General features: G+C 50.4%; 210 protein-coding genes, 5 tRNA genes, 2 pseudogenes and 3 riboswitches (1 of these 220 running past the window's edge). Of the genes and pseudogenes, 65 read left to right on the top strand and 152 right to left on the bottom strand.

Annotated features, from left to right (window positions below):
* Positions 1–129 precede the first annotated feature (129 nt).
* Positions 130–486 (top strand): phage holin family protein, encoded by a 357-nt coding sequence (locus CBE73_RS20280; RefSeq protein ID WP_094095787.1) that lies wholly within the window; start codon positions 130–132, stop codon positions 484–486.
* Between the two features lie 60 nt (positions 487–546).
* Here CBE73_RS20280 and CBE73_RS20275 read toward each other — a convergent pair whose 3' ends face one another.
* Complete coding sequence (locus CBE73_RS20275; protein ID WP_174704782.1) at positions 547–1,650, bottom strand: GGDEF domain-containing protein; 1,104 nt, start codon at positions 1,648–1,650, stop codon at positions 547–549.
* 267 nt (positions 1,651–1,917) lie between these two features.
* Between CBE73_RS20275 and CBE73_RS20270 the strand changes: the two genes are divergently transcribed.
* Complete coding sequence (locus tag CBE73_RS20270) at positions 1,918–2,295, top strand: cupredoxin domain-containing protein (RefSeq protein ID WP_094095785.1); 378 nt, start codon at positions 1,918–1,920, stop codon at positions 2,293–2,295.
* A 113-nt stretch (positions 2,296–2,408) separates the two neighbouring features.
* On the opposite strand, the gene zapA is transcribed toward CBE73_RS20270, so the two are convergent.
* From zapA to pheS, 3 genes are all read right to left on the bottom strand, one after another.
* Entirely contained in the window at positions 2,409–4,574 is a 2,166-nt protein-coding gene (gene zapA, locus CBE73_RS20265) for a cell division protein ZapA (protein ID WP_094095784.1), read from the bottom strand.
* 183 nt (positions 4,575–4,757) lie between these two features.
* Positions 4,758–7,199, bottom strand: a complete 2,442-nt coding sequence (gene pheT / locus CBE73_RS20260; RefSeq protein WP_094095783.1) for a phenylalanine--tRNA ligase subunit beta — start codon at positions 7,197–7,199, stop codon at positions 4,758–4,760.
* Between the two features lie 34 nt (positions 7,200–7,233).
* Entirely contained in the window at positions 7,234–8,268 is a 1,035-nt protein-coding gene (pheS, locus tag CBE73_RS20255) for a phenylalanine--tRNA ligase subunit alpha (RefSeq protein WP_094095782.1), read from the bottom strand.
* 536 nt (positions 8,269–8,804) lie between these two features.
* Between pheS and CBE73_RS20250 the strand changes: the two genes are divergently transcribed.
* Positions 8,805–9,014: a YwbE family protein gene (locus CBE73_RS20250; protein WP_094095781.1), complete on the top strand. Its 210-nt coding sequence runs from the start codon at positions 8,805–8,807 to the stop codon at positions 9,012–9,014.
* A 127-nt stretch (positions 9,015–9,141) separates the two neighbouring features.
* Here the strand turns inward: CBE73_RS20250 and CBE73_RS20245 are convergent, their stop codons facing one another.
* The 15 genes from CBE73_RS20245 to ilvB form a co-directional block, all read right to left on the bottom strand.
* On the bottom strand, positions 9,142–9,627 hold the full coding sequence (locus tag CBE73_RS20245) for a general stress protein (protein ID WP_094095780.1): 486 nt from the start codon (positions 9,625–9,627) through the stop codon (positions 9,142–9,144).
* 128 nt (positions 9,628–9,755) lie between these two features.
* Entirely contained in the window at positions 9,756–10,718 is a 963-nt protein-coding gene (locus CBE73_RS20240; protein ID WP_094095779.1) for an ABC transporter permease, read from the bottom strand.
* Positions 10,719–11,795, bottom strand: a complete 1,077-nt coding sequence (locus CBE73_RS20235) for an ABC transporter permease (RefSeq protein WP_094095778.1) — start codon at positions 11,793–11,795, stop codon at positions 10,719–10,721.
* Positions 11,788–13,326, bottom strand: coding sequence for an ABC transporter ATP-binding protein (locus tag CBE73_RS20230; RefSeq protein ID WP_094096442.1), 1,539 nt, complete (start codon positions 13,324–13,326; stop codon positions 11,788–11,790). The genes CBE73_RS20235 and CBE73_RS20230 overlap by 8 nt, the downstream gene beginning before the upstream one ends.
* 161 nt (positions 13,327–13,487) lie before the next feature.
* Positions 13,488–14,528, bottom strand: a complete 1,041-nt coding sequence (locus CBE73_RS20225; protein ID WP_094095777.1) for a BMP family lipoprotein — start codon at positions 14,526–14,528, stop codon at positions 13,488–13,490.
* Between the two features lie 311 nt (positions 14,529–14,839).
* Positions 14,840–16,363: a putative bifunctional diguanylate cyclase/phosphodiesterase gene (locus tag CBE73_RS20220; protein ID WP_094095776.1), complete on the bottom strand. Its 1,524-nt coding sequence runs from the start codon at positions 16,361–16,363 to the stop codon at positions 14,840–14,842.
* Between the two features lie 209 nt (positions 16,364–16,572).
* A complete protein-coding gene (locus CBE73_RS20215; protein ID WP_174704781.1) occupies positions 16,573–17,532 on the bottom strand; it encodes an aldolase catalytic domain-containing protein in 960 nt (319 codons plus the stop codon).
* A 285-nt stretch (positions 17,533–17,817) separates the two neighbouring features.
* Entirely contained in the window at positions 17,818–19,383 is a 1,566-nt protein-coding gene (locus CBE73_RS20210) for a leucyl aminopeptidase (protein WP_094095774.1), read from the bottom strand.
* A 60-nt stretch (positions 19,384–19,443) separates the two neighbouring features.
* On the bottom strand, positions 19,444–20,556 hold the full coding sequence (locus tag CBE73_RS20205) for an ATP-binding protein (protein WP_094095773.1): 1,113 nt from the start codon (positions 20,554–20,556) through the stop codon (positions 19,444–19,446).
* Positions 20,557–20,982: 426 nt separating this feature from the next.
* Positions 20,983–21,387 (bottom strand): hypothetical protein, encoded by a 405-nt coding sequence (locus tag CBE73_RS20200; protein WP_068694136.1) that lies wholly within the window; start codon positions 21,385–21,387, stop codon positions 20,983–20,985.
* A gap of 198 nt (positions 21,388–21,585) precedes the next feature.
* A complete protein-coding gene (locus CBE73_RS20195; RefSeq protein WP_094095772.1) occupies positions 21,586–22,131 on the bottom strand; it encodes a peroxiredoxin in 546 nt (181 codons plus the stop codon).
* 177 nt (positions 22,132–22,308) lie between these two features.
* The gene (gene leuB, locus CBE73_RS20190) at positions 22,309–23,406 is read right to left on the bottom strand and encodes a 3-isopropylmalate dehydrogenase (protein WP_094095771.1); all 1,098 of its coding nucleotides are present in this window, start codon (positions 23,404–23,406) and stop codon (positions 22,309–22,311) included.
* A gap of 232 nt (positions 23,407–23,638) precedes the next feature.
* Positions 23,639–24,631, bottom strand: a complete 993-nt coding sequence (ilvC, locus tag CBE73_RS20185; protein ID WP_094095770.1) for a ketol-acid reductoisomerase — start codon at positions 24,629–24,631, stop codon at positions 23,639–23,641.
* A gap of 238 nt (positions 24,632–24,869) precedes the next feature.
* On the bottom strand, positions 24,870–25,358 hold the full coding sequence (ilvN, locus tag CBE73_RS20180; RefSeq protein WP_094095769.1) for an acetolactate synthase small subunit: 489 nt from the start codon (positions 25,356–25,358) through the stop codon (positions 24,870–24,872).
* Positions 25,358–27,049, bottom strand: coding sequence for a biosynthetic-type acetolactate synthase large subunit (ilvB, locus tag CBE73_RS20175; RefSeq protein ID WP_094096441.1), 1,692 nt, complete (start codon positions 27,047–27,049; stop codon positions 25,358–25,360). The genes ilvN and ilvB overlap by 1 nt, the downstream gene beginning before the upstream one ends.
* 598 nt (positions 27,050–27,647) lie before the next feature.
* Between ilvB and CBE73_RS20170 the strand changes: the two genes are divergently transcribed.
* On the top strand, positions 27,648–28,100 hold the full coding sequence (locus CBE73_RS20170; protein ID WP_094095768.1) for a GNAT family N-acetyltransferase: 453 nt from the start codon (positions 27,648–27,650) through the stop codon (positions 28,098–28,100).
* Between the two features lie 15 nt (positions 28,101–28,115).
* Here CBE73_RS20170 and CBE73_RS20165 read toward each other — a convergent pair whose 3' ends face one another.
* The 5 genes from CBE73_RS20165 to CBE73_RS20145 form a co-directional block, all read right to left on the bottom strand.
* On the bottom strand, positions 28,116–28,460 hold the full coding sequence (locus tag CBE73_RS20165; RefSeq protein WP_094095767.1) for a hypothetical protein: 345 nt from the start codon (positions 28,458–28,460) through the stop codon (positions 28,116–28,118).
* 169 nt (positions 28,461–28,629) lie between these two features.
* A complete protein-coding gene (gene rplT / locus CBE73_RS20160; protein ID WP_068694121.1) occupies positions 28,630–28,989 on the bottom strand; it encodes a 50S ribosomal protein L20 in 360 nt (119 codons plus the stop codon).
* Positions 28,990–29,026: 37 nt separating this feature from the next.
* Complete coding sequence (gene rpmI, locus CBE73_RS20155) at positions 29,027–29,227, bottom strand: 50S ribosomal protein L35 (protein WP_068694119.1); 201 nt, start codon at positions 29,225–29,227, stop codon at positions 29,027–29,029.
* Between the two features lie 31 nt (positions 29,228–29,258).
* Complete coding sequence (gene infC / locus CBE73_RS20150) at positions 29,259–29,753, bottom strand: translation initiation factor IF-3 (protein WP_157739635.1); 495 nt, start codon at positions 29,751–29,753, stop codon at positions 29,259–29,261.
* Positions 29,754–30,054: 301 nt separating this feature from the next.
* Positions 30,055–31,293 (bottom strand): glycosyltransferase family 2 protein, encoded by a 1,239-nt coding sequence (locus tag CBE73_RS20145; RefSeq protein ID WP_094095765.1) that lies wholly within the window; start codon positions 31,291–31,293, stop codon positions 30,055–30,057.
* A gap of 637 nt (positions 31,294–31,930) precedes the next feature.
* Between CBE73_RS20145 and CBE73_RS20140 the strand changes: the two genes are divergently transcribed.
* Both CBE73_RS20140 and CBE73_RS20135 read left to right on the top strand, forming a co-directional pair.
* Positions 31,931–32,461 (top strand): phosphatase PAP2 family protein, encoded by a 531-nt coding sequence (locus tag CBE73_RS20140; protein ID WP_094095764.1) that lies wholly within the window; start codon positions 31,931–31,933, stop codon positions 32,459–32,461.
* A 53-nt stretch (positions 32,462–32,514) separates the two neighbouring features.
* The gene (locus tag CBE73_RS20135) at positions 32,515–33,675 is read left to right on the top strand and encodes an MGDG synthase family glycosyltransferase (RefSeq protein ID WP_094095763.1); all 1,161 of its coding nucleotides are present in this window, start codon (positions 32,515–32,517) and stop codon (positions 33,673–33,675) included.
* Positions 33,676–33,768: 93 nt separating this feature from the next.
* On the opposite strand, the pseudogene CBE73_RS20130 reads toward CBE73_RS20135, so the two are convergent.
* Both CBE73_RS20130 and trmB read right to left on the bottom strand, forming a co-directional pair.
* A pseudogene (locus CBE73_RS20130) lies at positions 33,769–33,987 on the bottom strand (ATP-binding cassette domain-containing protein); the annotation flags it as partial.
* Positions 33,988–34,232: 245 nt separating this feature from the next.
* Entirely contained in the window at positions 34,233–34,955 is a 723-nt protein-coding gene (gene trmB / locus CBE73_RS20125) for a tRNA (guanosine(46)-N7)-methyltransferase TrmB (RefSeq protein WP_094095762.1), read from the bottom strand.
* 446 nt (positions 34,956–35,401) lie between these two features.
* Here trmB and mnmL point away from each other — a divergent pair, with 446 nt between their 5' ends.
* The 4 genes from mnmL (at position 35,402) to CBE73_RS20105 (ending at position 38,566) form a co-directional block, all read left to right on the top strand.
* Positions 35,402–36,355 carry a tRNA modification radical SAM protein MnmL/YtqA gene (mnmL, locus tag CBE73_RS20120; RefSeq protein WP_094095761.1) on the top strand — a complete coding sequence of 318 codons (954 nt, stop codon included), beginning with the start codon at positions 35,402–35,404 and terminating at the stop codon, positions 36,353–36,355.
* Positions 36,355–36,942 carry a tRNA 5-(aminomethyl)-2-thiouridylate-methyltransferase MnmM gene (gene mnmM, locus CBE73_RS20115; RefSeq protein WP_094095760.1) on the top strand — a complete coding sequence of 196 codons (588 nt, stop codon included), beginning with the start codon at positions 36,355–36,357 and terminating at the stop codon, positions 36,940–36,942. The genes mnmL and mnmM overlap by 1 nt, the downstream gene beginning before the upstream one ends.
* Before the next feature lie 101 nt (positions 36,943–37,043).
* Positions 37,044–37,439: a VOC family protein gene (locus CBE73_RS20110; RefSeq protein WP_094095759.1), complete on the top strand. Its 396-nt coding sequence runs from the start codon at positions 37,044–37,046 to the stop codon at positions 37,437–37,439.
* Between the two features lie 29 nt (positions 37,440–37,468).
* Complete coding sequence (locus CBE73_RS20105) at positions 37,469–38,566, top strand: alpha/beta hydrolase (RefSeq protein ID WP_229752652.1); 1,098 nt, start codon at positions 37,469–37,471, stop codon at positions 38,564–38,566.
* 166 nt (positions 38,567–38,732) lie between these two features.
* Here the strand turns inward: CBE73_RS20105 and vanX are convergent, their stop codons facing one another.
* The 7 genes from vanX to CBE73_RS20070 form a co-directional block, all read right to left on the bottom strand.
* Positions 38,733–39,344 (bottom strand): D-Ala-D-Ala dipeptidase VanX, encoded by a 612-nt coding sequence (vanX, locus tag CBE73_RS20100; RefSeq protein WP_094096440.1) that lies wholly within the window; start codon positions 39,342–39,344, stop codon positions 38,733–38,735.
* A 5-nt stretch (positions 39,345–39,349) separates the two neighbouring features.
* On the bottom strand, positions 39,350–40,381 hold the full coding sequence (gene vanA, locus CBE73_RS20095) for a D-alanine--(R)-lactate ligase (RefSeq protein WP_094095757.1): 1,032 nt from the start codon (positions 40,379–40,381) through the stop codon (positions 39,350–39,352).
* Entirely contained in the window at positions 40,374–41,342 is a 969-nt protein-coding gene (gene vanH, locus CBE73_RS20090) for a D-lactate dehydrogenase VanH (protein ID WP_094095756.1), read from the bottom strand. The genes vanA and vanH overlap by 8 nt, the downstream gene beginning before the upstream one ends.
* A 26-nt stretch (positions 41,343–41,368) precedes the next feature.
* Entirely contained in the window at positions 41,369–42,451 is a 1,083-nt protein-coding gene (locus CBE73_RS20085; protein ID WP_094095755.1) for a D-alanyl-D-alanine carboxypeptidase family protein, read from the bottom strand.
* A gap of 153 nt (positions 42,452–42,604) precedes the next feature.
* Positions 42,605–43,141, bottom strand: coding sequence for a VanZ family protein (locus CBE73_RS20080; RefSeq protein WP_094095754.1), 537 nt, complete (start codon positions 43,139–43,141; stop codon positions 42,605–42,607).
* A 25-nt stretch (positions 43,142–43,166) separates the two neighbouring features.
* Positions 43,167–44,495, bottom strand: coding sequence for a HAMP domain-containing sensor histidine kinase (locus CBE73_RS20075; protein WP_094095753.1), 1,329 nt, complete (start codon positions 44,493–44,495; stop codon positions 43,167–43,169).
* Entirely contained in the window at positions 44,492–45,157 is a 666-nt protein-coding gene (locus tag CBE73_RS20070; protein WP_094095752.1) for a response regulator transcription factor, read from the bottom strand. Before CBE73_RS20070 ends, CBE73_RS20075 begins: the two co-directional genes overlap by 4 nt.
* Before the next feature lie 241 nt (positions 45,158–45,398).
* On the opposite strand from CBE73_RS20070, the pseudogene CBE73_RS22720 reads away from it, so the two are divergent.
* Positions 45,399–45,581 (top strand): annotated as a pseudogene (locus tag CBE73_RS22720) (IS110 family RNA-guided transposase); the annotation flags it as partial.
* A gap of 89 nt (positions 45,582–45,670) precedes the next feature.
* Here CBE73_RS22720 and CBE73_RS20060 read toward each other — a convergent pair.
* Positions 45,671–47,494, bottom strand: coding sequence for a B12-binding domain-containing radical SAM protein (locus tag CBE73_RS20060; RefSeq protein WP_094095751.1), 1,824 nt, complete (start codon positions 47,492–47,494; stop codon positions 45,671–45,673).
* A gap of 36 nt (positions 47,495–47,530) precedes the next feature.
* Complete coding sequence (gene recQ / locus CBE73_RS20055; RefSeq protein WP_094095750.1) at positions 47,531–49,435, bottom strand: DNA helicase RecQ; 1,905 nt, start codon at positions 49,433–49,435, stop codon at positions 47,531–47,533.
* Positions 49,436–49,677: 242 nt separating this feature from the next.
* Here recQ and rlmD point away from each other — a divergent pair, with 242 nt between their 5' ends.
* A complete protein-coding gene (rlmD, locus tag CBE73_RS20050) occupies positions 49,678–51,324 on the top strand; it encodes a 23S rRNA (uracil(1939)-C(5))-methyltransferase RlmD (protein ID WP_094095749.1) in 1,647 nt (548 codons plus the stop codon).
* 106 nt (positions 51,325–51,430) lie between these two features.
* On the opposite strand, the gene CBE73_RS20045 is transcribed toward rlmD, so the two are convergent.
* The 5 genes from CBE73_RS20045 to CBE73_RS22715 all read right to left on the bottom strand — a co-directional run bounded on the left by CBE73_RS20045 (position 51,431) and on the right by CBE73_RS22715 (position 53,870).
* Entirely contained in the window at positions 51,431–51,943 is a 513-nt protein-coding gene (locus CBE73_RS20045; RefSeq protein WP_094096439.1) for a P-loop NTPase family protein, read from the bottom strand.
* 273 nt (positions 51,944–52,216) lie between these two features.
* Entirely contained in the window at positions 52,217–53,080 is an 864-nt protein-coding gene (locus tag CBE73_RS20040; RefSeq protein WP_094095748.1) for a hypothetical protein, read from the bottom strand.
* A gap of 176 nt (positions 53,081–53,256) precedes the next feature.
* Positions 53,257–53,493: a hypothetical protein gene (locus CBE73_RS20035; RefSeq protein WP_157739634.1), complete on the bottom strand. Its 237-nt coding sequence runs from the start codon at positions 53,491–53,493 to the stop codon at positions 53,257–53,259.
* Positions 53,494–53,507: 14 nt separating this feature from the next.
* Positions 53,508–53,702: a helix-turn-helix domain-containing protein gene (locus CBE73_RS20030; RefSeq protein ID WP_174704780.1), complete on the bottom strand. Its 195-nt coding sequence runs from the start codon at positions 53,700–53,702 to the stop codon at positions 53,508–53,510.
* 3 nt (positions 53,703–53,705) lie between these two features.
* Positions 53,706–53,870 (bottom strand): helix-turn-helix domain-containing protein, encoded by a 165-nt coding sequence (locus tag CBE73_RS22715; RefSeq protein WP_373286366.1) that lies wholly within the window; start codon positions 53,868–53,870, stop codon positions 53,706–53,708.
* A 413-nt stretch (positions 53,871–54,283) separates the two neighbouring features.
* On the opposite strand from CBE73_RS22715, the gene CBE73_RS22015 reads away from it, so the two are divergent.
* The 4 genes from CBE73_RS22015 (at position 54,284) to CBE73_RS20010 (ending at position 57,535) form a co-directional block, all read left to right on the top strand.
* A complete protein-coding gene (locus CBE73_RS22015; protein WP_157739633.1) occupies positions 54,284–54,439 on the top strand; it encodes a hypothetical protein in 156 nt (51 codons plus the stop codon).
* 2 nt (positions 54,440–54,441) lie between these two features.
* Entirely contained in the window at positions 54,442–55,923 is a 1,482-nt protein-coding gene (locus CBE73_RS20020) for a recombinase family protein (protein WP_094095745.1), read from the top strand.
* Positions 55,924–56,054: 131 nt separating this feature from the next.
* Positions 56,055–57,005 (top strand): helix-turn-helix transcriptional regulator, encoded by a 951-nt coding sequence (locus CBE73_RS20015; protein ID WP_094095744.1) that lies wholly within the window; start codon positions 56,055–56,057, stop codon positions 57,003–57,005.
* A gap of 161 nt (positions 57,006–57,166) precedes the next feature.
* Entirely contained in the window at positions 57,167–57,535 is a 369-nt protein-coding gene (locus tag CBE73_RS20010) for a VOC family protein (protein ID WP_094095743.1), read from the top strand.
* Positions 57,536–57,672: 137 nt separating this feature from the next.
* Here CBE73_RS20010 and CBE73_RS20005 read toward each other — a convergent pair whose 3' ends face one another.
* Together CBE73_RS20005 and CBE73_RS20000 are read right to left on the bottom strand one after the other, a co-directional pair.
* Entirely contained in the window at positions 57,673–58,542 is an 870-nt protein-coding gene (locus tag CBE73_RS20005; RefSeq protein WP_094095742.1) for an SDR family NAD(P)-dependent oxidoreductase, read from the bottom strand.
* A gap of 46 nt (positions 58,543–58,588) precedes the next feature.
* Positions 58,589–59,527, bottom strand: a complete 939-nt coding sequence (locus CBE73_RS20000; protein ID WP_229752650.1) for an NADP-dependent oxidoreductase — start codon at positions 59,525–59,527, stop codon at positions 58,589–58,591.
* Between the two features lie 353 nt (positions 59,528–59,880).
* Between CBE73_RS20000 and CBE73_RS19995 the strand changes: the two genes are divergently transcribed.
* Entirely contained in the window at positions 59,881–60,465 is a 585-nt protein-coding gene (locus CBE73_RS19995; protein WP_094095741.1) for a TetR/AcrR family transcriptional regulator, read from the top strand.
* 382 nt (positions 60,466–60,847) lie between these two features.
* Here the strand turns inward: CBE73_RS19995 and CBE73_RS19990 are convergent, their stop codons facing one another.
* Positions 60,848–61,822: an aldo/keto reductase gene (locus tag CBE73_RS19990; RefSeq protein WP_094095740.1), complete on the bottom strand. Its 975-nt coding sequence runs from the start codon at positions 61,820–61,822 to the stop codon at positions 60,848–60,850.
* A 273-nt stretch (positions 61,823–62,095) separates the two neighbouring features.
* On the opposite strand from CBE73_RS19990, the gene CBE73_RS19985 reads away from it, so the two are divergent.
* A complete protein-coding gene (locus tag CBE73_RS19985; RefSeq protein WP_094095739.1) occupies positions 62,096–63,010 on the top strand; it encodes a phosphotransferase family protein in 915 nt (304 codons plus the stop codon).
* 30 nt (positions 63,011–63,040) lie between these two features.
* On the opposite strand, the gene CBE73_RS19980 is transcribed toward CBE73_RS19985, so the two are convergent.
* Positions 63,041–66,076 carry a non-ribosomal peptide synthetase gene (locus tag CBE73_RS19980; RefSeq protein ID WP_174704779.1) on the bottom strand — a complete coding sequence of 1,012 codons (3,036 nt, stop codon included), beginning with the start codon at positions 66,074–66,076 and terminating at the stop codon, positions 63,041–63,043.
* A gap of 163 nt (positions 66,077–66,239) precedes the next feature.
* Positions 66,240–68,024: a methyl-accepting chemotaxis protein gene (locus CBE73_RS19975; protein ID WP_174704778.1), complete on the bottom strand. Its 1,785-nt coding sequence runs from the start codon at positions 68,022–68,024 to the stop codon at positions 66,240–66,242.
* Between the two features lie 737 nt (positions 68,025–68,761).
* Here CBE73_RS19975 and CBE73_RS19970 point away from each other — a divergent pair.
* Entirely contained in the window at positions 68,762–69,175 is a 414-nt protein-coding gene (locus CBE73_RS19970) for a cupredoxin domain-containing protein (RefSeq protein WP_157739632.1), read from the top strand.
* Between the two features lie 180 nt (positions 69,176–69,355).
* Here the strand turns inward: CBE73_RS19970 and CBE73_RS19965 are convergent, their stop codons facing one another.
* Positions 69,356–70,150: an SDR family NAD(P)-dependent oxidoreductase gene (locus tag CBE73_RS19965; protein WP_094095735.1), complete on the bottom strand. Its 795-nt coding sequence runs from the start codon at positions 70,148–70,150 to the stop codon at positions 69,356–69,358.
* A gap of 231 nt (positions 70,151–70,381) precedes the next feature.
* On the bottom strand, positions 70,382–70,945 hold the full coding sequence (locus tag CBE73_RS19960; RefSeq protein ID WP_094095734.1) for a dihydrofolate reductase family protein: 564 nt from the start codon (positions 70,943–70,945) through the stop codon (positions 70,382–70,384).
* Positions 70,946–71,032: 87 nt separating this feature from the next.
* Here CBE73_RS19960 and CBE73_RS19955 point away from each other — a divergent pair, with 87 nt between their 5' ends.
* Positions 71,033–71,968 (top strand): helix-turn-helix transcriptional regulator, encoded by a 936-nt coding sequence (locus tag CBE73_RS19955; protein ID WP_094095733.1) that lies wholly within the window; start codon positions 71,033–71,035, stop codon positions 71,966–71,968.
* 223 nt (positions 71,969–72,191) lie between these two features.
* Here the strand turns inward: CBE73_RS19955 and CBE73_RS19950 are convergent, their stop codons facing one another.
* The gene (locus tag CBE73_RS19950) at positions 72,192–75,437 is read right to left on the bottom strand and encodes an alpha-mannosidase (RefSeq protein WP_094095732.1); all 3,246 of its coding nucleotides are present in this window, start codon (positions 75,435–75,437) and stop codon (positions 72,192–72,194) included.
* Between the two features lie 256 nt (positions 75,438–75,693).
* Between CBE73_RS19950 and CBE73_RS19945 the strand changes: the two genes are divergently transcribed.
* Positions 75,694–76,731, top strand: coding sequence for a phosphotransferase (locus CBE73_RS19945; protein ID WP_157739631.1), 1,038 nt, complete (start codon positions 75,694–75,696; stop codon positions 76,729–76,731).
* Between the two features lie 124 nt (positions 76,732–76,855).
* Here CBE73_RS19945 and cobA read toward each other — a convergent pair whose 3' ends face one another.
* The 3 genes from cobA to nirB all read right to left on the bottom strand — a co-directional run bounded on the left by cobA (position 76,856) and on the right by nirB (position 80,466).
* A complete protein-coding gene (gene cobA / locus CBE73_RS19940) occupies positions 76,856–77,629 on the bottom strand; it encodes a uroporphyrinogen-III C-methyltransferase (protein WP_094095730.1) in 774 nt (257 codons plus the stop codon).
* On the bottom strand, positions 77,626–77,961 hold the full coding sequence (gene nirD, locus CBE73_RS19935; RefSeq protein WP_094095729.1) for a nitrite reductase small subunit NirD: 336 nt from the start codon (positions 77,959–77,961) through the stop codon (positions 77,626–77,628). The genes cobA and nirD overlap by 4 nt, the downstream gene beginning before the upstream one ends.
* 63 nt (positions 77,962–78,024) lie before the next feature.
* Positions 78,025–80,466 carry a nitrite reductase large subunit NirB gene (gene nirB / locus CBE73_RS19930; RefSeq protein WP_094095728.1) on the bottom strand — a complete coding sequence of 814 codons (2,442 nt, stop codon included), beginning with the start codon at positions 80,464–80,466 and terminating at the stop codon, positions 78,025–78,027.
* A 272-nt stretch (positions 80,467–80,738) separates the two neighbouring features.
* Between nirB and CBE73_RS19925 the strand changes: the two genes are divergently transcribed.
* Both CBE73_RS19925 and CBE73_RS19920 read left to right on the top strand, forming a co-directional pair.
* Entirely contained in the window at positions 80,739–81,341 is a 603-nt protein-coding gene (locus tag CBE73_RS19925; RefSeq protein ID WP_094095727.1) for an ANTAR domain-containing response regulator, read from the top strand.
* Between the two features lie 18 nt (positions 81,342–81,359).
* Positions 81,360–82,409 carry an anthranilate phosphoribosyltransferase gene (locus CBE73_RS19920; protein ID WP_094095726.1) on the top strand — a complete coding sequence of 350 codons (1,050 nt, stop codon included), beginning with the start codon at positions 81,360–81,362 and terminating at the stop codon, positions 82,407–82,409.
* 256 nt (positions 82,410–82,665) lie between these two features.
* Here CBE73_RS19920 and CBE73_RS19915 read toward each other — a convergent pair whose 3' ends face one another.
* From CBE73_RS19915 to CBE73_RS19895, 5 genes are all read right to left on the bottom strand, one after another.
* A complete protein-coding gene (locus tag CBE73_RS19915) occupies positions 82,666–83,058 on the bottom strand; it encodes a hypothetical protein (RefSeq protein WP_094095725.1) in 393 nt (130 codons plus the stop codon).
* Between the two features lie 302 nt (positions 83,059–83,360).
* Positions 83,361–84,350 (bottom strand): ketoacyl-ACP synthase III, encoded by a 990-nt coding sequence (locus CBE73_RS19910; protein ID WP_094095724.1) that lies wholly within the window; start codon positions 84,348–84,350, stop codon positions 83,361–83,363.
* A gap of 19 nt (positions 84,351–84,369) precedes the next feature.
* Complete coding sequence (locus tag CBE73_RS19905) at positions 84,370–84,711, bottom strand: hypothetical protein (protein ID WP_094095723.1); 342 nt, start codon at positions 84,709–84,711, stop codon at positions 84,370–84,372.
* Between the two features lie 49 nt (positions 84,712–84,760).
* Positions 84,761–86,386, bottom strand: a complete 1,626-nt coding sequence (locus CBE73_RS19900; protein ID WP_094095722.1) for a thiamine pyrophosphate-binding protein — start codon at positions 86,384–86,386, stop codon at positions 84,761–84,763.
* A gap of 17 nt (positions 86,387–86,403) precedes the next feature.
* On the bottom strand, positions 86,404–86,841 hold the full coding sequence (locus CBE73_RS19895; RefSeq protein ID WP_094095721.1) for a GAF domain-containing protein: 438 nt from the start codon (positions 86,839–86,841) through the stop codon (positions 86,404–86,406).
* Positions 86,842–87,043: 202 nt separating this feature from the next.
* Positions 87,044–87,128, bottom strand: a riboswitch (cyclic di-GMP riboswitch).
* Positions 87,129–87,379: 251 nt separating this feature from the next.
* On the opposite strand from CBE73_RS19895, the gene CBE73_RS19890 reads away from it, so the two are divergent.
* From CBE73_RS19890 to queF, 7 genes are all read left to right on the top strand, one after another.
* On the top strand, positions 87,380–88,261 hold the full coding sequence (locus CBE73_RS19890; RefSeq protein WP_094095720.1) for a radical SAM/SPASM domain-containing protein: 882 nt from the start codon (positions 87,380–87,382) through the stop codon (positions 88,259–88,261).
* A gap of 156 nt (positions 88,262–88,417) precedes the next feature.
* On the top strand, positions 88,418–89,224 hold the full coding sequence (speD, locus tag CBE73_RS19885; protein WP_094095719.1) for an adenosylmethionine decarboxylase: 807 nt from the start codon (positions 88,418–88,420) through the stop codon (positions 89,222–89,224).
* A gap of 294 nt (positions 89,225–89,518) precedes the next feature.
* Entirely contained in the window at positions 89,519–90,415 is an 897-nt protein-coding gene (locus CBE73_RS19880) for a cation diffusion facilitator family transporter (protein ID WP_229752649.1), read from the top strand.
* 227 nt (positions 90,416–90,642) lie between these two features.
* Positions 90,643–90,686, top strand: a riboswitch (PreQ1 riboswitch).
* 138 nt (positions 90,687–90,824) lie between these two features.
* Entirely contained in the window at positions 90,825–91,493 is a 669-nt protein-coding gene (gene queC, locus CBE73_RS19875) for a 7-cyano-7-deazaguanine synthase QueC (protein ID WP_094095717.1), read from the top strand.
* Complete coding sequence (gene queD / locus CBE73_RS19870; RefSeq protein WP_229752648.1) at positions 91,490–91,999, top strand: 6-carboxytetrahydropterin synthase QueD; 510 nt, start codon at positions 91,490–91,492, stop codon at positions 91,997–91,999. The genes queC and queD overlap by 4 nt, the downstream gene beginning before the upstream one ends.
* Complete coding sequence (queE, locus tag CBE73_RS19865) at positions 91,996–92,793, top strand: 7-carboxy-7-deazaguanine synthase QueE (RefSeq protein WP_094095716.1); 798 nt, start codon at positions 91,996–91,998, stop codon at positions 92,791–92,793. Before queD ends, queE begins: the two co-directional genes overlap by 4 nt.
* 103 nt (positions 92,794–92,896) lie before the next feature.
* The gene (gene queF, locus CBE73_RS19860) at positions 92,897–93,394 is read left to right on the top strand and encodes a preQ(1) synthase (protein WP_094095715.1); all 498 of its coding nucleotides are present in this window, start codon (positions 92,897–92,899) and stop codon (positions 93,392–93,394) included.
* Positions 93,395–93,575: 181 nt separating this feature from the next.
* On the opposite strand, the gene CBE73_RS19855 is transcribed toward queF, so the two are convergent.
* Both CBE73_RS19855 and CBE73_RS19850 read right to left on the bottom strand, forming a co-directional pair.
* Positions 93,576–94,535 (bottom strand): alpha/beta hydrolase family protein, encoded by a 960-nt coding sequence (locus tag CBE73_RS19855; RefSeq protein WP_229752660.1) that lies wholly within the window; start codon positions 94,533–94,535, stop codon positions 93,576–93,578.
* A 34-nt stretch (positions 94,536–94,569) separates the two neighbouring features.
* Positions 94,570–95,535, bottom strand: coding sequence for an alpha/beta hydrolase family protein (locus tag CBE73_RS19850; RefSeq protein ID WP_094095714.1), 966 nt, complete (start codon positions 95,533–95,535; stop codon positions 94,570–94,572).
* 214 nt (positions 95,536–95,749) lie between these two features.
* Here CBE73_RS19850 and CBE73_RS19845 point away from each other — a divergent pair, with 214 nt between their 5' ends.
* Positions 95,750–96,220 (top strand): MarR family winged helix-turn-helix transcriptional regulator, encoded by a 471-nt coding sequence (locus CBE73_RS19845; RefSeq protein ID WP_094095713.1) that lies wholly within the window; start codon positions 95,750–95,752, stop codon positions 96,218–96,220.
* A gap of 305 nt (positions 96,221–96,525) precedes the next feature.
* Complete coding sequence (locus CBE73_RS19840; RefSeq protein ID WP_229752647.1) at positions 96,526–97,497, top strand: 2-hydroxyacid dehydrogenase; 972 nt, start codon at positions 96,526–96,528, stop codon at positions 97,495–97,497.
* Between the two features lie 82 nt (positions 97,498–97,579).
* Here the strand turns inward: CBE73_RS19840 and CBE73_RS19835 are convergent, their stop codons facing one another.
* Positions 97,580–97,807, bottom strand: coding sequence for a hypothetical protein (locus tag CBE73_RS19835; protein WP_373286363.1), 228 nt, complete (start codon positions 97,805–97,807; stop codon positions 97,580–97,582).
* Between the two features lie 195 nt (positions 97,808–98,002).
* Here CBE73_RS19835 and CBE73_RS19830 point away from each other — a divergent pair, with 195 nt between their 5' ends.
* The 3 genes from CBE73_RS19830 to CBE73_RS19820 all read left to right on the top strand — a co-directional run bounded on the left by CBE73_RS19830 (position 98,003) and on the right by CBE73_RS19820 (position 101,890).
* Entirely contained in the window at positions 98,003–98,725 is a 723-nt protein-coding gene (locus tag CBE73_RS19830; protein WP_094095712.1) for an MBL fold metallo-hydrolase, read from the top strand.
* 15 nt (positions 98,726–98,740) lie between these two features.
* A complete protein-coding gene (locus tag CBE73_RS19825; protein WP_094095711.1) occupies positions 98,741–99,829 on the top strand; it encodes a M24 family metallopeptidase in 1,089 nt (362 codons plus the stop codon).
* 372 nt (positions 99,830–100,201) lie between these two features.
* Positions 100,202–101,890, top strand: a complete 1,689-nt coding sequence (locus tag CBE73_RS19820; protein ID WP_094095710.1) for a methyl-accepting chemotaxis protein — start codon at positions 100,202–100,204, stop codon at positions 101,888–101,890.
* 206 nt (positions 101,891–102,096) lie between these two features.
* Here CBE73_RS19820 and CBE73_RS19815 read toward each other — a convergent pair whose 3' ends face one another.
* The 3 genes from CBE73_RS19815 to CBE73_RS19805 are packed head-to-tail and all read right to left on the bottom strand — an operon-like array spanning position 102,097 to position 104,968.
* Positions 102,097–102,915, bottom strand: coding sequence for an ABC transporter ATP-binding protein (locus CBE73_RS19815; protein ID WP_094095709.1), 819 nt, complete (start codon positions 102,913–102,915; stop codon positions 102,097–102,099).
* Entirely contained in the window at positions 102,912–103,958 is a 1,047-nt protein-coding gene (locus CBE73_RS19810) for a FecCD family ABC transporter permease (protein WP_094095708.1), read from the bottom strand. Before CBE73_RS19810 ends, CBE73_RS19815 begins: the two co-directional genes overlap by 4 nt.
* Positions 103,955–104,968: an ABC transporter substrate-binding protein gene (locus CBE73_RS19805; RefSeq protein ID WP_094095707.1), complete on the bottom strand. Its 1,014-nt coding sequence runs from the start codon at positions 104,966–104,968 to the stop codon at positions 103,955–103,957. The genes CBE73_RS19810 and CBE73_RS19805 overlap by 4 nt, the downstream gene beginning before the upstream one ends.
* A 181-nt stretch (positions 104,969–105,149) precedes the next feature.
* Positions 105,150–105,319: riboswitch (cobalamin riboswitch) on the bottom strand.
* Positions 105,320–105,600: 281 nt separating this feature from the next.
* Here CBE73_RS19805 and lplA point away from each other — a divergent pair.
* Positions 105,601–106,602 carry a lipoate--protein ligase gene (gene lplA, locus CBE73_RS19800; protein WP_094095706.1) on the top strand — a complete coding sequence of 334 codons (1,002 nt, stop codon included), beginning with the start codon at positions 105,601–105,603 and terminating at the stop codon, positions 106,600–106,602.
* A gap of 130 nt (positions 106,603–106,732) precedes the next feature.
* Complete coding sequence (locus tag CBE73_RS19795) at positions 106,733–107,533, top strand: Cof-type HAD-IIB family hydrolase (RefSeq protein WP_094095705.1); 801 nt, start codon at positions 106,733–106,735, stop codon at positions 107,531–107,533.
* 224 nt (positions 107,534–107,757) lie between these two features.
* Here the strand turns inward: CBE73_RS19795 and CBE73_RS19790 are convergent, their stop codons facing one another.
* The 3 genes from CBE73_RS19790 to CBE73_RS19780 all read right to left on the bottom strand — a co-directional run bounded on the left by CBE73_RS19790 (position 107,758) and on the right by CBE73_RS19780 (position 110,233).
* Positions 107,758–108,534, bottom strand: coding sequence for an MBL fold metallo-hydrolase (locus CBE73_RS19790; protein ID WP_174704828.1), 777 nt, complete (start codon positions 108,532–108,534; stop codon positions 107,758–107,760).
* Positions 108,535–108,735: 201 nt separating this feature from the next.
* Complete coding sequence (locus CBE73_RS19785) at positions 108,736–109,647, bottom strand: anti-sigma factor (protein ID WP_094095704.1); 912 nt, start codon at positions 109,645–109,647, stop codon at positions 108,736–108,738.
* Positions 109,622–110,233 carry an RNA polymerase sigma factor gene (locus CBE73_RS19780; RefSeq protein WP_094095703.1) on the bottom strand — a complete coding sequence of 204 codons (612 nt, stop codon included), beginning with the start codon at positions 110,231–110,233 and terminating at the stop codon, positions 109,622–109,624. Before CBE73_RS19780 ends, CBE73_RS19785 begins: the two co-directional genes overlap by 26 nt.
* Before the next feature lie 301 nt (positions 110,234–110,534).
* Between CBE73_RS19780 and CBE73_RS19775 the strand changes: the two genes are divergently transcribed.
* The 3 genes from CBE73_RS19775 to CBE73_RS19765 are packed head-to-tail and all read left to right on the top strand — an operon-like array spanning position 110,535 to position 113,875.
* Entirely contained in the window at positions 110,535–111,695 is a 1,161-nt protein-coding gene (locus CBE73_RS19775) for a COG1470 family protein (RefSeq protein ID WP_094095702.1), read from the top strand.
* A gap of 3 nt (positions 111,696–111,698) precedes the next feature.
* Positions 111,699–112,769: an ABC transporter ATP-binding protein gene (locus tag CBE73_RS19770; RefSeq protein WP_094095701.1), complete on the top strand. Its 1,071-nt coding sequence runs from the start codon at positions 111,699–111,701 to the stop codon at positions 112,767–112,769.
* Entirely contained in the window at positions 112,766–113,875 is a 1,110-nt protein-coding gene (locus CBE73_RS19765; RefSeq protein ID WP_094095700.1) for an ABC transporter permease, read from the top strand. The genes CBE73_RS19770 and CBE73_RS19765 overlap by 4 nt, the downstream gene beginning before the upstream one ends.
* Before the next feature lie 142 nt (positions 113,876–114,017).
* On the opposite strand, the gene CBE73_RS19760 is transcribed toward CBE73_RS19765, so the two are convergent.
* The 4 genes from CBE73_RS19760 to CBE73_RS19745 all read right to left on the bottom strand — a co-directional run bounded on the left by CBE73_RS19760 (position 114,018) and on the right by CBE73_RS19745 (position 118,157).
* Complete coding sequence (locus tag CBE73_RS19760) at positions 114,018–115,082, bottom strand: sulfate/molybdate ABC transporter ATP-binding protein (RefSeq protein ID WP_094095699.1); 1,065 nt, start codon at positions 115,080–115,082, stop codon at positions 114,018–114,020.
* Positions 115,083–115,389: 307 nt separating this feature from the next.
* Positions 115,390–115,980 (bottom strand): TetR/AcrR family transcriptional regulator, encoded by a 591-nt coding sequence (locus CBE73_RS19755; protein ID WP_094095698.1) that lies wholly within the window; start codon positions 115,978–115,980, stop codon positions 115,390–115,392.
* A gap of 3 nt (positions 115,981–115,983) precedes the next feature.
* A complete protein-coding gene (locus tag CBE73_RS19750; protein ID WP_094095697.1) occupies positions 115,984–116,616 on the bottom strand; it encodes a YigZ family protein in 633 nt (210 codons plus the stop codon).
* A gap of 185 nt (positions 116,617–116,801) precedes the next feature.
* Entirely contained in the window at positions 116,802–118,157 is a 1,356-nt protein-coding gene (locus CBE73_RS19745; RefSeq protein WP_094095696.1) for a glucose-6-phosphate isomerase, read from the bottom strand.
* A gap of 216 nt (positions 118,158–118,373) precedes the next feature.
* Here CBE73_RS19745 and CBE73_RS19740 point away from each other — a divergent pair, with 216 nt between their 5' ends.
* Positions 118,374–119,270, top strand: a complete 897-nt coding sequence (locus tag CBE73_RS19740) for an NAD(P)-dependent oxidoreductase (RefSeq protein ID WP_094095695.1) — start codon at positions 118,374–118,376, stop codon at positions 119,268–119,270.
* Positions 119,271–119,407: 137 nt separating this feature from the next.
* Here the strand turns inward: CBE73_RS19740 and tkt are convergent, their stop codons facing one another.
* The 3 genes from tkt to CBE73_RS19725 form a co-directional block, all read right to left on the bottom strand.
* A complete protein-coding gene (gene tkt, locus CBE73_RS19735; protein ID WP_094095694.1) occupies positions 119,408–121,432 on the bottom strand; it encodes a transketolase in 2,025 nt (674 codons plus the stop codon).
* 392 nt (positions 121,433–121,824) lie between these two features.
* Entirely contained in the window at positions 121,825–122,775 is a 951-nt protein-coding gene (gene purU / locus CBE73_RS19730) for a formyltetrahydrofolate deformylase (protein WP_094095693.1), read from the bottom strand.
* 110 nt (positions 122,776–122,885) lie between these two features.
* Positions 122,886–124,001 carry a deoxyribonuclease IV gene (locus CBE73_RS19725; RefSeq protein ID WP_094095692.1) on the bottom strand — a complete coding sequence of 372 codons (1,116 nt, stop codon included), beginning with the start codon at positions 123,999–124,001 and terminating at the stop codon, positions 122,886–122,888.
* A 163-nt stretch (positions 124,002–124,164) separates the two neighbouring features.
* Here CBE73_RS19725 and CBE73_RS19720 point away from each other — a divergent pair, with 163 nt between their 5' ends.
* Complete coding sequence (locus CBE73_RS19720; RefSeq protein ID WP_094095691.1) at positions 124,165–125,079, top strand: TIGR01777 family oxidoreductase; 915 nt, start codon at positions 124,165–124,167, stop codon at positions 125,077–125,079.
* 48 nt (positions 125,080–125,127) lie between these two features.
* Here the strand turns inward: CBE73_RS19720 and CBE73_RS19715 are convergent, their stop codons facing one another.
* From CBE73_RS19715 to CBE73_RS19650, 14 genes are all read right to left on the bottom strand, one after another.
* A complete protein-coding gene (locus CBE73_RS19715; RefSeq protein ID WP_094095690.1) occupies positions 125,128–126,885 on the bottom strand; it encodes a DUF6382 domain-containing protein in 1,758 nt (585 codons plus the stop codon).
* Between the two features lie 11 nt (positions 126,886–126,896).
* A complete protein-coding gene (locus CBE73_RS19710) occupies positions 126,897–127,397 on the bottom strand; it encodes an A24 family peptidase (RefSeq protein WP_308420937.1) in 501 nt (166 codons plus the stop codon).
* Between the two features lie 33 nt (positions 127,398–127,430).
* Positions 127,431–128,495: a TadE/TadG family type IV pilus assembly protein gene (locus CBE73_RS19705; protein ID WP_229752645.1), complete on the bottom strand. Its 1,065-nt coding sequence runs from the start codon at positions 128,493–128,495 to the stop codon at positions 127,431–127,433.
* Positions 128,464–130,743: a hypothetical protein gene (locus CBE73_RS19700; RefSeq protein WP_094095688.1), complete on the bottom strand. Its 2,280-nt coding sequence runs from the start codon at positions 130,741–130,743 to the stop codon at positions 128,464–128,466. The genes CBE73_RS19705 and CBE73_RS19700 overlap by 32 nt, the downstream gene beginning before the upstream one ends.
* 59 nt (positions 130,744–130,802) lie before the next feature.
* A complete protein-coding gene (locus CBE73_RS19695; protein ID WP_244905504.1) occupies positions 130,803–131,468 on the bottom strand; it encodes a TadE family protein in 666 nt (221 codons plus the stop codon).
* Positions 131,465–131,659: a Flp1 family type IVb pilin gene (locus CBE73_RS19690; RefSeq protein ID WP_094095686.1), complete on the bottom strand. Its 195-nt coding sequence runs from the start codon at positions 131,657–131,659 to the stop codon at positions 131,465–131,467. The genes CBE73_RS19695 and CBE73_RS19690 overlap by 4 nt, the downstream gene beginning before the upstream one ends.
* A 48-nt stretch (positions 131,660–131,707) precedes the next feature.
* On the bottom strand, positions 131,708–132,577 hold the full coding sequence (locus CBE73_RS19685) for a type II secretion system F family protein (protein ID WP_094096430.1): 870 nt from the start codon (positions 132,575–132,577) through the stop codon (positions 131,708–131,710).
* Between the two features lie 13 nt (positions 132,578–132,590).
* The gene (locus tag CBE73_RS19680; RefSeq protein WP_094096429.1) at positions 132,591–133,379 is read right to left on the bottom strand and encodes a type II secretion system F family protein; all 789 of its coding nucleotides are present in this window, start codon (positions 133,377–133,379) and stop codon (positions 132,591–132,593) included.
* 46 nt (positions 133,380–133,425) lie between these two features.
* On the bottom strand, positions 133,426–134,736 hold the full coding sequence (locus tag CBE73_RS19675) for a TadA family conjugal transfer-associated ATPase (protein ID WP_094095685.1): 1,311 nt from the start codon (positions 134,734–134,736) through the stop codon (positions 133,426–133,428).
* On the bottom strand, positions 134,733–136,103 hold the full coding sequence (locus CBE73_RS19670) for a P-loop NTPase family protein (RefSeq protein WP_094095684.1): 1,371 nt from the start codon (positions 136,101–136,103) through the stop codon (positions 134,733–134,735). The genes CBE73_RS19675 and CBE73_RS19670 overlap by 4 nt, the downstream gene beginning before the upstream one ends.
* Positions 136,104–136,170: 67 nt before the next feature.
* Entirely contained in the window at positions 136,171–136,758 is a 588-nt protein-coding gene (locus CBE73_RS19665) for a thiol-disulfide oxidoreductase DCC family protein (RefSeq protein ID WP_094095683.1), read from the bottom strand.
* Positions 136,759–136,770: 12 nt separating this feature from the next.
* The gene (locus tag CBE73_RS19660; protein ID WP_157739629.1) at positions 136,771–137,178 is read right to left on the bottom strand and encodes a hypothetical protein; all 408 of its coding nucleotides are present in this window, start codon (positions 137,176–137,178) and stop codon (positions 136,771–136,773) included.
* A gap of 145 nt (positions 137,179–137,323) precedes the next feature.
* Positions 137,324–137,605, bottom strand: coding sequence for a hypothetical protein (locus CBE73_RS19655; RefSeq protein ID WP_094095681.1), 282 nt, complete (start codon positions 137,603–137,605; stop codon positions 137,324–137,326).
* A 259-nt stretch (positions 137,606–137,864) separates the two neighbouring features.
* The gene (locus CBE73_RS19650; RefSeq protein ID WP_094095680.1) at positions 137,865–138,287 is read right to left on the bottom strand and encodes an organic hydroperoxide resistance protein; all 423 of its coding nucleotides are present in this window, start codon (positions 138,285–138,287) and stop codon (positions 137,865–137,867) included.
* A 288-nt stretch (positions 138,288–138,575) separates the two neighbouring features.
* Between CBE73_RS19650 and CBE73_RS19645 the strand changes: the two genes are divergently transcribed.
* Positions 138,576–139,925 carry an Nramp family divalent metal transporter gene (locus tag CBE73_RS19645; RefSeq protein WP_094095679.1) on the top strand — a complete coding sequence of 450 codons (1,350 nt, stop codon included), beginning with the start codon at positions 138,576–138,578 and terminating at the stop codon, positions 139,923–139,925.
* Positions 139,926–140,024: 99 nt separating this feature from the next.
* On the opposite strand, the gene CBE73_RS19640 is transcribed toward CBE73_RS19645, so the two are convergent.
* Positions 140,025–140,107, bottom strand: a tRNA-Leu gene (locus tag CBE73_RS19640).
* A gap of 73 nt (positions 140,108–140,180) precedes the next feature.
* On the bottom strand, positions 140,181–140,561 hold the full coding sequence (locus CBE73_RS19635; protein WP_094095678.1) for a helix-turn-helix domain-containing protein: 381 nt from the start codon (positions 140,559–140,561) through the stop codon (positions 140,181–140,183).
* Between the two features lie 239 nt (positions 140,562–140,800).
* Here CBE73_RS19635 and CBE73_RS19630 point away from each other — a divergent pair, with 239 nt between their 5' ends.
* Positions 140,801–141,436, top strand: a complete 636-nt coding sequence (locus CBE73_RS19630) for a PAS domain-containing protein (RefSeq protein ID WP_094095677.1) — start codon at positions 140,801–140,803, stop codon at positions 141,434–141,436.
* Between the two features lie 237 nt (positions 141,437–141,673).
* Here CBE73_RS19630 and CBE73_RS19625 read toward each other — a convergent pair.
* Positions 141,674–141,756, bottom strand: a tRNA-Leu gene (locus tag CBE73_RS19625).
* Positions 141,757–141,759: 3 nt separating this feature from the next.
* Positions 141,760–141,834: transfer RNA gene (locus tag CBE73_RS19620), tRNA-Glu, on the bottom strand.
* A gap of 229 nt (positions 141,835–142,063) precedes the next feature.
* On the opposite strand from CBE73_RS19620, the gene CBE73_RS19615 reads away from it, so the two are divergent.
* A complete protein-coding gene (locus CBE73_RS19615; protein WP_094095676.1) occupies positions 142,064–142,855 on the top strand; it encodes a DeoR/GlpR family DNA-binding transcription regulator in 792 nt (263 codons plus the stop codon).
* On the top strand, positions 142,855–143,721 hold the full coding sequence (locus tag CBE73_RS19610) for a Cof-type HAD-IIB family hydrolase (RefSeq protein WP_094096428.1): 867 nt from the start codon (positions 142,855–142,857) through the stop codon (positions 143,719–143,721). Before CBE73_RS19615 ends, CBE73_RS19610 begins: the two co-directional genes overlap by 1 nt.
* A gap of 60 nt (positions 143,722–143,781) precedes the next feature.
* On the opposite strand, the gene CBE73_RS19605 is transcribed toward CBE73_RS19610, so the two are convergent.
* The 4 genes from CBE73_RS19605 to CBE73_RS19590 all read right to left on the bottom strand — a co-directional run bounded on the left by CBE73_RS19605 (position 143,782) and on the right by CBE73_RS19590 (position 144,853).
* A tRNA-Ser gene (locus tag CBE73_RS19605) sits at positions 143,782–143,870 on the bottom strand.
* A gap of 9 nt (positions 143,871–143,879) precedes the next feature.
* A tRNA-Asn gene (locus CBE73_RS19600) sits at positions 143,880–143,955 on the bottom strand.
* Positions 143,956–144,004: 49 nt separating this feature from the next.
* Positions 144,005–144,220 carry a hypothetical protein gene (locus CBE73_RS19595; RefSeq protein ID WP_094095675.1) on the bottom strand — a complete coding sequence of 72 codons (216 nt, stop codon included), beginning with the start codon at positions 144,218–144,220 and terminating at the stop codon, positions 144,005–144,007.
* A gap of 165 nt (positions 144,221–144,385) precedes the next feature.
* Positions 144,386–144,853, bottom strand: coding sequence for a SprT family protein (locus CBE73_RS19590; RefSeq protein ID WP_094095674.1), 468 nt, complete (start codon positions 144,851–144,853; stop codon positions 144,386–144,388).
* Between the two features lie 152 nt (positions 144,854–145,005).
* Here CBE73_RS19590 and CBE73_RS19585 point away from each other — a divergent pair, with 152 nt between their 5' ends.
* Together CBE73_RS19585 and cmpA are read left to right on the top strand one after the other, a co-directional pair.
* On the top strand, positions 145,006–145,374 hold the full coding sequence (locus tag CBE73_RS19585) for a hydrolase/acyltransferase (protein WP_094095673.1): 369 nt from the start codon (positions 145,006–145,008) through the stop codon (positions 145,372–145,374).
* Positions 145,375–145,487: 113 nt separating this feature from the next.
* Positions 145,488–145,631 carry a cortex morphogenetic protein CmpA gene (gene cmpA / locus CBE73_RS19580; RefSeq protein ID WP_094095672.1) on the top strand — a complete coding sequence of 48 codons (144 nt, stop codon included), beginning with the start codon at positions 145,488–145,490 and terminating at the stop codon, positions 145,629–145,631.
* Positions 145,632–145,810: 179 nt separating this feature from the next.
* Here cmpA and CBE73_RS19575 read toward each other — a convergent pair whose 3' ends face one another.
* The 22 genes from CBE73_RS19575 to CBE73_RS19470 form a co-directional block, all read right to left on the bottom strand.
* Positions 145,811–148,045 carry a Tex family protein gene (locus tag CBE73_RS19575; protein WP_094095671.1) on the bottom strand — a complete coding sequence of 745 codons (2,235 nt, stop codon included), beginning with the start codon at positions 148,043–148,045 and terminating at the stop codon, positions 145,811–145,813.
* Between the two features lie 268 nt (positions 148,046–148,313).
* Positions 148,314–148,664 carry a type II toxin-antitoxin system PemK/MazF family toxin gene (locus tag CBE73_RS19570; protein ID WP_068693953.1) on the bottom strand — a complete coding sequence of 117 codons (351 nt, stop codon included), beginning with the start codon at positions 148,662–148,664 and terminating at the stop codon, positions 148,314–148,316.
* Between the two features lie 3 nt (positions 148,665–148,667).
* Entirely contained in the window at positions 148,668–148,949 is a 282-nt protein-coding gene (locus CBE73_RS19565; RefSeq protein ID WP_068693951.1) for a CopG family ribbon-helix-helix protein, read from the bottom strand.
* 358 nt (positions 148,950–149,307) lie between these two features.
* The gene (alr, locus tag CBE73_RS19560) at positions 149,308–150,480 is read right to left on the bottom strand and encodes an alanine racemase (RefSeq protein WP_373286362.1); all 1,173 of its coding nucleotides are present in this window, start codon (positions 150,478–150,480) and stop codon (positions 149,308–149,310) included.
* A 213-nt stretch (positions 150,481–150,693) separates the two neighbouring features.
* Complete coding sequence (locus CBE73_RS19555; protein WP_094095669.1) at positions 150,694–151,785, bottom strand: DUF4367 domain-containing protein; 1,092 nt, start codon at positions 151,783–151,785, stop codon at positions 150,694–150,696.
* 161 nt (positions 151,786–151,946) lie between these two features.
* Entirely contained in the window at positions 151,947–152,711 is a 765-nt protein-coding gene (locus tag CBE73_RS19550; protein ID WP_094095668.1) for a ThuA domain-containing protein, read from the bottom strand.
* A 62-nt stretch (positions 152,712–152,773) separates the two neighbouring features.
* Positions 152,774–153,772 (bottom strand): zinc-binding dehydrogenase, encoded by a 999-nt coding sequence (locus CBE73_RS19545; RefSeq protein WP_094095667.1) that lies wholly within the window; start codon positions 153,770–153,772, stop codon positions 152,774–152,776.
* Complete coding sequence (locus tag CBE73_RS19540) at positions 153,772–154,191, bottom strand: VOC family protein (RefSeq protein ID WP_094095666.1); 420 nt, start codon at positions 154,189–154,191, stop codon at positions 153,772–153,774. Before CBE73_RS19540 ends, CBE73_RS19545 begins: the two co-directional genes overlap by 1 nt.
* Before the next feature lie 6 nt (positions 154,192–154,197).
* Positions 154,198–155,064, bottom strand: a complete 867-nt coding sequence (locus CBE73_RS19535; RefSeq protein ID WP_094095665.1) for a carbohydrate ABC transporter permease — start codon at positions 155,062–155,064, stop codon at positions 154,198–154,200.
* Positions 155,054–156,001 (bottom strand): carbohydrate ABC transporter permease, encoded by a 948-nt coding sequence (locus CBE73_RS19530; RefSeq protein WP_229752642.1) that lies wholly within the window; start codon positions 155,999–156,001, stop codon positions 155,054–155,056. Before CBE73_RS19530 ends, CBE73_RS19535 begins: the two co-directional genes overlap by 11 nt.
* Positions 156,002–156,085: 84 nt before the next feature.
* On the bottom strand, positions 156,086–157,390 hold the full coding sequence (locus CBE73_RS19525; RefSeq protein WP_094095664.1) for an ABC transporter substrate-binding protein: 1,305 nt from the start codon (positions 157,388–157,390) through the stop codon (positions 156,086–156,088).
* A gap of 53 nt (positions 157,391–157,443) precedes the next feature.
* Positions 157,444–158,229 carry a sugar phosphate isomerase/epimerase family protein gene (locus CBE73_RS19520; RefSeq protein WP_094095663.1) on the bottom strand — a complete coding sequence of 262 codons (786 nt, stop codon included), beginning with the start codon at positions 158,227–158,229 and terminating at the stop codon, positions 157,444–157,446.
* Positions 158,226–158,879 (bottom strand): ThuA domain-containing protein, encoded by a 654-nt coding sequence (locus CBE73_RS19515; protein WP_094095662.1) that lies wholly within the window; start codon positions 158,877–158,879, stop codon positions 158,226–158,228. The genes CBE73_RS19520 and CBE73_RS19515 overlap by 4 nt, the downstream gene beginning before the upstream one ends.
* Before the next feature lie 12 nt (positions 158,880–158,891).
* On the bottom strand, positions 158,892–159,635 hold the full coding sequence (locus CBE73_RS19510; RefSeq protein WP_094095661.1) for a 6-phosphogluconolactonase: 744 nt from the start codon (positions 159,633–159,635) through the stop codon (positions 158,892–158,894).
* An 18-nt stretch (positions 159,636–159,653) separates the two neighbouring features.
* Positions 159,654–160,622, bottom strand: a complete 969-nt coding sequence (locus CBE73_RS19505; protein WP_094095660.1) for an ROK family protein — start codon at positions 160,620–160,622, stop codon at positions 159,654–159,656.
* Positions 160,619–163,459, bottom strand: a complete 2,841-nt coding sequence (locus CBE73_RS19500) for a glycoside hydrolase family 9 protein (protein ID WP_174704776.1) — start codon at positions 163,457–163,459, stop codon at positions 160,619–160,621. The genes CBE73_RS19505 and CBE73_RS19500 overlap by 4 nt, the downstream gene beginning before the upstream one ends.
* Before the next feature lie 295 nt (positions 163,460–163,754).
* On the bottom strand, positions 163,755–164,861 hold the full coding sequence (locus CBE73_RS19495) for a LacI family DNA-binding transcriptional regulator (protein ID WP_094095658.1): 1,107 nt from the start codon (positions 164,859–164,861) through the stop codon (positions 163,755–163,757).
* 47 nt (positions 164,862–164,908) lie between these two features.
* Positions 164,909–165,904: a zinc-dependent alcohol dehydrogenase gene (locus CBE73_RS19490; protein ID WP_094095657.1), complete on the bottom strand. Its 996-nt coding sequence runs from the start codon at positions 165,902–165,904 to the stop codon at positions 164,909–164,911.
* Between the two features lie 303 nt (positions 165,905–166,207).
* Positions 166,208–167,839, bottom strand: coding sequence for a formate--tetrahydrofolate ligase (locus tag CBE73_RS19485; protein WP_094095656.1), 1,632 nt, complete (start codon positions 167,837–167,839; stop codon positions 166,208–166,210).
* A gap of 149 nt (positions 167,840–167,988) precedes the next feature.
* Entirely contained in the window at positions 167,989–168,567 is a 579-nt protein-coding gene (locus tag CBE73_RS19480; RefSeq protein ID WP_094095655.1) for a hypothetical protein, read from the bottom strand.
* A 140-nt stretch (positions 168,568–168,707) separates the two neighbouring features.
* On the bottom strand, positions 168,708–170,102 hold the full coding sequence (locus CBE73_RS19475) for an aldehyde dehydrogenase (RefSeq protein WP_094095654.1): 1,395 nt from the start codon (positions 170,100–170,102) through the stop codon (positions 168,708–168,710).
* A gap of 72 nt (positions 170,103–170,174) precedes the next feature.
* A complete protein-coding gene (locus CBE73_RS19470) occupies positions 170,175–171,644 on the bottom strand; it encodes a carboxylesterase/lipase family protein (RefSeq protein ID WP_094095653.1) in 1,470 nt (489 codons plus the stop codon).
* Positions 171,645–171,880: 236 nt separating this feature from the next.
* Between CBE73_RS19470 and CBE73_RS19465 the strand changes: the two genes are divergently transcribed.
* The gene (locus CBE73_RS19465) at positions 171,881–172,450 is read left to right on the top strand and encodes a thymidine kinase (protein WP_094095652.1); all 570 of its coding nucleotides are present in this window, start codon (positions 171,881–171,883) and stop codon (positions 172,448–172,450) included.
* 264 nt (positions 172,451–172,714) lie between these two features.
* Here the strand turns inward: CBE73_RS19465 and CBE73_RS19460 are convergent, their stop codons facing one another.
* Positions 172,715–174,124, bottom strand: a complete 1,410-nt coding sequence (locus CBE73_RS19460; protein ID WP_094095651.1) for a deoxyguanosinetriphosphate triphosphohydrolase family protein — start codon at positions 174,122–174,124, stop codon at positions 172,715–172,717.
* Between the two features lie 306 nt (positions 174,125–174,430).
* On the opposite strand from CBE73_RS19460, the gene CBE73_RS19455 reads away from it, so the two are divergent.
* From CBE73_RS19455 to CBE73_RS19435, 6 genes are all read left to right on the top strand, one after another.
* Positions 174,431–174,643 (top strand): hypothetical protein, encoded by a 213-nt coding sequence (locus tag CBE73_RS19455; protein WP_094095650.1) that lies wholly within the window; start codon positions 174,431–174,433, stop codon positions 174,641–174,643.
* 109 nt (positions 174,644–174,752) lie between these two features.
* A complete protein-coding gene (locus tag CBE73_RS19450; RefSeq protein WP_094095649.1) occupies positions 174,753–177,131 on the top strand; it encodes a helix-turn-helix domain-containing protein in 2,379 nt (792 codons plus the stop codon).
* An 83-nt stretch (positions 177,132–177,214) separates the two neighbouring features.
* On the top strand, positions 177,215–177,337 hold the full coding sequence (locus tag CBE73_RS22600; RefSeq protein WP_268237157.1) for a hypothetical protein: 123 nt from the start codon (positions 177,215–177,217) through the stop codon (positions 177,335–177,337).
* A gap of 57 nt (positions 177,338–177,394) precedes the next feature.
* The gene (locus tag CBE73_RS19445) at positions 177,395–179,044 is read left to right on the top strand and encodes an extracellular solute-binding protein (protein WP_094095648.1); all 1,650 of its coding nucleotides are present in this window, start codon (positions 177,395–177,397) and stop codon (positions 179,042–179,044) included.
* 91 nt (positions 179,045–179,135) lie between these two features.
* Positions 179,136–180,056 (top strand): ABC transporter permease, encoded by a 921-nt coding sequence (locus CBE73_RS19440; RefSeq protein WP_094095647.1) that lies wholly within the window; start codon positions 179,136–179,138, stop codon positions 180,054–180,056.
* A 58-nt stretch (positions 180,057–180,114) separates the two neighbouring features.
* Entirely contained in the window at positions 180,115–180,990 is an 876-nt protein-coding gene (locus CBE73_RS19435) for a carbohydrate ABC transporter permease (RefSeq protein ID WP_094095646.1), read from the top strand.
* A gap of 78 nt (positions 180,991–181,068) precedes the next feature.
* Here CBE73_RS19435 and CBE73_RS19430 read toward each other — a convergent pair whose 3' ends face one another.
* Complete coding sequence (locus CBE73_RS19430; RefSeq protein ID WP_094095645.1) at positions 181,069–182,259, bottom strand: C40 family peptidase; 1,191 nt, start codon at positions 182,257–182,259, stop codon at positions 181,069–181,071.
* 284 nt (positions 182,260–182,543) lie between these two features.
* Here CBE73_RS19430 and CBE73_RS19425 point away from each other — a divergent pair, with 284 nt between their 5' ends.
* Complete coding sequence (locus CBE73_RS19425) at positions 182,544–183,398, top strand: sulfurtransferase (protein ID WP_094095644.1); 855 nt, start codon at positions 182,544–182,546, stop codon at positions 183,396–183,398.
* A gap of 55 nt (positions 183,399–183,453) precedes the next feature.
* Here CBE73_RS19425 and CBE73_RS19420 read toward each other — a convergent pair whose 3' ends face one another.
* The gene (locus tag CBE73_RS19420) at positions 183,454–184,401 is read right to left on the bottom strand and encodes an AraC family transcriptional regulator (protein WP_094095643.1); all 948 of its coding nucleotides are present in this window, start codon (positions 184,399–184,401) and stop codon (positions 183,454–183,456) included.
* 186 nt (positions 184,402–184,587) lie between these two features.
* Between CBE73_RS19420 and CBE73_RS19415 the strand changes: the two genes are divergently transcribed.
* The 3 genes from CBE73_RS19415 to CBE73_RS19405 all read left to right on the top strand — a co-directional run bounded on the left by CBE73_RS19415 (position 184,588) and on the right by CBE73_RS19405 (position 186,688).
* A complete protein-coding gene (locus CBE73_RS19415; protein ID WP_229752641.1) occupies positions 184,588–184,869 on the top strand; it encodes an Atu4866 domain-containing protein in 282 nt (93 codons plus the stop codon).
* A gap of 6 nt (positions 184,870–184,875) precedes the next feature.
* Complete coding sequence (locus CBE73_RS19410; protein ID WP_094095642.1) at positions 184,876–186,042, top strand: MFS transporter; 1,167 nt, start codon at positions 184,876–184,878, stop codon at positions 186,040–186,042.
* A gap of 202 nt (positions 186,043–186,244) precedes the next feature.
* Entirely contained in the window at positions 186,245–186,688 is a 444-nt protein-coding gene (locus tag CBE73_RS19405) for an Hsp20/alpha crystallin family protein (protein ID WP_094095641.1), read from the top strand.
* A gap of 104 nt (positions 186,689–186,792) precedes the next feature.
* Here CBE73_RS19405 and CBE73_RS19400 read toward each other — a convergent pair whose 3' ends face one another.
* On the bottom strand, positions 186,793–187,440 hold the full coding sequence (locus tag CBE73_RS19400) for a histidine phosphatase family protein (protein WP_094095640.1): 648 nt from the start codon (positions 187,438–187,440) through the stop codon (positions 186,793–186,795).
* A gap of 125 nt (positions 187,441–187,565) precedes the next feature.
* Positions 187,566–188,519, bottom strand: a complete 954-nt coding sequence (locus tag CBE73_RS19395) for a carbon-nitrogen hydrolase family protein (RefSeq protein ID WP_094095639.1) — start codon at positions 188,517–188,519, stop codon at positions 187,566–187,568.
* A 367-nt stretch (positions 188,520–188,886) separates the two neighbouring features.
* Between CBE73_RS19395 and pdxR the strand changes: the two genes are divergently transcribed.
* Positions 188,887–190,320 carry a MocR-like pyridoxine biosynthesis transcription factor PdxR gene (pdxR, locus tag CBE73_RS19390; protein ID WP_094095638.1) on the top strand — a complete coding sequence of 478 codons (1,434 nt, stop codon included), beginning with the start codon at positions 188,887–188,889 and terminating at the stop codon, positions 190,318–190,320.
* 139 nt (positions 190,321–190,459) lie between these two features.
* Here the strand turns inward: pdxR and cyoD are convergent, their stop codons facing one another.
* The 5 genes from cyoD to CBE73_RS19365 all read right to left on the bottom strand — a co-directional run bounded on the left by cyoD (position 190,460) and on the right by CBE73_RS19365 (position 196,019).
* Positions 190,460–190,792, bottom strand: a complete 333-nt coding sequence (gene cyoD, locus CBE73_RS19385; RefSeq protein WP_094095637.1) for a cytochrome o ubiquinol oxidase subunit IV — start codon at positions 190,790–190,792, stop codon at positions 190,460–190,462.
* 1 nt (position 190,793) lies between these two features.
* Positions 190,794–191,426 carry a cytochrome o ubiquinol oxidase subunit III gene (cyoC, locus tag CBE73_RS19380; protein WP_094095636.1) on the bottom strand — a complete coding sequence of 211 codons (633 nt, stop codon included), beginning with the start codon at positions 191,424–191,426 and terminating at the stop codon, positions 190,794–190,796.
* Positions 191,423–193,435, bottom strand: a complete 2,013-nt coding sequence (locus CBE73_RS19375) for a cbb3-type cytochrome c oxidase subunit I (RefSeq protein ID WP_094096425.1) — start codon at positions 193,433–193,435, stop codon at positions 191,423–191,425. Before CBE73_RS19375 ends, cyoC begins: the two co-directional genes overlap by 4 nt.
* A gap of 37 nt (positions 193,436–193,472) precedes the next feature.
* The gene (gene cyoA, locus CBE73_RS19370) at positions 193,473–194,447 is read right to left on the bottom strand and encodes a ubiquinol oxidase subunit II (RefSeq protein ID WP_094095635.1); all 975 of its coding nucleotides are present in this window, start codon (positions 194,445–194,447) and stop codon (positions 193,473–193,475) included.
* Positions 194,448–194,516: 69 nt separating this feature from the next.
* The gene (locus tag CBE73_RS19365; protein WP_094095634.1) at positions 194,517–196,019 is read right to left on the bottom strand and encodes an aminotransferase class I/II-fold pyridoxal phosphate-dependent enzyme; all 1,503 of its coding nucleotides are present in this window, start codon (positions 196,017–196,019) and stop codon (positions 194,517–194,519) included.
* Positions 196,020–196,339: 320 nt separating this feature from the next.
* On the opposite strand from CBE73_RS19365, the gene hisC reads away from it, so the two are divergent.
* Positions 196,340–197,443, top strand: a complete 1,104-nt coding sequence (gene hisC / locus CBE73_RS19360) for a histidinol-phosphate transaminase (RefSeq protein WP_094095633.1) — start codon at positions 196,340–196,342, stop codon at positions 197,441–197,443.
* A 453-nt stretch (positions 197,444–197,896) separates the two neighbouring features.
* Here the strand turns inward: hisC and CBE73_RS19350 are convergent, their stop codons facing one another.
* The 9 genes from CBE73_RS19350 to CBE73_RS19310 all read right to left on the bottom strand — a co-directional run bounded on the left by CBE73_RS19350 (position 197,897) and on the right by CBE73_RS19310 (position 208,992).
* Positions 197,897–198,670 carry an SDR family NAD(P)-dependent oxidoreductase gene (locus CBE73_RS19350; protein WP_094095631.1) on the bottom strand — a complete coding sequence of 258 codons (774 nt, stop codon included), beginning with the start codon at positions 198,668–198,670 and terminating at the stop codon, positions 197,897–197,899.
* 203 nt (positions 198,671–198,873) lie between these two features.
* Positions 198,874–199,425: an HAD family hydrolase gene (locus CBE73_RS19345; RefSeq protein ID WP_094095630.1), complete on the bottom strand. Its 552-nt coding sequence runs from the start codon at positions 199,423–199,425 to the stop codon at positions 198,874–198,876.
* Between the two features lie 50 nt (positions 199,426–199,475).
* Positions 199,476–200,567 carry an ABC transporter ATP-binding protein gene (locus tag CBE73_RS19340; RefSeq protein ID WP_094096424.1) on the bottom strand — a complete coding sequence of 364 codons (1,092 nt, stop codon included), beginning with the start codon at positions 200,565–200,567 and terminating at the stop codon, positions 199,476–199,478.
* 55 nt (positions 200,568–200,622) lie between these two features.
* Positions 200,623–201,711: an ABC transporter ATP-binding protein gene (locus CBE73_RS19335; protein WP_094095629.1), complete on the bottom strand. Its 1,089-nt coding sequence runs from the start codon at positions 201,709–201,711 to the stop codon at positions 200,623–200,625.
* Between the two features lie 81 nt (positions 201,712–201,792).
* The gene (locus CBE73_RS19330; RefSeq protein ID WP_094096423.1) at positions 201,793–202,929 is read right to left on the bottom strand and encodes an ABC transporter permease; all 1,137 of its coding nucleotides are present in this window, start codon (positions 202,927–202,929) and stop codon (positions 201,793–201,795) included.
* A 15-nt stretch (positions 202,930–202,944) separates the two neighbouring features.
* Positions 202,945–203,943 (bottom strand): ABC transporter permease, encoded by a 999-nt coding sequence (locus CBE73_RS19325; protein WP_094095628.1) that lies wholly within the window; start codon positions 203,941–203,943, stop codon positions 202,945–202,947.
* Positions 203,944–204,025: 82 nt separating this feature from the next.
* Positions 204,026–206,017, bottom strand: coding sequence for an ABC transporter substrate-binding protein (locus tag CBE73_RS19320; protein ID WP_229752639.1), 1,992 nt, complete (start codon positions 206,015–206,017; stop codon positions 204,026–204,028).
* 112 nt (positions 206,018–206,129) lie between these two features.
* The gene (locus CBE73_RS19315; RefSeq protein WP_094095627.1) at positions 206,130–207,494 is read right to left on the bottom strand and encodes a Vps62-related protein; all 1,365 of its coding nucleotides are present in this window, start codon (positions 207,492–207,494) and stop codon (positions 206,130–206,132) included.
* Positions 207,495–207,756: 262 nt separating this feature from the next.
* Entirely contained in the window at positions 207,757–208,992 is a 1,236-nt protein-coding gene (locus CBE73_RS19310; protein WP_342351904.1) for a GntR family transcriptional regulator, read from the bottom strand.
* 238 nt (positions 208,993–209,230) lie between these two features.
* Here CBE73_RS19310 and CBE73_RS19305 point away from each other — a divergent pair, with 238 nt between their 5' ends.
* Complete coding sequence (locus CBE73_RS19305) at positions 209,231–209,911, top strand: hypothetical protein (RefSeq protein ID WP_094095625.1); 681 nt, start codon at positions 209,231–209,233, stop codon at positions 209,909–209,911.
* A 221-nt stretch (positions 209,912–210,132) separates the two neighbouring features.
* Here the strand turns inward: CBE73_RS19305 and pdxA are convergent, their stop codons facing one another.
* From pdxA to CBE73_RS19285, 4 genes are all read right to left on the bottom strand, one after another.
* Positions 210,133–211,140 (bottom strand): 4-hydroxythreonine-4-phosphate dehydrogenase PdxA, encoded by a 1,008-nt coding sequence (pdxA, locus tag CBE73_RS19300; RefSeq protein WP_094095624.1) that lies wholly within the window; start codon positions 211,138–211,140, stop codon positions 210,133–210,135.
* A 2-nt stretch (positions 211,141–211,142) separates the two neighbouring features.
* Positions 211,143–212,441, bottom strand: coding sequence for a four-carbon acid sugar kinase family protein (locus CBE73_RS19295; protein ID WP_094095623.1), 1,299 nt, complete (start codon positions 212,439–212,441; stop codon positions 211,143–211,145).
* 65 nt (positions 212,442–212,506) lie between these two features.
* A complete protein-coding gene (locus CBE73_RS19290; protein WP_094095622.1) occupies positions 212,507–213,469 on the bottom strand; it encodes a 2-keto-3-deoxygluconate permease in 963 nt (320 codons plus the stop codon).
* A 158-nt stretch (positions 213,470–213,627) separates the two neighbouring features.
* The gene (locus tag CBE73_RS19285; RefSeq protein ID WP_094095621.1) at positions 213,628–215,331 is read right to left on the bottom strand and encodes a sigma-54-dependent transcriptional regulator; all 1,704 of its coding nucleotides are present in this window, start codon (positions 215,329–215,331) and stop codon (positions 213,628–213,630) included.
* Between the two features lie 176 nt (positions 215,332–215,507).
* Here CBE73_RS19285 and CBE73_RS19280 point away from each other — a divergent pair.
* Positions 215,508–216,283 (top strand): IS5 family transposase gene (locus tag CBE73_RS19280; protein WP_174704732.1). Its coding sequence is split into 2 segments (ribosomal slippage): positions 215,508–215,856 and positions 215,856–216,283, totalling 777 coding nucleotides; the frame shifts between segments, so codons are not numbered across the junction.
* Positions 216,284–216,290: 7 nt separating this feature from the next.
* Here CBE73_RS19280 and CBE73_RS19275 read toward each other — a convergent pair.
* Both CBE73_RS19275 and CBE73_RS19270 read right to left on the bottom strand, forming a co-directional pair.
* Positions 216,291–216,863, bottom strand: a complete 573-nt coding sequence (locus CBE73_RS19275; RefSeq protein ID WP_094095620.1) for a YdeI/OmpD-associated family protein — start codon at positions 216,861–216,863, stop codon at positions 216,291–216,293.
* A 41-nt stretch (positions 216,864–216,904) separates the two neighbouring features.
* Positions 216,905–217,369: a VOC family protein gene (locus CBE73_RS19270; protein ID WP_094095619.1), complete on the bottom strand. Its 465-nt coding sequence runs from the start codon at positions 217,367–217,369 to the stop codon at positions 216,905–216,907.
* Between the two features lie 102 nt (positions 217,370–217,471).
* Between CBE73_RS19270 and CBE73_RS19265 the strand changes: the two genes are divergently transcribed.
* Positions 217,472–218,395: a helix-turn-helix transcriptional regulator gene (locus CBE73_RS19265; protein WP_094095618.1), complete on the top strand. Its 924-nt coding sequence runs from the start codon at positions 217,472–217,474 to the stop codon at positions 218,393–218,395.
* 97 nt (positions 218,396–218,492) lie between these two features.
* Here the strand turns inward: CBE73_RS19265 and CBE73_RS19260 are convergent, their stop codons facing one another.
* The 10 genes from CBE73_RS19260 to CBE73_RS19220 all read right to left on the bottom strand — a co-directional run bounded on the left by CBE73_RS19260 (position 218,493) and on the right by CBE73_RS19220 (position 228,483).
* A complete protein-coding gene (locus tag CBE73_RS19260) occupies positions 218,493–219,224 on the bottom strand; it encodes a glutamine amidotransferase (RefSeq protein ID WP_174704775.1) in 732 nt (243 codons plus the stop codon).
* 121 nt (positions 219,225–219,345) lie between these two features.
* Positions 219,346–220,656: an ArgE/DapE family deacylase gene (locus CBE73_RS19255; protein WP_094095616.1), complete on the bottom strand. Its 1,311-nt coding sequence runs from the start codon at positions 220,654–220,656 to the stop codon at positions 219,346–219,348.
* Between the two features lie 18 nt (positions 220,657–220,674).
* A complete protein-coding gene (locus CBE73_RS19250; protein WP_094095615.1) occupies positions 220,675–221,184 on the bottom strand; it encodes an ureidoglycolate lyase in 510 nt (169 codons plus the stop codon).
* Between the two features lie 38 nt (positions 221,185–221,222).
* The gene (locus CBE73_RS19245; RefSeq protein ID WP_094095614.1) at positions 221,223–222,263 is read right to left on the bottom strand and encodes an autoinducer 2 ABC transporter substrate-binding protein; all 1,041 of its coding nucleotides are present in this window, start codon (positions 222,261–222,263) and stop codon (positions 221,223–221,225) included.
* A complete protein-coding gene (locus CBE73_RS19240) occupies positions 222,260–223,213 on the bottom strand; it encodes an ABC transporter permease (protein ID WP_068693887.1) in 954 nt (317 codons plus the stop codon). The genes CBE73_RS19245 and CBE73_RS19240 overlap by 4 nt, the downstream gene beginning before the upstream one ends.
* Positions 223,210–224,172: an ABC transporter permease gene (locus CBE73_RS19235; protein WP_094095613.1), complete on the bottom strand. Its 963-nt coding sequence runs from the start codon at positions 224,170–224,172 to the stop codon at positions 223,210–223,212. The genes CBE73_RS19240 and CBE73_RS19235 overlap by 4 nt, the downstream gene beginning before the upstream one ends.
* Positions 224,169–225,683, bottom strand: coding sequence for a sugar ABC transporter ATP-binding protein (locus CBE73_RS19230; RefSeq protein WP_094095612.1), 1,515 nt, complete (start codon positions 225,681–225,683; stop codon positions 224,169–224,171). The genes CBE73_RS19235 and CBE73_RS19230 overlap by 4 nt, the downstream gene beginning before the upstream one ends.
* 267 nt (positions 225,684–225,950) lie before the next feature.
* The gene (locus tag CBE73_RS19225) at positions 225,951–226,964 is read right to left on the bottom strand and encodes a LacI family DNA-binding transcriptional regulator (RefSeq protein WP_094095611.1); all 1,014 of its coding nucleotides are present in this window, start codon (positions 226,962–226,964) and stop codon (positions 225,951–225,953) included.
* A 416-nt stretch (positions 226,965–227,380) separates the two neighbouring features.
* Positions 227,381–227,458 (bottom strand): NUDIX domain-containing protein, encoded by a 78-nt coding sequence (locus CBE73_RS22710; RefSeq protein ID WP_373286347.1) that lies wholly within the window; start codon positions 227,456–227,458, stop codon positions 227,381–227,383.
* Positions 227,459–227,634: 176 nt separating this feature from the next.
* Complete coding sequence (locus CBE73_RS19220; protein WP_094095610.1) at positions 227,635–228,483, bottom strand: helix-turn-helix transcriptional regulator; 849 nt, start codon at positions 228,481–228,483, stop codon at positions 227,635–227,637.
* 299 nt (positions 228,484–228,782) lie between these two features.
* Here CBE73_RS19220 and CBE73_RS19215 point away from each other — a divergent pair, with 299 nt between their 5' ends.
* Positions 228,783–229,577 (top strand): SDR family NAD(P)-dependent oxidoreductase, encoded by a 795-nt coding sequence (locus CBE73_RS19215; protein WP_094095609.1) that lies wholly within the window; start codon positions 228,783–228,785, stop codon positions 229,575–229,577.
* A 382-nt stretch (positions 229,578–229,959) separates the two neighbouring features.
* Here CBE73_RS19215 and CBE73_RS19210 read toward each other — a convergent pair whose 3' ends face one another.
* Positions 229,960–230,686: the 3' portion of a response regulator gene (locus CBE73_RS19210; RefSeq protein ID WP_094095608.1), read on the bottom strand. It continues 185 nt past the right edge of the window; only the last 727 of its 912 coding nucleotides appear in the window; its start codon lies beyond the right edge, outside the window; the stop codon is at positions 229,960–229,962.

The following is a 230,686-nucleotide window of genomic DNA, read 5'->3' as shown; positions in this document are numbered from 1 at the left end:
TTTATGATCGGGCTATATTTATTATAAACAAAGCAAGGTTGAAAACACCATTTCGTCGATACATAACTTTCACGTTATTCGACCATGCTATTACCGATATACGACATCAGGAAAGGAGACGATTTTCTTATGCATTTCCTTGGACACGTTGTCCGGTTTATCGTATCCGCACTGGTCCTACTTGTTGTAGGCTGGCTAGTGCCGCAATTTACTGTTGGTTCTTTTGGCAGCGCCCTTCTGCTGGCCCTGGTTATCGCTCTGCTCGGCTGGATTATTGAAGGGATCTTCGGCAAAAGAGTCACACCGTTTGGACGAGGAATTGTCGGTTTCATCGTAAGCGCCATTGTCATTTGGCTTGCGCAATTCGTTGTTACCAACGTTAGCGTATCCTTTATCGGCGCTTTGCTTGCAGCCCTGGTTATCGGGATTATTGACCTCTTCATTCCGGTTGCAACCCCGTTTAACGCTGCAAAAGACCGAAATTAATCTGCAAGCACCATGGTGAAACCCCTGGCCTGTGAGGCCAGGGGTTTCTTTCGCAGCCAATTAGATTTGCGGCACCAGCAGTTTATCTTGATTCTGGTAGACAAGCACCCTGTTTTTACCGGAACGTTTAGCTTGATAGAGCGCATCGTCCGCATGCCGGAACAACATCTCTTTCCCGTCACCCGGCTGATAATGACATAATCCTGAGCTGATAGTGACTGCGCGTCCCTCAAGATGAGGAATGCTTATCCGTTCAACGGCCGACCGAATCGCTTCACAGCAGTTCTCCGCCTGTTCTGACGTCGTATCGGCAAAAATCAAAGCGAATTCTTCCCCTCCATAACGGGCCGCAAAATCATTAGGACTAATCAGCTCCATCATGCTTCCCGCCACTTCTTTCAGTACAATATCACCAACCCAATGCCCAAAAGAGTCATTGATCGTTTTGAAATTATCAATATCAAGAATCGCCAAGTGAATGGAAACACCGTTCGCTTCCGAATGGTGAATCAAATTCTCCATATATTCATGAAACGTTTTATGGTTATAAAGCCCTGTCAGCGCATCCATCTTCAGCAGCTTATCTGATATGGCTTTCTCCACAATCAGCTTCTGCTCGGATTTGGCTAAACTTTCAACGGCTCTTCGCATCTCCAAAGAACGGGTAATGACGCCTTGTCCAAGCAAAGTACCGATCACAAGCAAGGTCATGACCAATAAGAAATCGGCAATATCAAACACCGTCATATGAAGGGCAGCCGGGATAATCGTAACCAGCATGTAGCACAAAATATTCAAGATCGCAAATGTCCGAAGCAGATTCCTTTCAAAATAAACTAAAGAAATCAGCAGAGGCATCATTAAAATGATTTCTGATCCATGGACTACCGGGCCCAGCAAAAAATAAAGCTCATAGCTGAGCAGAAGTCCGCAGAGCAAAACCGCTCTTTTCAAATAAATCTTCTTCTCGCGTCTAAGCCAAAGTTCAGTAGCCCCAAGCAGAACAAGGATGGACAAATCCTCATAGATCCAAAGTCCGCGCTGGGTTTCCCATAACCCTGTGCCGTTAAATTCGTACGGGCTTAGCCAGGATACTACTTCAGAGACAAACAATAATATCGCGGTTAGCCAGTAGCAGATCATAATCTTACGGTTCCACGACAAAGAATCATATTTACTTTTAGAAATCCCGAAAATATAAATCGCCTACTTTGACCTTTTAATGAAATAAGTAGAAGTTCTTAGAAAAAAATACAGCCATATAAACGAAAAAAGCACCGTTATCCCGAACATTTAACGAGCCTCCCGTGCCGTCATTCAGCTTCCATAGATGAACCAACGCTATTATACCGTATACTACGGGTGTATTTCTATACCAAGAACGTCTAAAATAAAGAGGATCTATAATTCCGGAAGAGGTGCTTCAACAAAATGAAAAAAATTATGTTCTCCCTGCTGACAGGGATTCTGCTGCTTCTCCTTGCCGCCTGTACCCGGGAATCGAATCAGGCGAACAACCAGACGAACAGCTCGTCTCCCGAAGCAGAAACCCAGTTGACCGTTAAAGCCGTCAATTATGAATTTGACCAACAAATCTACCGGTTGAAAGTAGGCGTTCCGGTTCAGGTTACGTTAGATAATGAAGAAGGAAATCACGGGCTTCGTATCCCTGACCTGGGCGTTAAACTTGATCAGGCTCATCCTTCCACAGTCATTACGCCGGATAAAGCCGGTGAATATGAAATGTCCTGCTCAATCCCCTGCGGTCCTGGTCACAAAACCATGAAAGCCCAATTGATCGTGGAATAAGTCTATTAAGAAGAGAAACCCATCAAATCTCATAGAACAAGAGAACGAAATACAAAAGGACAAGAGAACCAAGCCCGCTCGTTATTCACGCTGCAGGCTTGGTTTTTCGTCCTTTAGGACAAATGATCCTGTTCAAGCAGTTCGATCCACTCATTATATTCTCTTTGCAGCTTGGCGTACTCCACCTTCAGGCTTTGCAGTTCTTCCTCGCATCTATTAGAGCGCTCCGAATCAAGCTCTCTTTCAGCCAAAAGCAGATGGTATTCGTGCGAAACAACTTCAAACTGGTTGCCAATAAGCTCAAGCTGTTCCTGCAGTTTGGCTTTCTCTGCTTCAGAAGCAGCAGCCTTCTGACTGAGTTCGGCTGTTTGTTCCTGGCCTGCAGCCGCTTCCTGCTGCCATTGCGAAATTTGCGCTCGCAGCTCCCGTTCTGCCGCCTCGCGCTGACGGTCTCTTTCCTCGGCTTCGGCGTACAGGCTCCGAAGGCGTGCCGACTGCTCTTTCTCTGACGAAAGCTCCGCTTCACGTTCGTCTACCAGGGCAGCGTATTCCTCGGTCTCCCGTTTCTGCTCCTGCAGGCTCTCATTCAAAGCTTTAATCTCATCTTGGAGTCCGTTAAGCTGACGAAGATAATCCTCCGCCTGCTGCCGTTCCGCTATCGCTTGCTCGCCAACACGTTCAGCCGCCAGCTTCGCTTCCTCCAACTCATCCATAAGGCTGTTCATTTCAGCATAAACCTGCTGAATCTTCTCTTCGCGGGCAGATGCAGCTTGTTCCAGGCTGACTTGTTCTTCCATCAAACGATCCCGCTCCGAAGTCCACTTGCGGCGTTCATCCATCATCGACTCGATTTCAGCTAACGCCTGACGCAGCTCTTCTGCATGCTGTTCCAAGTCCATTTGCAGCGCCTGCTGCTTACCCAGCAGCTCGTCCCGCTCGGAGGCCAGTTCTTGACGCTCGCCCTTCATCGATTCGACCTCTGCCAAAGCCTGCTGCAGTTCTTCTGTGCGATGCGCAGCTTCAGTCTTCAACTGCCGCAGTTCTTCTGCACGCTGCTCAGCTTCAGCTTTCAGCTGCTGCAGTGCTTCTGTGCGACGCTCGGCTTCGGCCTTCAGCTGCTGCTCAGATTGGACCAAACGGTCCCGTTCAGCGGCCAGCTCCTTGCGGCCGTCCATCATCGACTCAATTTCGGCAAGAGCCTGCTCCAGATCGGATTCACCTTTAGCGACCTGATCTTTGAGCGCCTGGATTTCCTCCTGATAAGCAGACAAACCTTGCTCAAGCGTTTCATTGGTTTCAGAGACCTGCTGAAAATTGAGCTCTAGACGCTCAAGCTCCTGCGACCGGCTTTCTTCCCGGGCTTTCCAGGTTTCTGCTTCTTTCGTCGCCTGTGCGGATTCCAGAGACAGCTGTTCTTCCCGTCTACCGGCGCCTTCGAGCTGCTGCTTCAGCTTGCGCTTCTCCTCATGGGAAGCTGCCAAATTGGCTTGCGTTTCCTTGAGCTGTTTCTCCATTTGCTCCAACTGAGCTTTGTATTGCTGCTCCAATTTTGCCCGTTCCTGCTTATGCTGGTTATCAAGCAGCAGCATTTTGTCCTTCTGCTGATTCTCAAGCTGGGTCAGCTTCTCCTTGTGCTGCTGCTGCACTTTGGCCAGTTCTTCTTTAAGCCGCTTCTCTTCTTGGCGAACCGCCGCTTCCTGCTTGCGGGCCTCCTCAAGCTGCCGGCTTAACGACGCCAGCTTCTCTTTAGCTTGCGCCAGCTCCTGCTCTACGGCCTTCAGCTGGGATTCGGCGCGTCCTTTTGCACTCTTGAGATCGCTGATCTGCTTCTCGGCATCCGAAGCCGCTGCCTGCTTCTGCTCTCCTAAAGCTTGAAGCTCCTTCAAGCTTCTCTCAAGCTTGGAAATTTGTTCAGCCGCTGCAGATGCTTCCGCTTTCAGACTCGAACGTTCTTCCTGAAGATTCACATAACGCTCCTGTTGTTTGACCGCATTGTCCTGGAGTGCGGACAGTTCTTTCTTAAGCGCCTCTCTGCTCTCCACAAGCTCGGAGAGCTGGAGCTGAAGTTCATCGGTCTGAATGGCCTCTTCCGCCATGTGAACGGCAGTTAATACGGCCAGACGCGGAATATCGAGATATTGATGTGCTTTAGCCAAGGCACGCATGCGCTCATCGACGTGACTGGCAATCTTTTTCATGTATTCGGGATTATTGCCAACAATTTTATAGGATGTTCCATAAATCTCAACTGCAACACTAATTCGTTCGGTTTTAGCCAATGCACTGTGCCTCCTTCATTCTTCTGTTAGTCATTGATGTCAATTGATGCACACTTTGGAAACGGCTCGGCCGTTTCTATCATTTTAAAGGATTAATGAAATGGGATTCAACTTTATAGAAAAAAACCGCAAGGAATCCATTCTGTCATAAGAAAGGATTCGATGCGGTTTCCCCAATTCCTGCTATTTTCTTAATTCTGCGCCGAAAGTTTGCTCCAGGCCGGCAACAGCGCGTCCATGCACTTCGGTAATTTCCTCATCCGTAAGCGTACGCTCCATATGACGGTATACGAGGGATAGAGCAACGCTCTTTTTCCCTTCTCCAAGCTTGCTGCCTGTGAAGATGTCGAACACGTTCACATGCTCCAGGAGTTCGCCTGTATTTTCACGGATGGACTTGAGCAGTTCTGCAGCAGTCACTCCCTGATCCACAACCACCGCGATATCACGCTGGACGGAAGGGAATCTCGGAAGATCACGATATTCAATCGCCTCGTACTCCGCTGCGAACAAGGATTCCAGCTTGATTTCGGCCACGTACGTATCATCCAGTTCTTTGCTGCGCTGAACATCCGGGTGAATTTGTCCCAGTACGCCAATTCGTTCTTTCCCATGGTTATTCTCCAGGAAGATCGAGGCTGAACGGCCTGGATGGAAGCCTTCCGGGCGATCAGCTTCATAGCTGATGCGGCCTTCGAGCCCCCAATATCCGATCACCGTTTCAACAGCGCCTTTAAGGTCATAGAAGTCCACTTTATCCGGGTTCAGATTCCACTGCTTCTCTTGACGCAGGCCCGTCATCAGAATCCCGAGCATCGGGATTTCTTTCGGTTGTACGGTCAACGTTTCCTCACTAGTTTGGAATACGGAGCCGATTTCGAACAGCGCCAGGTTCTCCTGCTTACGGTTCCGGTTAAAGATCGTTACGTCCACCAGCTGCGGAATGAGACTGGTGCGCAGCACGCTGCGGTCTTCGCTCATCGGCATAGCCAGCTTCACAGAATGACGGTCTTCTTTTAAAGTCGGGAACAAGTTCTCGGCTTCACGGTTGGCGAACGAATAGGAGAGCACCTCCTGCAAGCCTCCGTTTGTCAGCATCGTGCGGATGCCGCGGCGCAGCAACTGGGATTCCGTATACCCTCCCTGCGTTGTAGGCCCTTCGATCGATGTGGTCGGAATTTCATCGTAGCCGTACAAACGGGCTACCTCTTCAATTAAATCCACGTCTCTTGTAATGTCGCCGCGGCGCGTCGGCACTTTCACTTCCAGTGTGTTATCCGGCAGATCACCAGATTCGAAATGCAGCCGGGACAGGATCGTTTTCACTTCCAAGGTCGAAATGTCAGTGCCCAGGAACTGATTCAATTTCGCCAGGGACAAAGGAATCACAAGTGGCTTAACTTCTTCACCGCCGCTTTCGACAATGCCATGGTGTACGGTACAGCCGGCAAGCTCGGCGATCAGCGCTGCAGCCCGGTTAAGCGCAGGAATGACCCGGTTCGGATCCACTTCCTTCTCAAAACGCTGGGAGGCTTCAGAACGAAGTCCAAACAGACGAGAAAGCTTGCGAACCACACCACCATCAAATTTGGCCGCTTCGAGCACGATATTCACCGTGTCCTCGGTTACCTCGGAGTTGGCTCCGCCCATGACGCCTGCAAGGCCAATCGGCTTCTCCGCGTCGGTGATCAGCAGAGCACCCGCAGGGAGCTTGCGTTCTTGTCCGTCCAACGTTTCAATCGTTTCCCCTTCGCGGGATACGCGCACTTCAATCTGGCTGCCCGCTATACGGTCTGCATCATAAGCATGGAGCGGCTGGCCATATTCCAGCATGACATAGTTGGTTACGTCAACCACGTTGTTGATCGGACGAATGCCGGCTGCCATCAAGCGATTCTGCATCCACTGCGGGGAACGGCCGATCTTGACGTTGGAAATAACACGAACCGCAAAATGGCTGCAGAACTCGGGATTGCTTATTTTTACAGAAATGGAATCCGCAGCTTCAGCTGAATTCTCTACGATGTTGGCTTCCGGCAGCTTAATCTCACGGGCCAGAATCGCCCCAACTTCATAAGCCGCACCCAGCATACTGAGGCAGTCCGAGCGGTTCGGTGTCAGGTCAAAGTCCAAAATTTGATTGTTCAGATCCAGCACCTGTTCAATCGGAGTTCCGATCTGAGTCTCCGGAGGCAGCACCAGAATTCCTTCCTGCTGATCCTTTGGCAGAAGCTTGTCATTCAGGCCAAGTTCCTTGGCCGAGCAAACCATACCTTGGGAAGGTACGCCGCGCAGCTTGGCTTTCTTGATCTCCAGTCCGCCGGGCAGTTTGGCTCCGACAAGCGCAATCGGCACTTTCTGACCGGCGTCGATATTTTTGGCCCCGCATACGATTTGAAGTTCTTCTTCCTGTCCGGCATCTACAGTTACAATGTTCAACTTGTCCGCGTCCGGATGTTTCTCTTTGGTTTTGACATAACCTACTACTACTTTGGTAACGCCTTTATTTACGGATTCCACGCTGTCGATCTCAATGCCGGAACGTGTAATCTGCTCGGCAAGCTCGTTGATATCTACATTTTCAAGCGATATATAATCAGACAACCAAGAGGTTGATACTTTCATCGTTCACATCTCCTTTAGGCTTTGGACTTTACGATTAATGACGTGCGAATTGTTCTAGGAAACGAATGTCGTTGTTATAGAAATGACGAATGTCGTCCACGCCGTATTTCAGCATGGCAATCCGCTCTACTCCCATACCAAACGCAAAACCGGTATATTGCTCCGGATCGTAGCCGCCCATTTCAAGTACACGCGGATGAACCATTCCACTGCCCAGAATCTCAAGCCAGCCCGAATGTTTACAAACCCGGCAGCCTTTGCCGCCGCATTTCACGCACGTTACATCGACCTCAATACTTGGTTCGGTGAAAGGGAAGAAGCTCGGGCGAAGACGGATTTCCGTGTTTGGTCCAAACATCTTTTGACTGAACTGGAGCAGCGTGCCCTTGAGGTCGCTCATCCGGATGTTTTTGCCGATGACCAAACCTTCGATCTGATGGAACTGGAACGAGTGTGTCGCATCATCATCGTCACGGCGGTACACTTTACCCGGGCAAATGATCTTAACCGGCACCTCGCCTTCCTTCGCTTTCATCGTACGGGCCTGAACCGGAGAAGTCTGCGTCCGCATCAGCAGATCTTCCGTCAAATAGAAGGAATCCTGCATATCACGGGCCGGATGGTTCTTCGGCAGGTTCAGCGCCTCGAAGTTGAAATAATCGGTCTCAACCTCAGGACCTTCTGCAATTTGATAACCCATACCGATAAAAATATCCTCGATCTCCTGGATAATCCGGTTCAGCGGATGAATGCCACCCTGCTTGAGCGGACGGCCCGGCAGCGTGACATCCAGCTTCTCGGCTGCCAAACGGCGCTCCGTTTCCTGCTGTTCGAATTTCTGCTGCTTCTCCTCAATGACCGCTTCGATGGCGCCGCGTACCTCATTGGCTACCTGACCGATGACCGGACGCTCTTCAGCACTCAAGGAGCCCATACCGCGCAAAATCTCGGTCAAAGCCCCTTTCTTGCCCAGATATTTTACTCTCAGCTCGTTCAGCTGACCGGCATCCAATACGCCAGTAAGCTCGGCCAATGCTTCCTGCTTCAGCTGTTCCAAACGTTCTCTCATGTCAAACCTCCTGAATGGATTAATTCAAATCTGAAAACAAAAAAAGCCTTTTCTCCCGAAAAGGGACGAAAAGACCGTGGTACCACCCTTGTTAGAGCTGCTATCGGCTGGTCTGCCCAAAGAATAGACAAAACCCGGCTGCGCTCTCACTTCTCGACATAACGGCTCGTGACCGGTATCCTCTATTGATGCCCGTTCAAAAGGCAGGTTCAAGGAACTGCTCCGGAGTGAATTTCAGCCAGCCTGTCTCTGTAGAAACGCTCTCAATCCAAGGCGTTCCCTCCCTGTATAGAGGTACTGCTTACTTGTCTCCATCTTAGCATTTATGGGTTGAAATGCCGGATGCCCGGCAAAACACTATAGATTATTATATGCAATGCCTCCCCTGATAGCAAGGATTGTCTGCCGGCAAACGTAAAGTTTGTTGAAAAAGCTAAAACGGAGTCCATAATATTTGGGATTTCTCCTCCGCTGTGTTATCTTAAGAAGGATCTTAAAGCCATATCGAAATGGTTAATTTCTCTTCTGGAGGACTTATGGACGGAACTAAACGGAGCAGCATCTCCCCGGGTCTTAGGGTGGATATCGTATTAAAACAGGATCAAAGGACAGGTAAACTAACGAACGGGATCGTAAAAGATATTTTGACCAATTCCCCCAACCATCCGCACGGGATTAAGGTTCGTCTTCAGGACGGACAAGTCGGACGGGTCAAAAAGATCTACACCAATAACGCCGATACTTAAGCTTGAATTCATGGTGCTAACGGCAAATAGCAAGATAAACAGAAAAATAAACAGAAATAAACAAAGAAGCAGACGTTCCTGTCTGCTTCTTTGTTTTTGCATAAGGCATAAGCCTCTAAATCTAACTTTAACATCTGATCATTGGTTCTTGTGCTCGGCTTGAATGGTCTAATAAGGCGTGTTGGTTCCCGTAATAAGTATCCGCGTTGCTTTGAACCCCGTAAAAATGTTCCTCCGCCTTAGTGTCACCGTCTTTATGGTAGTTAGAGAGAACCGCACGATGCTGTTGAAAAATTTGATAGACCTCTCCTGTTTCCTTATCGCGGTCATTGGCAATTAACACAAATCGTCCCTGCTTCATATGCTCTTCATAGATCCCTGCTTCCTTGTCCGGAAGATCTAAACCGGTAAATGGACTCAAGGCTTGATCAGCATCGATGCCGCCGATTTCATAAGCCTGTATTCCCGTTAATTCTTCCTCAATTGGACTTCCCGTTTGATAATGCATAATTACGGAAAGCTGTTCGTCAGCAAATCCATGCTGCTTGAGTTCATCTATGGTTTCCCTTACATCCTCCGGTTGAGTGAAAATCCCTACCCACTTCTTGGACATCTGGATAACCTCCTTATTCACACGGGCTGTAGCCCTTAATTACCCGGTGGATCAGAATATAAACACAAAAAATCCGCAAAAGCAAAATGCCTTTGCGGATTCATCTTTTTCTCTAACACGAGTGTTCGCTAACGTTTGCTTGGATCGTACGGCTGACCCAAAGCGGAAGGAGCAGCGGAGCGGCCTACTGCAGCTACCAGGACAATGATCGTCAGCAAATATGGCAGCATGTAAATGAACTCCTGCGGAATATCTTTGGACCAGTCGAACAAAGTTACGTAAGTCCGTACCGCCTGGGATAAGCCGAAGAATGCGGCTGCGCCAAAGGCACCCAGCGGGTTCCACTTGCCAAAGATCATGGCTGCGATTGCGATGTAACCTTGGCCGGAGATCGTATTATGCGCAAAGGTACTGGTTGTGGTCAACGTGACGGTAGCTCCGCCAAGCGCGGCCAAACCACCGCTGATCATAACGCCGATGTAACGCATCCGGTTGACGTTAATCCCTGCTGTATCCGCTGCACTTGGATGTTCGCCGACCGCACGAAGCCGAAGACCAAACGGGGTTTTGAACAGCACATAATAACCGACGAATACCAGAATAATCGCGATGTAGGTGGTCGGATAGTTGTGGAACAATCCTTCGCCGATAATCGGAATTTGGGATAACCATGGAATCGAAACCTTATTGAACACTTCCATCAGAAGCGGCGTTTCGCCGCTGCCGTCAAAGATCAGCTTAACCAGATACAAGGTTGCTCCGGCGGCCAGAAAGTTGATCACGATACCACTGATGGTCTGATCGGCTTTAAAGGTAATCGAAGCCACTGCATGAATCAAGGAAGTGATAACGCCGAGCACCAGCGCAGCGATCATCCCGATCCAAGGTGAAGCAGCGCCCATGCCTGCTTCTTCGGCATAATAAGTGCCGACAGCCGACGCGAAAGCGCCAAACATCATAAAACCTTCAAGCCCCAGGTTCGTCACCCCGGAACGCTCCGAGAAAATACCGCCAAGCGCGGCAAAGATAAGCGCCGTTGAAAAGACAAGCGTTGTATTTATTAACTGCCCCAGTGTCGTTACCCAATCCATTTACAACACCTTCTCTTTCTTGCGTTTAAAGTAGAACGGCTTGATAACCCACCGTACGATGCCTTGAGCCGCGATGAAGAAAATAATCGAGCCGATCACGATACGGATCAATTCTGGCGGAACACCCGCGCCAAAGCTCATGCCTGCCGAACCGTAAGTTAAGGTACCGAACAAAAAGGCGCCAAGCAAAATACCGAACGGATTGTTCATCCCGATCAGGCCGACGGCAATCCCGTCAAAACCGGTACCCGGAGATCCCGACATAACGCTTTGATATTGAAAGACACCGAGAATTTGGAAAGCTCCGGCAAGTCCGGCGAAGATCCCGCTGATAAACATCGCTTTCACGACGTTTCGGCCCACATTCATTCCCGCATACTGAGCGGCGTTCGGATTGCTGCCGACCGCGCGAAGCTCATAGCCCTGCTTGGTTTTCCACATGAAATAGAAGAAGAAGAACGCGCAAAGCACAGCGACCAGCATCCCCCAGTGAATCCGGGCGTTGTTCATCAAACTCGACAACCAAGGGAAAGCAATCGAAGCCGTAGGCAAAATATCCTCAGAGCGTTGTTTCCCCTCCATAAGCAGGAAATGTCTGACAATAAAGTTCGCCAGATAAAGCGCGATCCAGTTCAACATGATACTTGTAATAACTTCGTTAACCCCACGTTTGGCTTTCAGATAACCCACGATTGCCGCCCAGATTCCGCCAAACAAACCGCCGGCGATAATAGCAAGCGGCGCATGGATATAAATCGGAAGACCGTGAACTTTAATACCGATAACGGTTGCAGCAGTCATCCCGATAATAAATTGGCCTTCGCCACCGATATTAAACAATCCGGCACGCGCAGCAAATGCAAAAGCAAAACCGGTCAAAATAAGCGGTGTCACTTCCCGCAGCGTCTCACCAAAATCATAAGTGTTGCCAAATACTTGGGAGAACAGCGATTGGTAAGCCAGGAAAGGATCGTACCCGCCCGCAAGCATGACGATGGCCCCGACAATCAATCCCAGCAGGATTGCGACAAGCGAAATCAACGTGCTCCCGGAAAAAATCTTCAAAATTTTATTCATGTTTTACACCTCCGGCAGCCGTGCTGCCCGCCATCATCAAGCCAAGCTCTTGGTCATTGGTTTCATCGGGAAGAACTTCACCCACGATTTCCCCTTCATAAATAACCGCGATCCGGTCTGAAACGTTAATAATCTCATCCAGCTCGAACGAGATCAGCAGAACCGCCTTCCCTTGATCACGCTGGGCAATAAGCTGGGTCTGTACAAACTCAATAGCCCCGACATCCAAGCCCCGAGTCGGCTGAGCCGCAATCAGCAGGTCCGGATTCTTATCTATTTCCCGGGCTATAATCGCTTTCTGCTGATTACCGCCGGACAAAGAACGGGCTTTGGTTTCAATGCTGGGCGTGCGGACGTCAAAGGCATTAATCAGCTTTTGAGCCTGCTCCTTAATCGCCTTGTAATTCAAAAATCCGCCTTTGCTGTAAGGCTCTTTATAATAAGTTTCGAGCACCATGTTCTCGCTCATGGAGAAATCAAGCACCAAGCCGTGTTTATGACGGTCCTCCGGAATATGGGCTACACCGCTTTCGCTAATGCGCCGCGGCGTGGCATTGGCCAACTCTTTGCCGCTCAGCAGAATTGAACCGCTCTCCACTTTGCCAAGACCGGTCAAAGCTTCGATTAACTCACTTTGGCCGTTGCCGTCTACGCCGGCTATCCCCAAAATTTCTCCGGCTCTTACGTTCAAGTTCAGGCCATTCAGAGCCATAGCCCCATCTTTATTTTTAACGAACAGATCCCGCACTTCCAATACAGGAGCCCCTGGTGTGGCGGAACGCTTGTCCACTTTAAACGTCACGTTCCTTCCGACCATCTTCTCTGCGAGAATACTTGGCGACGCTTCGGACGTCTTCACGGTATCGATCACTTTACCTCTGCGGATAATCGTAACTGTGTCGGAAATATGCATAATTTCTTTCAATTTATGCGTAATCAGAATAATCGACTTACCCTCTGCGACCAGCTTGCGCATAATCTCCATCAATTCTGTGATTTCCTGAGGCGTCAATACAGCGGTCGGTTCGTCAAAAATCAAAATGTCGGCACCACGGTACAACGTTTTCAAAATCTCGACGCGCTGCTGCATACCTACCGAAATATCATGTATTTTGGCGTAAGGGTCTACACGCAGGCCGTACTGCTCAGACAATTCCTGAATGCGGGCTGCTGCTATTTTATGATCCAGGTTCAGCCCTTTTTTCGGCTCCATGCCCAAAATAATATTTTCTGTTACCGTAAAAGGCTCTACCAGCTTGAAATGCTGATGAACCATCCCGATCCCGAGATCGATCGCTTTGTTGGGATTATCTATAATAACGGGATTCCCATTGATTTCAATACTGCCTTCATCAGGTTGGTACAATCCGAACACAATATTCATCAGGGTTGATTTACCCGCACCATTCTCACCAAGCAATGCATGAATTTCGCCTTTATACAGTTTCAAACTGATCGAGTCATTAGCTACGACACCAGGAAACCGTTTCGTAATGCCTTTGAGCTCGACAACGGGAGTCGCTGCGTTCATGAGATCACCCTTCATTCAAATTAGGCCTCTTAGGCCCATACAACAATATACACGATAACGTGACAACAAGGCCAGTTAAAAAAACCAGCCTTGTTGAAATTTCTGCTTGTATTCAATTCAAACTTTGATTTTTCTAGTGAACCCGTCTAATGATGACAAAATTACTTCGTTGGCTCAGCTGGAACTGTGATTTCACCATTGATGATTTTTTGTTTGTATTCTTCAACTTTTGCCAATACATCAGCAGGAACATTCTTTTCGGAAGTATCCGCAATGCCTACGCCGTTTTCTTTCAAGCCAAGCACTTCGCTTCCGCCCTTGAAAGTACCGTCAACCACTTCCTGGCTTACGCGTTTAACCGCTTCGTCAACACGTTTAACCATGGAAGTCAGAGTAACCTCGTCGCCAAATTCCAAGGATTGGTCTTTGTCTACGCCGATAACCCATACTTTTTGACCGGATTTAACACGAGCTGTTGCTTCGTTAAATACGCCTGTACCTGTACCGCCTGCAGCTTGGAACACGATGTCCGCGCCGTTATCGTAGAAAGTAGCAGCAGCTGTTTTACCCAGGTCAGGTTTGTCGAATGCGCCTGTGTAGTTTACAAGAACTTGTGCATTAGGATTAACCGCTGCAATACCTGCTTTAAAGCCGGCTTCGAAACGTTCGATAACCGGAATTTGAGAACCGCCTACAAAGCCGATTTTGTTGGTTTTAGTCATCATTCCCGCAACTACACCAACCAGGAAAGAACCTTCGTTTTCAGAGAAAGTAACGGATTTAACGTTCGGCTGGTCAACAGTGGCGTCGATGATAGCCAGCTTGGCATTAGGATTCTCGGAAGCGACTTGATCAACGGCGTCGCCAAGATCCATACCGATACCCCAAGTCAAATCGTAGCCGCCTTTAACGAATTTGTTCAGGTTTGTTTGATAGTCATCTGGTTTTGTACTTTGCAAATATTCGGATTTCACATCGCTCAAAGAAGAAAGACCTTCCCAAGCCGATTGGTTGAAGGATTTGTCGTTTACGCCGCCCACGTCGGTAACGAGACCGACCTTAACACTAGCAGCCGTGTTGGAATTGGAACCGCCGCTAGCAGAGTTGCCGGCATTGGCATTATTTTTGTTATTTCCGCATCCCGCCAGGACTACCGTAAGAGCGAGCAGCAGTACGATCGATAATTTAAAACTTTTCTTCATTGAGTGTTATCCCCCTTATAAAATTGAAAATGCCGATTGAAATTTACAATCTTCGGCACATCCTTTGGACAAACTAGATTATACATTCTATAAAGCGCAAAATCCACACAATAATCACTAAAAATCTCCGAATATTCGCTCTTTTTTTCTTGAAATCGCCTTCATTCGACATATCTGACATGTTACGTTCGGTATATCACAAGTATAACCCTATCTGTATTATTTGCCAGCGGACTTACAGACTATGCACGGAATAGCCACATTTCCCTCCAATAAAAAAAGCCCTCCGTTCTCACGGAAGGCTTAATCGGTCACCCTGCGGCCTTGACCAGGAAATCCTGTTCCAGTCTTAACGCGGGAACCGGCTTGCTAAATAAATATCCCTGCGCATCATGGCAGTTTTGACGCTTTAGAAACTCAAGCTGTTCTTTGTTCTCCACGCCTTCGGCCGTCACTTTTAATTTCAGGTGGTTGGCCATAGCAGCTATAGAGGACACAATCACCGCATCGCTGCTGTCCTGAACAACTTCCTCCAGAAAGGAGCGGTCTATCTTTATCCGGTCGACCGGAAGCTTTCTTAAATAATGAAGCGAGCTGTATCCAGTCCCGAAATCATCAATGCTCACCAGAATCCCCAGTTGTTTCAGCTCCACGAGCTGGTTGACCGCCCATTTCTGGTCCATCGTCATGCTTTCCGTGATTTCCAGATCCAGATAACGGGGATCTAACCCTGTTTCGGTTAGCACTTCGGCTACCTTCTCTGTGAAGCTAGGGTCCCGAAACTGCCTGACCGACATGTTAACGGATACCGATACCGGTTCGAAACCTTCATCCTGCCATCTCTTGTTCTGCCTGCAGGCCGTTCGGAGCACCCATTCTCCAAGCTGGACGATCAAGCCGCTTTCTTCCGCCAGCGGAATAAATTCAGATGGGGGAATTAATCCTCTAACCGGGTGATTCCAGCGGACAAGCGCCTCCAGCCCGACCATCTTTCCCGTACATAAATTCACCTGGGGCTGATACTCAATAAAAAATTCCTTCCGCACAATTCCCCTACGGATATCATTCTCCAGTTCAAATCTGACTATATTTATTGTTCTCATATATTCAGCAAATCGGCAGCAGCTGAGCCCCTGTTCTTTCGCATAATAGGCGGCCAGTTCCGCATGACGGACCAGCTCCTCATCCGTAGAGGCATCGCTAGGATAAAGGGCAACCCCCGCACTAAGCGAAATATGGTATTCCCTTCCACCCAGTGTAATCGACAAATTTATCTGCGACAACCATTGCTCAGCAAGCTGTAACCCTATCTCTTCGTCTGCATATTTTCTCATTAACCATGCAAAATCATCCACACCAATCCGGTACAGCATTCCCACTTTACCGCAAATCTGTATAATTCGCTGGCTTATCTCTTTCAGGAGATGTTCACCGTATTCCGCCCCTAAAATTTCATTCAGAATTCGATAACGGTTGATATGGATGATACAGATTCCTTTTGGTTCAGAAGACTCTTCCAAATATGCCTTCAAATCAGAACGGAACATGTCAAGCTGTGGAAGTCCGGTAAGCGGATCTTCATAAGAATTCTTTAAACAAGCGGTTTCTGGAGCAGCCGTTCTCTTCAAATTATCCTGTTTAAATTTCGGACGTAATGTATTCCCGCTCAAATAGAAGCAGGACATCAGGAGAAAAATGCTCTCCGTCTGACGGATCAACTCTCCTTGCCTCCATGCTTCCACCGTCAATAAAACACTGCAGGCAAGCACAATGAAAACGGCCAGCAGGTTCAGTAAGGGGGCTAAAGCTTTCTTCTCCTCTTTCCTGAATCGCATCGGTTTCAACTCCCGGATGTATATTTATACAATCACAGATTTTGTTCACTTGCTGTCAAATGAAGGCGCTATTCTACCCTATTTGTAACAATTCCACATCCTTCGCCAATTCCCTTCCAGCTGTTTCAAAATTTTTCTCTTATTGTAAAATAAAAATAACCTTGTTCTTACTCGCCCTAGAGCGGGAGATCAAGGTTATTTGAAGATTCTCAACCTTTAGGGAAGCTGACTTCCGGCGTAGTAAGCTTATCATAAAATTCAACCACGGCATCCTTGTTCTCGGACGCCCGAACCGCCATGGCCGAACGAGGATGCTCGTTCAAAGTTCCGGTAATCATGTAAGGAAGCAGGTATCCCCATTCCTCTTGTTCCCTGAGCGGAACCAGCAGCTTCTCCAAAACTTCGAGAACAGGCCGAAGCTGATATTGCGTATTCTTCAGGTGTGTAACCAGCAGTTCGGTTGGACAGTTGCCAGCCGCCCGGCCCATGCCGTAGACCGAAGCATCCAGGAATTCCACCCCATTGTCTACCGCAATCAGCGTATTCGAGAAAGCCAGCTGCATATTGTTATGGGTATGCACGCCAAGCCGTTTGTTTGGAAGATGGGCTTTAAATTTCTCGATCAGGTACAACATGTCTTTGTGGTCAAGGCTTCCGTAGGAATCCACGATATAAACCACATCGACCACGCTTTCCTTGATTAGGTCAAAGGCTTCAACCAGTTCCTTCTCCATCACGCCGGACAAAGCCATAATGTTAATAGTGGTTTCATAACCAAGATCATGGAATTTCTGAATCAGATCAAGGGCTTTATCTACATCCTTCACATAACATGCGACACGAATGAGGTCCAGCAGGCTTTCACTGCGCGGCAAAATATCATCTTCATCTACACGGCCTACATCGACAAGCGCAGATAATTTGGTGCTGCCCTTTTGCGGGATAACCTTGCGAAGGAAGTCGTCGTTCAGGAACCGCCATGGACCTGCGCCTTCCGCTCCTTTAAGCAGCTTGGGAGAATTTTTATAACCGATTTCCATATAATCAACACCGGCTTTGTTAAGTCCGGCATACAGCTGCTGAACAAATTCAACGCTGAAGTCCCAGTTGTTCACCAGACCTCCATCGCGGATCGTGCAATCTACAATTTTACTAGGATTATTTTTCATCACTGAAAATCCTTTCTTTAGTTCCTGGATTAAGGTGTATTCTTCTCTATCTTACTTGAAGCAAAACGTTAAAGTAAAGAAGTTTATTTTGCCGCTTTAAAGTATGTAGGCGTGTTTAGCGTAAGTAGCACCATAGAACGGCTGCGTAGAACGACGGGTATCCCGCGAGTATCCGCACAAGCAGAAAGCCCTGCTTTCCTCAGCAGAGCTTCCTGACAGGTAAATCCACTTCCCTATGAAAGTGATCTTTATTGTCTCCTATATTTTTAATAGAAGAAACTCGGTTTACTGCAGTCCGTTTTGCAGAATCCACTGACTCACCGTACGAACCATAACCCCAGTGCCTCCCCGCGGATCCACACCACGTTCCTTACTTAAAAAAGCGGTTCCGGCGATGTCCAAATGAATCCACGGCAGGCCTTCGGCAAAGGTACCGATGAACAGCCCCGCCGTAATGGCAGCTGCATTCCTGCCTGGACGGTTGTTCAGATCGGCGACACTGCTCTTCAGCATTCCCCAATATTCCGGATAGTTCGGAAGCGGCCACACTTTTTCACCCGTTTGTTTCGAAGCCATAATGAAGCTTTGCAGAAAAATATCGTCGTTCGTCACGGCTCCCGTTGCCACGTCCCCCAGCGCAGACAAAATTGCTCCGGTTAAAGTCGCAATGTCAATAATTCGCTCTGCTCCCTGCTCTTTAGCATACGTTACCCCGTCCGCCAGAACGATTCTGCCTTCCGCATCAGCGTTCTGCATTTCAATCGTTCTTCCGCTGCGGGTTGTTATTACATCTCCGGGCTTCATGGCACTGCCGGACGGCATATTCTCCGCCGCGGGAATGACGGCAATCACGTTCACTTTGGGACGCAGAATGCCTAGAATCTCCATTACGCCGAGTACGGAAGCCGCCCCGCCCATATCGCTGATCATTTCCTCCATCCCCGGAGCTCGTTTAAGCGATATTCCGCCGGTATCAAAGGTAATCCCTTTTCCGACCAAGCCGGTAACATCCTTCCAATGATCGACTCCTTTGTATTTGATTATAATCATCCGCGGAGGATGAACGCTGCCCTGTCCTACTGCCAGCAGTCCGCCCATTTCTTGCTCCTGGAGGTCGGCTGCATCCAGCACCTCGACTTCAAGTCCGTACCGCTGGGCCAGTTCGACCGCTGCGTCTCCCAAATCCTCCGGTGTCAGCAGATTGCCCGGCAGGTTGGTCAGATCCCTGGCCGTTATCGTACCAGCGGCAAAAGCACGGCCCATCCGTATCCCTTGTGCCCACTCCTCGGGCTCGGAACCGACTGCTGCCTCTTTATGTAAAAAGAACACTTTCCGTATCCCTTCATAAGCAGACTTCTCCCGCTTATAATTTGGCCTGTGATAAGCGCCAAGCAGAAAGCCCTCCGTCAAGGCCTGCGCTGCAAGCTCATTACGTCCTTCAACCATGAGCGAGCCCAGCGATACAGGTACTTTAAATAACACTTGTTCCGGCCGGATGCTTACTGCCGCCCGAGCGGCCGCAGCAGCGCTTAATCTTAATTCATCAGCTGTAAGGGGGTCTTCGCCGGCCCCAACTAGAATTACAGTCTCCGCCGGATTCTGATCCGGCATCGGCAATAGGAAGGTCTGGTTCACTTCGCCTTCAAATAACCGGCTTTGTGCCAGCGTTCCGGTATACGGTTTAAGCCATGATTCCACTTGCCCGCTTTTAACTTCCTTCTTTGTAACTAACAAAATAAGGACCTTTCGTTCCGCATCATCGGGAATTCCCCCGCTGTTCCACAATACTTCCGCTACATTACCGTCCAATTCTGCACCATCCTTTTTGTCATCCTGGCTGTATTTATTCATTCCTCATCCCTTATTTATTTAAACAAAAAAAACCGTTTCACCTGAAACGGCTTTTTGGCCCTAATTAGCTAGCGGCAGCGAGATGATAAAAGTTGTTCCGACTCCAATGCTGCTTTCAACCTTTATGGAGCCGCCATGATTTTGAATAATACGGTAGCTTTCCGACAAACCAAGTCCTGTGCCCTTCTCTTTTGTCGTGAAAAAAGGATCTGACAACCTCTTTAATCTTGCTTGTTCCATACCGCTTCCGTTATCGCGTATAGAAATTACCGCATTTGCGCCTTCAGATTTCGCCTGAATCTGGATCTCGCCTTTCCGCCCCTCGATCTCTTCAATGGCGTCCATGGCATTTTTGATCAGATTGAGAAAAACCTGCTTGATTTGTTTGGCATCTATAGAAATCATCATCTCTTCCTGTTCCGACTGCAGCGAAATTTCACAGTCCTTCATCAGCGCTTCGCTTTCTGTCAGCAATACCGTTTGCCTCAGTAAAGAGGTAACTCTTAGCACCGCTTTCTCCGGTGTGGAAGGAGAGGAAGGTTTGGAAGAGTTTAGAAACTCATGAATAATGTCGTTGGTTCTGTCAATCTCCATTAGAATGATCCGGGCATATTCGTCTTTGCCCAATTGAAGCAGATGGGGACGGAGCAGTTGGATAAAACCGCGGATAGCCGTTAGAGGATTTCGAATCTCGTGGGCAATAGCCGCGGAAATTTTTCCTAAAATCGCCAACTTGTCATTATGGGAGGCCGTCTGTTCGATTTGCTTATAGTCCGAAATATCTTTAAAGCTGATAAGCAGATCCCCATCCAAATCTTCGGTATAGGTCACCGAGACCATCCAGTATTTCCCGTAATCATCCCGGATTTCAAACCTGGTTTTATGTTTATGCATAATCTCGCGATAGACTTGAAAGAGCCATTTCCATTCGCTTCGCCTCAAATGGGAGGGCGTAAGCAGCTGGCGGATCGTGCAGCCGATCATCTCCTGCGGCTGCAGTCTTAGCAAAGATGCGATCAAGGAATTAGCGAAAGTAATTTGTCCCTCGCAGTTAAATAAAATAATGCCATTGTCCAGGTGCTGGAGTACATTTTCATACTTGTTTTTTTTAAGCTGGGCTGATACAAAAAGTTCGACTGGTTGGAGCAGCGTTTCTTCGATATCACTCAACAAGTTGTTATCCTCCTTTTCCCTTGAATGATGTTCTTGCCGGTTTGGCTTTTTCATCTCAGAACGGAGAATGCAGGGTGAAACTGAGTATTTTCCCAAGACCATCTAACACTTTTCAAGCCAAGCACTAAAAAAATCACTGATATCTATGAATATGATATCAATGACATCAAAAATTCATCATCTAGCTAAACAACTTCATGCTTGAAAAGGCCGATTTTCGATCTTCTCCTGCAAAAGTTTTCCTGGTACAACTTAATCATAAAGAGGTTGTCTAAACGCGTCAATCAGAGAAACTGTCGAAAAAAGAGGTTTCATCCCATTACGTCCAATATTTCCAAAAATAAGAAAAACAGCTTCCGTGACGAAAGCTGTTTTACGAAATATTCAATCGTGATTGGCCCATTTAACCCTTCACTTATTCCTCTGCTAACGGTGCTGAAGCCTTTCTCTTCTTCTACTCATGAAGGCAAGCCTGCGCTTCAACTCGCTCTCCCATTTCTCGTCTCCAATATGTTTAGCCACTGTTAACAGATCGAGGGAGCTGTCAATTTGGCGTTTGACTATATCTAGCGGATCCTCACGCTCATCATTTACGCAGTTCACAAAAATCGATTCATCATCTTCGGATACAAAATCGGCAAAATCAATTTCCTGCGCCCCATCCGCATGAGCATATTCAGCCAATATTTCGTATTCATTTTCAACCTTATAATGAACCTCAACTCGATGGCATACCGGGCACAATAAAAGGGGAACATTGTGGACCTGAGTACGGTAATGCTTCAGTGTTCCTTTTGTTCCCACCATGCTGGCTCCGCAACAAAAACTCATTCCCCATCACCCTCCTGATCTCGGTTCATCCATTTTCTATAACTTATTCGCGGACTTAGGAAGCGATTCCTCTCATCACGTTAGATTTTTACCCATTTTACCACGTTTAAGTCAATATTTCCGTCCAATTACCTGAAAAGTGTGTAAAAAACCCCCTGTTGACTTTCGTCAAAAGGGGGTTAGGCTATAATCCAATGATTAAGCGTTCAGGTTTTTGTCGCCTGGTTTCCAGTTCATTGGGCACAATCCGCCGGATTGCAGGGCTTGAAGAACACGAAGTGTTTCTTCTACGCTGCGGCCAACGTCATTGTGGTTAACCACTTGGTATTTCAATTCGCCTTCTGGATCGATGATGAACAAGCCGCGCAGTGCAACGCCTTCTTCTTCGATCAGTACGCCGTAGTCTTCAGCAACTTTCTTAGTGATGTCGGAAGCGAGCGGGAAGTTCAATTGTCCCAAACCGTTGTTTTCTTTAGCAGTGTTGATCCAAGCTTTGTGGCTGTGGATAGAGTCAACACTTACGCCAAGAATTTCAGTGTCCAGTTCTTTGAATTGCTCGTAAGCCTCGCTCAGAGCTGTAATTTCCGTAGGACATACAAATGTGAAGTCCAGTGGATAGAAGAAGAATACCAGCCATTTACCGCTGTAGTCGGACAGTTTTACGCGTCCAAACTCTTTGCCGTCTCCAGATACAGTCTCCATGTTAAAATCAGGTGCAGGTCTTCCAACCAAACGTTGTGCCATGATTATAATCCTCCTTTAGAATATGTAAGGCGCGGGATAATCCGCTCCTAATTTCTGAATGATAATCTTTATCATTTACAATAAAGATGGTAACATTTCTCCATATTTGAAGTCAAGATTATATTCATTTCTTTTTTAGAATAATTATAATTAACGAACTTTTTGTGAACTTTAGGATTAGACTGCCGAAGAAGCTTTGCTGGTCATTGCTGCTACGATCAGGTCGCCCATTACATCGGTGCCGATTGCGGCTGCCTTATCTACAGCTATATCTCCAGTACGGTGACCCGCATCCAGCACATCCTTCACCGCTTTCTCAATAGCATCCGCGGCGTCCTCATATCCAAAGGTCATTCGGAACATCAAGGCAACGGAAAGGATTGTAGCAATTGGATTCGCTTTGTTCTGTCCGGCAATGTCGGGAGCAGAACCGTGTACGGGTTCATAAAGGCCAAAGCTTCCTTCACCAAGCGAAGCGGAGGACAACATGCCGATCGAACCGGTCAGCATCGCTGCTTCATCACTCAGAATGTCGCCGAACATATTTTCTGTGACGATCACATCAAAGCTTGCAGGTCTGCGGAGCAGCTGCATCGCGCAGTTATCGACAAGCACATGCTCCAGCTCTACGTCCGGATACTCCGGTGCTACCCGATTCACAACTTCGCGCCACAAGCGGGAAGTTTCCAGCACGTTCGCTTTATCGACGGATGCGAGTTTCTTACGGCGTTTCCCTGCAATCTCGAAGGCCTGGCGCACGATCCGCTCTACTTCGCTCACATTGTAAGTGCAGGTGTCCACAGCTTCTTGTCCCTGCTCACTGTCGCGGCGGAATTTCTCGCCGAAGTAGATGCCGCCGGTCAGCTCGCGAACGACGATCAGGTCCGTTCCTTCAAGCACTTCAGGTTTAAGTGTAGAAGCATCCTTCAAGCAATCAAACACAACAGCCGGGCGCAGGTTCGAGAACAATCCAAGCGCTTTGCGGATTCCCAAAAGGCCTGTTTCCGGACGCAGCTCTTTCGGGTTGTTGTCCCATTTCGGGCCGCCGACGGCTCCGAGCAGCACTGCATCGGCCTTTTTGCAGACTTCAAGTGTTTCTTCCGGCAGTGGTGTTCCCTTCTCGTCAATGGCAATGCCGCCAAACAAAGCGTGTTCCGTCTCAATGCGGTAGCCGAACAGCTCCTCCGTCCGTTTCAGCACCTTCTCCGCTTCCCGGACAACCTCAGGTCCGATTCCATCCCCGGCAATTACCGCTATCTTCTTAACCTCTGACATGAACAACACTCCTCATCACGTTATTTTCATCTTCTTTATTTGTAACATAGCAAGGCAGAATTGCACCAAGATATAGAAGCTATCAAACTGATAGGCTATACCTATATGTTTGGAAGAGATTGAGTTAGATAAGATACTTTTAGGGATGAGTCCGCACAAAAAAATGCAGCTCCACAGATAAACTGCAGAGCCGCATTTCTATGCCCCAGGCTGCAAGCCTTACAGGCAGCTATTATTTCTTGATCCAGTGCATCAAACCGCGAAGCTCGGAACCTACTACCTCGATCGGATGAGCTGCTTCATTACGACGGGTTGCAGTCAGGAAAGCGCGGTTGGATTGGTTCTCCAGGATGAAGTCGCGGGCAAATTTACCCTGCTGGATATCAGCCAATACCTCTTTCATCGCTTTCTTCGTTTCGTCAGTTACGATGCGAGGTCCGGTAACATAGTCACCGTATTCGGCAGTGTTACTGATGGAATCACGCATGGTAGCCATGCCGCCTTCATAGATCAGGTCTACGATCAGCTTCATCTCGTGCAGGCACTCGAAGTAAGCCATTTCCGGCGCATATCCAGCTTCAGTCAACGTTTCGAAGCCGGCTTTGATCAGGGCAGTTACGCCGCCGCACAATACGGCTTGTTCACCGAACAGATCGGTTTCGGTTTCTTCACGGAAGGAAGTTTCGATAACCCCTGCACGCGTACAGCCGATCCCTTTAGCATAAGCCAAACCAATCTCTTTGGCTTGTCCGGTTGCATCCTGGTGGATAGCGATCAGACCTGGTACACCGAAGCCGTCTACATAGGTACGACGAACCATATGACCAGGGGACTTAGGAGCAACAAGCAGGACATCATTATCCTTGGAAGGAACGATTTGTCCAAAGTGAACGTTGAAACCGTGGGCAAACATCAGCGCAGCGCCTTTTTTCAGGTTAGGAGCGATTTCGCTGTTATAAACGGACGCCTGAGTTTCATCCGGCATCAGAATTTGAACCACATCCGCACGGCTGGTTGCTTCAGCTACCGACAATACTTCGAAGCCGTCTTCTTTGGCTTTGTCAAAGGATTTGCCTTCACGCAGGCCGATAACAACATTCAGTCCGCTTTCACGAAGGTTTTGAGCATGGGCATGGCCTTGGCTGCCATAACCGATGATTGCGATCGTCTTGCCTTTTAATACGCTTAATTCTGCATCTTGCTCATAGTACAAAGTAACTGCCATGATATGATTCCTCCTAGAATGATGTTTGTTTTGTCCGCTGCGCGGCTGCGCAGAAGCTTATTGCTGAACCCTTCAACCTAATGAGCGGGTATTTCAAACGACCTTAGTTAGCTCTCTAAGCCAAGCCCTCCGGCATCAGCCCGCAGCCGCGGTTATCATAAGATCGGTTCAAATTCCCGCTCATGGAGCAGGGATATTCATAATGGAATAATTTAAAGTAATTAGACCAACAAGCTGCCTACAAAGCGTTCCCTCTTGTCATCGCCGTTACGCCTGTGCGGGAAAGCTCTTGAATGCCGTAAGGCTTAAGCAGCTCCAGGAGCGCGTCGACCTTTTCCGTATCGCCTACCACCTGGATCATCATGTTCCGGGTTCCGATATCTACAACCGCCGCCCGGAAAGTATCGGCCAGCGATTTGATTTCCGGACGTTCCGCCTGCTCCGCTTTGACTTTGATCAAGGCAAGTTCGCGGGAAACCATCGGTTTAGAGCTCAGATTAACGACTTTAATGACGTCGATCAGCTTGTAGAGCTGTTTCTCAATCTGCTCCAGCGTCTGGTCGTCTCCCTCAGTCACGATGACCATGCGGGAAAGTCCCTGCTCTTCGGATTGTCCTACGGTAATGCTCTCGATATTGAAGCCGCGCCGGCCAAAAAGGCCGGACACGCGCTGCAATACGCCTGGCTGATCGTTCACTAGAATGGCAATCGCATGTTTTGTAGTCATTATTCACAGTCCCCCATCAGCATTTGATCAATGGTAGAACCCTGAGTAACCATCGGATAGACATTTTCCTGCTTATCCACCACGAATTCTACCAATACAGGTCCCGGTGTCTCAAGCGCCTCGCGCCAAACCGCCTGCGCATCCTCTTTGTTCGTCGCCCGCAGTCCTTTAACCCCGTAGGCTTCAGCCAGCTTCACAAAGTCGGGGCTGCCGGAAAGATCGATATGGCTGTAGCGATTCTCGTAAATAAGCTCCTGCCACTGTCTGACCATCCCAAGCACTTGATTATTGATCACGACGATTTTAACCGGGATTTTGTTAATGGCGCAGATCGCGAGCTCCTGCGAACACATCTGCATGCCGCCGTCGCCGTTGATGGAAATGACCAGCCGATCCGGATGGGCCATCTGCGCTCCGATAGCTGACGGGAATCCGAATCCCATCGTGCCCAGACCACCGGAGGTGATCCATGAGCGCGGTTGGTTAAATTTATAATACTGGGCCGTCCACATTTGATGTTGTCCGACGTCAGTGGTTACGATAGCTTCGCCATGCGTCGTTTCGTTCAGCATTTCAATAACCCACTGCGGTTTCAAGCTGTCGTTGGAATCCTTGTATTTGAATGGTTTCTCCGCTTTCCACTGCTGGATCTGGTCTCTCCAGGCATCCGCCTTGTCCGCCCGCTTGATCAGTTTGTTCAGTTGCTCCAGCACGGTTTTGACATCCCCGACCACTGGAATATCCGTATGGACGTTCTTGCCGATCTCGGCCGGATCGATGTCGATGTGGACGATTTTGGCTTTAGGCGCGAAGCCGTCCAGCTTACCGGTTACCCGATCGTCAAAACGGGCGCCGATACAGATCAGCAGATCGGACTGCTGGATCGCGTTGTTCGCCGTATACGTTCCGTGCATACCCGGCATGCCCATCCAAAGGCGGTTGCCGCTCGGGAATCCGCCGAGCCCCAGCAAAGTGGTCGTTACCGGAATTTCCGTTGTTTCGGCGAATTGGAGCAATTCTTCATGACCACCCGAGTAGACAACTCCGCCGCCTGCCAAAATCACGGGCTGGCTGGCTTCCTGAATCGCTGCCGCTACTTTATCAAGCTGCAGCCGGTTAGGAGCTACCGTCGGATTATATCCGCGCAGGTTCATGACTTTTGCCGGTTCAAACAAGGTAGTAGCTGCCGAAACGTCTTTCGGAATATCGATCAGCACCGGCCCTTTGCGGCCGCTGTTCGCAATATGGAAAGCCTCGTGAATAATGCGCGGCAAATCTTTGACATCCCTCACCAGGTAGCTGTGCTTCGTGATCGGCATCGTAATACCCGTAATGTCCGCTTCCTGGAAAGCATCGGTTCCAATTAGGCTCTGATGGACATTGCCCGTAATGACAACCAATGGAACCGAGTCCATGTAGGCTGTGGCAATACCTGTCACCAGGTTGGTAGCGCCGGGACCTGAAGTGGCGATACAAACGCCTACCTTGCCGCTTGCTCTGGCATATCCATCGGCTGCATGGATCGCTCCCTGCTCGTGTCTCGTCAGCAGATGATGGAAATCCTTGAACCCGTAAAGCGCATCATAGATGTACAGCACGGCGCCCCCCGGGTATCCAAAGACGCATTCCACGCCTTCAAGCAGCAGGCTTCTCAGCAAAATTTCAGAACCGGTAATGACCTCCGGCTTCATCCATTTCTCACGTAATTGTTCTGTTGACTTCAATTCCTCAGTTTCCGTTTTCACTTTACGTTTCCTCCTCTCAGGCTTGGCGGCTAGAGCAACAAAAAAACCTTCCGCCCACTTCCAGCGTTATAACGCTAGAGGGGCGAAAGGTTCGATTTACCTTACGCGGTACCACCCAAATTCACAAGGCATCTCACGATACCAAGTCTTGGCGGGTAATCAAGGGGCCGAAGCTGGCCGGGTCTTTACTACCCTTCATCCGTAACGTGGACAACACGATTCCCCCTATTCACTGTCCGGCTGGATGACGTCCAGGCCAAAACACCTTTCAGGAAAACAGCTCCGAGGTGAGCGCGCAATAAGGGATAACGGTGGTGGTCTCAGCAAATCCATCCACTCTCTGAGCATAGAGCCCTTAAGCTTCGTCCTCTTCATAGCCATTGGGTTTATAGCTTTAAATGGTTAAAATGGTTAGGAACATTATATGTTCACCTTACACGGGAAGTCAATAGTTCCCATCTTATTTTTTTATTTGTCACCCTAAACAGGCCTCCATCATAGGATAACGAAGACATTCACCCGGGTGCAGAAGGAGGGGTGCATTTTGATCCGTTATCGAAGACCCAAACAGGATGACCCTGTCATCTATGCCTTGATTGAAAAGGAGCTTGTCCCGCACAGCCATTTGTCTGACAAGGAAATCGAGAACATCCGCCGGGATTTGCCTGCCCGCTTGAAAAACGGCGTCACCTTGGTTGCAGCGTCCAATTACGAATCCGACCCTCATGCCTTTATCCACTTCATGATTCATGGCGAATTGCTGTACATCGATATGATCGCCGTTGATCAGAAGTATCAGCACAAGCGTTACGGCAAATCCCTGATGGCCAAAGCCGAAAATTTCGCCGTCTCCAGAGGCTGCTCGCGCTCAAAGGTAATGGTGGACGCCGGGAACACACACGCCCACCTGTTTTACAGTAAACTGGGGTACCATACCCTTCGTTTTGTGGCTCAAACCCAGTGTTACGAAATGGAGAAATCACTTCTCAGCCGTTAGGGCAAAAACCGAAAATTATAGGAAAAATCCGCCCGGATAACCGTAACCAGGGTATCCGCCGTATCCGCCATATCCACCGTAACCATATCCATTGCCCGGATATCCTCCATAACCGTAGCCAGGGTATCCTCCAAAACCCCCCGTGGCATAAGGCGCCGTGCCGATCGCAAGCAGGTCAAATAAAGCCAAAGGCAAAATGGCTTTTGTTCTCACATTTTTACCGGCTCCAGGTTTCACATAAAGGCGTTTTCCGCTGACTTTGACCAAAGTCCCTGTCACGAAGCCGCCGTCTTTTTTATAAGCTATAACTTTTTTGCCGACCAGTTTTTTAGCCTGGGATTCAATTGCATTTGCTTTCATCAGGTTTCCCTCCTCCTGCTGTATTCTTATCCAGCGTATTCCCGCAGCAGGTCCGGTGATTGTACAAACGCCCGGCTGACTGGGAAAACATCAAAATAAAAAGCTCAGAAGCAGGTTCGGAGCACAAAAAAAGGCGCCCCATTGGGGCGCCTTCTGGCTTAAGACTTAATTAAGCGTTGATTTTTTCTTTAGCTACAGTAGCCAAAGAGTTGAAAGCTGCGATATCGTTAACAGCCAGATCCGCAAGCATTTTGCGGTTGATGTTAACTTCAGCCAACTTCAGGCCGTGCATCAATTTGCTGTAGGACAAGCCGTTTTGGCGTGCTGCAGCGTTGATACGAACGATCCACAATTTGCGGAAATCGCGTTTTTTCTGACGACGGTCACGGTAAGCATAGAGCAAGGATTTGTTCACTTGCTCCTTAGCTGTTTTGAAGATGCGGTGTTTGGAACCGAAATAACCTTTTGCAAGTTTCAGAATTTTCTTATGACGACGACGAACGACGAATCCGCCTTTTACTCTTGCCATAGTGATAAACCTCCCAAGATAATTGTTTAAGAATGAACTACTTCAGGTTAGCCAGGCCTTGTTTCAGACGGCTTACATCGCCGGAATACATAACTGGGCTGTTGGCCAAAACGCGCTTAGCACGTTTCGATTTGTGGGACAGAAGGTGATTTCTGTTGGCTTTGTAACGTTTTACTTTACCAGTTCCCGTAATTTTGAAGCGGCCTTTAAGGCTGCTGTGTGTTTTCATTTTAGGCATTAGGTCTTCCCCCTCATAGTTTATATGGCGCCTAATTTTTAGGCGCCAAAATCATAATCATACTGCGGCCTTCAAGTTTAGGCTGACGCTCAACGCTGGACAGTTCTGCCACTTCGGTCTTCACGCGCTCCAAAATTTTCTGGCCGATATCGGCATGAGTGATTTCACGTCCACGGAAGCGTACAGAGCATTTAACTTTGTCGCCTTCGTTCAAAAATTTGATTACGTTGCGCAATTTCGTTTGATAATCATGTTCCTCGATATTGGCACGGAACCAAACTTCTTTGATGTCCACGATCTTCTGATTCTTGCGGGCTTCTTTGTCTTTCTTCTGCTGCTCGTAACGGAATTTGCCGTAATCCATGATGCGGCATACCGGCGGTTTGGCCGTTGGCGCAATATTCACCAAATCCAGGTTCAAATCGATAGCCATTTGCTGGGCTTCACGAATCGGTTTGATGCCGATCTGCTCGCCGTCCGGTCCAACCAAGCGTACTTCCTTCGCCCGAATCTCGTCATTGATCAAATGTTCCTTACTGATAGTTCTCCACCTCCAAAAAGGATGGCCGCATAGCGGCTTAAAATCGCCTTTAAGCTTTCATAAATTGAAAAGGGATGCGGGTCAGACACCCGCATCCCAATATTGATCGTCCATATCATCATGAATGTTAAATTCACAAGTTTGGTCGGATCAAGACCAGCCAACAATTGTCGGACAGGTGAGAAGCGGCAGCCTCTTCTTGCAATCCTTTTTTATTGTTAACAACACTTTGACTAATATATCACACGATCGAAGTTCATGTCAACAGCTTTCTTCAAGAAAAGGGTTACCCCTGCTTGCTCTGCACTTCTTCAAGCCGCACGACCCGAGTGTGCTGGGTATGGCTCCACTGCTTGTTGTTTTGAGTGAAGAAGGCATAGAACGTAATCGGGTACCAGGAGATCAAATAGATCGGGAACAGGATCAGGTACAGATAAACCTTCTTGAACGTAACCTTCTCCAAGGCCATAGCCAGAAGGAAGGTGACTACGTTCGCGCCCACCGCAAAAAACGATGCCCAAATCGGCAAATACGAATACAGCGTAGCGAAATGAGGTCCATTAAACAGCGATTGATCCGCCCAAATCAGCGCAGCAAGCAAAAACGTAAGCAAAACGATGTACACGTTCACCGCATACAGCGCCATGTCCATTTTGACCAGGCTGCGTTCCTTGATACTCTTCCAGATCAACGGGAAGAAATAACGGCGGGCAACCGTAAAGTGGCCCTGCATCCAGCGCAGACGCTGACGCGCGGACGCCTTGAAGGACAAAGGCTTCTCGTCAAACAGCTTGGCGTCATAGTTAAACACCGGATGAACGCCGCGGTCTACGCAGCGCATGGTGAATTCCAAGTCCTCGACCAGACTGGTTGCGCCCCAGCCCATTTCTTTGAGCAGATTTGTCTCAAAGCACATGCCTGTTCCGCCAAGGAAATTGGCCATGCGCAGATTGTGACGGGAAAGCTGCCACAAGCGGTTTACATACCAGTAGGATATCCCGTACGAAGCGGTAATCCATGAGTCTTCCGGGTTTTTGGTATCGATATAACCCTGGATAACCCGTGCTCCTTCGCACAAGTCATTGTTCATTTCCTTAAGGAAATCCGGATGCGCCAGATTGTCGGCGTCAAACATAACCACGGCATCATATTGACGCGGCATTTCCCAAAGCTTCTTGAGCATCCATTCGATCGCAAAACCTTTGCCCCGCTGATTGGTATTGGTCCGTACACAGGCGTTCATTCCGTGCTGGCGGACGATTTCAGCCGTGCGGTCCGTACAGTTGTCACAGATAACGAATACATCGTACAGCTCGCGAGGATAGTTCAGCTCCTTCAGATTCTCCATCAGAGCTCCGACCACCTGCTCCTCGTTATGCGCAGCAACCAAAACCGCAAATGATTTTTCCGGCGCGTGTTGCGTCTTATGCTTTTTCCTGTACATGCCGAACAATGAGAATACGAACTGGTAAACGGCAATCACCGCCAGAATGATCTGGAGGGTAACCAAAATGCCATCAAACATGATTCTCTGCAGCCCCCTTTTTTTAACCCTTTTGAATGTTTTTTGTTTTTCTTTCTCTCTAGACACAGTGTTTTTTTATTTGTTATCACTGTTCTTTCATGCGAAACGAATCTCGCTGACCACCTTCATTACGATTCTTTCTGAAATATTTCATACTGCACAGCAAGTGCCATATCGATTCTCCACGACTTTGATTTGTTTGTCAAAAGCAAATTAGCGCTTGTTTTGGCAAAATACGGCCGAACTGGCTTGCTACAGCTTCTCACAATATCACAGTCACGGTTTCATCCCTGCTTATTTCTTATTTTCAGCATTTTTAATCCTTTTTATTTCTTCGGCCCTCCTTTTTTTTCAAAAATTCAGAAAGCCAAAATTTACATAAAGCGGAACCCCATTTTAAATGCCAATAATATCTACGAAACAAAAGCCCAAAAAGTTTACAATTAAACTCAATTTATTTTAAACTCCTCAGCTAACATTGAATCAGCCACCAACAAACACAGCCGCCAGTGCCGAGACTTTTTGTGTAAAAAGCCCGTCCGGGTTTAAAAAATATGATACATTTAAAGCAGATATGCCTAAATAAATAGAAAATGGAATTTGCAAGTAATGCCTCTAACGAAAGGGGGAGCTGTAAATGCTGACTCGACTTTTTGCCAAGTTCCATCAAGCGGACCGGAAATTATTTATCAAAATCAACACCGGGCTGCACCGGAAATTTCTAAATTTCCTGCTCTATTACGTAACTCATCTTGGCGGAGCCACCTTTACAATTTCGGCTTGTCTGATCAGCTGGTACTTTCTGCCCAGAGTTTGGGGAACAACGGCTCTCATGAGTCTTACAACCCTGGCCGCAAGCCACATTCCGGTAGCTATAGCCAAGAAAACCTATCCGAGACTGCGGCCTTATCTTGCCCTGCCGGATACCCGGACTTTCCGCAACCCGTTGAAAGATCATTCTTTTCCGTCCGGCCATACGACAGCTATTTTTTCAGTAACTGTACCGTTTATGATTATTTTCCCCTTGCTCATTCTGCCGCTGCTTCCGATTGCGCTGCTGGTAGCTTTGTCCCGGATTTACCTGGGGCTTCATTACCCCTCTGATGTCCTTGCCGGAGGCGTTATTGGAACATTAACAGCTTTTGGGACGGTTGCATTATGGCCATAAAGCGGATAATGTATATATAATGGTAAAACCTTGCGGGAAAAGGTGAAACTAAAGTGCATAAACAAAGAATATTGCTGTTATCAGAGGGGTTTGGAGCCGGTCATACGCAAGCCGCTTACGCGCTATCCAGTAACTTGCGGAAGATTGCGCCGAATGTTCAGACCAAAGTGCTAGAGCTGGGCAGCTTCCTTAACCCTAGAATGGCGCCTTTCATTATAACTGCATACAAGAAGACCGTCTCATCGCAGCCCCGGCTCGTCCGGCTTATGTATCGCAGCAATTATAAGAAATCTCTGAATAAATTTACGACGCTGGCGCTCCACCGGATTTTCTATACGCATACTTCACAGGTAATCAAGCAGTTGCATCCGGACGTCATTGTTTGTACCCATCCGATTCCAAGCGCGGTCATTTCCAGGATCAAACGGCTTGGCATGGAGGTGCCGCTTTGTACAGTCATCACGGATTATGATGTGCATGGCGCCTGGGTCAGCCGGGAAGTGAACTGCTATCTGGTGTCTACAAACCAGGTTCGGGAAAAGCTGATTGAACGAGGCGTTGACGATTCCAAAATTCGAGTGACGGGCATTCCTGTTCACCCTAATTTCTGGGAACGCCATAGCAAGGAAGAGATCCGGACCAGCTTCGGCCTGAAGGATCTGCCAACCGTGCTTGTCATGGGCGGCGGCTGGGGTTTCATGAAAGATGAAACCGTTAACTCCCTGTTGGCCAGCTACCGGGATCAGGTACAAATCATCTTCTGCTTTGGCAACAATACAAAGCAGCTGAACAAGATGCAGGAGGACCCAAGGTTCCAGCATCCGAACATCCAACTGCTTGGATTTACGCGTGAGGTAGATAAGCTGATGGAATTTGCCGATCTTCTGGTGACCAAACCGGGCGGGATGACCTGTACGGAAGGGCTTGCCAAAGGGATTCCGATGCTGTTTCACCAGCCCCTGCCAGGCCAGGAGGAAGAGAATTCCGAATATTTCACCTCACAGGGCTGGGGAACGCCTATTACCTCCACAGACGATATTACGGACTGGATGGACCGGCTGATTAACCATTACGATCAGGTTGTCGAGAAGCGCCGGCAGGTGCTGGAGCAGATCAACAGCTACCATCCAACCGGAAGCGCCCACGCGATCATCGAACTGCTCGACCAAAATCAGGGGCGCAGCGATTTGTTTTCTTATAAGAAAACGCCATAATAGGACCCAGCACATGAAGCTGCCGATACATTCGGCAGCTTTTTGATTTGCAATTAATCTCGGGAAAACAGGAAGCCCGGGTCCCCGGATCTCCTGGCCTCCCAAAGTTAGCGAGCCGGAATACCCCGTATCAAGGCCCGCTATGATCCTTAGCATCGTGCTTTTGCCGCAGCCGCTTGGTCCAATTAAAGTAACGAATTCACCGGCTTCAATCTGCAAATCAATTTGCCTCAAAGCTTCTATCTGTCCGTCTGCTGTATAAAAGATTTTGCCGAGATTGCCGATCTCCAGCCTTGATCCTCCCAAGCCCATGTCCCCCTCCTCCTAGTTAAAACGAAAAAAACAGAGGCATCACGCGTAAAACCACGTAATACCTCTGTTCGTACAGTCGGTATCCCCGAATTAATTCCGAGTTAACTAATTTGAATTTGTGTGTTTAAAATTTACAACCTCTATCCGGCAAAGTCAATAACAAAATCTACGAAAGATTACAGCAAAAAAGCCACCTCCGGGTTTCCCCGCAGACGGCCCTCTAGCCCGGCACCAGACGGTGCCGTTTAAAACATATCCATCTTGTGCTCTTCGTATTTGCGCAAAGCTTCTTGGCCTATCTTCACTTCGCAGCGGTAAATATTCATGCCCTGGGCATGGAATTTGCTTTCGTATTCCGTCATGACATGGTTCTCATTGATGCCTTCACGGTGCAAATTCAGCGAGATGTCGCTCATTTGCAGGCCTACGGCTGCAAATGCGTTCAGCGAAAATTCAAACAGCGTCTGCGAATCGGTCTTGAAATGAATTTCGCCTCGTTCGTTCAGCAGATGCTTGTACTTGTTCAGAAAACGCGGGTGCGTCAGCCGGCGGCGTCCATGCTTCGCTTTTGGCCACGGATCGCTGAAGTTCAAATAAATCCGCTCGATTTCTCCCGGCGCAAAAAATTCCTCAATAAACTCGATATTGCCTAGCGCCAGATTGAGATTCGGAGGCAGCACGTCTTCCATGCTTTGACCGGTCTTCTCGGCCCAGGCCTTCTTGCCCTTCTCCCCTGCCCGGCGGATCAGCTCATCGTACATATCCATACCGATAAAATTTACGTCCGGATAACGAACGCTCATGCCGCTGATGAATTGACCTTTGCCCATGCCGAGCTCGACGTAAATCGGGCGGTCATTGCCGAATCTTTCTTTCCAGCGTCCTTTATACTCGCGAGGGTCCAGCACGATCAGCTCAGGCTGGGCCTCCAGATTTTCACGTATTCCTTTTCTGCCGCGTAAACGCATCTTTAATCTCCTCTTTGTTCCTCTTAATAGTACCTGACACTATATTTTGCCCAAGAATGGACGAAAAGTAAAGGCTAATCTAATGAAAAAGGAACCCTGAAAGCCGCTGGGTAGCAGCTGTAAGGATTCCTTTTTCTATATTTGGAATTGGGGTCCAACAAAGTCAGGTTCCGCTTTTCGTCCGGTTACGGTGTGCTAGCCGCCCAGAAAGCAAAATGCGAAATTCAAAATGCAGGGCGGGAAATCCCTTTCCCCTCTGCTGCCGTCCTCTTTAATACGCTTATATAAAATAGCATACTTAAAGTGGCAAAGCAAGAATGGCCGGGGAAGCTGAATTCCCCTTTTTTCACAAGTTTTGATACAATGAAAGATGTTCTCCCTTTATTACCCGGACAGTTGGATAACGAAACAGGGGAATTCATTTTTTAAAAATAAAGGAGCATTTTATGAGCACTTTATCTTCTTCCTCCCCCTTGTTGTGGAGCGATAAAAGATTTCATACATGGAATACCGAGATGAAAGAGCAATTTGGCGAAAAAGTGTTTAAAGTCATGCTGGATGCCGGCTTTACCTGTCCCAACCGGGACGGATCCATCACAACGGGCGGCTGCACGTTCTGCAGCGCGCGGGGATCGGGCGACTTCGCCGGCCGGCGGCGCGACGACCTGGTCACGCAGTTCAATACGATCCGCGACCGGCAGCATCAGAAATGGCCGAATGCCAAATACATCGGCTATTTCCAGGCCTACACAAATACGTACGCTCCGGTTGAGGAGCTTCGCGAATATTATGAAGTGATCCTGGAGCAGCCTGGCGTTGTCGGCTTATCCATCGCTACCCGGCCGGACTGTCTGCCTGACGATGTCGTCGAATATTTAGCTGAGCTGAATGAGCGGACTTATCTGTGGGTGGAAATGGGGCTGCAGACGGTTCATGAATCCACTTCACAGCTCATTAACCGGGCCCACGATACAAAGTGTTATCTTGACGCCGTCGAGAAACTGCGCAAACGCGGCATCAGAGTCTGCGCCCATATCATTTATGGCCTTCCGCAGGAGACACACGAAATGATGCTGGATACGGGCCGGGCTGTTGCGGCGATGGACGTGCAGGGTATTAAAATCCATCTGCTCCATCTGATGAGGAAGACGCCGATGGTCAAGCAGTACGAAGCGGGACTGCTCCGCTTCCTGGAGCAGGATGAATATATCAAGCTGATCGTGGATACGCTGGAGTTCCTGCCGCCGGAAATGATTGTGCACCGGCTGACCGGCGATGCGCCGCGCGATCTGCTTATAGGCCCCCTGTGGAGCCTAAAGAAATGGGAAGTGCTGAACGGCATCGACAAGGAGCTGCGAAGCCGTGATTCCTGGCAGGGCAAATACTGGAGGGGACGCTGATGGGCTTCCCCTCCGTGCTCAGCTTTGCCCGCCAGCTGGTGTCGCAGCGGCTCCAGCCCGGCGACACCGCGGTGGACGCGACCGTCGGCACCGGCGCGGACACCCTGTTCCTTGCGGAAGCCTGCGGCCGCAAGGGACAAGTCTTCGGCTTCGATATTCAAGCCGAAGCATTATCTTTGGCGGCCCAGCGGCTCGCCAAAGCGCGGGAGACCGGCGCCAGACTTGCGCCGGTTTCCCTGCTGGAGCGCAGCCATGCCGAAATGGCGGCTGCGCTGGATCCAAGGCATCACGGCCGGGTCGGGGCCGTGATGTTCAACCTCGGCTACCTGCCGAGCGAGGACGCCGACAAGGCGGTCATTACGCTGCCGGACAGCACGATCGAGGCGCTTGACGCCTCGCTTGGGCTGCTGCGGCCGCGCGGCCTGATCACCGCTGTCGTGTACCCCGGCCACGACGGCGGTGCCGCCGAAGCCGAGCGTGTCGAGGCTTGGGCGAGGGAACTGCCGTCTGCCTCGGGGCAGACGATCATTTACCGGCAGCTGCAGCGTGCTGCCGCGCCTTATCTGATCGCGATCGAGAAGAAATAAAAGAGGATCGCGATTCTATTTTTACTAAGTAATGAGTTCTAACTTTATTGAGCATCCAACTTTGTTGATGAACATCTATATCCATAAAAGGGGAGTCTATTATGAGCGTACACAAAATCGAGCATGTCGGAATCCGGGTATCGGCCCTGGAGGATTCGATTGAATTTTACAGCCGGGTGATCGGCCTGAAGCTGGCGGGAACGCTGGGCGATGTCGACGCTCCGGTACGTCTGGCTTTCATGTCTTTTCCCAACCAGACAAATGTCGAAGTCGAACTGATCCACAAACAAGATCCGGAGGAACTGGCGAATGAAGGGCGCGTTCACCACCTTGCTTTTACCGTCAGCCAGATCGAGCAGGAATACGATAGAATCGCCAAACTAGGCTTGTCGGGCCTCGATAAACAAATCAACCAATTGCCGAACGGAAGCCGTTATTTCTTCTTTAGCGGTCCTGACGGGGAACGCATCGAGTTCTTTCAGCCCGTACAGTCGTAAACTCGATAAATGAAAGGATGTCGGATATAGTGGTTGAACGGCCTTTCTCCTTTATTAATGAAGATCTGCAGTCCGTTTACGTATATCATTGGGGGCCCGAACATGCGGAGCCTCCTGTCGGCATTTCTAAAGAGGATGCTGATACGGATCAAACTCAGAATCAAGAAAAACAGTCTCAGGCTCATGACGGGTTCTCCCAAGAAGAAGCTGTGGATCCTGTCAACCTGAATCGGAACCTAGGCTTGGCAGCTCCTGCTGCTCTCAAAGGGATCGTGCAAATCGTTCACGGCATGGCCGAAACGGGCAGACGTTACGAAGAAACGGCTGCCGGGCTTGTCCGGCACGGTTATCTTGTTTATGCCGCAGATTTGCGCGGTCACGGACGGACGGCCGATCAATACGAAGGACTGGGGTATGCCGGCAAAGACGGGCATAACGGCATGGTCAAAGACATCCTGCTGCTCCGCGAGGAAATCGGCAAACGGCATCCCGGACTACCCGTGTTTCTGCTTGGCCACAGCATGGGTTCTTTTCTGGTGCAAAAGGTGATGTATACCGGCCCTGAACGTTATAACGGATTTCTGCTGACCGGCAGCTGCGGCAGACAGCCGTTTCTTTCCTTTGGCGAGAAGCTCGCCGCGCTGCAATGCCGGCTTCAGGGCGAGCGCAAGCCAAGCCTGCTGCTGAACGCCCTGGTCTTTGGTCCCTACAATCGGCAGTTCAAGCCGGTCCGCACCCCGTTTGACTGGCTGTCCCGGGACACGGCTGAGGTCGACCGGTTTGTAGCCGATCCCTATTGCGGCGAGCTGTGCAGCGCCGGTTTCTTCTGCGACTTCTTCCGTTTGCTGCGGGAGATCCACCGGCCAGAGCACATGGCGAGAATCCCGGTCGATAAACCGGTATTTTTGTTCTCTGGAGCCGAAGATCCGGTCGGCCACAACGGCAAAGGCGTGGAGCGGCTGGCAGCCGATTATAACCGGCTTGGCCTTCGCCATGTGGATTTGAAGCTTTATCCCGGAGCCCGGCATGAGCTGTTCCATGAATTCAACAGAGAAGAAGTGATACGCGATGTGCTCCAGTGGCTGGACCGGCAGGCCGGCAGGCTGTCAGCAGCCGACCCTTCGTAGGCATAGGCCAGTTCGCCCGCGCTGCTGACTTTCTTTCCGGGCCTATGCTCCATTTTCCCCGCATCAAACACAAAAAAAGCCGCAGTTTATGCGACTTTGATTGTCTGAAGCTACCGCCAGGGAATAAGGAAAGCTAATGAATTGCAGGAATAAAGTCCTCCGCAACTCACCCCCCCAATAGAAAATCGAAATATCTATCAGGGTATGGCTCGTTTTTGAGCACATAGTGCCACCATTCGTAGGGATAGTGCTCAAATCCGCTGTTTTCCATGATCGTTTTCAAAATACAGCGGTTTTGCGCTTCAATAATCGATACGTTCTTTGAGGTATGATTCGAACGCTCGTCCATAAAATCAAAGCCGGTTCCCATAGGCACAAGCTCGCCGGTGTCCAATTGAAAAAGCGTGAGATCAATGGCACTCCCTCGACTATGGCTTGATTTTGACGCTACATATCCTTTTGTAATCATATCTCTTCGGTTTATATTGGGATAATATCTTTCTTTGGTACGACCATCTTCTGGCTGTTCTGACCAACGAAGAAAACAGTCCACCGCACGCTGTGGACGATAGCCATCCCAAAGAAGCAAGCCGTATCCAAGAGCGGCGGCTTGCTTCTTGGTTTCCCGCAACGCTGCCGCCAGTTCAATCGTACCCGCTATACGGTTGACTTCATATCCGTCAACTGGCTTTCCAGTAAAATTATCCCACGTAGCATATTTAGCGTCCCAACGAACGCCGGAAACGACCTCATCGATAAACACAAATCCCTTTTCCATACCCATCAGCCCTCCAAGGCCAACTCTATCAAACGGTCAATCAACTCGGTAAGCGTTATGCCCGCCGCAGCCATCATGCGGGGATAACGGCTGTATGACGTAAATCCGGGCAAGGTGTTGACTTCGTTAAGGACAATACGCCCGTTTTCTTGCAAGAATAAATCTACACGAGCTAACCCCTTACAACCCAGCGCTTGATAAATCGTTTTCGCCGTTTCCTGCAGCTCTATGCGTTTCTCTGCTGGAATCTCTGCCGGAACGGTAAAAATGGTGTTTTCAGAGCCTTTCTCCGGCTCTCTCTCCTGATGAATACGAAAGAAACCGTGAGATAACGTAATTTGGTCTACTTCACCGGCTGTCAAGTCAGGGTCATTTCCTAACACGGCACAGCCAACCTCAATTCCTGAAATGGCCTGCTCAATTAAGATTTTGCTGTCATACTGTTTTGCGGTTTTAATGGCGGAGTCCAATTCATCAGGGCCGTTTACTTTCGTTACGCCGTACGACGAGCCGGAACGCGCCGGTTTCACAAACACAGGATAAGAAAGGCTGCTGTAATCCGGCTGTTCACCGTGATGCAGGATTAGAAAGTCTGGTGTCGGTACCCCCGCGCTTTTCACGACCGTATACGTAAGCGACTTGTCCATGCAAAGCGCGGAGCTTTGAACATCGCAGCCCACATAGGGGATTCCGGATAATTCCAATAAACCTTGCAGTACACCGTCCTCGCCGGTTTTTCCGTGCAAAACAGGGAATACAACGTCGATCGGCACGGTTTGATAGGTGTTTTCTTGAAAAACAATCAGCCCATGGTTTTTTCTGTCAGGGGAAAGCACGGCAGGGAGGCAATCGCCTGTTTCCCATTCCGCACAAGGCTTTTCACACATTTTCCAAACGCCAGATTTGGTTATGCCGATGTAGATCGGCTCATATTTTTCCGTGTCCATATGACCTGCAATCTCTATTGCCGATTTGATTGCCACATCGTGTTCTTCAGAACAGCCTCCAAACAGGATTGCAATTTTCAATTTATCCATATCGCCTGCCCCTTTCAAATTCCAAACAATTCAATATTGTCTTTTCTACGGTATCGCGCAACGCACGTTCGGTATAGTAAGCCGTATGCGGCGTGATAATGACATTCGGCATCTTTTGGAGCTTTATTAAAAACGGATTGTCTATCGGTTTCTTCATGCAATCAAAATAGAACAGTCCTTCCTCGCCCTCTATAACATCCAATGCCGCACCGCCTAAATGTCCACTTTCTAGCGCGCAGACCAGCGCTTCGGTATCCACAATGCCGCCGCGAGCCGTATTGATAAGAAAGGCACCCTGCTTCATTGATGCCATCTCTTCACGTCCGATCATATGGTAAGTGCCAGTGTCGAGCGGTACATGAATGGTGAGAATGTCACTTTGGTGCAAGAGTTCATTCAGCGGCACAGATGGGATCGGCGAATCTTGGGCGCGTCCGTGCGCCAGTACATGACAGCCGAATCCCCACAGCCGCTCGATCACCGCCGTACCGATACGCCCTGTCCCCAATACGCCTACAGTCATATCGCGCAGTTCTTTCCCCCGGACGGCATCCAATCTGTAATTATATCTTTCCGCACCGGTTACGACCGTTTTTGCGTTGCGAATAGCCATTAAGATCAGCATTAACGTATAGTCGGCAACGCTGCCCGGCGAGTAGTTTACATTGCCAACAGCGATACCCATACGTTTTGCCGCCTTCATATCTATATGATTAAAACCGATACTTCGGGTAGAAATATATTTCACCCCGTATTTCTTTAATGCGGAAAGGACTGTTTCTGAAATTTCCGATTTATGCCCTACGCTGATGCAAGGATTGCCTTGAGCCAGCCATGCGTTTTGTTCCGAGACTGTGGAATCTGTAATTTTAGGGATAACCCCAAAGCGCAGAGCAACCGAATGGAACACCCTCGCTTCATCCTGTTCACAACCATAAACCGTAATTCCGATATGGTTCACAGATGCTTACCTCCTTAACTCATCATTTAACGCCTCCTCTGCCCCCCGGGAGCGACCGCAAGGGAGGTATTGTTTTCCTGGGGTAGTGATAACTCCGGGTCTATCGCGCTGAAAATGGCAAGACTGTCGGTAAACCGGATTCCCGCAGAGGAAGCCATGACAACACTGATGTACGTCTGTCCGTTTATATCAGCCGCCGAAACAAGACAGGAACCGGCGTCGTCCGTAGAACCCGTTTTTAGTCCGATAGCACCCGGATAATAATACCTGCTGTTAGGGTTGATCAGCTCGTTGGTATTGTGATAAGTAACTTGCCGCCCGCTGAGCCATGTATCACTTATCTTATAGCTGCTCATGATTTCAGATAGGGTTTCATTTTCTAAGCACGCTTTTGCTATCTGAGCGAGGTCAAAAGCGGTTGTGTACTGCCCGTCAGCGTCATAGCCGTCGGGATTTTCGAAATTGGAAGAAGCCGCACCAACTTCCCTTGCTTTCTGGTTCATCGCACTCACAAACGCTTCAATAGCGTTCTGCGTTCCACCATCCGCTATCTTTTTTCCTGTATTAACAGCGAGGGTGTACGCGGCGTCATTGCCGGAGGGGAGCAGTAAAGCGACTAAAAGCTGTCTGAACGTCAGCTGGTCTCCTAGGTGAAGCCCTGCTTTGGAAGAATCAGCGGCTATCAGGTCTATCTCCGGGCCAACTGTCAATGTATCGTCAAGAGAGAAATACTCTAAGGCCGTTAAGGCTGTGAGCATTTTTGCTGTGCTTGCCGGAGCGATAGGCTCATCGCTTTTTTTTTGAAAGAGAACGTTGTTTGTATCCACATTTAGCACATAGGCGTTTGCAGCCCTAATATCCACCGAAATGCTCTGTGAATTAGAAGGGATGACATCTTGTTGCGGCCGATTCGTATTTCCTGTCTGCTCCAAAGCACGCAAACCATCCTCTGCGTGAGTTGAACCTGCGTCTCCTTGTAGGGGCGGTTCTGTGGCAGCAGCCAGCGGCGGCGTTGTCGTGCCTCTGTTCGGCGCATTCCCACTATTGCTGCAGGCGGCGAGGGAAACCGCGAGCCAAGCAAACCCAATGAACGTGATTAGCTTCTTCATTTGAAATTCTCCTTGTGATTTTGGATTCGTATGGCTTTATGATGACAATTCAATCTGTACTTTCCCTGTAGCCAATCTGTAGTTTGTCTGTAGCCGAAAAAAAAACCGACCGGGACAAACCCTGTCGGTCGGTATAGATTACGATTCATTTCGTCAGCGCGGCGGTAACTGCCTCATAACAAAATGATTGAGATAGAACAGATGAGCGAAACGTGCGGCTACATAAATAGTTGCGATCAAACCAACTGCAGTTACAATCTTGTTTGTCCTGCTTTTGAATATCTTCACTAATGTAGCATAAACGGCTATACCGATGATTCCTCCAAGCGAATTGCTAAGGATATCGGTTACATCGGTACGTCCCAATGCGAAAATAAATTGGAGGACCTCAAACGTTAAAGACAGAGCGATAACCGCAAACGCCTTTCTCACAAAACGCCATTCGTTTTTCAGCAGACAAAGATAGATTCCAAAAGGGATAAAAATGAGTATGTTATCTCTTATTTCTCTAAAAACAATCACTCCGCTCGCATCGAATGACCCTTGTAACGGAATCAGATTGATGACTCGTATTCCATCCGATAATTCAGCCGAATAAAACGGGAGCTTAAAAAGGATGATACTTATCAGCAATAGCATATATACCACAAACAACACGATTGTAAGATGATTTTGCTTTTCCAGTCTCATTAACTTCGATCTCCTATTGCGTTATTCACTCCATCGGTAAATTCATCCAGAATAGAACGCCATCCGGGGCATTTTCCAAAGCATATGGGATATTCATCGTTTCTAATGTTTTCCGAACAAGGGTCAGTCCCAAGCCGCTTCGCTTATCTTTCCGTTCTCTCGCCTTATCCGCACGATAAAACGGGTCAAACAATTTCGGCAGAACCGCCTCATCAATCCTCGCCCCTGTGTTAAGTACGCAAAGGCGGTACTGCTTATCTATGAGTTCGCTCCATATCCGGATTTCGCCGCCTGTGGGCGTGTTTTGCACCGCGTTCACAATAATATTGGAAAGCGCCTTTTGAAGCATTTTAGAGTCGGAAAAGCAAGTTTGCCCGTCAGGAATATCCACAACCATTCGCTGACCGCCCGCATCCGTTATGGTTTGAAATTCTGGCAGTAACCCGGTCACCATATTCCGAATATCTATTTTCTCAGGAACAGGAGTCACTTTCCCGTCATCGAGGCGCACGATTTCCAATATCTCGGAAACCTTCTCGCTCTGCGCGTCCATCATTTTGATACATTCGCGAAGATACTTTGAATGGTCTTTGTAATCACCAACGTTTTCAAGCATGCCCTCCAGCAAAACGCTCGTTGCCGCGATGGGTGTTTTTAACTCATGGGATGCCGCTGAGAAAAAGTATCGCTGCGTTTCTTCCATCTCGCGTACTCGAAGGATTTCATCCTCTAATTGGGATATAGTTTCTTTCAGCTTGCCATACATGAAATGTACGTCACGCGCCAAGGCGCCAAGCTCGTCTTGGCGTTCCTGCGGCGGTGGAACATCCTCAAGACTTGCCATCCTGCCTGCGCTGTCCGCGAGCTGCTTAATAGGCGTGGTCATTTTCCGCGCAAAGACGTAAGCGCAGATAAGACAGAGCGCAAAAATTGCAACAAACACTAGGCTGCCCCGGATGATTAAATCCTGGTAAAAGGATTCTAAACCCGTACGGCTTTGGGCGGTTATGGTGTAATCTTTATCATTATGCACAACGTAGAAAAAATCGCCATCAAAGCTGTCCGGCGCTTCGGCGTTCGGCGTGGCGAATATTAAGCCGCCATTCTTATCCGTAATAATAAACTCAAACGACTGATTGTTTTCGTAAAAGCGTTCAGCCGCTTCAACAATATTGTCATTTCTTTGAATCCGTCTCTCCAAGGGCTCATAGGAGGCAACGATTTGCCGGTTTTGTATCGTTCTGTAGAATGACTTGAACTGCTGCGAAAACAGCGCCGCAGTCACAACTACGAGCAGCAAGATCGAGACTGCTGTATAAATAAAGGTTTTGAAAAAAATCCCGTGGTTTTTCATGAGGATTCTTCCTCCAATCGGTAACCCACCCCGCGTACTGTTTTAATGATATTCTCCGGCAGCTTCGCCCGCAGATTTTTAATATGGGTATGCACGGTGCCGCTGTCGCCGTCAGAATCATAACCCCACACGCGGGATACTATGACTTCATGGGGTAGGGTTCTGCCTTTATTTTGCACAAGCAGCATTAAGATTTCGAACTCTTTAAGGGTCAAAAGCAATTCATCGCTCTCATAAAACGCCTTGAAATCTTCCGGTAAAAGCGTCAGCTTGCCAAAGCGGACCTCCTTGGTCAAAGCATTGCTTCGCCGAAGCAGTGCTTCCACACGCTTAAGTAATAACTGAATCTTAAACGGCTTGGTCACATAATCATCCGCTTGCCCGTCAAATGCCTTGATTTGACTCTCATCGTCGGAAAGCGCGGTCATCATTAGAACAGGAGCATTGCTGATCTTGCGATACTCCCGTAAAAGCTCATGACCGTTCATCCCCGGCAGCAGAACGTCAAATATTACAAGGTGATAGGAGTCGCCGAAAAATCTGGAGTGCGCCTCGTCACCATCAAAGCAAACATCCACTTTATATCCTGCCTCGTTCAAAAAGGCTTTTACAGTACCTGCGATATGCTCATCATCCTCGACAAGCAATATTCTTATCGACATAAACGTATCCCTCCATAAAAAGGATAGCACATCAATCTGTATTTTCCCTGTAGTTACGTTTGTTTCGTTCGGTTTATAGTCGGCCGTCAGCCGTGTGCAGCTAGCTTGTTTCCTACAATTATTTTGGCGTTTGAACAAAACAAGCGCCTCTGTACGACGGGATTACGCAGCGGGTCAAAAGCCCCTAAAATCCACATCAGGAGGTCGCTCTACTAGGAAGTTTAAGGCGCAAGACAAGCAAATTCAACTCATTGAAAACTTTACCATTCATCACTTAGTCATAGGTGTAGACATCGCTCAAGAAGTTCGTGTGGCACGCGCCGTCAGCTTTCGAACGATTGCTCTAGGCGCTCCGCTCGAGTTCGGCAACCATCGCAAAGGTTTCAAGTTGTTCGAGCGTTGGGTGCAGGATCTGATCCAGACCTGCAAAAAAAAAGCCGCTGGGCGGCAGCTTATGCTGCGGCTCCAGCGGCTTTATGCCTTGCCTTATTTTTCGGCACGTCCCCTTGCAATCTAGGATTGCGCTGCAAGCAGACCTGCATCCACCGAGAAATAAAACGGCTTCTCATCTTCATTTTGCTGATACAGCACCACAAACAGGGATTCATGACCGGCAGCTTCAGGTCCCCGTTCGACCGCTTCCTCCACGCTGGAGAAAGGCAATCGCTCCAGGACACCCAATTTGAGCAGCTCCCGTTCGGTTAAGCGCAGACTTCCCGGCCAGCCTGAACGTTGGCCGTCATCAGCAGCCGCTCCAGAAGCACCAGCCGCACCGTCCGCCGAAATGGCTAAGGACAGCTCGGCCAAGCGGTGGTACAGGGCCGTCCGTTCCTCTTTGTGCATCCGGTCTTCCCACCAGATTTTACGCGGTTTGTACTTGTGGTTCAGCAGATAGTCAGCTTTCATCAGACCGGCTACGATCTGTGGATGCCGCAGGCCCCGTACTTTAAGGAAAGCATCCAGCCGGATGAACAAATCCTCCAGCTGGTGCCCGATCCGCTGCCAGCCCTGCTCCTCCCAGTAATTCCCGAACTCCTGGAAGAAGTCGAACGGCGAATCGAATTCGTGTTTCATCAAATAGCGCAGCGTATGGTCCATACGGTGGGCGTTCCAGTATTTTTCAAGTACATCCTCCAGGCGCTTCAAGCGGACAATATCGGAGAAAGGCAGCCATTCGCTGCTCAAAATTTCGTAAGGCGCGTTGTCCATGTAGACATAATTGTATTTGTCCGCATCGTGACGCAGCCCGGTTCCCCGCAGCATTTTCAGGAAGCCGAGCTGCAGCTCCTCCGGCTCCATCGCGAACACGTCGTTAAACGTCTTGCGGAACGTGTCGTAATCCTCCAGCGGCAGACCCGCGATCAAGTCGAGATGCTGGTCGATGCGGCCGCTGTTCTTAATCGTCATGGCCGTGCGCGACAGCTTCGTGAAATTTTGTCTGCGTTTGACCAGCTCGTTGGTCGGGTCGTTGGTGGACTGGACGCCGATCTCGAAACGAAAAATCCCCGGCGGCGCATTCTCAGCCAAATAATCCATCACTTCCGGCCGCATGATGTCCGCTGTAATCTCAAACTGGAACACGCAGCCCTGATGGTTCTCGATCAGGAATTGGAACATTTCCATGGCGTAGCTGCGGTTGATGTTAAACGTCCGGTCCAGGAATTTGATGACCTTGGCTCCATTCGCGATCAGGTACAAAATGTCCGCCTTCACCCGCTCGATATCATAATACCGGACACCGACCTCGATGCTGGACAAGCAGAACTGGCAGTTGAACGGGCAGCCCCGGCTGGTCTCGAAATAAACAATTCTTTTGCCTAGCTCCGGAATGTCCTCCGGGAAACGGTGCGGGGAGGGCAGACTGTTCAGATCCGCTTTCGGCCGGCCCGGCATCAACACGACTTCATCGCCTTTGCGGTAAGCAAGGCCGTAGACGAAATGAAATTTGCGGTCCCCGGCAATGGTCTGGAGCAGATGATGGAACGTCTCTTCACCTTCGCCCATAACAATAAAATCAATGGCCGGCACTCTCTTCATCCAATAATCGGTATCGTAAGAAACCTCCGGCCCGCCGAGCACGATTTCCGTTTCCGGCATAACCTTTTTCAAAATTTCAACGACCTTTAGCGTTTCTTCGATATTCCAGATATAACAGGAGAATCCGATCACATCCGGCTGACGGCGGTACAAATCCGAAACGATGTTCATCACCGGGTCTTTGATCGTATATTCGGCCAGTTCAATGTCGAATTCGTGCTGGCTGTAAGCTTTCAGGAGCCGGATCGCCATATTCGTATGAATATATTTAGCATTCAGCGTGGATAACACAACTTTCATAGGTCACAACCTCTTCTTAAGGGTAAACAATCCATTTTAGAAATCGAATCCGTCTTGATCCGTTCCGTGATAGTCCATCTCATCAGGAGCATCGTCATCCGGCACGGCCCCTAACCCCCCATTTTTGAAAAAATCCAGGAACGGCTTGCCGTATTTGCCGAACTTGAGCTCCCCAACCCCTTTGATCCGCAGCATCTCCTGCTCGGTTTGGGGCTGGATCACGCTCATTTCACGCAGGGTGGCATCGTTGAAAATAATGTAGGAAGGCACATGCTCCTTCTGGGCCAGGTCGCGCCGGATCAGGCGCAGCTGCTCGAACACCGTCTCATTGACTGCCGACGGGCTGAGGTCGTACCGGTTGCTGCGCCGTCTGCTGGCAGCGCTCTCCTGCACGGGACGCGGCGCTCGCTGCATCACCTCGCGCTGGCCTTTCAGCACCTCCGCAGCTTTGGCGGTCAGCCGCACTACCGGATATTGCCCTTCCGTCAGCATCAGATAACCTTCGGCGACAAACTCGTTGATCATCTCGGAGATTTCCTTCTCGGTACGGCGCGGCATCATGGCATAGGTTGGCAGCTTGTCAAAGCCGTATTGCAGCACTTTCCTGTTCTGCGAGCCCTTCAGTACCGACGCCACCATCGACACCCCAAACCGCTCCCGCATCCGGTGGATGCAGGAGAAAATAATCTGCGCGTCGCGCGTCATATCCACCAGCTCGCGGTCATCGAGGCAGGAGCTGCAGTTGCCGCAAGGTTTATGGTCATGTTTCTCTCCAAAATAATCGAGCATCGCCCAGCGCAGGCATTTGTTTGTATAGCAGTATTCGATCATCTGCTGCAGCTTGCGGTAATCGCCTTTCTTGCGCAGATCGTCCTGCGGGTTCTGCTCGATCAGGAATTTCTGGGTCACAATATCCTGCGCGCTGAACAGCAAAATACATTCGCTTGGCTCGCCGTCCCGGCCCGCACGTCCGGCTTCCTGAACATAAGCCTCCATGTTCTTAGGCATGTTGTAATGAATGACATAACGGACATTGGATTTGTCGATGCCCATTCCGAAGGCGTTGGTCGCAACCATCACCCGAATGTCGTCGTACAGGAAAGCTTCCTGCATCGCATCCCGTTCCTCGTCGCCCATCCCGGCATGATAACGTCCTGCGGCAATACCGGCCTGACGCAGCCGGTCATGCAGGTCGTCCACGTCCTTTCGGGTAGCAGCATAAATAATGCCGGCTTGCGCTTCATGGGTGCGGGCATATTCAAGAATAAACTCGCGTTTATTTTCGCCGCGCAGCACCGACATAGCCAGATTGTCGCGCCCTAGCCCGGTAATGAAGACAGACGGATCATCCAGCCGCAGCAGGCGGACCATATCCTCCGTCACCTCCGGCGTCGCCGTCGCTGTAAAAGCCGCCACCACCGGACGCTCCGGCAGGCTCTCTACAAATGGCGAAACCGCCAGGTAGCTTGTCCGAAAGTCGTGGCCCCACTGGGAGACGCAATGCGCTTCGTCCACGGCCACGCAGGAAATCGGCAGCTCGCTCATTTCCTGGCGGAACCAGTCCAGCTCCAGCCGCTCCGGCGCAACATACAGCAGCTTCAGATCGCCGCGGCGCGCGGCGCGGATGCGGTCGTTAACTTCTTTTCCCGACAAGGTACTGTTAATGTAAGCAGCAGGAATGCCCATGGCCGTAAGCGCGTCCACCTGGTCCTTCATCAGGGAGATCAGCGGAGACACGACCAGCGTCAATCCAGGCGCAAGCAGCGCCGGAATCTGGTAACAGATCGACTTGCCGCCGCCGGTCGGCAGAATGCCAAGCGTGTCTTTGCCGGTCAGCAGGCTTTCAACGATTTGGGTTTGGCCTTCCCGGAAGTCGGGATAACCGTAATATTTCTGCAGCAGTTCCCGCGCTTTATCCAAAGTTGGCAGTTCAACGTTCATAATAATAAAGACTCCTCATTTAACAAGACTGAAATAAATACCTTCCGAAAGTCGCTACTCCTCTTACTCTTCTTCATACTATGCTTCTTACCAATCTTCTTCTAGGTTAAGTTTACCGGGCTTTGCCGGATTGGGCAACCAACCGGCGGCTTCCAAGCGGGGCTTAACATTGACCGGGCAGGCATAAAAAAGTATCATTCCTTTATAAAACTATTGCATCCAGCAGGACGGAGAAATGAACCATGAAACCGAAAGACGCTTCCGGCAAGGGAGCTAACGCTAAATCTAACCGCACATCATCCGGACGTGACAACCCTCCAGGATTCCATAAATCCAAACTGGATAGCCGAGGGACGCGATCTTCAGCCTCTAAATTGGAAAGTGCCGGCAAACCTGGCCAGCCTAATCCGCGAAACGAGCAACGCAAAACCCAGCCTAAAGTCCGCAATGCGGCTCAGGCCGGTTCCTCGCCATCCAAATTCCGCAAGGACAAGCAGACCCAGCCTGCCCGGCACGAGCATGCCGAGGAGGTCAAAGTCGGCGACCGGCTGATCATTACAATCAAACGGCTGGGCATTAACGGCGAAGGCGTCGGCTATTACCGCAGAAAGGCGGTATTTATTGAAGGCGCGATTCCCGGTGAAGTGATTAAAGCTGTGGTCACCAAGGTTGAAGAACGATTCATACAAGCCAAAATCGGCGAAATTGAAAAAAGGTCCCCCTACCGCATCGACGCGCCCTGCCCGGTGTTTGGCATTTGCGGGGGCTGCCAGATTCAGCACATGTCTTATGAAGGCCAGCTGAAGGCGAAAGAGGATTTGGTGCGCGAAGCTTTCTCTCGTTATTCGGGTCTGGAAAATATCCGGATGAAGCCGATGCTTGGCATGGACCATCCTTGGGATTACCGCAACAAAGCCCAGCTTCAGCTCGGTATGCGTCAGGAGGGTATTATTGCCGGTTTGTACGCGGCAGGCTCGCATGAACTGATCGACATTACCGGCTGTCCTATCCAGCACCCCGAGGTGAACCGCGCGGTGGATAAAGTCCGCAACGTGCTGCAGGAGCTGCAAATTCCGGTTTATCAAGAACGCAGCAATAAAGGGCTGGTCCGCAGCATTGTCGTGCGGCTGGGCTTTCAGTCCAAACAGCTGCAGGTTACGCTGGTGGCTGCCAAGGACCGGTTGCCAAATGAAGCTGAGCTTGTCAAACATATCCGGCTGGCTTTGCCTGAGGCAACCAGCATTGCCTTAAACGCCAATCCGCGGAATACCTCGCTGATCTTCGGCGATCACACCCGTATCCTCTGGGGTTCGGATACGATCGAAGAATCGCTCGGCGACCTGGACTTTACGCTGTCGCCTCGCGCTTTCTTCCAGCTTAACCCGCTTCAGACGGTTAAGCTGTACGAATCCGTCCGCGCCGCAGCTGCGCTGACAGGCCGGGAAACCGTTGTCGATGCCTACTGCGGCACGGGAACGATCGGCTTGTGGCTCGCGCCAAACGCCGCCGAGGTGCGCGGCATCGAAACCATCGCGGAGGCCGTTCAGGATGCCAAAGCCAACGCGGAGCGCAACGGCCGCAGCAACGCCACCTTCCACACGGGGCGTGCTGAGGAGCTGCTGCCGCGTTGGGTCAAGTCCGGTTTCTCGCCGGGCATCATCATTGCCGACCCGCCGCGCACGGGTCTTGATGAAGTCTTCCTCGAAACCGTGCTGCGCACGAAGCCCAAACGCTTCGTGTACGTCTCCTGCAATCCTTCTACACTCGCGAAGGACTGCAAAGTGCTAACCGACGGCGGCTACAGCGTCGAATGGGTCCAGCCGGTGGACATGTTCCCGCAGACAAGTCATGTGGAGTGCTGTTCACTGTTAGTGCGGAAGGACAATTAAATCGGAGATGTATTGGCGGAATTAGCAAAGAGGGGCGGCGAACCCCTCTTTTTTGTTCGAATATGTACAATAAAATAACATTAATTTCGAGCGGATATAAACAGTCCTATGCAGTTGGATGATGCAAATGTGTTGCAAAATTCAAGTCATTGTTATTGTAAAGTCTAATTACTTTTTCTTTATATAACTGTAACCGGGATTCGAAGTCCTCGCGGTTTTCTTCGAAGTCTCGCGTCCACTTATACATCATTTTTAACATCTTTATATCAGGCTTATAGTTACACTTTTCAATACCAAGGTTTTGTTTGAGAAACCGGATTAAGATTCTTATTCTGCGCTTCCACAAAGGTGTATCTAGAAATATGATTGTATCCGCCATTTCAAATAAACAACGATATGATGGTCGGTCTGTACCTTCGAATATCCATTCACCATGCTTATCAATGTCCTTAATAACCTCAATCTGCTCATCTGCGGTTCGCTTATACCTTCCGGTCTCAGTTCGATGATGAACGATACTATCCAACTCATACCAAGGAACTTTTAATGTCTCGGATAGTCTCTTGGCAAGTGTTGTTTTACCGCTAGCTACAATTCCAATTATGAGAACCTTTTTCAATTGATTAACACCTCGCATTAACAATAAGGGTACGTTTATTTCCTATTTTTTAGTTACAAGCCTGTCATAATAATTATACTTCAACATAGGGAACCACCAAAGAGGGTTATTTACGTCAAACCGATATTCGAAAAAATTTCAGGCGCGTCAGATGACCGTAAACTGTCCCTAAGACCACTCGTCCAAGATGCTAGCTACTGGGTACCTCTTACTACTCGGTTGATTAGAAGAGAAGTATGAGCGTCTTAGGGCAGGTTTTATATTAGTCTCATGTTACACAGCTTGAAGCGATTCGTTCATTAATGAAGGATAAGTTAAACCTTCAAGCATAAAGCTTTCAATATCACCTTCGATATACTCAAGGAACAAGTCTAGCATGTCAACAGTTCTTTCCTTGACCGCCACTGTAATTGCCTGTTTATCTTTCCGCTTTAGGTTTCTCCAATCACGTTTCCCACTGGTCACACTCTTTAGCAAGCATCGAAGACCAGTGAACTCGTTTGTGTTAGAAACGAACCGGAAGCCTTTCATTTTTATAAAGTCTTCCTTATCGTACCTAGTAAGCGGCTTTTGCTTTGGTTTCAATCGGAACTCGATTCTCGTCATTGGAAGCGAATCAATACCCTTAACTTCCTTTAGTTGCTTTTGTTTATCGTACTGACAGACCGATAGCGCTGACTTTGCCGCCCCATAATATAAGGTTGTTTCATACCTACTGATTTTGAGGTTAGTCGGCGGCGGCAATAAGAAACAATCTTCGTAAGGCGTAGAGAAGTCAAAAGCAACATCTAGTCTGCTGACCTTCCAACGCTCAGGCTCAATCATATTAAATATCTCCAATGCTTCGAGCGGTGGATTAGCAGGATTGAAGGATAGCATAGCATTGAAGAAACGGTAGACAAACGGTTTCTTAGGGAGTAGCCACACCGCGAAGAAGTTAGGTTTACGTTGGTAGTAACTATAATGGAAATAGAGGTTATGGCGTTTGGTAGGGAATAGTGACTTAATGCGATTGATTTCCTCTGTGGTAAGAGATGCAACAAGTCGTAGCTTGTCCTTGATAACTCTCATAGCTTCACGTCCTTCTTGATGCTCTCCTATTAGCGGTAGGAGGGCTTTCTTTATGTGTCGGTGCATTTCTCACGCCCTCCCGAGCCTTCACTTCGTGAAGTCTCAGGTTAGCTTTACAAGGTATGCAGGGCATAAAAAAATTTTGAAATAATAGCGAGTAGGCATCTATGGAAAAGCAGTAAAGCGTGAGCAAGCATTTGTGTTATTCCTATAAGGAAAAAGTGGAGCATAAGCCCCACCTGTTAGCATCCCCGATATTTCAACTTGCGGAAGTCATCGAACGTCTTGCAGTTGAAGAAAGCCAGTAAATCGGCTTCCCATACCCTGAACCCATACTTTGAATAGGTTCGGGAGTTGGCAGGTATGAAGGTTGTCAGTCCTTGCTGTGTGAACCTTTTTACCTGCTCAGGAGTTGTGCCAAGTGACCGCCCGATTTCCTCAGCCGTATAGAAGCTTTGTTTGTCATTATGTTCGTTCATGTGTCCGTCCTCCATTATTTACGTCCTTCTTCGATGGCTTCGAGTATGAACAGCTTCAAGTCCTGCTCCCGGATTCTCCATGTTGAGCCACCGAGTTTGAGGGCAGGAAGTTTCTTTTCCTTCTGCCATAGATAAACCGTTTTTACGTCCACATTCAGCAATTCCGCCACCTCAGAGACGGAGTAAAGCTTTCCGATGAAGTTTTCCATTGATTAACGTCCTCCTTGTTTGTTTGCTTCCATGAACTGGATTATGTCGGCTTCCTTGAATCGGATGCTTGCGCCTACTCGCGTATATGGAAGAACATCCGCTTTACATAACTGGTAGACGGTGCTTTTTGAAAGCCCTAATGCAAGCGTTACCTCTCGTACGGACATATATCTATCCACCGCCGCCCCTCCTTTCCTCTTGCTTACATTCCTATTAAAAGTAAATCGTTTGTTTTTATAACATATAGCGCGTAATCGTAAGTTTTTTTCTCGCAGGATAATCCAGTTTCAATAGGCAAAGGCAGAGCGAAGCATACAAATTAGTTGGCTGTAATGGAGGTATCTGTAAATTATTGTGAAGTAATTTCGTTGATTAAAGCTAGTGAAAATGACCGCTTAAGCTTTGTATAGCTAGGGAGAAGTTGGTTTACTCTGCCGCTTTATCAATCGTAATGACCTATGCTCTTGTTGTGGTTTGCCGCCCGAGTTCATCATTTGAAAAAAAATTAGATACCATCTCGCAATTATTTCTATCCCTACCGCGATTGTTACTGCGAAAACGCCAAAGGGAGGAATTACGAATGAAAGTAGAACGTACTTATGATGACAGCGCAACATTCCTAGACTTGTTTATGCCGTTCGTTTACTCGGAAATCGACAGATTGATAGAACATGAAGCCGATTTCCAGTATAATGAAAGTAACGCCAATACATCTCATAGTGAAGGAGTGGCGTAACTATGAGATGTGCAGTATACATTCGGGTTTCGACAGATAAAGAAGAACAGAAGTTGTCGCTAGAGAATCAAAAAAGCTTGTTCTATGAGTACATCGAAAAGCAGAAGTGGGACATCCATCATCTGTATATTGATGTCGAAAGTGGGACAACTGCAAAGCGCGAGAATCTCATTCGGATGATTGAGGATGCGAAGGCTAAGAAGTTCGATATTATCCTAGCTAAAGAGTTGTCAAGGCTTGCACGGAACGGTGGTCTGTCCTATAAAATCAGGGATATAGCTATGCAGAATTGTATTCACATCATTACTTTGGATGGGGCAATTAACTCGCTAACAGGAGATATTCAAAAGTTCGGTTTATATGCTTGGTTGTATGAGGATGAATCACAACGCACGTCTAATCGGATTAAAGCCGCCCTCAGCAGTAAAGCGAGAAAAGGCGAGTTCAAAGGTTCTGTTCCGCCCTATGGGTACAGACTTCAACAAAGCAAGCTGATTCTTGCTGACGATGACACACCGAACGTAGTAAAGCGAATCTATCGTATGTACCTTGAGGGCAAGGGTTTCGATTCAATCGCACGAACACTGACACGCGAGGGAGTTCCTACACCTGCTCAGGTTATCGGTAAGAAAAATGCAGGGCAATATTGGCAGGGTTCGTCCATTAAAATTATCCTGAGTAATCCGCATTATGTCGGCGACTTGGAGCAATTCAGACAGACGACAAAAAGTGTCACGGTAAAGGGACGAGAGCAACTGCCGAAAGAAAAGCGGATAGTCGTCAAGAATACCCACCCTGCGATAATATCAAGGGAAGATTATGAAGCCGTTCAAAGGTACATGGAAGGACGGAAGCGACAGCAAGCGAAACCGAAGGCTAAAAAGCATCTTTATACGAATCACCTGTATTGCGCGGATTGCGGAAAAAGCCTGTGGTATGTCCAACATCGAAAAGGCTATGTATGCGGCAATTACTACAAGCATGGCAAGCACGTTTGTAGCCAACATAGCATTAGGGAGAATGAACTTACAGGGGTAATCCTTGATGACCTGCGCCGCCTGTCAAACACGCTCAATGAGAATGATGTTATGGAACAACTTGAGTTCAAAGTCAAACAGGCGGCTAAACAAGCGGAAAGACAGGTTCAGTCATTATCGAAACAAATTGATAACTTGAAAGAGCAAAAGAAGGGTTTCATTAAACTTCTTGCCAGTGGAATGATAACGGAAGCGGAATATAAAGAGGTTACTCAAAGTAATAATGAGGAAATTGCAAGCCTACAATCCAAGCTAGTGAGCCTTACTGCGAATAACAGTAACAGCGGCGCGGAAAGTATGTTACGCATGAAGAAAGAACTAAAGAAGTTTATGGGTCTGAAAGAACTCACACCCGATATGCTTCATCGTTTGGTGGATAAGATTGTAGTCAAGGCGGATGGTTCGGCGAACATTCAATACAAGTTCGCCGCCACCGCCATTATCTAGGCAAGTTTATCAGTGACCAGTAGTCAAGTCATGTGGAGTGCTGTGTGTTGTTGGTTAGGGAGTAGTGATTTGGAGCCACGTTTACCTGAAGGTATGAATGGCTGAATTCCGACAAGGGAGTGCAGCTTCAATTGAATAAAACAGAGCGTCTTTTAGCGATTGTGATGGAATTGCAGCGAAGTAAATTGCTGACAGCCGATGAATTAGCGGATGTCTTGGGAGTTAGTATAAGAACGATTTATCGTGATATGCAAGCTTTGAGTGAAGCGGGTGTCCCCATAGTTGGTGAGACAGGATTAGGATACTCTTTGATGGAAGGTTTTTTTCTTCCACCCATTAGTTTTACAGTCCAAGAAGCAGTATCCCTTCTTCTTGGAGCTGAATTCGTAGAAAAACGTTTTGATCCAACTTATCGCAAAAGTGCTCATTCTTCCCGCAGAAAAATAGAAGCCATTCTGTCTCGCCCCATCCGTGAGGAGACAAACCGAATACAAGGGAGCATCAGTCTGATCCAAAAAGATGAAATGGCCGTAATGATGCGAGAGAAAGTAAACTTGGGAAGCATTCGTGAAGCCATGCTGAAGGGCAAGAAACTTCGTTTCACCTATCACAAGCGGGTTGCTGGGACTGATGGGAACCGGGTAAATGTGCGAACCGTATCGCCATTTGGATTGGCACATGATGAGCAGAATGGCTGGCTATTAGTTGCTTTCTGTGACCTTCGGAAGGATATTCGCCATTTCCGGGTCTCCCGAATCAGTGACCTTACCGTGACTGAGGATACGTTTCAAATTCCCAATAACTTCAACCTTCAATCCTATAGGCCGAAGGATACCCGCAGCATACGGGTCTGCGCAATTTTTAATTCAGAAATCAGCGATAAAGTTGAAGAAGCAAACAACTATTATATGGAGACTGCCGAATCTAAAGAAGATGGATACCATGTCACTTTTCGCGTCCGTCAACCTGAGGAACTGCTGAGTTGGATTCTTGGATGGGGGGCCGATGTCATAGTAACTGAACCGGAATCCTTCAAAAACCGCATAAGAGAAGAAATCGAAAAAATGAAAAAACGTTACTGACATACTGTTGGCAGGAAGGGGCCTGTATAATCAAGACATCTCTAATGAAAGTGAGGTTATACATGAGCTTATAATGAACCGAGTGGCGCACTGAGGATTTGCCAACACTTAGACAAAAGCTCCAGACACGAATAGTAATCCCATATACAAAGGAGAACATTATGCCAGTAACTGGACCCGATTTCATTTCACTTCAAGTAAGCAATCTAGAAGTCTCTGCGGAATTTTATCAAAACTATCTCGGCCTCGTCCGCTCACAGGCGGGACCCCCTCATGCTGTGGTCTTTGAAACAAAACCTATTGCATTTGCCCTTCGCGACTTAATGCCAGGAACTGAACTCGGTTCAGGTACTCAGCCTGGACTTGGTGTCGCTCTGTGGCTTCATGCCCCTGATGCGCAAGAAATCCATGACAAGCTTTTTGCAGCAGGCGTAAAGATTACATCTGCACCAATAGATGGACCATTCGGACGAACTTTTACATTTGCCGACCCAGATGGTTACCTGGTTACCCTTCACAGTAAAGCCTAATAGGTAAATGTACCTGCCTGATAAACAAAGCTCTCAAACGGCTTAGCCGCGTTTGAGAGCTTTGTTGTCTTATTCAATTAATTAACACGATTGAAAGCTTTAGCTGATATGTGCTATCAGGTTCCTGCTTCTTGTACTCAGCCATTAACTTGAACACTCCCGCCAAGAAATTCATGGCTATAAATATCAGTGATTCTATCCAGCACACGCTGCGCATGTTCTGTAAATTTCAAGTCCGCAACCCGATTCTTGAACAAAAATACGCCGGTTTCATTGCGGTGTTTGCCGAGGGCCGCCTCAAACAACAGGTTGGCGCCATGGGTAGGCGGAGAGGAGAAAAGCCTCATAAACAGTTCAAAACCTGCGGTCAGTCCGGAATCTTTTCCTTTTCTAAGTGTGTTGTTAATGCCCGGGTCAACGCTGCGGATCTTGATGCCTTCCTTGGCAAGCTGCGGTGCGATGGCTTGGGTCCACAACGAAAGAGCCAGCTTTGAAGTCGCATAGGGTCCATACATTTTGCGGAAGGTTTTGGGGTGCTCCAAGTTTTCAATTGAAAAATTCTTCGTAAATCTGAACACCTGCGATGAAGTATTAATCACCGTTTTTAAGCTCCCGTTCTTTATCAGCTCTTTCAATTCCATCAGAATAATATAGGGAACGACCGTCAACAATTCATAATGCAATTCGCGGCCTTGTTTCGAATAGCGCAGCTCACTTAAGCCTCCTCCGGCGTTGTTAAATAAAATATCAATCCGCTGCTCCTTGCTTTTGATTTCTTCCAAAGCGTATCTCAAGCTGTCATAATCGGTGAGATCCTTCACTTTATAGACTCGGAGCTGCCCGTCCTTGAGATGATTTTGGAGGAATCTATCGTCCGCTGGAAAATCCGACCGGATCAAAGCAATTACCTGACGGTTCTCCGACAGCATTTTCCGGGTCAATGCCAACCCGATCCCGCTGCTTGCGCCTGTAATCAGTGCGCTATGTTCTCGCTGGTTCTTATTCAATGCATGTCCTCCTTCATTCAGGAAATTCATCAGTTATATATGCACATCAATCAGAGTCGGGCAGGAGGACCAGTTTGCCATGGGCACTCCCACTCAGGCTGATTTCGACAGCTGTACGCCAGTCGTCGAGTGCAAAAGTCTTGGCGACCGGAACCGTGAACTTGCCGTCTGCTGCATACCCGGCAAAATCGCCGACAACGTCATAACGTGCGGTATGCAGCTCCCCATAGCTGGCGCGAACGCCAAGTTCAGCGGCGGCGGCGAAATCACTGACGGTTAGGACCTGCTGGGGATGCCCATTGACGATCCGGACCAGATCTCTTAATGAACCGCTGATTGGCGCGGTATCCAGAGAAAGATCAACCGGCCCCTTCGCCAGTTCGGTCACCCGTTCGATCATTCCGTCACCGTAGGAGGTCACCAACGCCCCCATAACACGGAGCTTGTCGGCATAGGTGGCACCTGCGGTTGCGATCACTCGGGCACCACGCATGAGGGCAATCTGAACGGCGGCGAACCCTACCGTGGTGCCCGCTCCGTGCACGAATACGGTCTGCCCCGACTTCACCCCGAGAGTATCAATGCCCCGGTAGGCGGTTTCGACCGCCATGGGCAGCGCTGCTGCTTGAACAAAGTCGAGTCCGGCAGGCATGCGAAACCAGTAGTACATGATCGCTTGGTCAGACGCACCGGCGCTTGATCCACTCATAAAATCTGCGCCGCCCAGAACGGCATCCCCGATGGCAGCATCGGTTACTCCCTCTCCAATGGCGTCTACAATACCTGCCACGTCCAGCCCGATCCCGCGGGGCAAGGGCAATTGACCGGCAAAATGTCCCCGGGACGTTACCCAGTCAACCGGATTTAACCCACAGGCACGTACTCTCACACGAATACGTCCCGGCCCTGGCTCTGGGATCGTCACCTCCTCCAGGCGCAATACATCGGTCGGTTCGCCGTATTCATGGAATCGAATGGCCCTCATGGTAGCATCTAAGTTCTCCATGTTCAATGTTCCCTCCATTTGAGTTGTCCTCCCCTGGTTTATCTGGTATATCATTTTGCAACAACGGTCTGGATAAAAAGTCCATAGTTAAATTGCACAAGCAATCACCATGATAGGAATTTACTGCTTACACAATTAACCCAACAGTGTAGTAAAAACCACACTGTCTGTGTTAATCTTATCTAAGCCATTTTAGTTCTACAACCAGTAAACAAGCGCATTTGTGGCTTATCCAACACACCTGCTGATCTGTTATTCCTTAGGTCCTCTAAAAACAGTCCTCTAAAAACAAGCTAACCAATATATCCTTAAGAGAGAGGGAGAAACATAACATGCCTACTCAGACAAACGACCCCCGTGTAAAACGGACGCGTCAATTATTAATGCAAGCCTTTATGGAATTGCTTGAGAAGAAAAAGAATGTCTCTTCTATTACCGTCCAAGATATTACCACTTACGCGACCGTTAATCGCTCCACCTTCTATGCGCATTTTGAAGACAAGTTTGCATTTCTTGAGAGCTGGATGAGGGAGAAATTTCAAGAGAAGCTGAAGGATGAGTTGCCTAACGGTGCATTATCCGATATGGGGAGCCTGCGATTGCTTATTCTAATCATTTTCGATTTTCTTTACTGTACTCGCCCGTATATGACTTTAGCTGATCGTCAGTATGAACCGTTATTTCAGGTCGCGATGCAAAAGGAACTAAATGACCTATTACTTTCCTGGTTAAGTGAACAATCGGAACCATCCGTTTCACGAGAATCGGTAGAGACTGCGGCCCTCATTGCAAGCTGGGGCATTTTTGGAGCAGCCGTTGAGTGGAGCAGACACCCGCAATTGAAGCCGGCGGAAGACATGGCGCGAGAAGTTTTGGCGGCCGTTGCTACTGGTTTAGCATCCGTAATAGGGGAATAATGCTTACATGTATACCCGTTTGTGAATATATAATAAAAATAGAAAAAGGAGCCGGCTGTAACCGGCTTCCCGCGCAGTCGACCACTTCTAAGTCGGTCGGCTTCTGATTAGTTCTGGAATAGACCGCCCCTATGCTAGGATGCGGTCTATTCCTTTTGGCCGGCATCTCTCCCTTCCAATGTGAGATAGCCAGTTCTTTATCCAAGCGGTCCATGTGCAATTCCCCTACACGTCAAATTGGGAAAATATGCACATAATTGTATTATTCGCTCGGCCCGCCCCACGGCTGTTGAAAAAAAAGAACCCCCCAGCCGTCAGCGGGAGATTCAGATTCTTAACATCGCTTATTCTTTTTACAGTTAAACTGCTTAAAGCACTCTTATCAAGACAGCCGATAAACGGCAAAAGCCTCCCCGTAACGAAAAGAAGCGCTCAGCTCATCCAATTGCTTTCTCACCTCATCAGACAAATCGAGCTCAACGCTGGTGAGATTATCTTCAAGCTGTCCAGTCCGCGTAGCCCCGACAATGACGGTGGATACAGCAGGACGGCCCATCAGCCAGGCAATCGAAAGCGCGCTTGGCGAGCAGCCGAGTTCACCCGCGAGTCTGGCCACTTGACGCCCAAGCTCGATCGTCTTCTCATCCAGAAACCGCTGGAAGCTCGGGTCGGTTTGGGCTCTTGAGCCGGCAGGCGTATCCGACGGGGCCGTATATTTTCCGGTAAGAATACCTCCGGCCAAAGGGAAATAAGGAATGATTCCGACCCCCTGGTCCAGGCAGAGCGGCACCAGCTCCTGCTCCGGTGTGCGGTCTGCCAGGGAATAGCTTGTCTGCACGGATACGTAAGGAACAAAACCTTTGCGTTCACTGACGCCCAACGCCTTCATAAGCTCCCATGCCGCATAATTAGATGCTCCTATGTAGCGGACTTTCCCCGAAGAAATCATGTCATCCAAGGTGCGGAGCGTTTCTTCCAGAGGAGTATTCGGATCGAAGGCGTGAATCTGGTAGAGGTCGATATAATCGGTCTTCAACCGGCGCAGACTCTGCTCAAGCTCCTGCTGCAGGTGGAACCGCGAGGACCCGCTTCCGTTCGGTCCTTCATTTCGAACCAAACCAGCTTTAGTCGCCAGAACCACCTCTTGCCGTCTTCCCGCCAGAGCCTCCCCGATAATCGATTCCGATGCGGTTCCCGCATAGATATTGGCCGTATCCACAAAATTGATGCCGCTATCCAAGGCCTGATGGATGATGTTCACGGATGTCTCCTGATCCGCACGTTTCCCGAACGCATTGGTACCCAAACCGAGAGCCGAAACCTGTAATCCGCTTGCCCCAAGCTGCTTATATTTCATGTTCTATTACTCCCTTCCGCTTCCGCTGTTAAATGCTATATAAACTACTGATTATCACTATAAACCTTGATCCTCGGGATATACAACTTTTAAATAAGTGGCGGTAATATTGGGTTCTTCTCCCTGCCCGGATCCGTCTAATTCACCTCACAAACGCACCTTACCTCCTGTTTCGGAGAAAGGAATCCCGCCCCTCCAACACGAACTAAACTAAAAGCACCCTAACTATTGAATTCCAGACTCGGTGCGATTTAATTTCAGGTGAGGTGCCCTATGCAGCCAAATCCCTATCAGCAGATTATCGAAAAAAATTTCTCCGGCTCCACACTGCTCCGCCATTGGCCGCTTAAGGGCGGCGTTTCCGCCGAGTTGACCGCGCTTGAGTTCCGGCAGGCAGACGGACAGCTGAACAAAGTCATCATCCGCCAGCACGGGTCTGCCGACTTGGCCCGGAATCCCCGGATCGCCCAAGACGAGTTTCTCCTGTTGGATTCCCTGCGTAAAGCTAAGTTGCCGGTGCCTGCGCCATATGCGGTAGACGATTCACGGGACTTGCTTGATTCTCCCTATCTCCTCATACAATTCATAGAAAGCGATAGCGATTGGCAACCTGGCGATCTGAACGCCTGCAGCCGCCAGTTAGCAGAACAACTAGCTCTGCTGCATCAGCTGCCGATAAAATCAGGGGCTTTTTCTTTCCTGCCGAGACAGGAAACCCTCTATACACAGCTGCTCGCCAAAAATCCCATTAAGCCGGACACGTCGCTCAGCGAAGAAGGAATCCGCCAGGTGCTGGAGACGGTTTGGCCGCTGCCGGAATGGAATAAAACCGTCCTGCTCCACGGAGATTACTGGCCGGACAACACGCTTTGGCAAGGAGAACAGCTGATAGCCGTTATCGATTGGGAAGATGCGGCGCTTGGAGATCCGCTGGCCGATTTGGCCAACGCTCGTTTGGAGATTCTGTGGGCATGGGGACAGGAAGCGCTTGATGTGTTCACTGCCGAATATAAAAGACTCATGCCTGATGTCCATTATCATCATTTGCCCTACTGGGATTTATGCGCGGCCCTGCGGCCCGCCTCCAAACTGTCCACATGGGGACTAGAACCCGCCAAAGAGCGGGACATGCGCAAGAAACACAAACGGTTTGTAGAAGCAGCTTTTGCCGCCATTCCGGCTCAATAGAAAAGGACCCTAATCGGGGTCCTTTCCTTTCTACTTCCGCGCTTCCGGGAAATATCCCCGCTCCACCGCATGTCCTGCCAGCTTGCGCAGCAGCTCATCCATCGCAGGCGTCCGCTGCAGGCCTTCGGCCTTGCGGAACGATGCTTCGCTTGAATAACGGTAAGGCGTAGTCCGTACCCCGTCACCTTCAAGCAGAGCAACCGCCAGTTGAACGGCTTCTTCACTGATGCTGCGTCCTTCCGTCAGCACCCAGCGTTCAAACTGCTTTTGCGGCAGCAGGTCGATATCGTATCCCATCTCCATTAACGAGGCGATCAACATCTCGTAACGCTGCTGATCCGGGTTGCAGATATGATAAATTTCGCCCAGCAGCGGCCGAAGCATCAGCTTGACCATAAAGCGGCTGGCGAAATCGACCGGAGTGATGTCAATGTGTGTATTTACGGCAGGGGCTTTGCCCAGCAGCAGGAACGCCTTGATCATCCGATAGAAGAAATTTTCGTTAATGTTCGTTTGGAAGTGCCCCGTCCCACTGTGACAGGACAAGTTGCCGGCCCGGTAGATGGAGCATGGCAAACCGCGCTGAATCGCATCGGCCACTACTTTCTCTGCCAGCAGCTTGCTGTGTGTATAGACACTTTCCAGCTTAACGTCGTAAAACTGCTCCGGACTGCTGTTATTAGCCTCCCATACTCCCGCAGCTGCCATGTCTTCCGGAATACCGATCGTCGAGATGAAATGGAAGCGAATAGACGGCTTGTCGTACACGAAATCAATCAGCGACTCTGTACCGCTCACATTAGTGGCCTGGAATTCTTCCGATTTGCCGAAATGTCTGACGTCTGCTCCCGCATGAATAATGGAGGTGATCGCCGAGCCGATCAAGCTTCGGTCTGTATCAGATAATCCGAGATTCTCTTGAACGAGGTCGCCTTCCATAGCAAAAATCCGGCTTTGATGCGCTGCAAATACGCTGCTGCCAAAATAAGAATCCAGCGTTTTTTGTATTCTGCTCAAACCGGATTCACCGGCTTTAGGACGGACCAGCACATGGATGTTAGCATCCGTAGCCTCCAGCAGCTCGTATAGTAAATGGGAGCCCAGATAACCTGTTCCGCCGGTCAGCAAAATTTCCGTTCCGAGACCATCCTGGTTCAGCAGCTGCACCTTAGGCAATACGGGCAGCTCTTCGAGATCTTTATATTCGTTGATTAGTTCCTCGGTCTCTTCCTCCTCGCTGTTCAGCGTAGAGATATAAGCCGCCAATGCCTCGACCGTTGTATGTTCGTATAAATCATTCATCCGCAGGCTTAAATAATCCAGCTTCAAATGCGACAGAACCGCCATAACAGCCAAGGAGTCGCCGCCAATATCGAAGAAGCTGACATTCCGGCCTACCTTAGGCAACTGCAAAACTTCCGCCCACAATGAAGCCAGCATCGTTTCCAATTTGCCGACAGGAGCCTCAAACGGCTCCGCCATTTCGGCCGCTTCCGGGTTGTCCATCGTAAGCAGCTTCTTCCGGTCCACCTTGCCGGTAGGAGACAAAGGAATTTCGTCCAGCCGGTAGAAATAAGCCGGGATCATGTACTGCGGCACATAATCTTTCAAGTGCTCCTTTAACTCCTTAACGGATACGGGTGCTTTCTCGGTATAGAAGCAGGACAAATGCTTGACCACGCTTTGCTCCACAACCGCCACGACCGCACCATCCAGAATGTGAGGATGTTTGGAAAGCGCATTTTCAATTTCGCCGATTTCGATCCGGAACCCGCGCAGCTTCAGCTGGCCGTCTTTGCGGTGCTGAAATTCGATGCTGCCCTCCGGCAATCTTCTGACGATATCCCCTGACTTATAAAGCATTGAAGATTTATCCGCGCGGAAAGGATTCGTAATAAACACTTCGTTCGTTTTCTCAGGCAGATTCAGATAACCTCTGGAAAGTCCCGGGGTCGCGATATAAAGCTCGCCTTCTTCTCCGTCCTCGGCAAGCCTGCCGTCCTCTTTCACGACATACAACTCGTAGTTGTCCAGCGGATAACCGATCGGAACGGTATTTGCCGTACTTTCCCAAGGTTCAGTAACTTTGTAGATCGTTGTAAGCACCGTACATTCCGTTGGACCGTATCCGTTAATAATCGTAATCTCCGTGCCAAATTTACTCTGGAACTTGCGGACATGTTCGGACAACAGAGCTTCACCCGCTACCAGCACCGTCTTAACGGTCTTCCATTTCTTCTTCGTCTCCGGAGTTGTCGTCTCCGCAATTCGATTGAACACGGAGGTCGGCAGACATCCGATGTGGGTTACACCGCGGCGCTCCAGCAAATCGACGAGCAGTTCCGGTGTAAGCTGTTCTTCTTTGGTCAGCAAAGCGAGATGCGCGCCGTTCAGCAGCGCCTCAAAGGTATCAACCACAGACGCATCGAAACTGAAGGTCGAGAACTGGGTCACTACGTCCTCTGAAGACAGCTGCAGGGAACGGGTCATCGAATGATAGAGATTAACAACTCCGCGATGAGCAATCAGGGTACCTTTCGGTTTGCCGGTAGAACCCGATGTATAGATCACATAAGCCAGATCGTCCGGCTGGAGTGGAACGTTGTTGAACTCGGCCGGGGCCTGAGCAAATGCGGATTCCAGGGACAGCAGCTTTGTCTGCCCGCTGTCTCCCGCTAGTTGAACCGCACTCTCCTCATAGCGCTCCTTGTACAAAATAAATCTGCTGCTGCAATCCTCAACGATATAACGAACCCTTTCAATCGGATGCTCCGGGTCAATAGGAACATAAACCCCGCCGGCACGCATAACGCCTAACAGCGAAATAACGGTCTCCGGACTGCGCTCCATATAAAGACCTACAAAGTCGCCTTTTTCCAGGCCGGATTCCATCAAAGCATGCGCGACCTGTCCGCTTAATTGTTCAAGCTGTTTATAAGTAATTTCCCTTGAACCATAAGAAATAGCGATGTTGTCCAAGTGTTGAGAGGCCGCTCTACTAAACAGGCTGGCGAGGGTCTCTTGCTGCAGTTGTTCTTCCGTCAAAGGCTGTTGTTTACTCTCCATCAGTAGTTCCAGTAACATATTGTCTCTCCATCTCCTTAGGAACCAAACACCAAAACACAGCTGAAGAATCCGGCTCTTGTTTTGGTGTCTGTTAGGTTTTATATAAGGTTCACGTTTCTGTCTCTAAATAGCTTTTATTTCAAACGCTTCATTCCAAATAGCCTTATTTCGTTTCGAATTTGCCTACCATTTGGTTCAACTGCTCAGCTACTTCTGAAAGCTTGGTAGCATAGTCGTGGAGTTCCTCAAAAGACTTCTCTTGATCGGACACGGTATTCATAATGCTTTGGGCATTGCTTGAAGTACGCGTGGAAATCTCAGAGAGCTCGGCCACCATAGCCGTAACCTCTTGCGTGCCAGCCGAAATCTGTTCGGTAGAGCTGGAAATATCGATGACTTGATCGGCAACCTGCTGGGTTGCGTGCATGATTTCTTCGAACTTGAGCTCGGTTTCAGCTGCCAGCGCCAGACCTGTTTTAATTTCCTCTGTGCTGCGGGAGACAAAAGTTACCGCCTTGCCGGTCTCCTGCTGGATTTCTTCAACCAGAGCGCCAACGCGGTCGGTTGCCTCTTTGGACTGCTCAGCCAGCTTGCGGACTTCACCGGCAACGACCGAGAAGCCGCGTCCGTTCTCACCTGCACGTGCCGCTTCGATGCTTGCATTCAGCGCAAGCAAATTGGTCTGCTCGGTAATATTCTTGATAAGATTCAGAATCAAACCGATTTCTTCGGATTTCGATTCAAGGATTTTCATCGTATCAAAGGTTATGGAAGAGGTCTCGCTGATCTGGCTGATTTGAGTGGCAATGCTCTGCATCGCCATATTCCCCTCTTCGGATTTGCTCTGCATTTCCTGGGAAGCGCTTGAGACATGACTTGCATTGCTGGCGATCGTTTGCAGGGAAGCCGAAATCTGCTGCATGGAAGCCCCGGCATTTGCCGTTGATACCACCTGGGTACCCGCGCTTTCATTCATGACAGCCACCTCGGCGGTAATCACATCGACGCCTTGTTTATTTTGTTCCGTAATCGTAAAGAGTTGTTTGGACACCTCGGAGGAGCTCACAGCTGTCTCCTGAATGCCTTGAATAACGGATCTGACATGGTTCACCATGCTGTTAAATTGTTTGTTCAGTTCCCCGAACGCGCCTTTTTCATTAAGCGAGAAATTCAGCTTGCCCCTTGAAACCTTTTGAATACCGCCAACCAGTTCATTAAGCGGCAGGAGCGTTTTTCTGGCTACGTAATACTGCAAGCTGCCGCAAATGATCAAAGCGATCAGAAGGAGAATCACCGTTTCTTCCAAAAACGTCTTGCGGCCGTCAGGAATCATGCTCGCATCCACGTCTACGCCAAAATAAGCGTCAATCTTCCCGGAGTCATCCGCTATCGGATACAGAATCGTCATCCAGGTTCCAAAACCGTCGCTATATACGTCAGTAAACGTTTTTTCTTTCGTTTTCAGCATTTTTCTAATTCCATCAGCAACCGGACCTGGCTGTTCATAGAAATCGCCAACCTTCATCCCTTCTTGCTTAAACGCATCAAGCACGTTATCCGGAAAAGCAATCAAGCTCGTTTGGTTCCCGTCTTTCAGTTCGGTGCCGAACAAATAACCCTGTGCTACGTTCGGATTGTATTCGGAAATCCGGTTAAATTGAGTAGTCAAATCCTTCTGGGCTTGAGTATCCCAGCTTGTATCCGCCAAGGCGGCCTCAACATCTTTATGATCAAAATCCTTGGCCCATTTCGTCGTTACGGTTTCCGTTTGGCTTTTGAGCGTTTTCAGCAAAATATCCTTTTGCAGATATTCGCTCACGCCGATCAATAAAATGCCGATGATCAGAATATTAAGCATGGAGAACCATAAATTCTTGTTGAAATAGTTTTTATTACCTGTACCTGCAGCACCTTTACTTTTACCTTTACCTATTCCTATAACTTTCATAGTTAAGCCAAAACCTCCTGGGTGTAATACTTCTTCCAAAGCAGACATGAAATAAGAAAGAATACTATTTTTGAAAAAATTCCAAAAATCTGAAAATTTGCATGGTTTTTTTCGAAAGTTAGCATGAAAAAGCTCGACTCACGGCGCACGAAGGTATCGGAGCATGCTGCGCAGTGGTCGTTTTGCAACTCAATCTAACTTCGTATCAAAGGATGCTGTACCTAGCTGCCATGACTGTTTAACTAGAGATTCCATAAGTCTACTTCAATGCTTCTAATAATTATGAAACTGGCTGCTCAAATCCGGGATCTTATGTATGAGGAAAACGAAATTCGTTGGAACGTTCACTCTCTCCCGCTGCCTAACTTGATGAATAATTTATTTTCTTATTAAACGATACCCCCTTTTTTCTGTTTCAATTACTGTTTCTGTATACTCCTACTGCAAACCATCACTTCTAGAGTCCTAAATATGGTTCGTCTCTAAGCCTGCTGTGAAGTTTTACAACATCCACTCTTAATATCGGTAATTGGCTCAAAATATTGAGGTTTTTTTTCACTCCAGCTAAAATTTCCAGATTTGCATGAGATACGCTTGCGTGAGAAAGAGTACGAGCAAACTTGAAAGGAAACAACTTTATGTGCTCAATGTGCTCATATATGGCTCGTCAGGCTCGTACAATAAAGTATAAAGTCCGACTACCCTAATGAGAATCTTGTGGGAAGGGAATGAATGAAGTGAAGAAATTAGCCGCTGTGTGGCCATTTCTGACCGTTGTATTGACTGCTTTTCTGTTTGGAGGGTTTGCTTTGTTCTATATTCGGGATCATATGCCGGAGCAGCCGCCGGATATGGCCGTTTTTGCCCAGTCTACTCCGCAGAGTGCCCAGTCTCAAATCGTTACCGTCGATGTGCGCAAGAACGGATTTTTCCCCAATCACATCGAAGTCCAGGCCGGCACCCCGGTGCTGCTCAATTTCAAGAAAGAGAAGGGAATCTCCTGCATCCGTGACGTTGCTTCCCTCGATCTGGACATGAATGTCTACCTGAAGAAAGGGGACAACTACTACACGCTGGACAATCTTCAGCCGGGTAACTATGAATTTCACTGCGGCATGTATATGTATTCCGGCACGGTTACGGTGAAGTAAATCATCCAGAATACTCAGGACATTAAGTGCCTTAGCAGGTTGGAAGCAGGTTGAAGCGGCGCATTACGCCACGCAAACAAAATCCCCCAGACTTTAATTAGTCCGGGGGATTTTGCTTTTTTGAAACATATAAAGTTGAAAACGTTTCGAAACTGTCTCCGGAGACCGGGATGAAGCCTTTTAAAAAACACTTCGAACGAGCCCGCCGTCTATGCGCAGCGCGGCCCCGTTCATGGCGGAAGACAGCGGGCTGCTGACGAAAGCAACTAGGTTCGCAATTTCCTCCGGGCGGATCAGCCGCTGAATAATGGAAGTCGGGCGGTTCTCCTTCATGAACTTCTTCTCCGCTTCCTCCACACTGAGATTCTCATGCGGATACAGCGTGTTTAACATCGTTTCGACGCCTTCGGTCAGCGTGGAGCCGGGCATGATGGTATTGACTGTTACCCGGGTACCTTTGGTTAGCTCGGCCAGACTGCGGGACAATGAAAGCTGCATCGTTTTGGTCGCGCTGTAATGCGCCATTTCGAGCGACGGCATCACCGCCGCTTCGCTGGCAATAAAGATGACCCGGCCATCGCCGGAATCGATCATGCTTTTTAAATAACGGCGTGTTAAACGTACTCCGCTCATAATATTGACCTCAAAGAAGCGGAGCCAGTCTTCGTCCGGAATATCGAAATACTCCTTTGGCTCAAAGATCCCCAAGTTGTTTACGAGAATGTCCACCTCAGGGTAAGCCGACAGCATTCGACTGCAACCTTCCTCCGTTCCTAAATCGGCGGCTGCCGGCTCCAGAACCGCCCCGGGAACCTGCTTCTGAATCTCCTGAATCACTTCGTTCACTTTATCCTCTGAACGCCCGTTAATGAGCACTTTTGCACCTTCAGATGCAAGAACGGTCGCAATCGCTTTGCCGATGCCTGAAGTGGAACCGCTAACCAGCGCTGTTTTTCCTGTTAACTGCAAGTCCATGGTACAATCCCTCCGGATTTAATCATATAGTCATTAGGTAAACGTAAAGTCCCCTTCTATTATTAACCGGAATGGAAGCTCTTAACAGTATGCACTTTTCGGTAATATAGGCACCAGAAAGTTCCTGTCGGCTCACACTCTGTGTTCTGAACCGCTTTGTTTAGGACTGCTTTGGTCTGAACTGCCTTGCTCCGATCTTACTTTGTTCAGCACTCCTTTCCCTTTTCCGGATCAACGGTTTGCCGTATCCTCTCCGTTCTCCCGGATGGTCCGGTAAGACAACATCGCGATTTGTCCGAGCTGCCGAATCCCCGTCAAACGGAATTTAGTACCCGGCACTCCTTTCGGGAATAACGGAATTCCCGCGCCAAGAACCTCCGGAATTACGGCAAGCTCCACGCGGTCGATCAGATCGGCTTCCAGATATCCTTTCACCAGCTTGCCGCCCCCGACAAGCCAAATGTCACCTTCGGAAACGGCTTTTAATCGTTCCGTCACGACCTCCAGCGATTCATCGGTAAATACTACATGCTCGTTCGGCGTAATCCCTTCGGCCCCGGAAGTAAAAACATAGACCGGCTTCCCGGCGTAAAGGAACTCCTCGCTCAGTTGCAGAACCACTTCATAAGTAGACCGTCCCATCACAAGGGATCCGATCGTCCGGTAGAACTCGCTGTACCCGTTATCTCCTCCGTCCCCCTCTACTTGATCAAGCCAGTCCACGGAGCCGTCCTCCCGGGCAAGATAACCGTCCAGGCTGATCGCCACGTACAAAACCACTTCCTGTTGATTCATCCAAACTCACTCCTTTCTTGATCTGGATTTATGATAAACTGTATTTATGACAAAACTTGTCGTAGATAAAAAGAAAGGGGAACCGCCATGAATGAACGCCGTCTTGCGATCATGAGGCTGCTCGATTCCCGCACCAAAATCACCGCCCGCGAGCTGGCCGAACGTTTCGGGGTTTCGGTACGTACGATTCAGCGGGATCTCGATCATCTGCAGCGGGCCGGTTTCCCTCTATATACCGAAACCGGCCCGCATGGAGGTTACCGGGTGCTGCCCAACCGGATTTTGCCTCCCCTCCAGCTGAACCTGACGGAAGCTTTGGGATTATTTCTGATGCTCCGGCTGCTGGAGCAGATCAAGGATTTCCCTTATTCCGCCGTGCGGGAGCATCTCGCTTTGCAGTATTTCGCGGAACTGCCCCGGGATGTGCAGGAGCGGATCGACCGGCTGCAGGACCATCTGAGTTTTCCCGCTTTACGGGACACGCCGCCTTCCCCTTTTACGACCGAAATCCTGAGCGCCGCGCTGGAACGGAGGAAGCTGCGTTTCCTCTATGCTTCGCCTGCCGGCCGCCACGAGGCCAAACAAGCTTATCCGCTGGGCATTTATTACGACAACCAGCGGTGGTATATGCCCGCTTTGGCGAATGAACGGGTGCTGTTATACCGGGTAGACCGGGTGCTGGAGCTGGAGGCGCTGGAGCCTTTCCCTGTCCCGGATGGCAATTCCGCTGCTGCAGCGAAGCTCCCCACGCTGAAGGAATGGATCAGCGCTGCAGACGAAAGGCCCGGCGTAAAGGTCGTCCTGCGGTTTACGGAATTTGGAGCCAGGCTGGCTGCGGATGAACCGCTTTTTCAGCCGCTTCATGACGGCGAGTGGATCGGGTCCGTGCCTCCCTCGGAATTCCGTTATCTGTCTCGCAGGCTGCTGGGATACGGGCCCGATGTGCAGGTGCTTGAGCCTCAGGAACTGCGCGAGCGGATGCGGAATCTGCTGGAGGAGAACCTTGCCTCCTATCTGGAATAGGGAAAAACAACAAAAAAAAAAAAACAAGGGCATCAAACCCGTTAAGCGGAATTGGATGCCCTTACCCTTATCAAGGGTGTGTTGTATTGCTGTGTGTTCATTGTTCGTATGTTCATGTGTTCGTTGTTCATGTGTTCAGTCGGTCGGTTTGTTCGCCGCTCGTTTGGTCATTCGGTCGTTCAGTCGTTTACTATCGTTGCTCGCCCGTTTACCCGCCCATATGCTACAGCGTAATACGCAGCGTTTTGATTTCGTAAGGTTTGAAAAACAACTCCACCGATTGCCCCGTTACCTTCAGCGCCTCCGGATTCTCCTCCAGCAGATCGGTTTCCTCGGCCCGCAGGATGCCGCCAAGCTTGGAAGCCAGCGTAAGGCGCGCCGTTCCGCGGCTGCCGCCGAATTCGTACAGGCGGACGATCAGCGCCGAGCTGTCTTCAGCTTTCTTGACCGTATCGATCAGCACATTCGGCAGATTGATGTCCAGCATGCCAAGCTCGGCCGGACCTGCCGTTTGGCCCGCTTCCAGACCCACGGCCGCAAGCGGCTGGTTTAATTCGCAGGCCGCCTGCTGCGTACCGCCTTCCAGCCAGCCGCCGCTGTGCGGAAGCAGCGAATACGTAAAGGCATGATGCCCCTGATCGGCTGAGCCGTCCGGCCATGTCGCCGATTTGATCAGGCTGAGCCGGATGACATGGCCGCGGATATCATGGCCGTATTTGCAGTCGTTCAGCAGGCTGACGCCATAACCGCCTTCGGACAAATCCACCCAGCGCTGCGCCACCGACTCAAACCGGGCATAATCCCAGCTCGTGTTCCAATGGGTCGGCCGCTCTACGTTGCCGAATTGGATTTCATAGGTCGCTTTGGTAGAGCGAATGTCCACCGGAAACGCCGCTTTAAGCAGCTGCTGATGCTCATGCCAGTCTGCTTCCGTCACAAAGTCGATGCGCGGGTTGTCCCGGTAGACGGTCATTTTTTGCGTAATCTCGGAATTCAGGTACCGGTATTTCAGAAGCAGCACTCCCCGCAGCGGGCCTTCCTCCAGCACCTTGATCTCTTGCAGATCGTCTATGACCTTCATTTTCTCCTGGTAAAAAATATCGATATCCCAAGCGTCAAAGTTCATCGGCTTATCTTCAAACACCTGCAGCACGTTGGCCGGTTCGCCCGGTTTGAGCACCTCACGTAAGGCCCGCTTATCCAGCAGCGAAACCAGCTGGCCGGCCTCGTTCAGACGGATGCTGTAAAACGGCGTTTCAACCGCTCCCTCTGTAATTGCCCAATCCGTGTTCACCGCAGGCTCTGCAGCCGCAGCTGGCGTTTCCTTCCGCCCGTACAGGGTCGTATACCCGTAAGCCGGAACGTTTCTGACGCTGACCGAAACGGTCTTGCCGGAACCGGCCTCAGCCTGAGCCTGAACCTGGCTCTCCAAAAGTTCGCCGTCTGCCGAATACCAGCTCCAATCCTCCGCGTTTCCGGTATCCTCGCCGTCCTCAAGAACTACGTCAGCCGTAAATGAACGCTGCCAGCCCAATCCGTTAAAGACGCGGACCATCCGCTGTCCGGCTGCCGAAGCAGAACCTGAATTAGAACCTGAACCCGTCCCTGCGGTTTCGGATTCCGACGGATGAAGCCCTTCGATGCCTTCGGTCATCAGCTTCAGAACGGACTGCTGCGCTTCCTCATATTCCACCCGGCTGTCCTCATACACCTCGCGGATCGAGGAACCCGGGATGATGTCATGGAACTGGTTGCGCAGCACCGTCTGCCAAACGCCGCCCAGCTCGGCGGCCGGATACCGGTGGGCCGGATTCAACACGTAAGCCAAAGTATTTAAAAATTCAGCCTGATGGAGAAGCTGCTCCATGCGGCGGTTCATTTTTTTGTTATAGGCCTGCGACGTGTATGTTCCCCGGTGGTATTCCAGGTAAAGCTCGCCGTCCCATAAATGCAGCCGCTGCTCGTCCCGGACACTTTCTTCAAGCTCCTTGAAAAAGGTTTCCGCCCCGCCCGGTTTCACCTGGGGAGCAGCTGGCATATCTTCATACCGCCGCACCGCTTCGATCATGTCGCGGGTTGGCCCGCCGCCACCGTCCCCCCAGCCATAAGCAAGCAGCAGCTTGTCGTTGATATCCTTCTGCCGGTAATTGTCCCACAGCCCCTGAACCGAGGAACCGGTCACGTTGCCGTTATAGGTGTAATACCAGCTTCCGTCGCTGTCCGGCGTCGTGATGTAATGCGTCAGCAGCTCCGTGCCGTCAATGCCGCGCCAGGTAAAGGTGTCGTAAGGGAAGCGGTTGAATTGGCTCCAGCTGATTTTGGTCGTCATAAAATAATCGATGCCGCTTTTCTTCAGAATCTGCGGCAGGGCCCAGCTGTAGCCGAACACGTCCGGCAGCCAAAGCACCTTGTTATCTACGCCAAACTCCTCCCGGAAAAACCGTTTGCCGACCAGCAGCTGGCGCACCAGGGACTCGCCGGACGGAATGTTGCAGTCCGATTCCAGCCACATGCCGCCGGTCGCTTCCCATTTGCCTTCCTGCACGCGTTGTTTGATCTTGGCATACAGCTCCGGAAAATCTTCCTTTAAATAAGCGTAAAGCTGCGGCTGGGACTGAATGAATACATGTTCCGGGAAGCGGTCCATCAGCTGCAGCACCGTGGAAAAGGAACGGCCCGATTTCTCCCGCGTATGTTTCAGGCGCCACAGCCAGGCCACGTCGATATGGCAGTGGCCCACCGCCGTAATCTGCGGGCGCGGTCCACGCGGAATGACCGCCAACTCTTCATGCAGCAGCTGTCTGGCCTCCGCCGCGGAGCGGTAGAAAATGTCCGAACCCTTCACGCTCCAGTCGATGCAGGCAAAAGCCTTGTCCAGCGCGGCGATCATCGCCTGCTTCTCCAGCACCCGGTCGTCCAGCACCTTCACTGTCTGCAGCATATGCAGCGCTGTGTAATACAGGTCGTCCACCGCTCCGTCCAGCACAGCGAATTCCAGCCGGTCGACACGGTGATCAAAAGGCACATGGTCGCCGTTCGGGGCGGTCAGCCCGCTCCAGGCCCGGATGGCCAGCAGCGCCTGTCCTGACTCCACCGAAGCGGCCGGAACAAACAGCTCTCCATGGTTCCGGTCAAGCGCCTGCAGCGCTTCCCCGTTCCAGAAAACCTGGCTTTCATACCCGCTGCAGTTGCCTCCGCCGGTTTCACCGAGCTTGATTAGTCCTACGATGTCCTGCCCTTTCCAGCTCTCTGGAAAGTTTAGTTCCGCCACAAACCAGGCATAAACATCTCTCCCGCCCCAGCGGTCCCCGATCCGTACGACCGGATAATCGCCCGCTTGCTTAACTGCGTCATCATAAGATAAGTCCCCCGGAACGATCCGCAGCGTTTCCAGCTTCAAAGGCTCCCGGTAGCGGAGCCCGGCCAGTTCGTTGATACGGCGTTCCAATTTCTCCAAAGTAAAAAGCATCTTTCCTGCACCTCGCCTTTTTCATACGAAATCTATTAAAGAAAATAAATCCTGCTAAGCATAAAAATACACTCCCGGAGTTTCCGGTATGTAAGCTATTCGTGTGACCCAATCCGATTATAACACGTGTTATATGAAAAGAGAGCAAAAATTATCTTTCTCTTAAAGCGGCTAAATGACCGCTTGCAGATCCCCCCTATGAAGTCATAAAATAATGGAAACATTCCTGTTATCCAATTTTTGTAAAGGAGGCTTTATGATCGGGTTATCTGTCCCGCTATTTGCAAGCTTGCTTGATTTGTACCGGCTTCCGTCCTCTGTTCAGCATTATTTTATCCTCCATGAGGACCAAAGAAAGGCAGACGGCCAACCTCGAATCCGAATTATCGTAGCCGTCCAAATCGATACCGGACAAACCTATGTCATTAAAATCATTAAAGAAGCCGAGCACCCGGCTGAACTAATGAACCGGCAAAGCGAATTCAGCGAAACATTAAGGGCAAACGGAATTCCCGTCCCTAAAAGGCATCCTCTGCCGGATCACCGGTATTGCAAGGTTCTTGCCTTAAACGGCATTGAATGTGCGGTCACGATTGAAGATCAGGAGGGTCAGCGGGAACTGCCCTGCATAAATCCCCGATATGTCCGGGAGCTTGCTGTTCTAATGGCCAATATGCATAAGATTTCCGCCCGGCATAACTGCCGCCTGAACCACGGAACCATTTGGGATTTGTTTGATCCCCGCTCGGATATCAGCCGCGGAGGGAACCAATTCCTGGGGCTGCCGGATAAGGACGGGTTTAATAAAATCGATGTTCTTCTTTATGAGAGAATCAAGCAGTTGTATATCACCAAACGAAACGAATTAAAGCGTGTCTGGCCGCAGCTTCCATCCTTTGCGGTGCAGGGCGACTTTTCTACCAACAATGTGATGTTGAATAAGGACGGCTCGATTCGGGCCGTTATTGATTTTAATATTGCCGGAGATGAGAAGCTGGTGAACGATCTCGTCACGGAAGGCATTTTTATCTGTTTTATTATGGACCTGGAGCCGGGACTACCGGAGGAATGCCGCCACGACCTGCTCCGTTTGTTCGTCCGGACTTACCGAGAACAAAGGCCTTTAGCAAATGAGGAGGAGAGCGTTCTGAATCTGCTGTATCAGCTCGTTTTTCCGTTCTTGTGGACGAATATAGAGCTGCTTGAGGAGCTGCTGCAAGCCGATCCCCAAACCGCCAACCGGCATTTGCACAACATGCTGCGGGAGCTCGAAGAGCCGTTTTTTAAAGAATAGCCGTGTTGACCGGTTTGAAAAATAAAAAAAGAGCAGCCTTCACAGGTCTGCTCTCCTCCTTAATCGTCGTCTATCACTAGACTCCGGCTGGCACGAGTCTCCTTCTGCACCCTTCCCTGTTCTTCTACGCTGAACTGGTTTGATCCATCATACCGGCTTCCAGCTCAAGCAGCTCGGAGCGGACATTCACCACTTCGCCGATAACGATCAGCGCCGGGTTTTCGGCTTGCATAGCGGCCGCCAGTTTGTCTATGCGGTCAAGCGTGCCCGTTATTATCCGCTGCCGGTCCGTCGTCCCCCGCTCGATGATCGCAGCGGGCGTGCCGGGCGCCTTCCCGTTCTTCAGCAGCTGGCTGCGGATTTCCGAAAGCTCCGCTATCCCCATATAGATGACCAGCGTATCCACGGCTCCGGCCAGCAGATCCCACCGTACCGGATGTTCTCCGCTCACGGACCGGCTCCCAGTGACAAAGGCGCAGGAGGCGGATAACCCGCGATGCGTCAAAGGGATTTCACCGGAAGACGCAGCGCCCAAAGCCGAGGTGATCCCGGGAATGATTTCGTAAGGAATGCCGGCTGCCGCCATGGCCAGCGCTTCTTCTCCCCCTCGTCCGAATATAAGCGGGTCCCCGCCTTTTAAACGGACGACGTGTTTTCCGGACAAGGCGTATTGCTCCATCAACGATTGAATTTGCTCTTGAGAAAAAGTATGTTTGCCGGGCGCCTTGCCGCAATAAATCATAATCGCTTCGGGTTTGGCATAATGCAGCAGTTCCCGGTTCACCAGCCTGTCATATAAAATAACGTCCCCTTCCCCGATCCGGCGAACCGCTTTGAGCGTAATCAATTCCGGATCTCCTGGGCCAGCTCCGACAATGGAAACCCGGCCGGCGCTCATGACGGCACTCCGGTGGAAACCCGTAGAAATACCAGTCCCTGTTCCGGGTCCACCTCTACAGGAAACGTCGCCACGCAGCCCGTGTCAGGCTCCTGCACGGCCCCGCTGCGCAGATCGATCCGCCAGTCGTGCAGAGGACAATGAACCATCCGGCCGCAGACCATGCCCTCCGAGAGAACCCCGCCCTTATGCGGGCATTTGTTCTCCACCGCCAAAATTTCGCCGTCGGACAACCGGAACAAAGCAATTTCCATGTCGTTGACCCGTACAAGCCTTGATCCTTTCGGATCGATTTCCGCCACTGATCCGACCAGCATTTTTACCGTCTCCATAATCAAGTAGCCCCCTTCCCCTATCATCTAGGAATCTGTTTCTTGTCATCAGTCTATTTTGGGTTATAGCCCTGTCCGGCCCACTTCTTCACCGGCCAGCGGTTCGAAGTTTTTGCGGAGCTCGGGTTCGTTCACGATCTGTTTCCATGGATCCGTTGTCTTGTCCAGAACGGCGCGGATTCGGGCCTGCAGGGCCGCTCTGGCTTCCCCGCTTTCAAGCGCTTGTTTGATGCTGTCCAATCCTACGCGTTCGACCCAGGTAGAGGTGCGTTCATTCCAGTTTGCATTTTCCCGGTAATACTGCAGAAAAGCCGAGGCCCATTCGACGACCTCATCCTCCGTCTTGACGACGCACAGCAGGTCGGTTGCCCGCACATGCACGCCGCCGTTGCCGCCGACATGCAGCTCCCAGCCGCCGTCGATCGCTACGATGCCAAAATCTTTAATCGTAGCTTCGGCACAATTTCGCGGGCAGCCGGAGACGGCTAGTTTGACTTTGGCGGGAGCGTTAAGCCGCTCAAACTCCCGTTCCAGCCGGATGCCCATCCCGATGGCGTCCTGAGTGCCGAAACGGCAAAATGTATTGCCGACGCAGGTTTTGACCGTGCGCAGCGTTTTGCCGTAAGCATGGCCGGAAGGCATATCCAGCGCCTCCCAAATCTTCGGCAGATTCTCCTTCTTGATGCCCAACAAGTCAAGCCGCTGCCCGCCGGTAAATTTGACCATCGGCACCTCAAACTGCTCAGCCACCTCGGCAATTTTCTTAAGCTCCGAGGGAGAGGTAACCCCTCCGTAAATGCGCGGGACTACCGAATAAGTGCCGTCCTTCTGGATGTTGGCATGGTACCGTTCGTTGGTAATTCTCGATTCTTTTTCATCCACATATTCATCCGGCCAAAGCATGCCCAGGTAATAGTTCAGCGCAGGCCGGCATTTCGTACAGCCTTCTTCGGTTTCCCAGCCGAGCACATGGATCACTTCCTTAACCGTCATGAGGCGCATCCGTTTGATCTCGGCGACGATTTCATCCCGGTTCATCGGCGTGCAGCTGCAAATCCCTTCCTTCACACTGACGGCCGCTTCCCCGGCATAAATCTGAAGCAGCCCTTCGACCTCAGGTTTGCAGCCGCCGCAGGAGCCGGAGGCTTTCGTGCACGCCTTGATCTGACTTACACTGGTGCAGCCCTTCTCATGAATGGCCTGCATAATCGTGCCTTTGGAGACCCCGTTGCAGCCGCAGACGATTTCATCCTCCGGCATGGCTTCAAGCCTGCCGCCGCCCGTTCCCTTGGATAAGGCGTCTGCAGGAACGCCTAACAGCAGTTCTTTTTCCCGGCCCTGGATCGATTCGCCTTTCTTCATTAAAGAGAACAACTCGGCTCCGTCCGACGTATCTCCGAACAAAACCGCTCCCACCAGCCTGTCGCCCTGAATGACCAGCTTCTTGTACGTTCCCTCCAGCTCATCCTGGTATCTAAGAACCCGCGAGCCATCCTGCTCCTTAAAGCTGCCGGCCGAAAACACATCTACGCCGGATACTTTGAGTTTCGTCGAGGTCACTGACCCTGCGTAGCCTTCAGTATTCACGCCCGCAAGGCGTTTGGCCAAAACTGCCCCCTGTTCATATAACGGGGCAACGAGACCATAAGCGATTCCCCGATGCTCCGCGCATTCGCCCAGCGCATAGATGCCTGGAACGCTCGTTTCCATATAGTCGTTTACGACAATGCCCCGGTTCACCTGAAGTCCGGCGTGTTTCGCCAGTTCAACGTTAGGCCGGATGCCTACAGCCATCACCACAAGATCAGCGTCGAGCCGCTCTCCGTCCGTAAAAGCCAGTGTCTTGGCGCGTCCCCTGCCCAGAATCGCCTCCGAATGTTTGGAGAACAGAAATTTCATGCCCTGCTGTTCCAGCTCACGCTGCAGCATACGCGAAGCCGTCTCGTCCAGCTGTCTTTCCATTAAATATGGATGGATATGGACGACAGAAACCTCCATCCCCAGGTTCAGCAGCCCTCTCGCCGCCTCAAGCCCAAGCAGCCCGCCTCCGATTACCGCGGCTTTACGGTATGTTTTGGAAGCTTCGATCATCGTCTCGCAGTCCTGAATGCTCCGGAAAGCAATGACGCCTTCCTTGTCCGCGCCGGGAAGAGGGAGCATAAACGGGTTCGAGCCGGTGGCAAATACCAGCACATCGTAGGCGGCTTCCACACCTTGATCGGAAACTACCTTTTTCCCGGCCGTATCGATCCGGTTCACCGTATGTCCCCTATGCAGCGTGATTTGATGTTCCTCATACCAGTTGAGGTCATTCAGGATAATTTCATTCATGTCTGCACCGCCGGCGAGCACCGATGAAAGCATAATTCTGTTATAATTCGGATGGGGTTCTGCCCCGAAGATGGTAATTTCGTATCGTTCCGGCGCCAGCTTGAGCAGATGCTCCAGCATTCGCAGTCCGGCCATCCCATTCCCTACCATGACCAGCCTCTGTCTCTCTTTCATCCACTCCACGCTCCTTCGTTTAGATAAACAGAAAAAGCCTGCATCACCCCGCAGGACAGCATCATGCTTTCCCGGGAATGAAACAGGCTTCGTTGCCTCAAGTAACGAATACGCCATTGTATCCGTGCAAGTTATTTATAGCAAAACTATACATGCACGAGGTCGCTACGTCAATATTTCTGACATATAAAATTTTTTTATTTAAAATCAGCTAGACAACACTATTCCATGTTATATAATGTTACATAATTAAACAAAAGGAGTCCCGAACCATGCACTCCCTATTGGTCATCAGAAGCCGGTTATCCCTTTCAGACAAGAACCGTCTCCTCTCCTCTGAAGCTGCTTCCGCCGAAACGCTGCTGCTTCGGAGCGGCTATCAGGTGACGGCTGCAGAGAGTTTGGATGAAGCGCTGCGGAAGCTGCCTGACGCAGATGCTGTTATCCTGGTTACCCCGATTTCGGAATATTCAGACTGGCGTAAAGAGCTGTTAACAAACAAGCTCCTGCCCGTGCTTTGGTGGTGCTCGGAAATCACCTCGGATCTGTCTGCGGCAGCCTGCGAGGATGATTTTACAGCTGATGGCCTGCTTTCGTCTTCCATGGTACCGGCGGAAATTCACTGGGCTTTACACTTCAGCGCCAGACAGTTTTTTGCCGGGCAGCAATGGAAGAAAGAACGGGAACAGCTTCTTTCAAGGCTCGAAGAGCGAAAATGGATTGACATGGCCAAATCCATCCTCTCCAAGACGAGGAATATTTCTGAATCAGAAGCTTATGAATACTTGCGCAAACAGGCAATGAACGAACGCAAGCGTATGGTCGATGTGGCGACCTCGATTGTCAAAGCTTATCAGCTGCTGCATAAACCATAAGAGGAGGGCGCTTACCTGATGATCAATCATTTGAAAGAAGTCGCGCGGGGCAAACGCGGAGCAAGAGATTTAAGCTACGAAGACGCCTTCCATGCAGCCGAAGCGATCCTGAATGCCGATTCAACCCCGGCTCAAACCGGAGCTTTCCTGGCTGCCGAGCGAATTAAACTTGAATCTCTTCCGGAATTGGAGGCCTTCGTCCATGCCTGCCGGAAACATGCCCGGCGGGAAGCCGTTTTCCCAGAGAATCTGGATTGTGCCGGGCCTTATGATGGACGAAAGTCATCTTTTGTTTCTACCTTTCCTGCTGCCTTCGTGCTTTCAGCTGCCGGGCTCCCCGTTACGCTGCACGGCACCGCTCCTTTGCCGCCAAAATGGGGCGTCACCCTGCAGGACATTCTGGCAGCAGCGGGTATCCATGCCGATCGGTTGTCTCCGGAAGCTTTCATCACCGCGGCCCGCCTTAGCGGCGTTCTGTATGCAAATGCCGATAAGTGGTCCCCCATGCTCGCCTCGCTGCGTCCTATACGCGAGGAGCTCGATATGCGCACCATCTTCAATACAGCCGAGAAGCTGGTGGATTACGGAACTTCACCCTATTTAACATTTGGAATCTACCACAACACCGTATTTGACCGGATTTCGCGTTTAGTGATCAAATTAGGCTACAAGAGTGCCTTGATCATTCAAGGACAGGAAGGCTCTGATGATTTGTTCATCGACCGGGCCACTCGCATTTATGCCGCCGGGAACGGGACTTCTACCATGGACGTGATCGATCCGGAGGCGATGGGCCTTGATACGCCTGTTCCGGAGCTGGAATGGTCGGCTTCTCTGCAGCTTCAGACAGCTGAAGAGGTCCTTCAGGGCGGCGGACATATGGCTTTTTACAATCAGACGCTGCTAAATGCCGCTGTGAGGCTGCAAATAGCCGGGAAAGCTGGCTCGATTGAGGAAGGCCTTTATATCTGTAAAAGCCTGCTCGACAGCGGCGAGGCCTGGAGAACTTATAACGATTGGAAAGGTTCACTGCTGGCCTGTGCCGGTTCCGCCTCGGGAAGCCGGTAAAAGACCAGTGTCAGAACGATCTTATTTGCAGCATTTATAGCAGCGTTACAGCGGCCTCCCTTTAACGATAAAGGGAGGCTGTTTGTTGTTTTCAATTTTGTGGTTAGTATTTAATGATATTTATCGGTATTTAATGACTAAAAAAATACCGCCCACATTGGCTTAAAGCCCAATATAGAAGCGGTACTCGTCTGTTTTTGACCCGCAGGTCATTCCAGCCACCAGCATATCGATCGGGATCGCAGGCCGGTGAGGGTTAAAAGTTTAATGCCGATGGATATTCAGATTCGATTCTGCGCGGTTCTGCCGGCATTTCAATAAACTCGAAGTTGGTCAGATTAGTCGTTCTCGCTATGCTGCTCAGCTGCATTCTGAGAATCGGGTTGTTAGAAATTCGAAAGATAATTTTTTTGAAGCCGTCATTTTTGTACAGCTCAAAGCAGTGCCCCAAATGCGGCAGCGATTCCGGCGCCGAGACCTCCAGCTTGCTGCAGTCCAGGTCGATCACGTAGTCCGGAACATGGATGTCCGCGATATGCCGATGATAAGCTTCAATGGAAGCTTTACCGTCCTCCGGAGAGAAAATGCCCTCCACCTGAACCTTCATCGTTTTAGCTGCCTTAAGCAGCTCAATACTAAAGCTTCCCATAACAATTCCTCCAAGGTATGTAAGTCTGGCTGTTGCATGCTGCCCGGTTTCGACAAGACAGGGATTCACTATAGGATATATTTATTAGAAAGTATTCATATCGATTCATATTGATTTAACTTCTATTACATTCACTAATATACTATGGCTCGAAGAAATATTCGACTGTTTTTTCGTATTTTCTACAACTTGCGACATGAATTCCCCTTTAAAAATAGAAAAACACCGGACCAAAGTCCGGTGCTTCTATGCCTTGTCAGGCCTAACTCTTCTTCCTCTTCCCTATTCAGAAAGGCTCAAAACTAATACTGCAGCAGCAAACTTACATTCTGCCAGCCTGCGCCGACGGTCCACAGCACGACATAATCGCCGCGTTTAACCTTTCCGGCCTGGATGGCTTGATGTAGGGCTAGCAGCGGGCTGGTAGACAGCGTATAACCAAATTGATCGCCGATATAAACGACCTTGTCCGAATGGATATCGAGACCTTCCGAAACCCGTTTGATGTTGCCCGGTGTGAACTGGGAGAACATGAAAGCGGCGATTTCGTCTTTATCCACTTCGTTGCGGCTCAGCAAAACCTTGATGGAATCGATGGCCGAAGCGGCGCAAACCGCATCGTCAAACGGTACGAACTGCAGCTGGGCATCCTTTGCCGTATACTCCTCACGGTACAAATTCGACAGCCCGTAAGCCGGGAATTTGGAGTTGTCGATCACCGACGTATCCGTTTGGTACACCGAATCGATGAATCCCCGGGTATCTTCAGCCGGCTCCAAAATAACCGCTACAGCCGCTTCGCCAACATTGGAATGATAAACAGGTTCATCCGGCGTATGGATAGACAAATAATCGGCCCCTACGACCAAAGCTCGTTCGATCCGAGGATTGGAGGTCATGTAACGGGAGGCCTGCTCAATGGCGACCAGCATACCAGCACAGTTGGCATTAATGTCGAAGCAGGCCGTATTCAGATCCCCGCCCAGCGAATGATGCAGCTTCAGCGCATTGCTTGGCAGCAAATATTCAGGTGTTTGGGAAGTGAAAATAATCAGATCGACATCCGCTGCCTGCAGGCCGGCTTTCTCTAATACTGCTCTGGAGGCTTCCAGAGCCATCGTATAGGAGTTCTCTTCCCGGTTGTCGATGACAAACCGTTTGTTGCGGCCAAGACCGTTCACCAAATTCGTAACATCCGTACCTTTTTCGGCAAAATACTGAATATAATAGTCGTTCCCTACTTCATTGGCAGGATGGTACATCGCAATTTCCCTGATTTGCACGCCGCTCATGAGGCATCCTCCTCGTCGTTTATTGTTCGATGATTTCGTATTTATCCATTTGAACCATACGTGCTACACGGGACAGCTGCATCTTTAGAATTGGGTTCTTCGCAATGCGGAAGGTAACTTGATGGAAACCGTCATTTTTAAATTGTTGGAAATTGGCTTCCAGAAGCGGAAGGGCATCCGGTGCGGATACATTCAGCTTGGTGCAGTCAATATCGATAGCGTATTCAGGCACCGTAATGGAAGAAACCGCTTCTTTATAAGCGTTAAGAGATTTCATTCCATCCTCCGGAGAGAAGGTTCCTTCCACTTCAGCATAAAAAATTTTAGTATTCTTATCCACATTGATCGAAAAACTTCCCATAAGTATATTCCTCCAACACGATTAAGTTATAGTTGCTTAAGTGAACTTGCTATTTCTTCAGTGCTTTCAAACGATCGAGAATCGGCGCCGGCTCACTGCCGTCCGTATTCACTTCAATGATGCAAGGACCGGTCATCTCCCGGATAAAGCCCGGAATTTCATCCATATCCTCAAGACTGTCTATCGAAAGCCCGCGAATTCCTGCAACCCGCATCATGTCCGCTACGGAAATGCGTTCCTGCTTGTAATCCGGCATCGTCCGGTTGAACAGGAATTTCTGGCCCCGCTCTACATAAGAAAGCATTGCGTTATTAATAATGAAATAAATGACCGGCAGCTTGTATTCCTTGGCAGTCAGCACTTCCGTCCCGTTCATGAAAAAGGACCCGTCCCCGGCGATAACCGCCACCGGGCGTTTGGAATCTCCCAGGTATACGCCAGGGCCTCCGGCCATCGCCGAACCCATGGCACCATAATTCAGGTTGATTTCGAAATCCCCGCCTTCAGGGACTTCCAGGTATTTCACTACAAAGTTGGTAAACTCGCCGATATCGCAGACGTAACGGGTCTCCTTCGGCATCACCTTGCTGAGCTTCTCGAGGAAGAGGCGCAGAGACAGGCCGGTGTGATTCTTCTCATACGGCGTGTTCAGCGGCAGCGGTTTGACAAAAGTTCCGGCCGAAGTCCGTACTTTAGCGAGCAGTGCAGGAAGCACATCTCTCAAATCTCCATGGATCGGAACATCTGTAGGAAACACTTTGCCTAGTTCGTCGGCATCCCGGTCGACATGAATCACCTTGCGGCCATTTACCAGCACGTCGTTGAAATTGCAAGTCGATGCTTCACCAAGGCTTGTCCCCAAGATCAGCAGGCAGGTGGCGTCAGCCGAAGCCACGTAATCACTGGCAGCATCGGTACTCGAAAATCCATAATTGCCGAGATTCAGCGGGAACTCAGCCGGAATCATTCCTTTGGCAGAAGGGGTGGTGATAATCGGCCACTGCAGTCGTTCGCTAAGCGCCATGATCTCTTCGGCAACGAATCTTCCGCCGCGGCCTACCATAATCAATCCCCGGGTTTCTCCATCGATCACAGAAACGGCCTGATCAAGCTTTGCCGTATCGTAGGCCGGACGTGCCAGTTCAAAGACTTGAGGTGCCGCCGGGAGCGGTAGAGGAGCTTCGCTTCGCTGCACATCAATCGGCACCGAAATATGTACCGGTCCAAAAGGCGGCGTCAGTGCGATACGGACCGCTTTGTCCAGCTCGGCAAGCACATCAGCTTCATCCATCACCGTGTTACTGTATTTTGTAATCGGTCTGACGATGTGCTGGGCATCCATCTCCTGAATTGCGCCTTTGCCGATCTGCCAGCGGTTGACGTAACCCGTGACAATCAGCATCGGGGCTTTGGCCCGCATCGCGTCGGCGATGCCGTTCATCATGTTCCCTACGCCCACCGCACCCGCTCCGGCGCAGACGGCAAGCCTGCCTGTCGTACTGGCATATCTTGCAGCCATGTAGGCGGCGCCGGCTTCATTTTTCGTAATCACCGGTTTGATATCCACATCAATCAAAGCATCGTATATCGGTCCGATAATTCCCGCCGGAATTCCGAATACGTATTCAACTCCAGTCTCTTTCAAATACTTCAGCATGGCTTCGGCAATATTCATGATCTATTCCCAACCCCTTATCCAAGAATTTGAAAAGCGCTCCTGTATTGTTCTACCAAGCGTTCGGCATGTTGAATTTCCTCTTTGTCAAAATGATGCAGCTGTCCGATGGAGGCCACGACGACAATTCCTTCTACCTTTGCTTCCTTTACGACAGGTAAGATCATAATGCTGTCGATGCCAAACAGAAAAAATTCGTCCACCGATCGCGGATCGTTCTTCACATCTTGAACCACAGCGGTATGCGGCCGGGCAATAATGGATTGGAGAAGCCTGTCATTCTCGATATAAACCGGGTTTTCAGCATGTGTCTGCTTCCATTTCTCGATTCCGAGATGATCGGTTTTTGTCTTCAGCACCGGATTAAGATGACCATCTATAATCTCGTGGTATGCAATATCAGCCACACCGGTAAGCCGGCCAAGTTCTTCAAATAGCAAAGGCAACTGTTCCATTCCTGCCCCTCCTTCTCGTCCATTCATTATGAAGGCGCCCGTTTGTCTAGCTGGCTCCTTTAATCGTGCTGGCCCCCCTTTTCTTCGAAGTTCCCGCGGAATACAGCGAATCCTAAGGTTAGAGACACACAAAAAAGAGACTTTCAAAATCAGAAAGTCCCGGCGGCCAGAAGAAGAGACAAAGAAGTGAGAAAAGCCCATGATTGGCAGCCCGGCGGTCATAGTTGATAACCTTAGATCCGTGGTTTTGCGTCCCAGCCTTTCGGACTGGTTTGCTAATTTACTTCTTACTCATTCAGCTATGATGTTATAACTCCACGACCTATTGAACCCGCGGTTTCCCTCAATAGGCCGTACGAAGACTAGACTATATAATATATCGGAAATACAGTCAATTTTTTTCATAGTTTGCATGTAAAATTCAATTTCTTTCAACTATTTGGCACATTTTTTGCAATTCCGTACACACCTTGAAGGAAAGCTTCCTCTTCTTATAAAATAAGGAATAGGCCAATATTAGCAGATTGGGGACTAAACATTGAAAACATTCAAGAAAGTTTATATCGAAATCACGAGCGTATGTAATCTGGCATGCAGCTTCTGCCCCCAGACGGCACGGAAAGCCAATTTCATGAAACCGGAAATGTTCAATGACATTCTGGATCAGATTAAACCGCATACGAACCATATTTACCTTCATGTCAAGGGCGAGCCGCTGCTTCATCCGAAGATTGACCTGCTGCTCGACGCCGCTCATGAGAAAGGCTTCAAGGTCAATATTACAACCAATGGTACGCTGCTGCACAAAGCCGGGGCCAAAATTCTCGGCAAACCGGCGCTGCGTCAGATGAACTTCTCGCTGCACAGCTTTGATGGCCACGAAGGCTCGGAGGACCGCGAAGGGTACGTCGGCTCGGTGCTTCGGTTCGCCAGAGAAGCCTCAGAACAGGGCGTCTTGATCTCCTTCCGCTTGTGGAATCTGACCGAAGACAACCTGACCAACGCCCAGCGGCAGCGGAACCGCGAAACCCTCTCCATGCTGGAGAAGGAATTTGAGCTTAATTATAAAATTGAAGAGAAGGTCGAGCCGGGCAAAGGCGTCAAGATTGCCAACAACGTCTACCTGAATCAGGATTACGAATTTCAGTGGCCAAGCCTTAACGCGCCTGAGGATGATGGCAAAGGCTTCTGCCACGGCCTGCGCACACAAGCCGGTGTGCTTGTTGACGGAACCGTTGTCCCGTGCTGTCTGGATGGCGAAGGCGTCATCAATCTCGGCAACGTGCAGTCGAGCAGCTTCTCTGAAATTGTCGAAAGCGATCGCGCTAACAATTTGTATTACGGCTTCTCCAGAAGAGAAGCGGTTGAAGAGCTGTGCCGCAAATGCGGCTACCGTAAAAGATTCGGAGAAGGCGCTTAAGTCAGGAAGTCTCAAGTGGACGGCCTTTCCCTTTTGTTTTGGTTGTTCAGCAGAACGGGTAATTATTAGAAATGCCTGTTTCTGCACATCCTATCTCCTGATTGCATAACGGGCTGACAGGAACACGCCAAACACCGACATAAGGGGAAGTCGACCATGAAACTGACACGTGAAGAACGCATCCAGCTCCACGGCTTTAACAATCTCACGAAGTCCTTGAGCTTTAATATGTACGACATCTGTTACACCCGCACGAAAGAAGAACGTCTGGCCTATCTGGAATATATCGATGAACAGTACAACGCCGATCGGTTAACCGATATCTTAAAGCATGTTGCCGACATTATAGGTGCTCATGTATTAAATGTAGCGAAGCAGGATTACGAACCCCAAGGCGCCAGCGTAACTATGCTGGTCTCTGAGGGACCGGTTGATTCGGCCGAAGCGGAATCCTTCGAGGAAACGCCGGGTCCGCTTCCGGGCATTGTTCTGATGCATCTGGATAAAAGCCACATTACCGTGCATACGTACCCTGAATATCACCCGGACGAAGGCATCAGCACCTTCCGGGCTGACATTGACGTGTCAACGTGCGGGGAAATCTCCCCGCTCAAGGCGCTCAATTATTTGATCCACTCGTTCGATACGGATATTATGACGATGGATTATAGAGTCCGCGGCTTTACACGGGATATAAGCGGGCATAAGCTGTTTATCGATCACGAAATCAGCTCCATCCAGAACTTTATTCCAGATGACATCAGAGATCTGTACGATATGATTGATGTGAATGTGTATCAGGAGAATATTTTTCATACCAAATGCAAGCTAAGACGGTTTGATCTCGATAATTATTTGTTCGGTTATACGAAGGATAAGCTAAGCGAAGCCGATCAGCGGGCCATTACGGAGAGACTGAAACGCGAGATGGATGAAATCTATTACGGGAAAAATATGGCGTAGCCGGCGGCCGTTTGGCGCCAATCCGGGCGTGCTTATCACAACATGTTGTGTAGGCACGTCTTTTTGCTGACTTTAATCCCTCTGCTCAGTTTGCTGAGTTTGCTGATCACCGCAGCTTCTTTAAAATAGGGGTTTGGACTACTCCATGCTTCTTGGACGCCCCCAACTTTGTAACCCCGGCTCCATATTTCAGGTCTGCAACAACACTGTTTCTATAGACCCACACGAAATTTGTCCGGTATGATAAAATCATGTATTTATGAATGTATTCTCAAGCCGGCGGAGGTTTTGGTGTTGCAAAATTCCTACGACAATCTCAAACAAGGTGAAAAAGGAGCTCTGCTCAGCATTGCGGTTTATCTCCTTCTCTCCGCCTTTAAGCTGATCTTCGGGTATTACTCCCATTCGGAAGCGCTTCAGGCAGACGGCCTGAACAACGCCACTGACATTGTCGCTTCCATAGCGGTATTTGCCGGATTAAAAATATCACGCAAGCCGCCGGACAGCGATCACCGTTACGGCCATTACCGGGCTGAAACGATCGCGTCCCTGATCGCCTCTTTTATCATGTTTGTAGTCGGCCTGCAGGTGCTCTATCAGGCCTTCATGAAATTTCGTGAACCCGAGGCCGTATCCCCGGATATGACTGCGGCCTGGGTTGCTTTGCTGTGCGCCGTCATCATGTACGGCGTTTACCGCTATAACTCCAGGCTGGCCCGCCGCGTTCGCAGCAGCGCCTTAAACGCGGCCGCCCAGGACAACCGCTCCGATGCCCTTGTCAGCATCGGCGCATTCGCTGGCATCATGGGCTCCCAGTTCGGCATGGCCTGGCTGGACCCCCTGGCCGCCCTCGTTGTCGGCTTTATCATTTGCAGAACAGCCTGGTTGATCTTTCGGGATGCCACCCACAATCTGACTGACGGCTTCGACGCCGAGCAGCTGGAGGATATCCGCCACACGGTTCAGCGCACACCGGGCGTGGCTGCCATCATCGATTTGAAGGCCAGGGTCAACGGCAACAATACACTGGTGGATGCCACCATCGGAGTTGATGAACGGATGAGCGTAGCCGAAAGCCATGCCATTACGGAAGAAATTGAGCGCAGAATTCTCGATCGTTATGAAATCGAATATGTGCATATCCATATTGAACCCTATAAACTGGGCGAACGGGCCGCTGGACGGAAGTAAATTCACGGCGGCAGTCTGGCAGCGCGAAACAAAGTCCCCTTTCCCATTTTCCATTCTCCAATTCCTAATCTTCAATCGCCAGCTAAATAGGCAATTCTATGAAAATTCGGGCCAAGGCTTCATGCTGCGGCCCGCTTGTGTTATAATAACCGTTGCGCCGGTTGGCTGTGAGATTTGGATTACAGATACGGCGCCTACAACCGAAGACAAATCCATGTTTGAAGGACATGGGAGAGGTTCGAGAACTCCCTCTATAAAAAACTAATTAGTACCTGCGTTCCAGCGAACCAGGGCTTGTTTTTTTGCGTAGACATGAAGTTCATGAACCCTCTCTCTTCGATAATTGCAGACGGACCCGTTTTGTTTTGCCGCGGGCGTCTGACATGATGCTTGAAGGAGAGGTTTTATTATGCTTAAAGATGAAAAAGCAGTGGTCGTCTTCAGCGGCGGCCAAGACAGCACTACCTGCCTGTATTGGGCGGTTCAGCAGTTCCGCGAGGTAGAGACTGTTACTTTTATGTACGGACAGCGCCACAGTCTGGAGATCGAATGTGCCAAATCCATTTCCAAGGAGCTTGGCATTAAAAATACAGTGCTCGACATGAGCCTGCTCGGCCAATTGACCGAAAATGCACTGACCCGCAGCGATATCGACATCGCCCAGGAGGAAGGCAGCGTGCCCAACACGTTTGTGGACGGCCGCAACCACTTGTTCCTCAGCTTTGCGGCCGTGATGGCCAAGCAGGTCGGAGCCAGACATCTGGTAACCGGCGTCTGCGAAACGGACTTCAGCGGTTATCCGGACTGCCGGGATACCTTTGTCAAATCGCTGAACGTAACGCTGAATCTGGCCATGGATTATCAATTCGTCATCCATACACCTCTGATGTGGCTGGATAAAGCCCAAACCTGGCAGATGGCCGACGACTTAAACGCGTTTGAATTCGTGCGCGAACGGACGCTTACCTGTTACAACGGCGTCATCGGCGACGGCTGCGGCGAATGCCCGGCCTGCAAGCTGCGCAAAGCCGGTCTGGACCGCTATCTGTCCGCACGCGCGGAGGGTGTCCGTCTATGAGCCAGATGAATCAGTCCAGACGCTCAGCCGGAGAATTCCGGATCGTAGAATCCTTACAGCAGTTTGGCCGTGATATTACCAAAGACCAGCTGCGTTACCATAACCGGAGAGTGCTGGTGAGCAAGGAGTTTACCTTTGATGCCGCCCATCACCTCCATGCCTACGAGGGCAAATGCAAAAACCTGCACGGACATACGTATATCGTCGTGTTCGGCATCAGCGGGCTGCCGGACGAAACCGGCATTACCGTTGATTTTGGCGTCATCAAGGACATTTGGAAAAATGAAATCGAAGGGTACCTGGATCACCGCTACTTGAACGAAACCCTGCCTCCAATGAATACAACGGCCGAAAACATGGTCGTCTGGCTGTATGAGCAGATGGAGCAGGCTTTGGAGAAAGCCAATAACGAAGGCCGCATGATCGAAGCGCGGACGGAATTTGTCCGCTTGTTCGAGACGCCTACAAGTTATGCGGAAATCAGACGGGAGTGGATGCAGGCATGAGCACGCTGAATAAGCAGGAAACGCAAGTGGTTGACGGCTTAACGCCGCAAATTCCGGCATCTGCCGCCGCCACCATTCCCGTGCTGGAGATTTTCGGGCCGACCGTCCAAGGCGAGGGCATGGTTATCGGGCAAAAAACGATGTTCGTCCGCACGGCAGGCTGCGATTACCGCTGCAGCTGGTGCGATTCGGCCTTCACCTGGGATGGCAGCGCCAAAGACCAGATTCAGCGCCTCAGCGCGGAAGACATCTGGCAGCGCCTGACCGAGCTGGGCGGCGACCGCTTCAACCATGTCACCCTGTCGGGCGGCAACCCCGCCCTGCTGCCGCAGCTCGGCACCCTGGTCGCTCTGCTGCAGGAGAAAGGCATCTCCATGGCCGTTGAAACCCAAGGCTCCCGCTGGCAGGATTGGCTAGACGACATTGACGAGGTGACGTTGTCCCCCAAACCGCCAAGCTCCGGCATGGAGACCAACTTTGACATGCTGGACGAAATCGTGGCCAAGCTGGCTAGACGTCCCCGTCCTTATGATTACAGCCTGAAGGTTGTCGTATTCGATGACCGTGATTTGGAATACGCGACGCTTGTTCATCAGCGGTACCCGCAGGCCCAGTTTTATGTGCAGGTCGGCAATCCGGATACCGTCCGGATGGATGTTCAGGAGCATGCTTTGTTCCTACTTCAGCGTTATGAAGAGTTAGTGGATAAGATCATGGCCAAACCCGAGCTCAACCGGGTCCGGGTGCTTCCGCAGCTCCACGCCCTCATTTGGGGCAACAAACGCGGTGTATAAGCTGCGCAAGGGAGCGTCCTTGACGTTTATGAGGAACGTGCGCCTAAAGCATACAGCTATTTTTTTCTAATATATAAAGACAAAAAGGAAAGCAGGTAATCCTATGAGCGGAAGACAGCAAGACGAAATGCAGGACCTGACCCTGCTCGGCAATCAGGGCACTAAATATCCTTTCAACTACGCGCCTGATGTGCTTGAAAGCTTTGACAACAAACATCCTTACCGGGACTATTTCGTTAAATTCAACTGCCCGGAATTCACGAGCCTTTGTCCGATCACCGGACAGCCGGATTTTGCTACCATCTATATCAGCTATATTCCGGACATCAAAATGGTGGAAAGCAAATCGCTGAAGCTTTATCTGTTCAGCTTCCGCAACCATGGCGATTTCCACGAGGACTGCGTCAACATCATTATGAACGATCTGATCAAGCTGATGGATCCCCGCTACATTGAGGTATGGGGCAAATTTACGCCAAGAGGCGGCATCTCCATTGACCCTTACTGCAACTACGGCAAGCCGGGCACCAAATACGAGCAGATGGCGGAGCAGCGTCTCTTCAACCACGATATGTATCCGGAGAAAGTGGATAATCGTTAACTAATAAAACCTTTCATTAATCCTTTATTGAATTGAAAAATATACGCACAAGCGCAAACTGCGGCTGTCCTTGACCACTTCCCTGGTCTTGGACAGCCGCAGTTTTTTTATAAGGTTTACTCAAAAGGAATTAGGCATCTTCTCTTTTTCAATTTGCGGCCTTTTTAATACGGCGAAGTCTTTAGCGTTCTGTTTTGGACTCTACCCGCCCCAAATGAGGAGTCTTCTCCTTCAGCGCCGAGCAAGCCGCCGGCCAGCTCCAGTCGTCCAAACCAAGGGCGCCTCGCAGGTAAGCCAACGTCATTTGCTGAATCAACGCGACCCGCTCGGGGTTCTCATCAGTCGTTTCCGTAACGTTATATCCGGCAATGCCGCCAAGCGAATGTTCCGCTCCAAACAGCGTAAGCAGACTTTTGCTGCCGGGGCTCATGACATACGGATCCGTAAACCAGTCCGGTCCCCGTGTGGACAATAACGATTGATCCTGGTCACCCGCCACAATTAGAGCCGGCGTGGTCATGTCCGCAAAACTCGGGTTCATAAAGGGAAAATGTTCAGCAGCAAAAGGAGTTAAGTCAGCACCGCCCAGGCCGGTCGTGGCGAGCAGCACCCCCGCTTTGATCCGCGGATCAGACCAATCCTCCCCCGGTTTACCGCTCGCATCCAAAACCCTTGCACCGAGCAGCATACTTGCCGTCTGTCCGCCCCAGGAGTGTCCGGCCACCGCGATGCAGGTTCGATCAAGTCGCCCGCTTAGGCCAGGAAGCGAAGCTTCGACGAGTTCGAGCTGGTCTAGAATCTGCCGGATGTCTTCAACGCGAATACGCCAAATGTGTGGCGTACGATGATCCTCAGGCGGCAGATTCAGCGATCTGGAGTCCAGATGAGTGGGTTGAATAACAACAAAGCCGTGAGCAGCCCAGAAATCGGCTAACGGTGCATAACCATCCAGCGACCAGCCGTAACCATGCGAGAAAATGAGAACAGGAAGATCTTGTCCTGCTGCCGGCGCTGTGATCCGTACCTGCAGGTCTTCCCCTCGCCCAGGCGCCGACGGCAAGGTTACAGGTTTTACTGAAATGATTGGGGCTGGTGTTAATCCATTGTTTTTCCAGTTTTCGATATTGTCCATATTTTTCATTATTTCCACGTTCCTCTCTCCACTTTATTTATTTTCATTTGCATTCGACTCGGCCAAGCGGATCCGGGGTGTCCATTAAAGCTTTACAAGCTTCGGACCAGGCTGGGTCCTCCGAGTAAAGCGAAGATCGGAGATAGGCCCAGGTCAGACGCTGCACCGCCGCTACTCGATCGGGGTTCTCGTCTGTCGTTTCGGCCGTGTCATATCCGGCAACGCCGCCAAGTCCATGCTCCGCACCAAACAAGGTAAGCAGACACTTCGGACCCTCACTCAGAAAATACGGGTCGGCATGCCAGTCTGCTCCCCTGACTGTCAGATGGGAGGATACGTCCTTTTCCCCCGCCACCACAAGAGCAGGCGTCTGCATCGCGGCAAAACTCATGTATAGTAAAAAGGAATAATGTTCAGCCGCAAACGCGCTGAGATCCTCCCCGCCCCTTCCGGGAGCAGCAAGCAGCACGCCGGCCTTAATCCGTGTATCGGACAAATCGACTTCCGTTCCGTCTGCAGGGTCCGTAAGACGGGCACCAAGCAGCAGACTTACCGTGTGTCCCCCCATGGAATGACCGGCTGCAGCGATCCGGTTCTGGTCCATACGTCCCTTCAGCCCGGGAACGGAATCCTCAATCATGTCCAAATGGTCCATAATCCGCTTCATGTCCTCTGCGCGCGACCGCCAGAACAAAGGCCCCTCAGGGCCGTCCGTATCAAGACCCAATGTCTTGGAGTCCAGATGGGTGGGCTGGATGACGACAAAGCCGTGCGCGGCCCAGAAATTGGCGAGCGGACCGTAACCATTTAACGAAGAAAGGTGATTCGAATATCCATGCCCATGCGAGAGAAGGATGACGGGCAGATCGCGACCGGTTATGGGAGCGGAGACCCGGACTTGAAGCTCTACGGCCCGCCCCGGTGACGGCAGGGATACCGGACTGACGGAGATAACAGGAGCAGGCGCACTCACAGGGATATTTCGGGCTTTATTTATCAGTTTGTTCATGCGAATTTCCTCCTTGGGTGTGTGAATTTACTCTCTCTTCTATGTTTCTTAAATTTCTCTGAAACTCAGAATCTTACCTTAGGGGATCCTGGCCAGGTATCCGCTAATTCGTATTGGATACAGATCATTGCAAGTTGCATTATGGTTGACACGTCAACCTGTGATTACTTTAACATTATTGTGGTTGACGCGTCAACCATGCTATGATGTCCCTATGAATAAGAACCAGTTAACCGAAGAAGAAATGAATATATGGTATATGTGGAAAGGCTCCTTTAAGAACATCTTCGACCGCGTAATCAAAGACCTGTCCGAGCATACCGGCTTGTCTGAAGGCGACTTTGGGATCTTGGACCGTCTGGATCTTCTGGGCGGCGGTAAACTTCGACAGCAGGAATTGGCCGATTCCATGGAGTGGACAAAGAGCCGGTTGTCCCATCATCTGACTCGGATGGAGCAGCGCGGGCTTGTTCTAAGAAAACCTTTGGACTCAGACCGCGGCGTTCAGGTGATCATTTCCCACGCCGGGCAATCCGCACTGGAGGATGCTCGTCCTGTAGCCGCCAAGGCAATACGTGAACATTTCCTCAACCGACTGACCGATCAGGACATTCAATTGATTACCAAGCTGGCGCACCGAACAAATACAGCCCCTTCCGTATCCGGGAAAGTCTCCCCGCCTTGACTGTATTTTTTTATTTCGGCTTTCAAGCCCAGGACTGTTGAATTATGTTCATGACAAGACCTCTCCGGAACCGGAGAGGTCATTTATTTTTTGGATTCGCTTAGATAAGTTTCAGGGGCTGGTACTGCTAAAAGTCGTTGGATACTATAATGACCGCATAAAAGTCGCGAGCCCCAACTTTGTATAACTCGGCATGGGGTTTCTTCCTCCGGCCCGCAGGTGTAAAGTTAAGGAGAAGATGGAAGCCGGTAACCGGTTATCCTGCTGTTTTTCATTTAACACCTGTTATGGAAGGAGTTTTGATTGTGAAACCACACGTATACGTTGCCTGCAAGATTCCGGACGAAACGGAGAGCTACCTGGCTAAACATGTTCAATACCGGAAATGGGAAGGCCCCGGCGCCATTCCATATGAAGTTCTGCTCGAAGAGCTGGCGGAAGCGGATGGCCTGCTGACCTCCGGCAATAAGATCGGCCTTGAACTGCTCAGCCGCGCTCCCAAACTGAAAGCCGTCAGCACGATGAGTGTAGGCTATAACCATTTTGATCTGGACGCCATGAAAGAACGGGGGATTATCGGGACTCATACTCCGAACGTGCTGGATGATACGGTGGCTGATTTGATCCTGGCGCTCATGCTGGCTGTCTGCCGCCGTGTGCCGGAGCTTGATACCTACGTGAAGCAGGGACAATGGAAGAAAGGCGACAACGATGTGTTGTTCGGATTGGACATGCATCATAAGAAGCTAGGCATCATCGGCATGGGACGGATCGGCGAAGCGGTTGCGCAGAGAGCCCATTTCGGCTTCGGGATGGACATCGTGTATCACAACCGCCACCGTAAGCCGGATGCCGAGCATAAGTTTGGCGCCAAATATGCGGAAATGAACGATTTGCTGCATGAGGCCGATTTTGTAGTCCTGATGACGCCGCTCACCCCGCAAACCCGTCACCTCTTCGGCCGGAATGAATTTGCACAAATGAAGCCGACAGGCATCTTTATCAATGCCTCACGTGGCCCGGTCGTCGATGAAGAGGCTTTAACCGAAGCGCTTCAGCAGGGACAAATTTTCGGCGCCGGACTTGACGTCTTTGAAAGAGAGCCTGTTCAGCCGGATCATACCCTGCTTCAGCTCCAGAATGTAGTGACTCTGCCGCACATCGGGTCGGCTACTGCCCAAACCCGGAACGATATGGCTATGCTGGCTGCGGAGAATCTGGTCTCCGCTCTGCTGGGAGCAGATCCGCAAAATGTGGTTCCCGAGCTCCGGAAATAACGTTGCGCCAGACGGAAGCCGGAAACAAAACCAAACCAGGCCGCCCTCACTGCCGGACGGCCTGGTTCTCATGAATATCGGCTTATTCAAAGCCGGTTAAATATTTTTTTTCGCTCGAAGAATGATGCTTGGTCTCCTCTTTGTTCCGCTCCTCCTTAACCTCCTCGTTAAGGTCCTCTACAGGAATCGGATCGACATTTCGTTCACTTTCAAACCGGTCAAACAAACTTTCGGTATCCGTTTCGTATTGTTCAGGCTGATCCATCCCGGATGCTCCCGATCTGGAGTTCTTCTCATGGTTGTCCGCCAACTGGCTCACCTCCCTTATCCTTGGAGATTTCGCGGGTACACTGTTTTTTACCTCGAATCAAGACCTTTCAAACCTGTTATTGGTATGGCCCGATGCGCACAGATTATACGGCTTTTCAGGAAAATATATGTCTATTCTGATATAATAGTTGACGGCAATCGCCTATAACCGAAATCAAAAGGAGAGTTGGAGACGATGATTCAAAAGCTGAGTCAAGGGATTTTTGATTTGAATCTTGAACATAACGGCATGCACCCTGTATTGATATGGAGCGAACAAGACGGTGCAACACTGATAGATACCGGCATGCCCGGTTCGCTGGAGGTTATTCAGGAGTCTGTCCGCGAGGCCGGCGTGGCTTGGAACGACATCCGGCGCATTATTCTGACCCATCAGGATATCGACCATATCGGCAGTTTGCCTGCCATCGTCGCTTCCCTTCCTTCCAAACCTGAAATCTGGGCTCATTCAGGAGATGCGGATGTGATTGAAGGCAAAGCGCCTTTCCTGAAAATGGGAGCCGACCGTATCGCCACTATGCCCGAGCCTATGCGGCAAGCGCTTGAGCAGCTTTCGGTGGATTTGAAGGACATCCGGATTACCCGTTTGCTGGAGGATGGTGAGCAGCTGCCGGTTGGCGGAGGTCTTCGGGTCATTTATACGCCAGGTCACACACCGGGCCACATCTGCCTCTACGTGCCGGAGGAAGAGCTGCTTCTGGCCGCTGATCAGCTGATTGTCAAAGACGGTCTCCTCACGGGACCTAATGAAGCTTTCACACCGGATATGCCGCTGGCTATAAAGTCTATGTCCAAACTGACCTCTCTTGCTATTCGCCGGGTGCTTTGTTACCATGGAGGCGTTTATGATCAACAACCGGAAGAAGCGATCGAGAAACTGGCTCATGCTTCCAACTAAAAGGGGAATTGTATAATGAATGAAAAATGGTCCCGTTTGGATCAGCACATGTCCCAAGCGGGCATAGATACGCTGCTGATCACTGATCCCAAACATGTTTATTATTTAACCGGCTTCGCCAGCAATCCGCATGAACGGTTTCTGGGCGCCGTCTACAAGCGGGGCGAGCAGCCTTTTCTGGTCGTTCCAGCGCTTGACGAAGCGGCGGCCCGGGCGGCCAGCGATGTGGAGCAGATCGTCACCCATACAGATACGGATAACCCGTATGCCCTGCTCAAACAAGCGCTGAAAGGCAGTACCGGCGTGATTGGCCTGGAGAAAAACAACCTTTCTGTGACGCGGTACGAAGCTCTGCAGGCAGAACTGGCGTTCACGGAAGCCCGCAATATTGGGGACTGGCTCCAAAGCATGCGTGTGATCAAATCAGCCGAAGAAGTACATAAACTTCAGCATGCTGTCAATCTGATTGAAGAGGTGCTCAAGCAGGGGGTATCCCGCGTCCAGATCGGTATGACGGAGAATGAGATGGTTGCCGAAATCGAATACCTGATGCGTAAGGCAGGCGCCGAAGGCCCTTCCTTTGATACAATGGTGCTGTCCGGTGAGAAAACCGCCTTGCCGCACGGTGTACCAGGAACGCGCCAGATTCAGCCAGGCGACCTGCTGATGTTTGACATGGGCGTCTACGCTGCCGGTTATGCTTCTGACATTACCCGGACCTTTGCCGTAGGCGGATTGTCCGACGAGCTGACCCGCATGTACAATACCGTGCTGGCCGCCAATGAGGCTGCTATTGCAGCGATTAAACCGGGAATCAGCTTCGGCAGCATTGACAAAGCCGCACGGGATGTTATCTCCGAAGCCGGCTATGGCCCTTATTTCCTGCACCGGCTCGGTCATGGACTCGGCATCGATGTACACGAATATCCGTCCGTTCACGGGGAGAATCAGGACCTGCTTCAAGCAGGGAACGTGTTCACGGTAGAGCCTGGCGTTTATTTGCCTGGAAAAGGCGGCGTTCGGATTGAGGATGATGTGCTTGTAACCGAACAAGGTGTCAGCGTGTTAACCTCTTATCCAAAAGAACTGACCATTATCGGTTAAGCCCAGGTAACTGGCCACACAAACTACAGACACTTTGATTTCAGACCAACAGGCAGTTCCGTTGACGGGACTGCCTGTTTCATATAACGGAGGATTTGGTCAGGGAGGAATGGCCGTGACGAATGTCAGCTCCCAAACAAATAGGTTAACTCCTGCCAAAAACTAGGACTAAAAAATCACTATATAACATGGATTGTAAACGTTTCACTTGTTTTACGCTATTTATTCAGAAAAAGTAGAAAAAATGAGAATTTTTCATTCCCAATTGGATTTTTTTACTATAAAATAAACAAAAGCTGCTCCAAATCCTCATTTTCTGCGGAAAAATGACCTAGGACTTCCAGCACATTATTTTGAGAAGGAGAGAACCGAATGTTTTCAATGAAATCTATTTCCAGGAAACTCATGGTCACATTTACGCTCATTATTGTCCTATCATCACTTCTCTTCAGTCTAAGTTTTTACTATTTCTCCATGAAGATCATTGATGAAAATGTGCTGCCCCAGTTCGATAAAGTGCTTCGGACGAGCGCTCAGGATACCTACAAAAACCTCAATGACTCTCAGGCCCGCCAGGTCAAAGGAGGAAGCGAAAATTCCGTTTATACGGTCCAGACGTATTTTGACAAAAAGATTCAAGAGTTTAATCTGGAAACAGCCTATCTGGTGCAGGTTCAAGACAAACAGGCAACCGTACTGGCCGCAGACAGTAAGTCCGAAATGAAAGCCAAAGAAACCATCGAAGTACAGCCCGCAATGAAAAAGGCTCTTTCTAGTGGAAACGCACAGCTCAGCGATTTATACAGTGATAAATTCGGTACCCATAAAACGGCTTACGTCGCCTTATCCGGCTCAGATCTAGTCCTCGCCGTCGGCATCGACGCCAAATTCGTCACCGATAAACGGCACCAGATTGCTTTGATCTGTATCGGTTTATCCGTCTTGGTCATTGTGGTCTGCCTTGTAGCTGCTTATTTGATCAGCCGCAGTATTTCCAAGCCGCTTCGCCGGTTGTCCAATGTAACCCAAAAGATGGCCGAAGGCGATTTCCGCGAGGAGATCACAGTCAAAGGCAAAGACGAAATCGCTCAGCTCGCCTCCAGCTTCAAAACGATGACAAAAGCACTGAAAGAGATGATTTCAAGCGTGGTTTTGACCTCGGAGCAGGTAGCGGCAGACAGCTCGGAGATGGCCCGGCGCATTGACAATGTGAAATCGATGCTTCAGCAGTCAGGTGAATCCAGTAAAGAAATCCAAAAGGGCAGCGAAATGATTTCCCTGGCCGCCACTGAAAATGCCAGAGCCATGGAAGAGATTTCGCAAGGTGTCCAATACATAGCTTCTTCCTCAGCAGAAGTGTCTGAACGAATGAGCCAAGCTTCGAATGAAGCCGATGCCGGTAACAAGCTGGCCCAAGAAGCCGTAAATCAAATGAATTTGATTGAAGATGCAGCCGCCGAATCACTCGGTCATATGAAACAGATGAACGCACGTTCAGAATCCATTACTACAATAGCTAATACCATCAATGAAATTACGAAACAGATTCAGATTCTGGCGTTGAATGCTGCGATTGAGGCTTCACGCGCGGGTGAGCACGGCAGAGGATTTGCGGTCGTAGCCAGTGAAGTCCGCAGCCTTGCTGAGCAATCCAGCAGCGCGGTTAAAGAAATCGGAGAATCGCTGGAACAAATCCGTTTGGATACCGGCAACTCCGTATTGGCCATGAATCAGGTGAATATGCAAATTCAGTCAGGTTCCGGTAAAGTACGCGAAGCAGGCCAAGCCTTCCAGAAGCTTGATGAATGGATTCAAAGCATTAATATGACCATGCAAAATATTTCGTCTTCCACTCAGCAAATTTCAGCAGGTACCGAGGAAGTTACGGCATCGGTTGAAGAAAGTGCCTCCATCTCTTCAGCAAGTCTGGAGAATATCAAGCAAATCAGCGCTTCAGCAGAGTCGCAGCAGGATGAAATGGAATCCTTCTTCGGCAGAATCAGCCATCTGAACCAGCAGGCCGACAAGCTGAGAGAAGCCGTCAAGCAATTCAAAGTTTAAGTCTAATTCACTTTACTTGCCACTGTTCAATTATCCGATTAAAGTAAAAGCACATTTGGACAAAAGCAAAATAAACAAACCGCCGGGTATAATCGGCGGTTTGTTTATTTTCCAAGGGGATGAATTAGACAGCCCTCCCCGGCAGAATGAATGTTTGCTTTCCCTCTTTATATCATTTCTATCTCTCGATCTCTCTTTATCATTCTTTAAGGCTCTTCGTGTCCTGATCCTTTGGGGGTCTCCGCGCCAGCGCCGGGCCTAAGCAGAAATTGTGGAAGATCATGATCAGGATGCACTACAGCCGCCAAATCCACTTCAAACACGTCTTTCAGCAGCGAAGGAGTTAATACCTCTCCTGTCGGTCCTGCTGCAGTCAAACGGCCCTCCTTCATAACCAGCAGATGGTCGCAGTACAAGGCCGCCAGGTTAATGTCATGCAGCGCGGCCAAAATGGTCAGACCGGAATCTTTCCTCCATTCCGAAATCAGCTCCATAAACTGGATCTGATAATGGATGTCCAGGAAAGTGGTCGGTTCATCAAGCAGCACAAGATCGGGCTGCTGGGCCATCACTTTTCCTAAAGCTGCCCTCTGGCGCTGCCCGCCGCTGAGCTCGCTGACCGGGCGATCCGCCAGTTCAAGCAAATCCAGCCTGCTCATTATTTGATCCACCAGAGCTTCGGCATGCTCGGAGCGGTCGCGCCCCAGCCAATCCTGATAAGGGAATCTCCCCATTTCTATGACATCTCTAACGGGAAAAGAAACCGTCGGCATCCCCTCCTGCTGCAGCATAGCCATTTTCCTGGACAGCTCTTTACGGCTGTAACTGCCGACCAGCTTATCCTCCAGCCAGATCTTGCCGCTGTCCGGTTTCTCCGTACCGGAGATCAGCTGAAGCAGCGTCGATTTCCCGCTGCCGTTGGGTCCCAGGAGCCCCCAGAATTGCCCTGGTTCAATACAGACATTTACATTCCGCAGCACCGTGCGGCCGTCAAACGATTTGGTAACATGCTCCATACGAATCATAGCCTTCCCCCTTGCCGCCGCTTCTTGTTCTTATACAGCAGATAAGCAAAGAAAGGTGCACCTACAAATGCTGTCACCACGCCTAATGGAATTTCCGTCGGAGCCAGCAGCGTCCTGGCCGCAAGATCGCTCCACATCATAAAGATTCCCCCGCCCAGAACCGACATCGGCATCAGCATCCGGTGATCCGCCCCCAGGATCATCCGCAGCATATGCGGTACAACAAGGCCAACAAAACCGATAACACCAGACACGGAAACCGCGGCCGCCGACATCAAAGTGGCCACGATTAATACGCCCAATTTAGTCCGTTCAACGTCGAGCCCCGTATGAGCGGCCTCTCTTTCCCCAAGCGCCAGCAGGTTGAGCCGTCTGGACCAGCTCCAAAGCAGTATAGTGCCAAGCAATAAATAGGGAGATAAAACCGCATTATAAGACCAGCCGCGAAGAGTTAATCCGCCCATCGTCCAGTACAAAATTTCATTTACGGTGCTTTTGGACATCGTCGTAAGAAAGGAAACAATCGCCCCCAGAAAAGACTGCATGATTACGCCGGACAAAATCAGGCTTTCTGTAGGAATCTTCCCCCGCTCCCCCGCCAGTTTAAGGACGATGGCAAGCGTAGCAATCCCGCATATAAAAGCAGCCGCAGGCAGCGTAAAGATACCGGCCACCGAATACTGCCAGCCGAAGAAAATCAATACGGCGGCACCCACGGAAGCGCCAGAAGATACACCCAGTGTAAACGGGTCAGCCAGCGGATTGCGCAGCACCCCTTGAAAGGCCGCGCCGGCAGCCGCCAGGGACGAGCCGACTAACAAACCCAGTATGACGCGGGGCAGACGAACCTGCAGGACAATTTTTTCAGAAGAGAGATCCCAATCCGGAGTAATGAAAGATGTTATGCCGGGAAGCTTATGAAGAAGAATGCGTGTAATTTCGCCAATCGGTATATAAACAGAGCCGATCCCAACGCAGATAAGCAGCGTCAGGATCAGCAGGATAAAACCGACAGCGAGAGCGGCTGTCAGTTTCATTTTCATTGGAACAGATCCGGATAGATGGCCTTGGCCACATTAAGCAGACCTTCGGTAATCCGCGGTCCTGTCCGGCTCAGCAGATTATCATCCAGACCCATAATCCGCCCTTCCTTGACAGCTGTGATTTGGTCCCAGCCCGCCCGGGCTTTAATGACTTGATCCAAGGTACGGTTCTTGTCATCAATGGCACTATTGGCGAACAAAATAACATCCGGATTGGATTTGATAATATTCTCTTCGTTAATCTCGTTCCATCCGGTTGTATCCCCGGCCACGTTCACGCCTCCGGACAAGGTAATCAGCTCGTCCATAAACTCTCCTTTACCGACCGTCCAGCCCGGGGAGAACTCGATGTAAACCTTCTTCTTCTGATCTTCGCTCAGGGACTTGGCTTTATCCGTCACTTGAGCAAGTTCGGATTCCATTTTCGCTGTGACCTGTACGGCTTCAGCCTGGTGATCGGTAATCTGTCCATATTGCGTAATATCCTGAATGACCGCTTCCACCGTCTTGGGATTAAACTGGAACACCTTGATCCCCAAATCCCTCAATCCTTTAATCGTATCGGCGCTAGTAATTCCTGCGGCAAATACCACGTCCGGTTTAGCGGCAACGATAGCCTCCGTGTTCAGTTCATAACCGCCGACCTTCGGTTTTGCCTTGGCTTCTTCCGGATAGTCATCGATATCGGTTACGCCGACAATCTGGTCTCCTAAGCCGAGAGCAAACAGGCTTTCCGTTTCAGATGGCGCAATGGAAATGATGCGTTCAGGCGCAGCCTCAAAAGTAATCTCCGTACCTGATGCATCCTCAAGTGTTAGCGGATAAGCTGTTTTCTGCGAGCTATCTGCCGTAGATGCAGACGGCTCTTCAGATGGCTGCTGGCTTTGCACCTCGGCGCTTTCAGCCGGTGCTGCCCCCTTGTTGTTGTCGGCCGCATTGCCGCATCCTGCCAATACGATCAGCAGGAGGGCTGCTAGCCAGATCATCCCTCTTTTTATAAGCTTATTCATGTGTTGCTTTCCTCCCCTTCTCTGACCCAATTGAGTACGAACCGAAAAAAAAGCCCCTCCATGTTGGAAGGGCACGTCCGCATAAAAGAGCAAAGCTATACCGAAAGCGTATGGGCAAGACCCTACAGCGCCAAGCGGCCAGCTTTATTTTCAGGCAGAACGTTATCCTTTCCTCGAAGGATCGTTACAGCTTCTGCAGGCAGGTGTCTGGCTTCCGATGATGGCTCTCAGGAGAGCAACCATATGTCGGTTACAGTGGCGGGACCGCGCCGGAGTTTCACCGGGCTTCCCTTTTAATCCGAAGTGCGGCCATGCCGCCAAAACTCCGGAACCTGCAAAAGAATTGTATAGGTATGTTTCGTTCGAATCTCTTTATAGGATTATAGGTGAAAGAGAAGTTTCTTACAACCAAAAAGAGCCAAAATCAGCCCTTTTCCACCATAGGCGGACAGATCTTGTCGTTTGTTTGTTTTCTAGCCTTATTCCTTCTTCTCTTAAGAAGATGCCTTTTATCATTATTGCCCGGGTAATCAAGCCAATCTGCAACAATCTTCCTTTGGTTTCCGGCTTATTTGGTTTACAATAGAAGGACGAGCTTTATCTATTTTTGTCGCACAGGAGGACATGCAAAGATGTTATTCATTGATAATGAGGGGATTACGGACGCCTCGGTCAATTTGGCTATTGAAGAATACGCGCTGAGACATCTGCCGGCGGATGAAACCTATCTGCTCTTCTACATCAACGCTCCGTCGATCATCATCGGCAAGCATCAGAATACAATTGAAGAAATCAACGCAGAGTACGTCAAAGAGAACGGAATCCAGGTCGTTCGCCGTTTGTCGGGCGGCGGTGCTGTCTATCATGATCTGGGCAATCTCAACTTCAGCTTTATTACCAAAGACGACGGCGAGTCCTTCCATAACTTCCGCAAATTTACGCAGCCGGTTGTAGAAGCCCTGAGAAACTTCGGCGTCGATGCGGAATTAACCGGACGGAACGACCTGCAGGTCGGCGACCAGAAGATTTCCGGCAACGCCCAATTCTCTACCCGGGGACGGATGTTCAGCCACGGTACTCTGATGTTCAATCTCAACCTGGATCACGTAGCGGCATCCCTTCATGCCAATCCGGAGAAATTCAAGTCCAAGAGTACCAAGTCGGTGCGCAGCCGTGTAGCTAATATCATCGATTTTATGGACAAGAAAATTACAATCGAAGAGTTCCGCAGTGAACTTCTTCGTTATATCTTCGGCATGGACCCTGACGCCGTTCCGAAATATGCCTTGAAAGAAGAAGATTGGGCTAAAATCCGCCAGATCTCCGAAGAACGCTACAGAAATTGGGATTGGAACTACGGACTGTCTCCGGAATCCAACGTAAAACACAGCCGCAAGTTCCCTGTCGGGATCATTGACCTGCGTATGAACATTAAAGAGGGCCATATTCAGGAGATTAAAATTTACGGCGACTTCTTCGGCGTCGGGGACGTGGCTGATATCGAAAACCTGCTGCGCGGCGTAAAATACGAAGAAGCAGCCGTACGAAGCGCCTTGGAAGGAACCGATTTGAAGCATTACTTCGGAAATCTGGAGCTGGACGATTTTGTAGGGCTGGTTTTCCTGGAAGAATAGAGTCACCGGCTGCCGCACAAGCGGACCGCCGAACCTTATACGCACCAAACCCATTAAATCCATAGAAAGTCCGTAGGCGCAGGACAGGGAAACCGCTGCGCTTAACGGGCCAACCAAAGGAGAGAAACCCATGTATAAACTGATGGCCATCGATATTGATGACACTTTGATTAATGATGATAAAGAAGTAACCCCTGCTACGCAGGAAGCACTGGAGAAAGCTGTGGCTAAAGGCGTTGTCGTAACATTGGCCACCGGCCGTGCTTACGCTTCCGCTCAAGCCCTTGCCCGCCAGACCGGTTTGAACGTGCCGATCATTACGTATCAAGGTGCCCTGGTCAAAAATTTAATGGACGAAAAGGTACTCTACGAACGATATGTACCCTACGAAGCAGGGAAAAAGCTTTACGATTTCTGCATCAAAAACAACCTGCATCTGCAAACCTACATTGACGATAAGCTTTATGCCCGTGAGGAAAATCAAAAGCTGATCGATTACGCTACTTTGAACGGTACCAAATACCACATCGAACCTGATTTTGAGAAATTGCTGTCCAAACCGACGCCTAAATTTCTGATTATCGACGCGCCGGACTATCTGGACGAAATTTCACCGGTGCTGCGTGAGCTGCTCGGCGATGGCGTACACATCACCAAGTCCAAACCGCATTTCCTTGAGATCATGCATAAGGAAGGCACCAAAGGCGCGGCTTTGACCTTTCTGGCCGAGCACTTTGGCTGCGACTTGTCCGAAACGATCGCCTGCGGCGATTCCTGGAATGACCATGAAATGCTTGAAGCGGCCGGCCTTGGCGTTGCTATGGGCAATGCCATCGCTCCGCTGAAAGAAATCGCTGACTATGTGACAGCTTCGAACAATGAAGACGGAATTAAACAAGTCATCGAGAAGTTTATTTTGAATGCGGAATAAGAAGCTAGCTAGAATATAGCGAATACAGAACCCCCTCCTGTACGGACTGAAGTCCGATTTAGGAGGGGGTTCTTTTTTGGCATAGAAACCGTGCCTTAAGTTCTTGAGGTGTTATTTCATGGATATAGTTTAGTACATATTGTGTAGTAGATATTGTATAGAAAGTACGATTTAACAGGGTTGCTCGATTGTTTTGTTAGTGAGCTTTACCCAGCCGTTTGGCTTTATTCCTTTGTCAGACTGACCGTGTAGCCCATCACGGCAACGGAAACCTGCTCAGGCAGCCCATAATCCTTCCGGACGTCCACGTCATGCGACATATGGGTAAATATCGTCCGCCCCGGCTTAACCTCGGCAAGCAGCTCCAGCGCCTCCGTCATATCATAAACGGAACGCCCTGTGTATTCCGCTTCCTCCTTATAGAAGCTTGTACCCAGCACTAGCAAATCAAGGCCGTGTAGAGGCTGTTTCTGATCCTCGGGCAGCCCGATCGAATCTGAGCAGTAAACCCAGGTAATCCCCGGCTTGGAGAGCTTGTATGCGTAGGAATAGCCGTTTTTCCCGTGGTTGACCTTCCAGCCTTTGATTCCCCAGCCGGCCAGCGACAATCCCTGGTCGATCGGATGCATTTCCAAATGGCGGTCCAGCCAAGGATACTGCCGCACAATGATGTCGATGACTTCCTGCGGCGCATACAGCTGCCCTTTGATCTCCAGCCAGCGGCAGGCGTCCGCCCATTCCGGCAGCCCGCCGATATGGTCAAAATGGGCATGCGTAATGACGATATCGCGAATAAACCTTTTTCCGGCCAGCTCCATCTGAGTCCGCCAATCCGGACCACAATCGATCATAAACTCCCCGTCTGGACCTGCAACAGAAACGGATGAGCGAAACCGACGGTTCGCCCCCGTTGATCTGGCTTCTTCGCATACTTGGCAATCGCAGTACACCCGGGGTACTCCCATTGCGTCCCCTGTCCCGGTGAATACTAACCGGTCTATATTCTGATCCGTGTCCTGATCCGCATTCTGATCCATCATATGGAGATCCCCCCTTTCTGTCAGCCGGTTGGCTGAAGCAGCCTAGCCCAGCTAACCCCATGCTCCTACCAATTATTTGATGCCCGCGCTCGTGCCGCCGGACAACCTGCCGGGGATTACTTGATTCTTTAGTCCCTATGGTTGACTCGTTCCTGGCTGTTGTTACCGTTCGATAAAATCAACGGATATAGCCCCGGCAGCGCCTGAATCGGCATGAATACGCGCCGGTCCTCCCTCCGGCTCAATCGTCAATACGATATTGTCCGCGGGAGAAATCGTCTTGTCTCTTACATAAAGATGAGCTCGGTTGGCGTCATAGCGCAGCAAACCCAAATTGTCTTCACTGCTTTGATTCACCAGCCACACGCGGACGGTCTGGCCTTTGCCGGGAACCAGACCCCCCACCAGCATGAGCACCTCTTTGGAATCCGCATTATACCACATTTTACCGAGCTGCGGCTCCTTCCCTCCCCAATGCAGCGGGTAGGAGACTGTCTGCGGATCGGACAGGACTTGCAGCGCCTCCGGTTCATAGGTCTTCACATAACGGTTCCACTCGGTATCCGGATGAGCCAGCGGCAGCGCCGCCCAGAAAATGATCAGCAGCATAAGAGCTGCCGCAAAACCCAGGGTCCATTTCCAGCGCGATACAAACAACCCGCTGATTTTCCGGCGAAGGCCGATCATTCTGACCTTATGCCGCAGCTGCTTCCTGATCCGGTCCTGTGGAAATTCAGCTTCAGCATCATAAGCATGGATGGCAGCCGCTACAGCGGCTTGAGTCGCTCTAACGGTATCAACGGTTTCAACCGCTTCATACTCACCGTCTTGTCCTTGATCCTCATCCAGGTTTGTTCCTAAAATGCCCTCCCAGCGTCGTTTAAGAATTTTGCAGGAAGGACAAGCAGCAGCGTGCGCGGCCATTTCGACGGCCCTGCTTTCCGGTATGGAGCCGAGCAGCCAATCAATCCAATCCTGTTCGGAATAAAGGCGAAGGCAGGCGTCCTGCTTGCCTTGTTCATTCAGGCCCTTGATCCCCAGCATCGTTTTATTGAGACCGATCTGTTCGCTCATGCCGGCTTCCTCCTTCCAGTTGATCCCCCCAGCCCTGCTTCTCCATTTGCCTGCGCAAATTGCCAAGCCCGTACCGCACCCACGATTTGACGGTGCCAATTGGCACGTTCCACGCCTCCGACATTTCCCGCTGGGTTTGCAGCGAATAATAAGAACCCATGATCGCTTTCTTCTGCGGTTCCGGCAGTGCATAAATCGCCGTTTGCAAAGCCTCGCGCTCCAGACTGGACAGCGCTTCGTCTTCACCTGAGCCGGAAACGCCGCCCGCTTCTGCTTCCAGCGCCTCGTCTCCCGGATACTGCAGCCGCGATTGGCGGCGCAGCCGGTCAATGCTGCGGCTGCGCGTCAAAACCGCCAGCCAGGCTTTGATCGACCCGCGCCCTTTATCGTAAGCTACCCCTTTGCGGAGCACCTCCAAAAATACTTCGTGGCAGATATCCTCCGCTTCCATCCGGTCTCCTGCCAGGCGCAAGGCCACCTGCAGCACAAATGGAGCATAATGGGCATAAAACGCGTCAAACGCCTTCACCGAGCCACTGCACATTTCACGCAGCAGCCCGGTCATCTCTTCATTTTGCAGGTCCATTCCTCCGCCCTCCCGCAAAAGCCTTCTGTTTCATTCATCTCCCGTTTTACCAAAAACCAAAGAATTTGAAAACCACTTTTTTTGTAAAAGCATAAATCCAAACCGTTTGTTCGTTCGTATCCAAAATGAAGGGCAAGCGGAGAGAAGACAAAAAAGCCTTGCAGCCGCAGGCGAGGGGCCCATCCCTGCGGCCGCAAAACAGCAAAACGCAGCAAAAGGCAATAACAACGTATACAAGACTTAATCGCCATCCGCTTGCATCACCGCATTTCGACATTTCTATGAAACAGGAGGAACCAACATGCTTTTATCGTTACGAAAAGCGGCGCTGTCCATCATGGTCCTGTTCACCGCCCTTGGCGGCAGCGTGCTGGCTGAATCTCCCCGCGCTGCGGCAGCAGGGGCGCTGGAATTATATACTCCCTATTTGGAATGGTCGGCTGCGCCGGGAGAAACCGTGTCTTATTCGGTGGATCTCGTCAATCACGGGTCAGCTACCTCTTCCGCCGATATTTCCCTGGAAACACAAAACAGCGACTGGAAATATAATTTGTCCGCAGGCGGCCGGGAAATCTCCCGCATTGCCGTAAAACCGGTTGAAACGCAAACCTTTACTCTGGATTTAGACGTGCCGCTCAAGATCAACAAAGGCCGTTACTCTTTCACTCTGAAGGCAGACCAGGCATCGCTTCCGCTGGTGGTCAACGTTTCCGAGCAAGGAACCTTTAAAACAGAATTTACGCTGGATCAAGCCAATATGGAAGGTTATTCGGACTCCACATTTACTTACAGTGCGGTGCTCCGGAACCGGACGCTTCAGAAACAAACCTACGCCTTGAGCGCCGGAGCCGAAGACGGCTGGGACGTCCGCTTCCAGCTCGACAGCAACAGCGTGACTTCGGTTGAGGTCGATCCGAATTCCGAGAAGACGATTTCGATTCAGGTCAAACCGCCGGAACAGGTCAAAGCCGGCACCTACAAAATTCCGCTTTCGGCCACCAGCGGCGATACGACGGCCAATGCCAGCATTGAAGCAGTGGTAACCGGTACGTATGATATGAAATTTTCCACATCGGACGATGTCCTGAGCACGGACGTCAAAGCCGGTGCGGAACGCAAGCTGACGCTGGTCGTGCAAAACACCGGCTCCGCCGAGCTGCAGGACTTGTCTTTCTCATCCAACACGCCAACTGACTGGTCGGTTTCCTTTGAGCCTTCCTCCATCAACTCCATTGCTCCGGGGGAAAGCAAACAGGTACAGGCTACGATCAAATCCAGCAGTAAAGCTCTTTCCGGCGACTACGTTGTCAGCCTGACGGCATCTTCGGCCAGCAAAAGCGCAAACGCGGATATCCGGGTGACGGTTAAATCATCGGTATTATGGGGATGGGTGGGGATTCTCATCATACTGATCGTCATCGCCGGCATTTATTATCTGTTCCGGAAATTCGGGAGAAGATAAGCGATGACTGCCGGCATGACACCCACTCCGGCTGCAGCAGCCGCACCGCTCGCTGCGGGGCCAGTTATTGAACTCAAAGGACTAACCAAGAAATACGGCGATACGACCGCCGTGAATCATTTGAATTTAACGATCTCCCGGGGAGAAATCTTCGGGCTGCTTGGTCCCAACGGCGCCGGAAAAACCACAACCATTTTGATGATGCTTGGACTAACCGAACCCACTTCGGGCCAGGCCAAAATATGCGGGCTGAACCCGGCCAGGGAAGCGCTGAAGGTGAAACGCAAAGTCGGCTACCTGCCGGACGACATCGGCTTTTACGAGGACAGAACTGCTTTGGATAATTTGATCTATACCGCCCGACTAAACGGGATTTCCCGGGAGGATGCGGTAGTCAAAGCCGCCGCCCTGCTTGAGAAAACGGGCTTATCCGAACACGCGGGCAAAAAGGTAGGGGCGTTTTCGCGCGGGATGCGGCAGCGGCTTGGACTCGCGGACGTTCTGATCAAAAACCCCGAGGTTATTATCCTCGACGAACCGACGCTTGGGATTGACCCCGAAGGGGTGCGCGAGCTGCTTGCACTGATCTCGGCGCTCAGCCGCGATGAGCAGTTGACCGTGCTGCTGTCCTCCCACCATTTGCACCAGGTGCAGCAAATCTGCGACCGGGTCGGCCTGTTCGTTCAAGGCCAGTTGATCGCTGCGGGCGACATCCGCTCTTTGTCCGAGCAGCTTGACGAAGACGGCAATTATTATGTTGAGGTTGGGGTCAAAGAGTGGCTGGAGCCGCTGGACGAAGCCATTTCCGCTCTGGAAGGGGTAACCGAAATCCGCAAGCCGGCAGCCGAGGCCGGCAAAAGGCTAGGCGGAGAGCAGCCGTTCCGAGGAGAGCAGCCGGACGCGGCCGAGAATGAACACGGCCCGATCGTCACGATTGTCTGCGACCGCGACTTGACGGCGCAAATTGCCGAAGCCGTCATTCACAGCGGGGCGGAGCTCTATTACATCCGCCGCAAGGAATACGGTCTGGACGACATTTACCACCGCTATTTTGAAAGGAGAGAGGAGTCATGACTTCCTTGAACAAGACGCAATCGAACCGCCCGCTCACCGAAATGCTCCGGCTGAGTACGGTTCGGGAGACGGCAAGGAAGGTCTGGGCGCAGCTTCGTCCCCGCCGCGATCTGGAGCAGGCGGGAGAACGCTCCCGCACCGCCTCCTCATTTTGGGTGATGGTGGAGAAAGAATGCGGCGACCATTTCCGAAGCTGGCGTTTCGGCATCTTGATGGCCATTATTGTGCTGGCCTGCATCGGGTCCATTTATGCGGCGGTCACCGCCATCCGCTCCGGCGATGCTGCCGCCAACGACACTTCTGGCAGCGGCGATACGTTTCTATTTCTAAAAATGTATACCTTAACGAGCTCGTCGCTGGCCGTACCGTCCTTCTCCACGTTCCTGTCCTGGCTTGGTCCATTGATCGGGATTACGCTTGGTTTTGACGCCGTCAACTCCGAGCGGAACAAGGGCACCTTGGGACGGCTGTTGTCGCAGCCCATTTACAGGGACGACTTCATCAAGGCCAAATTCGTTTCCGCCTTGTTCGTCATCACCGTCGTTGTTTTTTCGCTTGGCTTTCTGGTGATGGGACTGGGGTTATTTACCATCGGTTATCCGCCTACGCCGGAAGAATTTCTGCGGATAATTGTTTTCCTGCTGATGGCCGTCATCTATATCGGCTTCTGGCTGAACCTGTCCATCCTGTTCTCAATCCGCTTCCGGCAGGCGGCAACTTCGGCCTTGTCGTCGATTGCCATCTGGCTGTTCTTTACTATTTTTTACAGCATGATCATCAACATGATCGACAGCGCGACGGCGGTAGCGCAAACGGCGGCGCCGGAAACCCAGCTGAACCATATCAACTTCATCTTGACGCTGAACCGGATTTCGCCGACGGAGCTGTTCTCGGAGACCCTAACGACCATGCTGTCCCCAGGCGTTCGTTCGCTGGGCCCGCTGACCATGGATCAGCTCGTTGGAGCGATTGCGAGCCCTCTGTCACTGGGGCAAAGCCTGCTGCTGATTTGGCCGCAGCTGACCGGCCTGCTCGCCGCAACGATCATCTGCTTTGGTCTGTCGTATGTTCTGTTCATACGTCAGGAAGTCCGCTCCAGAGTATAACCCGTTTGCGGGCATCGTGAACAACGAATCGTGAGGTTCTTTGCAAAAACCACAAACAACACAAACAACACAAACGCCAGGCTGGCTTCTCCAATCTTGGAACAAGCGGCATGGCGTTTTATGTGCATAAACGCGGATATTTTTAAATGATAACGCTGAACGAGTCCCGTTTCAGCGGATTTTCGGCAATCCAGCTGCGCTCTTCATTAAACAGGTAGGCGCGGTGAACCAGCACGCGGATTTCCTGTCCGATCTCCAGATTTTCTTTCTCCAGGGAACGGAAGGTCGTCAGCGTTTGTCCGCCAACCTCGACTTCCACCAGCCACTCGCTGCCGCGGAAATGCAGGTGCTTGACCACTCCGCCGGCCGTTGCGGAAAGCAGCGCAAACTCGGATTCCGGTCCAATTTCAATATATTCAGGTCGGATCAACGCCTGTGTGCTGCCGCCCCTGGATTCTTCTTCAAACCCTTTTAAAGCGGCGGCATGCTCGACCAGCGTAGATTGACCGATAAAAGAGGCCACAAACGGCGTATTCGGCTCCTTATATAGATCCCAAGGAGTGCCTTTCTGCTCAAGCTTTCCTTGATTGATAATCATAATTTCGTCCGCCACTTCGATGGCTTCCTCCTGATCGTGGGTTACAAAGATGGACGTAATTCCAACCTCATCGATCAGCTCGCGCAGCCAGGAGCGCAGCTCCTGCCTGATCTTGGCGTCGATCGCCGCAAAGGGTTCATCCAGCAGCAGCAGCTGAGGGCTCGGGGCAAGCGCGCGGGCAAAAGCGACCCGCTGACGTTGTCCGCCGGACAGCTGGTGCGGTAATCTTTTTTCAAAACCTTTAAGACCCGTCAGCTCAACCAGTTCCATAACCCGTTCCCGAATTTGGGCCTTCTGCAGTTTCTTGATCTTTAATCCAAACGCAATATTGTCAAAAACCGTCATGTGCTTAAACAGGGCATAGCTTTGAAATACAAACCCAATGCCGCGGTCCTGCGGGCTCAATCGGTTTACACGTTCACCGTGAAATAGAATATCTCCCTGATCAGGCTGCTCCAAGCCGGCCAGCATGCGGAGAATGGATGTTTTCCCCCCGCCGCTTGGACCCAGCAGACCAATCAATTTCCCTTTTTCAATTTCAAAGCTGACATCTTTGACGGCATGAAAATCTCCAAAATGTTTATCCAAATGCCGGACTTCGACATGCATCCCCATTCGACCTCCCTATGCCCCGCTACATTAATTATTCTCATCAACTTACTATGATTTAAAAATACTTTATCAGACCAGGGCGGGAACGTCAACGAGGAATAGGAGAATTTGGAAATCCGGGATTGTCCCTTATGCCGCCGCAAAAAGCCGATCTGCTGATTTATCGCGGGATTAGCTTTTTGCAGCCTGCAGGGAAGTGGAGCTTCCGTTTTTTATTCAACTAATAGGGTTGATTTAATTATTTAATGAGTTAACGTTATATTGATGCAATTGACTAAAGCGATAAGGTTAAATAAAAAGCCGTTTATCCGGCGTTAATGTTGTAGTTCAGAAATTGAACATGGGCAATGGCTGAAGGTTTGATCTCCTCAAAACTCACCCGGCCTTGAATATGGTTGGAAATAAATCCGTTCAAACTGAGGAACATATGATGTGGGAGCGTTAAGTTATTCCGAAGCGGGTGTCCTTCTTCCCTCAAATGCTTACGGACAATCGAGGCAAAATGCTCATAGCATTTGGTTTGTTCGGACCGGCAGTAGGCCAGGATTTCTTCATCCCGAAGCATAAACATAATTTCATATTGATGCGGATGATCCAAACCAAATTTAATAAATTCCAGCATGAGCTGCTCGATGCGCGTTAACCCTGGCTCCAGCGGCCCTTCCATGACTTGGTCAAACAGTAGCGTAACATGGTGAAAATCCTGGATGACAATCGCGTAAAACAACTCGGCTTTTTCCTTAAAATGATAATACAGCGAACCATGACTGTAACCCAAATGCTGACCGATGCTTCGCATGGAAATCGATCGGTATCCTTTGGTAATAAACAAATGCCTGGCTGCCTCCATGATCCTCTCTCTCGTCAATTCATGCTCTACTGCTCTTCTCGCCATAGACTACTCTCCTTCGATATAAAAGATGCTTTCACCTTCCGTAATCTGAGACTGTCCTTGTGTTAAATCGGTCATCCATGTTTTAAACTGCTCGGCCTCAGGCTCAAGCGGAAGGCAAGTGAGTCTAACTTTGTCGGTGAATTCGGTTTGTCCCATTCGGATTCCCCGATTTCTCAGCTCATTCTCAACTTTACCCAACCAGGTATAGTCCAATTCTACAACAATTTCGCGGTGCAGTACACGAATAATTGGATCTCCTGCCTCAATTGCTGCAACAGCTCCATCGGTATAAGCCCGGATCAATCCGCCTGCTCCCAGCATGATTCCGCCAAAATAACGAGTCACCACGATTGCGACATTTTTTAATCCTTGGTTGCGGATCACTTCCAAAATCGGTTTACCCGCCGTACCGCTCGGCTCTCCGTCATCCGACTGCTTCTGGATTTCGTCACGTTCGCCTATCATGTAAGCGGAACAATTATGGGTAGCATTCCAATGCTGCTTCTTGATCTCTTCGATGAAAGCCACCGCTTCTTCTTCCGTCTCGACAGGCCGAATATGGCCGATAAATCTAGATTTCCTGATGACAATTTCTTTGCTGCCTTCACGGCGGACCGTTTTGTATGTAGTAAGCATATGTGTGAACCTTCCTTTTATGCCGTAATGATGCATGATTCGATAAAAAGCGCAAACTTGATAGGAGTATGAGCATCTTGTTGTAAACAAAAAGCAGTTCCGCCTGAAGGCTGCGAACTGCTTCTTGAGGTCTGCTATTATTATAGCCTATTCGGACTAGTAAGGTAAGAACTAACCTTCAAAAACTACTCGGTAAGTCTTGCTTCCAGCTCGGCTTTTTCTTTCTCGTAGCCTGGTTTGCCAAGCAGGGCGAACATGTTTTTCTTGTATGCTTCAACGCCCGGTTGGTCAAATGGGTTAACGCCGGACAAGTAGCCACTCACGCCGCAAGCTTTCTCGAAGAAATAAACGAGGTAGCCGAAGGAGTATGGGCTCATGTCTTTCACGTTTACGATCAGGTTAGGCACTTGACCGTCCGTGTGCGCAAGCAACGTTCCCTGGAACGCTTTTTTGTTCACGAAGTCCATTGTTTTGCCAGTCAGGAAGTTCAATCCGTCCAGATCGGCTGGATCTTCTTCGATTGTGATATGGGCTTTGGCTTCCTCAACCTGGATCACAGTTTCAAAGATGTTGCGGTTACCTTCCTGGATAAATTGACCCATGGAGTGAAGGTCAGTCGAGAAGTCTACAGAAGCCGGATAGATACCTTTGTAGTCTTTGCCTTCGCTTTCGCCGTACAGCTGTTTCCACCATTCAGAAACATAGTGCAGGGATGGCTCATAGTTAACCAGAATTTCGGTTACTTTGCCTTTGCGGTACAAAGCGTTGCGGACAGCGGCGTATTGGTAAGCGCCGTTTTCAGCCACGTTAGGGTTGCTGTATTCTTTAGCGGCGTCGGCTGCACCTTTCATCATTTCCTCGATGTTGATGCCGGCAGCTGCGATTGGCAGCAAACCTACAGCCGTAAGAACGGAATAACGTCCGCCTACGTCATCAGGAATCACGAAGCTTTCGTAGCCTTCTTCGTTAGCCAATTTCTTCAGCGCGCCTCTTTCGCGGTCTGTTGTTGCGTAGATCCGTTTGCGGGCTTCTTCTTTACCGTATTTCTCTTCCAAAGCTTTGCGGAAGATACGGAAAGCGATTGCCGGCTCAGTTGTTGTACCGGATTTGGAAATCACGTTAACGGAGAAATCTTTGCCTTCGATCAGGTCCAGCAGATGTGTTACATAAGTGGAGCTGATGTTGTTGCCGGCAAAATAGATTTCAGGCGTTTTGCGCTTGTCTTTAGGCAGCAGGTTGTAGAAAGAATGCTGCAGCGCTTCGATTGCTGCGCGCGCGCCCAGGTAAGAACCGCCGATACCGATTACGATCAGCACTTCGGAATCGCTTTGGATCTTCTTGGCTGCCTGCTGAATGCGGGCAAATTCTTCTTTGTCGTATGCAGTGGGCAGATCGATCCAGCCCAGGTAGTCGGAACCTGCGCCAGTTCCTTTATGCAGCTGCTCATGAGCTACACGGATAGGTTCTGCCAAATTATCGATTTCATGTTGGTTTACGAACGAAAGGGCTTTGCTGTAATCAAAACTAACTTGTTTAGACATTAGGATAACGCCTCCGTTAACTTTGTTTTAGTATACTCTGTTGGAGTAACTTGCTTTGAGTGTGCACTTGCAAAACTTCGTCTCATCTTGTCCTATTCTGGCAACCAAATTTAGGATACTTTAATTCGCCAATGAACACAAGGACATTACCCACCTACCATTTGTCGTGGTAAAATAGACGAAGTATTTAAAAATAGATATAGAAGGTGACGAGAGATGAAAAAAATCGGATTTATCGGACTAGGCACGATGGGCGCACCCATGGCCTCCAATCTTCTGAAAAAAGGATATGCCGTTACGGTGTATAACCGATCTACCGCCAAAGCGGAAGAACTATCCAAAGAAGGCGCCGCTGTTGCCCTTACGCCTCGCGAAGCTGCAGCCAGCCAAGACGTTGTTATCACTATGGTTAGTGACGACCGCTCGATTGAAGCCGTCTACGACGGGCAGGACGGCCTGCTTGCCGGATTGACGGAAGGTACGGTCGTAATCGATTCCAGTACTATTTCTCCCGCTTTGTCCAAACAGCTTGCCGAGAAAGTAGCCGCCAAAGGCGGTAGCTTCCTGGATGCGCCTGTTACGGGCAGCAAACCTGCGGCTATTGACGGCACGCTCGTGTTTATGGTCGGCGGACCTGCCGAAACCGTAGAAGCGCAGCGGGATATTTTTGACACGATGGGCAAAAAAGTCCTTCACATGGGCGAAAACGGTACAGGCTCCATTGCCAAACTGGCCCACAACACGATAGTCGGCATCAATAACCTGGCTCTCGCCGAAGGTTTTGCTATGGCTTCCAAAGCCGGATTGCCGGTCGATACATTCCTGGAGCTGGTTCAGCTCGGTTCAGCGGGCAGCAAAGCCGCGGATCTGAAAGGCCTCAAGATTATTGAACATAATTTCGATAACCAGTTCTCCCTGGCTTTGATGCTGAAAGACTTGAAGCTGGCGTCATCCATGAATGACGGAGCCGGGATGCCTTCTCCGATGCTGAATCTGGCCAAATCCTTATTCCAGGCTGGACAAACGCAAGGGTTCGGCGACGAGGATCTTTCAGCTGTCGTAAAAGTATACGAACAGTGGATCGGCCACCGGATTGCGGACAATCAGAAGTAACCCGGGGGAACTGATTCCCTCTCTCCTCTAGAGAACAAAACGGCTTTATCGTCAATTGGCGGTAAGCCGTTTTTTTATTTCTCTTGAGACATAGAAAGGCAAGCGCTGCGGATGATCCGCAGCGCTTTGCTATCCTATTACAGCTGTTCTTTAACCAGCTTCACTACATTTTCAACGGTAAATCCGTATTCTGCGATGACTTTGTCACCAGGGGCAGAAGCACCGAAAGTGTCGATACCGAGGATTTTGCCGCTATCGCCTACATAACGCTCCCATCCGAACGGAGAAGCCATTTCGATACCTACGCGGGCTTTAACGTCTGGAAGAATAACGGAATCTTTGTAAGCTTTATCTTGTTTCTCGAAGAGGTCGAAGCTTGGCAGGCTGACAACCCGTACTTGGATGCCTTCCTCTGCCAATTTGGCTTGTGCTTTCACAGCCAGTTGAACTTCGGAACCTGTTGCGATCAATTGAGCAACTGATTTGCCGTCTTTTGCGTCGGATACAACATAACCACCGCGTTTGATACCTTCGCGAGCCAGTTCAGCCGTATTATCCAGGATAGGCAGGTTTTGACGAGTCAGAACCAGAGCAACCGGGCTCGATGTGTTCTCAACTGCATAAGCCCAAGCTGCGGAAGTTTCGTTGCCGTCAGCAGGACGAATAACAGTCAGACCTGGAATGATACGCAGGGAAGCCAATTGTTCGATTGGTTCATGTGTAGGACCGTCTTCACCGACAGCAATACTGTCATGCGTAAGCACGTAAGTTACAGGCAGCTTCATCAAGCTTGCCAGACGAACAGCCGGACGCAGGTAGTCGGTAAATACAAAGAATGTACCGCCGAATACTTTAATACCGCTGTGCAAAGCGATACCGTTCATAGCTGTAGCCATACCGAACTCACGAACGCCGAAGTAAATATTGCGGCCTTCGTAGCTGCCTGGAGCGAAGTTCGTAAGACCTTTCAGGTGAGTCATAGTGGAGCTTTCCAAGTCAGCGGAGCCGCCGGCCAGGTTAGGCACGTTAGGAGCCAGACCGTTCAAAGCGTTACCGGAAGCTACGCGAGTGGAAACCGCTTTGTCGTCTTTCGTGTATTTAGGCAGATCTTTATCCCAGCCTTCAGGAAGTCCGCCGGAAATAGCCAATTCGAATTGAGCAGCCAGCTCTGGGAATTCAGCTTTGTATTTCGCGAATTGCTCATCCCATGTTTTGTTGGCTTCAATGCCGTTAGCTTTCACTTGGGCAAAATGATCACGAACTTCTTGTGGAACATAGAAGTCTTCTTCGTAAACCCATTTATAGAAATCTTTAGTCAGTTTAGCTTCGTCTTTACCCAGTGGAGAACCGTGAGTACCGCCGTGGCCGCCGATACCTTGTTTGTTCGGGCTGCCGTAGCCGATAACAGTTTTAACTTCGATCAAAGTTGGACGAGCTGTATCTTTCTTAGCTTCTTCGATGGCTGCTGCGATAGCGTCCAGATCGTTGCCGTCTTCTACGAACAGCGTTTGCCAGCCGTAAGCGTCAAAACGTTGTCTTACGTTTTCGGAGAAGCTCAGGTTTGCTTTACCGTCCAAAGTAATATCGTTGGAGTCATAGAGGAAAATCAATTTGCCGAGTTTCAGGTGACCAGCCAGGGAAGCTGCTTCAGCAGAAACGCCTTCCATCAAGTCGCCGTCGCCGCAAATACCGAATGTATAGTGATCAACTACCTTATGGTTGCCTTTGTTGTAAGTAGCAGCCAAATGCTGTTCAGCCATTGCCATACCCACAGCCATTGCGATACCTTGACCAAGCGGGCCTGTAGTAGCGTCTACACCAGCAGTGTGGCCAAACTCAGGGTGACCTGGAGTTTTACTTCCCCATTGACGGAATTGCTTCAAATCGTCCAAGGAAAGATCATAGCCGCTCAGGTGAAGCAAGCTGTAAAGAAGCATGGAGCCATGTCCTGCGGACAGTACGAAACGGTCACGGTTAATCCATGTTGGGTTAGCCGGATTGTGGTTCATTGTTTTTGCAAACAATTGGTAGCCCATTGGCGCGGAGCCCATTGGCATACCCGGATGTCCTGAATTTGCTTTCTCGATAGCGTCGATAGCCAACGTACGGATCGTAGTGATCGACAAGGCTTCGATTTCTTTGTTCTGTTCAATTGAACTCATGAAATTGTTTCCTCCTCTATTCCTTCCAGGGAATATGATTGGGTATTGATATCGTCATTTTGAAAAAGTCAAAATGACTTTTTATATCTGTTGTTATTGTAACACACTATCTAACCTTTTTTCTACAACTTTCGATAATTCGGCTCCGAAGCCTTGATGCGCCCGAGGCCCATACTGCCCCTTTCCCCATACATTACCCTTAAAATCAGGGGGGTTATACACTATTTGCGTAAAAAATAAAGCACTTCCTCAAGAAGCGGACGGCTTCCAGTGGAAAGTGCTTTGTTTAAAGCAGGTAAATATAAAGAGTTACCTAAAAAGCAATTAATAAGAAAAGCAATTAATAAGGAGCAGTTAATAAAGATTAATTAATAAAGACTCTTAATAAGAACCTAATTGAAAACAACCGTTTTGTTCTGGTGAACCAGAATCCGGTCCTCGATATGCCATTTAACGGCTCTCGCTAACACCACCCGCTCAATTGTACGGCCGATCCGCTTCAGTTCGGCTACATTATCCCGATGACTAACGCGCTGAACGTCCTGTTCGATAATTGGACCTCCGTCCAATTCCTCGGTTACATAGTGAGCGGTAGCTCCGATAATCTTCACCCCGCGGTCATAAGCCTGGGCATAAGGTTTGCCGCCTACAAAAGCCGGAAGGAAAGAATGATGAATATTAATCAGACGGTTCCGGTAGGGCTGAATAAGAGCCGGACTTAGAATTTGCATATATCTGGCCAGCACAATCACATCCACTTTACCGTTCACCAGCTCAAGCTGCCGCTGTTCGGCCTCGTTTTTGGTTTCCGGGGTTACAGGAATGTGATGATAAGGAATGCCGAAAGAACGGACATAGTCGCCCATATCCGGATGGTTGCTGACTACCATCGAGATATCCGCATCCAGGTCTCCAGCCTGCCACTGCCAAAGCAATTCAACCAGACAGTGGTCTTCCTTGGAAACAAAGATAGCGAGCTTCTTACGCTGGCTTAAGGGATGGATAGACCAGTTCATCTGGAACTTCCGGGCTACATCCTCAAAATCCTCCTCCATAGATGAAACCCGCTCGGGGAGCTGATCCAGATCAAATTCGATCCTCATGAAAAACATCCCGCCCTCGGGATCCATCGTATATTGGTCAGACTGAACGATGTTTGCCCCATGCTCATACAGAAAACGGGATACGGCCGCAACGATTCCCGGTCCGTCCGGACATGAAATCAGCATCCTCGCCCGATTCTCACGGGCTTGTCCCGAATAACCCGGATGAGGTTTGATGTGCTGCCCCTGTTTCTGTTCCTTTTGCTCACCAATACGCTGTTCCGTCTGTTTATCCGTCATTCCTTCTCCTGCCCCTTCCTCAGTTTAAATCAGTTCAAATCTAACTGGCCCCTCAACCAGGCAGGCCGATTCAAAGATACTCTGCCTGAAGTAAAGCCCTAACAGTCAGCCTAGACCTGTTCCTCTGCAAGCCAAGCTATCAAACGCTGATTCACTTCTTCTTCACTCAAAGCTGCGAAGAGATCCGCTTCCATGACCTTATCATAAAGACGCTCCACCGGTTCACGGGGATCTGCTTTCTTAGCTTTAGCGTCGTTCTTCAACAGATTCCAGGTATCCAGCACGAAGCTGCGGGACTTAATATCCTGTTTGGCAAAAAACGCTCTGAGCTTGTCCAAATCTTCAACAAACGCGCTGCCGAAACGTTCTGCTACATTGCCGCGCAGAAGCGCAATCTCGACCTCGTACATAGGACGCTGCGTTTTGGCGTCTTTCCCGATCCAAGGCGTCTCCAAAATGAACGGCAAATGCTTCAGCGCCTCATGCTGGGTGAAACGTCTGATCGCTTCAAAACCGATATAACCCGTTCCCAGCGGCGTATGTCTGTCTTTTCGGGAGCCGGCGGGGTTTTTGCTATCATTAATATGCATAACCTGGATTCTGTTTAAGCCTACGAGACGGTCAAACTCGCTCAGCACACCGTCCAGATCATTGACGATATCGTAACCCGCATCGTGAATGTGACAGGTATCCATGGTTACCGTTAGACGTTCATTGTGAGTAACTTTGTCGATAATGCGGGCAATCTCTTCAAAGCTGCGTCCCATTTCAGTCCCTTTGCCTGCCATTGTCTCCAAGGCAATATGGACGTCCGTTTCGTTAGTTCCGTTCAGCACTTCATTCAGGCCTTCGGCAATGCGATCAATGCCGTACTCAGCATCCTTATCTGTAAAAGCGCCCGGATGAAGCACAATTTGAGTCACGCCAAGCGCATGGGTACGATGAATTTCCTGCTGTAAGAAATCCACGGCAAGCTGGTAGGTATTGGACTTGTACGAACCCAGGTTGATAATATAAGGAGCATGCACCACAATCTCGCCGATGCCTGCCTCATTCATCAGCACTTTGCCTTCTTCGATGTTCATGCTTTCAATCGGTTTGCGGCGCGTATTCTGCGGGGCTCCCGTATATATCATAAAAGTGTTTGACCCGTAAGAGGCCGCTTCTTTGGTTGCTGTGATTAATCCTTTATCTGAAAAGGATACGTGTGAACCTATCTTTAACATTGGAATGCTCCTTTCAGGAATCACTGACTCTTATTTATTCAGGATATCCCCCTATTTTAGCGTGAATGCTAAAATAAAGCTAGAAGCTTCCATCTGGTGTAATCCCAAGGACAAATGGGAGGCTTGGCTGTACTGAAATATCTACTCAAAGGAGGCATTAGTAATGAGGATCGCTATCGCCGGCGGAACCGGCTTTATAGGAAGAGCGCTTATACCTCTGCTGCTCAGTCAGGGAAATCGAATTGTCTTAATCACCAGATCTCCCGGCAGGAAGATCGAAGGAATCGATCCTTCAGTCATAGAGCAATGGAGCTGGGAACAAATACTGGACAGCCCGAATGCAATGGGCCGGATTGATGCTATCGTCAATCTTGCCGGGGCTTCATTGAATCAGAATTGGACCAGAGAAACCAAACAGCAGATCATCGACAGCCGATTAACCACCGTACAGCAAACAGCTGAGTGGATCCGCCGTATGTCCTATAAACCTGAGGTTGTCGTGCAGAGCTCCGCCGTGGGCATATACGGAACCTCAACCGAGCAGACCTTTGATGAACATTCAAAGACTTCTCCCGTGGATTTTCTGTCAGAAGTAACAACCCGATGGGAGAACGCGGCAGATGAAATAGCCAATGAAGGCGTGCGGCTTGTAAAATTAAGAACTGGCGTTGTGCTGGGCAATTCGGGCGGCGCGTTCCCGCTAATGAAGCTGCCGTTCCTCTTAGGGGCAGGCGGACCAGTCGGCAGCGGCAAGCAGTGGCTGTCCTGGATTCACCTTGAGGATATGGTGAGATTGATTGATTTTTCTATTACAAATCCCAACCTCTCCGGACCTGTAAACGCCGTCTCTCCTTCCCCTGTTACCAACGACAGCTTCGGACGGACCGTCGCCAAACATTATCATCGGCCTTACTGGCTGCCTTTGCCGGCTTTTCTGCTAAAAGCGGCTTTGAGAGAACGCTCCACCCTGCTGCTGGACGGGCAAAAGGTGCTGCCGGTAAAAGCGCTTGAAGCCGGGTTCACCTTCCATTATCCTGAACTGGCTGAAGCTTTGGCTGATATGAAACAGCGCGGCTGAAGTATCTTAATAGTATTAACCCTGGATAATTTAAAAATTCGGAAGTCCTTACATATTGCAAAGCTTGTAACTTACACCGGCAATCCGGAATTCATCCCCCGGAGAGAGCGGATAATCCTTATATGGAACCATGTTCTCTCCGTTCAGCAGGGTTCCATTTCTGGAGCCGAGATCTTTAATTCTCCAGTTTCGTTCATTCACCAGAATCTCGATATGCGCTCTTGAGGTCCCTGGACTAGTTTCGATAAACCGTGCGACCTCAGGAGTTCTGCCAATCACGAAGCTTCCTGCCTTAAGCTCAATTCGCTGCAAACTCTCTTTCCCTTTCTCTCTCCTTTCCAGAACTCCCATTCGTCCGGCCGCTTCATCCTCCATCATCTGTTCACGGCTTAATAATACAGTAGCCTGACGCTGGTTAGCTGCCGCTTCCTCCACGAGTCGTTCAGCGGCGTCCGGAAGATATTCGATCACTTTGGAACCAGACTGTTCCTGACGTTTGCCAAACAAACTGTCCAGGGTTCCAGCCCAATCCTTTGGTTTGTCGTCTCCGAGGCTGATTCCGGGCAGCGCTGGCGCTAGCCCGCTAAACGGGACAACGTTGGGCGCTGCTAGCTCCCCCATTCCGGCTGGTTCACGACCCAAATCCGTATTCGTTTCTTTGAATGGCATCTTGCCCTTGCACTTGCCCTTTTCCTTTCCCGTTCCCTGTTTACCGGCCAGCTTACCAATCACCCGACCAATAAATGAAGTCTTGTATATTAACCCTATCGAAATCCCACCTGCTGCAAGGGTAATAATGAAGGAAAGGTAAAGACCACTCCGCCCGGGTGTATCCAGATAAAGAAATTTCCAGCTCAGAGCCGAAACCAATACAGCTGCTAACAAGACATACGTACGTTTGCTCGACGATGAGGCCCTTCCAGCCCCATCCTCTTCCTCCGTTTCTGAAGCTGTCCCCATCTCATCCACCGTTCCTAAAGCTCCAAATTCGGCGCCTGGAAAAAAAGCTCCCCGCGAAGGATAAGCCGTGCTGCTCATGCTGCCCGTCTCCATGGCCGGACTCCATGGCTCATGGACAAAGGTCTCGTCCTGTTTATCCAGTTTCCATTCGGCTGGCTGTTCGGCATCCGCCTGAACCTTAGGTTCGTATCCTTTTTGCCAATTACTTAGTTGCCCTTCTGTTTCCGCCCCTCCTTCAAGCAGTTGGAGCAGCAGAGCTCGAAAAGAGGAATAAGTAAACGTTAACGGGCTCCCGCAAAATTTAATAATTTGCTGGATAGCGGCTCCATCCAGTCCCTCAACATTCGGAATGAGTCTCATGACCAGATCCAGCAGTAACTTAGCCTGATTTGACCCTGTCTCTTTATAACCTTCTTCCCGAAGAACTTCATTATCGTTTAATTTCATTTCCCTGACCGGCACATAAGTTAAATAGACGGCACCTGAAGACAAACTCCCTTCGATGAACATATAAGATTCCTTAAGCACAAATCTGGAAGCCTCGAGCATATATTTTTTACACTCAGATAGAACGGTAGTGATCTGAAGAAGCAGTCCATAAAATTCGGCCTGGTCCATTTTTTCACTTTTGAGCACATGAGAAAGCATACGTTTCCCCGTAATTTCATAATGAAGTTTTACGTGAAAATCAATTTCCTCAATACTCAGCTTTAACAGATGTGGAATCCGGTTGTTCTCCAGCATACCGCATTGATTGCGGTTCAAGCTTCCGGAATGCCACCCCTCATCCGTGAGCACCATATAAGTCCCATTATTTTCGATAAAGTCTGTTTTGAAGGCGTTCAAGTTCTCCCCTCCTACATATACAGATAAGCCGCAATAGTTCCGGGCAGGACAGCAACCATAAACGGGAATTTAACCATATTCTGCCGCGAAGCTTTTAACGGTCCCAAACTTTGTAATATTGCCGCCCCGTAAATACTTCGCCACAACTGGGAGAGCCTGCTGCCAATCTCTCCGCGAATAAGCAAAATTGCAAATCCGATGATACCGCCTGCCAAAATCGAATAAACCAGACTTGTTAAAGTAAACAAGCTGCCCGTCCACGCCCCAATGCCTCCAAACAGCTTAACGTCTCCTCCGCCTACTGCTCCGCAAACGTACAGCAGCAGCATAATGCCAAATCCGACGCCCAGCCCTTTAAGCCCAAACCAGAGACCTGTAATTCCATGAACAGCAAACTGAAAGGCTAAACCACTAATCATAGCGAACACGGTAATTTTATTGGGTATTTTCATCGTTCGAATATCCGTATAAAACGCTGCCGCTAGAAAGATAAAACATCCGATATAAGGCAAAACCAAACTATTCCCCTCCAAAATCAAAATTTGTTAATTGTTTCTTTTGCCCGGGCTTTCAACGGTAAAAAGAGACTCCGATACGCCTCCCTCCGGCGTTTCGATGACAAATTCCCAGGTTCCCGGAGTCGTATTTCCGCCAACCAGCCAGGTCCAGGTCAGGATTCCATGTTCATCAGCAGTTGCGGTTCCCAAATATTTGGCCGTACTTTTGCCGCTTTTATAGTAGATCGTTAAATTCGCTGTACCTCCCGGGGAGATTCGGGCTTTAATCGTTGCCTTACTCCCAGCGAAGGCCGGATTGGGTTTATCCAAAACAACCGGCTTATCCGCAGCCTCCCCCTGCCCGCCGTCCCCGTCCTGCACAAGTTCGTTGGTGTCCCCGATCCACAGGCGTTCGTAAGCCTTCGATTGCAGGAACAGCTTCTTCCCCGTAAAAGGGACTCGGATAGGCAGCTCATAACTGATCTCGATCCCGAAATAAGGCGTTTTGCCGGTTCTTAAATCCGGCACATCAACTCTGGAGACGTGTGCTCGATCCGGATTCAAACCGGCCTCTTCCAGGAAAGACTTTAATATCGGCTTCATTATCGGATCCAGCAGGCTTTCCGCTGCCTGTGTCTTTAATTCTTCGATAGGCTCCTTTCCTTGTTCAACGGCATCTGTAAGCCACCCCGATAAAGGAGCAGGAAGTTTGGCTGCAAAAGTCTCCGCAAAATCAGTTATCGAAAGCTTGGGAAGCCCTCCTGCCGTTTCTCCTCCCCCTATCTGGCTTGTCTTACCTGCCTGATATGCCTGATCTGTCTGACCCGTATGGCCCGTTTCATTCCCCGCCCCATTCGCCTTCTGCTTCGCTTGAACAGCCAAATAGACAGGATAGACACTGGAGGATACTTGCTTTACCGAATTGACGACGGCCGTATGCATCCGGGTTGAAGTCAAGGTCATCTGCACCATATAGCTGAAGAAGAAAACAAAAAGGATAAACAAAGGGAGCACAAGAGCTGCTTCAAGCACCATACTTCCGCTGCTGTCACGTCCGGCATTAAGCTTTCGATGCAGCCTGCTAATAAGAATCAGCCGCATTTTTAACCACAAAATAACTGCTCCCCTCGATTTTGTCTTGCCCGGAATAGGCCTTGTTCATGGCAGCCGATATTCCCGGAAGAAACAGCAGCGGCATACGGGTGGTTGCTTCCCCTTCGGCATAGGTAGCTCTTTCCTGCGGATTAATGCCTGTATTCATCCGGATCAACGCCAGCATTCTCGAAAGCCGTTTATTGCTGCTGCCATGAACGAGCATAAATATTCGTAAATGGTCTTGATAGCTCAGCGAAACATTAACGTAACGACTGAGCGGAACGCTTCCCGTCCTGATCAAGGTCAGCATATCCGCAAGCGCCTGCTTGGCCCCATACAGCAGAGCAGAAGCTAAAATCAACAGAGGATGACCTTTATTGGCGTTAACGACGAATCCCTCCATCGTCCGGATAGCCAAACGCATCGTAAAGATCTCCCCGAATGCGGCCGCCAAATTGCCTCCGGGGTTATGAAACCCGTACAGTATGTATTCCATCTCCTGCCGCTCGGGACTAAACAGATCACCCGAAGCAGCCTGATCCGGACGGTTTGAACTTTTTGGTAGATCTGCATTATTGGATTGCTTTGCACTTGTCTTGCCTTCTCCGCTTCCGCCACTGTCCAGGAAAGAGGTCAGCTCCGTGACATCAAAAGCCTTAAAATAATCGGCCGCATATTCAGTCTCCAATCCGTTATCCGCAATGCCGCTCAAGATAGACGATAAAACACCGTAGAACTGATCCATTTCCTTCATGGATCCGCTTCCCGAATCATAAATATCGTCATCAATAACGGTACTTTCGTCGCCTGATGTCTTTCCCGACTCGGAATTGAACGCCAAATTATCCCGATAATAGTCTTCAAGAGTATCAAATTGAGCTTGCTGCTGCTTATAACTATTTTTCAAGTCCGATAGTTTGCCGATCAGATTCTTCGCTTCCTTCAGTTTTCCTTTAGCCGCCGCTTCAGTAGACTTGATTTCTCCCTCGTGGGCTCGCTGCTGCATGATCTCCTGTTCTTCCTGTTCTAAATCGCTTGTTGTCTGGCCGATATAAGCATCTAGGGATTGCTCGGCTGCGGCGGCAGATGAGCGAAACGCCCCCGCGTCGCTGCTTCCCGCCAGGACAGCTCCCTGCTGTCCACTTAAAGCACTATTCTTGCTGCGGACCAGATCAAACAGCTTAATTTGTTGATGAACTGTTTGGGTTAGTCCCTCGAAGAAGCCATCCTCTCTCAGCAGCGAACGGGTCTGCTCCCGGATTTTATTGATTTCCGCTCCCCCTGCAGTTTGATCCCTGCTTGCTCCTGCCGTACTTAACGAATTGCTTACAGAATCGTAATTTGCACCTGTCGCACGCTCCTCGCTTTCTTGAATAACCTGCTCCATCTGCGCGTTCAAGTCAGCCGCTTCTCTAATCCAACCAGGGCTGTTCTGCACGAGCTCCTGATGGGAATCCGCTGATTTCCTCAGTGCATCGGATAAACTGTTGAAGATCCGTGAAGCCCCGCTCCGGTAACGATAAATTTCGGAAGTATACAGTTGATCCTCCGGCTCGCGGTTCCGATCCGTTTCGACCATGCTCTGATACTCTCCGTATTGGGAGACGGCATCCTGCATGCTGGATAACGCTTCGTCCAACTTCGCCATTCCGGCATTTTGCGCCTGATCATCAGCAGTGTATTCTCTTATAGCTTTTACATTCTGCTGAGCCGCTTTCTGCCCGGCAGAAACCTTATCGATGAGTTCCTCCCTCTGGTCGTACAGCTTCTGCAGTTTGCTCAAAACATCCGTCGTGTTGGAAGCTTCCTTTAAAACCTCCGAAACCGGCTTAAACTTGTTTAGCAGCTCAAGGACCAAATTGACCGGGGCTTTGTATTTCATCTGCTCCCGGATTTGCTGTTTAAATACCGGATAAGTTCCTAAAGGACGTGAAAGCAGAAGTTCAGACGAATCAAGTTTGGCTCCCATTAACGTAAACCTGTCCTGACGGGCGGAATAGTCGAAGCCTTCTTGGAGCACCTTTGACATAATATAACTGCTGTCCGTTGAGCCGACGGCAAACAATCCATATTCCTCCATCAACTCCTGGTCATAGGATGACAGAACGGAGCGAACCGCGGCATGGAGTGCCGTCTCGCTCTCCGCTTGTAGAGCGGCCATTCTGCCGTAGTCGATGAATAACGCTACAAACGCAAATACCGCTGCAAAAATCATAATCAGAAAAGCGCTAACCGCCCCCTGCTCCCGTTCCTCTTCCCTGAACATGTCTCCTCCCTCCTGCTGTTTGCTTGATTAAATTTTTCTTATTGCTTATTGATTATTGCTTATTTGGCAAACCGGCGCAGCGCTTCCCCGGCCTCCTGCCGGTTGGCTGCCTTCTCTCCTGTACTGCGGAACCTCGCCGTATAATATCTGGCTAACTCTATGGTCCGAATCCACTCTGCAGGCTCCACGATATAGGAAACTGACCGGACACCAATCCCCCAGTCACCGCCTGACACTTTATTTAGGGGAGAGACAGGCAGCTTCCTGATCAACTCGGCTTCAACTCTGCGCTTCAGCAAATCATATGAGTAAACCAACCTGCCGCTGAAAACAGCAGGAAGTTCGCTTCCGGTCCCCTCCAGCTTTCTGGTTGTCAGGGAATCAGCAGATCCCGACTTCCCTGTCGGCAGGTCGGTTTGATCCTCCTTTGAAGAAGAGTTCCCTCCAAAAACGGACTGCAGCAGGGCATCATCCGTTAACCTCCAATACAAAGGATCGTATTCCCCCTCCTTGTATTGGCCGGTTCGCGGATCCTTGCTGCTATTGTTCCATGAATAGGCAATACGCTCAGCGGCTACAGCGGCCGCCTGTCCCGATAAAGCATTTTGATAGAAATAAAGGCAGAGAAACATAAGAACCAGCACCGTTAAGAATACGGCAGGAAGAAGCAAAGAAGCCTCCAATGTAAAAGAGCCCTCTTCCTTGCTGCAAAAGCTCCTCATCATTTATCATCCATAAAATCTTCCGTTTTACCTTTGGCTTTGCCGAGCAGACTTTCGAGTATTTCTTTCAGCTTATCCCTGAAAATAATGGCCAATATAACGATGACCGCTATAATCAAAATCATCTCCAGCATACCCAAGCCCTCTTCATCCTTACTAAGTAGATCCAGCCTTTCTTTCAATACGCTTAACATAAAAATTCCTCCTATTTAATAGTGAATATCCTAGTGATTGTGAGCATCCTAAAAACTCATCATCATAAATGCTGGAGTTCCTACTAGCATAAGAACAACCATAAAGAGCAGAAGCATGGGCAGGAGCAGCTTTGAAGTGGCCTGTTCTCCACGGGTCCGACTAACAGACTTTCGTTTCTCCCAGAGGCTGTTGGAAAGCTCCCGCAGCGCCATAGTGAAATCACTTCCGCCTCTGCGGTAATTCAGCATTACGGCCGTCGAGAAGGAAGCCACCTCCTGCAGAGCGCATCTTCTGCTGAAATTCTCCAAAGCCTGGCCAAAAGAATACCCGTTATCCCATTCCGAGATCATCTTGTCCAATTCCTGATAAATCGGCTGGTCCAGGCCTTTCTTAGAATTAAGGCAATGCCGGAAGGCCTGCTGTACCGTTTCCCCTGCCCCTACAAGCAGGATGATTTTATTTAACAGCTCCGGCAGCTCAATCAGCATATCCTGCTCCCTTCTCTTGACCTTGCTTCGCAAATCGCTGATCAAGGCGACAGGCACCATAAATGCCAATATAACGCCTATGATAAATCCGGAGCTGTCGCCGCCGAGCAAACAGACAAGCAGACATCCGCCCAGAAGCAGAAAATAGAAATAAGACATAAGCTCTGCGACAAACAGGAACGTTATTTCACCTCCTGCGGATTCCCCATACAGACGTCTTAGCAGTCCGCTCAGTTTGTACAGCACCCCCGGAAAACGTTCACCGATTTTGAACTTGTGCAGAATATAAAGCATGGGCGGAGCTGCCTGTTGCAGCTTTAGCCCTTCCGCTTTGATGAAGATCATTTTTCCATAAGCGGTTTTGGACCGAATGTAGAGCACGATCCAAACCAGCATCAGCACCGCACCGCTCATTCCCCAGACAATTATCACCTTCTCCCCCTTAAACCCGGATATTCATTATTTTCCGAATCAGCCAGAAGCAGACCCCAAATAATACCAAGGCGGCTGCTGATACTACTAATCCTGCTCCGCTGTAGAGCGGACTCATATAATCAGGTGAAGAGAGATTCATAAAGGCTAGGAAGAAGATCGGAGCGGCCAAAAGCAGCTTGGATTCGAGCCTTTTCTGTGCCAGCACTACGCCTATCTCCATGCTTATCTCCATCTTCTCACCGATCAGCATCGAGGTCCGGCGGATTACCTCCACCAGGTCCCCGCCCGTCCGTTTGCAGGCTGAAAACACATCCGCGAAATTAGCGATATCTTCATGTTTCGCGCGCCTGCTGAAATCCTGAAGCGCCTCTTCTATCGGCTGACCATACTCCAATCGGGCACAAATAATATGCAGTTCCCTGATCATATCGGTATTGCTGTCCGGATAAAGAAACTGCAGATCCTTGACGGCTTCCCGGAATCCATTCTCTACTGAACGTCCTGCCGCCAAGGAGCTCGATAACGAATAAAGCATTTGCTTAAACTGTATGCCCAGCATCCTTCGCCTCCGTTCCAGCAGGAAACCGCTGACGATGCGAGGTGTAACTCCCGCAGCCAAAACCAGTACCAACGCGAGATACCAGGAATGAAAGAATAAAAACCCGATCCCCCACAGCAGCATTCCGCCAGCCAACAAACTAGCCGCCTTTTGACTTCCAGTAAGGACATATTCGCTGTAATCGGGCAGCGTGCTGCCGGAAGGAGAACCTGTTCTTCCTGTTTTTCTGTCTGCCATGTTAACCTTCTTCTTCATTAATGCTGCCGCCGGTCTCCCCACGTTCTCACTCCTTCCGGAAAGAAGCGGTTCCGGCTTTAACCGCGTCACTGTGCTCCTCATCTCCCTTGCTTTGGTCTTCACCCTCCTCCATGCCATCCGCCCCCAAAATACCGGCCATCCGCAGCTTCTCCTTATGAAGCATTCGGTTCGGCGTCCGAATCAGGCTGCCGATGATTTTGCCGTCCCGCTCCCCTTCTTCCTGAAAAACAAATAGAGGCCGGAGGACAACCTCTCCTTGTTCAAAACCGGCAACCTCCGCGATTTCAGTTACTCTCCTTGAACGATCCCTTAATCTGGAGAGATGGACAAAAATATCAATCGCCGAACTGATCTGCTTCCGTACAACCGATACCGGAAGATCCGCTCCGCTTAGCACCATCGTTTCCAAACGGCTGAGCATATCGACCGTACTGTTGGCATGGCCGGTTGAAAGGCTCCCGTCATGGCCCGTATTCATCGCCTGCAGCATATCGAGCGCTTCCGTACCGCGGACCTCACCGACTACAATCCGGTTTGGGCGCATGCGCAAGGAAGAACGGATCAAATCACGGATCGTGATTTCGCCGCGCCCTTCCGTATTGGCATTCCGGGTTTCCAGAGAAACCAGATTGGGAACGTTCACGATCTGCAGCTCCGCCGAATCCTCTATTGTAATAATCCGTTCATCCGCCGGGATATATTGGGACAAAGCGTTTAAGAAGGTCGTCTTGCCCGAACCGGTCCCTCCGCTGATGAACAAATTGTATTTGCTTCTTACCAGCCGCTGGAGGAATAACGCCGCTTCGCGGCTTAAACTGCCGATTTGGACTAAGTCATCCATGGTCAACGGATTCTCCGGGAACTTGCGGATCGTAAGCGTCGGGCCTTTCAAAGCAACCGGTGGCAGGACGATATTGACCCGTGAGCCATCTTTCAGCCTTGCATCTACAATAGGGCTGGATTCATTAACAACCCGGTTGACCGCTGATACGATACTTTGGATAATGTCTTCAAGCCGCTCCCGGGATTCGAAATGGACCGGTACCTTCCTCACTCTTCCTTCCTGTTCCACAAAAATTTCATCATGGCCGTTAATCATAATTTCCGTTATGCTCCGGTCTTCTACCAGCGGCTGCAGTACATCCAGTCCCCGGAAGGAATCATACATTCGCCGAATCAAACGCCGTTTCTCGGCAGCCGTATAGTCGGCCATTTCCGGTTCCTGCAGCAGTCTCCGTTCGATATACTGGAGCAGTTCGCCATCACTGAGCATAGAGTTCATATTCAGGCCGCCGCGAAGTTCCTTGCGCAGCTGCGCCAAACGTTCTTCTGTCATAAGCCTGCACTCCTTGCAGGAAATGCCCCGTTCCCCTCCCGTGAAAAAAGACTGCGGCGCAGTTTCAAAATATCCCGCTGAAAGGCAGGAGCATCGGCCAAAATCCTTGCTTTATCCGCCTGTTTCCAATCCGGAACCTCACATAACGTTACCGCCGGAATCAGTTCAGGACGAGGAGCAGCACACAACGCGGCGCCGGAGTGACGGTTGAGCGTAAATACCGTTTTGGAAAGCAGCTTCGCGGCGGCCTGCCGATCCTGGCCCTGCCCTTTCCCCCAGAATTCCCAAGCGGCAGCCGACCTAGAAAGGACCTCTTCGTCATCCAGCAGCAGCCACACTAAACGGTCGCAGCGATCAATCATACCTGTGCTCCGTCCATCCGGATAAGCATCGCAGACTGCAATTACGACGTCATAGCTACCGCTTCCCGCCACATAGTCGATCATTCGGACTGTGTCGGCAGGTTCCATTTCAAGCAGCTCACGCAGGTTCGCCACCTGCCCAAACGTGTCGCCCTGAATCAGCGGATGGCGGACGACAAAGCGGGAAGGCGGCAGATCCGGCAGTTTGTTATCTTCAGCCGCGGCCTCCAATTCGTAGAGCAGCTCGGCCATGCCGGAAGCAAGCCCGTTTCTCCGCTGCCCGGTTAAACCTAACGGTAGACCAAACGTTTTCAAATTCAGATAAAATACCCGCGCCCCTTCCAAAGTCAGCTGTTTAGCCAAATGGAGCGCGACGGTTGTTTTCCCTGTACCTCCAGCCGAGGCATACACCCCGATAACCGGCACCTCCGGAAGCGCATCGGCCGGAGTTCTCCGCACCCCTCCTTCACGTTCCCGACCGAATTTGAGCAGGTCTTCCAGCAACTCCGGGAGCGGGCGGTATTTAGTCATCACTGGAATGTCCGGCAGAATCCCCCCTTGGACACTGTCAGATTCGCTGAGGCAGATCCATGGAAGACAGACTTCTCCTTCTCGCTGTCCCTGAAACAGTTCCTCTTGTTCCTCCCCGCCGCCCTCCTCTATGGCTAGTCCTTCCTCTCCCTCCTTCGGCTTCCCATTTCCCGACCCTACGTGGGTCATAAACGACAGTTCAACAGCGGCGAAATCAACCTTCTGCTCTGTCCCATTAGATAACCGGCTCCAAAACGCCTTAAATGCTTCCGGCCTGCTGAACGACGTAATCCGAATCCGCCGGCCATATTCACTGCTGCGCACATAGTCCAGCAAAGCTTCCACATACTGCTGGTCTTCCACCCCCAGCACCATATGCACGGTCAATTCCGGCTCCCCCTTCTTGATGAACGCAAAAAAAGCACCGTCAAAAACCGAATTTCTCGGTCCTTGACGGTGCTTCCGTCCGTTCATGATTTATTTACAGCCAGAATACCATAGAGCTTCATATTTGACAAGTCCTGGATTCTCCCGCATGACTTTAGCCCTGATCCAGAAAACGATCCGACAACTCCGGAGAAGGCACCAGACACGTCTCATCCTTGCCGAACCATCTGTAACGATGATCGGCTATATAGCGGTAAAGGCCATCCCTGATCCCTTTGGGAATAATTCGAAGGAAACGGATTAAATTCCACGGAAAATTTAATTTCGCTGCAATTCTCAGCGCTGCATCCGAACGGAGATAATAACGCCCTTTATCAATCAGCACAACCGACTCATACTGCGGTTTAGATAAGTCTTTTTCATAAGAACCGGACTGATCCCCATTATATCCAGGTGTTTGTCGCCCTGTCATCGGAATGCCGTATTTCTTCAGCAGCTTCATCCCCGTTTCAGACTGCAAGGAAGCAAACAGGAACCATCCTTCCAGGTCATGCCGGATCACAAACCGGGTCACTCCTTGACAAAGGCTGCATACGCCGTCGACAAGGACAATCGAATGTTCTCCAAAATCAGGCTCAACAAGATGCCCTTGGTGTCCTTGACGCACCTGACGTCCATGGCGCCCCTCAGTCCATTTTGTCTCCGATTGCTCATTTTCGTTCCGTTGGTCCCCTGTTAGCATATCCAGCAGCTCCTATTCTTCCTTTGGCCTGTGCAAATACCGGTACAGCCAGTTTGCCCCCTCGGCCAGCAGCCCAATCACGAAACCGCCTGCAGAAAGAATCATAAAGGATAAGAAGGACGCCAGATCCTCCCATCCGGACATATCGCGGCTTGCGTACCTGAACATCGTGTATATGCCGATAACAAGCCCTGCCGTTGAAACCAGCCAGATCAATCGGCCTCCAAGCCATCCACAGACATGAACAATACCCGAGAAGGCCAGTGCCAGCAGTGCAAATCGCCCTAACAAACCGGCATCAAACTCGTCACCTAGCCTCACAAACCGGTAAAATGCAAGTGCAATCGTAACAATTCCCGCATAAATCAAGTACCAGACAAACCAACTATTGCTCCTGGCGGGCGGTAAGAATCGGATCACCCTGGTTCACCCTCTCTTCTCTGCTCTCTATGTATCTCCCTATAGAAAAATCCCCTTGCAGCATACAGATTCGCTAGCTTTGATCTGTCGGCTATAAGGGGATCTATCACTGGCTCCTGCAAACATAAGTTATTCTATGCTGAAATTATTTGGTCGCAGCTTTCTCAAACCATTGGCCTTCATTCATCTGCTGGTCGATTTCTCCAGTAAAGCTGTCCATGCATTTGCAAATGAAGTCCTTGCGGCATACCGGACAAGGGGTTTTCTGCAAGCGGCTGATGTTGGTCAGCTTCCACTCCGGAGTACGGTTATAGAACACGCGGCATTCTGTTCCGTCAACCATATGGACTATAAATTCGTACAAGCCGTCCTTTTCATTGCTGCTGGCCAAAATGACGTTATCAACGCTAGGTTTGTAAGAGGACATCTTTTCATCACCCGTTATCTTTTATTTAATTTAATCGAACCTTCAAGCACTTAGACATATTAAAGAATTTTGAACGCTATGTCAACTTGTACACGAGCCGCAAGCCGCTTGCTGCCGCCGGAAATCATAACTTTGCGACCTGAATCTTCCATAATAAATAAAAAAAATGAAAGCCTCCCGCCCCGAAGCGGAAGGCTTTAGCATTCTACGCCGTTTTCCTTACTATAATTATTCACGTTGTTTCTTTAGTTTTTATTTCCTATTCTACCGCGTTCAGCTTCACGACGATATTCCCGCGCGTTGCCTTAGAATACGGGCAGAATTGATGAGCTTTGTGCAGTAGCTCCTGAGCCTGGCTTTTGTCCACGTTTGGAATCTTAACATCCAGCTGTACCGATAGCTGGAAACCGCCGTCCGCTTCGTCTTTGCCAATGGTGACCTGGCTGTCCACTTCCACGCCCTCAAGCTTAATCTTCTCCTTGCGGGCCACGTTGGCCAGCGCACTTTCAAAGCAGGCTCCATAACCCGCAGCAAACAGCTGCTCCGGATTGGTTCCTTCGCCGCCGGAGCCTCCAAGCTCCTTAGGCATCGTAAGATTATGTTTCAGCACCCCGTCCGATGACTCGATAGCCCCCGTCCGGCCGCCGTGAACTTTCACTTTTGCTGTATACAAGGCTTCCATGCTGATCACTCCTTATCATTTTCCTACTGTAGTAAATTAAACCGTCCGTATAATTTCAAACGTCGTCCGAACGTCAATTCTACAGCTTAGGATGTCAAAACCGATTAAATTGCATACATTAAGCTTACAGTATTTATGTCGGTTGAACGCCTAATTTAACAGGATAAGCCCATTTTTACCCAATAACAACAAAAAAGCGCTTGCACTAAAATGTTTCCCTAGACAAAAACTATTGTGGGATTACAATAATGATAACGAAAATTTTTATCAGGCAAAGGGTGATATTCCATGAGTGATGCTTACGAAAACGAAACTCCCCCTCTGAAAGGCTGGAGAGCGGCTCCCTCCAATCCTTCTTTGGCGGAATCGCACCGTTCGATGCATATACCTAAATCCGGTTCTTATTTCAAAAAATTTCTGGCCTTCGCCGGACCCGGCTACTTGGTTGCAGTCGGTTACATGGATCCGGGCAACTGGGCAACCGATATCGAAGGCGGATCAAGATTCGGCTACACGCTGCTCGCTGTCATCCTCTTGTCCAACCTGATGGCCATCCTGCTGCAGCACTTATCCGGCAAACTTGGAATTGCTACCGGACGGGATTTAGCCCAAGCCTGCCGGGATCACTATTCCAAACCGGTCTCGATAGCGCTTTGGCTGCTCTGCGAGCTGGCGATAGCGGCCTGTGACCTTGCCGAGGTTATCGGCTCGGCAATTGCGCTAAATTTATTATTTGGCATCCCGCTTCTATACGGCGTTCTTATTACCGCAGCTGATGTACTGATTATTTTACTGCTGCAGAATAAGGGCTTCCGGTCACTCGAAATCTTCGTTATCCTGCTGATTCTAACCATCGGGATCTGTTTTGGGGTTGATCTGTTCCTGGCCAAACCGGACATGGGCGGTGTTCTGCGGGGGTATGTCCCGCAAGCGGAAATTGTTACGAATCCTGCGATGCTTTACATTGCGGTCGGTATTTTAGGAGCAACGGTTATGCCTCATAACCTTTATTTACATTCCTCGATCGTTCAGACGAGAAAATTTGAGCGGACCGAACTTGGCAAACGGCAAGCGATCAAATATATGACCTGGGATTCCACAATTGCCTTGACTTTCGCACTTCTGATCAATTCTGCTATTCTAATCGTTTCGGCCGCTACGTTCCATGTGAATGGCATGACCAGTGTCGCAGAAATCGGCGATGCTTATCATCTGCTTACTCCAATCGTGGGAACAACGCTTGGCAGCATCATGTTTGCGGTTGCCCTGCTGGCATCGGGACAGAACTCCACGTTAACAGGAACGCTGGCAGGACAGATTGTAATGGAGGGTTTCGTCAACATTAGGCTGAAACCTTGGCTGCGCCGCCTGATCACCCGTTTGATCGCCATTATTCCCGCTGTTATTGTTACAGCGATGTATGGGGAAAGCGGCATTCAGGATCTGCTTGTCTTCAGTCAGGTCGTTCTTTCTCTGCAGCTGCCTTTTGCAGTTGTTCCGCTCGTGAAATTCACCTGCGACAAAACAAAGATGGGCAAGTTCGTAAACAAACGCTGGATTGCGATTCTGGCCTGGTTTATTACGGCCGTCATCATCGGCCTTAATGTCTTCCTTCTCATTCAAACTTTCAGTGGATAATGCTTATAGCAGCAGTAAGAAGACAATAAAAAAAGGTTTCTTCCGTTGCAGATCACTGCAGGGAAGAAACCTTTTTAAATGCCAACTTCAATTCAATTATGCGGTAGAGAGGACTCGAACCTCCACGGGCGTACGCCCACTACCCCCTCAAGATAGCGTGTCTGCCATTCCACCACTACCGCACGTTATTTTTGAAGCGAACATTAATATTATATATCTAGCGATTTAATAAGTAAAGCTTTTTCTACAAAAAAATCAGGATTCCCCGTCCTCATTGCGTCTGTTCCGCTGTTTCCGATATCGGGTGAACGCTATGTATTCACGGATGAACGCCTCTTCCTCAGGTGTAAGCTTAGCCGTTCGATCCTCTTCATCCAGGTGGGAATAATAATGGCTGTAGGACTCCGCTTGTTCCTTCACCGCAGAATTGAAAGCCCCTTTGCCAAGCATCAGCCAATCCAGACTTACATCAAAAAAAGCAGCGATTTCAATAAGTTTATTTGTACTCGGCGTGGATTTCCCCCGTTTCCAATCCCCGAGGTTTCCAGTACTGATTCCAAGCTTCTCGCAAAAGCTCTTTTTGGTCATTTTCTTCATCCGGATCAACAGATCGATCCGTTCATAAATGGAATGCATTCTGACTTCCTCCAATGTTTCAAACATAAATTGCGTAAATAAGTTATATTTTATTGTTAAATGACGTAATTACGTATATAATAGAACTACAGACAAGCTCCTGCTTGGGCTTCTTATTCCTATTTCACGGTTATAGATCTCGAGATTACAGTACTTATAGTTATGGTACTTTTAGTCATGGTACTTAAAGTTATAGTTCTAAATGTTGCAGCTTAAAGGACATAGTGAGGAGCGTTGGCGTGAACAATTATTTGCAATGGACAAATGCCGTCCATTCCCTGCGTTATGGTTTGGCGATCACGAACAGGGAAGGCTGCATCGTGGATTATAATGAATTCTGGACCCAGATCGCGCTGCAAAACAACGTTCCTTCCGATTTTAACTGGCACGGAGTGAACCTGCTTCAAATGGATGCGTTCAGGAGCGCTTACGGCGATCAACTAACCCGATATTGCCTCTCCAAGCTTGATGATTTACTTCAAGGCCTTGACTCATTTGAACCCGTTCAGTTTAATCATCACACTTCAGCAGGCGTTCAATGGCTAATGCTTGAAATCGCACCGCTTGCGGACCAAACCGGATATGTACAAGGACTGGTTATCAGTCTACACGATATATCGGCTCTCCATACCGAAACCGTCTCTTCTGACAGAGCGGAAGAAAAGCCGAATTTCCTTATGAGCCGTCTTCTGCCCATGTGTGCAGTCTGCAAAAGAATCCGAGACAGCCAGGACGACTGGCACTCGCTCGAAAGCTATTTAAAAAATCACCTGCATATTGAACTTACGCATGATATATGTACGGAATGCATGGGGCATCTATACCCTCAATATGCCGCCATTCTTGAGAAGAAGCAGCGGGAACAGGATATTTGAATTTTATCCGGCAAATGTTCTTCACACGATTTCCCAACATCTAAATAATTATAACATAATTTAACTTTCCGTATGAATCTCCTTCATGTACTGCAAGAGAACATGAATTATACTAGTATAGCTAGCTAGAAATGTAAAGTTTATGAAGCCTTGTTTTTACTGAAAATTTTCATAAAAGAAAAATAAAAAACGGCCTAAGGGAAGAGTTCCCCTGGGCCGTCTTTGCTTTGCTTATAATGCGGTAGAGAGGACTCGAACCTCCACGAGCGTACGCCCACTACCCCCTCAAGATAGCGTGTCTGCCATTCCACCACTACCGCATATGGTGACCCGTAGGGGATTCGAACCCCTGTTACCTCCGTGAAAGGGAGGTGTCTTAACCCCTTGACCAACGGGCCTTAATTTCTTTTAGTCGGAGCTTATCTTTCGCAGCGACAAGATTGAGTATATCAAAATTATGAGGTCGAAGCAATAACTTTTTTCAAATTTTTTATCATCCTTAGAAGATAAGCGATTTAGAACAACCAACGTTACCTTTGACTTAATATCACTTAAATATACGTATAATATTGCAACATTCATTACAAGAGCTTATAATACCTTATATAACAAGCGGAGGTAGAAGTGATGTACCAAGAAGAACGTATGCGCGCAATTATTGATTATCTGGAGGCCCATAAAAGAATTTCCGTTGAAGACATCTGCTCCCTCTTTGAAGTATCCCGGGATACCGCCCGCCGCGATCTGGTAAAGCTCGAGGAACAGCAGGCCATCATCCGGACACGCGGAGGCGCCCTGCTGCCAGCCGCTCCTTTTGAACGAATTCAGAACTACAATGAAAGACTGCTGTCCGTTTCGGAAGAAAAACAGCAGATCGGCCGGATAGCCGCAGGCCTCGTACGTCCGGGAGAACGAGTTATCCTCGATTCTTCCACGACGGTTCAAGCTTGTGCAGAAAGGTGGACGGCCGGCGATACCTATGTAATTACTAACTCCATTAACCAGGCTGACGTGCTGTCGTCCAAACCCAATGTTTCAGTTCATCTGTTGGGCGGACAGCTGCACAAAGAACACCGGTTTGTTTACGGGATATCCGTCGCCGAGACGCTTTCTCGCTATCGGGCAGATAAAGCCTTTATTGGAACTGGGGGCATTGCTGACGGAGGTTTGTTCGCCGTTTATGAAGAAGAAGGCCGAATTAAAGAACGCATGATGCAGCAAGCGTCCCAGGTTATTGTCCTGGCCGATCATTTCAAGTTTGGCAAAAGCAACTATTACCGCTTCGGCAGCTGGTCTGACGTCGATTTACTGATTACGGATCTGCTTCCTGAACCGGAGCTCCTAGAACAACTGCGGCAGCATGGCGTCGAGGTGCTGACTACCCAAGATTACGAGAAAAAGGAGTCTGAGGAACAATGATCAAGATGATTGCCGTCGATTTGGATGGAACCCTATTGAACTCGAACAGTCAGGTCAGTATGGAGAATGCGGAAGCCATTCAAGAGGCTCAAAGCCAAGGGGTATTGGTTACCATCGCTACGGGCCGAGCTTTCTATGATGCCAAGCAAATTTGCAGCCAGGCCGGCATTTCGACTCCGGTGATCGGGGCAAATGGAGCTACCTTGCATGACGCCGATGGTCAGCCGATTCACAGCATCCCGATAAACCGGGATAAAGCGATGGAGGTTTTGGCCTGGCTTGAAGCTAATCAATATTACTATGAAGCCATGACAGACCGAGGCATTTATACCCCGCAGAACGGCCATGAGCTGATGAGCATCGAAATGGACCGTGTGCTGAGCAGCAATCCTAATATGACTTTACAGTCTCTGCTTCACGCTTTGGAGAAACAGTATGAACAGCACGGACTTGCCCGTATCCCCTCTTACCGGCATGTTCCGGAGGAAGCTGAGATTTATAATATCCTCGGTTTTTCCTTTGAAGCAGAGAAATTAGAAGCCGGACGGAAACGGTATTTAGAGGACTCCGAGCTGACCATGGTTATTTCAGCCGATCATAACTTTGAAGTGGAGCATCCGCTGGCCTCGAAAGGCAGCGCCTTAATGCGTATGGCAGACATGCATCAAATTCCTTTGTCCGAAGTCATGGCGGTCGGCGACAGCTATAACGATATTTCGATGTTAAAAATCGCCGGAAGAAGCGTGGCCATGGGCAATGCTCATCAGCAGATCAAAGATCTGTGCAGCACGGTAACGTTAAGCAATCAGGATAACGGTGTCGCTCACGCTATACGTCAGGTCCTGGGGCACTCACTGAGCCTGTAACTTATAAATGTGTATGCAAAAAGAAGAGCCGCAGCTTATGCTGCAGCTCTTCTTCATCTACGGAGAGAGAGGGATTCGAACCCTCGCACCGCTTACGCAGTCTAACCCCTTAGCAGAGGGTCCCCTTATAGCCACTTGGGTATCTCTCCAAATAAAAATGGCTCCCCGAACAGGACTCGAACCTGTGACAACTCGATTAACAGTCGAGTGCTCTACCAACTGAGCTATCAGGGAACATTAATCAGTGAACGTAATTGAATATATCACAAAGCAACAAACCAAGTCAAGCGGTTTCAAGCATAAAAAAAGAATCCTCTCTTGAGCTTTCCAAGAGCCGATTCTTGTGTTTGCGGCTGCCCTGCTGCAGCATCTCTTGTTTGGTTTTGGTCATTCGAGTTCTTAAATCTGCCGAAGTAAACGGGCTTCGTCCCGTTACCGGATTCAGCTTGCCTTCTCGGATCCGTTTCTCACGAAATTTCTTCGCTGCGGATTTAGACATGTTGTTATTTCCCCCTCATAAAATTCTTAGACAGTTCTTATGCAGTTCTTATAAAGCAGTCAGGTCATTCGTCCTTCCTTCCCGTTCCTTCCCGATAAATGATCCTAAATCCATTATACCCTTTCTGCTCCCGTTTGGACCCACCAATGGACCAGGAAGCCCGCGTCAAGATGGCAGGGAAAATAACTTCAGCTTGCCTGCACATTTGCCGCAGCGGTACCGCTTAGCATCCACCTTGCGTTTGCGCGGATACTTCAGGCCGCAGCTCTGGCAGATCAGCTCATAGCGGTAAGGAAGCGTACGGCGCCCCTCTGCTCCCGGCAGGCTTTGGCAAAAGCGGCTGCCGCCTACCTTTTTCAAAAGGGTTTTAAAATCAGGGTCTTTATGCTGGTACCCCCGTCCAAGCAAATGAAGATGGTAATGGCACAGCTCGTGTTTGATGATCTTCTCCGTTTCCTCCAGGCCGTAATGCTTGAGCTGTTTGGGGTTGATTTCTATGTTATGGCTCTTCATAAAATATCGGCCTCCGGTAGAACGGAGCCTGGAATTAAACGTGGCCTGATGACGGAACTTCATGCCGAACCAGCGCAGCGAAATTTCTTCCACCCACGCCTGCAGCTCCGGGTCGTTCATGATCCCTTTTCCCTCCTCTAAATCGCCCGCTCCCCCTGCTCTTATCTATGCAAGATGGACAGACAAGGGCGGACAGGTTGTACTTGAATTTTAACTTCTCCTTACGATACACTGTCAAGTAGGAATGAATTACCGGAGGGAGAATTACCGCCATGCCGACCATGCGTTATTGTATTTTACAGCAAGAAACTGAACTTATCTTTGTCGAAATGCCTGCGGATTACGCTTACCAGCTCAGCGCTTTGATCCTGCGCCTGAACAAGGAAGTAGACAAGCTGACTGCGGACAATGTGCCTGCCCTTCCCCAAGCGGTAGCGGAATGCGACAGCCTTGACCTGCTTAGAGAGTCCGATCAAATTGCCGGCGGCCTGGATTATATCAACCGTCTTGAGCAATCCTTCTCGTCCATTCAGGAAACAAGCTATCCGCTGATTTCCCTGCTGACCGAAATCCGCGCCCTTCAGGCTCAGCTTGAGCAATGGTACGAAGAAGCGGCAGAAGAAAGCGAATCGCTGCTGTAAGTGGCCCCCACTTTGTGGGGCTTTTTTATTTGAAAGCTTATTTTGACGCGCACACTTTTGGGCCCTTCTCCATATAGATACCCTAACAGCGATTTACGGGGGAGGCGAACATCTTGCCGAAGTGGCTTTGCAATCAAATGATGAATGCTTTTTACAAAAAAGATCGGCGTCAGGTCAAACTGCTGAACGACTGCTGGTTCTTTTACCATAGCCGCAAGTCGGGACCGGGGTCATCCGAAGCGCTCAATGCCGAATAGCGGGTAAAGGACAATAACCACCATAACAAAAAGCCGCAAGTTCCTCTGCTGAGCAGACAGGAAATGCGGCTTTTTCAATGTGAAAGCTTGATTGTAGGCTTATTGTAGATCCGAATCGTAAAGCCCTATGTCAGCACTTGGCCGAGAAATCAGGATTCAGTCATTCAGAAAAGCCATATTCACTGAGCGTTTGCAGCGCTGCTGCCGCCCGGAGAGCGCATTGTAAGGCCCACGCGGCCTTTCTTCTCATCCACGTTCAGCACCCAGACAGTCACGTTATCGCCAACGGATACAACGTCCATCGGATGTTTGACGTATCCGCTGCTGAGCTGGGAGATATGCACGAGGCCGTCGTTTTTGACGCCGATGTCGACAAAGGCGCCAAAGTCGATGACGTTGCGAACGGTCCCTTGAAGCTCCATGCCCGGCACCAGATCCTCCAGCTTGAGCACATCTTTGCGGAAAATCGGAGCCGGCAGCTCTTCACGCGGGTCGCGGCCCGGACGGACCAGGCTGTCCACAATGTCGCGCAGCGTCGGCGCGCCGACTTCCAGCTTGACAGCCAGCTCTTCCACATTGACCGCCGCGAGACGATCGGCCAGCTCTTTGGTGCCCAGCTGATCGATACCGAGTCCCAGCTCGGTAAACAGTCGGTTCACCACGTCATAGGATTCCGGGTGAATCGGCGTGTAGTCGAGCGGATTCTCCCCGCCGCCAATCCGCATGAAACCTACGCACTGCTCGAACGTTTTGGCGCCGAGACGCGGCACCTTCTGTAGCATTTTACGGCTGGTGAATTTGCCGTTCTCCTCGCGGAATTTCACGATGTTCTTCGCAATCGTTGCATTCACGCCGGATACATAGGACAGCAGCGCCGAAGAAGCGGTATTCACATCAACGCCGACATGGTTAACGGCCGATTCCACGACCACCTTCAGGCTTTCGTCCAGATGCTTCTGGGACACGTCATGCTGGTATTGGCCAACTCCGATCGCCTTCGGCTCGATCTTGACCAGCTCCGCCAGCGGATCCTGCAGGCGGCGCGCAATCGACGCTGCGCTGCGCTCGGCGACGTCCAGCTCCGGGAACTCCTCCTGCGCCAGCTTGGAGGCGGAATACACGCTCGCGCCAGCCTCGTTGACGATCAGGTAAGCCAGCTCGTCCTGCTTGCGCTCGGCGATCACTTCCGCGACGAACTGCTCCGTTTCGCGTGAAGCGGTGCCGTTGCCGATGGCGATCAGATTGATGCCGTACCGGTCAATCAATTCGTGGAATTTGGCAGCGGCTTCTTTCTTTTTGTTGTTCGGAGGAGTCGGATACGTCACGGCCACCTCCAGCAGCTTGCCGGTGTCGTCAACTACGGCCAGCTTGCAGCCCGTCCGATAGGCCGGATCGACGCCTAACACAGTTTTGCCCTTCACCGGCGGCTGCAGCAGCAGGCTGCGCAGGTTGGCGGAGAAGATCGAAATCGCCTGCGCTTCGGCTTTCTCGGTCAGCTCGCCCCGCAGCTCGCGTTCAATCGAAGACGCGATCAGCCGTTTATAAGCGTCCTCAATGGCCGTCTGCAGCAAAGCAGCGGTCGCCGAGCTGCCCTTCATGATTTGCTTCGTCATGAAGGCATGAACCGGCTCTGCCTGCACCTCAAGACCGATCTTCAAGACGTTCTCCCGTTCGCCGCGGTTGATCGCCAGAATACGGTGCGGCGGCATCTTTTTGGCCAGCTCACGGTAGTTATAGTACATTTCATAAACGGATTCCTGCTCCGCATCCTTCGCTTCCGATACAATCAGAGCATGATCCATCGTATAGCGGCGGATCCACGCCCGGATCTTCGCCTCATCGGCAAACTGCTCGGCCAGAATATCCATCGCGCCCTGCAGCGCTTCTTCTGCGGTGGCTACACCTTTATCAGCATCGATGTAAGCAGCCGCCTGTGCTGCAGGATCTCCTTTGGCCGGCTGGGACAGCAGCCATTCAGCCAGAGGCTCAAGCCCTTTCTCCTTCGCGACGCTCGCCCGCGTCTTCCGCTTCTGGCGGAACGGACGGTATAAATCTTCGACCTCCTGCAGCTTCACTGCCTGGCGGATCGATTCGGCCAGCTCTTTGGTCAGCTTGCCCTGCTCGTCGATGATACGGATGACTTCACGTTTACGCTCTGCGAGGCCGCGCAAGTATTGGTTTCTTTCTTCAATGCTGTGCAGCTGGTTCTCGTCCAGCTCACCCGTCATTTCCTTGCGGTAGCGGGCAATAAACGGAATCGTGTTGCCTTCGTCCAGCAATGAAATCGTGGTACGGACCTGCTTAAGCGTCAGGTTAAGTTCCTTGGAGACCTGGCGGATAATCTGCTCCTGCTCCTCTGCTTTCGCCTGTTCCGAAGGCGCCGCAGCTTGTACATTTATATCCTGTTCTGACAATGGATAATTCCCTCTCTTCTTTACAATTCCTGTCTTCTAATGCGGCGGGCTGCTAAGAACCGCTTTTCCTGCAGCAGTCTACAACACAAACAGCCTATCTTAAAACCGCGTACCCTTCCATTATTGCAAAATTCCCGAAAAAACAAAAGGCACTCCGCCAACCGGCGGAGCGCCCCCTTACATATTCTCCATAATCCATAATACATCTCACTCAAACCATACATCTCACTCAAAGCAAGCAGTCTAACTCAAAATCAATCCGTCTCAACTAAAAATCAATTAAACCCAGACTGATCAGAAGGGAGTCATCTACCTTCTTCATCGTTTCCTCGTCCAGGTGCGTGATTTTGTCCGTCAGCCGCTGCTTGTCGATCGTCCGGATCTGCTCCAGCAAAATGACGGAATCACGGTCAAAGCCGTGAGCTTCAGCGTCAATTTCCACATGGGTCGGCAGCTTCGCCTTCTGGATTTGGGCCGTGATGGCCGCCACAATGGCAGTCGGACTAAAACGGTTCCCGATATCGTTCTGGATGATCAGCACCGGTCTGACCCCACCCTGCTCGGAACCGACCACAGGAGAGAGATCTGCGAAAAAAACGTCGCCGCGCTTTACAATCAATGTCTACACCCCGCTTACCAGGCGGTCAAGGGTGCTGTCTGCATCTTCCTCTGCGTGAAACGCCTCAGCAGCCATGGTCAAATTAATTTTGGCCATTTCCATATACCCCCGCTGCATAGAATCCCGAATGAACCGCTTCTTGCGTTCGTTCAAATACAGCTTCATGGCCTGTCTGATAAGCTCACTGCGATTGGAATTCTCCAGCCGGGCAATTCCGTCCACTTCCTGAAGAAGATGATCCGGCAAACTGATCATGATCCTTTTGGTACTGTGCATATTTGCCAACTGATTTCCACCCCCACAAAACCTTTCGAACCATTCCTTAAAAATAGTATATCGCTATTCAAGGAAATATATACAAAGGAATATATGCTTCCCGTATATCAAGTATGCTGCATCCATTATAAACTAGAACCTATTTGGCGTATATACCTGAAGGCTTATTTCAATATATTAGTTATATACTTAGTATACGCCTCCGTCTTATACGCAGAACAAATCCGTTTATTCCGCTCTTCAACAAGCAGGATGCTGCCCTTTTTATAATCATTCGGGATGTCTTCAGCAGATTCCTTCAAAGTTCGATAAAAGTTTTGCTTGACGAATGAATCCTCCGTCCTGTCCCGTCTCCAGCTTGCCAGGATTAGAACAGCGGGTTAACGATTTCGTCCTGGCGCCCGGTCTTCTTGTAAAACCGGGGCACCCGGTGGGCAATCATGCAGATCACCTCATAGTGGATCGTTCCCAGCCAGGAAGCCAGCTCATCCGCGGAGATTTCTCCGCCCTGCTGCCGGCCGATCAGAACAGCCTCCTCACCGACTTGAATTTGTTCTCCGTTGTCCTTGAAGTCTTGCAGAGATACCATACACTGATCCATACAGATGGTTCCAACCACTGGAACGCGGCGCCCGCGTATCAGGACATGCGCTTTGCCGCCAAGCATCCGGGAGTATCCGTCGGCATAACCTACAGGCAGAGTGCCGATGATTTCCCAATCTTGCGTTTCGTATCTTTTCCCATAGCTGACTCCCCAGCCCGGCGGCAGTTCTTTAACATATGACAATCTGGTTTTGAGCGAAAGTACCGGTATCAGCTTCACGTTCTGGTGATGAACCTCATCCGACGGGTACAGTCCGTAAATCGCAATCCCGACCCGTACCATATCAAAGGAAAGTTCCGGCAGATCGATCGCTGTGGCGCTGTTGCCCGTATGTATGATAGGCACCTTGATCTGAAGTTCCTTCAGCGCGTCCGTAACGTCCTGAAACCTTCTGTATTGTTCAAGTGTATAAGATTTGTCTTCTTCATCTGCTGTTGAGAAATGGGTAAACAGTCCTTCGACCTCCAAGCCCGGAACAGAAACCGCCTTTTGCACAAACGCCGGCGCCTCATCCGGCAGCAAACCGATGCGCCCCATCCCTGTGTCCACTTTAATGTGGACTTTCAGCTTGGCTGCTGAAGCTGCAGGCTCAAGTCTGCTTGCGGCTTCCAGCACCTCATCATCAAAGAGGCAGATCGTGATGTCATGCTCCAAAGCTGTACGCACGCCTTCAGGGGGCGTATAACCCAGAACCAGGATAGGCATCGTAATGCCTGCTGCGCGCAATTCGAGCGCCTCATCCAGAAAAGCCACACTTATGTAGTCCGCCTTCAGGCGCTGCATTTCTATCGCAACATGTACGGCGCCGTGCCCATAAGCGTTAGCTTTTACGCAGATCAGCAGTTTCATCCCTTCCGGCAGGGATTGTCTGAGTGCCAGATAATTGGATTCCAAAGCATCCAGATCAATTTCTGCAGCAGTCGGTCGATAATTCACTTGCACAAAGGTCACCTTCTTTAACAATGTAAGCCCATGAAGCCTTAGATCCATCCTAATGTTCCGTCTGCCCACTGTCAAATCGATAGGTTTCCTTTGAGAAAAAGAGCACCGTTACCGTGTACAGCCCTAACGTTCCGTAAAACAGACAAGGCGGATGGCCGGGCTGGTGGGTATTATGCCCAAAACCAGCCTTTGATCCGCCTTGCTTTATTATTTACCCGTTTGATCCTGCATAGAAGCGGCGATTTTGATCATCTCGTTCACCGGGAGATCCGCGCTTGTAATTTGGAAATCCAGTCCGTCCTGGGTCCAGGTCAACGTCTGCAGATCATCTCCGGAGAGCTGCCCGAACGTGAAACCCATGTCGATCAAATCTCCTTTCTGCAGGGAGACGGCTCGGTCAAGGGAACGGGATTCCAGAATCGTATATTGATATTCCCCGTCGTATTGCACCATTACCGAGCTGCGGTCGGCATTATCCAGCACCTGAGTCGATTTCTCTTCGGCACCGTCCGGAATATAAGTAGGAAGAATAACGCCAAACGATTCATTGAGAGCCGGCAGGCTCGCCGCGCCGCCGCCCTCCGCTGCCGTGTCAGCGCTTGCCGGTTTCTCGATCAGCTGGCCGTTCTCATCCACTTCCAGCATGGTCCCTTGGGAATCCTGGCTGGCCGTGTTGAGATTCTGCTGCATATCAAAGTCCTTCTTATCAAATTTCTTGCCGAACTCGAACTGATCAAACTTCACTTCCACCACGACCTGGGCGGAGGAATCGGATACCTGCACCTGCTGCGGTTTGTAGCCGTCTTTGCTCAGCCAAATCTTCTGACGAACCAACGATTGGGTATTGTAGTTGGCAGCCACTTCAAAGACATAACTGTCCTTGTCGTTTACAAACTGGCGGGTATTGTCGGACAAAATACTGCGAACAAGCGTCTGGTACAAATAAACCTGTCCCTGATTATCCGGCCAATCGCTTTGGAAACGGAAGCTTTTGTTGAGGCTCGGCGTCAGCACATAAACGCCCTGGTCATTGCGCAGCACGATTTGAGTGATGTCTTTCTGAGCATTGGTTAAAGCGATCCGGTAATAAGACGGGTTCATATACCACACCTGTACTTTGTACATCTGAGGCGTTTCGCCGGTATGTAACGTCATAACCCCCGAACCTTCATAACTTTCCAGCTTGCCTAAAGACTGGTTTAAATCCTTGACGACGCCTGCCGCATCTTTCTTCCCGCATCCGGCCAGCAAGGCAGAGAAGCACACCACGATGGCTAAGATCAACGTGATACGACGCATGTTATTATCATCCCCTTCGGCACATTGTTTTCCCAATCTGATAACATGTCTATGAGGGAACTTGGCCAATTATGCAGACTAGCATGACAAGCAATCGATAACGCAAAAAACCGCAGCTGAAAGCTGCGGCCAAACTCTCATTATAAAGCCCTACTACTTACCTACATCCGATGCGACAGATCTTCCCTTGCTTCCCCAGACAAATGGCCTTCCCCGGAATGAACTTTAGCTCCGCCGGCAGGAGCCAAAAAGCGGACTGCGTTGCGGAGGACGCGGCGGATCTCCGACTGATGATAAATAGGAAACTCTTCATGACCGGGCGTAAAGCCAAAAATTTTCCCGCGTCCACGCTCGAACAGCGTCCCGCTCCGGCACACCTCCCCTCCTTCCCACCACGCGATAAACAGCAGCTTATCCGGTTCAGGAATCAGCATGGGCTCTCCGTACATCTCGTCCTGTGGAATTTCGATAAAGTCCCCTAGCCCTTCGCAGATAGGATGACCGGGAGCGACGACCCATAACCGCTCCTTTTCCCCTTTGGGCATCGTCCGGAAACGCCCCCATTCCCCCGCCTCGTATTCGATGCCCAGCATCCGCTGCCATGGCTTAGAGAAGCTTGCGGAATGAAGGGCGATAAATCCCATACCGTCCCTGACGACCCGCCTGCAAACCTCATTCGCGACCGTATCGTCCAGAAGATGATTGTCAATATGGCTCCACCATATGAGTACGTCCGTACACTCCAATACTTCGTTTGTAAGCCCATGACTGGGCATATCCTGCGTAGCAATGGTAATCTGAAAACCCGGTTCCTCAGCAAAAGCTGCGGCAATCGCGGCATGTATGCCATCCGGATAAACACTTTTGACCGGCTCGTACCGGTCTTGATGATGTTCACAAAACACGGTAATCCGAATATCGTTCATCGGTATTCTCCTCCTAACCGATCTGGCTAATCTCCGATAAAATGTGCTTCACCCCGCTGTTTTCAATAAGCCCGCCAGTCAAACATGACGCAATTCGCCTTATGCTGAAGCTCACCATCGCCGATTTCCCGATAAACCTCGGGACAGTCGGAAGGATCCACGACGGCAGCGATATCGTCCATGCGCAGCTTGCCTTCGGCAATCCACTGCAGCGATTTTTCCAGGCAGCGGTAGTGGCTTTCCGGTAAAAAATCCCCCGATCTGCGAGGCAAGGTCCATTCCCAGCCGGAATGAACGTGAAGGAAACCGTAAAAGATTTTTAGCAACAGTCTATGGCCATCCTCGTCTGTCGTTTTCCGCCAAGGGACTCCAACCAGAAACAAATGCCCTCCATGGCGAATTTTGTCTGCACAGCCGTAAATAGCCGATTCGTCTCCGCTGCAGTCGAAAGCCGCCCCAAATTTACCGGTCAGTTCGGCCGGAATCTCGTCCACACCAGATACAGCGTGCAAAATGCCATTTAACCGTGCATTGTCTCTGCGCCGCCGGACCGGATCCACGGACCAAACGTCATAGCCAAAGTTTTGAAGCACCTGGGCACACATCAGCCCTACAAGTCCCAGCCCCATAACCAATACGGGCTCCGTTGGACTCACAGGCATTTGCACAATGGAACTCAGGGAAACGGCAGGAAACCGGCAGTAGACAGCTTTCTCAGGGGGAAGTCCAGCTGGGACCGGCAAAATATCCTCCTCGTGAACCCTGTTGTATAGATGATGGGGCGTACCTGCAAAAAACAAATCCCCTTTCTGTACCTTCGTCACACCCGGTCCGATCTCAAGGACTTCCAGAATGGCAGCATATCCAGTCACCTGCGGATAGGCCATGTTGTCGTTATAATCCATGTATCCGCCACGTTCTGATCCAGTTGAAATCAAAGAAACCACCGTTTTACCTAATATCTCTCCCGGAAGCAGAGGCCGATCCTCGAATGCCTCGGAAATAAACTGCGCATCCTGCTTCCGAACAAACCTCACGCATCGGTTCATGGTTTCGACCATTAAGGCGCCTCCTCTACTTCCTGGATAAATTCGATTTCCTCGCCGTCAAATCCGATGACATAGGCAAAATACATATAAACGGGTTTCGGCTTGGCCTCCAGAATATCAGCAAAGGTTGGGGCAAGCTTGGGTTTCCCCCCAGCTGCAATAGCTCGCCGGTAGCTCGCCTCGATATCGTCCGTGCGCAATGCGACATGCAGCCAGCGGCCAAGGGCCGGCGTATCTTCCTCCCCGCCTTCGAACACCTCGATACAGGAGCCATCTCCCATGTCCATCATATAAACCCTTTTATCTCTTCCCCAAATATGCTTAATTGTAAATCCAAGGCCCTCCTCATAAAACTTCACCGTTTCCTCAAAATGATAAGAAGTCATTCCAATATGATGAAGACTCGGCAGACTGCGGTTTTGCTGCTGCACAGACGATCACCCTTTCACGGCTCCGGCTACGGAGTTGATATAATTTTTCTGGAAGAACACAAACACAATGATGATCGGCACAATCGAAATAATCGTCGCCGCTGCAATGTAACCGAATTGGAAGTTAAACGTTCCTCCGAGATAGTTCAAAGCAGCGGCAATCGGATATTTGTCCGGGTTCAGCACAATAATTGGCCATAGGAAGTTGTTCCATTTATTAATGAAATCAAAAATGACAACTGTTGAAATAGCGGGCAGGATTTGCGGCGCCATAATTTTGTACCAGATTTTAAATTCCGAAGCCCCGTCGATTCGCGATGCTTCCATGACTTCGGTCGACACGGAGAAATAAGCCTGGCGAAACAAAATGATGCTGAACACAGCTATCGAACCCGGCAGGATCACCGCCCAGTAGCTGCCCATCAGCCCAAGAGCTCCCACTGTAATATAGTTAACAATGAGTCCGGCTGCAGCCGGAAGGATTTGTGTTGCCAGCAATGCGCCGGTGATGATCTTTTTGCCGTAAAAATCGAATTTAGCCAGCGGGTACGCACAAAGTGACGCCAGCACGACATCCAGCAAGATCCCCAAGACCGTCATGACGAACGTGTTCCATATATAGATCGGCAGGTCCAAAAACTCCACGACACCCACGTAGTTGCTAAAGGTCGGATGCTTGGGAAACAGAGACATCTCATAGATGTTTTCATTTCCTTTAAAAGAGGTGCTGAGCATCCACAGAAACGGGCCTGCGCAAAGCACAGCCACCAAGATCAGAATGAGATACAGCAGCGTTTTCTTGAGCGTACCGTTCCCATTGCGGCTTCTGCCGGAGGAATAGACGTCCGGAGAACTGCTCCCGCTATTCGCCATAACTCATGCCCCCTTTTCTGCCATAAAAGAAAATGACCAAGCTGAATGCCGTAGTTACCAAGCTCATTATCAGTCCAGCAGCAGCGGAATAGCCGAATTCGAAAGTCCCGAATGCTTTGTTGTAAGTATATAAGTTCATGACCATCGTGGCTTTGTCCGGTCCTCCTTTGGTCATAGCAAACACGATATCAAAGACACCCAAAGCCGAGAGCACGCTGAAAAGGCTGCAGAACCAGATATAAGGCTTCAGCATCGGCAGGGTAACGCGAAAAAATACGGTAACTTTGCCCGCCCCGTCGATCATGGCCGCCTCCTGCATTTCTTCAGGCACCGATTGCAGTCCGGCCAGATAAAGCATCATATAATAACCAAGCCCCTGCCAGATCGTAACAAACATAAGCGAAACAAGTGCGTAACGGGTGTCTGCCAGGAAATAAATCGGCTGGCTGATGATACCGCTGTCCAGCAGCAAACTGTTAATGATGCCGTCCTGATTAAAAATAAAACTCCACATGATGGAGATCGCAATCATGGAGGTCACCACCGGAATATAAAACAGCACCCGGAAAAACGTAATCCCTCTCAGTTTTGTATTAACAACGACGGCCAGAAAAATAGATAGAATTTGTAATACGGGCACACAGGCTACAAATAAAGCCGAATTTTTCATCGCCGTCCAGAATTCCGGATCTCCAAAAGCCCGTTTGAAATTATCCACTCCGACAAAGCTGGTGTCTCCGATGGCCGAATAGTCGGTAAAGGCCAGCGGTATGCTGTAAATGATCGGGTAAAACACAAAAAGCACCAATAGGGTCAAAGCAGGAGCCATAAAGGCGTAGGCCATCAGGCTGGTTTTCATTTTTTTACTCAATTTCCTGCGTTTTTCCGGAACAACACCTGCGCCCGGCTCCTTAACAACGGCACCTATGCCCGCCATGTCATTCATCTCCTCCGTAAAAAGAATCCCGGCAGGCTGACTCTTAAAAGCTTCCCGCCGGGTCTTCATAATGGCTAATGACGCTTACTTGAGAAGCTCGTTCACCTTCGCTTCCGTCTCGTTCAGGACAGTTTTCGGATCTTTGTTCGCCTGCATGATGGATTCGAACATGCCATTTACCGTGGACACGACTTCACTTTCCTTCTCTACGCCAAGGCCAAGGTCAAAGCTGACTGCGGCAGCTTTAGCGGCTTCGGCGCGTGCCTTGCCTTCAAGGCTTTCCGTATCAGAGGTGAAGAAAGGATCTTTGGCGGTATCTTTAGTTGTAGGCATGATGGCTGCCAGCTTATCAAAAGCGAGCTGGTTTTTATCGTTAGACAGGAAGTTCGCGAACAAGATAGCTTCTTCATGATGTTTGGATGCCGTTGGAATAGCCAGGCTTTGCAGCGCCCCCTGGGCAATACCAGCTGTGCCGAGTAAAGGAGGGGCCACGTTTGTTTTGCTAACAGAATCAGGAGCTTCGTTTTGGATCCGCGTCACAGTTTGCGCACCAAGGCTGATTTCAGCCAGTTTATCCTGCGCATACAATTTGATCATGTTATCCCAGTTGTTCCAGTCCGTTCTCGGTATCCAACCTTCCTTGACTCCTTGCTGCAGCCGTGTTAAAAGATCGACGGCTTCCGGAGTATTAAAAGCGGCAGCGGTTTTATCGGCATTTAGAATCTGAATGCCGTTGCTGAAGAGCACTTGACACATTTCATTAGGGAAATACAGATATGCCCCCGTTGTTTCCTTCATCGTTTTCGCCATCTCAAACATTTCATTGTAATCTACAGGAGGATGATCCAGTCCAGCCTTTTTGAACAACTCCATGTTATAGGTGGTGATTGGAGGAGTTACATACCACGGGAAGCCGTACAACGCCCCTCCGACTTCATTGGATTTGCTCAAGCTTTCCTGGTAGATGGAAAGCTGTTCAGGCGTCGCTTCCTGTTTGAGATCAACGAGCGCCCCTTTGCCGGCCATGCCCAGCAGCAAGGTGGTCCAGATATTCACAACGTCCGGAGCCTTGCTGCCCGCTATTTGCGCTACAAGCTTTTGCTGCATCGCATCGTAAGGCAAATCCGTCCATTTGACGGTAATCCAGTCATATTGGGATTCAAAATCTTTAATGACACCGTTTATATAATCCGTAAAGGTCGGCTGCAAAGACAAAGTCCAGAACTCGAGCGTAACGGGTTCTTTTTTCTCTGGAGCCGAAGAATCACCTGAATTGGAAGCGTTTGCTGAATTGGATGCAGTCCCTCCTCCGGAATTCGAACCGCCGCAAGCTGTCAAAGCTAAACAAAGAGCAAAAATCAGAATGCATGCCACCGTTTTCTTGACCATTTAAAATCCCCCCTGTTAATAGTAAACATCAGACCCGTCCGGATGCTTCAAAACTAAGGTGTGTCAAACAGATGCAGCTCAAGACTTTGCAAATCCTGCCGGGCGACGGTAAATTTGTTTCCCCGGCTGACCGCTTCGTTTTCAATAGCCAAATAACGGCAGCCCCCGGCGCGGCATACCCGCACAATGGACGGCCAATCGTTCAAGTCACCAACGGCCGAGATTCCCGCTTCAGTACCCGAAATAGAACTAAAGGGCTTGCAGTGAACGGTTTCCAGCCTTCCCGCCGCCTGCTTTATGGCCAGAACTGGGTCAGCACCTCCTTCCAGGCAGTTCCCGGTATCCAGTTCCAGAAAGATGGACGGCTTTGTCGATTCCAACAAAATGTCCCAAGGCGTCACATCTTCAAAACGATCTTCAAATTCGTGGGCATGAGTATGATAGCCAAGCCTCATGCCTTCTCCCTCAAGCAAACCGGCAATCCGATTCATATCCCCTGCATGCTTCTCCCAAACGGCGGCACTATTCTCCTCAGCCGTATGTCCAATATTCCAGGGGCCGCCAAGACAGGGAATGACGATATTGGGATTCCCCAGCTCCTGATGATAGCGGATGGTCTCCCGAATCAATTCCGGCTGAAGCAGCTTCCACTCCACATGCCAGCCGCAAAGCTCCAGATCATTCCTCGCCAGCAGTTCCTTTAACTTAACTGCCGGCCACTTGGTCTCCCCATAAAATTCAACGGCTTGATACCCTATCTCCCGGACCGTTCGAAGCGTATGCTCCAGGTCGTTTTGCAGTTCGTCATAAACCGTGTATAACGCAAGAGCCAGGTTCACCGTTCTCCCTCCCTGATCTTACCGGTTAACCAGCGGATCGCATTGCCGGTCAGCTTCAGCATCTCTGGATCGTTTTGCATTTCCAGCGTGTGCCCCTGACTGATGCCAGCCACACGTCCCTCACCATAGTCATGGCACCAGACGCTGACTGACGTCAGATGGACGGAGGTGGCACAGGCGAGAAGCCGGGTACGGGTCACGTCCACCTGACAGAAATAATGCTCATCGTTCTGCCGGAACTCACCGACGCCTTCTGTAATCGGATGGGAAACTCCCAGCAGAGGGGAAACAGTAACATCACTTTGTTCCGGATGATGCACAAACCGTCCGGAGTTCAGCTCCCGATAAAACGGACTGCCCTCGTCAATGAGCACAAGTCCCGCATGGTAGAACAAAATGCCCATACCGCCGCGCACTTTGTCCACGATTAGCGATTGCTCCGCGAAACTTAAATCCGTTTCTCCCTCCGGACGGCCGTTTGTAAACAAGACAGTCAAATCCGGCGGCGTGACAAACTCCAGAAGATCGCGTGCCCGCTCGGTCTTGCGGATGTCCCACTCGCTCGGATCAAACAGTTTTTCCACGGCGGTGATCAGCACTTCTTTGGGGTGGTAAACATCGTTCCAAATGATCAACGCGTTTTTCTTCATCTTTGTCGCCTCCTAGGCCTTAAGCCGATCGATGATCTTGGACGCAGCTGCAGCGTCCAGCAGCACTTCACAGTTCGGGTGAAGCTGTACTACCGAAGCAGGCATATCCGTATTAACAGGACCGAACAAGGCCTGTTCAATGATGTCCGCCTTATGCGCTCCCTTGGCCACCAGTACCAGATGACGGGCATGCATGATGTTTTTGATGCCCAGCGTCAGTCCGCCAAGCGGGTAATCTGGTCCTACCCCTGTTTCCCGACGCACCCTGGCTTCAAAAATCGGGTCCATCGGCGAAACCCAGGTCGTGCTTTCAAACGGCGTACCCGGCTGGTTAATCCCGATGTGGCCATTGAAGCCAATGCCGAGCATCTGTAAATCCACGCCCCCCCTCTCGGCCAGCCTTTGATCAAAAATGCGGCATTCCCGCTCAAAATCATCGGACATCGTCGGCGGCATGATGAAATGATCCTCAGGAATGTTCAGTGGTTTGACGAGCTGTTCGTAAATCATCGTATAGCAGCTGCCCGGATAACTCCGATCAAGATTGGTCAGCTCATCCACGTTAAATATTGTTACTTTCGATACATCAAACGGATACTGCCTGTAAATGTCTGAGACGACCCTGTGCATGCCTCCGGTCGTTTGCCCGGTAGACAAACCGATTACGGCGTCCGGCTTTTTCAGCATTTGACTGATAATCCGCCACGCGGCAGCTGTGTCAAAGGCCTGTTCGTCCTGTTCAATGGTAATTCGCATAAAAAATCCTCCGTTTGCTTAAGATTGTGCGCCTAGGCCTACCGCCGCCGCTCCTATAAGTCCTGCCGCCGCCGGGTCCAGATCCGAGAGCACCACGCCATGGCGTACGGAGTCCATTACCGGCAGTTTAAGACGCTTCGGCAGCTCTCTTCTCATCCATGCGCTGCCGGCCACACCGCCGCCAAGCACAACCCGTTCGGGATTGCTGACACGAACCAGGTTGAGAATCAGTTCGGCCGCAGCGTCTGCTGCATCGATGGCAATTTTAACGGCCAGCGGATCATCGGCTTCAGCATAAGTGAATATTTCCTCTGCGCTGACAAAACCATGGGCAGCCAAGTTGAGCAGCGGGGAATCTGGATGTCTCTGCCCCAGCAGCCGCAGCCGCCGGTCCATGCCGCCGCCGGATGCAAGGGCTTCAGCGCAGCCGAAACGGCCGCATGGGCAAGGCGTCCCTCCTGAATAATCCACTGTCATGTGCCCCACTTCGCCGGAATCGTTCTGCCAGCCGCGGAGCAGCCGCCCTTCAGCTATGATTCCGGCTCCAATCCCCGTGCCTATATTTAAATAGATAAAATCTGATATTCCCTGACCAGCGCCAAACCTCTGCTCTGCCAAAGCAGCAGCCTTAACGTCATTTTCAACCCGGCAGGGGTAACCGTAGCGCCGCTCAAGCAGCTCAGCCAGCCGGATCTCCTCTTTCCGTCCAGGATCTATCATCAGCCAACGCCCTTGATTCGCCTCCACCAATCCGATAAGGCCAACCCCCATCGCCGCAGGTTTTCCGCCTACTAAACCGGATGTTTTCAGATAATCATCCAGGGAAGCCATCATAAGTTCGGTTGCCTGCCGCTGCGTCAGCATCCCGGACGGATAACGTTTGGAATGAAGAATCCTACCCTTGCTGTCCACCTCACCGATCAACAGCTTAGTACCACCGAGGTCCAGTGCCAATAAAGTTTCCCCTTCTGAAGCAGGAGGCATCATCCAAGCACGACCTCCTTATCCGTCAGAAGCTCGAGCGCCTCTCGAAGATCCCCTCCCGGCACCGCCAATGCAAGCCACGGGCGGTCTCCGTTCAGAACATTCGCCTTCAGCTCCACCGTTTCGCCGGGGGCTACTGTAACCGGGCCAAGGGGCTCCAGATTTGCCGTCCGGAACGTAAATTCTACGTCTTCCTTACCGCTAACGGATAGTTGAATGCTCGCGAGACCATTCTCTTCCCGGATCGTCGCTTCATAATCCGTGAATCCGTTCTTCAGTTCATACTCCCGTCCGCCGATCAATGTCATCCGCTTGGTCATCCCCTGCCAGCGGAAGCGGTAGTCACCGCTTGGCAGGCTTAACCGGAATTCTCCCGTTCGAGGTTTTGTTCTGACCGAAGTCACCTCGCCGGTAGCCAGGCACTCTACTTCAAGCAGCGTCTCCGGTGCGTCCGAGAGCCAACCGTACAGGATAGCCGGGCGGTTGATCCGGCTCGCCAGCAGCAGATAACGGATGCTGGGGTGCACCCACATCTCCCGGTACACGGCATTGTTCGTTTGAGGCCAGTACGGGTAATCCTCATCACGATAGCTTTGAATGCCGACGCAGATCGATCCGCTGATCGGTCCCGGCAAACATACATACTGCTGGGCGTAGTTGTAACCTTCGCCTAGCATCAGTGACTGGCCAAAGGGATTTTTGCCCACCGTCCACTCCAATTGATGCAAGGCCAATTGCATTAACGCTGCATCGCCCCGGATATCCGCCCCAAACACCGCTGCGTTTCCGCCGGCCAGCACCAGGCCATTGTTGCCCCTGTAGCTGAACCAGGTAGGAAAACGGCGAAGATAATAGCCTTGGCCCAGCTTCACACCATTTCGGACCTGCTGACGGTACTCGGCCAGCATGCCCGGATGGGCGAATGCCTGCTGGTTTAAGAACAGCTCAGCGTCTAGATCCGCCTCGTCCTCATGATAAATGGAGGCCGGGCTCATGAAATACGGAGCCGTGCTGCGCGTTGCCGTTTTGTAATATTCAGTGTAAAGAACAATTGAATGGTACCAATCCATCCATTCAGGATGTTCCGGAAACAAGCGGCAGAGCCGGCCAAGCGCCATGATGGGCTCATGCTCGTGGGAGCGGTGATTATAGTGCTGAATTTGCTTTTTCTCCTCATCCCGGTAAAAGAAACCCGTCAACGGCACTTCCCAATCGGGATATTCCGTCTGCTGGCAGCCCATGACCCGCCGCGCGATTTCAACCGCTTTCTCTCTGTAATAATCGGCGCCGGTTATTTCGTAGATATGGCACGCAGCCAGAACCCCTGCGCTGTAAAGGAGGATCGGCGAGGAAACACGGGCTGGGTCCATAGATTCCGTATATTCTTCAAAATCCAGCTTATCGTACGCGAAATCAAAATCTTCCTGGGCAACCTGTCTCAAATGCATGCTTTGAGCCGGATCAATGCTTTCGAGCACTTGTGCAGCCAGTGCCTCAGCGGCTGCAGCCATGAAATTCTCGATGGCCAGGTTTTGCGCTTCGCTGTCGAGTTGATCACAAGCGCCGATAATATGTCCGGTCCAGACCGACCCGCCGCTGCCCATCGCCCGGTATCCGTCACCAAAGCGTGTGCGAAGCATATAATCCAGTCCCCATTTTCCTTCTTCGACCAGACGTTCGAACAGAGGGACGTTGTTTCGCTGCTCCAGCGCCGCATGAAAAAAGGAGTAGACCGCTTCCGCGGTGTTCGTCAAATTCTGGGACATATCAGCCGCGTCATGCCAGCCTCCGTTTGCTACAACACTTTTGCCCTCGTGATGGTTCAGTACGTTGCCGTGGCAGTATTTATGTACTCCAGGCACCTCGTACCCACATCTTTCACAGAAAAACAAGTTGATGGTCTTCCAGATCGAATCCTCCCAAACGTCCTGGGCGATCGGGAAGGTCCGCGTAGTTTGCTCGCCGCAAACGATCAGGTAACGGCCCTCCCTGCTGACTTCGGAAAAATCAAGAATAGAAAAGGCTCCCTGTCCGTTTTCCTCCTTCACCACCTGCTTCTCCAATACAACCCGGCCGGTATCCACATCGATCAGCTTGAAGTGATCCGCTAGACCTGCGCCGCCTATTGCCGTTTTTAAAGCACCTGGCTGATAACCAGATCCGCAAATCACAAGACTTCCCTCAGCCGGTTCCCAGCCGCTCCATTTGGCTGTTCGTTCCACCTTCTCCAGCCTTAAATCACCGATATAAAAGCAGGAGCGGCTGACCGCTTCACTTTCGTTACCGATAATGTCATAGCCTATTTTCAGAGCAGTTACCTTATCTCTTGCGATATGCGGAATCTCGACGCTGACTTTGTTCCATTCGTGATTTTTAAGATTGATGTTATGGCAGCCCTCCCTGTTGTATCGATCCGGTACAGGCTCCTCTCCTTCGTTAATCAGCTGCAAATGCAGACTGACGAATTTAAACCCCGGCATCTCCGGACGGACACAAAGGGAAATCCGGTTGTATGCCGTCCAGTCTTCGTGATCGAAATGCCTGGTGATGTAGGGAGTGGCGTAAATCCGGGCATAGCTTTCTGTCCAATGATCCAGGCGGGTCGGCGTGGAGAACTGCAAGGTCTTTTTCTCGTCCAACAGATGTTTATCGTTTAACGATAATGATGCAAGCTCATCGGCCGTCCAGGCCTCCAGATTCTCCAATCCATCGAGCTCTTTGCTTTGGAGGACGGGTGTGTTCTCCAGAATCCTTTCAAAATACTCCGTTTCATCCAAAAACAGCGGACGATGAATCATTTTGCTGTCTTCAAGCTGTTTGCCGAACAAAAGATTTGTCATAGCTGTTTTCTCCATTTCGGTTGTATTCCTTGTTAAATCATTAGCTCTATGTTAAATGTGTATCGATACACACATAATATAACAACGCAATTATTAGACGTCAACAAGAAAATTTAAAGAGAAAAAAATAAAATAATCCAAATAAATCCATGTATAACAAAGAATTTATTACATTTTTGCAGAAAACAAAAAAAGTCTGAAAGGGGACGTAAGGCTCAATCCCTTTCAGACTTCTGCTGAAAATATATGTGTAACGTTACATGTTAGTTTTTCATTTTAACTAAAGGCAATAGCATCAAGAATTAAGATTGGTTTCGTTTTCGATCCCCTCTTTATTCCTGCAGCTATCCCTAACGATCAGTTTAGCATTCAAAACGACCTTCTCTTTAGGTAAATCAGGATCGTTGATGCTGGCCAGCAGACGTTTGATGCCGATATATCCCAAATCGTACAGCGGCTGCCTCATGGTGCTGATCGGTTTACATGAGCAGCCGTAATCTGCCGGATTCTCGTCGTCAAAGCCGATGATCGATATATCCTCGGGAACCCGGATTCCCGCCTCCTCCATCGCCTGAATAGCGCCGAAAGCAGAGATATCGCTGGCGAAAAATATCGCGTCGGGCAGACTGCCGCCTGCGATCATCTTTTTCATTTCCAAATATCCTGCGTCATAATATGAGCGGTCCCCTCGTAAGTCAGAATCCTGAGAAGGGTGATGTTCACCCGGCGTAAAGGTTGGATACAGAATTAAATCGCTTTGCACCGGGATCTGGTAATCCTGTAAAGCCCGGATATACCCGTTCATCCGCTCCAGCGTAATTTTCAGGTTCATGTTGCCCGCCATATGGGCAATTCGCTTGTGTCCGAGCTTGATTAAATGCTCTGTTGCGCGGTACGCCCCTTCCAAATTGTCGATCGTGACCTTGTCGACATTGACATCGTCCACCGTGTTTTCAATGAGCAGGAACGGAAAGGTAGAATCAGCCAGCTCCCGGATAATCGTATCGTCCGAGGTCAAGCTGCCATAAATGATAATGCCGTCAACGCGTCCCTGCGTCAAATAGCTGATATGGCGTTTTTTCTTCTGCAGATCACCGTTCGAAGAGCAGAACAGCACATTATATTTGTTTTCCTTATCAAAATCCTCTGCCCCTTGCTCAAGCCCTGAAATCAGCCTAGCGGCAAACGGGGCGCATAAATTGTCCAGCACGATGCCGATGCTTTGCGTTTTCTGCAGGACCAGCGAACGAGCAATGCCGTTAGGGCGGTAGTTCAGTTCCTTAATGGCCGACTGAATTTTCTCCCTGGAATCGGGGCTTACGCCCTTCCGGCCGTTTAGATAACGCGAGACAAGTGTCGTGGAAAGCCCCGCACGCTCCGCTACATCCTTAATGGTTGCCATTCTAACAACTCCCGCTGTAAAAATAATAATTCAATTTCAATTTCACTTTACAAAACAGATAAGGTTCTCCAGTCAAAAATCGCACAGGTTTTGGGCGCCGTCTTGTTGACAATCGCCTGATAAACCCTGTCGCACTCTTCGGGGGAAGCCAGCTCGTAAATCCCATCAACTTTGATATCCCCATTGCGGATCCATTCCATGCCGATCGCAAAATTGCCGTAGTTGCTTCCCGGCATAAATTCTGTGGAGTGGCGGGGAATACTCCATTCCCAGCCGGAAGTGAGTGTAATGAAGCCATAAAAGACCTTATGAAAAACATCGTGGGCCCATGTATCCGTTCCCCGATACCAGGGAACACCGACCAAAGAAAGTTCTCCGCCCTTTCGCAGAGCGTCCAAAGCGTTCAGAGCAGCCTGCTCGGCGCCGGAGCATTCGATGGCCAGACCAAATCTTCCGGCAGCAGGGCAATCCTCCACCGACGGGTAAACACGGGTTAACCCGCATTCCCGTGCAGTTTCACGCCGTTTCTTGTTATGGTCTACCGCATAGACCTCATACCCGCAGTGTTTCATCATTTGTGCGCACATCAGACCGACAATACCAAGACCGGTCACAAGTACCGGCTCGACGGGACGGATTTGCGTCTTCAGCATGGTAGTCATGGAAACGGCCGGGAAGCGGCATAAAACGGCCTCTTCAGGAGCCATCCCTTCCAGCACGGGGACGACGGCGTCATCTCCAACGATATTGTACAAACAGTGCGGAGCACTCGCAAATACCAGGTCTCCCGGCTTAATGCCCTCTACCCTTTCGCCCGTTCCCAGCACTTCCATCACCACGGCATACCCAGTTTCCACCGGATACTGGTTACCGCCGAAATAATCCATATAACCGCCGCGCTCAGAGCCGGAGGAAATCAAAGAAACGATGGTTTTACCGAATATCTCGTGATCCCCCAATACACGTCCGTGCAGCGTTTCCTTCACTAAAGCTGCTTTGGCTTTAGCTACAAATTTGACACTCAAGTTCTCGTAGCTATTCAATATTCTTCTCCCCTATACAGCTGAATTACCGAACGGTCGATTTGACACTGGACTAAAGAAAGTAAAATAACATACATGAAAATTAACGAGTGTAAAACGTTACACATACAAAATACCATATTATTTTTAACCCTGTCAATCGACAAGGTTTGTTTTGAACCCTGATGCCTGTAACAAATTCGGCATACTAAAAAACTCTTAACCCTTATTACAAGGGACAAGAGTTTCATAGATAATCCTTTATACAAAAGTTTATCAAACAATATGGCTATCCAATTCCTCATGTAAATCGTTTAGCGTTTCTTACAGCAATCCCTCAATCTGCCCGTCTTCCCCCATCACGATCCGCTCTGCGGCCGGCACCTTCGGCAGACCCGGCATACGCATCGTATTTCCTGTCTCAACGACGACAAACCCGGCTCCTGCCGACAGGCTGACGCCGGACACGTTCACCGTAAATCCTTCCGGTGCTCCCAGCAAACCAGGCTGATCCGTGAAGGAATACGGCGTCTTCGCCATACAGACCGGCAGCTCACCATAACCCCGCTTCTCCATTTGGGCGAGCGCACGGCTGGCTGAAGGCGAATAAGTAACCGTTTCGCCACCGTAGATTTCTTTGACGATCGTTTCAATCTTGCTTCTCAGATCCAGCGACGTATCGTACAGAGGGTGGAAATCATCCTTTCCTTCTTCCAGCAGACCGGCCAGCGCATTGGCCAGCTGCTCCCCGCCTTCACTGCCGAGCGCAAACACCTTGGAGACCTCCGCCGGAACACCTAACGCTGCGCATTCTTCGCGAATGGCTTCAATTTCTGCATCCGTATCCGTTATAAAATGGTTGATCGCAACCAGCACCGGCACGCCGTATTTCTGTAAGTTCCGCACATGCCTTCTCAGGTTCCCCATCCCCTGCTTCAGACTGTCCAGATTCTCCATGCCCAGTTGATCCTTAGGCATTCCGCCATTATATTTCAGTGCCTTAGCTGTAACCACGAGTACAGCTGCAGAAGGTTTTAACCCGGATTGACGGCATTTGATATCAAAAAATTTCTCCGCCCCCAGCTCCGCGCCAAAGCCGGCTTCGGTTACGACGATTTCCCCCAGCTTCAGCGCCGTCCGGGTTGCGATCAGACTGCTGCAGCCATGGGCGATGTTGGCAAACGGACCGCCATGCACCAGCACCGGTGTGCCTTCAAGCGTCTGCACCAGGTTCGGTTTGATTGCTTCCTTGAGCAGCACAGCCATCGCTTCCACCGCCTTCAGCTTGTCCGCTGTGACCGGCTGTCCGCTTATATCGTATCCGATCAGGATTTGGCCGAGACGGCGCTTCAAATCCTGAAGATCTTCGCTAAGGCATAACACGGCCATGACTTCGGAAGCAGACGTGATCAGAAATCCGCTTTCTCTGACCGGCCCATTGCCTTGGCCAAGACCTGACACGATACTACGCAGGCCGCGGTCATTCATATCCAGCGCCCTCTTCCATACGATCCGGGCCGGATCCAGCTGGAGGGCGTTTCCTTGATAAATATGGTTGTCAATCATCGCAGACAACAAATTATTGGCCGACGTGATCGCATGCAAATCCCCGGTAAAATGCAGGTTGATCTCTTCCGCCGGAACGATCTGGGATTTGCCGCCTCCAGTAGCTCCTCCCTTCATGCCAAACACCGGTCCAAGCGATGGCTCGCGCAGCGCGGCTACTGTCTTATGCCCAATAGCATTCAGCGACTGGGCCAGTCCGATGGTCGTCAGCGTCTTGCCTTCTCCCGCCGGGGTCGGATTGACCGCCGTCACCAGCACCAGCTTGCCATCCGGCCGGTCTTGAAGTTCTTTCATCAGCGAAGGATTCAGCTTTGCTTTGTATTTGCCATAAGGCTCCAAATGTTCTTCCCGAATGCCCGCGTTGGCGGCGATTTCATAAATAGATTTCATAGCTACCCAAGATCCTCCTGAATTCAGCTTCATTCTCCCGTTTATTATCGGCCATAGAGAGCAGCTTTTGCAATGTGGAAGCCCGACCTTGCCCAATCAGGCGCATCAAGGACAGGTAACATTACGCGGTGAAGAGGTCTCTACTAGCCCTAAAACGGCTCAAGGATCAGCAAATTCTGGTATATCCATTTTGTCGAACGATATTTGAACGTCAAGGTGATGCCGGAGCTTTCGATTTCCACCGATCGTAAAGCTTTAGTGCCGATCAGGCTTCTAACCATATAAGCGGCCGCCCTGCGGTCTTTCCTGCGAATCGCTTTGGCCAGCGTCTGTGCATAGGGCCGGTTGCAGATAAGCTCTCTATAGAAAGGGATGACCGCTTTGGCGATCTGGCGGTGAGTACCGGTTTGAAAGGTAAAACGGACGTTTCCTGGAGGAATGGTTGTACCGTTTGTATAATAAACGTCTTCCTTTGGAAATCCAAAGGTCATAAAATATCCGATTCCGTTGGTTCCTAAACCCTGTTTGCCCGCAGAAGGGGCTGCCGTGTCCAGCAGTTTACGCATCGCGGATAAATCCGCCCGGACGATCGAGCGGCTCCACTCCCGGGCGAAGGACTCGCTTGCCGCCACGGCCTGATAGAAAGGAAGCATCTCCTCAGCAATCGTGCGGAGAATGCTTGCCGTTATGCCTGGAACCGGTTTGAATTTGCAGGTGTTGACCGACATAATAAAGGCCCTCCTTCACCTTGCTTTGAGCATGCTACATGTTTGCTCAGCTCATTAACAAGGTATGACGAAGAGCCTTGAGCCGGGTGGACGTTAGTCCGGAACCGGCTTTCTTTTTTTGCTGTATTGCTGCAGATTCCCTATTTCAACAGCCTGCGAATGATCGACAATCCCCGTTTGGAGAAAGCATAACGGAAAGAGAAATCAAACAGGGTTGTCTGTTTGACGATGCTTTTCTCGTGCGTAAACGTGCGGAAGCTCTCATGGCCGTGATAACTGCCCATGCCGCTCTCTCCAACACCGCCAAACGGGAGATAAGGGGTCGCAATATGCATCAGCGTATCGTTAATGGTCCCTCCGCCAAAGGAAAGCTCATGGGTTACAGTCCTCTGAACCTTACGGTTTCCGGTGAACAGGTATAGGGCAAGCGGCTTCGGACGCTTCCGCACCCATTCGATCACTTCCTGCAGTTCATCGTAAACTAGCACAGGCAGCAGCGGTCCAAATATCTCCTCCTGCATGACCGGCATTCCCCAATGAACGTCTGTCAGGATGGTGGGCGAGATTTTCAGCTTGTCCCGGTCAGCTTCGCCCCCAACTACGATTTTCCCGTCCTGCAGAAAGGACATCAGCCGGTCAAACTGCCGCTGCCCGACAATCCGTCCATAGGCCGGGTTATTAAGCGGATCTCCACCATAGAATCGTGCAAGCTCGGCCTTCAGCTCTGTAAGCAGACGATCCCGTATATTCCTGTGGACCAGCACGTAATCCGGGGCGATACAGGTTTGGCCGGCATTCGTGAACTTGCCGAACACGATTCTCCGTGCAGCCAGACGCAGATTGGCATCATCATGCACGATGCAGGGGCTTTTGCCCCCTAGCTCCAGCGTAACTGGCGTTAAATGTTTGGCCGCCGCCTCCATGACGATTTTCCCGACGCCTACGCTTCCCGTAAAGAAGATATAATCGAACTTCCTGGCCAGCAAAGCATTGCTGACCTCCGGTCCTCCTTCCACAACCGTGACGTAATCTGCAGGAAACACTTCGCCCAAAATCTGCTTGAGCAGCGCCGATACGTTCGGCGTTAATTCAGACGGCTTGAGGACAACCGTATTTCCGGCGGCAATGGCCCCGACCAATGGTGATAAGGCAAGCTGCAGCGGATAATTCCACGGGGCGATGATCAACACGGTTCCATATGGCTCCTTGGTGATCAAACTTTTTGACCCGACATGTGTCAGCGCCGTCCGGACTTTGCGCGGCTTCGCCCACCCTGTCAGCCTGCTTGAGATAAATCCGATCTCTGACAGGACGATGCCAAGCTCCGTTGTGTAGCTCTCGAAGTCGGATTTGTTCAAATCCTTTCTAAGGGCAGCAAACCATTCCGCTTCATATTTCTTCAATGCCTGCTTTAATCGCTGGAGATATAAAATACGAAGCGCTATGCTCCGGGTGCCCCCCTGCTCGAAAAACGATTTGTGACTGTCCAAAATAGCATCCGGATCCAGTCCGAATTCGAGTTCCTTCTCGTTCATATAACTTGCCCTACTCTCTTGCATCAAATTTTATAAAAGGGCCCGGAAAACAGGCCCCAAATGTTTATCATCTCATTCTCCCAGCAAGCTTCGTTTCTCGGCATCAGGATCATAAACCACTTTCGAATCCGTATTAAAAATATAAGTCGCCCGCTCCGGCAGCTGATAAGCAGGCCAGACCGTCCCCTCTACAGCAGGTTGGCCACCTTTGGCAAAAGAAATCCATGCCTGCTGCATACGCCGCGCGAGCGCCTGAGCCGGCGCATCGGCTTCCACCCCAATATTGCCGAGCATCTCCAGATGATCAAAAACAAACATGATTTCTCCGGCGTGAATCGCCTGCATTAAGTATGGATGAGCCTCACTTGTCCAATCGAAACGATACATCCAGACGGAAGCATGCCGGCTTTGCGCTGCTGCAAACTGCAGGGCAGATCTCCAGAAATACAGGTCAGTCAAAATCTGCGCTTGACCGGCCGCTGTCCGCGGATACCGGGCGGCTATAGCAGCCGCAGCCTCACCGCGGATGCCGGTCATCAGCTCCATCGCCTGCAGCCAGTCCTTCTCCTCCATAATCGGAGAATCCGGTCTGATGAATAATCCTCCTTCATCCCGGTTGGTTCCGATGATCAGCGCGATATCTTTGGCGAAACCTTCCCGGATGGCCGCCAGCGGCTCATGCGGCAACGTCACTCCGTCGATGACCGGCTGCTGCAGCATGGCGATATCGTTGCCATACCGTTTTCTCAGCTCTCCCGCAGCTTTCATGAGCTGCTCCGGAGGAACGGTCTTCAGCTTGCCCGCTTCCTGCGGGCTGATGCCGAGCAAACCGAGCAGCCCCGTAGTGATCGACCGGGCAGCCGGCTCCGGCATAATCTGGGAAGCCCCGCTTTGCATGATCGCATGTTGAAAAAGCCCTTTTGCCTCAGGCATCGCCAATAATGCCGCAATACTCATGCTTCCGGCAGACTCGCCAAACACCGTGACCTGCTGCGGGTCACCGCCAAACGCCGCAATGTTATTTTGCACCCATTTCAGAGCAGCGATCTGATCCAGCAGCCCGGCATTGGAGGTGAAGCCTTCCCCTAGAAAACCAGTATGCATAAAACCCAATACGCCCAAACGATAGTTCAGACTGACCATAATTACCTTACCCTGACGGGCAAACTTGGTTCCGTCATACATCGGGACGCTGCCCGAGCCGGTCACAAAAGCCCCGCCGTGAATCCAGACCATCACTGGAAGCGGTTTGCCCACTGTTTCCTCTGGTGCCCACACATTCAGGTACAGGCAGTCTTCGGATGGAGCAGCTCCGGCATCTTGGCCAAACAGTCCGGCCGTTTCGTTGACAGGCTGAATGCTGATGGGACCATATGTATCGGCTTTTCTTATTCCTTCCCAGGACTCCGGAGCGGCCGGCGCCTGGAAGCGAAGCTCGCCGATTGGCGGCTTGGCATAAGGAAGCCCTTTCCAAATCCGGACGCCATCCTTGCTGACGCCCTCAACCGTTCCGTATTGTGTATCCACCTTAAGCTGTGTCATGCTTCTTCCTCCTTAGAGTCGCCTTAGTTCGCCTTAGAGTTCGGTAAGCTTTCTGTGAATCAATAATGCCGTAAAGCGCTATGCTGTAGATCGTAATTCTGCGAGTCGTTAATGTTACTTTCTTCCTCTCTACCTTACCAAAGAGATTGGGCAGATTCAAAACCTCTTTTGTGATAGAATAGTTGGAGTTTCTGTTTTCGGTTTTGCGATTTAACCATAGAAAGGAACAGTTGATCTTGGCACAGTTATTTTTCAAATACGGAGCAATGAACAGCGGCAAATCTATTGAAATTCTGAAGGTGGCCCACAATTATGAGGAGCAAAACAAACCTGTATTGATCTTTACGTCGGCGGTGGATAACCGTGATGAGGTCGGATTCGTGTCCTCGCGGATCGGCTTTCGCAGACAGGCCATTCCGATCTTTGAAGACAGCGACATTTATGCGGCTGTACAAGAACATAACCCAAAGCCCTACTGCGTGCTGGTGGACGAATGCCAGTTTCTGAATGAGGAAAATATCCGCCAGCTCGTTCGGATCGTCGATGAACTGAATGTGCCGGTAATGGCATTTGGCCTCAAAAATGATTTCCAAAACCAGCTGTTCGAAGGCAGCCGGCTGATGCTCATTTATGCCGATAAAATCGAAGAAATGAAAACGATCTGCTGGTTCTGCGAACGTAAGGCGACCATGAATCTGCGCGTCGAAAACGGCAAACCCGTCTACACGGGCGATCAGATCCAGATCGGCGGCAGCGAATCGTATTACCCGGTATGCCGCAAATGCCATGCGAACCCGCCGCTATAAGAGATAAAAGATAAGATTCACTGATCAGGGTCCAATATAAGTATTCATTAATAGGTATCAGACGATTAAAGTACTCCGATAAAAGTAGCGGCCCGGTTCTCCTGCGTACAGGGAACCGGGCCTTGTTTATTTTTTGCGCAGGATACGCAGGAGTTACACCTGATTTGTACAGCATTCTCCTGGACTCGCACAGGAATTGCACCGCATTGATACATAATTATGCAGCCTTCGCACGTGATTGGCACATGATATTCGTCGCACGCGTTAGTCCATGTCGTAAATCGTACCGACCTTCAGGCCGTAAAGCTCATTGTAAATCTTCTCTGCATATGCATCGGTCATGCCCGCAATGTAATCGATAACCATATGTTCCCAAGTCCAGATTGGGTTCGGCTTCTGCTGGTCGCGGTCGAAACGGCGCAGCCAGTCACCGGGAACGATCGATTTTGAGGTTTCGGGATCCACGAAGGCATCCCATAACCTTTTGATCACCCAGGCGCTGCGTTTCTGCAGCCGCTGCACCCGCAGGTCGCGGATCATCGTGACCCAGGCGAAGCTTTTTAACACGCTGACCGTCCGGAGCATATCCTCGTCTTCGTAACCTTCTTTGACGAACGTTACCTTCTGCCAGTTGCCGTCGCTGACGACACCGAGACTGCCGACGAACAGGCTGACCCAATAGGATTTGACTTCCCGCCGCGTACGGGAATAATCATGATCGCAGGTCGGCATTTTGGCATTCCACACCTGAAGGAAAGAGGTCAGTACCTCGTCCACCTTCCCTCCTATTTGTTCCCGGGTCCAGCCTTTCCAGAAGTCGTCCTCCAGCGTCGTAATTTTCTCAACGATTAATCTTTGAATATGGGAGTCCTTTAGGAAATGCTCATGAACTTCGATTTTGCCCGCTTTAATGCCGTCCTCAAGATCATGGGCGGAATAAGCGATGTCGTCGCACAGATCCATAAGCTGCGCTTCCAGCGTTTTTTTGCCGGCCGGGATGCCCCATTGGTCCCGAATGAAGGAGATATACTCCCATTCATGGTGGTAGAGACCCTTCTTATTTTCCGTGCCCGGATAAGGGTATTTGTTGGTGCCCAGCAGCACGGCGTCGGACAAATTCAGGCCGTCATGGCTTTCCCGTTTCTCCAGGAACATCATCAGCCTGAAGTTATGGGCGTTGCCTTCGAAATGCTCGTATTTCCGGCGGATGGCTTCCCGCGTATGTTTGGCTTCCGCAGGGGAAACCTTGCGCCCTTTCAGCGACTGTTTGATTTTTTCTTCTATTAAATTCTCCAGAATGCCTTCCAGCACTTCTTCGCCTTTATGTCCAAAAGGGGGATGTCCAAAATCATGCGAAATGGCCGCGCATTCCACCACCTCGGGATCGATAATCAGCCCGGGATGCCCGGCCCGCTCCGTCTCCACGGCAGGATATGCCCGCAGCAGGCTTCTTGCCGCCTCACGGGCAATCTGCGCCACTTCCAGGGAGTGGGTTAACCGCGTGCGGTAGTAGTCGCCTGTACCCGCGCCGAACACCTGGGATTTCCCTTGGAGCCGGCGGAAGGTCGGCGAGTGGATCAGACGGGAATAATCCCGCTCGAAAGTTGCCCGGCTGTGCTCCTGACCGATATTGTCCGGATACTGCCGGTGTTGTCTTAGTTCCTGAATATTCATAAGCTGCACTCCTCTTGTACTGAATAAAGCAATGAAATCAAAGCGGCGCTCCGCTTGTTTCCCTGTTGTTTTATGCTATTGTATCCGCATGGCGGAAGAACATAAAGGTTTATTTTTTCTATCGGTATTCATGAAGCCGGACAAATGTTTTACAATGAAGAACAAGCAAAGGAACAAGCTTGGCTGCAAGGGACGGAGGGTTATGAGGGACAAGCTGCGTGCTCACCTCACCCCTACCGACAACTAACCCTGGCAAACCGCCTTTGAATAGTATTGACCATTTTTTGACAAAGGAGTTATCCCTTTATGCCTGTTACCAGAGAATTATTCACCGATGCCGACTTTCAGGAGGCCGTGGACCAAAAACAGCGTATCCGCGTATTCCGCGGTGACCATCTGATCGACTCTTCCACGTCTATTGTCCGGTTCACTTCGGAGACGATCATTACCCAATCCAGCGTCAGCGATCTTACGTACCATCCGCGGCGGGAATGCCAGTTTTTCGAGATAAGGAAATAAAAGCCGCACCGCCTCGCCCGCCTTAACGGCGGGTTCCTTCTACCATCCAGAGTGGCAAGCATTGAAATAAAGTCCGGGCGGTCACGCCGGGCAAGGGGGTTGTCCCGACTTGTGGAAGCGTTTTCTATTGAATTGGAGAAGCATTATTTTATCCTGGCTGTTCTCTTACCTGGTCATTTTAATGATTCCGGTCCTCATCAGTTTTTTGGTTTATACCCGCTCCCAAGGCATTTTGAAAAGTGAAATCCACCGCGCCAACGATGTGCTGTTGAAAGAGGTCCGGGGCACCATCGACAATCAGATCCAGACCGCGGACCGCCTGACGACCGAGCTGATCTGGAACGTGCGGATCCGGGGATTTATGTATTCGAATCTGTACAAAACACCGGGCAGCCTCGATTCGGACCTGTACAGTCTGCACCAAACCGCTCAGGAAATAGCCATTTACCAGTCCCTCTACCCTTCGATTAAAACCTATTACATCTACTGGAGGGATCAGGATCTGGTATTGGAACCGGGCGTTTATCGAAGCAGCAGGCTGGCCTTTGAATCCATCCATCAGAATGAACAAATCTCGTATGAGGTATGGCTGGAGATCCTGCAGAAGAACGATAACGGCAGGTTTGTCAAACTGCAAGGCAAGGATTCCGGCAGCAATGCGCTTGCTTACATCCACTCTTTCCCCAAGGATAAATGGAGCCGTCCTCCGGGAGCGGCGGTTGTGCTGCTGGATACGGGAAAACTTATGGAAAGCATCGTCAATGCCAAAGACTTCAGCAACGGCCAGGTGATGGTCCTGAACCGGGACAAGCAGGTGCTTCTTTCCACCGATCAACACGGCAGCCCGCTGGATCTGCTGGACATGAATTTTACAGGCGAAACCGGTTCTTATTACGGAAATTATGAGGGTCAGCCTTCCGAATTTATGTATATCAAATCCAACAACTCGGAACTGATCTATGTAACGGCGGTCCCGCGGACGCAATTTTGGCAGAAAACGATCTCCCTGCGGAATATTACTTACGCCGGCCTTTGGGTCAGCGTAGCAGGCGGGATTTTGCTGAGCCTGTTTTTCCTCCTAAGGCATTATAGTCCCGTCAGCAAGTTACTTCGACTGCTCAAAGGCTCGGAGTATAAATTCAGCCTGGTCGAAGGCAACGAAAATGAATTCCTTCACATTCAAAGGGCCATATCGGATACGCTGAGCGAACAAGGACAGATCCGGCTGAGGATGCGGCAGCAGTCCTACATGCTGCGCTCCAATATGCTGGCGCGTATGCTGAAGGGGAAGCTGGACGGGCCGCTGGCTCTCGATGAGTCGCTCGCCGCGTTTGACGTCCATTTTCATTCCGGCGATTTCGCCGTGCTTCTCTTCTATGTAGATTACGAGCCGTTTGCGGACCAGCCGGACGGAATATCCGGCCTTGCGGACAACCCCAAGCTGATGCAGTTCATCGTGACCAACATCGTGGAGGACCTTGCCAATGAACGCCATCTGGGTTTCGTCAGCGAGATGGACGACCATCTTGCCTGCCTGCTGAACTTCGCGCCGGGTGACCGGGAACGGCTTCCGGAAGAAGCAGAGGGACTGGCGGAGCGGGCGCGGCAATTTTTGAAAGATAAGTTTCGCATTCATACCCTGGTGTCCATCAGCGGCATTCAACATTCGTTGGACGATCTCTCGGTTGCTTACCGGGAAGCGGTTGACGCCATGGAATACCTGGTCGTGATCGGCGGCAGCCGGGAAGTGATCGCTTATGACGACATCCGGCCGGGATCCGATGAAGCCGCCGATACCGACAGCGGTTATCCTTATTCGCTGCAAGCCGAGCGGCAGCTGATGAACCACGTCAAAGCAGGAGATGCCGATAAAGCCGAGTCCATGATTCGAAGCCTTATAGCCGGATGTATGGAGACAAACAAAATCTCCGTGAACCTCGTCAAATGCCTGATGTTCGATCTGGTCAGCACGCTGATCAAAACGGCCGGCGAACTCGGGGATACGGAGGAGAATCCGGCAGTCATCCGCACCGAATGGGTAACGAAGGTTATGAACAGCGAATCGATCAAGGATATGGAGAAATCGCTGTTGTCCGTTGTCCGGGAGGTTTGCGCCTATGCGGCCGCCAAGCAGAAACAGCAGCTGCAAGCCTCCCGCAGCCTGGTGCTCCAGGAAAGAAGCGCCGAAATTCTGGCTTTCATTGCGGAGCATTATGATCAGCCGAATTTAAATATATCCCTGATCGGCGAACATTTCGGCATGACCCCGACTTACCTGTCCAAATTGTTTAAGGAACAAACGGGTGAAGGCCTGCTGGATACGATCAACCGGTTCAGGATGGACCATGCCAAACGGCTGCTGCAGGACTCCTCGCAGAGCATCAAATCCATTGCTTCGCAGTCGGGATTCCATGATATCAATACCTTTATCCGGACTTTCAAAAAATATGAAGGGGTTACCCCCGGACAATACCAAAAAACGTTGTAGCGGCGTTCGGGCCATAAGGCCGGGCTAAGCCGCATATGGATTTGCAGGCTCTGACGGAGCCTCTTTTTTTTCAGAAATAATCGGTGTTATCCATAGAAATTTCCGATTTTGATGATGCCGTTTCCGGTATTGATGATGTAATTCAGGAAATCGAAGATGCGATTCGGGATGTTGACGATTCCCGGATCCGGCAGGCTGCCGCATAATCGGTAGTGAGGCGCCTCACACTTCAAATTCGCAAAAAACAGGGAGGTTACAGCTATATGAGCTTGCCCGGTACAAAGAGAAGGAAACACGCAGCATTCGCCCTTGCCTTTCTGATGCTGTTCACGCTGCTCTCCGGCTGCGGCGGCAGCGGAAGCCAAGCGGATACGCAGAATTCGGGAAAAGACGCAAATAACGGGAGCGGGCCAAACAACGCCGCACCCTCGGAAGTTTCTTACCCGCTTCAAACGGATGCGAGCAAACCTTTAACCTACTGGGCCGAATACGGCTCGGTCAAAGCTACCATGGAAGAAGTGCCTTTCTTCCAGGAATGGCAGAAGCGGACGGGCATTCCGCTTAAATTCGTCAGCCCGCCGGCCGGACAGTCAAGAGATTCGCTCAACATTATGCTGGCCTCCGGCGATCTGCCGGACATGATCGAATACGACTGGTTCAACTTTCCCGGCGGTCCGGAGAAAGCCATCGCCGAAGGCTACATTCTGCGCTTGAATGATGTCATCGACAAATACGCGCCTAACTTGAAGAAATATCTTCAGGCAAATCCGGATATCGATAAAATGCTCAAAACGGACAGCGGAAGCTACTATACCTTCCCCTTCCTGCGCGGGGATCCGCTGCTTCAGGTGTACCAAGGCCCGATTATCCGCCAGGACTGGCTGGACGAACTTGGCCTCAAGGTGCCGGAAACAATCGACGACTGGCATAACATGCTGACAGCCTTTAAAGACAAGAAAGGGGCGACCGCTCCCCTCTCGTATATTTTCCAATCGGAATTTTTGAACAACGGCGCGTTTATCGGCGCCTTCGGTGCCAGCCACACCTGGTTCCAGGATAACGGCACGGTCAAATTCGGCCCTATGCAGCCGGGTTACAAGGAATTTTTAAGCACGTTCCGCCAGTGGTACGCCGAAGGCCTGCTCGATAAAAGCATCGCCAACGTCGACGGCAAAGCGCTGGACACTAACATAACAAACGGAACCACCGGAGCAACCGTCCATAATTCGGGCAGCGGCATCGGCAAATGGCTGCCTCTGCTTGAGGAGAAAGACCCGAACGCGAAGCTGGTGGCCGCGCCTTATCCGGTGCTGCACCCGGGAGACGTTCCGATGCTCGGACAGAAAGACCCCGTATATACGACGGGTACCAACGTAGCCATTACCTCAAAAGCACAAAACGTGGAGCTTGCAGCCCGCCTGCTGGACTGGGGCTACAGTGAAGAAGGACATATGTATTTCAACTTCGGTCAGGAAGGCGTCAGCTACGAAATGAAAGACGGCGAACCGGTCTATACCGATTTGCTGATGAACAATCCGGATAAGCTGTCCCCTTCGCAGGCGATGTCGCTGTATATCCGCGCCAACTACGGAGGCCCGTTCGTTCAGGATAAACGCTACATTACCCAATATCTGGCCCTGCCTGAGCAAAGATCGGCAATCGAAACCTGGGCCCATACGGACGTGGACAAATACAAGCTGCCGCAGATTACGCCAACGCCGGAGGAGGCGTCGGAGCTTGCGCAGATTATGAACGACGTCAACACGCTGGTCGATGAAATGACGCTCAAAATCATCATGGGCAACGAACCGCTGGATGCGTTCGACAGCTACATGAGCAAACTCAAGACGCTCGGCATCGACCGGGCGACGGAAATTCAGCAGGCGGCCCTAGACCGCTACAACAACCGTTAAAACGCCTGTTTGGGGAGACGCGGGAAAGGCGAAGGCGGCGAGGCAAATCCGCCGTTTTTGCCCCTCTCCCGCTTAAGGAGAGAGAACAGACATGAACAAAACCGCATTCCGCGCGAAATTGATCAGGGATTTTGTGACGAACAAATACCTGTATCTGATGATGCTTCCGGTGATCGCCTTTTACGCCGTCTTCAATTACGCGCCGATGTACGGCGTGCTGATCGCCTTCAAGGAGTATTCGCCGCTTAAAGGCATCATGGACAGCCCCTGGGTAGGGCTCCATCATTTCACGACCTTTTTCGAAAGCTATTATTTCTTGCGCGTCTTGAAAAATACGTTGATCATCAGCGTCTATTCGCTGCTGTTCGAATTTCCGGCCCCGATCCTGCTGGCGCTGCTCATCAACGAGGTCCGGAACAAGACCTACCGCAAGGTCGTTCAATCGGCCACTTACATGCCTTATTTTATTTCGATGATCGTCATCGCCGGTTTGATTCGGGATTTCACGGACAGCGGCGGCGTCATCAACACCATCTACGCTTATTTCGGCGGGGACGGAACCGCTATGCTGCAGCACGCCGGTCTCTTCCGCCCGATCTATATCCTGTCCGAAATCTGGCAGAAAGCCGGCTGGGAATCGATCATTTACCTGGCTGCGCTAATGGCCATCGATCAAGAGCAATACGAAGCTGCCCGCATGGACGGAGCCGGCCGACTTAAGCAAATGTGGCATATTACCCTGCCGGGCATCCTGCCGACAATCGTGATTTTGTTTATTTTGCGCATGGGGAATTTGCTGAACGTAGGGTTCGAGAAAATCATTTTGCTTTATAACCCGGTGGTGTACGAGACGGCCGATGTGATCTCCTCTTTCGTTTACCGCAAGGGTCTGCTGGAATTCAGCTGGAGTTACAGCACCGCGGTCGGCATGTTCAACTCCATTATCAATCTGATTCTGCTCGTCCTGGCCAACTGGCTCAGCAGAAGAATAACCAGCAACAGCTTATGGTAATCCGCATTAGGGTTAGCGCGATTCTTAGAACAGCCCCGGCTTTACAGGAGGTGCCGCATTGAAAACGACGAGGTACGAAAGGATTTCCCTGAACCTCATTTATTTTGTATTGTTTCTGCTGATCATAGCTACGGTATACCCGCTGCTTCATGTCGTATTCGCCTCGTTCAGCAATCCGAACGAAATTATTGCCCATAAAGGTTTGCTGTGGAAGCCGCTCGGCTTCAATCTGGAGGCCTACAGGCTTGTTTTCTCCAATCCCGGCATTTATACGGGTTATCGGAACACCTTGTTTATCGTGGTGGTGGGCGTTGCCTTGAACCTGCTGATGACCGCGCTTGGCGCCTACGTGCTGTCGCGGAAAAACGTGATGTGGAACAAGCTGTTTATGATGCTCATCACCTTCACCATGTTTTTCAGCGGCGGGCTTGTGCCCTTCTATCTGGTTGTTAAAGGCGTCGGCTTGTACAATACGCTTTGGTCGACGATCATCCCGTTTGCCGTCAATACGTTTAACCTGATTGTCATGCGGACCTCGTTTCAGGCTGTCCCCGACAGTCTGGAGGAATCCGCCAAGATCGACGGAGCGAACCATTTTACCATCTTATTCAAGATCATCATTCCGCTGTCGCTGCCGGTCATCGCCGTTATGGGCTTGTATTATGCGGTGGAGAAATGGAACGGTTGGTTTTACGCCTCGATTTTTATCCAGGATCACAATTTGTATCCGCTGCAAATCTTTCTGCGGGAGATTCTGATCCTGAGCTCGACGGATAACATGACCTCCGGCTCCGCGGTAGGCGAGCAGTTCCAAATCGGCGCAACGATTAAATACGCGACCATCGTGGTCGCCACGCTGCCGATCCTGTGCGTTTACCCGTTTATTCAACGCTTTTTCGTAAAGGGCGTCATGATCGGCGCTTTAAAGGGATAAAAGGAATTTTGAGTACGAGTAGAGGAGATAACAGAAAAAGCCCGCAATCGCGCGGGCTTTTTGTTTGGAGCTAAAGTTTTATTTTGTAATCGCCTGATACTGCTTGTCGCTAAGAACCCGGCGGGCCGTAAGGTATCTGGGACCAAAATAGGAATCGTTCAGACGATTGATCTGAACAGACGTAGAGACCGCATTGGCGATCTGTCCATTGCCGATATAAATAGCAACATGAGTTACCGTGCCTGGCTGACCGTAAGTATTAAAGAATACCAGATCTCCGGTCCGCAAATCATCTTTGGATATATAGTCTCCAAAATGGGATTGTTCGGCTGATGTACGCGGCAGGTGAACCCCGTATTTGGCCAGGACATATCGTGTAAATCCGGAACAATCAAAGCCGTCGGTTGTAGTTCCGCCCCACACATATTTGATGCCAAGCAGCGGATGAATCACCTTCTGCAGCGAGGCATGGGTTGCCAGCTCCGATGAGGATTCAGCTAAAGCCTTTAATTCTTTTTCCTGCTGCAGCAGGGCTGCTTCCTGTTCGGCCAGTACCTGCAAGTTTTGCATTTCGGACTGGGCTGTGTTCTCCAGATGCTTCTGTTTTTGCGAATAACTGACGTTGTTTACCGCTTCTTTGTTCTTCTGGGACACCAGGTCAGTTTGCTTCTGCTGCATCGTTTTATAGTTCTGCTGGACTTGCGCCAGCTCCTGCTGCAGCTGCACCTCTTTCTCCGCTATAAGCTGTTTATCTTGTTTATTGCTCTCCAGCATATCTTTATCGGAGCGGGAAATTTCCTCCAAGGATTGAAAACGGTCGATAAAATCCGAGAAGCTGGTGGAATTAAGCAGCACATCCAAATAACTGACGTTACCGTCCATATAGAGCGACCGCAATTTTTCGGCCAGCCTTTTATTGCGCTGTTCGATGCGGGAATCCGCCTCCTGCAAATCTTGGGCGATCTGCGTCAGGTTCGTTTCCTCCCGTTGGATATCGGCTACCAGCAATTGCATTTGATCGGTTACACTGCCTATGTACTGATCCAGATGATTCAACTTCTCGTTTGAGGCTTGGACTTCCTTTTGAATCTCATTCATTTCACTTTTGGAATCCGATAGGTTTTGCTGTGAGGCTATCTTCTCCTGCTGAACTTCCTTAAGCTTATGCTGCACATCGGATAATTCCGAGCTGGCGTAAGCTAAACCGGAGGTGAAAATCATACAGATCACAACAAGCAAAATAGTCAAAGTCGAAAATACTCGAGACATGGTTCCCTCCTAGCTAGGCAAATTCAATATATTCCTTCTAATTCTTCTATTTCCCTATTTAACCACACCTTCTACCAAATTCGAAATAGCCCTTATGGATATTTTGATAGATATTATAGTATTTTTTGTTGATTATTTGCGAATTTCCTGCGGCATTATCGAATCCCCCCACATTTGATGGAATTGTACACCCCTTTCACATGTGCTACATTGAGGGAAGAATAGAACAGGCACGAATGAGAATGGATGCCTGCCCAGCAATTCCATTTAGAAGGAGGAGCAAGATGGAACCCATCGTATCCAAGCAGTGGCTGCTTGCCCGCATGTATGAACCCGATTTGGTAATCGCCGATTGCCGATTCGATTTAGCCGATCAGGAAGCCGGGCCTCTCGCATATAAGGAAGACCATATCCCCGGGGCCGTTTACCTGGATCTGGAGCAGGATCTGTCCGCCCCTCCCGGCGAACACGGCGGCAGACATCCGCTGCCGGACCCGCAGGAGCTTGCGGCCAAACTGAGCCGCGCCGGCATAGGCAATCAGGTGCGCGTCGTCGCTTATGATGATCAAGGAGGCATGTACGCCGCCAGACTCTGGTGGCTGCTCCGATGGCTGGGGCACGAAAATGTGTCCGTCCTGGACGAAGGCTATTCGGCCTGGAAAAATGGCGGTTACCCCGTCACCTCGGATACACGCATCGTAGTTCCGGCCTCTTTCGAACCGAAGGTTCAGGCGTCCATGGTTGCGGATGTCCATGAAGTCCGGGCTGCCGTAAACAGCAAAAACGCCCTGCTCATCGACTCCCGGGACAAAAGCCGTTACGCCGGCGAACACGAGCCGCTCGATAAAAAAGCCGGACATATCCCCGGCGCCATCAACCGTTTCTGGAAACACCTCTTCCGCGACGGCAGCTCCTGGAAAGCGGAGTCCGATATCCGGCAGCAGCTGAAGCCGGCAGCCGAAGCGCTGGAGCAGGACCGCAACGTGATCGTTTATTGCGGTTCCGGCGTGAGCGCCACGCCTAACGTGCTGGCGCTGCACCTGCTTGGTTATCCGCAGGCCAAGCTTTATGCCGGAAGCTGGAGTGACTGGATCAGCTATGAGGACAATCCCGTGGCTACGGGAGAAGAGGAAAAATGAGAAAAGCCCGCGCCTAGCGCGGGCTTTTGGTTTGGCAGCGTGATTCCGTTAAAGCTTACAAAACCTCGATAGAGCCTTGCGGCTGATCCCCCATTAAAGCATCACGCAGGCGCTTCATATCAGCAATTGGCGGCAGGCCGAACATTTTTGCATACTCCCGGCTGAAATGGGACGGACTGTCGTAGCCCACCTGAAAGGCGGCTTCCGCTGCATTTGGAGTATCAGATAGCAAGAGACGCCGTGCTTCCTGCAGTCTGATTCTTTTTTGATATTGCAGAGGGCTCATAGCTGTAACTTCTTTAAAATGCCTGTGCAGCGATGAGGGGCTCATATTAGCAAGCTCGGCCAGTTCCTCGATTCGAAGCGGCTGGGCATAGTGCTCCTTGATTTGTTCGATCACTTCCTTGATCCGGTATGTACCACTTCCCTCAACCGCGATCTGCTTCAGCATCTCCCCCTGACGTCCTTTCAAAATCCTGTACAGGATTTCACGGGTATACATCGGTGCCAAAGCTTTAATATCCTCAGGTGTCTCTAGTAACCGTACAAGCCTTATAGCGGCATCAATAAGCGAAGTGCTTGTCTGACTAATAAAAAGCCCCCGTCTGGAACTGCCAAGTTGAAGTTGAATCGTACGAAGCTCGGATTCCTCCAGAAGCTCTACAATTTGAGCAGGCTTAAAATCAAGCCTGAAGCACAAATAGGGCCTATCGGATGAAGCTTCAATAATTTGTCCCGATACCGGAAGATCAACGGAAACCACAAGATAATCGGAAGGTCCGTATAGGTATCTTTCCTCTGCCAGAATCACTTCTTTTTTACCTTGGGCTACGATACATAAAGCAGGCTCGTGAACTCTGTAAATCGGCTCGGTGATTTTTGAACTGCGGATACAGCTTAAAGAAGGTATGTCCGTCGCGTTAACCCCTTCCCCAGACGAGAACTGGTCAATCAAAGCTGCGAGTTCTTTTTGTTTGGATGCAAGATTGGTTGTTTCCGGCACGCACGTCCCCACTTTCCTTCTAAGGTCATGTATACGATATTATATCCCTTTTCCTGGTTTTTGTTAGCCGTTTGAGAGGAATGAGCGATCTTTTGCAATGAATCTTCTATCGTTTCATTTTTCAACTGCTTCATAATATCCATAGCGGCTGTAAATGACAACATTTCATGAAGGAGAAGATAACTAATGAAGATCAACAACTCTAACCATATGACCTCCGAAAGCAATCACCCGTATGTGGGAATGTGGGTTACAGCGGATGGATATATTCGTCAAGAGCTATTGCCGAACGGCCGGTATGATGAAGCACGGGGCAACAGAAAAAGTGCCTATACAGGCAGTTATACAGTTACGGATAATCACATTGATTATGTAGATGATACGGGCTTTACCGCTGATGGTGAATTTCGGAACGGAATTCTTTATCATGCCGGTATGATCTTATATCGGGAAAACACAAAGGATTAAAGCAATATGGATAGAAGAGTCTGGATTTTAACTATTGCCGCCTTTGTCGTCGGTACGGTCGAGCTAGTCATTGCCGGCATTATCGAGATGATTGCCCATGATCTGCAAATTTCCGTAGCAGCGGCTGGACAGCTTGTTACCGTATACTCTCTTGTGTTCGCCTTTGGCTCGCCTGTGATCATTGCCTTGACGGCCAGAATGGAACGGCGCAGATTGCTCATTATCGCGATGTGGGTATTTTTTGCAGGAAATATTCTGTCCATTATCAGTCCGAATTTTGCCCTGCTTTTAATTTCCAGAGTGGTGCTTGCGGCAAGCTGCTCTGTCATCATCATTTTGTCCATCACTTTAGCAGCCAGTATCGTGCCTCCGGCCTTAAAAGGCCGTGCAATCGGCATTATTTTTATGGGTCTGAGCGCAGCCTTGATGCTTGGCGTCCCTTTAGGCACATGGATTGGTGACCGCTGGGGCTGGAGAATGACCTTTGTCTTAATCGCTGTACTTACATGGATTGTGGCTATATCCGTTCAACGTTTTCTGCCCAAGACACCACCACAACCGTCCGTTTCACTCCGTACGCAGTTTGGTACGCTGAAGAACCTCAAGATTCTGTCTGCCCATCTCATTTCCATCCTGCAAATGACAGGCCAATTTACGATTTACGCCTATATTACCCCTTATTTGCAGCAAAAAATGGGATTATCCACGCCGCTGATCAGTCTGGTGCTGCTGATTTACGGTCTCGCCGGAATTGCCGGCGGCTGGATTGGCGGCTGGTCCGCAGACAAGATCGGTCCACGGAAGACGATCCTTATCACGCTTGCACTGCATGCCGCAGCGATTCTGCTGCTGCCTTACGCTGTATTCCATCTATTTAGTTTATTATTGGTGGTGACCCTCTGGTGTACCTTTAATATGGCCCCCAGCCCGGCCATTCAGAGCTATCTGATCGAGACTGCTCCCCAATCTGCGGATATTCAGCTCGGCTTTAATACTTCTTCCCTTCACATTGGAGTCGCGCTTGGTTCGATGATAGGCGGATTCATAGTGAGCCAATACAGCGTTTCTGACAATCCTATAGCCGGCGGAGTGATTATTCTCTTGTCAATTGTCTGCGCTCTTTACTCAATGACCCGGAAGGAGAAACACGGTGCAGTTGAAAGAGCTCTATAGCCCAATATTCATCAAATAAAGTCAAAAGGTCAAAAAAGGTCAAACAAAATATAAGCACAAGGCATTTTATGATAATGACCTTTATTCCCCTTTAATCAGTCAAAACGGGCAAAAATCGACTTTGAAGGTACAAGCTCTGCTCCTTATAATTTCAAATGTAAGGATTAATCCTAACCCACCATATGAGAAGGAGCTGATTCGTATGTTTGATCTGACACCTTTCCGCAGAAGAACGGAGGATCATTTCGGACAAATGCTGAAATCTTTCAATGAGATGGTTGAAGACCCATGGTTTTTCCCGTTTAACAGCTCAGCTCAGTCCTTCCGCACAGACATCCGTGAAGAGAAAGACCGGTATCTGGTTGAAGCCGAGCTTCCAGGCATCTCCAAAGATAACATTGATGTCGAACTGAGCAACGATTATTTGACCATTCGCGCCAAACGTGATGAATATACAGAGCAGCAAGATGATTTGAGTAAAATGATCCGCAAGGAACGCCGCTCCGGTGAATTTGTACGCCGCTTCTACGTGGAAAATGTTGACGAGGCCGGCATCAAAGCGAAACTGGACAACGGGATCCTGAAGCTGGAAATCCCTAAACGTCCGGATGACGGCCGCTCCAAGAAACGAATTGAGATTGAATAAATAAAATCTACGCCAAATATTACCGAACATCCCCAAAAAGAATTCATTGTACATTCAAAGCAGGGCCAAGCTGCAGCGGCCCTGCTTTTTTCTTTAATGCCCTATTAATCCGTATAATGCGAAATATCCCCGTAAAGTTCAACCCGCGCCCGGCCATCCCTAAATGCAATTGCGCTCAGGCTGGCCGGCGGAATATCCGGTGTGCCCCCCATTCCTTCAAGATCGTTTCCGGCGTAGTGGTTCATAAGCGTCCTCAGTGTCATGCGGTGAGTCACGACCAGAATGTGGCTGCCTCGACCCCTTTCCGCTCCGGACTGTGCGGCATCGGCCTCGGACAGAATAACTTCAACAGCAGATACGGCTCGATCCCGCAGCTTGATATAGGTTTCTCCTCCCGCGGTCGGCAAGTATATATGCGGCTGGCTAAAAAAGTTGTCATACTCCACCGCATATTCGTTCTGTATATCTCCAACCTGCCGTCCTTCCCACAAGCCCATGTTGATTTCCCTTAATCCATCCAATTGGCCGATGCGCTCACGTTTTTTCCCAGAAATGATCTCGGCGGTCGTAATCGCCCTGGGGCTTGTACTGGCATATACCTTAGTAAAATCAACCTTTATTAAACGTTCATGAAGCTTCTCAGCCTGCAGTCTCCCGGCAGCGGTAAGCGGCGAGTCCTGGTGCCCCTGCATCCTGTGCGCCAGATTCCACTCCGTCTGCCCGTGTCTGACCAGATAAATCACCGTATCCATGATGATGTTTCCCCTCTCAAGTTACTTTAAGTATAAATCCGAAAAACGTGGCCCCCATGCAATGTCGCCTTGGTTACCACAGTCGCCCAGGTAACCACATCACCGCGGTCACCACTTTTCCCCGGTCATCCCTCCGTTTTCCGCACGATCTCCTGCTTCTTCTCGTTCACGACCAGTTGGAACACGTCCGGACGGCTGTAATGGCCCACCACGTCGAAATCAAACCGGCTTTGCGGGATTTCGTCCAGGTCCAGCGTGGCAAACACGATCCCTTCTTCATCGTAAAGCGGCCCGGCTACATAATCGCCAAGCGGTCCTACAATGGCACTGCCGCCCCTGCTCAAAATCTCGTCGTCCTGCTCCAGCTCTTCGTAACCGTCCAGATCGGCGGGATAAGAAGCTTTGGTCGCAAACTGGTTGCAGGCAATCACAAAGCAGCGGCCTTCACAGGCGATATGCCGGATCGTGGCCTGCCACGTATCGCGGGCGTCTGCCGTAGGCGCGATATAAATATCAATGCCCTGCGCATACAGGGCTGTGCGGGCCAGCGGCATGTAATTTTCCCAGCAGATCAACCCTCCGATCCTGCCGAACGGCGTATCGATAACGGGAAGTGTGCTGCCGTCTCCCTGTCCCCACAGCAGGCGTTCCGATCCCGTCGGAACGAGCTTTCGGTGTTTGCCCAGCAGGCGGCCATCCGGCCCGATATAAATGACCGAGTTGTACAAAGTTGCCCTGCTGAAATCCTGGTCGCGCTCCACCACGCCAATCACCAGATAAACGCCAAGCTCCTTCGCCAGCTCGCCGAATACCACCGTTTCAGGCCCGGGAACGTCGATGCTGCTTGCCCAGTAGCGCTCCCAGTCCTTCCTTCCTCCCGCCGTGCGGCTGCCCACCCGGGCACCAAAGCTTAACCCTCGCGGGTAGCCTGGCAGAAATACCTCGGGAAATACGATCAGCTCGGCTCCCTGCCGCGCCGCCTCCCGGGTTTTGTCGTCAATTCTGTCCATGGCGGACTGCTTATCGAACAGCAGCGGGGCGGACTGAATGGCCGCTACCTTAATTTGACGTTTATTCATATCGTATCCCCTCCCAAATGACCTGATTGAGACTATATTAAAATAAAATTCTGAAAATCAGACCACCCAAAATTGGACCAATCTGACCCATCCAATTATAGACATAACCTTATGAAATAACGGGTCGTATTTAGCCGTTTACAAGTCGTTCATCCTCCAAATTGCGGAAATTTTGCTGACAGACCAGCCATTGCGCCCTTCTTTCTACCCATCCATGTTCAACAAATTGCTATAAAATCGCTTTAGTTTTGTCACGTTTATCCGGAAACAACCATCTGAAACGCCAATAAACAGTGCTATGATAAAAATCACAATCACCTGAAAGAGCACAAACTTAAAAAAGCACTACTGGGGAGGTCGTCGCATCATGTGGAGGCCCGATCGCCAAAGCAAACAAACGTTATATGAACAAATCGCCGATCATCTGGAGCAGCGAATATCCTACGGCGAATTCCCGCCGGGCAGCCTGCTGCCGTCCGAAAGAAAATTGGCCGAGCAGTTTGGAGTCAATCGCAGCACTATTATTATGGCTTTTGGGGAGCTGCGGGCTATGGGCATTATCGAAAGCCGGTCAGGCAGCGGTACCCGCGTAAGCCGGACCAAATGGGGGGCGACGCCCAAACATACGCCGAACTGGAACCGGTACGTGGAAGGCGGCAGCTTCCTGCCAAATTTGCCGTTTATGCGCAAAATCAGGGAAGCGCTGAACCAGCAGCCTTCCCTGATCGATTTCGCGAGCGGCGAGTTGTCCGCGGATCTGGCGCCGATCGAAGAAATTACGGCGCTGATGAACGGCCATCAGTATACCTCTTATTTAGGGTACGATCACCCGCAGGGCTACGTCCCGCTTAGGCAAGCGCTTGTTCCTTATCTGAGTAAATACCGGAGCATTGAAACGGGAGAATCGTCTATTCTGATTACTTCCGGCTCCCAGCAATCGCTGTATTTGATTACGCAATGTTTATTGTCGCCGGGGGACGCGGTTGCGATCGAAGATCCCTCCTATTGCTATTCCCTGCCGATGTTTCAGTCTGCGGGGCTTCGGCTGTTCCGGCTTCCGGTGGACCGCTGCGGCGTAAATCCCGAAGAGATCCGGCTGCTCCATAAGAAACACCGGATCAAGATGGTGTTCCTGAATCCTAATTTTCAGAATCCGACCGGCACGGTAACGAGCGCCGAACGCCGCAAGCAGCTGCTGGACGTCGCCAGCGAGCTGGGACTCCCGATCGTCGAGGACGATCCGTTCAGCCTGACGGCCTATAACGGAGAAGCCCCGCTGCCGCTTAAAGCGGCGGACGTCAACGGCTCCGTGCTGCACATCGGCTCGTTCTCCAAAATCGCGGCTTCCGGACTGCGGGTCGGCTGGATGGTCGCCCCGCATGCCATCGTAGAAAGACTGGCCGATGCCCGGCAGCAAATGGACTTTGGCCTCAGCGTCATTCCGCAGCAGGTGGCCGCGCAGTTTTTGAAGTCGCCGCAATTCGAACCACATCTGAACCGGCTGCGGATGCAGCTGATCTTCAAACGGGATCTGCTGATCGAAGCGCTGCAGAAGGAGCTTGGAGACTTGGTCCTTTATACGGTCCCCGAAGGCGGACTCCATTTATGGTGCAAGCTGGTGCCCGATGTTCCCGAAGCCAAGCTGCTGGATGAAGCCATTAGAAACGGCGTCGTATTTGTACCGGGCAGTGTCTACGGCTCTGACGCGGGGTATGTCCGTTTTACGTTTGCCAGAGCCAAAGCGGACGAAATCCGCCGGGGCATCGCCGGCTTCGCCAAAGCACTGCGCGGACTGATGTAGTCCGGATGGGGATCTACAGCCGAAGTCAAATTCGAAGCCGAACCCTAACAAGAAGCCGGGAATGAGGCCACACCAGATGCTCCATAAACGAACAACCGCAGAGGCATACGCCCTTGCGGTTGTTTATTTTTTTGCAGAATCAGGAAGCCACCGTATTATACAGCATAATCCACATGGAGCCGGCGACAATGATGATTAGAATAAACAGGCCGAGCGCCAAGGACATCAGGTTGTACCGCGGTTTCCGTTCCTCCCGCAGGTGCATGAAGAACACGAGCTGTACAACCAGCTGCAGCACCCCGGCCAGCATCAGGACCACCTTTTTCTGAACGCCGTCCATCAAATCACCCAGTACAATCGCCACAGGAAGCGCGGTCAGCACCAGAGAAATTATAAAGCCCAGCGTATACGATTTCAGCGACCCATGCGCTTCCGCATCTGTATGCGTCACAGCTGCATGATCATTCGCCATATCAGTTCCCTCCCATCAAATAGACGACGGTGAATACGAAGATCCAAACGACGTCCAGAAAGTGCCAGAATAGGCTGATGACCTGAACCTTGCGTTTCGTCACCGGCGTAATACCTTTTCGGGAAACCTGCAGAATCAAGGCAAGCATCCAAACGAGGCCAATCGTAACATGCAGGCCGTGAGTGCCTACCAACGTATAAAAAGCCGATAAAAACGCGCTGCGTCCCATCGTGGCCCCTTCACTCACGAAATGGGCGAATTCTCTCACTTCCAGCCCAATAAACACGGCTCCAAGCAAAGCCGTGACAAGCAGCCAGCCGATCAAAGCCCGCTGTTTTCCCTTTTGCATGGCCAGCACCGCCAGCCCGCAGGTATAGCTGCTGGTCAGCAAAATGACCGTGCTGGCAATCACCCCGCCCAGCTCAAACAGTTCAGCCGGTCCTGGGCCGCCGTTCGTGCTGCCCCGCAGCACGACATAAGTCGCAAAAAACGTACCAAAAATCATAATGTCCGTCATCAGATAAATCCAGAAACCAAACGTACGGAGCTCCTCCAAATCCGGATGACCATGAGCATGCTGCTCATGGGCCCCGGAGAAAGCGGCCTGTCCTTTCACCTGTTGGATGGATTTCATGAGGCCGTCACCTTCCTAATCGCTTTTTCAGTCCGTTCGATTTCTTCAACCGAAATGTAGTAATCCGTATTGTAATTGAAAGAGTGCTTCAGCATGCACAAAGTCACCCCGGCCAGTCCGGGTATGATCAGCCAGAGCCAATGGAACACGAAACCGAATCCGGCCAGGAAAAAGCAGCCGGCCATGATGATCGGAATGCCCGAGTTTCTCGGCATATGGATCGGCTCCAGCTTTGGAGCTGCGGAATCTCCTTGTCCCAAGCCCCGTAGCCCCGTTTCTGCTGAACCAGACGCCCCGCGTTGTTTTTGCTCCCACCAGTCATCCTGTTCGGACACCTGCGGCAGCACGGCAAAATTGTAAAGCGGCGCCGGAGATGGAATCGACCATTCCAGCGTGCGGCCGTTCCACGGGTCGCCCGTCGTGTCGAGGTTCTTGCGGTAATGTTTGACCCCGTGCACAATTTGCCAAACCTGAACCAGGAAAGCAATGCCCATCACGCCCGCGCCGATGGTAGACACGAGGTTCAGCCCCCACCAGCCTTTGTCCCAGCCGTAAGTGACCAGGCGGCGCGTCATGCCCATCAGCCCCAGCGCATACTGCGGCATAAAGCAGACATAAAAACCGATATTCCAGAGCCAGAACGCCCAGCGTCCGATGCGCTCGCTCAGCTTGAACCCGAACAGCTTAGGCCACCAGTAATACAATCCGGCAAAATAACCGAACACCACGCCGCCGATAATGACCTGATGGAAATGCGCGATCAGGAAATAGCTGTTGTGATATTGGAAATCGGCAGGCGCTACCGACAGCAGCACGCCTGTCATCCCCCCGACCACAAAACAAGGGATAAACCCGGCCGTCCACAGCATCGGCGTTTCAAACGTGATTTTGCCGCGGAACATCGTAAAGAGCCAGTTGAAGATTTTGACCCCGGTCGGAATGGCGATCAGCATCGTGGTCAAAGCGAAAAAGGCGTTGACGTCCGCGCCCGAACCCATCGTAAAGAAATGATGCGCCCACACGAAGAAGGACAAAATGCTGATGATCATCATCGCATACACCATGGAGTTGTAGCCAAACAGCTTTTTCTTGGAAAAGGTCGCTACTACTTCGGAGAAAATCCCGAACGCCGGAAGCACGATAATATAAACCTCCGGATGTCCCCACATCCAGATCAGGTTGATGTACATCATCGGGTTTCCGCCCCCGTCCAGCGTAAAGAAATGCGCGCCGGCATAGCGGTCCAGGAACAGCAGCGCCAAGGTTGCCGTCAGGATCGGGAACGAAAAAATGATCGCTATGCAGCTCGACAGCACCGACCAGGGGAACATCGGCATTTTCATCAGCTTCATGCCCGGGGTGCGCATTTTCAGAATCGTAACGATAAAGTTGATCCCCGTCATCAAGCTGCCGATCCCGGAAATCTGGATACCCCAAATATAAAAGTCCTGCCCGACTCCCGGATTGTACATCAGCTCGGAGTAAGGCGGATAAGCGAGCCAGCCTGCATCCGGCGAACCGCCGATGACAAAAGACAAGTTAAACAGCATCGCACCCGCGAAAAAGAGCCAGAAGCTGAGCGCGTTCAGAAACGGATACGCTACGTCCCGCGCCCCGATCTGCAGAGGTACGACCACGTTAAACAAACCGAACATAAACGGCATGGCCATAAACAGGATCATGATGACCCCGTGGGTCGTAAAAATTTCGTTGTAATGATCCGGCTGCAAAAATTTGAGATCCGGCATGGCCAGCTGCGTCCGCATCAGCAGGGCGTCCACCCCGCCGCGGAACAGCATCAGGAATGCCGAAAGAATGTATAAAATGCCGATCTTTTTATGATCGACCGTGGTCAGCCACTCCCGCCACAGCCATTTCCACTTTTTGAAATAAGTAAGCACGAACAAAATGGCCAGAAGCGCCCCCACGATACTGACATCCGCGCCGTAAATAAGCGGATCTCCCGTCACAAAAAAACCGGAAGCAAACGCTCTGATCTTGTCTAACATCATTTTAGCCGCTCCCTTCCTGTTGCTCTAACATCCGTCATGGTTGTTCTCCCGACGGTTCATTTCCGCCTTCGGACTGGCCCGGGATAGCCGTAGACACGCTGCCTCCGTCCGCCTTCGCGGCATTATCGTCTGCGGCTGCTTCCTCTTGCTGGGCGGATGCCGCATATTTAACGACGGTTTGCTCAAACAGTCCCTCCGGGAAAGACGAGAAGGTTTGTTTATCGGTCGTCGAAGGCTCGGCCAGCTTATCGTATCCTTCCGCCGTCAGCGCAGGTGAAGACGTTTTGACTTCGTCCACCCATTTGCCGAACTGCTCCTTGCTCACGGCATCGACGTCGAAATACATTTTGGCAAAGTCTGTCCCGGTAAAGTTAGCCCCCGAACCCCAGTAATGTCCCGGTCCGTCGGCCTGCAAATAAAGTGTCATCGCCATGCCGGACATGGCGTACATCTGGCCGCCAAGCTGCGGAATCCAGAAGGAATTCATCGGCGAGTCGGCCGTGATTTCAAAGCGGATCGGCACGCCCTCCGGAATCATCAGCTCGTTAACCGATGCAATCCCCTGCTCCGGATATTGGAACAGCCATTTCCAGTTCAGCGAGGTAACCTGGACGGTCAGCGGCTTGACGTCTGACTTCAGCGGTTTCGAAGGCTCCAGCGCGTAGGTAGATTTGGCGGTAATGACGGCGAGGATCAAAATGATCACGATCGGAATGCCCCACCAGACCAGCTCCAGCTTGGTGCTGTGCGCCCAATTCGGCGTATACGAAGCCTTGCGTTCCTTTTTGTCCCTGTACCGCCAGAAGATAAACGCGGTCAAAATCAGCACCGGCACGATGACGATGCAGCATAAAACGAGCGAAATGATCATCAGGTCTCGCTGCTGCTCCGCAATGGGACCTTTCGGATTAAGCACGCTGACCTGGTTGGAACATCCGGAGACGGCCAGCAGCAGCGCTGTCAGCACCGGAAACGCCGCCAGCCTCCGCATCGTTTTGCGAAACTTCATGCTAGTCAACTCCCTTTAACTATGTGATATAGAAACAGTCGGTCCGGCCCTGAAACAGAGCCGGGCTCCTTAGACGAGGCAAGCCTCCTCGGCCGCAACGACCCGCAGCCTTTGAACAGCGGGATCTTCCGGCCCTTTCACCGGCAGTCCGGCCTCAAGGTGCTTTACGATATAATCCAGCGCCTCCGCCGTTATCGTTTGGCCCGGCATGACAATCGGAATGCCCGGCGGATACACGTATAGAAACTCGGCCGCTGTCCGGCCGCAGGAGCCGAGCAGCTCCACGCTTTCCGATAACGCATAGAAAGCTTCTCTGGGCGGCATCGCAAACTGGCCTGCCGCAGGGAGACTGACTGCACCGGGCACCGGTGGACTCGAAGCTCCGTTCGGAGCAATACTTCCGGCTTCCGGCCTGAAAAACGTGTCCGATAAATGCCGCAGAGCTTGAATAAGCAGCCCGGTCTCCCGTTTGGTGTCCCCCAAGGTAACCAAACAAAGCAGGTTTGTCAGATCGCTGAGCTCCACCTCGATGTTGTGCGTTTCTCTCAGCCACTGTTCGGCTGCAAATCCGGTAATGCCCAGCTCCAGATGGATGCAAAGTTTAGTCGGATCGTAGTGGAACACGCCGGGCTGCTCGCAAATTTCATCGCCAAAGCAGTAAAGCCCCGGGATTTCATTAATCTGCCTGCGGGTTTCCACGGCTAACCGGATGGTTTCTTCCGCCAAAGCTCGCCCATTCAGAGCAAGCTGTCTTCGGGCTGCATCCAGTGAAGCCAGCAGGATATAGGAGGTCGATGTCGTCGTCAGCATGCTCATAAAGGAACGGACCCGCCTGATATCCACCCGTCCGCCTTTCACGTTAAGCACGGAGCTTTGCGTCAGGGAACCGCCGAGTTTATGGACGCTGGAGGCGGCCATGTCCGCGCCTGCCTGCATGGCCGACATCGGCAGCCGTTCATGGCAGTGTAAAAGCGTGCCGTGCGCTTCATCCACGAGGGCCAAAAGACCGCGGCTGTGAATGAACTCCACCGCCTGCCGCAAATCTATGCTTGTGCCGTAATACGTCGGGTTGATGATTAAAACGGCTTTGGCGTCCGGATGAAGGCTTACAGCCTCCCGGATTGAATCCATCGTTACGCCATGCTCGATGCCAAGCCGCCGGTCCTTGGCCGGATCTACCCAGACGGGCAGCGCCCCGGCAAAAATGACGGCGGATAAAATGGACTTATGCGCATTGCGCGGCAGGATGATTTTGTCCCCCGGGGAACAGGCAGCCATGATCATAGTCATGATGGCTCCCGTCGTTCCCTGCACCGAAAAGAGCGTATCATCCGCACCAAAGGCATCCGCGGCTAACGCCTCCGCCTCGCGAATAACCCCCGCCGGCTGGTGAAGATCATCAAGCGGCGCAATATTAATCAGGTCAATGGATAAAACATTGTCGCCTACAAAAGCCCGAAACTCCGGATCGGCACCTCTCCCTTTTTTATGGCCGGGGATGTGGAACTGCACGGGTTCTTCTGCAGCATGCCTCCGCAGGGCGGTCAGCAGCGGTGTGGTTTGATGATCCATGTTGCATCCGTCCTTTCGGTAAAAAGTTTATGGTTGTTAATAGACGGTATGGCTGTCAATAGACGGTATGGCTGTCAATAGACGGCTTGCCGGGTCAAGGCTCAGGTCTTGTCTTAAGCCAAAATCGAATATACCGGGTACCCGTTCCCGCGTAACCATCCATTCTTGATTTTTTTTGACCAACCGATTCTAAACTTTGCAGCGGACCGCTCGAAATTCCGACCAAATGGCTGGTTACAAGAGAGCCGAACAGCGGTATATTTAAGCCGTTTATCTGCTTCGCGAATCGTTAATCCAACAGGCAAAGTGAGGAATCAAACATGAACAATAGAAGTAACGTCAAAGCGCGCTGCGCCTTGCACAAAATCACTCCCTATTCGCCGGGCAAGCCGATTTGGGAGCTGCAGGCGGAGCGTGGATTATCGAGTGTCACGAAACTCGCTTCCAACGAGAATCCGCTGGGCCCGTCGCCCAAAGCGATGGAAGCCATCTCCCTCCTGCTGCCGGATATCCATCGTTATCCGGATGCCGGGGCCTCCCGGCTGCGACAGGCTTTGGCCGACAAATATGAAATGAACCCGGGCCAGTTTCTCGTAAGCAACGGGGGAGACGAGCTGATTACCCTGATTGCCGAAACCTTCCTGGACCCGGAAGACGAAATGATCATCTGCAGCCCGTCTTTCAGCGAATACGAATTTGGAGCCCACCTGATGGGGGCATCCGTCATTTCGGTGCCGCTGGATAAAGACTTCCAGTTTGACATGGACGCCATCATCGGAGCGGTGACGCCTCGTACCCGGCTGCTGTGCCTCTGCTCACCCAATAACCCGACCGGGACTTATATCCCGGCCAAAGTGCTGCATCACTTGCTGGACATACTTCCTGATCATGTTGTTGTCCTGCTGGACGCTGCTTACAGCCAATTCGCAGAGGCGCCGGATTACACGAACGGCCTTGAGTTCGTCAGAGCCGGATACCCGCTGATCGTACTGCAGACTTTTTCCAAAATATATGGTTTGGCTGGTCTAAGGGTCGGATACGGCATTGCTCCAGAAGCGATTATTCAGCAGATATCCAAGGTTAAAGAACCTTTTAATGTCAATATGCTGGCCCAGGCAGCCGCCGAAGCCGCCTTAGGGGACGAAGATCATATGCACAAGACGCTTGCGGTTAATGCCTATGGCAAGCTTCAGCTGTATCACGCCTTTCAAAGTTTGGAGCTGTCTTATATCGACAGCATGAGCAATTTTGTGCTTGTGGAAATTGGAGCAGAGGCGAAAAGGGTGTATGAAGAGCTGCTGTCACGAGGTGTAATCGTCCGGTATGGCGGCATCTGGAATCTGCCCCGACATATCCGGGTTTCTGTGGGAACCCAGGAAGAAAACGAAGTTTTCAGCGCGGCACTGAAGGATATTTTAGGCTGAGCGCCGTGAAGAAAGAGGCGGGTAATTGGATGGGATTGAGTTGAGTAGAGTTGAGTTGGGTTGAATCAAAGCGTACCCTCCCGGCATCCCGAAAGAAGATATGCATATTGAAATTCATATAAATAAAACACAAAAAAAAGCCCGCGCTAAAAGCGGGCTTTTCTCTATAGCTTTGAAAAACTCCTACGGATCTCCTCGGACAGCCGGCTGCCCGGTATCTGGCTCCAGCCGTGAATATAAAGGTTGTTCGGGCTTTCCCCACTGCAGGATATGCGGACGTTCCATGCCGGCGGCGGCACGGACAAACCGATTCCGCAGCCAGCCATTTTCTGAGAGGGTCTTTCTCGGACCTGTGCCATTCGGAAACGCGAAATCGGAAAACGTCCGGTTACCGCCAACCTCATCCGCCTCGGATTAATTGATTAAGTGAGACATAGCCGCAATTGAATCCATTTAGAAAGCAAAATGAGAGGCGCCGCCGTCAACCAGCAAATTTTGACCGGTTACATAACTGGAGGCATCCGAGCAGAAGAACAGAACCGGAGATACAAGCTCGATCACTTCCCCATATCGGCCCATTGGCGTCCGCTGTTCAATGACCTGCTTCACTTCAGGCTTGTCCAGATTTTCATAAGTGAGCGGCGTTCTGAAAAACCACGGGCTGACGGCATTAACCGTTACGCCGAATTTGGCCCATTCCGTCGCCAGCTGCCTCGTCAGCTGGACGACACCCGCTTTGCTCGGGCCGTAGGCCGTTGAGAATGAGAGGGTCATTTCCGAGGCAGCGGAGGAGATGTTAACCATACGGCCGTATTGTTGTTCAACCATATGCCTTCCAACCGCCTGGGAGATAAAGAAAATCGATTTAAGGTTCGTGTCGAAAATAAAATCCCACTCTTCTTCACCAAATTCAAAGGCGGTCTTGCGAATGGTCGTCCCGGCATTGTTCACAAGAATATCAATATGGCCAAATTCCTCAACCACCCGCTGGACAACGGAATCTACGGCCTGTTTATCCGTCACGTCACAAGAAAGGCCAAGCGTCTTCCGGCCTGTCGCCTGTCGGATTTCGTCAGCAGCCTGAACCACTTCCACTTCCGTTCTTGCCGTCAGGACCACATCCGCTCCCGCAAACGCCAGACCTTCCGCAAGTACTCTTCCAATTCCCCTGCCTGCTCCAGTCACGATTGCAACTTTGCCGCTCAGATCAAAACTGACTTGCGCCATCTCCAAACTCCTCCCATTTCCCAATAATATACAGTCATTTTCCCTTCTAATTTACAATAAGTTCGAGAGATAAAACAAACCCCGAACCGGAAACATTCCGACGCGGGGCATACAGTTATTTATTCTCATAAAAACCTTTGGGTTCGTGCTGTAGAATCTAGACTTCAGAATCCATCTATTCCACCATTCAGCCACCCAGCCTTTCAGCCGCGGATTTGCAGCTCCGCCTCCAGCTGTTCATTCAGACGGTCAGCCAATTCCAGCAGCTCCAGCGGCTCCAAAATGATATAGTCGGGCCGCTCAGTTTCGTCGGCAGGTTCATGCGGATAACGCGGGGTCCAGCTCTGAAAAACGCTGGTGATGCCCAGCGCATTTGCTCCTTTAACATCACGGCTCAGGTTGTTGCCAACCATGATAATCCGCCCGTAATCCTGCTCAGTCAGCTCTACCGCACCCGCCGCTGCCTTAAACATGCGGGGACTCGGCTTGGTTGCCTTGATACTATCGGAAATAATCAAAGCCGTAAAATAGTCGAATAATCCGTTTTGCTTCATGACGTTATAGAAAGACTGCGTATCCCCGTCCGCTACCAGCACGAGCGTATAACCCCGTTCGTAAAGCGTCTTGACCATCGTGTCCGCACCGGGAATCACGTGCGCACTGACTACGATACCTTCGTCATTCCTTACTTCCGTAGACTCGTCAATGATCGTATCTCCGCTATCCAGAAAAATAACAAGCTGTTTCTTGTCCATGCCGATCTCCTTTGTTTATGTCCTGTATTATGAATCCTTAGAATCTTATTCTATACGAGACTTGCCAGCTCCTGTTGCACCGAAGCCGAATTTCTGGAGGATTCCAAGGAAGCTCCCGGCCCGAAAGCCGAAACGCCCTGCAGGTTCAATTCCTCAGCATAATGGCAGGCGACCAGACGGCCGTCCTTCATAGCGCGCAGCTCCGGCTCTGTCTGCTCGCAGAGCGAGGTCCGGTAAGCGCAGCGGGGATGGAACCGGCATCCGGAAGGCGGACTAGCCGGATTTGGCACCTCCCCCTGCAAAATAATCCGTTCCTTCTTCACCTCCGGATCAGGCCGGGGAGCTGAAGAGATCAGCGCTTCCGTATAAGGATGCAGCGGCTGGCGGAACAAGGCTTTCGCATCTGACAGCTCGATGATTTTCCCCAAATACATAACGGCAATCCGATCTGAAATATGCTTGACGACCGAAAGGTCATGCGAAATGAACAAATACGTCATCTCATACTGCTGCTGCAGATCTTTAAGCAGGTTGATAATCTGCGCCTGAACCGACACGTCCAGCGCGGATACCGCCTCGTCGCACACCACGACTTTAGGCCGGGTGACAAGTGCGCGGGCAATGCCGATCCTCTGCCGCTGTCCGCCGGAGAAAGCATGCGGATACCTCTTCAAAAAGCTGGGATCCAGCCCGGTTTGCCCGGCGATCGTCCGGACTCGCTCGTCAATCTCTGCTTTGCTGAGTCCGCCGAAGGCCCGCAGCGGCTCGCTGATAATTTCGTACACGGTCATTCTCGGATTAAGCGAAGAGTAGGGGTCCTGAAAAATCATCTGAATGCCCGGGCGAATCGCCTTATATTCCTGTTTGGTTGCCTTCAGGAAATCGATGCTGCGCCCGTCTTCCATCCGATAATTCACCTGGCCGGAGGTCGGCTCGATCCCGCGAACCAGACAGCGGCCCAGCGTTGTTTTGCCGCAGCCCGATTCACCGACAAGACTCAGCGTTTCCGCACGCCGGATAGAAAAAGAAACATCGGCCACGGCTCGTACAGGCGCCGCTACACGTTTAAGGCTTCTGCCTCCGCCGTCGCCGTCATACTCTTTGACCAGATTAACGACATCCATGATCGGCTGCTCAAGCATTTGCTCGGGCATCCCATGCCCGGGCTTTTGATCTAGCCTTTGTTCAAGCGTTTGCTCAGGCATTAACGACATGTTCATTCCTCCTCTCTTCCCCTCCGCTTGCTTCCGGCCCATAAAGGAAGCAGCTTGCCGTATGACGGTCCGATAGCTGCACAGCTTCCGGATTCTGCACGTTGCATACGCCGGGAATCCGCTGGCTGCACCGTTCATAGAAGCCGCACATCGGCGGCATATTCAGCGGCACAGGCACTGTGCCTTCAATGGATTCCAGCCGCTCAACAGTGCGGTCCAGGGATGGAATCGAGCGCAGCAGCCCTTGGGTATACGGATGTTTTGGATTCCGGTAAATCTCCCGGACCGGCGCTTGTTCCACTACTTTTCCCAAATACATCACAGCAACCTCGTCGCACATTTCCGCTACGATGCCCAAATCGTGCGTAATAAACAGGATAGCCATCCCGAACTGCTGCTGCAGCTCCTTCATCAAGGCGAGCACCTGGGCCTGAATCGTCACGTCAAGCGCCGTTGTCGGTTCGTCTGCAATCAGCACCTCCGGATCACAGGACAACGCCATCGCAATCATCGCCCGCTGCATCATTCCCCCGGAGAATTCATGGGGATACTGATAGAAACGTTTCTCGGGATTGGCGATACCCACTCTTCTCAGCATATCGATCGTCAGCTCAAGCGCTTCTCTTTTGTTTCGGGTCCGGTGAAGCAGGATCGATTCCATGATTTGATTGCCCACCGTGTACAGCGGGGAAAAAGCCGCCATAGGCTCCTGAAAAATCATCGCGATTTTGCTGCCGCGGATAGCGCGGATTTCCCTGCCGTCCGGCTTCAGCTTCAGCAAATCGGTATCGCCCAGCCAAACCGAGCCGGAGACCTTCGTTTTTTTGGGCTGAATGCCGAGGATCGCTTTGCCCGTAATGCTTTTGCCGCAGCCCGACTCCCCGACGATGCCCAGTGTTTTGCCTTTGGACACCTGAAAGCTGACCCCGTTTACCGCCTTCAACAGGCCGCGTTCCACCGGAAAACGAACCTTCAGATTCTCTACCCGGAGCACCGTCTGATCCGGAGCCGGCTCTGGTTTCCGAATCTCATCCTCAGCCTGCCCGGTCTTCTCTGGCGCCGTTTTCGTCATTGTCATCTCCTCAACCTCACTGTCTGCCTGATTATTTCAGCCTTGCTCATCTTTACTCTGACGGGTCATCTTTTTACAACCTTATTTATAAGGGTCGGCCGCATCGCGCAAACCATCGCCCAGAAAGTTAAAAGCGAGTACCGTAGATATGACGAAGCCAAGCGGAATCAGTTTCCAAGGATAAAGCGCCACGTTTTCCATCTTTTGCGCCTCCTGCATCAGCACACCCCAGCTTGCAGCCGGGGAACGAATGCCCAGCCCGAGAAAGCTGATCGCCGTTTCGCCGATAATCATTGCCGGAACCGCCAGCGTCATCGCCACAACCAGATAACTCATAAATCCCGGCACCAGATGGACAAAGATAATCCGCGCATTGCTGACACCGGAAATTTTCGCCGCCATCACATAATCCTCATTCCGAAGCGATATGAATCGGCTGCGTACCACCCGGGCGAGTCCCGTCCATTCGATAAAGGCCATAATAATCGTAATATAGAAAAACATCTGCACGACCGGAATCCGTGCCGGTATAGCCGCCGAAAGCGCCATCCAGAGCGGCAGGGTCGGGAAAGACCGTATGATTTCAATAACACGCTGCACAATACTGTCGACGATGCCGCCAAAATAGCCGGAAATACCGCCCAGCAGCAGCCCCAACACAAAACTGATCGAGACGCCGACAAGCGGTATCGTTAAGGATACCTGGCTGCCGAGCACGATTCGGGAGAACAGGTCCCGTCCCATGTCGTCCGTGCCGAAGATAAACAGGCGTCCCGGGCTTTCCACACCGAATAAATGCAAATTGCCGGGGATCAGGCCCAAAAATTTATATTCCGTTCCCGTTACAAAAAATTTCAATGGATACCTTTCGGCGGGGTCCTCCACAAACCTTTTGCGCAGAGTAACCGGATCACGCTCCGATTTAAGGCCGTAGACAAACGGCTGGAGGTGAAATTTCCCGTCTGCATCCACAAAATGCAGCTTCGATGGACGGCTGTTCAGATGCTCGCTGTCATAGTTGTCCAGTCCCTGCGGAGCAACAAAGCTGCCGAATAGGGCCAGCAAATACATCAAAGCCAGCACAATCAAACTGATCCGTGCCAGCTTGTGCCGCATCAGCTTGCGGAACATGAGGCGGAGGTGCGATTCCGCGTAATAAGTGTCTTCCTCTCTCTTGACCGAAAATAGTCTGGACCATAAACCGGAATTCTTTTTCATCTGTGTATACATCGATCACATTCCTTTTCTTTGCATCCGGATTCGGGGGTCAAGCCACACCAGCAAAATATCCGATATGAGCGTACCCAGCACAATACAAGCGGCCATAAACAGCAGCCAGGTACCCGCCAAATACATATCCTGAGACAGCAGCGCCTGATACATGACTGGTCCCTGTACCGGCAGGTTCAGCACGATCGCCGTAATAGTCGCCCCCGTAAAAATGGAAGTCAGCGACCATCCTATCGTACTGACGATCGGATTGATGGCGGCGCGAACCGGATATTTGAAAATAATCCGCGCTTCGGACAATCCCTTGGCCCTTGCGGTAAGCATATAAGGCTTGTCCATTTCATCCAGCATCTGCGCCCGCATGACACGGATCAGATCGCAGGTGCTGCCCGTGCCGATCACGATTACGGGAATGATCATATGTTTAAGAAAGTCCTTGAATTTCTCATAGGACCAAGCCTGATCTGCAAACTCCGGCGAGAACAGTCCCAGCATCGGGTCGCCGACATAGACATAGGAGAAATACATAAGGATAATCGCCAGCAGGAAATTAGGCGTAGCCATGCCGATAAAGCCGATAGCCGTAAAGATATAATCGCCGACCGAATACTGCCGGACGGCACTGTAAATCCCAATAGGAATAGAAAGTGCATAAGTAAACAACATAGAAATCACGGACACAACGATCGTAAAGCCCATATATTGGCTGATGATCGAAGCCACCGGACGGTTATAGTTCAGCGAATAGCCGAAATCGCCTTGAGTCACCATCCCCCAGATCCACTTGAAATACTGCATATACCAGCTCTGGTCCAGACCATACGCTTCCCGCAGCTTTAGCAGCGCCGCATCGTCCATGATTTCGCCGCTTGTCGTCATCTTGGCTGCATAAGTGCTGATGAAATCGCCGGGAGGCAGCTGGATGATAAAAAAGACGATGATCGATATCAGCAGCACGACCGGAATCATCGTAAGCAGCCTGCGAGTTATGTAACCTACCACATGCAGTTCCCCTCTTCATCATGCAAGATCAACGGGGAAGAAACTTCCCCGTTGATAAGCAGATTCGTATATTGTTCGTATACTATTCGATAAAAAATTGATCCGGATGAGCGAAGCCAAGTCCTCTGAACTCATCGCTGTTAACAAGGGCCGGCACGTTCTTCACATTGTTTTTGACAACGGTCAGAACAGGAGTCGGGCCTGTGTAACCAATCACCCACTGGTTCTTCTGATGCAGCTTAATAATCTCGTTGCTGTACTGCGTAATTTCCTCTCTTGTCTTCGCTGCCTTGATTTTGTCCCAGAATTCCATGATCTTGGCTACATCCCCTTCCGGTTTCACGCCTTCTTTGCCTCCGGAAGAGTTGTACAAGCCATAGTGGCCAAACCAAGGAGTAATAACGCGCAGAGGAACAAGCTCGTCCGGTCTGAGCGAAACGTCTACGACGCTGACCGTCTTGAACGTTGCCGGAATTTTGTTGGCGTACTTCAGATCAAAGAAGCTGCCTTGGTCCACGATTTTGAGCTCGGTTTTAATACCGACGCTTTCGTAATATTTGCGAACCAGTTCGATAAACTGCTCGTTGTCGGCGCTTTTTTCCTCATAGAACAAAATGGACAGAGGGGAACCGTCGGCAAAGGTTCTGTACTTATGAGCGCTATCCCATTTCAGGCCGATTTCATCAAACAACTGTGAAGCGCGGGTTGTATCGTACTCCGTCCACTGCTTGTTCCAGCCATCCTGAAAGCCTGGCAGGCCTTCCGGTACGGAAGCTTGAGCCGGTTCGCCCATGCCGCTTGTAATGATCTCGGAAACTTCCTTGCGATCCACTGCTACCGAAAGTGCTTCGCGGAAGCGAATGTCCTGGAACAATGCGCGGAGCTTCGGATCCTCGGTTGTCTGGTTCAGCTCAATGCCTGTACTGGACCAGTTTGGCGTCGACCAAGGGATAACGCGGTATCCGCCTTTTTGTTCATTTTCCTTGAGTACGGTGAAATCCTTGAAATCAAACTGGGCTACTTCCACGTTGCCGGCCAGCATATCCAGCAGCTTGTGGCTTGGGTCCTGCGTTTTCGTCAGCACGATGCGGTCGATATAAGGAAGCTGTTGTCCTTCTGCATCGGTTTTGAAGTAATACGGGTTGCGCTCCATAATGAAGCGATCGCTGTTGGCATCGTTCGTTGCAACCCAAGGGCGGAGTGTTGGGCGCTGCGGATACAGCCAGTAATAATAGCCCGTCCACACACCCAGATTTTGCGTATCCTCAAAACCGTACTGCTTGGCAACCTCAAGCGCTTTGTCCTCGCCGATGAATTCCGGAAGGATCGTTTTGTAATAATGAGCCGGTGCGAAGAACCACTTGTTGTCGATCGCCAGCCGCTCCAGGAATTGCACACTTGGATGCTTGAACACCACTTTGACCGTGTAGTCGTCGACTTTGGTCACCTCGGCTCTTTCCTTCTCGCCCGTCTCCGGATTCACCGAATAATAGCAGTCGTACAGCGCCTTGCCGAAGGTTTCAGGAATCAGCATATGCTCCCAGTAGAAAATAACATCATCGGCCGTAAACGGAACGCCGTCCGACCATTTCATGCCTTCCCGAAGATGGATCGTGAATTCAGTAGAGTCCTCGTTCACATCGTAGCTTTTGGCCACGTTGGGCTCAACGCTGCCGGAGCCATCCTGCTTGAAGCGGAACAACGGCTCTTCCGTCACCATCTCAATGCCCCATTTATCGTCGGGACCGTTCCAAGGATAACGCCATTCACCGCCGTATTTACCGATTTCCTCGTAAGTTGGCTCAACCATAATGTCATCTGCAGCCGGCATACGTTCTTCTACCGGCGGCAGTGATCCCGCCTTAACTTTCTCTGCCAGCATCGGGGCTTCCTTCAGGCCGCCCCCTGACGAAGAAGTATTATTGGCAGCCGTATTGGCTGACGGCGCCTGAGACTCTGCCGGCGCTGCAGACGTCTTGGCTTGACGATCTTTGTTGCCATTGACGAATAAAATGACAACTACCAGCACTACGGCAACTACAACTGCAAGGCTCCAGATCGATTTTTTTCCCACTTTTGTCTCTCCAGTCTCTAATTTGAAATAAAGAAGTTTTATTTGGAAATCAATGAGAATCGGTTAGAAAAAAATTAGTTTAGAAACACGGCCAAAGAGGTTTAAAACGTTTTTAATCTAAAATTGTATCGCTTGTCAGGGCTGTTTTCTCCTGAGGTCCCGTTGGGCCGTCCGCCAGCAGCGGCTGTCCAAAGACGGAGCCCTGCGCCGGATTGCCGAACCGGTATACCGCACCGCTGTTCGGATTGGTATAATCTTTGTTCAGCCAGGTTGGCCATGGATTGCCAAGACCTACACCGGTCGATGCATTCGGGAAGTATTCAAATGCCTGTACCCGGTTCCACGTATCCCAAGACGTTCCCTGATTCGTTACGTCGGTCAGCTTGGCGATCACGATATCCTGATACACATGATTGCCCGGGTCTTTCCACATGCCGTGGGAACCAAAGGCCGAGTAAGCAACCGGATGTGTGCCGCCGATCTTGTCCACTTCATCCCAGCGGTAAGTAATACCGGAAGAATGATAGCCGTAGAACACTTGAACTGGCTTCAAATAGTTCTGGCCGTTGTAGACGAACTTGGCTAAGCGGACCGTTACGCGTTCAAAGTCGCCCACATGGTCGCCAAATTCACTGCCGAGCACGGTTTTGCCCAGATCGTATGGGGAGAACTGGAAGTAAACTAAATCAACATTGTTGTAATCTTTCTCGACCCAAAAGGCGTAGATGGGCGCATTTTGCAGGTCGCCATTGAAATAAGGGAGCTTCTTGTTGTAAGGGTTCAAAGCTTCTTTGGTTCTGAATTCGTAATTCCCGGAGTTAGGATTGAGGTAGCGTTCCACATAAGGGAACGTGTACTCCACGGAGGATGGAAAATAAACTTCGCCTTGCGCAAACCAGATTTTAGGAGCAAATGATTCGAGCACACTGCGTTTGGACATGTCCGTGTAGGCGTTGCCCGGTACGGCGAAGCTTGTGGCATCAAGCGGTGTAATGGCTTCGACCTTCAGACTGCTTGCCTGATCGTTAAAGTCATCGACGTACATAACATCAGCAGTAAAAACTTTGGTTGCTCCGGAGAAACCGGCATCCTTGTACAGGGTAACCTTGTAGCCCGGTGCAACCCGCAGGGAGGAAATCTTATCGTTTCCTACTCCGGCATTGATCACGTCCCAGTCATAACTGCCAATGTCAAAAGCCTGCTCTTTGCCTCCATAAGGCGAATTGTCATAAACCGTCACCGGCAAATGGGAAGCATAGCTGGCAGACAAGCGGGCCGCATCACTGTTATCAGCTCCGAACCCGAACCCTTCCTCGGATTCCGCTCCAGCAAGGCTGGCGCCTGGCAGCCCCAAGCCGGAAACGGTCAAAATACCAACCAGTAAAGCCAATATCCAGATCTTGGCCTGCCTGGCTTTCCGGATGCGACGAACTTCCTGGAAGATAGATCCGCTCCATTCCCCTCTGCGAATAAGCATTGTCAAATTTCCTGTAGGTTTCACGATGTTTGTTATCCCTCCATCTCCTGATATTTGGAAAATTACCCCTTCCATCCAAAGACGATAATCTATGTCACTGATATATTCAATCGTTTTGTAACATTAATTTTGTAAATCAAAATAGGGGAAAATATTAAATTAAAAACTATAAAATCCATGTAAAAAAGCCTCCCCTTATTTACTTCAACCGCAATCTCGTTAGGATCCGGTTCAATAAAAGGAGGGAGGCATCTGATATTTTTTATATATGCACATTATAATCCGTTGACATTTGTTTGACAGAACCGCGTTCCACAAGCGAAGTGTTAACTTTTATCGTAATTGGGTTTTCCCGGGAATTATTGATCCGTTTGACCAATAGCTTGACTGCGGCTTGCCCCAGCTGGTCGGTCGTTTGACGTACTGTCGTTAGCGGGACGGGAAGCAGGCTGGCCAGCTGGATATCGGAGAAACCGGCGATAGACAGCTGATCCGGCACCGACCTGCTCATATGAAACGCCGTATATAAACAGGAGGTTGCCAAATAATCGTCGGCACAAAGCACGGCCGTTAGGCCGGGGCTCCCTTCCAGAAAAGCCTGCAGCTGTGGATTCAGCGCGGTCAAGTTGTCCATGTATTCCTCTCCGCAATGTAGAAAGATGCTATGGCTGTTGATCGACAAGTCATGATCCAGCATCGCCTGCAGGTACCCTCTATAACGATCCTCACGGCTCGTCACTCCGTCGAAAGCCATCGACACGTAGCCGATCTCCCGGTGCCCTTTGCCAATCAAATATTCCGTCAACTGGTAGGTCCCCTGATAATGATCGTGGTACACACAGTCAATTCGAACCTCCCGGAAAATCCGGTCAATCACAACGATCGGGTAATTTGCCAGATACAGCTGAAGCACCTTTTCGCTGCAGGTTTTGCGGCCTCTCGGATAAAGAATGATCCCGTCAACCCCAGCCTCCTGCAGCTCCTGCAGACATTCACTTTCATCGTCTTTATCTCTGGATACCCGGATCAGCACCTGATAACCGGCTTCTCTCGCCTCGGCTTCAGCGGCGCCAATAATTCGGGCTGTATATTCATCCAGGTTGGGGAACACCAGCGCCACCCGCTTCTGCTCCGGCCTGATCGTCAGCTGCCTTCCCGGCGCTTGCGGCAGGGCCGCTTCTTGGTTCCCTTCAGGACTGCCGGCTTTTCGTTCAAGACGGTCTGTCTGCCCCGACACGAAGGTGCCCCTGCGTGCCAGTCTGTAGACCAGCCCTTCTCTGACCAGCAGCTCAAGCGCCAGCTTGGCCGTCATCCGGCTTACGCCGTAAAGCTTGGCCAGTTCACCTTCCGAGAGAACAGGCTCATGGGGCCGCATTCCTTTGGCCGCTATATCGGCCCTGACTTTATCTGCTACCTGCCGATACAGCAGGTTCTTCCGTTTGGTTTCGCTGCGCTGCTCCTTCATCCCACTTTCCCCTCCGATACTGATCCATATCACATGTATAATATCAGAAACATAAGCCAGCAACCACTTTGCCCATAAAGCAGACGTTTTTTTACAAATCTCTGCATCTCTATTAACCGTACTCCCTACCTGTACCTTTATACTGATAATCAGGAGATTTCATTTTTATTGCCGTCTCCACATATGACTGGTGTATCTGCATGATCGCTGCGCATACATGACCGGCGTGCATTTGTGAGTTCGGCTTTTTAGGAGGATAAATGATATTACCATGAACGAAACCAGCAGAAGTCCTCATTGGGACATCGTTTTGAAATCCGCGCCCAGGCTGCTCATGGACCTCAAGGAACCTTTCCAGCTGATTCGGGCCGGGGTTACGATATTCGAGCAGTCCGGTCCCTCTCCGTCTTTTGCCAGAACGATCGAAGTGGATCAGAAGCGGGTTCAGTTCGTCATCGAATACGCGCTGTTTTGGGATTACGATATTCAGCATCTTTATGATCTGGAGCACGTTTGGATCTATGTCGGCCATGATGGGGAGGTTGTATCCTGTGAAGTCAGCTTCCATGGCCGTTATTTGGTGGGACTTTTGCCGGATAGAAGCAATCTGACGGACAGCGGGCAGGTGCAGGTGTTTGTTCAGCCGGGTAAACATGCCATGTCGCCGCTGCCTGAAGTTTTTCTGCTGCTGCCCGATGCAAGAAGCTCCTGCATGGAAGAAGCAGGCACTGGCGGCGTGCTGGAGCCGGATTTATTCCGTGGTGAATTCGAACTCAACGATCTCTCGGACCGTTTGGCTGAAAATCATTTGCGAGCCTTCACGTTCCGGCCTGCCTTTGCGTACGCTCCCTTCGAGTGGACTCCAGACATGTTCATTCCATGGGAACAGCTGCGGATGGAAATTCCGCAAAGGATGCGTAAGCTGCTGGCGGAACTCGAACTGCGTGGTTAGTCATGCGGTTATGCGGTTATGCGGTTATGCGGTTATACCGTTATCGCTTAGCCGTTAGGCGAAGCGAAACGGGTAACCCCACTAGAGGAATACCTTCGACCTAAAAAAGATGACCCCTTATCATAAGGAGTCATCTTCCGGTACCATTGTTGCAAAGTATCAAATGTCGCTGCTTAAGAACCCTTACCTCTCGCTTCGTTACACCAGCGTCTTCCGCCAGCTTATTTTCTTTTTGGAGCCAGCTCGACGGCCTGGCGGATCGCTTCGGTCATGCTTTTTTCTTCCACGATGCCTTTGCCGGCAATATCGAACGCGGTGCCGTGATCGACGCTGGTGCGGATGATCGGCAGGCCGACCGTAATATTGACGCCCGCATCGAGGCCAAGCACCTTGACGGGACCATGTCCCTGGTCATGATACATCGCGACCACGATATCGAAATCGCCGCGGACCGTACGGAAGAACAGCGTATCCGCAGGCAGCGGGCCAACCACGTTGATCCCTTCGCCCTGCGCCTTGTTCACGGCCGGTACTACCTTTTCTTCTTCTTCGCCATAGCCGAACAGTCCGTTTTCGCCCGCATGCGGGTTGATGCCGCAAACGGCGATTTTCGGATTTTCGATGCCCGATTTGACCAGCGTGTCATGGGCCAGCCGGATCACCCGGTAGACGCGTTCCGGGTTAATCATTTTCACAGCGTCGATGATTCCGACATGGGTTGTGACGTGGATGACTTTCAGTTTAGGCGCGGACAGCATCATGGAAAACTCGTCTGTGCCGGTCAAATCGGCCAGAATTTCCGTATGGCCCGGATATTTGTGCCCGCCTTTATGGAGGGCCTCCTTGTTCAGCGGAGCCGTGCAGATGGCGTCGATTGCCTTTTTGTTCGCCAGATCGATTGCTTTGGCCAAATATTCAAACGCGGCATGGCCGGCTTCCGCCGACACCTGGCCGATGGGCAGGTCTTCGCTCAGCAGGTTCAGATCGAGGCAATAGACTGTCCCGAAGGAATACGGGAGATCGGCAATTTGCTCCTCTTGAATGGTTTCGACTTTTAAATCGCTGTGGACAAAAGCTTTGGCCCGGTTCAAAATTTTGCTGTCGCCAATAACAACAGGACGGCAGAGATCATAAATCTCCGGATCGCCCAGACTTTTTAAAATAATCTCGGGTCCTACGCCCGCTCCGTCCCCCATAGTGATTCCGACGATTGGTTTGATTTGATTCATGTTCATTCATCCTTTCCGTTCATATAACTTAATACATTCGCCAAAGAATTTTCGCTGCCGAAAGCGCCTGCTTTCGTGACGGTCCAATAGTCCCGGGACGAAGATGCGTCGCTCATTTTGCCAAGCGGCAGTCCGGGCTCCACCTCGGAGTACAGCCGCAGCCGGGTCATGCCCAGCCGGTTGCAGACAGCCTTGGCCGTGTCTCCTCCCGTCAGCACCAGCCCGTTGATATCCGGAAAAGACTGCAGAATCGCCCGGGCAATCGTGCCCAGCTCCCTGGAGATCGCTTCGCTGATTTCCGTTTTATTCATGGAAAGCTCCGCTTCCAGCTTTTTGGTCGCCTCCCGGTTCTCCGCTGACGGATCCACGAACAGCACGAAATGCCTGTTATGCGCATTCCCAGCGAACGTACGAACCATATCCTGTACCTCGTAGGTTTGCCGGATCAAATCCGCCGGATTCATCTCCAGGAAAAAAACGTCCGGCAGCGCCCGTGCTTTCTCGAGCTGCCGTCTGGTCACCTGGGACAAGCTGGCGGAAACCGTCAGCGTCCGGGCAATGTTCAGCTTGTCCGGCTGGCCGCTGAACGTTTGCTTCAAGTTCAGCGCAGCCGGCAGCTGCTCGATCAAGCCGGCCGATCCGGCCCATACCGTCCGTTTGCCGGTTTGGGCAAACAGCCGGGCGACCGCCTCCAAATCGGCGTCTGTGGAAGCGTCGCAGATGAACCAGGCCGGGCCTTCAGCAGCCAGCTCCAGAATTTTGCGTTTCGTCTGTTTCGGCGAATCCGCCAATTCCGTTTGGCTGATCAGACAAATCCGGTTAGCGTCTACATAACCCTTAAACAAATTAGGGATGCTGCTGTCCGTGACCGGCGTTTTCGGATCCCGTCCGAACTCCGTCTCCGAAACAAGCCGGCCGTTTACGTATTGATATCCGTTTAGGGTTTGCCGGTTCATTTTCGGAAATGCCGGCGCAACCACCACAACTTCAGGCTGATGAACGGACACGACAGCCGCCAGCTCGGCGGCGACATTTCCTCTTAATGTCGAGTCCATTTTTTTATAAACATGCTCGTAGCCATGACTCCGCAGAATCGAACTCGCTTTGCTGCTTCGTTCATAAGCGACCCGCTCTTCCGCCGCCCGGCTGTCGGTATCGATAATCGCCACGTCTCCGGCTGATCCCAAAGCGCCTTCTTGAAAATCCAGCCAGACGGTTGAGGCAATGCCGATCTTCGACAGCTGTACGCCGGCGTCATTGGCCCCCGTCAAATCGTCCGCAATGATGTAAAAACTACGCATGAGTTCTCCACTTCCTTATTTTACTGCATTCTCTATAGTACAACTAAATTGATGGCTTGAGAGGATTAAGCGCTTGCATTACGCCGCTCGGCACGTTTAGCGAACCAGGTGGTGAGCAGCGGCGTCAGAACGGCCGTCACGATAACGGCAGCTGTAACCTGCAGTGTTGCTGTAGCCGCAATGGCAGAGTAGCCGGTGTATACGGCTGCAACGGCCATAGGCACGGCTGAAGCATTCCCTGCGGTAGACGAAGCGGCAATGCCGGCTACGCCGTTTCCGCCGGTCAAACGGTCGATGAGGAACAGGACTACACCGGTAATCACAACGACGCCAATCCCGAGCAGTACACCGGAGAAACCGGCTTTAACCACGTTGGTCAGGTTAATGCCCGAGCCGATAGCCAGCGCAAACAGCGGAATCAGGACCTCCTGTCCTTTGCTTAAAAATTCCCGCATTTTCTCGTCCAGGTTGCCGAGAATCATACCGAGAACCAGCGGCAGGATGGCGAACACAAACGCCAGGACCGGAAAGCTCGCCAGTCCGGCAACGCCCAGAATCAGCATGGTGAAGAAAGGACCGGATTCAAGCGACATAATCGAATAAGCGGCAACGTCCTCGGCTTTTCGTCCGAGCTGTCCCATCAGCGCCATATAAAGGCCGCCGTTTGTATCGGAGAAAGCAGCTATGATCGCCAAAGCGGACAACCCCAGAAAGAGATTGTTTTGATCCGGGAAAATGGCTTTGATCAGCAAAGCGATCAGAAAGGTCGTGCCGATTTTGCCGACCCAGAGGCTCACGCCTTTCTTCAAAATATAGCCGGTGGCCTGAAAGCGAATCGTGGAACCTAAACAAATATAAAATGCTGCCAGCAAAGCCGAGGTCCCTGTTAAAAGTCCTCCCGTAAACGAGCTTTTAAATTCCGGCAAATCAAAGATGGATGGAAAAAATGTACGAATGATAGCCCCTATGAGCAAAGGAATCAACATCATCCCGCCGGGGATTTTGTCAATGGCCGCTTTGATTTTCATGGTTGCACCGCTCCTTGTTGTTGTAATTTGAAACACTTATTTGTCTTGTAACCGATTACAGTTCTTATAGTAAACGCATACATAATAAAACGCAACAGTTTTGTGTTTAAAAAATAAGATAAACACAAAACTGTTGCATTATTAAACAGTCAGCTGGATTAACCCTTCAGCTTGCGCCACAGGGTGGAGCGGTTAATGTCCAAACGTTTGGCCGCCTTCGTTTGATTAAAACCTTCCTCTTCTAGCACCTTCTCAATGATCTTCTTCTCGATGTGCTCCAGGGAGCCGGTCAAAAGATCGGACCGCAAGCCGGCCGGCAGCGCACCTTTGCGCGCCAGCAGTTCCTCGATTAACCGGGCTTCGAGCACATACCCTTTTTCCATTAAAACAGCTTCCTGCAGCAGCGCCTTCAGTTCCTCTACATCCCCGGGCCAGGCATAACCGGCCAGCAAAGACAACGCCTGTTCATGAATGCGGACGGCAGAAGTGCCAAGCGTTTGATTGAAATGCATTAGGAATGCCGTAACCAGCTCTTTCAAGTCTTCTTTGCGCTGAGCCAAAGCCGGCAGATGAATGCGGATCATCCCATCCCCATAAATCCGGTTGCCCCACTGGGCTTCTTGCTCCATCACCGGCAAAACGACGGTAATCCCCTTTTGTTTAAACAGCTCCAGCCGTTCCCACAGCTTGTCCTTCATCCCGGAATCCAACGGCAGCAGCGTATGGACATGAATCGTTTTGATATCGCCGTCAAGCGTTTCGGGTTCGAGACCGAGCAGATCGGAAGCTTTTACAGAAGCATATAAACCGTTCCCCTGAAATTTGTGGAAATGAATATAACGGGCAATCAGCTCCGATTCGGCCCCGGCCGGCCCCGTTAAAATAAAATGATTATAAGACAGGCAGCGGCGGATCAAAATTAAACAAGCGTTCATCGCTTCGCTTTGGTGAATGACCAGCGGCGGAGCCGGCAGGCCGATTTTCAAGCTTTCATGCGCTTCTGCAGCCCTTGTCCCATGGAGCCGGGCAAATTCGCAGACCACAAAAACGGAGCCGGCAACCGTGATCCGTGTTCTCGTGACTTTTAACGTATTGCCGTCCGCATCCTTGGTATGGGTCATTTCACGTCCGCTGCCGGTCCCCGGCAAGTCCGCTTCAAGCGGCAGCTCCGCCCGGGGCCTGGTCTCCAGCTCCTTCCACTGCTCATAAACCACTTCGCCTTGCTCCGAGACCACCATGAAATCAGACGCTGTAACCCGCAGGATCTTTTTTAAACGTTCGATCTCCAGCCTGCTTTTCAGCATCCAGCGCGACACCGTTTTGGTTTCTTTAAACGCGCTAAAAATAGCTTCGCGCCCCGATTGGATCAGTATGCCCAGGAGTCCCAGTCGGGATGCGGTTTCGAAGGTAACGACATCGCCCATGATCAGCTGGTAGCCCTCCTGCTTCAAACGTTTAAGCAGCTCTTCCGTCTCGTCCTCGGATTCGATCGTGTACATATCGATGGGAATGTCCAGCAGATCGGTAATCGCTTTGGCGCCTTGGGTAATGGATGAAAACCCTACGATCGCTTTTTTTCTCGGAAAATCATTGGCCAGCGTCAGTACCCGCAGCATGTCGTAGCCGGAAACGTGCACATCGATCACCGGAATGTCCACCGCTTCTGCAATCAGCTTCGCCGTGCCTCCGCGGCTGATGATCGCTTCAAACCCCTGTGCCTCCGCTTGCTTCGCCAAAGCCACGCCATGCTGGAGGTTCCCGACCTGAACGTGCAGGTTCAGCTCGCTCTCTTCTTTGCCGCATTCCTCTATCAAATTCACCATGGCTTCGTAAGGCGCCACAAACAGCGTTTTAATCGTCATTTCTACCACACCTGTACTTTAAATTTAAACACCCTTACAGCTTAAATTCAGTCATAGCACATATCGGGTAGGGATGCAATCATCCGAAAAAAAGGCCGAGGCAGCTTAGGTATCTAGGATGTGTCTGAAAACTAAATAATGTGGTAAGATTTGAGAAAACGAATGGGGCGTCATACATGATTCAAAGACGGTACGAATTAAGCGATGAACAGTGGGAACAGATTAAAGACATGTTTCCCCCCTACAAAACAGGACGTCCGTCAAAATTAGGTGAACGAACCATGTTTAACGCGTTTCTATGGATCGCTCGAAGTGGTGCTGCCTGGCGCGATCTACCGGAGGAACGCTATGGTTCATGGAAAACGGTCTACAGTCGCTTCTGCAAGTGGCGAGATACCGGACTGCTTGTCGCGATCTTCCAAACGCTTCAGGTCGAACCTGACTTTGAAAACTTGAGCATTGATTCTACATCGGTCAAAGCCCATCAACATAGTGCCGGTGCTAAAAAAACGCCACAGGACATGAAGTGAATCAGCACATCGGCGTCAGTCGTGGCGGAAAGACTACCAAACTTCACACTGTCGTCGATGGATTAGGAAACCCCCTTGCTTTTCTTCTGACGGGTGGTCAAGTCTACGATTCCGTTCCAGCGATCGATTTACTTCAGAAGCTTGATATTACAGGAAGTCATATTCTTGGCGACAAAGCTTATGGCTCAGAAGCGTTTCGGAATTGGATTACAACGAAGCAGGCATCCTACACCATTCCGCCTAAAACGAATAGTCAAAACCCATGGAAAGTCGATTGGTATCGCTACAAAGAACGCCACTTAGTGGAGTGCTTTTTCAATAAAATTAAACACTTTCGCCGTGTGGCTACTCGTTACGACAAGTTAGCCAAGTCATTCCTGGCTTTTGTACACGTTGCTGCCATTTTCAAATTGACTCAATGATGAGTTTTCAGACACGACCTAGCAAACGTCCATTATCGTTCCATTGGCCATACATTTTGTTTTCTCTCGTGTTTGCTATGAATTTGTCTAATCTGCTCTCAAATAATTTCGGCTGATTTTTTATGCTTTGTATCGTGTCGATCCGAACTCTTTTGTACAGATCCGGAAAGGCTTTGAAATTCTCATATCCTTGCTTCTCCTCTTTCAGCCTTTGCTCTATAACGGGGTCGATTCGAAAAGAATCGTAATCCATATCAGGAAGGACCTTTCTTCCTTCGTCCGTCATCAACCCCAACTTTTCGAGGCGGCGGACACGTTCTTTATTCAATTCAGTCCATGAGCTTTTTTGGCTTCGAGGAGACAGTCTTTGAGCCAGTCCCATTCCAGCTATTTTCTTCTTGACTCCATCGATCCATCCAAAACACAAAGCTTCCTCGACCGAGTCCAAATATAGGAGCGTGTCCGATTTGGGCATTATACTAACCAAAACCCAACAATATTTTTCAGTCTTGCTATGTTCCTGCAGCCAAAACCTTAACTGCTCTCTCGAATTTACGATAATTAAATGATCCATTTCCATATTTGAAAAAGAATATCCTTCCTGCATTTATCCTGTGTTCGTTAATTCATGCTGGAGATTACGTGATCAAGAAACTGATCTGCGTCGCTATTGAATTTCCAGTTAACTCCAAATTTATCAACTAACATTCCAAAACACGAAGACCATGGAGTATTGGATAACGGCATGATCACATGGCCGCCAACAGCCAAATGATTAAAGTAGTCTTCCAGTTTCTGCTTATCATCCATGACCAGACTAATCAGAACATTATTCCCTTTCACCAGTTCGCCCATTGTCGCCTTCATTGAAGGCAAAATGTCCGACATCATGATTTTCCCTCCTGCAAATTCTATGGAGGACTCCATGATCATATTCAACTCCTTTTCCGGCAAGAGGTAGTTTGGATCTTGGGGGATATCCCTTAATTTCACTTTTTTTACTTTTATTGCTCTTAAAGCCTCCGAATAAAATTCAATCACTTGTTCTGCATTTCCATCAAAGTTCAAATATACAACAGCTGCCATAAAGCAATACCTCCTTCTTGTTATAAATTTAGTATAATTTATAAGAGGTGACATCCGTATGTCACCGTTTCATACGGAAGCAGAAAAAAAAGAGGGGGAACTATGGAAAAAGTTGAGAGATTAATTTCGATCATTATGATCTTGCTGAAAAAGAATATCGTTTCCACCAAAGAATTCGCGCAATTATTTAACGTTTCCAAAAGAACGATTCTTCGTGATATGGAAACCTTGAGTTTATCAAACATCCCGATCTATTCGGTCAATGGAGTTCATGGCGGTTACGGCATTATGGATGAATACAAGATTGATAAACGTCTTTTAAGCAACTCCGACTTGGAGAATATCTGGACTGCGCTCGGCGGCTTGGAACAAATTCTAATCAGTGAAGAAGTTGAAATAACGATCAAAAAAATAGAAGCCATGATTAGTCCATTGGCTCCGAAAGGTTTAATGCAGCTGTCTTTTTATGATTGGGAAGGTCGGTCTGAGATTCGTCAAACCTTAAAGACATGTCAGGAAGCTATTTTAAAGAGAAGATTAGTTTCATTTGACTATATAGATAAAAATGGCACTGCGATGAAAAGAACTGTCGAGCCTTATCAGCTTCATTTTAGCGAAACGAGTTGGTATCTGAAAGGATTCTGCTTGCTTCGCAAGAGATATAGAACGTTCAAATTATCTCGGATCAATCGTCTTAATATGGATGAACAAATGTTCAGCCCTAGAGATGATTTGTTGGAACAAAAGCAGGAGGCCAATTATCAACCGGAGCTGGTCACAGTCAAGGCGTTGATTTCGCCTGCCATCCAAGATCAATTCATTGAACGATACGGCCGAAAGAGCATTAACAATTATAGCTCTGATTATTTATTGGCAACAATCCAAGTTCCTCATAACCATATTGGTTTTCAATTTTTAGCGAGTTTCGGGACAAATCTCGAAATCGTAGAGCCGAGAACCTATGTTGAGGCATTTCGAGATTATTTGATTAAAATGGTGGAGAAATACACTTCAAAAGACTCCTAGGCAGACCGATAATGCCGATAAAACAAACGGCAGAATACCTAACGGTATTCTGCCGTAAATATGAATGCTGTTTTATCTTCTGGGCAAGTGAGCGGATTCAGCCAATATATTGGACGAGCCTTGTCCAGAATGCCGGATAATGTTCCCACTCCATAAATTCAAGGGAACCCCAATGCGGTGAACAATCGCTGGCGAAAGCCGCCGTCTTGCCTGCCCCGAAGGTGCCGACAGTCAAAATGGCGTCGTCCCCGTGGCTGAGCAGCTCCTCGGCCTCCGGTTTCGCCTTGAGCCGGTTGTAACCGAGCAGCTTCGGCCAGTCGCCGAGACCGTCCACAAGCGGATGGGATCGGGCTGCGGCAGGAGAGAAGCCGCTTGGCATTTCTGCGCGGTCATCCCCGTTCTCCATTACAACCGGCAGCACCTCGGCAAGCACCGTATTTTTATAATTGGCTTTCCCTTCGATCCCCATAAAAGTCAGATACCCCCCTACCATCAGCAGGCCGCCTCCTTCGGCAACAAACTGCCTGATCAGCTCCAGCGCATTGGGTACAACCTGCATTTGATAAAAGGTTGAGTTCTGCAGCAGGAACGTATTGGCCCCCACATCGCTCAGCACAATCGCATCATAGGTTTTCAGTTCCTCCAGCGATTGCGGGAACCGCACCTGCACCTCATGCGACGGCATGTAGGTAAGGTCGATGCCGCCCTTGCGCAAACAGTTTAGCAAATAGGTTGCGCCTTCCTCATATTTGGTTGAGGTAAAGCTGTCATATCCTTTTGTATGAATCATATGAACGATCCACGATTCCCCAATAAATAACACCTTCATAACAACAGCTCCCTTCATTTAGGATAGAACCCGGCTGACCAGCGGTTCTATCAAGAACCCTCGGCCATGCGACGGCCGACGGGGTTCGGCAGTCTTCCAGCGCGACTGCCTGCAGCAGGCGTTAAGCCTCCTCTACGCCGCACCAGTCGACAATCGTTTTGGCAATCATTTTGACGGCCTGAATCACTTCCTCCACCGGCGTGAATTCATCGCTGTGGTGAGCCAGGCTGGGATCGCCGGGACCAAAGTTGACGGTCGGGATGCCTACGTTAACGGGCCAGCCCATATCGGTATGGAAGCCTAGCCCTTCGATTTTCCCCGATTCGCCGATCGCTTGAAGGGACTGCACACAGGTCTGCACAAACGGATGTCCGGCATCGGTTTCCGCACAATCGGCATCGACCAGCCATTCGATTTCAGGCGGATGTTCGCTCAGCCAGGGATCGGCTTGGGCCGCCTGCATCAGGAAATCTATCAATTCCTTTTTCACATGGCCTCCGACCAGCTTGTCGTCGCGTTCGGACGGCAGATACTGCGCGTTAAACACGATTTCCGCCTCATTGGCGAACGAAGTCGGGTATTCCCCTGCCTTCAGCTGCGCTACATGCACCTGGCACGGAATAGACAAATAAGGATGTGTTTTGCGGACCGCCCAATCCTCATTCAAGCGGTCGATTTCATCAAGCAGATACCGGGCCTTTTTGATCGCATCCACCGCTCCGCCGTCCTTCCAGTCCGCCTGCGGCATTTCGATATGGCCACTTCGGCCCTGGACCTTGATTTTCCCCCATAAAATGCCTCTGCACAGCGGAGCGATCGTAAGGGATGTTGGCTCTGTCAAAATGCAGGCATCCGCCCGGTACCCGTGATGAATGAAATCAAGCGCCCCCATGCCGCCGGCTTCCTCATCCACTACGGTCCCTACAATAACGGAGCCTTTGGGCTTAAAGCCGCTGCGCAGCACGGCCTCAACGGCCATGATCATCGCCGCCACGCCGCCCTTCATATCCACCGTGCCCCGGCCGTACATGTTCCCGTCGATGATCTGGCCTTCAAACGGATCGACCGTCCATTTGCTGCCTGCCATGACGACATCAATATGGCCAAACAGCAGCAGGGACTTGCCTGCCGCTTCCCCATCGAAGGTCGCAGCCAAATTCGGTCTTCCTGTAAAATCCCGGCCCGGGTAATAACCCGCCATGCCTTCATATTGCTTCAACTCGTCTGCAACCGGCTCCCACTGCTCGATCCTCGCGCCCAGCCCGGACAGCTTCCCGGCCAAAAATTCCTGAAGGTCCTTTTCCTTCGAGGGACCCGGCTCCTCAAAAAACCAAGGATTCACGCTGGGAATCCGGATTAGCTGCCGTAAAAAATCAATGATTTCCTCCTGATGACCGTCTATCCAACGCATAATTTGCTGTTCCTGATTCATGCTGCGCTCCTTCCCGTCCTAGCCGAACCGGACGGTATCCTTATTTTTAAAGTCGACCCATGGATGAATCATTTCATCCCCAAATTTATCCTGCTTCTTCTCAATCCCGAACATATACCGGGCCACTCCTTCAGCCGAATAAGCCGGACTGTGCCAAACTCCCTTGCCGATTACAATCGCCTGGCCCGGTTTGATCCGGAAACATTTTGTGGTTAACGGGTCCGGACTTTCATCCGGATCGTCGATATCCGCGCAGCAAGCGACAGGCTGAATGATTTCCCGGTCAAAGGTCAGCAGCAGCTCCTCCCGGCTGACGTGCCGTTCCATAGCGGCAACGACCGGCTCTCTCTCCCTGGTGACCACGAGGCCAAAACCGATGGGCACCTCTGCCTCAAGCATTTGAATATAACTCCAGCAGTCCCAGCCTTCTCCGCTTTTGGACGGGGCCCCGGTCGGCAGATCAATCACTTTCCCATAGGGAGCAAACGCCTCCGGCGTCAGCTCCTCAAGCTCCACTTTATGCTGCATGAAATACCTCTCCCTCAGCTGCCAAAATAGAAATCCATTTAGAAATCAAAACTGTCCACGTTATCGCTCGTTACTTCCAGCGTACCGATAAATACGTTGCTGCCGTCTACCTTGACTGTGCCGACATTCGGAATATCCATGCCGTCAGTGATCTCTTTGCCCTGCGCCAATTGGTCCAGAACATATACCGTGGTGTACGCCAGCTTGCCCGGATCCCAAATAATGTCCGTTTTGATCGTGCCGTTTTTGATATAGTTCTTCACAACACTCGGAACCGCAATGCCCGTAATCGCAACCTGTCCCTGCTTCAGCGTTCCGGCTTTGACGGCCTGCTCCACCACTTCAGCAGCCGCTGGCGGCTCTCCGCCGGCAAAGCCGATGATGCCTCTTAGATCCGGATAGGTTTTGATCAGGTTTTGTGCATTCGCATATGCTTTCTGTTGGTCATCGTCGCTCGACACGGTCGTTACCAGCTCAATATCCGGATAGTTGGCGGCAAAATAAGCTTTGGCTGCGTCTGATTTGGCGATTTGGTTCTGCGAGCCGAGTCCGGCTACCATAAAGGCAACCTGCCCTTTGCCGCCGATCTCTTCGCCGATCGTTTTGGCCAGCAGCTCGCCGACCGCTTCATCCGTATCGGGGGCCACGTAATATTGACGGTCTGTATCCGGAGCATCGCTGTCCCAGGTTACAATCTTGACGTTTTGTCCGGCTGCCTTCTTGAACACAGGTCCTACCGCTTTGGCGTCGTTAGGGGATACTCCGATCCCGTCCACCTTGCGCGTCAGCATATCTTGAATCATGTTGATTTGTTTCGAAGAATCCGCTTCGGTAGGCGCGTTATAGACCACTTTAACGTTCAGGTCCTTTGCCGCTTGATCGGCTCCTTTTTGGGCGGCGGCCCAATAGGCCGGTCCAATGGATTTCGGATTAATGAAATAAGTTCTAGATCCCCCGCCCGAGGTTTCTTGACCGTTAGCTCCGGCCTGGGCGTTTCCGCCGCTGCCGCCTGTATTTCCGCATGCCGCCAAACTTAACGCCAATACCCCTGACAATACCGCTAATGCCATTTTTCTCATCCTGTTAACCCCCCGTTAAATTTTTTGTTCCCTACGGCGATTAAGAGCAGTGCCCCTAATATAACCGCCTGATAGAGCACCGAGACTCCGAGCAGATTAAGCCCGTTTCGCAAAAAGACGATGATCAGCAAACCGACAAAAGTTCCCGAAAGACTGCCCCTCCCTCCAAAAATGTGCGTTCCGCCTATTAGAGTAGCTGTTAAAACATCCAGCTCTATATTGGTACCTGAGGTCGCTTCCGCGCTTGCCAGACGCGACACCAGGAAAACACCCGCCAATGCCGAAAATAAACCGCTGAGCAAAAACAAAACAAATCGTGTACGAATTACGGAAACCCCGGAATAATGCACGGCTTCCTCGTTATTGCCTATGCCGTATACGTAGGTGCTGAATCTCGTTTTCCTCATTACGAAGTTAGCCAGAAGGAACATGACAGCCAGAAAAATAGCGTTAAACGGAATGCCGCCGATGTATTGCTGGCCCAGGAAATAGAAATCGTCCGGATAACCGCTGATGGGACGGCCTTCGTTGATGACATAAACCAGGCCGCGCAGCATGACCAGCATACCGATCGTCACTACAATGGCCTGCATCCGGTGCCGGGCAATCAGATAGCCGTTCACCGCCCCGCACAGCAAACCCGCTAGAAGCGCAACGAGAACGCTGAGCCAAATATTCAGACCGTGCTCGAACGCAATTCCGAGACAAACAGCCGAGAAGCCCAGAATAGAACCGACCGAAAGGTCCATCGCTCCGGAAATGACGATCATCGTCATCGGAATAGCGATCAGGCCAATCTCGACCATCTGGTTCAGCACATTCATGAAATTAGTGAAGGATAAGAAATAAGGGGACAGAAAACTAAACAACACGATGATGAAGAGCAGCAGCAAAAGCTGAACCAGCAATTTATTTTCCTTGAACGAAAACGCCCTTACCCATACGCTCATACCAAATCACCCTCTTTGCTTTTGCTTTCTCTGACACGCTGCAGCGTATTGATTACAATCGCTAACAGGATTAGAAAACCGGTGGTCGCATCGACCCAAAACGGAGAAACCTTGGAGATGATCAGCCCATTTTTGACCATGCCCATAAACAGAACGCCCAGCATAGTGCCCGCGACCGTCCCGACACCGCCAAAAATGCTTCCGCCCCCGATCAGCACCGCAGCCATCACCTCAAAAGACAAGCTGCTGCCGGCCGTCGAGGCCTGCACGCTTCCCACCTTGGAGGCAAAAATCACCGCAGCGATGCCTACCAGCATTCCCGTCCATACATAAACGGTAAATTTTGTCCTCGCCACGCTGATGCCGGCCAGCTTCGCAGCCGCCCCATTCCCGCCGATCGCATAGATCCGTCTGCCGCTTCGCGTAAATTTCATCAGATAAATAAAGACGGCCACAAGCACAATCGCTACCAGCAGCGGAAATGAAACGCCCGCCAGCTTCCCTTGACCAAAGAAGCGGAACCCTTCGGGGAAATTGGTCATCCAGGTACCGCCGCTGATGCCTACCGCGATTCCGCGGAAAATATACATGGTGGCCAGCGTTACAATAATGTCGGGGATTTTTCTCACTGCAATGAAATAACCGTTAACCGCCCCGCACAGAATTCCGATGCACACCCCCAGCAAAGCCGCCAGCCAGGGAGGAAAGCCGTGGCTTAGAAACAGGCCGACCGAGGTGGCCGTGAGCGCCAGAACGGAACCGACGGACAAATCCATCCCGCCCAGCAAAATCACCATAGTCATGCCAATCGCGACGATAAAGGAAGAAAGGTTCTGATCGAGAATCAGCCAGGCATTGTCAAATTGAAAAAAATCCGGGGAAAGAATCGAGAACAGCACAATCACAACAAGAGTAAAAATGATGATCGGCGCCTCATGGATATTGAAGATTCGCTTCATAAGCTGCCTCCTTCCGTATAACGCGGATGTGAAGCACGCTGCAGCAATTGCTCCTGATCAGCTTCTCCGCGGCCGAATTCATGGACGACCTCACCTTTGTAAAGCACCAGAATGCGGTCGCTCAGTCCAATCACCTCAGGCATTTCGGAAGAGATCAGCAGAATGCTGAGGCCCTCCTGCGCCAGTTGATGAATGATGCTGTAAATTTCCGCTTTCGCCCCCACGTCCACGCCCCGCGTTGGCTCTTCAAGGATGAGAATTTCCGGTTTGGCAGCCAGCCATTTGCCGATTACGACCTTTTGCTGGTTGCCTCCGCTGAGGTAATCGACGCTTTGCTGGTCACTCGGCGCTTTGATCCGCAGCTTCTCCATGTACTCGCGGCTTGTCTCCATCATTTTTCTGCCGTCAAGAATCGGGCCTTTGGACAGCTCTTGGAGGTTGGGGATGGAGATATTCTGGCGAATGGACATCGGTTTGATGATCCCTTGGCGGTGGCGGTCCGGCGGAACGTAAGCGATTTTCTGCGCTTTGGCATTGCCTGGACGATTGATCCGCACCGGTTTCCCTCCGACCATGATTTCTCCTGTACCCCGTTTCAATCCGAACAGCCGCTCAGCAACCGTATGGGAACCGGAACCCGGGATTCCAAACAACCCTAAAATCTCGCCTTTCCTGAGCCCAAAGGAAACGGTATGTTTATCATCCAGCGACAATTCCTTGACCTCCAGCGCTTTCTCCTCGCGCGGCTCCTGCTCCCGAACCGGGTAGAGCTGGTTGACCTCCTTGCCTACCATCATTTGAATCAGGATTTGTTCCGTTACCTCTCCGATGCTCCGGGTATCGATTTTCTTTCCATCCCTAAGCACCGTAACCTTGTCGGCGATTTCAAAGATCTCCTTCATCCGGTGCGAAACATAAACGATCGCAACCCCTTGCGATTTCAGGAGCTTTACGACGTCAAACATTTTCTGCACCTCGTTCTCGGGCAGAGCGGCCGAAGGTTCATCCATAATCAGCACATCTGCCTGGAAAGACAAGGCTTTGGCAATTTCCACAACCTGCTGGCTGTGAACCCCGAGATGCCGAACCTCCTTGCGGACATCTATGCCGCTTCCTCCGATGGAATCGATAAGCCGCTGCGCTTCATCGTACATGTTCGACCATTCGATCCGTCCGAATCTGCCGGTGATTTCCGGGCGGTCGATAAAGATGTTCTCCGCCGCAGACAGGTTGGCAAACAAATTAAACTCCTGATGGATAATCGAGACCCCCTGCTTCTGAGCGTCAAGAGGATTGCCGAAATGAACCTCCTTCCCCTTGAGCCTGATAACCCCGCGGGTAGCCGGATATACGCCGGATAAAATTTTCATCAGCGTGGATTTGCCTGCTCCGTTCTCCCCCATCAGCGCATGGACCTCACCTGGATACAGCTCGAAATGAACATCGGATAAAGCCTTAACCCCTGGAAACTCCTTGCTGATCCCTTCCATTGTCAAAACAGGCTGCTGCATGGCCTTCCCCTCCTTTTCCCTCATCTTCATCATGCAGGCTTCAGAAATGGTTTGATTGTATGCTTGATTTTGGATAGCTTTAATAAGACTAAGCGTTAATACATCAAAGTCTTGGGGTGCAGTTGAGTACAGGAAATCATTTAATTAGGGGAAAGGGATCGTGATAGGCGAACAAGGCTTCAATAAAACTGTTATTTCTCCTGCTGTTTGCTTTGTATAGTAGACATACGCCTTATCGGCTGTCCGCCATCATGGTCCCTTCCTGCTCTAGTTCAGTTTCTTGACCGAACCACATTTCATCAGTTCCACATCCAAAATCACTTTCTTAGGCTTCGAAGGCTCCAGCTGCCCGCCTTTAATCTTATGGATGAGCATTTCCGCGGCCTGTTCCCCCATTTCCCTCGTGGGTCTGCGGACAACGGTGACCTGGGGCTGCACGAACTGCGCCAGCTCATTTTCATCAAAGCCGATTAGTGAAATATCCTCCCCCAGTTTCAGGTTCATGTCGCGGATTGCCCGGATGGTTCCTTTGCAGAGAACGTTATTCGCAGCAAATATCGCCGTTGGCGGCTGATGCGATTGCAGCAGCTCCTTAGCAAATTTATAGCCGTCCTCTTCCGTCCAGTTCCCCTGCTTGTGATAAGTAGGATCAGGCGTAAATCCATGCTCCAGCATGGCCTGCTTATACCCCCAGAAGCGGTCCTTGCCGTCATTAAAATCATGAGCGCCGTCGATGATCGCAATCCGTTCATGGCCATATTCGATAAAATGTTTGGTCGCTTCATAAGCGCCTCGGTAATTATCAATCATGACGCCGTCGTGACCGCTGTCATTAAAATAACGGTCTACCAGTATGGTCGGCTTTTGAATTTCCCGATAAAATTCCGCTTCTTTATGGCTGCCGATCAGAATGATGCCGTCGACGTTTTTCCCCAGAAAGCTGTCCAGAAATTCTTCTTCTTCGCCTTCATCTCCGTTGGTGGAAAGCACGAGCGTAAAGAAACCTTCCCGCTTCGCTACCTCAACCGTCCCCTCGATGACCGCCGTATAAAAGGGATTCTGAATTTCCGGCACGACAACCGAAATCATATTCGTTTTCTTATTGACCATGGAGGCCGCCATGTTGTTGGGAACAAAGTTTAATTCCTGAATAATTTTGAGTACCCGTTTACGGGTTGATTCACTAACGCGATCAAGCCCATTGATGACCCGGGATACGGTTGCAACCGAAACATTGGCTTGTTTGGCTACATCCTTTATGGTGATGTTTCTATTGGTCACTGCTGCCTCCCATTCCCATCAATTTGTAATAACGTTTTTACATCATTAAATCCTCATGAATATGGATCTAATAAAAATTGATGATTACATTTGTCAAAACGTTTACGCAATTTCTAGTCTCATTTTAGTACACGAAAAACCAGATTTCAATAGTAAATCCACAAAAAAATCAACATTAAAGCGCTTACTTTTTATATATCTAACATCAATGTGTCAGGTTTATAAAAAGTAAGCGTAATTTTATCCATTTCACAATATCCAATGTAATATTAATTAACACATTGATGGTTTGTAATTAGAAAGTTCGACACCTAGAAAAGCAAAAAAGCCCATGTCGGGTTCGTGTAAAATGGAAGTCAACACAACTAAACCATTTTTACAGGAGAACTTAAACATAGGCTACTCATTTTGGAGATTTATCCTGTTTCTTTAAAAAGTCCCCTTTTAACGGCTTCTCCCAAAGTTTCCCCCGGTTCCATTAAGCCACCGGGCAAGCACTATGGCATTACTTGACAAAGAAAAACACCTTTCTATTCGTAATGGCAATAATGCTCAAACATGTTGCGCTAGACACAGATACTAGACACAGATACTAGACACATATATATGTAAATTTTCCGGCCTTATAAAACTCTCACATCAGAGACCTCACGCTAAGGATAAAATACTGTCATCCTTTGTTTATTGCAGGTGATTTCTTTTTCAAATATTTTTCCAGCTTTGATCTTGTTGCTGCAAGTGGCATATAAATCATCACTCTTATATCAGGATCATTGGGGATCTGTAGCGTAATATGATCAAACTCCAGGTGCCCCAGGTCGGGATGCTCCACTTCTTTAAATCCTTCAAGAGAGCCGGGGGTTTCATGCTGCATCCATAGCCGGTCAAATTCGGGACTTAATCGTTTAAGATCTTCAATTAATTCGGCAAAAGACGCATCTTCAACGTAGCGGGCTGATGCCGTGTGGAATTCCGCAATCATCCCCGCAGCCTTTTGGTCGAAACCTTTGAAGCGTCCCTTCCATACCGGGTCGGTGAAAAACCGCCAGATTAAATTGAATTCATGAGGCGGGGACGCGGAGGAAATAGAGAAAACCTCATTTGCTGCATCATTCCAGGCCACAAAATCCCAGCGTCTTCCCAGAATATAAGCAGGATTCGGAGCAAGGTCATCCAGCATCCTTTGAAAGGATGGCCCGATACTTTCTTGGTCGGGAGACAAGTAAGGAGGAAGTGATTCCCCTGCAAGAAAAAATAGATGGCGGCGTTCATTGACATTAAGCCTTAGAGCCGTAGCTAAACTTTCCAATACTTGTACTGACGGACGTACATCACGTCCCTGCTCCAGCCACATGTACCATGATGTGCCGATATTCGCCAGTTGTGCGACCTCTTCCCGGCGCAATCCGGCTGTCCTCCGACGCTGCCCAGCCGGCAATCCCACATCCTTTGGAGAAAGGCTTGACCTCCGTTTACGCAAAAAGTCGCCGAGAACCGAACGGCGTTCGCTATCGTTCATCTCAAACCCTCCTCATAAAATATTTTTGAAGCTATTTAGAAGCCAGATCCCAGTCCTCTAGAGACTGGGATCTGCTCGAATGTTACCAGTCGTCGCACCTTCAAAATTGAGTCAAGACCGGCTGGCTGTAAACCTCCAAGGACTCGACATCTTACCGATGGATGAACCTATTACTCGGAAACCTATGATCAAGCGGCCTCTCGTCAAAAGTGTATTAGAAAATTATACTCAAACCTAGAAATCGCTTCAACCCAGCTCGAAGCTTTTCAAACCAATAACGATTTTAAAGGAGACAAGCCATGCAATCTATAAAACAATCCAAAAATAACAATTCTGAGGGAATGCTTCTCAATAAAGTAGCCCTGGTTACTGGAGCCAGCCGCGGCATCGGAGCGGCGGCAGCCAAACTCTTCGCCGAAGAAGGCGCGGCGGTAACGCTCGTCGCAAGAACAGAAGCTGCTCTGCGCTCTGTAGCAGAGGAAATTACCGCATTAGGCGGCAAAGCCGATTACATCGTTGCCGATCTAGCCGATCCCGCCAGCATTGAACAGGCGGTTCAAACGATCGTTGAGCGTCACGGCCGCCTGGATATAGCATTCAATAATGCTGGAATTGGGGCTCCCCTTTCGCCCTTAACAGAGGTCACAGAAGAGGATTTCGATCTTCTTCAAGCTGTAAATTACAAAGGAATCTGGGTGGCAATGAAAGCGGAAATCAAGGCAATGATCGATACTGCAGGTACCGGTGCCATTGTCAATAACAGCAGCGTCGGCAGCTTCAAAGGTAATCCGGGCTTGTCTGTCTACGGAGCCGCCAAACGGGCTGTTAATAGTCTGACCGAGACGGCTGCTATTGAATACGGGCCTTCGGGTATCCGCGTAAACGCTATTGCACCTGGCACCACCATGACCGAGATGATCGAGGGGTTAGTTGCACAAGTTCCAGATATCATCGAAAAAAGCAACTCTGCGACGCCTCTTAGACGTCCTGCCGATCCCCATGAGATCGCACAAGCGGCAGCCTGGTTATTGAGCGATCGCGCTTCTTACGTGACAGGCGTCGTTCTGCCGGTGGACGGCGGATCAAGAGCATAGTTCTAACGGAGGGAGTATCCCATAGGGTCCATTGACCCAGGATACTCCTTCCTCATGTTATGAAACGCCCAGCGAATGAGTCATTCCTTCAATGGCTCTCTCCTCAAAACTACAATGGAATTTCAGTCTGCCCACTGCACTCCTGCGCTTTTTATCCAATTCTAGTCTAAACCTAATTTCTAATCACTTAACAGGCATGCAATTTTCGGGAATCCTCTTACGAAGAAGACTTAAAACCGGGTTTTGATTCGGCAATGGCAGCCGGACTCCATTTATAGGACACTGCGACCGTGTACGGAATAGGGCCTCCGAAAGCCTTCTGGATTGGAACAAGGTGTCATCAATCATGATGGAGACCTCCGCACAAAAAAAAGAGCCCGGGCTAAACGCCCAGCTGCTCCTTGATTTCGATATACAAAACCTGCAGAAACTTTTTGATGTTTACTTTCCCTTTGCCGGCTGGCGTTTCCCGTCCTTCCTCGATTTGCTTCATTTTGAGCCTGACGTCTTCGAAATCAAAATAAAGCGGAGCGTAATATTCGAAACGCGGGTTGCCGTAATCGGTCAAGCCAAGCGATGCGAGATTGGATAAGGCAGCCGTCAAAGCGCGGCGCAGCCGCTGCTCGATCGCTTTCACCTCCTTGGCGATATCCTCCGGTTTCTTATTGTAGGTGGCGGCCGCCTGCCGGTAAAGCTCTTTAAGCGGCGGCAGATGATCAACGCTGCCGCCTTCATGCTCAAGCAGAAGCTCCATAATCGTAATGATATCTCGGCTGCCGCTTTCGCCGATCAAACCCATGTTCATCAGGATCGGCTGTATCGTCTCACGGACAGTCCGTCTGCCGGTCGGCACAAATGGGGCGCTGCGCAAGCCTTCCAGCTTTCGCAGGCTGGATTTAATCTCATCGAGATAATGACTCATCGCGTAACGCTCATTGACCTTTCGCAGCACCGTTTCAACCTCAATCCGGTTGATCGGCTTGCGGATAAAAAATTCAATCCCGCTGCGATAAGCACGTCCGACCATATCCTGATTTTCAATCTGGGAAATCATTACAAACCGGGAACTGCAGCCTTGGGCCCGCAGGGATTCAATCACTTCGATTCCA

Origin of the sequence: Paenibacillus physcomitrellae (assembly GCF_002240225.1) — a bacterium.
Taxonomy (GTDB): Bacteria; Bacillota; Bacilli; order Paenibacillales; family Paenibacillaceae; genus Fontibacillus; species Fontibacillus physcomitrellae.
The sequence above is the reverse complement of the archived record's forward strand: the minus strand, read 5'-3'. Positions and strand labels throughout refer to the sequence as shown.

Excerpts from the sequence above, each read along its gene's own strand:
- CBE73_RS19495 (WP_094095658.1), bottom strand. The coding sequence starts at position 164,861 with ATGGCAACCATTAAGGATGTAGCGGAGCGTGCGGGGCTTTCCACGACA.
- CBE73_RS19910 (WP_094095724.1), bottom strand. The coding sequence starts at position 84,350 with ATGAGCGGCGTGCAAATCAGGGAAATTGCGATGTACCATCCTGCCAAT.
- CBE73_RS19315 (WP_094095627.1), bottom strand. The coding sequence starts at position 207,494 with ATGCTTATTCGCAGAGGGGAATGGAGCGGATCTATCTTCCAGGAAGTT.
- CBE73_RS19345 (WP_094095630.1), bottom strand. The coding sequence starts at position 199,425 with ATGGACAAGAAACAGCTTGTTATTTTTCTGGATAGCGGAGATACGATC.
- CBE73_RS19985 (WP_094095739.1), top strand. The coding sequence starts at position 62,096 with ATGCAGCCAAATCCCTATCAGCAGATTATCGAAAAAAATTTCTCCGGC.
- CBE73_RS19585 (WP_094095673.1), top strand. The coding sequence starts at position 145,006 with ATGCCGACCATGCGTTATTGTATTTTACAGCAAGAAACTGAACTTATC.
- CBE73_RS19555 (WP_094095669.1), bottom strand. The coding sequence starts at position 151,785 with ATGCGTCGTATCACGTTGATCTTAGCCATCGTGGTGTGCTTCTCTGCC.
- CBE73_RS19295 (WP_094095623.1), bottom strand. The coding sequence starts at position 212,441 with ATGCGTAGTTTTTACATCATTGCGGACGATTTGACGGGGGCCAATGAC.
- cyoD (WP_094095637.1), bottom strand. The coding sequence starts at position 190,792 with ATGGCGAATGATCATGCAGCTGTGACGCATACAGATGCGGAAGCGCAT.
- CBE73_RS19250 (WP_094095615.1), bottom strand. The coding sequence starts at position 221,184 with ATGCAGCATAAAGTGGAGCTTGAGGAGCTGACGCCGGAGGCGTTTGCT.
- CBE73_RS19530 (WP_229752642.1), bottom strand. The coding sequence starts at position 156,001 with ATGGCGGGCATAGGTGCCGTTGTTAAGGAGCCGGGCGCAGGTGTTGTT.
- CBE73_RS19795 (WP_094095705.1), top strand. The coding sequence starts at position 106,733 with ATGTATAAACTGATGGCCATCGATATTGATGACACTTTGATTAATGAT.
- CBE73_RS19750 (WP_094095697.1), bottom strand. The coding sequence starts at position 116,616 with ATGCTTACTACATACAAAACGGTCCGCCGTGAAGGCAGCAAAGAAATT.
- CBE73_RS19650 (WP_094095680.1), bottom strand. The coding sequence starts at position 138,287 with ATGGAAGCCTTGTATACAGCAAAAGTGAAAGTTCACGGCGGCCGGACG.
- CBE73_RS19550 (WP_094095668.1), bottom strand. The coding sequence starts at position 152,711 with ATGAACGATATTCGGATTACCGTGTTTTGTGAACATCATCAAGACCGG.
- CBE73_RS19470 (WP_094095653.1), bottom strand. The coding sequence starts at position 171,644 with ATGACACAGCTTAAGGTGGATACACAATACGGAACGGTTGAGGGCGTC.
- pheS (WP_094095782.1), bottom strand. The coding sequence starts at position 8,268 with ATGAGAGAACGTTTGGAACAGCTGAAGCAGGAAGCATTGGCCGAGCTT.
- CBE73_RS19430 (WP_094095645.1), bottom strand. The coding sequence starts at position 182,259 with ATGTCTCGAGTATTTTCGACTTTGACTATTTTGCTTGTTGTGATCTGT.
- CBE73_RS19425 (WP_094095644.1), top strand. The coding sequence starts at position 182,544 with ATGGAACCCATCGTATCCAAGCAGTGGCTGCTTGCCCGCATGTATGAA.
- CBE73_RS19765 (WP_094095700.1), top strand. The coding sequence starts at position 112,766 with ATGACTTCCTTGAACAAGACGCAATCGAACCGCCCGCTCACCGAAATG.
- CBE73_RS19440 (WP_094095647.1), top strand. The coding sequence starts at position 179,136 with ATGAACAAAACCGCATTCCGCGCGAAATTGATCAGGGATTTTGTGACG.
- CBE73_RS19945 (WP_157739631.1), top strand. The coding sequence starts at position 75,694 with ATGATCGGGTTATCTGTCCCGCTATTTGCAAGCTTGCTTGATTTGTAC.
- CBE73_RS19810 (WP_094095708.1), bottom strand. The coding sequence starts at position 103,958 with ATGAAAATGAAACTGACAGCCGCTCTCGCTGTCGGTTTTATCCTGCTG.
- CBE73_RS20010 (WP_094095743.1), top strand. The coding sequence starts at position 57,167 with ATGCCAGTAACTGGACCCGATTTCATTTCACTTCAAGTAAGCAATCTA.
- CBE73_RS20085 (WP_094095755.1), bottom strand. The coding sequence starts at position 42,451 with ATGAAGAAGCTAATCACGTTCATTGGGTTTGCTTGGCTCGCGGTTTCC.
- CBE73_RS19260 (WP_174704775.1), bottom strand. The coding sequence starts at position 219,224 with ATGAAGGTGTTATTTATTGGGGAATCGTGGATCGTTCATATGATTCAT.
- queF (WP_094095715.1), top strand. The coding sequence starts at position 92,897 with ATGAGCGGAAGACAGCAAGACGAAATGCAGGACCTGACCCTGCTCGGC.
- CBE73_RS20195 (WP_094095772.1), bottom strand. The coding sequence starts at position 22,131 with ATGGCACAACGTTTGGTTGGAAGACCTGCACCTGATTTTAACATGGAG.
- CBE73_RS19900 (WP_094095722.1), bottom strand. The coding sequence starts at position 86,386 with ATGAATATTGCCGAAGCCATGCTGAAGTATTTGAAAGAGACTGGAGTT.
- nirB (WP_094095728.1), bottom strand. The coding sequence starts at position 80,466 with ATGAAAGAGAGACAGAGGCTGGTCATGGTAGGGAATGGGATGGCCGGA.
- CBE73_RS19690 (WP_094095686.1), bottom strand. The coding sequence starts at position 131,659 with ATGTTAAGCGTATTGAAAGAAAGGCTGGATCTACTTAGTAAGGATGAA.
- CBE73_RS20245 (WP_094095780.1), bottom strand. The coding sequence starts at position 9,627 with ATGTCCAAGAAGTGGGTAGGGATTTTCACTCAACCGGAGGATGTAAGG.
- CBE73_RS20110 (WP_094095759.1), top strand. The coding sequence starts at position 37,044 with ATGAGCGTACACAAAATCGAGCATGTCGGAATCCGGGTATCGGCCCTG.
- CBE73_RS19265 (WP_094095618.1), top strand. The coding sequence starts at position 217,472 with ATGGAAAAAGTTGAGAGATTAATTTCGATCATTATGATCTTGCTGAAA.
- cyoC (WP_094095636.1), bottom strand. The coding sequence starts at position 191,426 with ATGAAATCCATCCAACAGGTGAAAGGACAGGCCGCTTTCTCCGGGGCC.
- CBE73_RS19895 (WP_094095721.1), bottom strand. The coding sequence starts at position 86,841 with ATGGAACAGTTGCCTTTGCTATTTGAAGAACTTGGCCGGCTTACCGGT.
- CBE73_RS20075 (WP_094095753.1), bottom strand. The coding sequence starts at position 44,495 with ATGAAAAACCACGGGATTTTTTTCAAAACCTTTATTTATACAGCAGTC.
- CBE73_RS19475 (WP_094095654.1), bottom strand. The coding sequence starts at position 170,102 with ATGAACGAGAAGGAACTCGAATTCGGACTGGATCCGGATGCTATTTTG.
- CBE73_RS19230 (WP_094095612.1), bottom strand. The coding sequence starts at position 225,683 with ATGCAGCAGCCTGTTTTGACAATGGAAGGGATCAGCAAGGAGTTTCCA.
- CBE73_RS19920 (WP_094095726.1), top strand. The coding sequence starts at position 81,360 with ATGATCAATCATTTGAAAGAAGTCGCGCGGGGCAAACGCGGAGCAAGA.
- CBE73_RS19535 (WP_094095665.1), bottom strand. The coding sequence starts at position 155,064 with ATGGCGAATAGCGGGAGCAGTTCTCCGGACGTCTATTCCTCCGGCAGA.
- mnmM (WP_094095760.1), top strand. The coding sequence starts at position 36,355 with ATGGGCTTCCCCTCCGTGCTCAGCTTTGCCCGCCAGCTGGTGTCGCAG.
- CBE73_RS19740 (WP_094095695.1), top strand. The coding sequence starts at position 118,374 with ATGAAAAAAATCGGATTTATCGGACTAGGCACGATGGGCGCACCCATG.
- hisC (WP_094095633.1), top strand. The coding sequence starts at position 196,340 with ATGAACAATAGAAGTAACGTCAAAGCGCGCTGCGCCTTGCACAAAATC.
- pheT (WP_094095783.1), bottom strand. The coding sequence starts at position 7,199 with ATGAAAGTATCAACCTCTTGGTTGTCTGATTATATATCGCTTGAAAAT.
- CBE73_RS20270 (WP_094095785.1), top strand. The coding sequence starts at position 1,918 with ATGAAAAAAATTATGTTCTCCCTGCTGACAGGGATTCTGCTGCTTCTC.
- queE (WP_094095716.1), top strand. The coding sequence starts at position 91,996 with ATGAGCACGCTGAATAAGCAGGAAACGCAAGTGGTTGACGGCTTAACG.
- vanX (WP_094096440.1), bottom strand. The coding sequence starts at position 39,344 with ATGGAAAAGGGATTTGTGTTTATCGATGAGGTCGTTTCCGGCGTTCGT.
- CBE73_RS19815 (WP_094095709.1), bottom strand. The coding sequence starts at position 102,915 with ATGATTCGTATGGAGCATGTTACCAAATCGTTTGACGGCCGCACGGTG.
- CBE73_RS22715 (WP_373286366.1), bottom strand. The coding sequence starts at position 53,870 with ATGTCCGTACGAGAGGTAACGCTTGCATTAGGGCTTTCAAAAAGCACC.
- ilvB (WP_094096441.1), bottom strand. The coding sequence starts at position 27,049 with ATGAAGCCGGAGGTCATTACCGGTTCTGAAATTTTGCTGAGAAGCCTG.
- recQ (WP_094095750.1), bottom strand. The coding sequence starts at position 49,435 with ATGAACGTTGAACTGCCAACTTTGGATAAAGCGCGGGAACTGCTGCAG.
- CBE73_RS19785 (WP_094095704.1), bottom strand. The coding sequence starts at position 109,647 with ATGAGCGAACAGATCGGTCTCAATAAAACGATGCTGGGGATCAAGGGC.
- CBE73_RS19485 (WP_094095656.1), bottom strand. The coding sequence starts at position 167,839 with ATGAAATCTATTTATGAAATCGCCGCCAACGCGGGCATTCGGGAAGAA.
- CBE73_RS20165 (WP_094095767.1), bottom strand. The coding sequence starts at position 28,460 with ATGAAAGCAAATGCAATTGAATCCCAGGCTAAAAAACTGGTCGGCAAA.
- purU (WP_094095693.1), bottom strand. The coding sequence starts at position 122,775 with ATGACGGATAAACAGACGGAACAGCGTATTGGTGAGCAAAAGGAACAG.
- mnmL (WP_094095761.1), top strand. The coding sequence starts at position 35,402 with ATGAGCACTTTATCTTCTTCCTCCCCCTTGTTGTGGAGCGATAAAAGA.
- CBE73_RS19700 (WP_094095688.1), bottom strand. The coding sequence starts at position 130,743 with ATGTTCAGGGAAGAGGAACGGGAGCAGGGGGCGGTTAGCGCTTTTCTG.
- CBE73_RS19375 (WP_094096425.1), bottom strand. The coding sequence starts at position 193,435 with ATGTTAGACAAGATCAGAGCGTTTGCTTCCGGTTTTTTTGTGACGGGA.
- CBE73_RS19455 (WP_094095650.1), top strand. The coding sequence starts at position 174,431 with ATGCCTGTTACCAGAGAATTATTCACCGATGCCGACTTTCAGGAGGCC.
- CBE73_RS19275 (WP_094095620.1), bottom strand. The coding sequence starts at position 216,863 with ATGGAAATGGATCATTTAATTATCGTAAATTCGAGAGAGCAGTTAAGG.
- CBE73_RS19270 (WP_094095619.1), bottom strand. The coding sequence starts at position 217,369 with ATGGCAGCTGTTGTATATTTGAACTTTGATGGAAATGCAGAACAAGTG.
- CBE73_RS19590 (WP_094095674.1), bottom strand. The coding sequence starts at position 144,853 with ATGAACGACCCGGAGCTGCAGGCGTGGGTGGAAGAAATTTCGCTGCGC.
- CBE73_RS19905 (WP_094095723.1), bottom strand. The coding sequence starts at position 84,711 with ATGGGAAGTTTTTCGATCAATGTGGATAAGAATACTAAAATTTTTTAT.
- CBE73_RS19675 (WP_094095685.1), bottom strand. The coding sequence starts at position 134,736 with ATGACAGAAGAACGTTTGGCGCAGCTGCGCAAGGAACTTCGCGGCGGC.
- CBE73_RS19775 (WP_094095702.1), top strand. The coding sequence starts at position 110,535 with ATGCTTTTATCGTTACGAAAAGCGGCGCTGTCCATCATGGTCCTGTTC.
- queC (WP_094095717.1), top strand. The coding sequence starts at position 90,825 with ATGCTTAAAGATGAAAAAGCAGTGGTCGTCTTCAGCGGCGGCCAAGAC.
- CBE73_RS19850 (WP_094095714.1), bottom strand. The coding sequence starts at position 95,535 with ATGAACAAACTGATAAATAAAGCCCGAAATATCCCTGTGAGTGCGCCT.
- CBE73_RS20140 (WP_094095764.1), top strand. The coding sequence starts at position 31,931 with ATGCTGACTCGACTTTTTGCCAAGTTCCATCAAGCGGACCGGAAATTA.
- CBE73_RS19500 (WP_174704776.1), bottom strand. The coding sequence starts at position 163,459 with ATGACAAATCTTTTGTTCGGCAAACAGCTTGAAGACAGCAAAATGATT.
- tkt (WP_094095694.1), bottom strand. The coding sequence starts at position 121,432 with ATGAGTTCAATTGAACAGAACAAAGAAATCGAAGCCTTGTCGATCACT.
- CBE73_RS19515 (WP_094095662.1), bottom strand. The coding sequence starts at position 158,879 with ATGAAGAAAAACGCGTTGATCATTTGGAACGATGTTTACCACCCCAAA.
- CBE73_RS20030 (WP_174704780.1), bottom strand. The coding sequence starts at position 53,702 with ATGGAAAACTTCATCGGAAAGCTTTACTCCGTCTCTGAGGTGGCGGAA.
- lplA (WP_094095706.1), top strand. The coding sequence starts at position 105,601 with ATGTTATTCATTGATAATGAGGGGATTACGGACGCCTCGGTCAATTTG.
- CBE73_RS20250 (WP_094095781.1), top strand. The coding sequence starts at position 8,805 with ATGGACGGAACTAAACGGAGCAGCATCTCCCCGGGTCTTAGGGTGGAT.
- CBE73_RS20040 (WP_094095748.1), bottom strand. The coding sequence starts at position 53,080 with ATGCACCGACACATAAAGAAAGCCCTCCTACCGCTAATAGGAGAGCAT.
- CBE73_RS20020 (WP_094095745.1), top strand. The coding sequence starts at position 54,442 with ATGAGATGTGCAGTATACATTCGGGTTTCGACAGATAAAGAAGAACAG.
- CBE73_RS19665 (WP_094095683.1), bottom strand. The coding sequence starts at position 136,758 with ATGCTAACAGGGGACCAACGGAACGAAAATGAGCAATCGGAGACAAAA.
- CBE73_RS20060 (WP_094095751.1), bottom strand. The coding sequence starts at position 47,494 with ATGAAAGTTGTGTTATCCACGCTGAATGCTAAATATATTCATACGAAT.
- rpmI (WP_068694119.1), bottom strand. The coding sequence starts at position 29,227 with ATGCCTAAAATGAAAACACACAGCAGCCTTAAAGGCCGCTTCAAAATT.
- CBE73_RS19305 (WP_094095625.1), top strand. The coding sequence starts at position 209,231 with ATGAACGAAACCAGCAGAAGTCCTCATTGGGACATCGTTTTGAAATCC.
- rplT (WP_068694121.1), bottom strand. The coding sequence starts at position 28,989 with ATGGCAAGAGTAAAAGGCGGATTCGTCGTTCGTCGTCGTCATAAGAAA.
- CBE73_RS19410 (WP_094095642.1), top strand. The coding sequence starts at position 184,876 with ATGGATAGAAGAGTCTGGATTTTAACTATTGCCGCCTTTGTCGTCGGT.
- rlmD (WP_094095749.1), top strand. The coding sequence starts at position 49,678 with ATGAAACCGAAAGACGCTTCCGGCAAGGGAGCTAACGCTAAATCTAAC.
- CBE73_RS19365 (WP_094095634.1), bottom strand. The coding sequence starts at position 196,019 with ATGGATCATCAAACCACACCGCTGCTGACCGCCCTGCGGAGGCATGCT.
- CBE73_RS20225 (WP_094095777.1), bottom strand. The coding sequence starts at position 14,528 with ATGAAGAAAAGTTTTAAATTATCGATCGTACTGCTGCTCGCTCTTACG.
- CBE73_RS19855 (WP_229752660.1), bottom strand. The coding sequence starts at position 94,535 with ATGAAAAATATGGACAATATCGAAAACTGGAAAAACAATGGATTAACA.
- CBE73_RS19615 (WP_094095676.1), top strand. The coding sequence starts at position 142,064 with ATGTACCAAGAAGAACGTATGCGCGCAATTATTGATTATCTGGAGGCC.
- trmB (WP_094095762.1), bottom strand. The coding sequence starts at position 34,955 with ATGCGTTTACGCGGCAGAAAAGGAATACGTGAAAATCTGGAGGCCCAG.
- CBE73_RS19805 (WP_094095707.1), bottom strand. The coding sequence starts at position 104,968 with ATGAATAAGCTTATAAAAAGAGGGATGATCTGGCTAGCAGCCCTCCTG.
- CBE73_RS20220 (WP_094095776.1), bottom strand. The coding sequence starts at position 16,363 with ATGCGATTCAGGAAAGAGGAGAAGAAAGCTTTAGCCCCCTTACTGAAC.
- CBE73_RS19760 (WP_094095699.1), bottom strand. The coding sequence starts at position 115,082 with ATGCATGTCGAAGTCCGGCATTTGGATAAACATTTTGGAGATTTTCAT.
- CBE73_RS19240 (WP_068693887.1), bottom strand. The coding sequence starts at position 223,213 with ATGAGCGTATGGGTAAGGGCGTTTTCGTTCAAGGAAAATAAATTGCTG.
- CBE73_RS19340 (WP_094096424.1), bottom strand. The coding sequence starts at position 200,567 with ATGCTTGAGCAGCCGATCATGGATGTCGTTAATCTGGTCAAAGAGTAT.
- CBE73_RS19780 (WP_094095703.1), bottom strand. The coding sequence starts at position 110,233 with ATGGACCTGCAAAATGAAGAGATGACCGGGCTGCTGCGTGAAATGTGC.
- CBE73_RS19955 (WP_094095733.1), top strand. The coding sequence starts at position 71,033 with ATGAATGAACGCCGTCTTGCGATCATGAGGCTGCTCGATTCCCGCACC.
- CBE73_RS20070 (WP_094095752.1), bottom strand. The coding sequence starts at position 45,157 with ATGTCGATAAGAATATTGCTTGTCGAGGATGATGAGCATATCGCAGGT.
- CBE73_RS19395 (WP_094095639.1), bottom strand. The coding sequence starts at position 188,519 with ATGAATAAACGTCAAATTAAGGTAGCGGCCATTCAGTCCGCCCCGCTG.
- CBE73_RS19215 (WP_094095609.1), top strand. The coding sequence starts at position 228,783 with ATGCAATCTATAAAACAATCCAAAAATAACAATTCTGAGGGAATGCTT.
- CBE73_RS19960 (WP_094095734.1), bottom strand. The coding sequence starts at position 70,945 with ATGAATCAACAGGAAGTGGTTTTGTACGTGGCGATCAGCCTGGACGGT.
- CBE73_RS20145 (WP_094095765.1), bottom strand. The coding sequence starts at position 31,293 with ATGTTTGATGGCATTTTGGTTACCCTCCAGATCATTCTGGCGGTGATT.
- CBE73_RS19755 (WP_094095698.1), bottom strand. The coding sequence starts at position 115,980 with ATGGCGAGAAGAGCAGTAGAGCATGAATTGACGAGAGAGAGGATCATG.
- CBE73_RS20000 (WP_229752650.1), bottom strand. The coding sequence starts at position 59,527 with ATGAGGGCCATTCGATTCCATGAATACGGCGAACCGACCGATGTATTG.
- CBE73_RS19820 (WP_094095710.1), top strand. The coding sequence starts at position 100,202 with ATGTTTTCAATGAAATCTATTTCCAGGAAACTCATGGTCACATTTACG.
- CBE73_RS19595 (WP_094095675.1), bottom strand. The coding sequence starts at position 144,220 with ATGTCTAAATCCGCAGCGAAGAAATTTCGTGAGAAACGGATCCGAGAA.
- CBE73_RS20215 (WP_174704781.1), bottom strand. The coding sequence starts at position 17,532 with ATGAAAAATAATCCTAGTAAAATTGTAGATTGCACGATCCGCGATGGA.
- ilvN (WP_094095769.1), bottom strand. The coding sequence starts at position 25,358 with ATGACTACAAAACATGCGATTGCCATTCTAGTGAACGATCAGCCAGGC.
- CBE73_RS19915 (WP_094095725.1), bottom strand. The coding sequence starts at position 83,058 with ATGGGAAGCTTTAGTATTGAGCTGCTTAAGGCAGCTAAAACGATGAAG.
- CBE73_RS19635 (WP_094095678.1), bottom strand. The coding sequence starts at position 140,561 with ATGCATTCCATTTATGAACGGATCGATCTGTTGATCCGGATGAAGAAA.
- CBE73_RS20200 (WP_068694136.1), bottom strand. The coding sequence starts at position 21,387 with ATGAGTTTTTGTTGCGGAGCCAGCATGGTGGGAACAAAAGGAACACTG.
- leuB (WP_094095771.1), bottom strand. The coding sequence starts at position 23,406 with ATGTCAGAGGTTAAGAAGATAGCGGTAATTGCCGGGGATGGAATCGGA.
- CBE73_RS19680 (WP_094096429.1), bottom strand. The coding sequence starts at position 133,379 with ATGGCAGACAGAAAAACAGGAAGAACAGGTTCTCCTTCCGGCAGCACG.
- CBE73_RS19220 (WP_094095610.1), bottom strand. The coding sequence starts at position 228,483 with ATGAACGATAGCGAACGCCGTTCGGTTCTCGGCGACTTTTTGCGTAAA.
- CBE73_RS19335 (WP_094095629.1), bottom strand. The coding sequence starts at position 201,711 with ATGACGAAAACGGCGCCAGAGAAGACCGGGCAGGCTGAGGATGAGATT.
- ilvC (WP_094095770.1), bottom strand. The coding sequence starts at position 24,631 with ATGGCAGTTACTTTGTACTATGAGCAAGATGCAGAATTAAGCGTATTA.
- CBE73_RS19525 (WP_094095664.1), bottom strand. The coding sequence starts at position 157,390 with ATGGTCAAGAAAACGGTGGCATGCATTCTGATTTTTGCTCTTTGTTTA.
- CBE73_RS19770 (WP_094095701.1), top strand. The coding sequence starts at position 111,699 with ATGACTGCCGGCATGACACCCACTCCGGCTGCAGCAGCCGCACCGCTC.
- CBE73_RS19695 (WP_244905504.1), bottom strand. The coding sequence starts at position 131,468 with ATGATGAGGAGCTTTTGCAGCAAGGAAGAGGGCTCTTTTACATTGGAG.
- CBE73_RS19330 (WP_094096423.1), bottom strand. The coding sequence starts at position 202,929 with ATGAAAAAGAATTCCGGTTTATGGTCCAGACTATTTTCGGTCAAGAGA.
- CBE73_RS19480 (WP_094095655.1), bottom strand. The coding sequence starts at position 168,567 with ATGTCGGTCAACACCTGCAAATTCAAACCGGTTCCAGGCATAACGGCA.
- CBE73_RS19745 (WP_094095696.1), bottom strand. The coding sequence starts at position 118,157 with ATGTCTAAACAAGTTAGTTTTGATTACAGCAAAGCCCTTTCGTTCGTA.
- vanA (WP_094095757.1), bottom strand. The coding sequence starts at position 40,381 with ATGGATAAATTGAAAATTGCAATCCTGTTTGGAGGCTGTTCTGAAGAA.
- CBE73_RS19830 (WP_094095712.1), top strand. The coding sequence starts at position 98,003 with ATGATTCAAAAGCTGAGTCAAGGGATTTTTGATTTGAATCTTGAACAT.
- CBE73_RS19405 (WP_094095641.1), top strand. The coding sequence starts at position 186,245 with ATGTTTGATCTGACACCTTTCCGCAGAAGAACGGAGGATCATTTCGGA.
- CBE73_RS20080 (WP_094095754.1), bottom strand. The coding sequence starts at position 43,141 with ATGAGACTGGAAAAGCAAAATCATCTTACAATCGTGTTGTTTGTGGTA.
- CBE73_RS19975 (WP_174704778.1), bottom strand. The coding sequence starts at position 68,024 with ATGAAAGTTATAGGAATAGGTAAAGGTAAAAGTAAAGGTGCTGCAGGT.
- CBE73_RS20230 (WP_094096442.1), bottom strand. The coding sequence starts at position 13,326 with ATGAACGCAGCGACTCCCGTTGTCGAGCTCAAAGGCATTACGAAACGG.
- CBE73_RS20235 (WP_094095778.1), bottom strand. The coding sequence starts at position 11,795 with ATGAATAAAATTTTGAAGATTTTTTCCGGGAGCACGTTGATTTCGCTT.
- CBE73_RS19350 (WP_094095631.1), bottom strand. The coding sequence starts at position 198,670 with ATGGCGCAAGTCAGTTTTGATCTGAGCGGCAAAGTTGCAATCGTGACT.
- CBE73_RS19845 (WP_094095713.1), top strand. The coding sequence starts at position 95,750 with ATGAATAAGAACCAGTTAACCGAAGAAGAAATGAATATATGGTATATG.
- CBE73_RS19235 (WP_094095613.1), bottom strand. The coding sequence starts at position 224,172 with ATGAAGCGAATCTTCAATATCCATGAGGCGCCGATCATCATTTTTACT.
- CBE73_RS19255 (WP_094095616.1), bottom strand. The coding sequence starts at position 220,656 with ATGAATCAGGAACAGCAAATTATGCGTTGGATAGACGGTCATCAGGAG.
- cyoA (WP_094095635.1), bottom strand. The coding sequence starts at position 194,447 with ATGAAGTTTCGCAAAACGATGCGGAGGCTGGCGGCGTTTCCGGTGCTG.
- CBE73_RS20240 (WP_094095779.1), bottom strand. The coding sequence starts at position 10,718 with ATGGATTGGGTAACGACACTGGGGCAGTTAATAAATACAACGCTTGTC.
- CBE73_RS19995 (WP_094095741.1), top strand. The coding sequence starts at position 59,881 with ATGCCTACTCAGACAAACGACCCCCGTGTAAAACGGACGCGTCAATTA.
- nirD (WP_094095729.1), bottom strand. The coding sequence starts at position 77,961 with ATGGAGACGGTAAAAATGCTGGTCGGATCAGTGGCGGAAATCGATCCG.
- speD (WP_094095719.1), top strand. The coding sequence starts at position 88,418 with ATGAAACTGACACGTGAAGAACGCATCCAGCTCCACGGCTTTAACAAT.
- CBE73_RS19980 (WP_174704779.1), bottom strand. The coding sequence starts at position 66,076 with ATGGAGAGTAAACAACAGCCTTTGACGGAAGAACAACTGCAGCAAGAG.
- CBE73_RS20280 (WP_094095787.1), top strand. The coding sequence starts at position 130 with ATGCATTTCCTTGGACACGTTGTCCGGTTTATCGTATCCGCACTGGTC.
- CBE73_RS19645 (WP_094095679.1), top strand. The coding sequence starts at position 138,576 with ATGAGTGATGCTTACGAAAACGAAACTCCCCCTCTGAAAGGCTGGAGA.
- cobA (WP_094095730.1), bottom strand. The coding sequence starts at position 77,629 with ATGAGCGCCGGCCGGGTTTCCATTGTCGGAGCTGGCCCAGGAGATCCG.
- CBE73_RS19990 (WP_094095740.1), bottom strand. The coding sequence starts at position 61,822 with ATGAAATATAAGCAGCTTGGGGCAAGCGGATTACAGGTTTCGGCTCTC.
- CBE73_RS22015 (WP_157739633.1), top strand. The coding sequence starts at position 54,284 with ATGAAAGTAGAACGTACTTATGATGACAGCGCAACATTCCTAGACTTG.
- CBE73_RS19950 (WP_094095732.1), bottom strand. The coding sequence starts at position 75,437 with ATGCTTTTTACTTTGGAGAAATTGGAACGCCGTATCAACGAACTGGCC.
- CBE73_RS19290 (WP_094095622.1), bottom strand. The coding sequence starts at position 213,469 with ATGAAAATCAAAGCGGCCATTGACAAAATCCCCGGCGGGATGATGTTG.
- CBE73_RS19510 (WP_094095661.1), bottom strand. The coding sequence starts at position 159,635 with ATGCGAATTACCATTGAACAGGACGAACAGGCCTTTGACACAGCTGCC.
- CBE73_RS19825 (WP_094095711.1), top strand. The coding sequence starts at position 98,741 with ATGAATGAAAAATGGTCCCGTTTGGATCAGCACATGTCCCAAGCGGGC.
- CBE73_RS19925 (WP_094095727.1), top strand. The coding sequence starts at position 80,739 with ATGCACTCCCTATTGGTCATCAGAAGCCGGTTATCCCTTTCAGACAAG.
- CBE73_RS19285 (WP_094095621.1), bottom strand. The coding sequence starts at position 215,331 with ATGACGATTAAAACGCTGTTTGTGGCGCCTTACGAAGCCATGGTGAAT.
- pdxA (WP_094095624.1), bottom strand. The coding sequence starts at position 211,140 with ATGAATCAAATCAAACCAATCGTCGGAATCACTATGGGGGACGGAGCG.
- pdxR (WP_094095638.1), top strand. The coding sequence starts at position 188,887 with ATGTGGAGGCCCGATCGCCAAAGCAAACAAACGTTATATGAACAAATC.
- CBE73_RS19460 (WP_094095651.1), bottom strand. The coding sequence starts at position 174,124 with ATGAATATTCAGGAACTAAGACAACACCGGCAGTATCCGGACAATATC.
- CBE73_RS19505 (WP_094095660.1), bottom strand. The coding sequence starts at position 160,622 with ATGATGCCTCCTGCTTCAGAAGGGGAAACTTTATTGGCACTGGACCTC.
- CBE73_RS20035 (WP_157739634.1), bottom strand. The coding sequence starts at position 53,493 with ATGAACGAACATAATGACAAACAAAGCTTCTATACGGCTGAGGAAATC.
- CBE73_RS19445 (WP_094095648.1), top strand. The coding sequence starts at position 177,395 with ATGAGCTTGCCCGGTACAAAGAGAAGGAAACACGCAGCATTCGCCCTT.
- CBE73_RS19245 (WP_094095614.1), bottom strand. The coding sequence starts at position 222,263 with ATGAGAAAAATGGCATTAGCGGTATTGTCAGGGGTATTGGCGTTAAGT.
- CBE73_RS19545 (WP_094095667.1), bottom strand. The coding sequence starts at position 153,772 with ATGGTCGAAACCATGAACCGATGCGTGAGGTTTGTTCGGAAGCAGGAT.
- CBE73_RS20210 (WP_094095774.1), bottom strand. The coding sequence starts at position 19,383 with ATGAATAAATACAGCCAGGATGACAAAAAGGATGGTGCAGAATTGGAC.
- CBE73_RS19400 (WP_094095640.1), bottom strand. The coding sequence starts at position 187,440 with ATGGATACGGTGATTTATCTGGTCAGACACGGGCAGACGGAGTGGAAT.
- queD (WP_229752648.1), top strand. The coding sequence starts at position 91,490 with ATGAGCCAGATGAATCAGTCCAGACGCTCAGCCGGAGAATTCCGGATC.
- CBE73_RS19655 (WP_094095681.1), bottom strand. The coding sequence starts at position 137,605 with ATGTCCTCTTACAAACCTAGCGTTGATAACGTCATTTTGGCCAGCAGC.
- CBE73_RS19670 (WP_094095684.1), bottom strand. The coding sequence starts at position 136,103 with ATGAACGGACGGAAGCACCGTCAAGGACCGAGAAATTCGGTTTTTGAC.
- CBE73_RS19415 (WP_229752641.1), top strand. The coding sequence starts at position 184,588 with ATGAAGATCAACAACTCTAACCATATGACCTCCGAAAGCAATCACCCG.
- CBE73_RS19965 (WP_094095735.1), bottom strand. The coding sequence starts at position 70,150 with ATGGACTTGCAGTTAACAGGAAAAACAGCGCTGGTTAGCGGTTCCACT.
- CBE73_RS19720 (WP_094095691.1), top strand. The coding sequence starts at position 124,165 with ATGAGGATCGCTATCGCCGGCGGAACCGGCTTTATAGGAAGAGCGCTT.
- CBE73_RS19725 (WP_094095692.1), bottom strand. The coding sequence starts at position 124,001 with ATGTTAAAGATAGGTTCACACGTATCCTTTTCAGATAAAGGATTAATC.